Here is a 230,686-nt window from a genome sequence, read left to right as displayed (position 1 = left end):
CCAGCACAAGTGTCGAACTGTTCCGGCGACAGTGACGGAGGAAGCACATGCGCCGCCAACATCGCACCTACACCAAGACCGCCCAGTCGAGATGGATGGGCGGCACCTCATCAGCAATCAATCCGAGCCGTGAGGAGCGGGGAAATGACCGCAACACCAGAAGCCTATGCCAGTGCACGGGACCGTGAGCCCACCGTTGAGGCCGCATCACCTGCGCCCGCCTTGATTACCGAGCAGGAGGTCATGTTCGGCACGGCGGTAGCTGTGCGGGCGAGGCCGACGATACGCCGCTGGACCGGAAGAGCTTCGGTTCTCTTGGCGTCCATTCGCCGCACAATTGGGACCTCGCGGCGAGATGCCCGCCCAGTGCGTCATGACTGCCCGAGGCACTACGCATTCCTTGAGTACTCCTGCATGGCTCGTGAGATGGATCGCCTCTAGGCGCGGGAAGTCACCGACGTGACCATCGCGTGGTCCTCGATTCGCCGGTCGCGTCTGCATAGCACTCCCCCTGGCTAAACGTCACTTGTTAACGGGTAGCTGACCTCACCCATTTGGATGAGGAATTGCGCAGCCGAGAGTGGTTGGGTGCTGACATGTTGCACCAAGCATCAGGCGCGGCGCTATCCGCAACAGTGCGGGTGCTGCCGCGATGCGAGGGGTGCCACCGGCTGTCGTGGCCACCTCACCACCACGAGGCTTTTGTGGATACAGGGAGACCGAGTAGCCAGCTACCCTATCGAGCTTGTCTGGGCGCGGCCACGATTGTTGGCAAGCCGCAATTCGGACGGAACGACATGGGTGACGTTAGTGGCGGAATGGCTCAAATCGCTGATCATCGCGGTGGAGGTGCGGGTCGGTCGCGAATGAGGGTCTTCGCCACCGGCGCGACCGGATTAGTTGGCGCTCACACCGTACTGGCGCTGCTCGATGCGGGCCACGAGATGCGCTTGCTGGTACGCGACGAACCAAGGGCGCGGCGCTGGTTCGAGTCTCGCTGTCGGCACATCGAGCGCTCCGTCACCGTCGACATCACCGACCAGGCGGCGGTGCAGCACGCGATGGCGGGCTGCGACGCCATGTTTCACGCCGCGGCGACGGTGTCGCTGGACCCCCGCAAAGCCCGGGAAACGTACGACATCAACGCCGGCGCGACGAGGGCGGTGCTTGGCGCCGGACACGCGCTCGGCATCGGTAATCTGCTGTATGTCTCCAGCGTCGCCGCGCTGTTTCACCTTGGGGCCCCGCGCGTCGACGAATCGACGCCGCTCGCCGACGCTACCGAGCCATACTCGCGGTCCAAGCGTGACAGCGAGGAGCATGCCCGGGCGCTGCAGCAGCGGGGCGTACCGGTGCAGATCACCTATCCAATCGCCGGCGTCGGGCCAGATGATCCTAAGCTCAGTGCGGCCAACCGTGCGCTGGCAACGTTCGTCGGTCAAGTGCTGCCGCGTAGCACAACGGGTTTTCAGTGTGTCGATGTGCGCGACCTGGCTCATGCGCACCGATGGCTCTTAGAACATCCGCCCACACGCGATTTCGCGGATGCGCGCTACATCGTCGGCGGGCATTTCTATGCGTGGGAAGAACTTCGTCGGCGCCTCGAAGCGCTCCTTGGGCGGCGCATCTTCAGTCCACGGGTCTCGCCGAGACTAATGCGGGCGATGGGCACGACCGCGGATTATGCCAAGAAGCTGGTGACGTTTGAGACGCAGATCTCCGCCGAGTCGATGGCGATCAACACCCTGTGGCCACCCGCGGACTCGAGCCGCTTCGTGGCGAAGTCGGGTTTGTGCTTCCGACCGGGCGAAGCGACTTTCGGCGACACGATTCGCTGGATGGTCGAAGCCGGGCACATCCCGGTCAAGAAGGCGGGCCGACTGGTTGGTCTCGACGTCACGTCCGTTAAGGATAGGCACGGAGCCCGATGAAGTTTTCCTTTGCGATGCCAAATACGGTCCGCGTCAAAGCATTGACGCAGCCTTTCGAGCTCGACGTGACCGGTGCGGATCAGATCGTCATGGCCAAACGTGCCGAGGAGCTCGGGTACGACATGATCCCGATCCCGGAGCACTTCATCGTCCCGAACGCACACGTGGAGCTGTCGGGACCGCACTACTTTCACTCGACGGTCGCGCAAGCGTTCATAGCCGGCGCCACGCAACGTATCCGGGTCAACTCGTGCGTCACGCTGCTTCCGCTACAGCACCCCGTCATCATGGCCAAGGCGTTGTCGACGGCGGATTGGATGAGCGGCGGTCGTATCACCGTCACGTTCGGCGTCGGTTGGGACGCAGAGGAATTCAAGATTCTCGGTGTGCCTTTCCGCGAGCGCGGACGCATGGCCGACGAATACCTTGCCTCCATCGTTGAACTGTGGACGAGCGATTGGCCCGAATTCCACGGCAAGTACGTATCGTTCAAAGACGTTGCGTTCGAGCCAAAGCCGGTTCAGAAGCCGCATCTGCCGATCTGGATCGGCGGGGACGCCGAGCCGATGCTCAAGCGCGCAGCCCGATACGCATCGGGTTGGTTCCCGTGGCTGACAAGCCCTGCGGACATTCCCGCGAAGCTCGACTTCATCAAGTCCCAGCCAACCTACGACGGCCGGCCGTTCGAAGTGCTGTATGGCCTGGGCAGCTCGCGAGTCGGAGAAGGACACGTGGTCATCGACGACCCCACCCAACTGCCCGGCATGAGCGCAGAGGAAATCATCGACCAGCTCGGCTGGTTCGCCGAGCTGGGAGTAACGATGACCGGGGTGCCGATCCCGCCGGTCAAGGACATCAATGCTTACCTCGACTACGCGCAGTGGGTCATCGAGGAAATCAAACCAAAGGTGCCGTAATGGAAGACAAGTCGGTTCACCGCCGAGAAATGGAAACGGGGCAGTGAACGCCTACACGAATCGTGCCTATACCGTCCGCTCGGCCAGGTGCCGGTTGCCACGGTTCATCCGAAGAGGGCGTCGGAGTAGCGAGAGGACGTTTGTTATGGATGACTGAGCACGGTCGCGCGTTTGCGTTCGCCGCGACGCGGTTGCGCGTAAGCGATCGCTACTTCGACTCGACAGGGACGCCCCTCCGCCCATGCGGCTTGAAACTCGTGAGACGGGTTTGTCCATCGCACGGTCCCGGGGCGTGAGAAATTTTGCGAAGCCGGGATTCTCATGGATTTTTACGCGGTCGTTGATCAGGTTTTCGACTTACTTTGCAGTCGAGGCCGAGTTTCCTACCGCGCGCTCAAGCGCCAGTTCGATCTCGACGATGGTGATCTCGACGCGCTCAAGGAGGAGCTGCTCTACGCACACTCCGACGCCGTGACGGAGGATGGACTCGGTTTGGCCTGGGCCAGTCCGCCCGGGATGACGACCAAAATCACTCAGCCAGAAAGTGCTTCGGCACAATCCGCAGAACGTCGGCATCTGACGGTACTGTTCTGTGACCTCGTTGACTCCACTCCGCTCGCCGGCCGGCTGGACCCCGAGGACTTCAGCGAAGTGGTGCAAATCTATCAAGACACATGCGAAAAGGTGATCGCCCGCTATGACGGGCATATCGGCGCATTTCTCGGCGATGGCCTGCTTGTCTATTTCGGCTTCCCCCGAGCCCATGAGGACGACGCGCACCGAGCCGTTCGCGCCGGCTTGGGAATCGTGGAGGCCATAGCGCAGCTCAACACGGGTCTGGTCGACAAGCGCGGGTTGTCACTCGGTGTTCGCTTGGGGTGCCATACCGGGCTGGTCGTGGTGGGCGCGCTCGGGGGCGACGCGCGCCGCGAAGAGCTGGCGTTGGGCGAGACACCGAATATTGCCGCCCGCCTGCAAGGGGTTGCCGCACCAAACACGCTGGTAATCAGCGCGGTGACCCATCAGCTTCTGGGAGGGCTGTTTGCCTGTGAACCGTTAGGAACTCCGGCGCTCAAAGGCGTCGCACAACCGCTGCAGGTGTACCGGGTGCTGTCGGAGAGCAGCGCCCGCACGCGCCTGGAAGCGCTCGGCATCGGCGGTTTGACCCCCCTCGTCGGGCGCGAACGCGAAGTGGCGCTGCTGCAAGACCGGTGGACCCAGGTACTCGACGGGCAAGGGCAAGTAGTGCTGCTGAGTGGCGAGGCCGGGATCGGCAAGTCCCGACTGGTGCGGGCGCTCACCGAAATTGCCGCCCAAGGCGACGCGTGGCTCATCCCAGGCCAGAGTTCGCCGTACCATCAACACTCGGCGCTGTATCCGGTGATCGACCTGCTCGAGCGCATCGTGCTGCGGTTCGAACGTCAGGAGTCGCCGGAGCAGAAACTGCGCAAGCTGGAAGGGTTTCTGGTCCAAAACGGTCGGCCCTTGGCGGAGACCGTGCCGCTGTTCGCCTCCCTACTGTCCATTCCGCTGACTGATGACTACACGTCGGTCGACATCTCCCCGGAACAGCAGAAGCAACGGACGTTGCGTGCGCTGATCGATGTTGTGATGCAGCGAGCAGCTCAGCAACCGGTCTTATTCGTCATCGAGGACCTGCATTGGTTTGATCCCACTACGCTGGAACTGCTCGGCCTTCTCGTCGAGGAGCTTCCCGCCGCCCCCGTGATGGCTCTCCTCACCTACCGCCCTGACTTCACGCCGCCATGGCCGGCACGCTCAAGTGTCACCGAGCTGACTCTTTCTCGCCTGCCGCCCGATGAGGTGCTCGTGTTGATTGGCCACGTGACGCACGGCAAGCGATTGCCGGCGGAGGTTGTGCGGCAGGTGGTCGCCAAGACCGACGGCGTACCGCTGTTCGTTGAAGAGCTCACCAAGATGGTCCTCGAATCCGGTCTCTTGCGGGAGGAAGAAGACCGGTATGCGCTGACGAGCCGACTACCGCCGCTGGCGATTCCCAGCACGCTGCACGACTCGCTGATGGCACGCTTGGACCGCTTATCAGCGGTCAGGGGTCTGGCCCAGCTGTGTGCCACCCTGGGGCGCGAATTCACGTATCCGCTGCTGAAAGCAGTCACCTCGTGGGACGACGGCCCATTGAAACAGGGACTGCAGCAGCTGGTAAAAGCCGAGTTTCTCTACCAACAGGGTTTGCCGCCACAAGCGACCTACCGCTTCAAACACGCCCTTATCCAGGACACAGCCTACGAGTCACTGTTGAAGAGCACCCGTCAGCGCCATCACCTGCGCATCGCCGAAGTACTCGAATCGCGGTTCCGTGAGACCGTCGCAACGGAGCCCGAACTACTGGCCCACCACTACGGCGAAGCCGGCTTGACCGCAAAGGCCGTCCCGTACTGGCAAGCCGCGGGGCAGCGAGCACTTCAGCGCTCCGCCAACCTGGAGGCAATTGCCCACGTGACGCGCGGCTTGGACATCTTGGGCACCATGCCTGAGACCCCGGAACGTGCGCAACAGGAGCTCGGCTTGCAGATCATGCTGGGCGCTGCGCTGGGCGCCACGCAGGGCCAACAGGCCGTGGGTCACATCTACACCCGGGCCTGTGAGCTGGCCCGTCAAGGGGGCAGCACACCGGAACTGTTCGCTGCTCTGTGGGGGCTCTGGTATGCGCATATCGCGCAGGGCCAGATGCCGACGGCACGGGCTCTGGCCGCGGATTACCTCGAGCTGGCGCGCCGGCAGCGAGACCCGCTCGTACTTGCGGCGGGCCATCGGATGCTGGCCAATACCGCGTGGTGGCAGGGCACCTTGAAAGACGCCCGAGACCACAGCCGTGAAGGCCTGGCTATTTATAATCCTGAGCAGCATCGTGCGAGCCTGGTCCGCTATGGGCAGGACTCTGGGGTCTGCTGCGGTTGGATCCAAGCCCTCACCAAGTGGGTTCTAGGCTATCCGGACCAAGCCGTGCACAGCATGGACGAAACACTGGCACGCGCCCGCGCACTAGCGCATCCCTTCAGCGAGGCACAGACACTTCTGTTTTCCGCCCATCTGTATCAGTTGCTCCGAGAACCTCAGGCTGCGCGGGCCCGCGCTGAGGAGGCGTTGGCGCTATGTATCGAGCACGGCTTCGAGGCATATCGCACCTGGTGCCTGCTCCCCCGGGGCTGGGCTGAGGCACAACAGGGACGTGCGATAGAAGGTGTCGCAGACATACACGAGGCGTTGGATGCGCGGCACGCAACCGGAGCTAAGGCCGTCTTACCGTGGTTCTACACCGTGCTGGGCGAGGCCTACGGACAAGCCGGAAATGTCGACGATGGCCTGCGTGCCGTAGAAGAGGCGCTGGGGTGGGTGAAGCACAATGACGAGCACCTTTACGAGGCCGAGGCGTTTCGGCAGAAGGGTCAGCTACTACTCGAACAGGGCGCTGCGAACGCCGCCGAGGCGGAAGAATGCTTTCAGCGGGCCATGAACATTGCGCACCGTCAGCAGGCGAGGTCCTGGGAGCTACGAGCGGCAATGAGCATCACCCGACTCCGGTACGAGCAAGGCAACCGGCGTCGCCCGAAGGTGCTGGCGGCCGTTTACGACTGGTATTCAGAGGGGTTTGACACCGCCGACTTGCGGGATGGGAAGGCCTTGATAGCCGAAACAGAAAAGGCCGCAAAAGCACTCGGTCGAACGATCACTAAGGAGGTCACGTGAGCTTCGATAACCCGAAAGGCACCCGCGGCTCTCGCCAACCGCGCGCAAGTCTCGCGATGCAGTGGTTTAACAACTGGGCCATAAGCCGAATCCGTAGAAGCGGCAAGTTCATGGGTGGCATGGACGCATTGGTGCTGACGACAGTCGGCCGCAAGACCGGAGCACAACGCCGCACTCCAGTCGGCTATTTCCCCGGCGGGAATGACAGCTGGCTCGTCGTGGCCTCAGCGGCCGGCGCGGCAAGAAACCCGGCGTGGTACTACAACATCGCCGCACATCCCGACGAGGTTCATATCGAGGTCGCGGGCCGCAAGCTAGCCGTAACTGCCGAGCAGCTCAGCGGCACGACGCGCGAAGAGGCTTGGCGACAGATCACCGCGGCCTCGCCCCGGTTCGCGCGGTATCGACAGAAGACCGACCGCCTACTGCCGGTTATCCGCTTAGTACCCCGCGTCGGCTGACCTAGATGGGCTGGTCTCGGATGCGCGATGACCTGACCAAAGGCGGTCCAATAGATCAGGCCGACGAAATGTGTGGCTGACCGTGGTTCGACATCTGTTCGTCGACTCCCGTGGGCGCCGACAGTGCCGTCGTGGATTGCCTCGTGGTGAGAGTGCAGCCACCACACGCTGAGCTCTACTGAAGGGCAACCCGCAGCCCACCTCGAACAGGCGGGACCCCCACCTTGGACGTCGCGGAGCCAGCCGAAATCAACTAGCCCGCAAGATGATTGGCGCCGCGCAACCATTACGGGGCCAACGCCCAGACTGCGTGAGGTCGCCCGTGATGGTGACACGGCCGCCGAGTAACAGGGCGGCGATCGGTTTCGGGGCTTCGTGGAAGCGTGGTAGACCATTATCCGGGTGCGCTGCGCATATGGGGACGTCGACAAGACGCAGCGGCCCGCACCGGTGAAAGGAGCGCAGCCCATGTATGCCGGTGTGGCCTCGACGCTGCTGGTATCCCTAGCGGGCGTTGCCGCGGCATATGGGATGCATCGGCTCACGGCGGTGTGGGCGGACGCGTTGACTTCGCTTCCCTTCCAGTCGGGGTGGCGGCCCGAGGAGCACGCGCTGTCCCGGTATCACGTGCGCTGGTATCCAGCGACACTGATCTTTCTCGCTTTCGATGTCGAGATGTTGTTCATGTACCCATGGGCCATCGTGGTCACACAGATGGGCACCACCGCTATCGTCGAGATGTTCCTATTCCTGGCCGCGTTGTTCGTCGCGGTCGCATGGGCGTGGCGGGAGGGCGCGCTGCGATGGGTATGACCGCCGCCTTAACCCGAGCTGCTACCCGCCGGGCCCACGTCCTGACCGTCGAGGTCCCAGGGAATTGGGTTCTGCGCGCAGCGGTGGAGCGCGGTCTTGCTGCGCGTAGGTGGTGTGCAGCGGTGTCCCCGGCGGACGCCGACGTCCTAGCGGTGTGCGGCATGCCCGGGTCCGAGTTGGGCGAAGCCGTCGACAGGATCTGGGACCAATTGCCCGGCCCCCGAGTCCGCATCGACATTACTGACAAGGAGTCGATCGATTCAGCGCTGGACCGCGCAGCCGCGGAGCTGCTCGATTTCGGGCAACAACGAGACGACGCCCGTGATCGCGCACAATTGCCCGACCCGGACCACACTGGTCACCACGGCGGAACGGCCCATGGCGGCATGGATCACGGCGACATGAACCACGGCGACATGGACCACAGTGACCACCACGACATGAACCACAGCGCGATGGACCACAGTGACCACCACGACATGAACCACGGCGACATGGACCACAGTGACCACCACGACATGAACCACGGCGACATGGACCACAGTGGACATCACGGCATGGACCACGGCGACATGGAGATGGCGCCTGCCGGCATTGCTTTGGCCGAAGGCGGAGAGGACCGCGACGGCCTCGAGATGGATGTCCTGCACTTGCGTCTCGGCCCGGTCCTCCCCCACTGGCCGGCGGGATTGGTATTGCGGTGCTCATTGCAGGGAGACGTCCTCGCCGAGGCCGAGGCATGGATCGTCGATAACGACCATGAAAGCGGATATAAGGCCCCGCCGGAACACACCGAATTGGTGGCGGCTGCCCAACAGTGCGACCACGTCGTCGATCTGCTCGAGCTGTCGGGGTGGCCGCGGGCGGCGGCCGTAGCGCGGCAGGCGAGGGACCTGTTGTTGGGCGACTCTGACGTCGACCGAGCGCGGGAGCTGCTTGACAGCCTGCACAAGATGCTCGGCAAGTCCAGGTTGCTGCGCTGGTCGTTACGTGACCTCGCGCCGCTGACATCTGAAAGTCTCGACCGTCATGAGCTGCCCGCGGCACTTGCCGGCGATACCTACGACCGGCTACTCACCCGAGTCGGTCTAGCGCGCACTCTCCTGCGAGAACCCTTAAGGTCCAGTCTATTTGAACTTGACTCGACAAAGATAAGCGATGCGCTACCGGCCCTGGTGCGCGGCCTGGACGTGGCCACTGCCCGCCTGGTAGTCGCCAGTCTCGGCATCGACACCGCGCGCGCAAACGAGAGCATCCCTCATGGGTGACCCGACGGTTACGACGGTGCCAGGCGTCTGGGCGCTCGGCGCCGCCGGGTTGCTCGGAGCACTCGGCCTCTATGCCGCCTCCCTCGATGGTGTGCTGACCGACCGCGGCAACGGTGTCCGCACGGGCGGAGCGGCCACCCCGCTGTGGGAGGTGGCGCGTCTGATGCGGCAGCGTCGGCGCACCATCGTCGCGGCGGACACGCTGCTGTGGCGGGTCGGCGCTACGGGTCTGATCGTCGCCGCCATGTTGATGGTGACCGTGGTGCCGCTGGGCCGGTGGACGCTGTTCGATCTCGATGTGGGCGTCGTGTGGTTCAACGCGATGGACGTGATGGTGTGGGCGCTGGTGTGGCTCGCCGGTTGGGGTCCGAATTCGGCGCATTCGCTGATCGGCGGCTACCGATTCCTGGCCCACGGCTTGGGCTATGAGCTCCCGCTCATGTTCGCGCTGGTCGCTCCGGCCATTGCGGCCCAGAGCCTGCGTGTCGGCGCGGTCGCCGCGGCCCAGCAGCAATTGTGGTTCGCCGTGTGGATGCCGATCGCGTTTGTCGTCTATTGTCTTGGGGTAGCAGCCTTTTCGGTATGGGGCCCGTTCACGCCGGCGCTTGGCGCCGACGTCGCCGGCGGCGTGACCACGGAACTCTCCGGTGTGGACCGGCTAGTGTTCCACGCCGGGCGGTACGCGCTGCTGGCGTCCGGTGCCGCGTTCGCCGTGCCGATGTTCCTCGGCGGCGGCGACGGACCGTTGCTACCGCCTTGGTTGTGGGTGTTGCTCAAAACCGTTGCGCTGCTGACGGTTTTGGTATGGCTGCGTAGACGGGTTCCTGTCTTTCGGCCGGAGAAGTTCATGGAGCTCGGCTGGGTGGTCCTGCTGCCGGCCGTCCTCGTGCAAGACCTGGTCGTGGCCATAATCGCTACTTGGAGGAGCTGATACATGCTCGTCGATATCGTCTTCTGGACCTGCGCGGCGATCGCCGTGCTCGCCGGTGCGGCGGTCTTCCGGGTGACCTCGATGGCGCGCGCCACGTATGCGCTGGCGGTGTCGTTCGTCGCCGTGGGTGTCGCGGTGCTGCTGCTGGCGCAGAACTACATCGGCGTGGTGACGATCTTGATGATGGTGATGGAGATGGCGGTGATGGCCGTCTATATGGTCATGTTCATGGGCATGAACCCGGCGCTGATGCCGATGAGCATGGTGCACGACAGGCGCCGGGGCCTCACCGCCGCCGTGGGTACCTTCGTTCTGCTGGCGACCGGGATCCTGCTGGTCGACTGGCCATCGCGGCGCGGCGCACCACCACGCGATGTCACCGTGGCGCTCGGGGAGGAGCTGATGGGACCGAAGATGCTCGCGATGGCCGTTATCAGCCCAATCATGGTGGCCACCATTGTGGCCGCGATTGTGTTGGCGGCCAAGCGGAGCCGTTACGACCGGTTCGGCGATGACTTGAAACACCGTCCCGCCCGCGACCCGCAGCCGGGAGGTGTCGGGCGATGACCCTCGACACGGTGCTGCTGGTGGCGGCCGCGTTGTTCAGCGTCGGACTCTACGGTGCGCTCTCCCAGCAGGTCGTGGTGATGGTGATGATGGGTCTCGAGTTGATGATCAACGCGATCATCCTTGCCGCCGCGGGCTTTTGGTGGTTCCTCGCGCCGGCGCCCACCGGCCAGGTTTTGCTGCTGGTGATCATCGCGGCGATGACCGTGGAGATGGCGATGGGCTTCGCCGTCGCGACGCTGCTACACCGCGACCACCGGGCCGACATGACCGACATGGCCTCCGAGCTGTCCGGTTGACCGTGGCAGGGGGCACACCAGCGCAGCTTTGGTTGTGGTTGCTGATGCTCGCGCCGGCCGTGGCCGGCGCGATGTTACTGCTGGGCCGCCGGTTCGAGCGGTACGCTGCGGCGATCTCGGTGACCACAGCGGCTGTCATGCTGGTGCTGTCGATAGTCGTGAGCTTCGCCCGCCCGGAACTGGCCGTGGCGTTCATGGCCGGCACGGAATTCGCGTTGCGGATAGATGCGCTGGCCGCGGTGGTAGTTCCGATGGTGGCGGCGGTGACGCTGCTGGTGTTGGTGTTCGCCGCCGGAGACATCCGGGAAGCGCCGGGCCGCTTCCACGGGTTGATGCTGTTGTTCGCCGCCGCCGTCGTCGTGACGGCGACGGCAGCGACGTTGCCGGCACTGCTGTTGGCGTGGGAGGTGATGGGGGCGGCGTCGTATGCGCTGATCGGGTTCAGGTGGCGCGATGAGTATCGGATGTCTGCCGGGCTCACCGCCTTCCTGACCACCCGCACCGCCGACCTCGGCCTCTATCTGGCCGCGGCGGCTGCGCTTGCCGGTGGCACGGGGCTGGCGCTCGCCGACCTACCCGGCGCGAGCGGTGGCTGGCGGCACGTCATCGCGTTCGGGGTACTGGTCGCGGCCCTCGGAAAGGCCGCGCAGCTGCCGTTCTCATTCTGGCTGTCGCGGGCCATGGAGGGTCCCAGCGCGGTCAGCGCGCTACTGCACTCGGCCGCGATGGTCGCGATGGGCGCCTACCTGCTGCTGCGGACGCAACCGCTTCTCGCGGCCACGGGGTGGGCCGCGCCGGCCGCGGCGTGGATGGGTGGAGGGACCGCGCTGCTGTTGGGCGCGGTCGCGGTGGCGCAGCGTGATCTCAAACAGCTGCTGGCGGCCTCGACCGCGGCGCAGCTCGGATTCGTGGTGATGGCCGCGGGGCTGGGCGCCGTCGGCGGCGGCGCCGCGCAGCTGATCGCCCACGCCTTCACCAAGGCCGGATTGTTCCTCGCGGCCGGCGCCTGGTTGTCGGTACTGGGCACCAAGCAGCTCGACGGCCTATGGGGGGTTGCCCGACGGTGGCGGCTGCTGGGCTGGTCGGCCACCGTCGGCGCCCTAACTCTGGCCGGGATTGCGCCGCTCTCTCTTTGGGCGACCAAAGACACGGTGCTGGCCGCCGCCCTGCACTACTCCCCCGCCCTCTACACCGTGGGATTGGCCGCGTCGGCTCTCTCGGCGGCTTATGCCGGAAAGGTCCTAATCGTGCTGTGGCGCACCAAAGCTACCGACAACAGCCCCGGCGTCACGCGAGATGCCTTCGGCCCCAACGCCTTCCAGCAGGCCCCTATCGTCGTCCTCGCGGTCGGCGCCGCGGCGGCGGGAGTGTTGGCGTTGCCGCCGGCCGGCCCGGCTCTTACCCGGGCGCTGCGCGGCACCGCGAGCCCACCCGCGACGGCGCTCGAGCTGCTGGCCTCGGCGGCGCTAGCGGTCATCGTCGTCGCGGCGGTGGCGCGCTGGTGGGTACCCGAGCCCCGATGGGCAGGCGGCTGGCTCGGCCTGGAGCGGGCCGCAAACCTCCTCGTCGTCCGGCCCACCTTCGGCCTCGCGCGTATCCTGGCGCGATTCGACGACCGGGTGCTCGACCGGGCCGTGGAGGCAACCGCAACGCACTCGCTACGGGCAGCACACCGTGTGGCGCACACGGACATTCGCGCGGTCGACGGTGCGGTGGAAGCGGTCGCGGGTTGGATGCGCCGGCTCGGTGAATTGGCGCGCCGACCGCAAACCGGCCAGCTGCACCAGTACTACCTCGCTGCCGTGGTGGTGCTGGCATTCGGTGTCGTGGTCCTGGTCGTAGCGAGGTGAGCGTGCTCAGTGTGATCGTTTTCCTGCCGCTAGCGGCGGCCCTGGTGTTGCTGGCGCTGCCGCGGCTTGGCGGTGCTGCGGCAAACTGGATTTGGGTTGCGGTCACAGCCGCCGATGTGGCGCTGACTGCGGTGGTGTGGGCGCTCTATCGGACGCCCCGGCCCGGTGCATTGGCGTTCGAGGAGAAGGCTCGATGGATACCCGGGGTCAACAGCAGCTACCACCTAGGGGTCGACGGGCTATCGTTGCCGCTGGTCGTCATGACGGCGGTGATCTTTCTGGCCTGTGCCCTCTACAGCCTGCGCGGCCGCGACCGGCCTAAACCGCTGGCCGCGCTGTTTTTGTTCCTGCAGACGGTGAGCCTGGGTCTGTTCGTGTCCGCCGACCTGATCCTGTTCTTCGTTTTCTTCGACTTGTCCATCGTGGCAATGTATTTCGTGATCGCCGGCTGGGGTCACGGCGACGCCGGCCGGTCGGCGCTGAAGTTTTTCCTCTACACCTTCCTGGGTTCGCTGGCGCTGCTCGTCGGTTTCATCGGCCTGTATATCGCGGCCGAGCCGCACACGTTCGACATGGTGACCCTGGCCGCCAGCACACCCCTGGGCGGCAGCCCCGTCGCCGGCGGCTTGGTTCTCGCGGCGATCCTGCTAGGACTGGCAGTCAAAACTCCCACCGTCCCGTTCCACACCTGGCTGCCGCCGGCCCACACCGATGCTCCCGCGGTCGGCTCGGCGGTGCTCGCCGGGGTGCTGCTGAAGATGGGCGCCTACGGGTTCGTGCGGATAGCAATGCCGATGCTGCCGCAGGCCTGGCGCGCGTGGGCGTGGGTGATCATCGTTGTCGGCGTGGTGTCGGTGCTCTACGGCGCGCTGGTGGCGTTGGCCCAAAACGACTTCAAGCGGATGGTCGCCTACACCTCGGTCAACCATATGGGCTACATCGTGCTCGCCGTCGGTGCGGCCGGGCTGATCGCGGGTGACACCGCACAGGCTCGCGGGGTTGCAATCACGGGCGCCGTCACCCAGATGGTCAGCCACGGTTTGATCACCGGTGCGCTGTTTCTGCTCGCCGGGGTTTTCTACGAGCGTTCGGAAAGCTACGACATGAACACCTTCGGAGGGCTCGCCGGGCCGGCCCCGAAACTGGCTTGGCTCTTCGCCGTCGGCGCATTCGCCTCCCTGGGCTTGCCGGGCTTCTCCGGCTTCATCGCCGAATTCCAGATCTTCACCGGCAGTATCGCCGCCGCACCGATCACCGTCGTCGCGCTGCCCGGCATTCTGGTCACCGCGGCGCTGTTTCTGCTCGCGCTGCAGCGCATCTTCACGGGCGAGACGCGCGGACACTCGGTGGGATTTGCCGACCTCCGTTATTCCGAAACATGTTCTGTCGGAATGCTTCTCGCTTTATCAGTCGTTATAGGCGTGTTGCCACGGCCGTTGCTCGACCTGATCGAGCCGGCCGCTCACGCCCTCGTCGGACTCGTGGGCCGGTAGCCGGCCGTGGAGACCGGGATGCGGCCATTGCTCATGCTGCCCGAGATGCTGGTGTTCGGCGGCGGGCTGGTGGTGCTGATCAGCGGATCGTTTCTGGCCCGGCGCCAGCAGTGGTGGACCCGGGGTGTCGCCGTCGCCGCGCTGTGCGGTGCCATCGCCATCGCTGCGGTCGGGATGACCGGTCCAGATCGGACCGCTTTTGACGGCACCTTCGCCGCCGACACCGCCACCGGCGTGGCGCGGATCGTGGTCATGGTCGGGACGCTGTTGGTGCTCGCGGTGGCCGCCGGTGAGATCGCCGGCTCGGTCCGCGAAAGCGAAACGTACGCACTGCTGCTGTTTTGCACCGCCGGAGTTCTGGTCCTGGCCGGAGCCGAAGATCTGCTCGTGCTGATAACCGGATATCTGCTGGCCGGCATTCCGCTCTATGGGCTGATCGGGCTGGTGCGCTCCGCGAAGGGCGCCGAGGCGACGATGAAGGCCTACCTGATCGGCGCACTATTCGGGATCGTCCTGATGCTCGGCGTGACCGTGCTCTACGGGGCTTCCGGCACCACGCGCTACGTCGGCCTGGCGGCCGGTCTTGGCAGCGCACCAGCAGGTGCCATCGCCGCGGGACTGCTCGGTGTCGTCGCGGGCCTGATGTTCGAAGCCGGCGGTGTGCCCGCGCATTTCTGGATTCCCGATGCGGCAGAAGGGGCAAACGGGACCGCCGCCATGTTCTTGACCACCGTGCCGAAGGTCGGGGCGCTGCTCGCGCTCTACCGCCTGGTCGATGTGCTGCCCGGAAAGACGGCCTGGCCGTTGCTGGTCGCCGTGATCGCCGTCGCCAGCATGACGCTGGGCAACCTCGCCGCGTACTGGCAACACGATCCGCGGCGACTGCTGGGCTGGTCGACGATCAGCCAGGTCGGCTACCTGCTGGTTCCGATCGCCGTCGCCGGACGCACCGGGCTCGCGCTCCCCTCGCTGCTGTTCTATCTCGCCGGCTACACGCTCACCAACAGCGCGGCATTCGCGGTGAGCACGGCGCTGCCGGACCGACGCCAGCTCGACTCCTACCGGGGTCTGGCTTACGTTCGGCCCTGGCTGGCCGGTGCGCTGGTGGTCGCGCTGCTCGGCCTGGTCGGAACTCCGCCGACGGCGGTCTTCATCGGCAAGCTCACCACGGCGACGGCGGCGTGGGACGGTAGCCAGGCATGGCTCGCCGTGGTTGTCTTTGTCAACTCCCTGATTAGTCTCTTCTACTATCTGCGCTGGATCATCCCGTCGTTCCAGCGGCCCGCCGAAGGGATGAGGGACAGCGTCGTCACGGCGGAGAAATGGTCCGCACGCACCGCAGTTGTGGCGGCGGCCCTGAGTCTGGGGCTCGGAATCGCAGCCGGTGCCGTCTGGGAAATGCTCCCCAGATCGCTGATGTAGCCGCGCTCTCAGACTAGGACCGTCGGCTTGCTGACCAGTCGGCAACCAACGGCCATCTTCCGCTTGCGACTATTCGCACAGCACCCCGATCCACCACCGGGCACATGTCGGTGCTAGGAGCTGCGACCCTCTACAACAAGCTCGCCAAGGTGAAGCTGCCAAGCCGGCACCATAGAGCCCGCGCCCGTTGAGGTCTGGGCCACGCAGACAATTCAACTGTGCCTCAACGCCGCGGACATCCGGCCCACGGCGACCCGGCTGACTCATACGAATCCGCGTCGGCCTAATACACCGGCTCCGGAAGATGTCAGAGCCGATTCGCGCAGCATGGCGCTTTCCGGCGGAGTCTACGCCGCACTAGGCGTTCGGAACCTCACACAGTGACTGCGGCGTTAGTGTCCGCCGCCACCATGTCCGCCGCCGCCGCCGTCGTGGCCGCCACCACCACCATGTCCCCCTGGACCTCCGTGGTCATAGCCTCCGTGGCCATCGTCACCGTGGCCATAGTCACCGTGGCCGGGTCCGGGGTCGTCGCAGCCAGGGTTCCAATACCCATAGCAGGGGTAAGCCGGCAAGGGTCCGAGCTGGGCTTGGGCACCGGCTGCGGGGGTGGCGCTGGCCAGTCCCAAACCAGCGGCCATGACGGCCGTCGCCAAAGCAAAACGCCTTGGCTTCACCAGTGAAAACATACGTAATGGGTACCCAAGCGACTTCGAGGGAAAACCGACGCTTGGCATAGGCCTCGGACGATCCTGCGCCAGGTTTTGGCGGGCCGGCGCATCGCGGTGACGGCATCGAGTGGCCATCATCGTCGCACACAGCCAGGCAAGGCTCCCGGCGCGGGAGTACACATATGTGCGCGGCCCCACCGCCTCGACGGTGTTCTTGCGCACAGCACCGGCAAACCCCAACGGTCCCGCAGCCTGATCGGAGGCCAGCGATGACGCCACCGGCTGCTCGCCCGGGTGCCCCACCCCAGTCGGGATCGACGTCGACACTAAGTAGAGCTGGCTCTTTCGCCCGCGGATACCACGGTTTTAAGGGTGCGCTCGGCACCCGATGCAGCCAGCGGCAGGGTGACGGTGAACGCGGCGCCTTTGCCGACGCCGTCGCTGGCCGCGGCGACGCATCCGTTGTGGGCCTCGACCAGCGCCTTGACGATGGCTAGTCCGATTCCGCCTCCGCCGTAGCCCCGGTCGTGGGTGAGATCGGCTCGATAGAACCGTTCGAACACATGGGGTAGGTGTTCGGCGGGGATGCCCTCACCGCTGTCGACGACCGAGAGCGTAAACTCACCGCCCTCCGCAGCCGCGCGGACTTCGACGCGTCCTCCCGGCGGCGTGTGGCGCAGCGCGTTGTCAAGCAGGTTGCCTAGAACCTGAGATAGCCGTTGCGAGTCCCCCCGCAGCGGGGGCAGGTTCGCAGGTAACGTGACGACCAGATCGACATGTTTGCTTCGATAGCGTTCCTGCGCGGCCGTCACGGCAGCATCGATCAGCTCGCGCACGTCGATCCAGCTAAAGGCCATCGAGAAGGCACTCTCTTCGGCTTGGGCGAGTGCAGCAGTGTCCTCGGAGAACCGCACTAGCCGGCGGGTCTGGTCGCGCAGCATCGCGGTGGTCTGCGGGGTCAGCGACCGCACCCCATCTTCGAGCGCGTCCATATAGGCATCCAGCACCGAGGCGGGGGTGCGGATCTCGTGGGCCAGGTCGCCGAACAACTGGCGCCGAGTAGCGTCGACGGTCTGTAGCCGCGCCGCCATCTGGTTGAACGAGTCAACGAGGGTGTCGAAATCCTCGTCGAGGCGGGTAGGCGAAATCCGGATGTCGTATCGGCCGCGGGCGACCTCGGTCGCAGCGGCGGCGACCTCGGTGACCGACCGTTGCAGCCGACGGCTGACATACCAACTGACCGCCAGCGCCATCAACGCGGAAATGGCAAGGGCGCCGCCGACGGCCACGGCGGTGGCCGATCTGTAGGCATGGTCGGCATGTATTTCCAGGAAAGAGTTGACGGGCACCTTCCCATGCATGTGCTTATGGAAAAGCGGCGGTCCGACGACGGCGGCAATTGCCCAGGTGGCGGCTGCACCGGCGGCGAGCACTAGTGTCTGGGCCAGCAGCAGGCGCAACCCGATGCCGGGCCGACGCAAGAACCGGCGCGGCTTCGCACCCGGTGTGGTGTTGTCACTCATTGGCCAATTCCCATCCAATATTCGACGCCGGTCACGGGCGATAATCGATCGCGGCCCAATTGCTCGTCGCCGTGTTCGCTCGACTGTGTGCGAAGGACCTTGCCGAGCCGGTCTGGACGAGGTGATCTTTCCTCCCCAAGGTCTACGCGGGGCAAACCCTTTGTCGTGATGTGAGAGGTGACTCGGTCGACTGCCCTTCTGGGTCGCAGTCTAGGCCTTTCGCCATTCCACAGGAGTCAAGTTGCGTCCAGGCAAGAAGTGCACGAAGGCGACGCACCGAAATGACCGCCTGCTAGTCGGCTGTGGCCTCGGTGCCGACGTCCCCGCTCCCTGGCTGCATAGTGCGCGGTCGGCGCAGCATCGCGAGGATGCGGGCGACGAGTTCGCGGGGCCTGAAGGGCTTGGTCACATAGTCGTCGGCGCCGACCGACAATCCGATCAGCGTGTCCGCCTCGGTGCCGCGGGCAGTCAACATCACAACATAGGCATCGGAGAAGGTGCGCAGCTGGCGGCAGGTTTCAATGCCGTCCATCCCCGGCAAGCCCAGATCAAGGACAACGACATCAGGGTGAAACGCACGGGCCAAAGTGAGCGCATCGGACCCGTCGTGAGCGATACACACTTCGAACTGCTCATGCTCGAGATAACTGGCGACCACTCCCGCCAGCGAAACTTCGTTGTCGACCACCAATGCCCGATGGCCTGCGCCGGTCACTGAAGTCTGCGGCACTGTTTCCATCCGTCCATCATGCCTGCCGCGATCATGCTGTATCAGTTTTCCGGCGCTTGAGCGATGTCGAGGGAATCTTCGCGCGTTCTGCGCTGGTGTCGCGGCGATCGTCCCCTTCGACCGGGAACCTGTCGGTGTCCTCGGATTGTCATGACCGAATTCTTACTGAGCCTGCTTCTGCCGCGCGGGCTCTCACCGCCCTGACCGCTGCGGCTCCGGTTTCTCCTCACCGGTGAGAATGACTCGCGCAATACTCTGAGGGAAGGTTGGTATCAGTGATGCGCGGTGATCTCGCCACCCTTATCACCACATCATCGCGCCGGCGCGCCGCGCCCGCGGAATCCTACGCTGACTTTGCTGATCGCGGTTAGGGTCATCGCCGCGCTGATCATTAGGGACCCGACGGGCACGTGCGGTTGCCGCTGAGCCTCGGCCATAAAGGATCCAATATCCTGGTCGCGCTTATCGACTTGCGCCCCCTGCGCAAGGATGCTTGGCGGCGCGCACTCTCAGCGCTCGCCTCGATGACGCCCCGACCGACGCGGCCGAAGTCGGTTCAAACCACTCCGTCAAGCCGTGCGTTCTTTCGCAACAAGTAGGACTTTGTAAGTTGCTGGTTCGTAGTGCACAGGTCAGGTGCGCGGTTCCGCTTTTTTGCGTCGCGGTGCTGTTACAGTCGGGTCATTGTAAGTTTCAGCGGCACCCCGACGAGTTTTCGCCTGAGGTCCACCGTTCTGGTGTTCGTCGCGGCGGTGCTACTCGTCTTGGGCGCCAGAGTCGCGCTGCCCTGCTGTGAAGTCTCCCCGGTCCATTCACATCGCTCGGTATCGGCATCTGCGGATCGTGTTTTCGCGCTCGCCAGTCACGACCATGTTCAGCATGAATCCATCTGTTCGTCGGACATGTCTGCTGCCGCGGTCTTACCGCAAATCGCGCCGCGGGCCGGTTCCGATTTCATCGCCATGGCGGGCATCGCCATTGTCGGGTGGCTGCCGGCCATGCTGTCGCCAATGATGCGGCCGTCGGCCGGTCGGCTCGCGGCTTCGTTGACGGGCAAACAGATTTTGTCCCGGTTGTGCATCACTCGTCGCTGACCGGTCATCGTCAGACCGGTGGCTCTGCTGCCATCACGGTTGGTGACTGCTGTCATTGTCGGCTGCCGCGCTGTGCCGCGGCTTTCACGCAGAAGCGACGATCACATGAATTCTGCCTTATCTCCTGAGAACAACCGACCTATAGCATCTCAGCCCGTTGCGTTGGGCACGCAGGGACGGGCGAACACGATTGTCGGCACCACGCCGGTGTTGCGGGTGTCCGCGCCGTTCAGTGAACCGGACCGCGGCTTCTGGGCCAAGCTCGAGGGACTTAATCCCGGTGGTATGAAGGACCGCCCCGCGGTGCACATGGTGGAACAAGCTCGGGCGCGCGGAGACCTGCTGCCCGGTGCGCGAATCGTCGAATCCACCAGCGGCACCATGGGCTTGGGTTTGGCGCTGGCCGGGACCGTGTACGGGCATCCGGTCACCGTGGTCACCGATCCCGGCATGGAGCCGATCATCGAGCGCATGCTCACTGCCTACGGCGCCCACCTCGATCTGGTCGCCGAGCCTGATCCGGTCGGTGGGTGGCAGCAGGCGCGCAAGGACAGGGTCGCCGAGCTGTTGGCCGAAGATCCGCATACCTGGTATCCCGACCAGTACAACAACCCCGACAACGTGGACGCTTACCGACCGCTGGCCTTAGAGTTGATTTCCCAACTTGGAAATATTGACGTACTGGTGTGCTCGGTGGGAACCGGTGGACATTCGGCGGGGGTGGCGCGGGTGCTGCGCGAATACAACCCTGACCTGAAGCTGATCGGCGTGGATACCATCGGCTCCACCATCTTCGGGCAACCAGCCGCCCCCCGACTGATGCGCGGCCTCGGGTCAAGCATTTATCCCGGCAACGTGGACTATCCAGCCTTCAACGAAGCACACTGGGTTGCCCCTGCAGAGGCGGTATGGGCATGTCGTACCCTGGCTTCGACCCAATACGTCAGCGGCGGCTGGAGTGTGGGCGCGGTCGCACTTGTCGCGGGCTGGGCCGTCCGAACACACCCGCGCGATACCACCATCGCCGCGGTATTCCCGGACGGGCCGCAACGCTACTTCGACACCATTTATAACGATGATTACTGCCGCGAGCACGCTCTGCTCGACGTCGAGGCGCCGCGCGAACCGGCGGTCATCAGGCACCCCACCGAACGCGTCGTGCAGTCCTGGACCCGCTGCCCCGTCGTCATCGACCCGGCCGCCGGAAAGCGTTGATGGGCTTCATCGGCCAGTCCCGCAGCTTTGATCCGCCGAGCCGGATGTTGATGATCAACCAGTTCGGCATCAACGCGACGATGGAGTGGGTCGATTGGTTCAACACCGGCGTTACAGCAAGCTCGACTAGGTTTCGCCCGAGGAATACGAGGCCGCCTTCTGACATGAAAATAAGGTGACCGCAGCGTGTAGGTGTATCACCCGCTTTGGGTGAGTGGTTCGGGGGTGGTGTTGACCCCTGAAGGTGGACACCTAACTGGTGGGACTGCTGGTCCTGCGGGAAGGTTGTCCGTATGTCGGGCAACGTAAGAAGCACACCCCGGAGTTCCGGGAGCAGGCTGCCCGCCTGGTGATCGAGACCGGCCGACCGGTGGCGCATGTTGCCGCCGAGATCGGTGTCGGCGAACAGGTGTTGGGTCGTTGGGTGCGCCTCGCACGAGAGGCGGCCGCAGCTGGCGATACTGACGCGGTTTTGGATGCTGATGAGCGCGCAGAGCGGGAAAACGCTGAATTACGTTTGGACCGTGCATTTTTGAAAAGGGCCGCGGCCTTCTTTGTCTCCGAACAGAACCGGTAGAGGCCTACCGGGTGGGCGCCCCGGATCCTGGCCGATCTGCGGGAGGACGGTGAGTCGCGTAAGACGGTGGCGGCGTCACTGCGCCGCCAGCACCTGGTCGGGATCAGCCCGCGTACCTTTGCGCCGGCCACAACCGTGGTTGATCTGGATGCCCCGGTTCCCAGGGACCTGGTGGGACGCCGGTTCGACACTGGGGAGCTGGACCGGGTGTGGACCTCAGACATCGAGCGCCGTGAGGCGCTGTTCAACCGAACGGAGGTGAGAGACCACCGTCGCCGAGCCATCGCAGTGGCCCGGTAGAAGCTGGGGGCAGCCTGATCTAAAGAGACTTTGGTGAGGGTGGGAAGCAGCCCCGACAACGCCGGGACGGCCTGGTACTGCCAGACGGGTCGGGTCCGGCTAGCGAGACGGGAAGGTGTACGCGAGGAACCAGCGGCTGAACGCCTCTTAAGAGAAGACCACCAGCTCCAACCTGGCGGATGCGGGCTGGGCAGCGACGCGCACCCGCCCTGAGGGCGGGGAACTCGTGGGCCGGTTGATGTCGCCGGTTCGGGAGGTCACGGTGAAGGACTGCGGCGTAGCCGTGACGAGGTCGCAGGGGCATAGCTGGACACCTCACCCGTCAAACGGTTGACAGTGAACACGGGAACCACCGCGCCGGTCCCCGGTCAGATCCGGCAGCCAGCCGGGCTGGAGGGGTAGGCAGTCGTCGGCTGATGCCGGTGTGGTGGGGCGGAGGAGCCGTAGTAGTCCGAGGCCGGGAAAGCCGGTCGCATGGCAAAGGGCTCCAGCGGGTTCGCGGCGAGTACGCAGACTGTGGAGGTCACTTGTGAATACGAGTGCTTTGTGGCCCGACCCGGACACGGCCGAGCTGCGGGTACGCAGGATGCAACGCAAACTGCACCATTGGGCGGTTGATGAAAGCGACCGCTGTTTCGATGATTTGTACAACCTCGTTTATGACCCCGCATTCCTCACCCTCGCGTGGGAGCGGGTGCGGACGAACAAGGGTGCGCGCTCAGCCGGTGCCGATGGGACCGCACCGCGGTCTGTCGGTGCGGCAGAGGCGGTCGGACTGCTTCAGCGGCTCCGCGAGGAACTCAAGGAGCGGATATTCCGGCCGGATCCGGTGCGGGAGGTGATGATCCCGAAGGCGAACGGCAAGCTCCGCCGCCTGGGTATCGCGACCGTCGCCGACCGGGTCGTGCAAGCTTCGCTGAAGCTGGTGCTGGAGCCCATTTTCGAGGCGGACTTTCATCCGTGCGCATATGGGTTCCGGCCGGGCAGGCGAGCCCAGGACGCCATCGCTGAGATCCATCACCTCGCCAGCGGCTCACGGGCCTATCACTGGGTTTTCGAGGGAGACATCACGGCGTGCTTCGATGAAATCTCGCATTCGGCCCTTATGGGCCGGGTGCGGCGACGTGTCGGGGACAAACGCGTTCTGGCCCTGGTGAAGTCGTTCCTCAAAGCCGGGATTCTCTCGAAAGATCTCGGCTACCGGGACACCATCACCGGCACTCCGCAAGGCGGAATCCTCTCACCACTGCTCAGCAATGTCGCCCTGTCCGTTCTCGACGAGCACTTCGCCGCGAAGTGGAAGGCGCTCGGCCCGGAATGGACACGTGCCAAGCATCGACGCGCCGGAGTTCCGACCATGAAAATCGTCCGCTACGCAGACGATTTCTGTGTCATGGTCCACGGCACTCGCGCTGATGCCGAAGCGCTTTGGGACGAGATCGCAGCAGTGCTCGCGCCGATGGGCCTGCGCCTGTCGGTCGAGAAGAGCAGGATCTGCCACGTCGACGAGGGGTTCGAGTTCCTCGGCTTCCGCATCCAACGGCAGATCAAAAGGGGCACGACCAAGCACTACGTCTACACCTGGCCGTCGAAGAAGGCACTTATGTCCATCACCGACAAAGTCAGGAATCTGACGCGGCGACACAAACATCGAACGCTCGCTGATCTGCTGCGCCAACTCAACCCCGTCCTGCGGGGATGGTGCAATTACTTCCAGCACGGGGTGTCCAAACGCACCTTCGACTACCTCGACCACTTCACATGGTGGCGGGTGGTGACTTGGATGCGCAAACGGCACCACGGGCTGGCGTGGGGCGTCTTCCATCGACGGTTCCTGCCCAATTGGCAAATCCGCGAAGGCAAGACGGCGATGTTTCGGCCGCAGAAGGTAGAGGTCACCCGATACCGCTACCGGGGCACGAAAATCATCACCCCTTGGACAGCGAGGCCGACGGACATCACTGCACCAGTGGCCTGAATCCGTGGAGAGCCCGTTGCGGAGAAATTCGCTCGGCGGGTTCGGAGGGCGGGCCGGGGAAACGGATCGGTAGAAATGCCGACACCGCGCCCCGGTCCGACCCCTACACCTATCTGGGACCACGTGCGTACCGATCTCGTGGAGTCCGCGGTCGCGATGGCGGTGGCAATGCGCGGCGAGCATGCCGACCTCGGCTCTTGGTACACCTGCGCGCAGCTCGCACGCTTCGCTGACCGGCACACAACGTGGCCCGCTCGGTCGGCCGTACCGGGGTGTGTTGGGATAACGCTGCATCCGAATCATTATGGGCCACATTGAAAGTCGAGTTCTATGACCGGTACTTGTGCCCAACCGGGCGGCGGCTAAGCTCGTTGTCGGCGACTGGATCGAGCGGGTCTACAACCGGCGCAGACGACATTCGGCTATCGGCATGATCAGCCCGGTCGAATACGAAAACACATTCACTCAGACGGCACAGGCCGCCTGACCCTATGTCCACCAAACGGGGTCAAGCCCAGTCGTACAGTTACGTGTCATGGTTGCCTCGATCGGGAAGTACATGCCACGTAAGCCCGGATCACCGCACTTTCACCGAATCCACCGCGGTGGTCGACCGGAAAATGCCTGGGGTGGTCACCGAAGATGGGTCAGACCTCTAACCATGCTCGATCGGGAATTCGCCGTCGTAACACTATGAACGCACGCTATCTTGGGTTTCTCCGTTGTCCCCGGTGCGAAGTGCAAGCAACAGAAGACCAAGCATCGTTGGGATGCCCGGCCTGCGCCCGCCACGGCATCGGAGTCAATCTGGCCCCTGCATACGCGTTGGCGCCGGGTCCCTTGCCGTGGCAGGCGTCCCAGCCGGGCATTTTCGGCTTTCGCGGATTGCTGCCGTTGGCGCCCGACGACGTCCCGGTGAGCCTGGGCGAAGGTGGGACGCCTCTGGTTTCGTTGCGTCGGATGGGGACACGACTGGGCTTGCGCAGACTCATGCTCAAAGACGAGGCGCGCAATCCGACATGGTCATACAAGGACAGGCTCGCAGCGGTCGCCGTCACGAAGGCGGCGGCCTTTGGAGCTTCAACCGTCGTCGTCTCCTCGACCGGCAACCACGGCGCAGCGGTCGCCGCCTACGCCGCCGCCGCGGGGCTTGGCTGCGTGGTGCTCACCGTGTCTTCAGTGCCGCGCGAGATCAGGATTCTGATGCAGGCCTACGGCGCCTGCGTCGTCGCTTACGACAACGGCCCGGACCGGTGGTCGGTGCTGCGGGCGGCGGTCGAGGCGTTCGGCTGGATGCCGGTATCCGGGCTTGTAACTCCCCAGATCGGCTCCAATCCGTTTGGCATTCAGGGGTACAAGACGATCGCCTTCGAGCTGTGGCGCCAACTCGGCGAAACGCCCGACGTTGTCGTGGTGCCAACCGCCCACGGTGACGGGTTGGCCGGTCTTCGCCGGGGATTTTCCGACCTCGTCGGTTTGGGTCTTATCAGCCGCATGCCCAGGTTGGTCGCGGTCGACCCGTTCGGCGCCTACGTCGGCGGGCTCCATTGCGAAGAAGGAGAGCAGCCAACGGTTGCCACTCAGCCGTCAATGGCGTTTTCCGTGGCGACGCGAAGGGCCACCTATCAGGGATTGGACGCCATAAAAGCCACCAACGGGACGGCAATCGCCGAACCAAGCAATGACGCGATCGCCCGCATGCAACTCGAATTGGCCTCGACCGAAGGCATTTACGCAGAAGGGGCGTCCGTGTTGGCGGTGCTCGCAGCTCAACAACTTGCCGAGCGGAAGTGGATCGATCCTGATGAGAGCGTGGTGGTGTTGTCGACGTCGACCGGGTTGAAGGACCCCGGCTCGTCCGCGAGCCACCTGCCGGATCTACCGGTGCTTGAACCCACCCTGACAGCTCTCGAAGGTGCGCTGCCGAAAGGCATGTGCCGGTGACCGCGGTGATCGTGGCCCCACCCGACAGCCGGTTGCTTGCGACGTTGTATTCCATGTGGAAGTTCGTAGCGCGACTCAGCTCCGGGTCGATCATGGCGGCGCCAGCGCGCGCACTTTTCCGGCCGCCTCGGCAGGATTCCTCACGCGGCGATGTTCTCGGTTGGCCGCCGACCGCCCGGCCCAGGCGTTTCTTGCGGAACACCCACGGCGCGATGGGATTTCCCTGCCAGCAGGTCGACGACGGCACGTGCTCGCCGCGCATCACCAGCGACGCCGGTCCGACGGTGGCGCCGGTACCCGGCCGGGCCGTCGGCAGCGCCACACTATGCGGGCCCGGCGTAGCTCCGGATTCCAGGACCACCGTGCCGGTGCGCATGATCCGGTCGTGGAACAAATGCGTCTGAACCACGCAGCCGCGGTTGACGCTGGCGCCGCTGCCCAGCGCGCGCAACCACAGGTTCAACACCGGCGTGCCGCGGGCCCCCGCGCGAACCAGGGGCCGCCACCGTCTGCACGAAGGCTTCAGACACCTCGTTGCGCCACACGAACGACGACCACAGCGGCCGCTCGGTCACCCGGATGCGGCCGACCGACAACCATTTCGCCAGTATCGTGGCAGCGCCGGCGATCGCGCCGGCCGCCAGCAGCACGACACCGCTGCCCAGAGCAGCCCAGCCGTAGCCGAATTCGCTTGCCAGCCAACGCAATGCGTCCACGACGGCGACGCCGATGGCAATCATCACCATCAACGGGATCAGCTGGCAGGTCTCGACGAGGGACCGCAGCGCTTTCAGCTGCAGCGACCCGCAGGTGCTCGGAGCCCCCGCGCCGGTAGGTGCCCTGCTGCAAGCGTGATAGCAGCAGCCGCGCTCCGAAGACCGCGATGGCTATGCGCCCCGCCGGGGTGATGAACAACAGAAATCCGGCGATGATCCACCACCCGTCGACCGTCACCGGCCATGACAGCAGCCGCAGCGGGCCGGCGACAGTGTTGCCAGCGCCAGCCACCTCACCCCACTGCATGCCGTCAGGGTCGGCAGCGGTAGCGACAGCAGCACCTGCGCGGCCTGTGTCCACCACGGGCGTCGGGCGCACCGCGTGCGGCGCGACGCGGACCGGCGGATCGAACTCATCGATAAAACGGGCCAACGACGACAGCCGGGGATGGTCGTGGAGCTCGGCTATCGTCATCTGCGGATAGCGGTGGCGCAGCGCTTCCACCAGCTGAGCCGCCGACAGCGATTCGCCACCCAGCGCGAAGAAATCGGCGTCCGGCCCGTCGATGGCAGCGCCCAATACCTGGCGCCACGGCCCGGCCAGCCAGCCCATCGTGTCCCCGAGGTTTGGCGATTCATTCGCCATTTCGCCAACCGGCCACGGCAGCGCGTCCTGGTTCACTTTGCCCGACATGCGGGCGGGCAACTGCTCAACGAGCACCAGCCGCGGCACCAGCGCCGCGGGCAGCGTTTGCTCCAGCGCCGTCCGTGCGGCCGCCACATCGAACGATGGATCGATGCTCACGATGTAGCCGACCAGCAAGCTCGCCGGCGCCGGGCGTGCGCCGCACGGCGGCAGCTGCGGCGCTGACGCCGAGCAGATTCACCAGCGCGGAATCCACCTCGCCAAGCTCGATGCGCCGACCCCCGACCTTGATTGCCCACACACCGAAAACAAGAGTGTGTACGGTTCGGCCTGGAACACCCAGAAAGGTAGGGAAGCAATGACCGACACAACCCCCCACCCCTCCGGCCGCCACCACCCCCGGTGGACTCGCTGGCTCTACCCAGCCGTTGCCATTACCGGCATCGCGGTCGGCATCTTCGTGATCGTCGCGGGTCTATACCTTCTGTTCGCGCACCCTAACTGTTGTGGCTCCATGAATGGAGACATGCCGTGTTGTGCCGCCATGAGAGAGGACATGAAGAAAATGATGGACGGCATGAAGATGCCGATGGGAAACATGCCGAATACGCCTGGCATGCCGTCGATGTCGCCAATGCCATCGATGCCGAGCATGTCCCCGATGCCGAACATGCCCATGCCCAGCCCTGGGCGGTAAATGCGCAATGCGAGGAATCGTGCGACGAAAATTCCTTCCCCTTAGGCAACACATGATCGTCAGAGACGGTTCGTGGGGGCGGATGGTCGGCCACCTACCGCCCGCTGGATCATGGGTGCACCGCCACAGTTTTGTGTCGGTGAAGTCGTATGAAAGGACCGATTCTCGTCGGAGGACTCGACCGCAGCTGTCATTAGGGCCCGCACGGCGGCAAGCCCGTTTTCGTCAGGCACTCAAGACGTCCCGGGAACGTAATCTCGCGTTAAGTACGCCGGGACTGGCTCGGTGCATTGGGTAACCCAGCGGTGCCCGCCAAGACGAGGAGAACGTGAATGGCCACGCTCGCGATCGCCGGGGGCTCGCCGCTGTGGCAAGACGGTTGGCCGGCGTGGCCGCAGCATGACGCGCGCACATCCGAACGGGTCGTCGCCGCGCTGGGCAGCGGCCGGTGGACGGTCAGCAGCGGCTGGACCGGCGCGCAGCCCTACGAGCAGGTGTTCGCCCGTAGGTTCGCCGAATTCGTCGAGGTGCCGTATTGCGTGAGCACCGACCACGGTTCGAGCAGTCTGATGATCGCATTGGAGGCGCTCGGGGTGGGAGCCGGGGACGAGGTGATTGTCCCGGTGCTGACCTGGGTGGCCACGGCGACGGCGGTGCTCAATGTCAACGCGGTCCCGGTGTTCGTCGATGTCGACCCGCAAACCGGATGTATGGATCCCCGGGCCCTGTCGGCCGCGGTGACCGAGCGAACCCGCGCGGTCACCGTCGTGCACCTGCACTGTCGAATGGCCGATATGGACGCGATCGGCGCCCTGGCGGCCGCGCACGGGCTGCCAGTAGTCGAGGACTGCGCGCAGGCGCACGGCGCCCGCTGGGGAGGCCGGCCGGCCGGCTCGCTGGGCGCGGTGGGGGCTTTCAGCATGCAGCAGGGAAAGGTGCTCACCTGCGGTGAGGGCGGCGCCGTCGTCACCAAGGATCCGGCGCTCTACGACCGGCTCCAACAATTACGGGCGGATGCCCGGCGTTATCCCGCCGCCGAGCCGGACATCGGCTATCCCTACCTGGTCGAGGCGGGCGAGGTGATGGGCACCAACCACTGCCTGGCCGAGCTGCCTGCGGCGCTGCTGCTCGACCAGCTCGAACGGTTGCCCCAGCAGTTGCGGCAGCGGGCCCGGGCGGCCGAGCTGCTCGACAGCGAACTCGCCGGGGTGCCGGGCGTGCGGCCCATGGCCCGGCCAGCCCAGCTGGAGCTGCCAAGCATCTTCGCCTACACCGTGCGCCGCGACCCCGGCGCCTTCGCGGACGCGCCGACCGATCGGGTGTGCGCCGCGCTGGCGGCCGAACTCGGCCTGCGCGTGTACCGCTCGGATCGGCCGCTGCACGACAACATCCTGTACTGCCCGCAGACCAAGGAACGCTACCGGTGGCTGCATGACCGACTGCGCGAGGCGGCGCAGCAACGCTTCCCTGCGGCCGAGGCGCTCTACGAGAACCTGATCCTGTTGCCCCACCGCGCCCTACTGTCCGAGCCCGCCGGCCTAGAGGCGATTGTGGCGGCCTTCCACAAGGTCGCCACACACGCAGACGAGCTGTGAGCCGCTGACTGACCGCCGGCTGGCCTGCAGCGTGCCGGCGCATGGTCAGGACGTCGACGTCAGCCCGGTCGCGGTCCAGTGGGCCAGAGCGAGCGTGGTGAGCGAGGGGTTGGCCGCCCCGGAACGAGGGAAGGACGCCGGGCCGACCACGTAGGCGCCGTCCACGGCGCGCAGCCGCCCGTGCTCGTCGACGAGATCACCGCCGAGCGGCAGCGTCCCCGCCTCGTGATCGACGGACCCCAGTGGCCACCCATAGGTCGCCGGTGCCCCGACCGGCAGTCCGGTCACCTGCATCATCGCCGTGTCGAACGGTTCGGGGGCGGTGCGGAAATCGCCGAACCGCAGCTCCGGAGCGCGGAGGCCGACGCCCGCCGCGACGTTCGTCCACACACGACCGAGCAGGTCGCGCTGCGCGGCCAGCACGTCAAGGTCGTCCGGCGCGAAACCGGGCTCGATCAGGCCCGGCCACGGCGATCCGGCCATGGGCGTGAACGACACCCGGGTGTGCGCGGATCGCACCTGCTCCCCCATCGCCCACACGTCGAGCAGGACCTCTTCCGGGTGGCTGTCGGGCGCGTCCCTGAGGCGGACGAAGACGTTGCAGCGGGCAGTCGCATCACCGGGTGCGTACCACAGGGCGTCTAGCGAGCCGGATACCCCGAGCGCCGCAGCCGGCAACCGGACCACGAAACCGCGCACGAGGTGATCATTGAGCCCGATCACCGGGCCGTGACCGGCCAGCTCGGGAAGTTGGGCCACCAATCTGGTGTTCTCCAGCGTCCCGGCGGCCAGCACGACCCCGCCGGCGGAGATCACCTCCTCCGCGCCGTCGGCACGCCGTACCCGAACCCCGCGGACCCGCCCCCGACCAGACACCAGCTCCACCGCCTCACAGCGGGCACGGATCTGCGGCCCCCGCCCGCCAGCGCAGCGGTCGAACGGGGTGTATGCGCGCCGAACGCCACCCTCGGACCGCACCGCCTGCGGGACCGGGCGAAGCAGCGTGCCCAGCGCCGCCGAGACTGGATCGGGCGGCCGAGCAGGCGGCGCCGGCGCCAGCGGGCCGCCAGCCCAGGCGATGAGATCGCGCTCGACGTCGTCGTACAGCGACTCGAGTAGCGCCGCCCGAATGCGCTCTGGCCAGCACAGATCGGCCAGCGCCCAGTCGTCCATCCGGATGACCACGCCGTGCCAGCGCAGCGACCGCCCGCCGACCTGGTCGGAACGCCGCACAACCTGGTAGTGCGGCGGCAGTGAACTGTGCCACCGCACTGCTGGGGTGGCCGGCCCGAATCCGGTGCCCACCCCTCCCGAGTCCAGCACCAGGACGTCCCGGAGACCGTCGGCGGCCAGCAGGCGGGCGACTTCGAGGCCGCTCAAGCCCGCGCCGACGACCACGACATCGGCCGTGACACCCACTCCACGCCTCCACTTCCCGTCCTGGCCGGCTAATGCCAGATCACGCCGCCCCGGCATTTCACCCGGCACCTGCCTACCATGTCGCTAGCTGGACCGGGACGGGAGGATCATGTCGACACGAACGGGATCAGGCCCTGTTCAGGCGAACCGCGCGGCGCACACGAAGGCCGTGCGCGGGTGACCGCCCTGGCGTATCCGTCGAGCGTGAGCGTGCCGGCCGGTGGGCGGCTGGTGCTGCACGTGTCCACGCCCGCTGAGCGCTACCGCGTCGGCTTCTACCGAGTGGGCCGCGACATCACGCCGATGGGGAGCAGTTCCTGGCGGCGGGGCCACCTGCTGCCCGCCGGTCTGCCCGATCGGGACTGGGGATGGCCGCCGGAAACGTTCGACGTCCCCGCTGACTGGCGGTCCGGCGCCTATCTGGCGGTCATCCTGGACGACGAATCGGACGCCGATGTGCCCGGCTGGCTGCCCGACGTCGACGCCCGGTCGGGTCAGGCGTTGTTCGTGGTGCGGCCCGCGGCAACCGGGAAACACGCCGCTGTGCTGTACAAGCTTTCGCTGGCCACCTACCACGCCTACAACTTCTCCGGTGGCGGCAGCATGTACCACACGGCCTCGTTCGTACCCTCGATCGCCACCACTCGGCTGACCACACGCCGGCCCGGCGGCGGCACCGGAGGGGCCCTCTCATTCCCCCAGGACGTCGACGTCTACGACACCGCCACCCCGCGGGAGGGATTCGCGCACTGGGACGCTCCGATGATCTCGTGGCTGGAACGTGAGGGCATCGAGGTCGACTACTGCACCGACTTCGACCTGCACCACGATCCCGCCGTCCTCATCGGGTACCGCCTGCTGCTCAGCGTCGGGCACGACGAATACTGGAGTGCCCGGATGCGTGACGGGGTGCACGCTTTCGTCCGTGCCGGCGGGAATGTCGCGTTCTTCAGCGGCAACACCGCCTGGTGGCGCATCGACCTGGACGCGGCCGGCGATCTGACCTGTGTGCATCCGCCGGCCAGCCACCCGTCGGGCGGCAACTGGTGGCGCAGCCGGCCAGAGAACGGGCTCACGGGAGTCAGCTACCGGCAGGGCGGCGGCTGGTGGGACGGCGAACGGGAGCCGCTGGGGTACACCGTCCAGCACGCCGGCCACTGGGTCTACCAGGGACTGGGCCTGCACTCGGGTGACGTCTTCGGCGCCGGTGAGCACCTGGTGGGCTACGAGTGTGACGGTGCGGTGGTCGAGCCCGGCCCCGCCGGGCGGCTGCGGGCCGCCGGAACCGACGGGACACCGGCGGACTTCGCGGTGCTGGGGGTGGCGCGCCTGGGAAAGGGATGGCAGGACCGGCCGGCGGGACCGGCCGCGAACGCCGTGCTCGGCGCCTACACCGACACCGGAACGGTCTTCACGTGCGGCACCACCGACTGGCCCCGGGTGCTGGCCCGCGGCGACGACCCGGTGGTGGCCGGGGTCACCCGCAACGTCATCGGGCGCCTCGCCCGGCACGGTGTCCGCGTGCTGGGGCCGTTCCCGGTCCGTCACCGCCGCTGGCTGCTGGTCGCCGGTGAGGTTGCGACCTTCCTGGTCGATGTCGACCGCCCGGTCGCGGAGACCGCGCGGTTCAGTTGGACGGTCGCGGTGGGCGACGGCGCGGCCGAGCCGGTGCCCGGACGGCACACCTGCGAGATCCGGGTTCCCGAGACGCCGGACCTGCTCACCGTGACGGCCACTGTGACCGAGGGCGATGGTCAGGAGTGCTTCGGGTGGACCACCGCACCCATTCTGTCGCGCACCCAGTTCACCCAGATCGATCTGCTCTGCCGGCTTCGCGACCTGGTGATCCAGGCGGTGCCCGCGCTGGATCCGGTCGCCGAGATCGGGCCCGGCAACCGTCCCTTCGGCGACCCGGAGTGGGACCCCCTGCGCGACGGGCTGCGCAAACCGCTGTCCATGCAGGGTTTCCGGAAGCTGGCTAAACTAGCGAGCACCATCGCCGAGCGGGCCGCAGCAATTGCCGAGGCGGATGCACCGGTTGGGCAGGGGGAGGACCAATGAGCGCGCTCTGGGACATCGACACGACGCCGATACCCGGCCCGGCGGCCAGCTGGCGGTCAGCCGCGGTGCAGCGCGACGCGACCTATCAGACATTGCTGAACACCGTGCGTGAGCAGCTGGCCGCTCAGCTGCCGGCCGGCCCCGCGCTGCCGGTGCTGATTCCGACCGTCGGTTTCGGCGGGCAGAGCGTCCGGGTGCTCACCCACACCATGCGGGAGCTGTCCAGGCAGCGGGCGTCGGTGCCGATCTCGGTGGTGCTGCTGGTGAACCGGCCGCAAACCCGGCCGGCGGATGACACCGCCACCCGTGCGCGCCAGCTGGGCGAGGCGCTGGGCTGCGACGCAGTGCGGTTCGCCGTCGCCGACGTGGCGTTAGCGCAACGCACCCGTCTCGGGGTGTTGCGTCAGTTGATGCTGGACGCGGTGCTAGACGCACAGCAGTGCGATCCAGAAGTCACCCGCTGCGTAGTGGCCGACGACGACATCGTGCGGCTGCCGGCCGGAACGCTGGCCGGGTTGCTGCGGGTGGTGACCGGTAAGGCCCGGCTGGCGCTCGGCCCGGTATTGTTCGACAGCCCGCAATCCACCCCGGCCGCCATGCTGCCGGCCTTCTTTGCCGCCGATGCCTTCCGCGCATTGCTGGCGGCCAGATCTCTGCGCCGGCTGCGCCAACCCGGCACTTCGTCCCGGGCCGCCCACGCGGAGTTCGGTGAGCACGCCGAAGCGATCGCGCTGAGCTGCAACCTGGCCGTGCGGGCCGCGACGGTGCGCGAGGCCGGCGGGTTCGCGCCGCTCAACGAGATCACCAACCTGGTGCGCGATGTGCACGGCCTCGGCGGCGCGGATGCGATCACTGCCACCTGGGACTTCGATCCCGCGTGCGAGAACGTCCTGATCGACCTGTGGCGCCGGTCCGTGCATATCAGCGCCCGCCGTGCGCTGCCCGCCTATCTCGCCCACGGCGTGCCGACCGTCGGCCAGTGGCGCGCCTGCCGCTTCCGGGCATCCCGGGTCGATCCGGTGCGCGTAGCGCCACCCGACTCGATCGAACCGGTCCGTCTTTCGACGCTGCGTGGCCGGGACAAGGAGGCTGTGCTTGCCGAGATCAGTGCCGCCCTGACCACCACGCTGCGCTACTTCCCGCACGACCCCGAGATGATCGAGGACTGCCTGGCCGCCCTGGGTCTGACCCTGGAGTCGCTCTGGGTCGAGAACGGGTCGGCCGCCCTGTCTGTCCGAATCCGGCGGGCGCCCGGCCTGCTCGACCGGTTGATGGCAGTGCAGGACTTGGTGAGCCAGCCGCTCTAGCGATCCATCCGCCAGCGGCGTCGAAGGGCGAGCGCGGCGAGCGACACGAAGCCCCAGCTGACGGTGGTGAACGACGCCGCCACCGCGATGCGGTAGGCGGGGGTCTCGGCGGCCTCGGGGCGGAAGGCGAGCAAGCCGAAAGCATTCGCATTAGTCCAGCATCCGGCGGCCAGCGGCCAGGCGACGCGGCGCGGCAGCTCGGGCACCGCGGCGCCGACCAGCAGGGAGAGTGCACCGAGCGCGATCAGGTCGAGATGCCACTGGCGCAGGCGCGGCGTCGAGCGAATCCCGATCCGACGCGCACGCTCGGCATCGGCGATCGCGAGCGCGTAGGGCCATCCCGTCACCGCCCCGGCTGCGAGCTCGACCAGGCCGGACAGCACGAGCGTCTCGTTCGTTCTCGCGCGGGTCATGCGCTCCACCTCCGAATCGTCTGCGGGCCCGTTGCCCGCTGGGGGACTCCCAAGCCACTGGCGGTAGGCGCGTCGACCGAGCCAGCCCTGATAGGCCCAGGCGAACGCGGGCAGCGGGCCTCGCGGGCGAAGCCAGAAGCCCGGGGCTGGATCCCGCGAGGGGTTGGCGGCGCCGGTGGGCACCGTGGCGGCCGTCACCCCGGGGCCGGACTGAGCCGGCCTCTCGGCGAGCACCTCGCCGTCGCGGTCGCAGATCACGCTGGGGCCTTCGTATTCGCCGCGGTAGCGTCCCGGCATCCCGGGTAGCGGGCAGGTGATCGGCCCGCACAGCGAGGCATGTACCACCGGGGCCCCGACGAGCGCGGCGAAGTCGAGCACGCTGCGCCGCGCCCGCTCCCGGTTGGCCGCTTCCCACCGACGGAGCACCGCGCGAGGCCGCCACTGGGGGACGCTCCACCACCCGGACCCGGCGAGGACAAGGTCGACGCGACCGCGGAGCCGGTGCACGGTCTGGGCGCGCATCAACTCCCAACAGAGGGCGACGCCAATCCGCAGGCCACCCGGCGCCTCGATCACGCCCGGGTCGTCGCCACCGGCGTAGAAGTAGTTCTCCCACATGGTCGGCAGATCCTTGTCGTGACGGCCGATGAGCCCGTCAGGGCCGGCGAGCAGGAAGGCGTTGCGGACGTCGCCGTCGGACCCGCGGCACAGGAAGGAGCCGCCAACCATGACCCGCTTGTCGGACGCGACCCGGGTGAGCATCTCGGTGGCCGCGCCGTCCTCGGGCAGCGCGCCGCCGCCCACCTGCGCCAGGAAGGCCATGCCGGTGGTGAAGAACTCGGGCAGAACGATCACCTCGGCTCCCTCGTCGGCGGCGCGCCGGGCGAGCCGCTCTGCCCGGTCGAGGTTCGCCTCGACATCGCCCACGACGGGCTCGAGCTGGACGGCCGCGACGCGCAGATCCCCGGTCATCCCAACTCCTCCGCGAACCGAACGACCTGGGCGTTGAACGCCGTCGGGCGTTCCAGCATCGGCATGTGACCGCAACCCTCCAATACAACGGTCCGAACGCCTGATAGCTCGGCGTCGAGCAACTCGGTATCGCCGAGTGGGGCGATCCGGTCGTGCTCGGCGGCTAGCGAAAGGATCGGGCAGCGCACGTCGGCCAACCCCTGGCGGGGGTTTGAGCGCCCGATCGCCCGCACGGTCGGAAAGACACCCCGGGCACCGGCGCCATCGACGATCAGCGCGGCGGTGTCGGCGGGCAGGGCCGGTGGGTCGAGGACGTAAGGCGACAAGAATACGCGACGCAGCGCTTGCGATCGCACGACGAGGCGGCGCAGCGGTGCCGGTGCGGGCAGCCCCGCCGTCGCGATTTCCATCGCGATTGCCGCAGTCTCCCGCGGGCGCTCGCGAACGAACCTGGGCATCCCGCGCAGGCCGAGCACGTCACTGAACTGCAACACTGCTCCGGCGACGAGCACGATCCCGTCGGCCAGCTCCGGATGACGCGCGGCGAAGCGCAGCGCGATCGGGCCGCCCATCGAGTGGCCGACGAACACGACGCGCTCGATGCCGAGGCTGGTGACGAGCTCAGCCGCGGCGGCGGCAAACCCGTCGAGGGATGTGCCCGCGGCGGGCGATTCGCTTCGGCCGAAACCCGGTAGGTCCAGGGCGAGCACTCGACCCTGCTTGGCGAGCGTCGGGATCGCCTCGAGCCAATGCTGCCAGCGACCGCCCATCCCGTGCACGAGGACGAACGCACGGTCGCCGTGGCCGGTGTCGAGGTAACGAAGCCGGCGGCCGCCGACAACGGCGTCGTGTTCACGCGCCGACCAGTCGGTGCGCCGCCAGGCCGGCTCCGCGGGCCTGGCGTAGCCGCCGTCGACCGGGACGCGCTCGATCATTCGGCACCGCCCCGCGGTTCCAGCAGGCCGAGGGTGAGGACCTGGCGACCGAGCGAGACCACTTGCTCGAACTCCGATTCGGTGAACCCCATGTTGCCGGGAAGCAGGTGGGCCGCAATCACCCCATCCCACGCCGCCCAGAGGAACGCCGCCGCGCGTCGCGGATCGACGTCACGCATGACGCGGGCCTCGATGGCCTCGGCAATCGCCCCGGCCATCCGCTCGGTCTCGGACCGGATGCGCTGGGTCACCCGCTCGGCGGCGACGACGACCGGCCCGTCGGTCGGCGCATCCGGAGGCGGAAAACGAAAGATGCGGAAGTAGCCGGGGTTCTCGCTCGCGAACCGCAAGTACCCGTCGGCGAGCCCGACCAGGCGACCAATCGGGTCCTCACCGCCGCTGGCCCACCCCTGGTCGCAGTAGCGCTGGTCAAGCTCCAGCGCACGCTCGATCAAGGCGGCATAGATGCCTTCCTTGCCGCCGAAGTGCCCGTACAGCGATCCGATCGCGACGTCGGCTTCCTCGGCGAGCTGCTCGACGGTGGTCGCGCGGTAACCGTGGGTCAAAAAGAGGCGTTCGGCGGCGCCGAGAATCGCGCCCGCGGTGCGGGCCTTGCGCCGGTTTTGGCGGGTCTCGGCAGCCGTCCCTGTCTGCATAGTTGTAACAACATAGCAATATTAGAATCCCATTGCAATATCTGATCGGCGGCGGCGAGGCGGTTCTAGCCGGCGCATCGATGACCGCCCACGGTTCTTCAACCCGCGGACGGTCATCAATTCGTACGGTTCTGTCCGGCTACTTGAGGTAACAGTCGCCTGGGCAGCAACGTATGCGTTAACGACTTCATCGATGGCGGGGATGTCCCACTCCGACGTTGCCCGAGGTACCCGATCCGATGTTTCCCCCGCCAAGCGGGGTTTGCACGCCGCCAGAGGTGCTCGACCCGCCGGCAACACTCCCCCCGCCGAACGGGTGTTGCAGGCCCGGGATTTGCACTCCACCAGAGGTGTTGGACCCGAAGTTTCCCCCACCAAACGGGGTTTGCACCCCGCCAGCCGACCCGCCGGAGACGCCGCCCGAGCCGGAGCCACTGGGTTCGGCGGCCGCGGAGGAGGCGGTGGCGATGCCGATTCCCAAGATTGCGGTGGCGGTGGCAGCAGCAAACAACGGCGCGACGCGACGCATTGAGATGGTCATGGTTGAATTCCTTTTCCACAGATTCCATTCGGCGTGCGATCCGGGGTTCGGATCGACTTCAACGTATGCCGGGGATGTGAAGAACCGATGAGCGTGCGATATGCGGCTGGTGTGGTTTCTTGTCGAGCCGATGTCCTTCACCCCGGTTGTCGGAGGAATCGCCTCAGACACCTGGCAGGTGGCCGTCGCGCGACCGACCACGTCGACGCCGACGGCGTCGGGTCGGGAACGACAGCGACGAGCAAGACGGTGGGCGCGATGAACAGCAGCAGGATGATTGCAAATTCAACGGCAAAGGCACGAGCTTTCGGCCCCGCTCGAACAACCGCCTTGCCAGCAAACCGTGATCGGCGTGCCCTACCGTGAACTCGTGAGCCCCACGGTGCTGGTCGTCGACGACGAGAAGAAATTACGGACCCTGGTGCGCGAATACCTCGAACGCGAGGGTTACGCGGTGCTCGAGGCCGCCGACGGCCAAACGGCCCTCGACCTGGCCCGGACCGCGGGCCCTGATCTGGTACTGCTCGACCTCGGCCTGCCCCGCTTGCCCGGTGACGAAGTGGCCCGCCTGCTGCGCAAGGACAGCGACCTACCGATCGTCATGCTCACCGCGAAGGCCAGCGAGAACGACCGGGTCGCCGGGTTGCGGCTGGGCGCCGACGACTACGTGGTCAAACCGTTCAGTCCGCGCGAGCTGGTGGCCCGCGTCGAGGCGGTGCTGCGCCGCAGTCGGCCTTCGGCCACCGAATCCGACATCTCCTACGGCGATGGACGGCTACGCATCGACACCGATCGCCGGGAAGCGCGTGTCGACGATGCACTTGTCGAGCTCACCCGCAGCGAGTTCGATTTGCTCGCCGTGCTCGCGTCCAGGCCGGGACGGGCCTGGACACGGCTGGAACTCGTCGGCCGCACCCAGGGCCACGCATTTGATGCCTACGAACGCACCATCGATGTGCACGTAAAAAACCTGCGCCGCAAACTCGGCGACGCCGCACCGTTCCAGCTGGTGGCTACCGTGCCGGGTATCGGCTACAAATTCGCAATCGACCGCGATGCCTAGTTTGCTGCCGGGCCGGTTCGCCCGCCGACTCGCGCTGGCCTTCGCGGCGCTCGGCGCCGGCTCCGCCCTACTGACCGCGGTCCTGGTCAACACGGCCTTCGCCGGACGGTTTCAGGACTACCTCGATAAACAGCAACACGCTCAGCAGGAGCAGCTGGTGGCGCTGTTTGCCGCCGACTATCGCCGCAACGATGCCTGGAGCCCCATGTCGCTGAACCGCATTGCGCCTACCGTGATCATGACCGGCTCTGAGGCCGAACTTCGCGATGCCTCTGGTCATCGCGTGTGGTCAGTGGCCGACGCCAACACCGACGCAGGCACACCCGAGATGCACCGCAAAATGATGGGCACCGGTGGCCTCGGGCCACCCCGCAGCTTGCCCGTTGTTGTCGCGGGCAGGCAAGTCGGTACCCTCGTCGTTCGCGTACCGCAAGGCGCAGTACCTACCGTGGACAAGGAATTCCATTCATCGGTCAACCGGCTACTGCTGGCCGGTGCGCTCACTGCGGCGCTGGTAGCGCTGCTCGTCGGCGTGTACACCGCCCGCCGCGCCACCAAACCCATCACCGAACTAACCAGCGCCGCCGGCGCTCTCGCCGCTGGACATCGGGACCGACGCGTCACCGCTGTTCCTAACAACGAAATAGGGCAGTTGGCAAAGGCTTTCAACACCATGGTCGAACACGTCGTAAAAGAGGATCAACTGCGCCGCGCTTTCACCGCGGATGTCGCCCACGAGTTGCGCACCCCGCTGGCAATCCTTCGCAGTGAACTCGAGGCAGTGCAAGACGGAATTCGCCAGCCCACCGACGGCGTCATCCGCTCCCTGCATAACGAAACCCTGCGCTTGACCCACTTGGTCGCTGACCTGGAAGCGCTGGCCTCCGCCGACGCTGCCGCGTTCACCCTGGACCGGCATCCGATTTCACTGACCAGCATCGTGGCCGACACCGCGGACTCGCTGGCCGGCAGATTCGACGAAGCCGCTATAGACGTGCGCACCGACTTCGACGAGGTATGGGTTGACGCGGATCCGGTGCGAGTTGCCCAAATCGTCGCCAATCAGCTGACCAACACGCTGAAGTTCGTGCCCGCCGGCGGCGCGGTCACCCTCACCCTGCACGAGATCGACGGATGGGCCGAGCTCGCCATCGCCGACACCGGGTCCGGCATTCCGGCCGACGACCTGCCGCACATCTTTGACCGCTTCTATCGCAGCCGCACCGCGCGCGCCGACGGCTCCGGCATCGGACTGGCGGTCGTCGCCCAGCTCGTCAAGGCCCATGGCGGGATGATCACCGCCCACAGCACTCCTGGCCACGGCGCAACATTCATCACCCGACTTCCCGCCTTGCGGCAGAATGGCACAGTCCGGACGGCGCGGGCCGACCAGCGGCCCACGGTCTGACCGCGCAGTCTGTAGGGGATTTTCACCGCAGCAGTATCGATTCATCGCGGTCACCGAGTCACAGTGAGTGCCGAGAACGGATGGTGAGCTGTCGTGGGATGAGGGGCTGCTGCTTGCGGTGGTGGAATCCGTCGTTCGGCGCGCGTGCAGGCCGACTCGCCGACGAGGCGTTGGGCTAACCGTGCACGAAACTTCGGCGCATTGCCCACAAGGGCATTAGCCGGTGCCCTGCACCGTCCAACGACCGGACCACACCCGCCACCCCACGAAACCCAATCGCATCACCATGAAGGTGCCCAAACCCGACCAGACACCGGCGAGTCCCCAGCCAAAGATCAACGACAGCCAGATCAACGGCAAGAACCCGACCGATGCGCTGATCAGCGTGGCGTTGCGGATGAACCTGGCGTCGCCGGCGCCGACCAAGACTCCGTCCAGGCTGAACACGATCCCTTGGATCGGCAGCTGGGCGATCAAGAACCACAACGGCACAGCGATGGCGTCCAGAACTGACCGGTCGTGAGTGAACAACGTGGGCAGTACCGGAGCGCCCAGGCCGAACATGAGAGCAAGCAGCGTCGCGGCGGCCAGCGAATACGCCGCCACATGCCGGGCCACCGACTTGGCACGCACGGTCTGGCCTGCCCCCAATGCCGCGCCCACCAGCGACTGCGCCGCGATCGCCAGCGCGTCGAGCACCAGCACAGCTAAATCCCACAGCTGCAGCAGCACCTGGTGCGCGGCCACCGCCGCTGTGCCGAACCGGGCGGCCACCGCCGCGGCGGAGATGAAACAAACCTGGAACGACAGGGTCCGAACGATCAGATCGCGGCCCATCAGCACTTGGGCGCGCAGCACAGTGCGGTCGAGCCGCAGCGGCACCCGCTCGGCCAACAGCGCGCGCCCGAACAGCAATGCTGTCAGCAACTGGCCCACCAGGTTGGCCACCGCCGAGCCGGCCAGGCCCAGGCGGGGCAAGCCCAGCCAGCCGTACACCAGCGACGGGCACAGCAGCGCCGACAGCCCGAAACCGGCGACCACATAGCGCAGGGGTCGCGCGGTGTCCTGCACCCCGCGCATCCACCCGTTACCTGCCAGCGACACCAGGATCGCCGGAGCGGCTACGATCGCGATCCGCAACCACGGCAACGCCGCGCCGGCGATCTGCCCGCGTGCGGCGATCGCCGACACCAGCGGCGCCGCGGCGGCCTGCACCATGACGACGATCAGGGCGCCCAGGCCGAGCGCCAACCACGTGGCCTGCACTCCCTCCGTGACCGCCGATGCCCGGTCGCCGGCACCGAAGTGGCGGGCGGAGCGTGACGTCGTGCCATACGACAAGAACAGGAACTGGACTCCGACCAGGCCGAGCACCACGGCGCCGATGGCCAACCCGGCCAGGCTCACCGCACCCAGGTGGCCCACCACCGCAGTGTCGAATAACAGGTAGAGCGGTTCGGCGGCGAGCACCGCGAGCGCCGGCAGGGCCAGGCCGGTGATGCTCCGCTCCAGGTCGCCGACGCGGCGGCTTCGCGGACCTGTCGGCGGCACAGCCGCCGGGTGCTCGTCAGGCAAGTGCCGTGACCAGGGCAGTGACAATTTCGGCGGCAGGACCGGCGGTTGTATCGCTGGCGGCCAGCATGTCCCCGCCGCCGCCGAACGTCGACATGATGGCGGCCACATCCACCGCGGCTTTGGCCCGCGTCGGCACCGGCCCCTGCTGCGGCTCGGTCTCTATAACCACCGTCGCCGCCTCGGCCTGTCGCGTGGTGCACACGATATCGATGATGCTCTCTCAACTTCCCCTGGGCGCGCGCCGACCACTGCCGGCTTCCGACCGCCGCATAGACCAGCTCGACCACCGCCGGCTTCGGGCAACCGTGGCGGCCGAGCCCAACACCCACGACAGTATCGTCAGCCAGGCAGACGCAGGGTGGTCCAGCGGTGCCTGGCTAATCGCGGAATTGTCCAGCAGATCGCAACGGGCCGCGTGGCCAGCCGATGTGCGCGGGGCGCGCGAAACGACCCGGTGTCGGTCGTTACCCGTGGCAAATGAGTGCCACCTCAGTTTAGGGGCGCTCGGTCGGGTGGTGGTCGCCTACCAGCCAGGACGACTGCGGTCGGCGTCGAACATGATGGAGGTTTCTAGCCCCTCAGCGTGCATGTATGTCCGTGCACTCAGAGCGCACATTGCGCGGCAGCGCATGACCGCGCGTGCGACAGGATGTACGGCATCAGTAGTGCACGTGTCGCTGCCGAGCGATCCGGCGGGCTGAGACGACTCGCTACGCGGGCTCGACTACCGCTGCCACCGGAGCCTCGCGGGCGCCGCGACGGCGGTATTGCAGCATGATGACCGCGGCCAGAGCTAGGCAGGCGACGGCGGGGGGAATCAGCGCGTGGTCACCAATCCGGTTGCCAAGCAGCACGCCGGCGGCTGCGCCCCCGACGAACAGCAGCACGGTCGTCGTCAGCACGGTGGCCTTCCACTTGTCCACCCGGTGGCGGTGGCTGCGGCCCAAGAGCAGACCGAGGTCGGTAATCGTGCCGGTGAAGTGCGTGGTGCGAATCGGCATCCCCGGAAGATTGGACGTCATGCCGTTCTGCAGCCCGCATGCGCACGCGGCGAGGAGCGCCCTGCCGATCGGGTGCTCAACGCCGGCTGCGGCGAGCAGCAGCGCGGCTTCGGCCAGCAGGACGGCAGCGTGACGAGGGCCAGCAAAAGTCCGCACGGCAGCCAGCACCGCACCCGCCGCAATGGCTCCGAATAGAAATCCAAACACGATCGCCGCGATCATGCGGCCCTGGTAGATGAGAGGATTCGTGCTATGCATACCCGCCTTGGTGGTCAAGGCGGTGAGGTTCCCCACCGGAAATGCCCACACCAAAAGGGCCACCGAATTGACGAACCCCGCGACCGCGGCGAGCAACCCACTGTAGCCGAGCAGAACCACCCGCGGGATCCAGGTCTCGGGAATCGGCCAGGTTGGCATCGTCTCTACCCTGTCGGTGCTCGGTCGGCCACATACGCAAACGCAGCAATGTTATCAAGACCCCATGCGGGGCGCGGCAACCTCGGCGCGCGGCTCGACGGCCACTGTTATCGCCCCCCTCCCAACCGACCCGCCGCCCGCCGTGCCCGGAGCGACTATTTGATGGTCATACTCCCTTCCGTTCTCACGGAAGACCGAACGGCAGCGCCGTGTTACGTGTGGCAAATGTGCACTTCGCGATTCGCGTTTCCCGTTTTGCGATAGGTCCGTCACGTGCACGCTATCCGCTGGCTTGCTGGTGAGCCCGCGCCGGAGCTGCTAACCCGCATGAATTGTGCCTCGCTTACGCTGAGGGAGTCGACACGGTGGATCAAATCGGAAGCGGAAGGGTTCGCGGATTGCCCGACGTCACATACGCCGCCCAAACGAGATTCGCGTTCCGTTCCGGTGTCACCTGCTTGGTCACGCCCGTTGGAGCCGTGCTGCTGAATCCTCCGCGCAGCGAGAAACTGACCCGATTAACCCCCGGCCAGCTACAGGCACTCAAGGCTCTGAACCTCGGGCCGGCAACGCTGTCGGAGATACTCACGAAGGCGGGCGAAAGTGGCGTCGGCACGCTGATAGATCAGCTCACCACGAGCGGTTGGCTGGCGGTCACGGTGCGCGACGAAAAGAACGATTTTTACTCCATCCTGCCGGTCGGACGGCCCGCGATGCGGCCGGCGCCGATGTCGCCGCGATCCTTCGCGTTATCGAAATTTGCTGTACTGCACCGAGACTCAGAGGGCTTGGTCCTTGAACATCCGCTGGCATGGTGTGATGTGCGCATTCACGACTCACGCCTGCTTGTCCTACTCGACGGGCCTGCAGCAGACGCCTCAGGCGTGCCGAGCGCCGTCGCTACAGGGTTCATCGAGGATCTGCACTGGTGCGGCATCCTCACCCAGCTCGGCGACGAAGACGGCAGGTTCGATGCCCTCAGCTGGAGCGCACCGGATCTGTGGTTTCACCGCCGCAGCACGCTGGGTCAACGCACCGTCACCTGGGAGCGGTTCGGCCCGACCAAGTGGGCGAAGGGTCGATTCCCACAGCCGCCGGCGCGCAGGACGAATTATCCGGGTGAGCCGATCACCCTTTCGGTTCCCGATCTGACGGCCAAACGAATGCAGGACCCGACTTTGACGGCCGTCCTCGAAGACCGAGTTTCCACAAGGACATTCGATGACGCCCGCCCGATTACTATTGGGCAGCTGGCCGAATTGCTCTATCGCACAGCGCGAACACGGAAAACCGAACTCGTCGGTGACGGCGAGGAACTCGTGTCACGCCCATACCCTTCTGGTGGCAGTCTCTATGAGCTGGAGCTCTACCCTGTGGTACGCAATGTCGCCGGACTCGCGCCGGGGATGTACCACTACGACTCGTTCGACCATGTGCTACGCCCTGTCGCCGGAGCAGATTCGAAGGCCGTGTCCCAGCTGTTGAAACCGGCCGCAGCGACTCTCACCGGAGGTGCCGAGCCGCAAGTGCTCGTCGTCATGGCTGCACGTTGCGGTCGCATCATGTGGACCTACGAGCAGATCGCCTATGCCGCCATCCTCAAAGATGTCGGCGTCCTCATGCAGACGATCTACCTGGCCGCGACCGCGATGGGCCTCGGCGCGTGCGCGCAAGGCTTCGGTGATACCGCCGCTTTCGTCGCGGCCACCGGTGTCGATGAACTACAGGAGTGCAGCGTCGGCAGTATCATCGTCGGCTCACCCGCCCCGAACTAGCCTTCGGCGAGAACCTCCTCGTCGGTCAATGCTGCGACGTCGAGGCAGTGGGGTGCAATGACGGCCAGGGCGCGAATCGGGGCGGCCGACATTGAATCGACGCCGAACCCAAAGAAATCGCCGTGCACGCCAACCGTCGGTGTGATGCGGTGCCGTACGGTCGCTGACCGGGACGGTGGGTAGTTCGGGTGCGCCAGGCTTCATGCCGGCCTTTCATCTAATCCGGCTGCGAGCGCGGCTATGCCGCGCTGCCAGAATTGCGTCAGGCGCTCGATGTCGGAGTGCCCGAACAGGGCATCGCTCCAGAGCCAGTTAGCCGTCAGTTGCGGACCCTCCGGTGTTCCCCGTATTGCCACGGCGAGGTACAGCGCAAAACGCAGTGGCAGATCTGGCTCAGGGTCGACGGGCAATGCGTCGCCTTGGTCGCCGGCAACTAACGACCATGGTTGCTCCGTTCCACCAGTGAGGTCCAGGCGACCCAAGTAGCTGAACATGATCTGAGGTTCGACAGAATTCTGCAATTCTGGAACGTGGTCCACATAACGAAGCAGTCCATAGTCCAGACCTTCATTCGGGACCATACTCAAATGGCCAGCCACCGAATCGAATAGCGCTCGGGCCGCTGCCGGATCGCATTCTGCCTGCTCGGCATCGACACCTGATGCACCCACTCCGAGCCGTACCGGGTATGCAGTCGTAAACCAACCGACCGTGTTTGTGGTGTCGGTCCCCAAAATAGCGTCTGCGCGCCCATGGCCCTCCATCGTGACGAGCGTGCCCGCCGCAAAATTTTGTGCACGAGTACGCCGCCAACTCGCGACGGCCATCGTGAGCGCGGCCAGCAAGAATTCGTTCATGCCCCCATCTCTGGTGAGCGCTGTGAGCACGCGCTCAGTGACGTCAGTCGGTGTGAGTGCCCGTGTGACCCGCAGAGTCGACCACGTGTCACGAGTCGGATCAGGACGCCGCCTACCCAGCGCAGGATCCGGCCCGTGAACCTGCGCGGTCCAGTAATCGCGCTGGCTCTGCACTTCGGCCGTAGCGGCCCGCTGCCACATCAGTTCCGACCAGCGGCGGTAAGACGTGAACTCGGGCATCGTCTTCGGCGTCGCACCCGATGTCACCGAGCGCCACGCCGCCGCGAGATCCCCGAGCATGATGTGCCAGGACACCACATCTACCGCCAAGTGATGTGCGGTGATCAGCAGCATCTCGCCTGGTCCGGCGCTGGACAACCACACGGCTCGCACCATGGCACCCGAGTGGGGATCGATCTCGTCGGTGACCTTACGCGCCGAATGCGCTAAGGCCGCATTGAATTCCGCGGCGGACGATTTCGGTAGCTCAAGACGGGTGAGCACGTCAGCGGCACGGACCACGCCGGGTTCGCGGGTAACCAGGCGTGGCCCCTCGGCGGTCTCGATCAGAATCGATCGCAGAGTGTCGTGGCCGTCGAGCAACAGTTGCAGCATCGCCTCGATTGATGGACGGTCGATTTCAGACGGCAATCGCAGCAACACGGTATGGGTGAATCGGCGGTAGTTTCCGTACTCGTAGAGCCAGGACACCATCGGCAGCGGCAGTATCTCACCGTATTCGGTGTTCTCTACGGCCGCCGCGGATTCCGGCGCCGCATCGATAGCAGCAGCGAGTTGGCGAATTGTCGGAGCGCTGAACAGCATCCGTGGACTCAATGTGAGACCGCGCCGCCGTGCCTTGTGGACCACCGAGATCGCCACAATGCTGTCTAACCCAAGTGAGAAGAAGTCGTCGTCGATGTGCGGCACTAGGCCGTTGAACTGTTCTTCGAATATTCCGCACAGCGATCGTTCGGTGTCGGTGGACGCCGATGCCGCCCCACCGTCAGTGACGCGCAAAAGTGCATCCTCGGCGAGCCGGTCCAATGCACGGCCATCCAGCTTGCCGTTCGCGTTCACCGGCAGCTGAGGTATCGCCACGATCCGGGCGGGAACCATGTACGGCGGCAGCCGTTCGGCGAGCGCGGCACGCAGCCGCACCGGGTCAGCAGCCGTATCCTCCTGCCACACAACAAAACCCACGAGGCTTGTGCCGCTGTCGCGACGCAGAACGGAAACCGCGGCATCGTGTATCTGTGGCTGCCCACGCAGCGCAGCCTCGATCTCGCCGATTTCGACGCGATAGCCACGAATCTTGACCTGGGAGTCGCCACGTCCCAAATAGGAGTATCCGCCGTGCGGTAGACGACGTACCAGGTCACCCGTGCGGTACATGCGTTGTCCGGGACGCAGCGGGTCCGCCACGAAGCGAGCAGCGGTCATCGCGGACTTGCCGACATAGCCACGGGCCAGCTGCGCCCCGGACAGATAGAGCTCGCCTACCACACCGTCGGGCACCATCCGCAACGCCGAATCCAGGACGTAGCCGAATGTTCCAGCGTTCGCGGTGCCGATCGTCGACCTCTGATATGCGGCGACCGGTGCCACCACGGATTCCACCGTAGTTTCGGTGGGGCCATAGCAGTTGTAGACCGCGGTCGGCGACGGAGCGCGCAATTGCTCCCACAGCGCGGTATCGATTGCCTCACCGCCGAGGGCCAGCACCGAAAGAGGGTGGTCCAAAAGTCCCGCGGCACGCAGTTGGAGAAACATCGACGGGGTGGTGTCGATCATGTCGATCTGGTTGGCGGACATCCCTTTCACCAGCCGATCTGCGTCGCGCATCTCCTCGGCGTCGAACAGATGGATCGCATGCCCGTCGAGCAGGCCGACCATGGGCTGCCACGAGGCGTCAAAGCTCAGGGACCAGGCGTGGGCGATCCGCAGCGGGCGGCCCAGGCGTGCCGAGGCCGCCCGGTAGACACGGTCGCGGTGGTCAGCGAAATAACTGAGTAACGCGGCATTGGTGCCGATGACGCCCTTGGGTTCACCGGTCGAACCCGATGTGAAGATGACATACGCGCTGTGCTCGGGGTGCCGGCGAACCGCCGGGCTGGCGGCTGCGCGTTGCGAGATGCGCCCGGCGGCAGCGGGATCGTCGATGACCACTGTGGCGACCCCACCGCTTACCAACTCCGTGTAGCTGGCTTCAACAATGGCGAGTACCGGATTTGCTTGCCGCAAAATAGATTCGATACGAGCGTTCGGCAACGTGATATCGACCGGCAGATAGGCGCCACCGGCGGCAAGCACGGCCAGGATGGCGACGATGGATCGAGTCGAGCGCGGCAGCACCAGCGCGACGATTTTCTCCGGTCCTATGCCCTGCTCGGCCAGTTCCCCCGCGAGCCGGCACGCGTGCGCGTGTAGTTCGGCATAGGTATAGCACTCACCACCACCGGTAGTCAGGGCGACGGCATGCGGTGTGGCGTGCACCTGCCGCTCGAACGTCTCCCACACCGAGACGCTCTCCGCAGAGGGTAGCGGCCGCGTCGCAAGCCCTTCGAACTCGGCGCGCTCCGCCGTGGTGAGAATATCCAGTGCGTCGGGGGTGCCGTCGCCTATATCGGGGAGTTGGCGCAGCACGGCGAGCAAGCGCTCGCCGATCTGGGAGGGCCGAAGATGCGGAAGTGCCTCAGAAATCGCCTCGACCAGTACCAACAGCGCGTCGTCTTTCATGTGCGCGACCACAGTCAACGGGTAGTGCGTGAGACTTTCCATCTCTACCGGACTGAACCGGGCCCCGTCCGGTGTGGTCACCGCCCGGATCGCGTCCTCGATCGGTGCGTTCTCGAAGACGAACAGCGAATCAAATAGGGCTCCCCGGCCATGCTCACGCTGGATTTCCGACAGGCTGAGATAACCGATGTCGCGCATCGCCGATGACTCGCGCTGCAACCGGGCACATTGCTCCACCACCGAGTCGGCGCTGCTCACCTGGTGCACCACCGGCACGGCGTTGATGAACAGTCCGACCATGGTTTCCACGCCGGGCAGGTTTTCCGGACGGCCGGAGACGACGGTGCCGAAAACGACATCGCGACGGTCGGTGAGCCTGCTGAGCACGACCGCCCACGCGAATAGCACGGCGGTGTTGAGGGTAAGACCGTTGCGACCCACCCATTGTCGCAGCCGCGCCGTATCGGCCGCAGGCAACACCAGTTCGGTTTTCTCCGGCTCGCCCTCGCCCGCGGCGACGGTCCCGTCTGCCACCATGAGCGGCCCGGACACACCCTGCAGGTACGTCATCCATTGAGCGGCCGCGGCCGCCCTGTCCTGCTGGGCGAGCCAGACGATGTAGTCACGGTACGGGCGCGCGGTCGGTAGCCCGTCGGTCGATCCTCCCGCCCGATACACGGTGAGCATCTCGGTGAAGAACACGGCGAGGGACCAGCCGTCGACCAGAATATGGTGGGCGGTGAAAATCATCCGGCGCCTGGTCTCGCCGGGAGTGCCAAGCAGCACAACCCGCAATGCCGGTCCACGACTCAGATCGAACGGGCGGCGCCGCTCCGATCGTGCGATGGCATCGAATTCCGTTGGCGGTGCGAACCGTTCGGACCAGGGCAGCTCGGCCTGCGTGGGCACGATCTGCACGGGCTTCGGTACATCACGATCCCAGAAGGCGGCGCGCAGATTCGGGTGTCGGACCAGCATGGCTTGAGCGCTGCGGCGGAGCAGCTCGAGATCGACTGGTCCGTCGACATCGACGACGAACTGCATGCTGTAAAGGTCGATACTGTCCTGCGCCAATCGGTATAACGCAAACAGCCCTTCCTGCAGAGGGCTAAGAGCGAGTACATCCTCGATCTGCGGCGGATCTGTGGTCACAAATACCTCACGACTCGTTGAGCCAGGATGCGTTGAGTTGGGCCAACGCATCGGGGGTCAGGCCCGACGCACTCATCGGCGTATATTCCTGCTTCGGCGGCGAATCCGCCTCGGCCGCCGGCTCACCCGCTGCCGCGTCGACCGCCGCGGCCAGCTCGCCGATGGTCATGTACTCGAACACCATTCCCGGGGTGAAGGCCAGTCCGTGCGCGGTTGCCTGCGCCGACCATTTAATGGAAATGATGCTGTCACCGCCGAGCGCGAAGAAGTTGTCGTCGCGATCGAGACCGGTGACGTCGAGCAACTCCTCCAGCAAGGTGATGAGGATCCGCTCGGTTTCCACCGAGCCTGCGGTGGGCGGTTTCGATGGCGCAGCGACGGGCGGGGCCGGCGGGGCGAGGAGTTTCTCCATATCATCCGTGGGAAGCAACTCCAGGCTGGACACGGGACGGTCCGGCGCCGTCGCGAACGCATCGAGTGCTGCGTTCAGAGCGGCGGCGATAAGGGCAACCGTCGCAGGTTCGTAGAGATCGGCATTGGCGACGACGCGCACGTCGAGTTCACCGCCCGGCGTCACGCTGATGCCCACGTCCAGATCCAGTAGTGAGACCTCGAAGTCCATCGGAAGCGGTACGACCGTGGTGCCGCCGGTCTCGGTGAGAGGGCGCGGTATCAGCGCCCAGTCCTCTCCGCGAAAGTGGATCATGTTCTGAAACAGCGGGTTTCGGGACCGTGAGCGCGGCGGGTTGAGAGCCTCAACCAGACGTTCGATCGGAAGCTCTTGGTGTGCGAATGCGTCGAGCACCGTGTCGCGGCTACGGGTGAGCATGGTGCGCAGGCTGGGATCACCGGACAGGTCGTTGCGCAGCACCACCACGTTGGCGAACAAGCCGATCAGATTGGCCGTGATCGGTTCGACACGGGACGCGACCGGACTGCCAAGCGGAATGTCCGTCCCTCCGCCGAGCTTGTGCAGCACTACCGCCAGGGCGGCCTGATAAACCATGAACTCGCTGGCGCCATTTTGCTCGGCGAGCTGTGTTAAGGACGCCCGGCGGGTGGGGGGTAAGGTGAAAGTCACCACCTCCCCACGCTTTCCGAGCGTCGGCGGGCGGGAATAATCGTGGGCAACCGAGACCTCGTCGGGCAACCCAGCTAGGGCGTCACGCCAATACGCCAGGTCCGCCTGTCCCCATAGGGAAGCGAATGCATCTCGTTGCCACAGCGCGTGGTCCACGAACTGGATCGGCGATGTGGTCCACCGCGGCGCCTGCCCTTGGTGCCGCTCGCGGTAGGCGGTGACGAGGTCGTCAAAGAAGATCCCCAGAGAGGCGTGATCGCTGACGATGTGGTGCACGACCACCAACAGCACATGCGTATCCTTGCCGAGCGCCAACAGGGTGACCGTAATCAACGGCCCCGACTCGGGCATAAACACGTGCCGGCGCAGCTGCGCCACCGTGTCATCGAAGCCATCCGGGGTGATCTTCCGGACTGGTAGTTCCAACTGCAAGCTCGGGTGCACGATTTGATACGGAACGCCTTCGTGCTCATCGAAGTTCGTGCGCAGGGCGTCGTGGCGCTTAACGACGTCGTTGACCGCCGCGGTGAGGGCGACGATGTCCAGGGGACCGTCGAAGCGAAGCGCAAAGGGCATGTTAAAGCCGTCCCCCGCCCCTTCCATCCGATACTGGAACCACGCGGCGAGCTGCGAGTAGGACAACGGAAGCCGCTCCGGGCGGACCGATTCGACGAGTTCTGGGCGGCTTGATTGCCACGCCGACGTTGCGTCGTCGAAAGTGTCCTCGGCGTCCATCGCGTCAAGGTCGATATCGAACTCGGCACGGAACTGCTCGACCAGCGCAGCCGCCAAGCCGGCCGGGGTGGGCGTATCGAACACGGCGCGAACGGTCAGCTCTATGCCGAATTCGGCACGGATCTGCGCGACCAGCCGAGCCGCCAACAGCGAATGGCCACCCAGCCCGAAGAATGAGTCCTCAGCACCCACACGCTCCCAGCCGAACAGTTCGGCGAAAATCGAGCACATCCGGCGCTCGGTCTCGGTCGCCGGCTCACGGTAGCGGCGCACGGCGATAGGCGTAGGTGCGGGCAGTGCCCGTTTGTCCAGTTTGCCGCTCACAGTTAGCGGGATCTCATGGATAACCGCAAATGCGCTGGGCGCCATGTATTCAGGCAGGGCCGAGGCGGCATGTGCGCGTATCTCATCGAGATCCAAGTCGGCGGAGAGGTGTTCATCAGCCGCTGGCACCAGGTACGCGGCCAGCATGGGCCCGGCCTCGGTGTCTTCCACGGCGACGAGGCAATGCCGCACCGCTGGATGCGTTGCGATCACGGACTCGACCTCGCCGAGCTCGATGCGGAAGCCACGAATCTTTACCTGCTCGTCGGCTCGGCCGACGAACTCCAGGTCGCCAGAGATGTTGCGGCGGACCAGGTCTCCGGATCGATACAGCCTCATGCCGGGATTGAAAGGGTCGGCGATGAATCGCTGCGCGGTCAGCCCGGGACGACCGAGATATCCACGCGCCAACTGAATGCCACCGAGGTACAGCTCACCGACGACCTCCGCGGGCACCGGTTGCAACTGCTCGTCGAGCACATAGGCGTAGACGTTGCGGTTCGGCACGCCGATCGGCACTACGCGCGCGCCCGGCGACCCCGCGACCCGCTTGTGTGTCGAGCACACGACGGCCTCGGTCGGGCCATAGTGATTGCGTAGCTCCGCGTCGAAGTAGCTGGCGAATTTGTCGGCTACCTCAGCGGGAAGCGCTTCCCCGCCCACCGGCACATGACGCAACTGCCGCCATTGGCTGGCCTGCGGCAGCATCAGCAGGGTGCTCAGCACGGAGGGCACCATGTGGAGCACGGTGACGCCGCGCCGATTGATCAGCTCGGCGACGTAGTCGATGTCACCGAAGGCCTCGGGCCTGGGCACGATCAGCTGTGCGCCAAGCGACAACGGGATGAAAATGTCTGCCAGTGACGCATCGAAGCTCACCGACGACGACTGCAGCCACCGGTCTTCTGCGGTCACACTCCACTCGGCGATGAAACCCTCCACGTGCTCGGCGATCGCGCGGTGCGAGACCGCTACGCCCTTGGGCCGGCCAGTGGAACCGGAAGTGTAGATGACGTAAGCCAAGTGGTCCGGACTCAACGCACGTTTCCGGTCGGCGTCGGTGAGCGCGGCGTCCGACAACTGTGCGGCGGCATTTTCGGCGGCGTCGAGTTCCTGCCGCCCGATAACCGCCTGCGGGCGGGCATCCGTGACGAGGTATCGGATGCGGTCGTCGGGATAGGCGGGGTCGATCGGCAGGTAAGCCGCACCGGCTTTCAGCACGGCGAGCAGCGCGACGATGAACTCGATCGACGTGGTCATGTGGAGGCCGACGATGTCCTCGGCGCCGAGACCCTGCCCAATAAGCCAGCGCGCCAGGCGGTTTGCGCGAGCATGCAGGTCGGCATAGGTCAGTTCACCCGCGTCGGAAACGAGCGCGACCGCGCCGGGAGCGACGGCCGCGGCTGCTTCAAGCATCGCGACCATCGTGGCGGCGGGCGTGGCCACAACTTCCCCATGCGACTGCGCCAGGACGGCTTCCCGCTCACCGGCGCCGAGCAGGTCCAGACGGGTGAGGCGACGTTCGGGTTCGGCCAGGGCGTTGTTCAACAGCTGCAGGTAATGAGCCAGCATCTGATCGACGAGTGCCGAGCTCAACACATCGGTCTGGTACTCGAGCTCGACCGATACGCCGTCCGGGTCGAGCACCACCGTCAAGGTCAACGGAAGGTGGGCGGCCACCGCGCCCAATTCGAGTTGTCCTACCGCGACACCGTCCAATGCCAATCCACTTGCGCTGTTGCGCATGCTGAAACCCAAGCGGACCAGCTGGTCCATGCCATCGTGCCCCATTGCCCGCTCCGGGTTGGCTTCGCGCACCACTCGATCGATGCCAACGGACTGGTGGGCGAACCCGGCAAAACAGGTTTCACGTACCGTGTCGACGAACGAGGTGAACGTGTCGTGCGGTCGAGCGACGATCCGCAGCAACAGCGTGTTGCCGAAGTACCCGATCGCCCCCTCGGCCGGGGCGCTGCGTCCGGTAACCGGCACGGAGATCACAAAATCTGCTGCGCCGGTATAGCGGCGTATCAGCACGCCAAAGACCGCCAATAACACCATAAATGGTGAAGCGGAGCGGTTTCGGGCAAAATCCTCGACCCTGCCGAACAAGTCGGCGGGAAGGGCGCGAGTTCGACGTTCGGCCCGCCTGGACGGATGCGCGGCACCCACACCGGGAAGCTCCAGCGGTTCCGGTGACGGCCGCAAAGTGTCCGTCCAGTAGCCGACGTCGGCACTGGTGGGTTCCGCCTCGTTCCCAAGCACCGCGACCGAAATGAACTGTGGCGCGCGACCGTTCAGTTGATGACCGTTGTAGGCGGCGCTGAGCTCGCCGAAGAAGACAGCCCAGGAGTCATCATCCCAACAAATGTGGTGTACGACGAGGATCAGCACGAATTCGTCTGGGCCGGAGCGGATCAGGGTTGTCCGCAGCGGAAGATCCTCGGTCAGGTCGAATGGCCTGCCGAATTCGTCTCGCACCAACGCCTGGATCTGGCGCTCGCGCTCGGCCTCTGAGAGATGGGTCAAATCATCTGTTCGCCAACCGATCTCAGCATCATCGGAAAATACTTGATAAGGTTCACCCTCGTTATCCACCGCGTATGTGGTACGCAAAACAGCGTGCCGGGCAACGACCTCATTGAGGGCTGCGTGTAAGCGTGCCTCGTCCAGAGCGCCCGTCAGCCGGTAGGCGACGCAGATGTTCAGCGTAACGTCGTCTGCGTCCATGGCCTGCAGAAACCACATCCGGCGCTGGCCGGCCGACAGACGGTAACGTTCTCCCGCACAGATCTGCACCAGCTCGGCCGAGTCCCTCGCCGCCAGACCGCGTTCGGCGATGCGCCTTCGTAACAGTTCCAGGCGATGTTGCTGCAAAGTCTTGACGTCGTCGGCCATGGCTCGCCTCACTCCCGTTATTCAGTTCGCCGGATCGATCAGAGCACGGAGCGTCCTGTGCCCCCGGGTCCGCAATCCCGAACGACACGACACGACACGCATCAATGATCCCTTCGTCGCCGGCACCGTACCGCGATGAGGGCTTATGTTAGCCTTCGCTAAGTTACATGGCTCGTGCGCCTGCCGCGGCGACGAGATCGGATTGCTCATTGCCCGATGTGCTCGTCGCGCACCGCATGGGCCCTTTGGTCGGGAGGTACACGGGGTGCAGACGCTAGATCTGCAGCAACGCCGCGCCGCGGTTGATCATGAAGTGTTCGCGGGCGAATTCTCGCTGCGCCGGCTGGACCCCGACGGCGACCTCGACCTGATGCATTGCTGGATGAACGACCCCGAGGTGGCGCGATTCTGGAGGAAGCCGTGGTCCCGCGTCCGGATTGCGTCCTATCTGCACCAACAGCACTCCAGCGCGCACTCGGTTCCATACCTGGGCCTGTTGGATAGCGTCCCGATGAGTTACTGGGAGCTCTACCGCGCCGATCTTGATCCGCTGGCCGAGTACTACCACGCCCGCGAGCACGACGCAGGCGTACACATGCTGCTGGGTCCACCCGAGTACCGCGGACGGCGGCTGGCGGTGGACCTGCTACGCACGGTCTCGTCATGGCAACTGGATGCGGATACGCAAGCCGCCCGGGTGGTCGCCGAACCCGACGTTGACAATGTGCGGGTGCTCCGGGTGCTCGACCACGCTGGGTTTCAGCGCATCACGGAACTCGATCTGCCGAACAAGCGCGCCGCCCTCATGATCCGTGACCGATAGGGCCGACCAAGCGCCGCCCCAAACTCGGACGGCGGGCCAGTGCCATCTCCCGAAGGCGAGGAGCTTATGTTAGCCTACGCTAAGTTAATGACGCACGCGGTGGTCGTGCCGCCGCGCGGGTTCCTCGTGGCGCATCGAGCGACACGAAGCGAAAGGTAGCGTTGCATGCCGCGCACACTGCGGTGGATCCGGCAGTTCCACGAACCGGATTTGCCCGAAAGCGTTCCGTTGCTGGTTTTTCCGCATGCTGGGGCTGGCGCGTCGGCCTACCGCGAATTTTCGAAAGCACTGCGCACGACATTCAACGTCATCATTTTCCAGTACCCGGGACGGCAGGACCGGGCGGCTGAAGCGTCGTTGCAATCACTCCCCGAGATCGCCGCTGGAGCGTTCGGCGAATTCTGGACGTCGGAGCACAATCGCGGGATCCCGATCGTCACGTTTGGGCACAGCATGGGGGCGTTGGTCGCGTTCGAGTTTGTCCGTATCGCCGAAGCCAGCGGAATCGATGTGCGCCAGTTGAACGTCTCCGCGGCGGTTGCCCCTTACCGCGCCGCGGCCAAGCCACCGCATCCCAAGGATGACGAGGGGATCCTCAACCATCTAGCGGCGCTGGAGGGAACCAGCACGGACGTGTTCACGGACCGCGAAATCATGAGACGGGCACTTCCGGTGATTAAAGCCGACTACAACGCTTTTGACGCCTACTCCTGCGCCGACGACATCAAGGTAGCGGCTCCGGTACACGCGATGGGCGGTGATCAGGACCCGTATATCACGTTGGGCGATTTGTACGGGTGGGGCAAACATACCGACACCCTCAAGGTCACGATGTTCGACGGCGGACACTTCTACCTGGAATCGCACATAGGCGCCGTCGCGGAGTTGTTGGCGTCTAGTGCGCACCGCGAGCAGACGGCGTGAGCAGCGACGACCCAATCGTCATTTCCGGAATGGCCGTCGAGGCGCCCGGGGGAATCGACAGCCCCGCAGCCTTGTGGTCCGCACTTGCCGAAGCCAGGGAACTGATTGCCCCCTTTCCGCGCGATCGCGGCTGGCCGATCGACGATCTCCTGTCGGTATCCGAGCTAGACGGCTGGGGGCCGGTGTTCGACGCGGGCGGGTTCCTCGACGGCGCAACAACATTCGACCCGCCTTTTTTCGGTATCACGCATCGCGAGGCCCTCGTGATGCAGCCCCAGCAACGGGTGGCGATGCGCGTGGCGTGGAAGGCACTGGAGAATTCGGGGATAAACCCCGGCGCGCTGGACGGCGCCGACGTCGGCTGTTTCGTCGGGATGTCCCCGATGGAGTACGGCCCGCGTGCGGCCGTAGCCGATGCCCACAGCGGGCATCGGATCGCCAGCCTAGGCCAGCTGGGGGCCGCCGGGCGTATCTCGCACTGCCTTGGACTGTCCGGACCATCGATGTGTATCGATTCGGCGTGTGCGTCGTCGTTGACCGCCCTGCACCTGGCAGCCACGGCGGTGCGGACGGGCGAGTGCGAATGGGCGCTTGCCGGCGCGGCGTGCGTCATGGGGTCACCGGGAGCTTTCTACGAGTTCGCAAGGCTCAATGCGCTTTCCACTGACGGGCATTGCCGCGCCTACTCGGAGGACGCCAGCGGCACCGTGTGGGGGGAAGGCGCGGGGATGGTGGTTGTCGAATCTGAATCCCGCGCACGCCGGCTGGGACACCGGATCTATGGGCGCATCCTGGCCGTGCGCACCAACCACAACGGCAAAGGCAAGCCGATCCTCGTACCCCGGGTGCGCGCGCAAGAGCAGCTCATCCGCAAGACAATAGAGGCGGCGGGGATCGATCCGGTCGATGTCGGAATGATCGAAGGGCACGGGACCGCGACCCGTGCGGGCGACCCGGTGGAATTGCTCGCCCTGTTCAAGACCTACGGCGCGGCGCGATCCGAGGCGCGGCTGGGCTCGTTGAAGTCGAACGCCGGGCACGCGCAAGCGGCATCCGGAATCCTCGGACTGATCAAACTGTTACTCGCCGGCCAGCACGGTCAGATCCCACCAACTCTCTTCTCGGACAACGCAACCAAGATGGTGGACTGGGACCTGACGGGCCTGCGACTGGCGACAAAACTGCACCAGTGGGAGCCCAAAGGCGGCGTCCGCTACGGTGCCGTGTCGTCGTTCGGCGCTGGAGGCGCCAACGCGCACGCAATCGTCGCGATGCCCGCGAGTTCCCAGGAGTGAATAGTGGCACCTGTTACCTACCGGCTTCCGAACGGCGCCATTCCCGTCCTGCTATCCGCCGAATCCCGCGACCTTCTGCGTGAGGAAGCTGCAGGCCTTCTTTCTTATGCGGCAGATCATCCCGAGGTGGCACCCGACCGGATCGCCGAAATGCTGTTTCGGACGCGGATCGCCCGCCGGCACCGAGCCTTGGCCATGGTGACCCACCACGACGAGTTGATCAGCGCCCTGCGCGCGGTTATCGATGAACACGAACACCCTTCGTTGGTTCGCACGAATACACCCGCCAGCACCCGACGGCTCGCCTATGTTTTTCCCGGGCAGGGAGGCCAACGGCCGGGGATGGGGCGGCTCTTTTACGAGTCGCTACCGGCGTTCCGCACCGAGGCAGATCGCTGTGCCGAGGCATTCCAGACGCAGTTCGGCGAGTCGCCGCTGAAATACCTTCTCGACGACGAATTTCCAGCCGAAGACAGTTCGGGCGTCGTCCAGCCCGCGTTGTTCACCCAGATGGCCGGCCTGGCCGCGATGTGGCGATCATTCGGCATTGCGCCCAACGTCACCATCGGGCACAGTCAGGGCGAGATCGCCGCGGCCTACGTATCCGGGATGACCACTTTGGCAGATGCCGCGCTCGTCGTCGGGCTCCGCGCACGTGCCGCCGACGAGTTCGCGTCCGGTGATTACGCCATGGCCGTTGTCGCCGCCGACCGCGACACCTGCGAGGACTTACTCGCACGTTGCTCGGGCTGGGCGCAGCTGTCGGTGGTGAATTCCCCGAGCATGGTGGGCATTTCAGGTGATCAAGAGACGGTGCAGGGCATCGTGGACACGTTGACCGAGCGCGGCACGTTCGCGCGCGTCATTGCCGTGCAGTATCCCGCGCACAGCAGCTTGATCAATGAGCTCGCCACTTCGGTACGTGCGTCCATGCAGCGCCAACTGCAGAATCCGAAGTTCCTCGACACCGACATCGACTGCCTCGGAGGCACTCTCGGCGGCCCCATCATGCCTGAGCTGCCGGTCGACGAATATTGGTTCTGGAACCTGCGCAACACCGTTCGCTTCGATAAAGCGATTGCGACCGCGGTGCGGCACGGCATCGACACTTTCGTTGAAATGGCCGAACATCCGACGCTGCAGTTGGCGATTCACGAGAATCTCGCTGTCCAGGCGGGTGAACGCGAGGCGGTGGTGGTCGGCACGTCGGAGCGAACTGCCACCGATTTGGGCGAGTTCACCCGCGGCCTCGCGCAGGTGGCAGTACACGACCTCGACTATTCGTGGGAGTGCCTGCGCACCGAATCTGACTGCCACGTCCGGCTCCCATTACGCGATTTTCCCAACACCCGGATGAACGAGACGCGGCTGTGGCTGCCGTATAACGAGGTTCTGCCCGTGCGTGCCCGCCAATCATCCGCTGTCACACCCGTTGCCGCAGTGGCTGATTCGGCGCGCGGCCTAGCCGCAGAAGCCATACCGGCTCGCCTTCTCGTCGAGGAGTGGGTTCGGCTGTCGCAGCGCTCACTGATGCCGCCGCGCGCCATCGGAATAGTTGATCACACCGGGACCTGCGGGGACCTGGCCACCACGTTATGCGTCGTGGCAGAAGAGATCGGCGCCGCGGCTCGCATGATCAACACCGAAAACAGCGCCGCCAGTGGCGATCTCGATACGCTCGTCATACTGGTTCCGCAATCGCCCGAACTGGACGACGCCGCCGCAGCAGCCGAGGTCGCAACATTCTTTGCCGACCGCAGCTGGTGGCCGGGGATACACGACGCGCTCACCGACTGCTGGCTCGTAACAGTCGGCGGTGAGGCGGTTGTTGCAGACGATGCGCCGCCGGATCCGGTGCATGCGGCAGCCAGCGCAGGGTTTCGCAGCATAGGCGCCGATTATCCGGGCATCGGATTCCGGCACCTCGATCTGCCGCGCGGGTTGACGGCGTCAGACTCGGCACACGCGATCCTCATGGCGCTGCACACGGCTGAAGAATCGGAGCTGGCACTCCGCAACGGCGGCCTCTACGCCAAGCGGCTCGCCGAGGGCGACACCTTCGCCGGCGACCGCGACACAGCACCCCTTGAGCATGTGCTCATCATCGGGGGCACAGGAAATCTCGGGCTCGAATTCTGTGAGCACTTCGCGCACCGCGGCGCGCAGCGGATCACGTTGGTAAGCAGATCGGGCGAGACGGCTGCCGTCGCAGATCGGCTGCAGCACATTCGTTCGGCCACAGCGACGCAGATCCGTGTCACCAGGTGCGACGTGGACGACCAAGCAGCGGTATCGCGACTGGCTACCGAAAACCAAGGCGTGCCTGCGGATCTGATAATCCACGCCGCCGTAGAGTATTCGGCTGTCGATTTCCTGGACATCACCGCCGAGAAAGTCGACCAGGCGTTACGCGCCAAAGTTGTTGGCATCTGGCGGATATTGGGGGCGTTCCCCAGGACGGATAACTGTCGTGTAGTTCTATGCTCCTCGGCCAGGGCGACGATCGGAGGCCGAGGGCAGGTCGTCTACGCGGCGGCCAATCGGATGCTGGATGCCATGGCGCACCGGCTGCGAGCCCAGGGGCTGGACTGCGTGTCCGTGCAGTGGGGGCAGTGGACCGTCCACTTTGACCTCGATGCCACGAGCATGGCGCAGCTGGCAGGCATCGGTGTCGTCCCGATGTCTCCCGCCGATGCAATCGCTTTGGGAATGCGCCGACTTCCTGGCAATGCCATCGTCGCGGCATTCGACTTTCCTCGCGCGCGATCGGTACTGGAGGTCTACGGCTACGGCCCGCTGCTATCCCGGCTGACCTCGCCCGTCGCGGCAACTTCTGTCATCGAAGCTCCAGCCCCCGTCGAGGAGACAGGCCTGCCCCAACGGTTGGTAAACCTGTTGGCCGAAGCCATCGGTGTCGACCGCGCCGAGACAATCGACACCACCGCCCCCATGGTCGCCATCGGTCTGGATTCCCTGCAGGCACTGGAGTTGCGCCGCCGCGTAAAGGCGGAATTCAATCACGATCTAGAGGTCTCGGAGCTTCTCGGAGGGGCATCCCTTGCAGACGTTCTGACGCAGTTGGGCGGACCGGGAGCTGCACCCTGACCAGGAACTAATTCCTGTGCGTCGCGTCGATTCGGCCGCCGGACTGCATGCCGGCCCGATGCGACTCGATAAATGGGCGCTTCGCTTCGCAGTGAGGCCGTCAATAGCCGTTGGTGGTCCGTGCCATCTTTCGATCGGGGCAATATTTTCGGCGAAATGTGGTTATGCCAAATGAACCTTCGTCCCCGTGAGCTCGGCAACGCGTTCGTTCGGGATGTTGACACTTGGACAGATACCCTATGGGGGTATATTGTTGATTGAAACGGCTTTCGACGTGAAAGGAGCCGACATGAGCACCGTCACAGTCAGGGTTGCGGGAATGACCTGCGCCCATTGCGCATCCTCAGTACATGATGAGGTCGGCAGCATCGCCGGCGTCACCGCAGTCGACGTCGATTTGTCAACTGGCAAGGTCACCGTGGAGAGCGACAACCCAGTCGACAACGACGCGCTCAAGGCCGCCGTCGAAGAGGCCGGATACCAGCTCGCCGGCTGAAGCAAACCCTCAACTGTGTGCGACCCCCGTCGAACGGTCCGCCGGCCCCGCTAGCAGGCCGGGCCCCTAAAGGAGAGCATTGTGCGTCCCGTCATCGAGACAACACCCAACGGCCACGTCGAGCTGCTGATCGACGGCATGACCTGCGCGTCGTGCGCGGCCCGAATTGAGAAGAAGCTCAACAAGCTTGACGGCGTCACCGCGACGGTCAACTACGCAACGGAAAGGGCCAGCGTGGCCTACGTCGGAGATGTCTCGGCCGATCAGTTGGTGGCCGCTGTCGCGGATGCCGGCTACTCGGCGGCGCTTCCCCAGCCCAAGGCGACCGATGGCGACCTGAACGAGCAGCCCGACGACCCCACCGCGTCGCTACGGCAGCGGCTCCTGGTTTCGCTGGTGCTGACCGTGCCGGTGATCGTGATGGCCATGGTCCCGCCGCTCCAGTTCACCAATTGGCAATGGCTCTCGCTGACGCTGGCGGCTCCAGTGGTCGTGTGGGGGGCATGGCCGTTCCATCGGGCCGCGTGGGCCAACCTGCGGCACGGCACCGCCACCATGGACACGCTGATCTCGATGGGCACGCTCGCCGCGTTGGGCTGGTCCGTCTATGCGCTGTTCTGGGGCACCGCCGGAATGCCTGGGATGAGGCACGCGTTCGAGTTCACCGTCACACGCACCGATGGCACCGGGAACATCTATCTCGAGGCCGCCGCCGGTGTCACAACCTTCATCCTGGCTGGCCGGTTCTTCGAGGCCCGAGCCAAGCGGAGGGCCGGCGCCGCGCTGCGTGCGTTGCTCGACCTTGGCGCCAAGGACGTCGCGGTGCGCAAAGGCGGTGTGGAGCAACGCATTCCGATTGAACAACTGGCGGTCGGCGACGAGTTTGTGGTGCGGCCTGGGGAGAAAATCGCCACCGACGGCGTCGTCGTCGAGGGCGCTTCGGCGGTGGATGCATCGATGCTGACCGGCGAATCGGTGCCGGTGGAGGTTCGGCCCGACGACCACGTCATCGGGGCCACCGTCAATGTCGGCGGCCGACTAGTGGTGCGGGCCAACCGGATCGGCTCCGACACCCAGCTGGCGCAGATGGCCAGGCTGGTCGAGGAGGCGCAAACCGGAAAGGCGAAAGCGCAGCGGCTGGCCGACAAGATCTCGGCCATCTTCGTGCCGATAGTCATCGTGTTGTCGGTAGCGACGCTGGGATTGTGGATGGTCGTCGGCGGGTCGATCGGCGCGGCGTTCACGGCCGCCGTCGCAGTATTGATCATCGCCTGCCCCTGCGCACTAGGCCTGGCCACGCCGACCGCTCTGATGGTCGGCACCGGCCGCGGCGCCCAACTCGGCATCCTCATCAAGGGTCCCGAGGTGCTGGAATCGACGCGACGCATCGACACCATCGTCCTCGACAAGACCGGCACGGTAACCGCTGGCGCGATGACCCTGACCGATGTGATCACCGACGACGGCGAACAGCCCGATCAGGTGCTCCGGGTAGCCGGCGCGCTGGAGGCTGCCTCCGAGCATCCCATCGCCACCGCGATCGCCAAAGCGGCACGCGAGAAGCTCGGCGAACTTCCGGCCGTCGAGGAATTCACCAACCTCGAGGGGCTCGGTGTCCAAGGTGTGGTCGATGGCCACGCGGTGATGGTGGGCCGCGAACGGCTGCTGGCGGACTGGTCGCAGCACCTGCCGGAGAAGCTCGCTGAGTCCATGCACGCGGCCGAGTCGCATGGTAAAACCGCCGTCGCGGTCGGCTGGGATGGCAGGCCACGCGGCGTGCTCGTGGTGGCCGACGCGGTCAAACCGACGTCGGCCGAGGCCATCAGCCAACTACGCGCGCTTGGATTGACGCCGATCATGCTCACCGGCGACAACCAGGCCGCCGCTGACACGGTCGCCCGTCAGGTCGGCATCGACCACGTGATCGCGGAGGTGCTGCCCCAGGACAAGGTCGATACCATCAAGCGGCTGCAGACCGATGGCAAGGTGGTGGCCATGGTCGGCGATGGCGTCAACGACGCTGCCGCGCTGGCCCGGGCCGACCTCGGACTGGCGATGGGTACCGGCACCGATGTCGCCATCGAGGCCAGTGACCTCACCCTGGTCCGCGGCGACTTGCGCGCGGTGCCGGATGCGATCCGGCTATCGCGCAAGACGTTGGCCACGATCAAGGGAAACCTGTTCTGGGCCTTCGCCTACAACGTCGCCGCGCTGCCACTCGCCGCCGCCGGGCTGCTCAATCCGATGCTGGCCGGCGCCGCGATGGCGCTCTCCTCGGGGTTCGTCGTCAGTAACAGCTTGCGGCTTCGCCGGTTTCAGCCGGGCATCCGGTGATCCCGCGGGCGTCTTGACAGTTACAGCGAGGCCAGCAGCTTCTGCATAGTGTCGATCTCCTGCTGTTGGCTGGCGATGATCGAGCGGGCCATCGCCGTCGCCGCAGGATATCCACCGGAATTGACCTCGTCCTGGGCCATGGCGATCGCGCCCCGATGATGTTGGATCATCTGCGTCAAGAACAGCCTGCTGGCCTCCACGCCCTGAGCATTCTTTAGCGCAGCCATGTCCTCGTCGGACATCCCGCTCATACCCGGCATCGTGCTCTGAGTGGGCATCATGCTCTGGCTGGGCATCATCGTCTGGCTCGGCGTCCCCCACTGACCCAACCAAGTCTGCATTTGTTCAATCTCTGGCCCTTGAGCTGCCTTGATCTGATTCGCCAGATCTACGACACGGGAATCGATCCCTTGCTTGCCCAACACAATGTCGCTCATCTCAACGGCCTGCTGATGATGCGGAATCATGTGCTGTGCGAACACGACATCAGCCTGCTTATGGCCGTCCGGGGCCGACGCTGACGTCGGTGCGCCCTTTGTGGCGCCTGCCTGGTCAGTGTGGGAGTTACTACATGCGCCGACGCCGACCAGCGCCGCTAACGCCGCGACAGCCGCCGTCAGAGTCCTGATTCTCATCACAACAAGCCCTTTCCTCGGTTCGAGGGCCGGTTCCCTTGGCGGCCCTTGGCGGTGCTTTGACTTCTGGACCGCTGCACGACAGCTACAAGTCTGCCCGCAGCCGCTGTGGCTCAATCAGACGCTTCCACCAACCCGATAGAGACCGTACCCGGTCACGATCCCGATGACCCTCCTGAGGAATGGTCGTATTGCTACCGCATCCCGATAGCACCAGTGGACCGGCATATACCGAGTCGCGGCGGCGGACGGCATTCTCGTTCAGCGAATCACTCCGGCTGTGCCGCCAATGGCAGTGAGGGGCATCGACACCCCACAACCCATCATGGCTGTGCGGCGCCTCGAAGGCGGCTGGACGCGATTTCTCAGACGAGGCGCCAAACCCTTTGTGAGTTCTTGTGTCATGTGCAAGTAATCTGTATCAACAATTTCGCTGTATTCGTTAACGTTGGGTCACACCTGCAAACGTGTGAGGCCGATCCCTCAGCAGTCGGGACGGTCTCATTAGGTCGCCTTTCTTCGCGGTACCGGCACTGCCCGAAGGATTGCGATTTGTTTGCTGTTCGGCTGGCTACCCCCATACGACGCGCACCGGAGCCGTCGATGCCCTCGCGGCCATGAGAGCGATCGGAGGAGAACGTGGACTTCGCAGTACTACCGCCGGAGGTCAACTCCGCGCGGATGTACGCCGGTCCGGGGTCGGGACCCATGCTGGCCGCCGCCATGGCCTGGGACGAATTGGCCGCCGCGCTGCAGTCGACGGCGGACTCCTACCAGGCGGAGATCACCGCCCTCACCTCCGGCCCGTGGGTCGGCCCGTCGGCCGCGACCATGACCGCGGCGATCGCCCCCTATCTGGAGTGGATGCGGACCACCGGCGCCCAGGCCGAAGAAACCGCCACCAAGGCCCGGGCCGCGGCGTTCGCCTACGAGACGGCCTTCGCCCAGACGGTGCCGCCCCCCGTGATCACGGCGAACCGCACCCTGCTGGCGTCCCTCGTCGCGACGAACTTCCTCGGGCAGAACACGCCGGCGATCGCCACCACCGAGACCGAGTATGCGGAGATGTGGGCGCGTGACACCGCGGCGATGTTCGGCTACGCGGGTTCGACAGCGTCGGCGACCACGCTGACACCGTTTGCCCAGCCGGATCAGACCACCAACTCCGGCGCCGATCAATCCAGAGCCGTAGCCCAGGCCACCGGCACCGCCGCCGGGAGCACACGCAACGCCGTTACCCAGCAATCACTCTCAGCCGTCCCCAACATGCTGACCAGAGCCGCAGTGGGGCCAAATGCCGTCGACCCGTCGGTGACGGACGTGCTGGGCGTGGAGAGCGATCTGATCACGGTCTTTCTCAACGGGCCGGCGAGCCTCTCGGGACTCGGCATAGCAGCACCCTCGGGTACGGTTGCGCTTCCCTTCGACATCGCCGGCGCGCTGACCGGTTTCCACACCGATGACATCGTCAGCGGCTGGGCCGGGGTGCAGTCCTTCCCGGGGATGGGCGCGGTTCCGCCATCGCCGTTCCCGGTCATCACCAACCCGGCGGGCGGATTCGGATTGGCGTCAGCGGGGCTCGGTGAGGCCAACGCCGTCGGCGGCCTGTCGGTACCGCCCGGGTGGACGGCCGCCGCCCCGGCGATACGGCCGGCCGCCCTGGCGTTGCCGGCGACCAGCGCCGGCGCCGCTGCCGCCCCCAGCGGCACCGGGAGTCTGTTCGGCGAGATGGCGGTGGCGAGCATGGCCGGGCGCGCGATGGCCGGCACGAGCGCGATGGGTCGGGAGCGAAGCCGGCCCGACACCGCGAAGGCCCCGCGCGACCCGAACAAGAAGGACAAGGCAAACGCCCCAGCAATCGCCCCGCAAGTTTCGCCGGTCGGAGCGATCAACATCGCTGCCGAGCTGCGCGAGCTGGCATCGCTACGCGACGCCGGAATCCTGACACAGCAGGAATTCGACGAACAGAGAATGCGCCTGCTGCCAACCTGATCCAGGCCCATGCCGTGTGTTCGTAACCCGGCGCTTAATCCCTCGCGAAGGGTTGAGCGACGTGTGCTTGCGCGAGGTGTGACGGCTGCCCGCGGGTTGTCGCAGCCGTTCGTCTCACTGCGTCGTGTGAGCTCCACCTGGCAGCGGATGTATTCATGCGTGCAGCGATCAAGAGCGAACAAGTCGTGCGATTGCGGCGGACGCTTCGGCCAATTTCGCGTGGGCCTGGTCGCCGCCCTCCGCGGCGGCGCGGGTCAGGCAGTGGTCAAGGTGCTCGTCGAGCAGATTCAGCGCAACTGACCGTAAGGCGCTGCTGGCGGCGCTGATCTGGGTGAGAACGTCGATGCAATACTTGTCGTCCTCGATCATCTTCGCGATGCCGCGGACTTGGCCCTCGATGCGGCGCAGTCGCTTGGCGTAGTTGTCCTTCTGCGCCGAATATCCGAGTGGGGTTGTCATCTATCCTCCCAGCGTCGTGGTCATCGGGGACCCGCGCCTACTGCGTGGTGACGAGGGTCAGCCATCGCAATGGCGTCGGTGTCGTGGAAGCGGTGCCAGGATCGCGGAAATGCGAGTGCTGATGGGCCTCATTATGGCACGTAGCATGCCGTATCGCGCCCGACGGGCGTTCGCCCGTTAGAGGGCGCACCGGGACCGGTGCCCGATTCCGGCTCGTGTGGCCCCGCACGTCAGGGGCAACGTTCTGTCAGCCGCATGGCTATTACAGTGAGTGCGGGACCCTCTCGACACCGACACGCGAAGTTGGAGCCGCACTACCCTTTGCGGGTACGGGGTACAGACCGTATCGTCGTTGGTGTGGACTTTCCCCTGCCTTCGTTCGGGCCTTCGGCCGACCCCCACCGGCGGCTGAAGGGGTATCGATCACGGACAGGTCTCGGCCGGGCGTCGACTCGATTTGGAGCGGGAATGGCCGCGACCGGCGGTGCTACGGTCGGGGTGTTATGAGATTGGCCAGCGCTAGCGGAACGCCACGGCTGCGGTATGCGGTGGCGGTGGGGGCTGCGGCGTGGTTGGCGATGTGGGGGGTGCTGATCGGCGCCCACAGCATCATGGGGCATCCCCAGTCTTCGCTAGCCCATCCAGCGCACGCGTTGGTGGCTTCGCTGGGTGGCGAGTTCACCGTTAATGTCGATCATCCGCATGTGGGCAAGGGGTCCTCGGGCGGCCATCATGAGCAGTTCACCACAGCGGTGCTGCCCCGCTCGGGTGCCGCGCTGGTGACGCTGGCGGTGTTGGGTGCGGTGCTGGCCGTGGCCCTGACCGCTGGGCCGGCCCGGTTTGGGCTGCCCGCCGGGCGGGGCCCGCCCCGTACCCCGGCTTTTTCTGTTACCGGTCAAGACGTCTTGACCCGGTTCTGCCTGTCTCGTCGCTGACTGGTCAGCGCCAGGCCGTTTCTGCCCTTTGCGGCGGCGGCCGGCGATCGTTGACCCCTATCACCATGTGCCGCGCACCGATATTCGCGGCTTCCGCGTGAAAGCGACGAATCCCATGGCTGAAATTCTGCCTTTCGACAACACAGGCGTTCATCCCGTTGCGGCACTGAAGGTCATCAAGCCGCGGGACTGCGCACCCCCCGCCCCCGCCACCTCCCGGCGACCCGCCGCCCTGGTGGGCAACACGCCCCTGCTGCGGATCTCGGCCCCGCTGACCCCACCCGATCGCGGGTTTTGGGCCAAGTTGGAGGGGTTCAACCCCGGCGGCAGCATGAAAGACCGCCCCGCCCTGCACATGGTCGAAGCCGCCCGCGCCCGCGGCGAACTCACACCCGGAGCCCGCATCGTGGATTCCACCAGCGGCAGCCTGGGATTGGGCCTGGCGCTGGCCGGCCAGGCCTACGGGCATCCGGTCACCGTGGTCACCGACACCGGCATGGAACCCATCGTGCGCCACATGCTGGCCGCCTACGGCGCCCAGATCGACCTGGTCACCGAACCCCACCCGATCGGGGGCTGGCAACAAGCCCGCAAAGACCGCGTCGCCCAAGTCCTGGCCGCCGAGCCGGGGGCCTGGTGCCCCGACCAATACAGCAACCCCGACAACATCACCGGCTACCAGTCGCTGGGGTTGGAGCTCATGGACCAGCTCGGAAACGTCGATGTGCTGGTCTGCTCGGTGGGCACCGGCGGACACTCCGCCGGTGTGGCGCGGGTGCTGCGCCGATTCAACCCCGACATGAAACTGATCGGGGTCGACACCATCGGCTCGACGATTTTCGGCCAACCGGCCACCACCCGGCTCATGCGCGGGCTGGGCTCCAGCATCCACCCGGCCAACATCGACTACCCCGCCTTCAACGAAGTCCACTGGGTGGCCCCGGCCGAAGCCGTCTGGGCGGCTCGCACTTTGGCGGCCAGCCAGTTCGCCAGCGGCGGCTGGAGCGTGGGGGCCGTGGCGCTGGTCGCCGGTTGGGCCGCACGCACCTATCCCAAAGACACCCGGATTGCCGCGGTGTTTCCCGACGGACCGCAACGCTACTTCGACACCATCTACAACGACGATTACTGCCACCAACACCAACTCCTGGGCTGGCAACCCACTCCCCACCCCACCACCCTCATCGACCCCAACCAACACGTCATCACCTCCTGGACCCGCACCACCACCATCACCAACCCCACACTGCTGCGCGGGGCAGTACCGATCCGGAAGGCGGCTGCGGGGATACAGGGAGGAAATGGCTCAGTCGAGGTGAAGATTCCTGCATAGCCCCGCTGCACGAATTGCACGAGCAGGAACCCCATTGGGGCACTGCACTGGATGAAAAATACGAGAGGACGTAATACAGTAATGGTTTCTGCAGCAACAGGCAGCCAACCGGTACAGCAGATTCTGGACCGCGAGGACGTTGCACTGCGCGTGCTAACACGCAGCGATATCGCCGACATTGCGATCAGTCCCAGTGAGGTAATGGAGCTGGTCAGGGGCGCTTATCTGCGAGTGGCCGATGGTTCATCTCGGGCGCCGGCCAAAATCATGATGCGCTCGCCGTACCGGGATTCGGCTGCCTATGCGATGCCCGGCTATGACGGCGGTTCACAAATCACGGCGTTTAAAGATTATTATATGCAAAACGACGACGGGAAAAAAGAATACATCACCATTACGCTCTACGACGATAAGGCGGGTTTGCCGATAGCGTTTATGGACTGCTTCCGAGTGACCGCGCTACGAACGGCCGCCAACACCGCGCTGATCGCGGGCGCATGCGCACCGCCGGGGGCTCGCACCGCGCTGGTGACCGGTTCGGGCGCTCAAGGCCGATACACCTTTCCGTTCCTGTGGACTGCTCTGCCGGACTTGGATCGGCTGCTGTTGTTCGGCACCCATCCGGATGGCATCGCCGCCGTGCGCGCGTATGTCCGCGAGCAGCACCCCGACCGAGACATCGAAGTCGTCACCGACCCCGAGAAAGCCGCCAACGAAGCCGATGTTCTGGTCGCGACGTCGGCTGGCCCGGCCACTGAGGTCAAGTTCCGCACCAGCTGGCTCAAGCCAGGGGCGCTGTTCGTCTCGGTCAACGGGACCGGCGTGCACTCGTCCTCGCTGCGCGACGCCGACTACGCCGTCGCGACGAGCGCGGGCCAACTGGCGGTGACGGGCACCCGCTTCGCCGACGAGAACGGCTCGTTACGCTTGGACGCCGAGCTTCCCGACATCCTCGCCGGACAAGCACCGGGCAGGCGAGACAAGGATGACCGGGTCTTCGTTTTCAATAGCGGCATGGCCATCACCGACATCCCCGTGGCGCACGAACTGGCCGCCCAAGCGATCGCTCGTGGACGCGGACAGGAAATCAGGCTGTGGAGCTAGCACAGATGCCCTTGTCGCTGCCGGCGGTCGAGCCGGAATGGTTCCGCGAAGTCATATCTGATCGTTCGTTGGTAGCCGATATGGCTCATGCGGTCGGAGGCCCGTTTCACGTGCTGTTCGCGCCGCAGTTCGCCCGAAACCTGAAGGCGTTTACCGATGTGCTCGACTCGGCGGGCGTGGAAGGGCAAGTATTTTTCGCCAAGAAAGCCAACAAGGCGGGGTGCTGGTTGCGCGTCTGCGCGCAGGTCGGCGCAGGTGTCGATGCAGCCAGCGCCCCGGAATTGGTTCATGCGCTTAGTTGCGGTGTGCGCGGTTCAGACATCGTGGTCACCGGGCCCGCCAAAAGCGAACATCTGCTCTGGCTAGCTGCCCGCCACGGTTGCTTGATCGCAGTGGACGCCCTCGACGAGCTCGACAGGGTTATCGCGCTGGTCCATCGCGGCGAGAGCGTCCGGATCTTGTTGCGGGTGCTTCCGGAGGTGAACCCGCAGAGCAGATTTGGTCTGGACCCCACAGAATTGGATGCCGCGCTACAACAATGCGCCAGGCAGCGGTCGCGTGTGTCCATGGAAGGATTCTCGTTTCACCTCAACGGATACGAGGTCGCGCCACGGGCGCAGCTGGCGGCCCAGCTGGTTGACCGTGTCGTTGAGGCACGTGCGCAAGGGCTGGCGGCAACGTCCATTTCTATCGGCGGCGGATTCGCAGTGAGCTATCTCGACGGCGAGACGTGGGACCGGTTCTTGCGCGACAGCACCGAAAGCGACTTTCACGCCGGCAAGACGTTCACCCACTTCTACCCCTATCATCAGGAGCCGACCGGGGCCGACATGTTGGCCGCAATCCTCGCCAGCGAGGACACCCGCGGCCAAGGCACCGTCGGCGACCGGTTCGCCACAACGGGAACCAAGCTCCTGCTCGAGCCCGGCCGCGCGTTGCTCAACGGGACAGGGTTCACCGTTTTTCCCGTGCAGGGATTCAAGCGGCGCGGCGACTACGGGATCATCACCGTTCTCGGGCTGAGCATGAGCTTGTCGGAGCAGTGGAAATCCAGCGAGTTCCTCCCAGATCCGACGCTGTGGCCGCAAGAAAGCTCGGACGAGCTGCAGTCGACGGGCCCGGTCCGATGCTGCGTCGGCGGGGCTAGCTGCCTGGACTATGACATGCTGACCTGGCGAAAAGTGGAGCTACCGCGGCAGCCGCGTTATGGTGACCTGCTGATCTACCCCAACACCGCTGGCTACCAGATGGACAAGAACGAATCCGAGTTCCATGGACTCCCCTTGCCGCCGAAACTCGAGGTGACTTGTGACGACGAGGGCCGGTTTCGCTGGCGCCCCGACCAGAACGGTGATCGCTTGTGAGCCAGGCGCCCGTGGGTGAAAACCGCCGGGTGCGGCTTGCTCCGCTGATGCGCACCGGCCGGCAGCTCACCGCTTTGGCGGCACCCATCGCGGGTGTGCAATTCGCCCAAGTTGCTTTGACCACCACCGATTTGGCCATGATGGGACTGATCGGGGTGCAAGCCATCGCCGCCGGTGGGCTAGCCGCGATCCTATACAACCTGATGCGCACCATGTGCGTCGGTGTAGTCACCGCGGTGGGAAACCTGGTCGCCACTGCAGCCGCTCAAGGGGAGGCACGTTCCGGAAGCGACCGCCCAGACACCAAGGCGCACACGGAGATCCGCCAGATCAACCGATCTGCCTTCTTGGTGGCCACCGTGACGGCTGTCCTTCTCGGCGGCGCGCTGATCGCCTTAGGCTATGTATTGCCCGTTTTCGGGGTGGACAAAGACGTGCTGGCCCTCGCGCGCCCCATGATGATTGCCTTAGCTCCAGGGCTGCTTCCGATGGTGTGGCTGAATGTGTTGCGGCAGTTCTCCGTTGGTATGCGCCGCCCCGGTCCTCTGTTGGCGGTCAGCATCGCCTCCATCGCACTGAACGCGGCGCTGGATTTGGTGTTCATCTACGGGCTGCTGGGCCTCCCCCGGCTGGGCTTGGCGGGCATCGGACTGGCAACGACGCTGGTGCAGGTACTCACCGTTGCGGCGTTCTATTTCATCCTGCGCCGCGACAATCACCTCGCCCCGCTGCTGTCGGTCGACGGCTGGAATGCCGACGCTGGAATGGCCCGCCACATTCTGCGGTTGGGAGTGCCTATTTCTTTGACGTACGGCTCGGAAGCCGGGATCACGTCGCTCGCCGCCGTGGTGATGGGAACCTTCGGCCCGATCGTGCTGGCCGCGCACAATGTGGTGACTCAGCTGACCCGCATCGCCTTCCAAATCAGCATCGGCTTATCCCATGGATCATCCATCCTCATCAGCCGTGCGACCGGCAAAGGTGATAAAGGGCAGGCCGAGCAGATAGCGGTCGTCGCGCTTCTTCTTGGGGTAACTAGCACAGTGGCGCTCGGACTGCTCTACGTGGTAGCACCCTACTGGGTTTTACGGCCATTTTTAGACCCCGCCGATTCGGCCACTATGGTGATCGCCAAATTCTTCCTCTTCTTCGCGATAATCCAGCAAATCGTGGACTTCACCCAAAACATCGCCGTGGGACTGCTGCGGGGCATCGGCAACACCAAAGCCGGATTGCGAGCAACCACGATCGGGTATTGGTTGGTTGGCCTGCCCGCCATGTTGCTCCTGGCGTTCCCGGCGCAATTGCATGGGGCCGGAGTGTGGATCGGGCTCAGCACCGGCTTCGCCGCGACGGCGGCGCTGCTGCTGCGACGGTTCCGTAAGGATCTGCCGCAAGCAGTCTGACCGGCGTCTGCGTTTTGATAGCGGGGGTTGACGTATAGGGTGCGGTCAGTGGGTTTTGTGGCGCGGTTCCGCGGGTTCGACAAGCCCAGCCGGATTCTGCTGATCAATCAGTTCGGCATCAACGTCGGTTTCTACATGCTGATGCCCTATCTGGCCGGCTACCTGGCCGGCCCGCTCGCGCTGGCGGCGTGGGCTGTCGGGCTGGTCCTGGGTACCAGGGATTTCTCTGAGCTGGGCATGTTCATCGTGGGGGGCACGTTGGCCGATCGGCTGGGCTACAAGTGGCTGATCGTGGCCGGATGTCTACTGCGCACCGGCGGGTTCGCGTTACTGGTGGCGGGCCAGTCCTTGCCCGCCGTGTTGATCGCCGCCGCGGCTACCGGTTTCGCCGGTGCATTGTTCAACCCAGCGATTCGCGCGTATCTGGCCGCCGACGTCGGCGTCCGCCGTGTCGAGGCGTTCGCGATGTTCAATATTTTCAATCACGCCGGCATCTTGCTCGGCCCAATTGTTGGACTTGTCCTGATGGCCATGGACTTTCGGGTCGCGGCGGCCGGCGCGGCGGTCGTCTTCGCCGTGCTCACAGTCGTGCAACTACTGGCGTTGCCTCGCCGCCGCGCCGACCCAGTGCCGGAGAAGACCTCGATATTGCAAGATTGGCGGGTCGTCGTCGCTAATCGCTCTTTCCTGTTGTTCGCCGCGGCGATGACCGGTTCCTACGTGCTGTCGTTTCAGATCAATCTCGCACTGCCGTTGCAGGCGTCGATGCTGGCGCCAGGATCTCATTCATTACTAGTCGCAGCGCTTTTCGCCGTTTCAGGGCTCACCGCGGTCGGTGGACAACTGCGCATCACCCGCTGGTTCGCCAAGAGGTGGGGAACCAGACGCAGTTTGGCTGTTGGCCTGACCATAATGGCAGCGTCGTTCCTGCCGTTGATGGTCGTCCCAGACCGCGAACGCTTTGGCGTTCTTCCGGCGATCGCGGCGCTTCTGATGTCTGCGGGCCTGCTGGCCATCGGCTCGGCCGCAGTCTTCCCGTTCGAGATGGACATTGTGGTCTCGCTGGGCGGCCGACTGGTCGCCACCCATTACGGCTTGTACAACACCATCATCGGGGCCGGAATCCTCGTCGGTAATTTGGCCACGGGCGCGGTCATGGGATCCGCACGACAAATGGGCCTGGGCGAACTGGCATGGGCAGGACTGATTCTCGTCGGAATCGTCGCCGCTGTGGCCTTACACCGCCTGGACCGGACCCACCGCCTGCAGCCCGCCCACTCTGAAGTCTTCTTAACCTGAGCGGCCGGCTGTTGGTGGGCCGCAGCACCGTTCGCCGCCTACACACAGTCAGGGCGATGCGTAGGCGATCACGTCCTCCACGCGATCTTTATCTCCAGTGAGGCCAACTGCACGCAGCTGCCGGGTGTGTCCATAAGGGGCGTCAGCGGTCATAAACCATCAACCCGCCGGTAGCAATCAGTGCCGTCGCGGCTACCTGAGCCCGGGCGCCCAGAGGCTTTCCCGCTGCGTGGATGTGCATTGGTCGGCGAAGGCAAACCGGACGGGCGCTGGTCGGGCCCCACCACCTTGCAGTACCCGTCGGCACGAGATTGGAACGGGGGCCGTTGGGAGCCAACAAGGTTGGCCGTGGCCGGTTTTGTGGCGCTTCCGCGCTTTCGACGAGGCCGCCAGCCGAGAGTGGATTAGCCGTCCACCGCCCCGGCACGGCCCTGAGTTCGGCACGACGGTCTAAGTGGCGCGCGGCCGGAAGTATTGACCACGATACCCTACGGGGGTAGTGTCGACTACATCGAAAGATGTTGGTCTGACGCCACTGTATCCGTCGGCTACACGTGTGGTGCTTCTGCTCAACTCGACGGCCTTGAGGCACACCGAGTTGAGCATGCGGCGACAAATCACCGGTCGGCCAGGTTGACTCAAGTGATTATCCAGGTGCTGGTTTGCGCTGCTATCGCTATCGGCTCCGTCGGGGAAGCCGCACTGGCCAGTGCCGACCCGAGTCCGTTCGGCACCCTCAGCTGTAGCTGCCAAGACATAGCTCCAGCGGGCAGCCCAGCCCTAGGGGAAGAGACAGATCGGGGGATCCGGGAAGGTTTGTCTGCCTGGCTGCCAGGACATCGCGTCGAGCCAATGGAATAAGCGCCGCCTACGGACGGCTTTCATGCTGCATTCTTTTCGTTGGTAACTGCTGTGATCCTCGATCAATCTCCTTGTCAACGAGCGGAGCTGTAGGTCAATACCCCTGATGCAGACCGCATCTCGCACGTGTAGCAGCGCAAAACGACGCGCGGTCGTATCAACCACGCTTTGCGCGCGGCCGCCAGGCGCCGATAAGACCAACTCCGTCAGCCACTAGTGACGGTGCTCCCGCCGTGATCAGAGGCGATGGCCCACCGACTTTTGTCGCGAAAGCCAATTGCACAGCGTCGTCATCAGCTACTAATGCCGGCAGCGCCAAAGAGTTAGTAGTCGAATAATGCTCTCGTGCAGGCGCTTTCGCTTAGTCGCCGAACCATCGGACGACTCGTCGGGCCGAGCGCCAGCTACACGGGTCTTCGTCTCAGGTTCGTGTCATATATGACATCCATATGACATCTCAACTGAGAATGTGACACCGAAGCTGAGAACCTACACGGGCGTGTAGGTTCTCATGTCAGATGTCATATCGTGCTCCTCCGACCTGCGGTGATGCCAGTTGTCTCACATCGTGTCATCTGCGTTTTGTCTCATATTCGTGTCATTTTTTCAGGGGACTGCATTTGGGTCGCTTCGGCAAGCCCTGGTCATCAATCGGCGCGGCCGTCAGCATGAACACCATTGCGTCACGTGACAGCGGCTAGAGGGTGGACACTTCAGCGCAGAAGTTGGTGAACGTCGCACTACATTATGGTAGCTGAAACACGTTGTCCGAGAACGGTTCAGCGCCATGATTCAGGGCCATAGATATCTACATTATCCATGGCAACCCACCGCCTTTTGCATCAGATGAATCACTTGTCGTGTGCCAGGAACTGCGGTTAGGGCCCTCAACCACCACCGAGTTGGCCGCCACCGTGGTCGATGCCATCGACAACTTTTGTGACGCCGAACGCCGCCACAGCTAACTCGGTAACGTCCGCCTACTCGATCCCTCAACTACTCGCATAACCATGGCTCGAGACAGCGGGGGCAAATCAAATGAAACTCATTCAGTGGGAACAGGCCAGGTTGCCCAGCTAGTGGGTTATTGACCGCGGGCAAGATGAGCGTATCGATGGCCTGGCGCACAAATTCGGCACCGACGGTCTGTCCGCTGACGACGCGTAGCAGCCCCATCGCGGTTAGGACGTCGGTCACTAGAGACCAGTCGCGTGCAGAGGATATTTCGCCTCGGGCCGCGGCCTGGGCCAGAACGGCCGAAAGGACGCGTCTGCCTTTGAACAGAATCAGGTCATCGAGCGCAGATGCGAGGTCGGGGTCGTGGGAGGCCTCCAGCGCGACTCGCAAGACGAGGTCGTTGCTGACCAAAGTGTTGTCGTTACGCTCGGCTCGTTCGACGATGGCATCGAGGTCGCCTGCCAGGCTGCCGGTGTCAGGTGCGTCGGTACTGAGCAAATCGGGTCGCCAATACACGAGAGCGTCTGTGATCAAGGCGGCTTTCGAGCACCATCGCCGGTAGATTGCAGCCTTTCCCACACCGGCACGCGCGGCGATGTCGTTCATGTTCGTGGCGTCATATCCGTGCTCTGCCAGAGCAGCCAGCGCGGCGTCAAGAATTGCTGGGTCGCGTGAGCGGTCCAGTCGCCCGACAGTGCGTTGGCGCAGCTTGAATTCCGGTTGCGCCAGAGGTTCGGACCTGTCAGCTGGCAACGTCGTTCTCGTCAGCAGAGCAGAGCGGCGTAGCGGGTTTCACCTTGAACTTAATTGTGGAATGGGGGCGGTGCGCGCGTCCTCCTCGGGTCCGTCAATCTTCTTGGTGCGGAAGGTGTTGAGCGGCCACCAGAACCAGTGGCCTAGCACCGCGGCGATCGCCGGTGTCATGAAGGCCCGCACGATGAACGTGTCGACGAGTAGGCCCATCCCGATCGCGGTGCCGAACTGCCCGATCACGCGCAGGTCGCTGACGATCATCGATGCCATGGTCGCTGCGAAGATCAGGCCGGCCGCGGTGACCACCCGGCCCGAGGCGCCCATACCCCGGATGATGCCGGTCTTGAGGCCGGCCGGGATTTCTTCCTTCAGCCGGGAGACTAGCAGCAGGTTGTAGTCGGACCCCACGGCCAGCAGGATGATGACCGTCAGCGGCAGCACGATCCATTGCAGTCCGAGCCCAAGGATGTCCTGCCAGAGCAGCACGGACAGACCGCAGGCGGTGCCCAGCGATGCCAGCACCGTACCGACGATCACCAGGGCGGCCACCAAGCTGCGGGTGATCAGCAGCATGATCGAAAAGATCAAGATCAGGGTGGCGATGCCGGCGATCGTCAGGTCGATGATGACGCCGTCCTGCATATCGCTGTACATCGATGCGGTGCCCGCCAGATACACCTTCGCGGACTCCATCGGAGTGCCCTTGATGGCGTCGGCAACCGCCTGCTTGATTCCCTGGACGTGCCGGATGCCTTCAACCGAAGCGGGGTCGCCCTGGTGGGTGATGATGAACCGCACGGCCGTGCCGTCTGGCGAGACGAACATCTTCAAGCCGCGTTTGAAATCGGGGTTTTTGAAGACTTCTGGTGGCAGATAGAACGAGTCGTCATTCTTGGCTTCGTCGAAGTACTGCCCCATCAGGGTGGAGCCCTCGGCTCCCTCCTGCATGTGTGCCTGGATGCCGGCCATCGTGCTGTGGGTGGACACCAGGAAATCGCGCATCGTTTTCATCGAGTCGATGGTCGCCGGGAAATCGGCCAGTAGTTTGGGCATCAGCTGGTCGATGCGGTCGAGATCGCCGGTAAGACCTGATATTTGGTCGGCAAGCTCGTCGATGCCGTCCAGCGTGTCGAAGAGGGAACGCAGAGACCAGCAGACGGGAATGTCGAAACAGTGCTTTTCCCAATAGAAGTAACTGCGAATCGGTCTGAAGAAGTCGTCGAAATCGGAGATGTGGTCGCGCAGCTCGTTGGTGGTGTCGACCATCTCGTGCGTTTTGCCGACCATGCTGTGTGTCGTGGCGGTCAAGTCTTTCATGACCCCGTACATGTGCTCCATGATTGCGATGGTGTGGCTCAGTTCGTCGGCCTGTTGCAACATCTGCGCCGTGTTGTCGTTGTTGAACTTGGCGGTTTGTAGTGTGGCCGAATTTTGCATCGCGATCTGAAACGGGATCGAACTGTGCTCGATCGGCGCACCCAACGGTCGGGTAATCGTTTGCACCCGCCCGATTCCGCGTTCATGGAAGACGGCCTTGGCGATCCTGTCGATGACCAGCATGTCCGATGGATTGCGCACGTCGTGGCCGGCATCGACCATCAGCAATTCCGGATTCATCCGGGCAGGGCTGAAGTGCCGCTCGGCCGCCGCCTGGGCGACGTTCGCCGCGATGGTCGGCGGGGTGTATTTCCTGTCGTTGTAACTCGGGATGTAGGTCGTCAGGCTCACGAAACCGATTACTGCGATAAAAAAGGTCACGACGATGATTGGTTTCGGCCACCGGGTCACGAAAGTGCCGACTCTGCGCCAACCGCGTTCGGAGACCTCACGTTTCGGATCGAAGAACCCGAACCGGGACGCGACCGCGAGTAGCGCGGGCGCAAGTGTCAGGCCCGCCAGCATCGTGACCACCAAGGCGATCGCGCACGGGACTCCCATGGTCTGGAAATACGGGAGCCGGGTCGCGGTCAGGCACAAGCAGGCGCCCACGATCGTCAGACCCGAGCCCAGGATGACGTGCAACACGCCGTGGTAGGCGGTGTAGTACGCCTGTTCTCGATCTTCGCCACGAGACCGTGCCTCGTGGTAGCGGCCCAACAGGAAGATGAAATAGTCGGTCCCCGTGGCGATGGTCAACATGGTGACCATGCTGACGGCGTACGGGGTAAGGCCGATGATGTCCAGATTGCCGGCGGTGGCCACTACCCCTTCGGCGGCGTAGAGCTCGAAGCGGACCAGTACCAACGCGAGCAACGCGTTCTTCAGCGAGCGGTAGATGAAGAGCAGCATCACGAAAATGACAGCGATCGTAACGGTCGTCATCAGGTCCATGCTGTTGTGCGCGGCGATGAGTGTGTCGGTATTGAGCACGGTGTTGCCGGCCACATAGGCCTTGACGCCCGGCGGTGGCGGCACGCTCTTGACGATCTTTCGCACCGCAGCCACCGAGTTGTGGCTGGGCGTGGTGCCCTGAGCGCCGTCGAGGAAGACCTGCACATAGGCGGCCTTGCCGTCCGGGCTTTGGGAGCCGGCAGCGGTCAGCGGATCACTCCAGAAATCCTGGACGTTCTGCACATGCTTGTCGGCCTTGAGCTTCGCGACGATCTTGTTGTAGAACACGTGCGCGCTGTCGGCGAGCTTGTCGTCGCCTTCCAACACGACCATCGCCGTGGAATCCGTATCGAACTCTTTGAACTTGTGGCCGATGGTCATCATGTCTTTAAAGGCGGGCGCCTGCACCGGAGTCATGGGCACCGAGTGCTTGCCCGCCACCTCGCCAAGCGACGGCGTGAACAGCGTGGTGCCCAGCGCGACGAGGAGCCAAAACAAGATGATCGGCACCGCCAGCACGCGGATCAGACGGGCAATGCGGGAGCGAGAAGGTTGCGCTGTTTCGTTGCTCATACCGATTTCACCAAGCAGTAAACGAAGGGAAGGAATTCATCGGAGCTGCGGTCGTCGCGGACCTGGTCGTCGACGATGACCCGGCATCGAAGGTGACGCATGCCCGTGCCCTGGGCAACGATGTTGGCCGACATCGACGGCAGAGTCGTCACGATCGTGTACGACCACGGCAGTGCGGCGTTCTCGACGAGATGGGGTTGTCCGTTTTCATCAAGATAATTCGCATTGACAGTCCCCCCCCCCCCCCCCCCCCCCCCCCCCCCCCCCCCCCCCCCCCCCCCTGGTGCCGTGATCTCGTAGGTGATGTGCTTGGGATTGAAAGGCTTCGTATCGGCATAAACGTCGCCTCCCCCGACAGCGGTATTGGCACCGAAACTGGCACGGACGCGCAGGACCACATAGGAGCCGAGCGCGACCACGACGACAAGAAGCAGCGGTATCCACGCCTTCTTGAGCAGTCGAAACACCCACCATCTCCTCACTAACGGCTACCGAAAAAACCCACAAGTCATCGGCGCGTGGTTCGAACAGGCTCGACGTACCCGACCGCACCGATAACGGAACCTGAGTTCCATCAGCGGTTGCGCCAAGGACTTTACCGCATCACCGAGCGCTCCGCCGACGAAGGCCCGTTCGGCCGTCCTCCGCTGACTGTTCAATGTCGTTCGGGCAGTAGCGATTCGCTGTTACAGGCACCTGTTGTGCATTAGGCGGCTCAGCGCCGGTCTTGCATTTTCGAACGTCACCGCCCCGCAGTTCTACCCGCGAATGGTTCAGCTACTGCGACTGCCTCACCGTGTTCGACGTACGTCCGCCAACACTCAGGGCATTGTCAAATCTATTGCGCGCTAGCACAACTGATGGTCTGCACACAGCACGTCATCAGAGATGAGGCGCTCATCTACTGGAGGCGCTTGACCCATCATTGACACACTTCATCGAAGAAGCATCCGTGAAGCGAAAACCACAACGACGAGCAGACTAACATATTTTCTAGTTTTTGTTAAATACTCACGGGCTGCCGAAGTGGCGTGGACACCTACGTCGTCGTCGTGGGCTTCTCTGCCGAACGGCGCGAAGGTACGCGACGGACAACCTGATCCGAAACAAAATCTACGACTGGGAAGCCACCGCGCGCTCTTCGCATAATCCATCGACCATCCCACGCTGCCGACAATACCGAACATCGATTAAAAAATTGGGGCGACGAACGTCGGATGTTTCCGACCGTGATCGCCTGCGACTCGCACTCATCGGCGCAGCAGCCGCACGCAGCATCGCCGGCACATGATGTGGCGACCGCTCGTCAGGCATCGTTGCATGGCGATGCGCCATCAGCCGTGCGTTGGTCAATTTCCGGGTGTGGCCCCCCAGAGTCCACCTTCTAAAAGAACCGGACGTACCCGGTCGATAACGGCGAGCATCCCCTGATAGTCCTCAACGTAACCCGCGTAAAGACCCAACCCGCAAAGCATCACCAACAGCGCTTCGGCCAACGCCGACGCGTCGATATCCGTGGCGATGTCGCCGCGGTCCACTGCGTCGGTGACAACGTAGTTAAGAAATTCTCGGCAGATCCGCACAGTATCGTTCTGGGTGCTGGTCCACTGCGGATGGCGCTGCGATTCGAGTATGCCGTTGACTAACAGCGCCGATCCGGCAGGACAAGCCAAGTTCGCGCTCACCGCCGCGGAGATGAACGCATTCAGCCGGGCCGCAAGCGTGGTCTCGCGTTGCGCGTGGTTGATACCGGCCCCAAGGACAGATTCGTTCGTGGCGTTAAGCACCACGCGGTACAGCGCTTGCTTGCTCGGAAAGTAGTGGTTGATCGCCGGTCTGGTCAGTCCGGCGCGTGCCGCGATGGCTTGAATCGTTGCACCCTCGTAGCCCCGCTCGCTGAAAACTGAGCGCGCGGCTTGCATGATCCGCGAGCGCGTATCGTCAACCCTCGCGGCTGGCGGACGCCCTGGCCCTCGTTTCCCCGATCCCGGCATCGGTTGAGTTTGCCACCTGCGCGGTGTGGCGTTAACGCATTGGGCGCAATCCCTTTTAACGGTTCGTCCTGGCATTCAGCGGCCACCAGAACCAGCGGCCCATGACGGCCTCGACGCATCATGAATGACCGCACGATGAGCGTGCGCCATCTGACAGATTCGAAAACGCATTCGAATTTTGCAGATGGCGCACCCTCGGACCTCGTACGCGGCGCCGACTGCGCACTGACGAGTCGATCTGCGGACACGTACTGCACCGAATTCGCGCCAATCTGGGGGCGGATGGTCGTAGGATCAGTTGCATGCGAAGGAAGCTCGCGGCGATCGCCGTTCTACCCTTGATGATCACGCTTGCGGTGCCAGTACAGGCGGAACCCGATGACACTGGAAACGTCGCCAACTACCGCGTCTTCCTTCAGGCGATCGCTCAAGACGGCATAGTGATCGACGCCCATCAAGCGATCCGTGAAGGCCAGGCCGTGTGCAAGGCCATGGCACCGCCCGACGGTGCTTCGTTGTGGGATGCCGGGCAACAGGTGAAGTCGATGCATTCGGACTGGAACATGGACACGGCCTTGCACTTCGCCGACCGGTCCGTTCAGAACATCTGCCCGAATAGGGGTACGTTCTAGCAACGGATCTGGGCGCGCCTCCGGCGAAGCCTAATCGGATCGGTCCGGCGCCGTCGATCACCTTGGGCACGAGACGGAGTCGACGATCATGCGGCTGATCGTCTCCGGTTGATCGATCATCGGTCGTGGCCGACGTGGTGAATCCGGATCAACTCAGCGCCGGGCACTGGCGCGATGATCGGCCTGTCGCCACCGCGTTGGAAAGGTCGCTCCGATGACGGTGCCCGGCCCGAAGAAGCGTCGAACAGCGCCGAACTGCGGCACCGAATTACGGTCGACCAATCCTCGCCGAGGCCTGTCTGGAAACGCCAGGTTCACTAGCAGTCGTTCGACGGCCTCGAGTAGTCTTGAGCCAGCATGTCCCCGGGGCATCGCCGAACGCGCCATGCCATGCGGCGACGCGCTCGGCCCCTGTCGGGTTCCCTCGATGGTGCGCCACGTGGGTCATCATAGGGATGGGAGCCGAGCGGATACAACCTAGATGAATCGTCTGTTTTGAACCTAGAATAAACCGCGGCCGAAAGCCGCAGGGCCGCGTGGCCTCGGCTCGGTGCTTCAAATTGCAAGCCAAATGGAGGAAGTGATGTCGCCAACGCCCCCAAAGCGAGTTCTGCGGGGACCGAACCCCTTCGGGGTTCTCGGCGAATACGATCTCCTCCATCCGGTTCAGCACGACGTTTCCGACTGGAGCGAGACCATGTACTTCCACATCTGGTCACCCGCGGAGGGCGTCGGGTTATTCGTCCACATCGGGAGATGGCCCGGAGATCTCGATCTGTGGTGGGGACAGGTCATCGCGATGCTGCCCAACGGAGAGCTGCTCGCAGACCGCTCCTGGGGGCGAGCGGCCGACGGCCGGGGGCCGGCGACCGGAAACGTGAAGGTGACGTGTGTTGAGCCGCTGAAGAAGTGGAAAGTCACCTTCGACGGTGCTGGAGAACCGACCACCAGGGCCCGGATGGCGGTGGGACCGGTCGGCGCCGGTAGGGCCACCGCATTTCGTTTCGACGTCGAGCTGGACGCTGCGGCCCCCGTGTGGGATATGCACGCCGCCTTGGGTTTTGAGAATCTCAGTTGGGCGGCGTTTCATCACACCCAGGGCTTTCGGTGCCAGGGGTCACTGAGCGTCGAGGGGGACCGCCAATGGTCGCTGGACGGCGTCGCGCATCGCGATCACTCCAGCGGCCCGCGGCACTTAGCCGACTTCGGTGGGCTGAACTTCTTCGTCGCGGTATTCCCTGACTGCGGGCGAGTCGCCAACGGTCTGGTGAACTGGCGGCGCGAAGGCCAGGTCGACATCCGGATCTCCACCGTGCAGCAGGACGAAGTGTGCACGATCGGTACCGACCTGACGATCACGGGTCTGAGCGACCTGGCCACGCACGAACCGCACCACCTGACGCTGACCGTCGGTGTCGACCCGCCAGAGGTATACACCGCGGAGTTCCTTCACGGCTACACGCTGACGCTGCTGGAACCGAACGTGAACGTCAACGGAGCTGCCATGGAGGAGGAACACGACCCACTGCTCGTGACACAGGGCGCAATGAAATTCACGGCCCCCGACGGCCAGGTGGGATGGGGCGTCGTCGAACGGGACTACCGGCGCTCGTTCCTGCCGTCTCCCGAGGCGCGCTGACTGCGGCGAGTCGGCCGCGGAGTCGGCCTGCCCTTGCGGCCGGTCGGAGCTCGATCGATCGAACCGTACGTCACGGGGTGCCGTTTGGATTGGACGAGTGATTCCACGAAAGTTGTTGCGCGCAAACGGATTTAGCGTGGCCAGCAGAACACGGGCGTCTCAGAACGCGCTCAGCGCGTCCGTGTCCTCGATCGCGGTTCCGACGCGTTCGACCAGGGTCCGCGCAAGGTCGGCGGGCTGGGTGTCGGGCATCCAGGCCGGGGCGCCGAGCACGGTGGCCCAACAGAAGAACGGGTACATCAGGCTGCGGCGGTAGAGATTCCAGGCATCGGCGAACCCAGGAGGGTCCCCACCGGCTTCGCGGAGCCGCTCGAGGTAGAAGACGAGGAGATCCCGCTCCCAGTTCCTCCGGTCCTCGATCGTCAGTGCAGTCGAGATGACGTCGGCGACGTCGTACGCGAAGCCGCCCTGCATCACCACTTGCCAGTCTGCAAGAGCGACCGCGCCATCACGGGTGCGGTACGTGTTGCCGACGTGTGCGTCGCCGTGCAGGAGGGTCGGTGGTCCGCCGTGACTCAACTCTCGCATGGACGATGCGAGGGCAGTCCACAGTTCGTCTTGTCTGCTACGCAGGGCCGAGGGAAATCCATCCGTGCGTTGAACGCCGATCCGGCTCCGCTTGCGGGCGTTCAAGAACACGTCAATGTTTGCAAAGTGATCTTCGGGCCGCTTCAACGGGCTCGCCGCGACGGCTGGATGCCCCCAATACTGGCCGTGATACGCCGCCATGGTGGCGAGAAGCGATTCGATCGCGGCCCGGTCGAACGTCGTCGTGGCGTGGCAGAACTTGGCGCCGCGTGTCGCAACGATGTCTTCGATGACCGTTGCACACGCCCACGACCGACGATCCACGGCGCCGAAGTATCCGTGCGGGCACTCGAACTCGGCGAGCCGTCGCAATCGGCCGTAGAACTCGGCCTCACCGTCGAGGATGCGAATGAGACCAGCGAAGAGTCGCTGCCGCGTGGTCGCCATCAGCTTGACGAACACATCAGCAGGGGGGCCGCCGGGGCGATCCTCGGAGTACGAGATGTTCAGTGCAGCGCGGGACGTCGTCTGAGAAGTCATATCGTGGGCCGTGTACGAGGTCACCCGCAACCCGGGATGATCGCGGCACAAGACGGCGGTCAGCCATTCTTCGTTGATCGCCGATATGGTCCCGGGCACGTCCTCGACACGACGAATCCGCTTCGGCCGAACGTGCTCAGATAACCGGGCCGACGCCGTGAGGCCAGCACGACCCACGGCGCGACCGATCGACGCCGCCCGAGCGTCAACCATGCTTCCGCACTTCTGATCCGGCAACCTGGGCCACGTCGAGTCGGGCCATCGTGGCGAGCGACCGGCTCACACCCGCGAGCGCGACGATCATCGACTTACCGTCGCGAGCACACGATTCAGCCATTGGGCGCCAAGTCGCGGCGCCGGCGAACGCTCGCATGGGATGGCGACACCGGTGCCCCAGCGGGCGCGACCAGCAACCTACCTAAGAGCGCGACCGTGCTCGCGATGCCGCCCACGACCGTGAGCGCGGCTAGGTGGACCAAGAGCGTCGAAGGATTCTCGAGGCCGTGTCGCACGGACAGGTAGACGATGCCCGAACCGAACAACCCCGCAGCAAAGGCTATCGGGACGAGTGGGATCAAGGACAGGTAACCCCAGCCCTTGAGCAGCGGCACTAAGCGATATACGAGGATGCCGCTGACGAGGGCCGACATCGCATTCGTGAACCCCAGGAAAATCGGGTATCCGAAGACGACGAATGGCTGGCTGTCTTGATACTCGTACACCCGCAGGATGCTGACGTAGGTCATCTCCGCGGCGATTGCCATCACAACGATGAATCCGTACATCTGCCATACCGAGCGCATCGTCGGCCGACGCTTGAGGTATCGAGCGATGTAGACGGTGGCCCCTCCGTAGAAGGTCAGGTACGCCGCCGGGAGCCACACAGGCTGCGAGCTTCCAAAGGTGGTGTAGAGGTGCCACTGGCCCTGTTCACGAAACCACAGACCGTATAAGTGATCGAAAAGTGGCTCCATCAAACAGCCAAGCGTGCCGCTCACAGCGACGCACAGAGGCCAGATCGTCCGCTCGCGCCGGCTCAAAGTCACGATCCATACCAACACGAACAAGCCCAAGCCCCACGTCAATCCGGTGGCCACCCACTGCCCCACCTCGTTGACGGGAGAATCCATTCCATGCGTTTCTACTGGGGCCATCGATGACATCAACAGGCTCCTCACAATTTATTCCACATTAGAAAGCAATGTTTCCAGCATACGACTACCTATGGCGAGCCCACCAGAGTTTTGCCGGATCCGGAGACGACCGGGCACGTTATTCACCAGCGCGGTGGGCGGTGAAGGCTGTCGAGCGATTCGAGGTCCACCATTGCTTGGGCCGTCCGTTGCACCACCTGCCGTACGTGAGCGTCCGGCTGGAGCTTCGAAACCCTTCCCACGAGGAAGGTGTAGGTCCAATAGATGAAGCCGCGAAACATTTGTTGCCGATAAGCCAAGAATGCCTCGTCGACGCTGGGAGGCCGACCACCGTTGAGGCTTAGCTGGTCGACGTAAAGTCCGATCAGGTCGCGTTCCCAGTCGCGGCGATCTTCGACGTCGAGCCCAGCGCTAAGCGCATAGCTCAAGTCGAGTGCCCACCCGCCGGTACCGATTCCTTGCCAGTCGTAAAGGTGCAGTGAACCGTCGGGGAGGGTGAACCAGTTATTCGGGTGAACGTCTTGATGCAGCAGCGTGAGCGGCCCGCTCACGCTGTACTCCAGGGAACGCATCAGCCCGCTGCGGATCTCGGATTGCCGGGCGTGCAACTCTGCAGGTATGAGGTCGGACAACATGCGCATGCCGACCAACGCACCGCGATCGAAGCCGATCCGAGCATTGAACATGCGCTGCCAGTCGTCGGAACGCATCAGCTTCCACTCGCCGGCCAAGCGCGCGTCTTCCCACATCGTCCCGTGCACGCGCGCGAGCTCGGCGATCATCGACTCAGCCGCATCGCGTGTCACCTTCAACTGGGTGGCATCGGCGAAGGTGGCGCCGCGCGTTGCGGCGATGTCCTCGGTCAAGACCATGGACCGACAGGTCCGCGGATCCCACGCACCGTGATATCCCGCCGGCGCCCCGATGTCCAGGTGTGATCGGATCTTGCCGTAGAACAAGGCCTCCGCGCCCGCGGCTCCGGTCACCCCGACGAGCAGACGATTGAGAAGCGATGGCGTCGACTTCGAGTACACGTCGCGCGGCAGTCCCGCCTCGACGCCAGCTTGATTCCAGTGCACCGTAATCGCTCTTCGAGTGCTAGTGCCCGCCGATCCCTCCCCGAGTTCGAAGGCGTTGACTGTCGCGCCTGGGGTGCCGTCCGTCAGAACGGCCGTGAGCCATTCCGCAGTCAATTGCTCGACGGCCGCAGGGACTTGGTCAGCGCGCGTCACCGGGTCACGTCCACGGATGCGCTCGTCGGCCGATACCGCCGTGAGCCATAGCGCCTGGGCCGCCACCTTCATTTGATCCACGATCATCTCGTTCGACTTTCCTCGTTGATTGCCACCGATCTGCGGAGCAGGAACCGGATCCACGCGTCGTCCGCCCCAGTAGTCGGCAACGCAGACCTCGGGTAGCCTTCGGGGTCGTCTCATCAGTCCAAAGAACCAACGGCATCGAGATCGTCGATGGCCGCCGCCGTGCGACGGACGACTGCCAGGCACGTGTCGACGGGTTGCATCTTTGGTTGGTATGGTGCCCGACCAATCGTGAAAGCCCAAGCGGTGTATGGCCAGAACGACTGCTGCCGGTAATTCAGCATGGCGGCATCGAACCCGATCGTTGGGCCGCCGGCTTCCTGCAACGTCTGCACGTATCGGCGGAGCAAGTCCTCTTGCCAGAGCCGACGGTCCTCCGGCTCGCAACCAGAGTTCACGAGGTAGGCGAAATCGAACGCCCAGCCACCCTGCAGGACTGCCTGCCAGTCCCCCAAACCCATCTTGCCCGAAGAGGTGACATAGGTTTGGCCCGCGTGCGCGTCACCGTGCAGCAATGTGCGTGGCATGCAGTGACTACTGAGATCCATCGACCGAACCGTTGCTTCGAAGAGTCGATCGCTCTGCCCGAGGAGACGCCGGGGTATGACGCGCTTCGCGCGTTCCATGCCCACGTGGCAGCGCTTCTTGATGTCCAGGAACACCCGTGTCTTCGCCAGGTAGTCGGCGGGTGTCTTGAGCCCCAGAATGTCGGGATCACCCCACAGAGGAGCGTGCAATCGGGCGAGTTCGTCTACCAGATCGGCGATTTGCGCGTAGGTGAAGCCCGTCGTCGGCGTGAGGAAGCGAACTCCCTTCGTCGCGGTGACGTCCTCCATGATGGTGATCGACCGCCACGACACGGGGTCCACTCGACCCCAGTAGCCCATGGGTGCCTCAATCTCCGCCTTTGGCCGGAGTCGGGTGTAGAACTGGCTCTCCCCGTTAATCGCTCCAGCGCCGCCCAGTGTCATGCGTTGACGAAAGTGTTTGGTGGACTTGGTGAACAACGCCGTGGGCAGATCAGCTGCAGATCCATTGGCGTCGTATTGGACCCGTAAGGCAAGGCGCTCAGACGTTCCGCTACTTCCATGCGCAGTGCTGAACGACACGACTCTGGCACCCGGCGTGTCGTGACAAAGCACCGCCGTTAGCCAGTCGACGTTGAGGTCCGCACCCGAAGTCGGGACGTGCTCGGATGTGCTCAGTGGGGGTGGTCGGAACTTCTCGACCAGACTATGCACACCGACCACGGCCGCCTTCTTGGCCAGTCGGAGCTTGGGATTCATTGGCACGTGGGATTATGAGCGGCCGGGGAGGGGGTCGTTTTGGCCGCTGGTGTAGGGATCGGCATTCAGTTCGGCACGCCGACGCTCCTGGAACAGCCGGTGGGTCAGGGCGCCGAGCCGGCCGCCCTTGTCTTCGAGACGGAACTGCTTGAGCATGGTGCGGGCGGCATTTTGGCCGGGCATGCCACTGATGCCGGCCACCGGGTGGGTGCCCGAGCCGGTGAGGAACAGGCCCTCGACCGGGGTGGTGTAGCCGGCGAACCCGACGACGGGTTTGTTGGGTCCGAAGCGGCTGATGGTGGGGTCGACGTGGTAGACCGAGCCGTCGATGGCCCAGAATCGTTCCTCGATGTCGGGCAATACCAGCGGGCGGACGGCGACTTGCAGGTCTTCGACGCCCTTGTAGTACTGGTCGGCGTCCTTGATGATGCTGTCGGTGATCTTCTTGCGAGCCACGTCCCAGCCGTCCACGGGGAACGACGGGGTCAGCCCGGTCCAAAACCACCACAGGTCCTTGCCCTGGGGTGACATCGACGGGTCGAAGGCGTTGGTCACCTGCGCCAAACCGGGAATCGCGTCGGGCACTTGGCCGCGCACGCACGCCTTGGCGGCGTCCTTGGCCTCTTCGTAGGTGTGGTAGCAGTTGCACGCCAGGCGCATGTCGATGCCATCGCCGCGCCACTTCTCATGCTTGGACATGTCGATGCGCCCAGACAGCGCCACGTTGACCTTCGCATCGGCGATCCCGCGCTTGCGGGTCGGGATGTGATCGGCGGCGTTTTGCTTCTTGTGGTCCAGGATGCCGCGCGGCAGCAACCGGGTCAGCGTGGTCTTGGGGCTGCACGCGGTCAGAACCCCGCGGCGGGCGTGGACCTCTACCCCGCCGCGGATCCGCACGCCGGTGCACCGGTTGTTGGTGACAATAAGTTCTTCGACCGGGGAGTTGGTGACGACCTGGCCGCCGTTGTCGCGGATCACCGAGATCAAGGCCTTAGGTAGGGATCCGGTGCCGCCGTGAAACATCGCCACGCCGTACTTGGATAGCACGCCCAGGTAAATCAGCGACCAGCCCGACATGTCGGCATCGAAGGGCATGAACGGCAGCGACGAGAGCAGCGGCGCCCGAATCATGTCGTGCTCGAAGCTCTCCTCGACCGCCTCGGTCTGCGAGCTGGCCATCCACCGCCCGATCGCGGAGAGTTGCTTGCGGTTCTTAGCCACTCCCTTGGCGGCCTTGAGGATCGCCGAGATGTCGGGCGCGACCACGTTGGTCTGCATCATCGGCAGACCGATCTCCACCGCGGCGTCGATCACCTCGTAAAGCTCGATGAGCGCGCGTGCGTCCTTCTTGGAGAAATACTCCAACTCCGCGGCGGTCTTGCGCGGATCACGCCACAACCCCAACGACGCACCATCGGCCGACAATTGGAAGTGCGCCGGATCGATCACCGTTTGCCGCAACCCATATCGGGTCGCCAACTCCAAGTCGGCGTTGATTGTCGTAGTCCGGAACAACGACGCCTGAATCGAGGCCTCGTTGATCGTGTATTCCGGCGCCTCCGGGGCAAATGAATTCGTCGAGGTCATCCCACCGGCGGTCGGCGATGCCTCCACGACCAGGACGTCCAAACCCGCCTTGGCAAGGTATGCAGCGGCAACGAGACCGTTGTGGCCAGATCCCACCACCACCACATCAGCGACACGGGGCAGTTCATCCTTCATGGCAGATCCTTCCGTCTTGGGCAGCGCGAGAGCGCTCACGGCGGAGATCGCAGATCTCCGGGGGTGATCGGGCGAGTCGTGGCAGCACACGAATCGATGCTTCGCATGCCGTCGGTTGCGCGTCGCGCGGTTGACGAGGCTCTCGACATCGCAACCGCAACGACTAGACACACTGTATGCGGCGTGAGGTATGGAACACAATGGGCAATTCTTTTGACGTGATTCACCTGGCCGCCCGCGCAACGTCGGCGCGCGCTCCCATCGGGATTTCCCTGCATCAAACAGCCTTTGAGCTCGAGGGCGAAGGACGACGGCGTCGAACGTCGCTCCGCGGTTTCGTGGGCGTCGAAGGTCGTGGTAGCAGTCGTGACGCATGACCCACCCCGGGGCCGGGTGGAACCGTGCCTCGCCTCACGGTCCCGAGCGCCGCGATCGTCTCCTGGTGCGACCGTGTGCTTGGCGTGAAGTGGCGCTGTGAGCAGCGGCGCATGGTTATCATCGGCGTCGTGAGAGCTCAACCGTCGAGTTCGCGACGGCGTGCGGAACTCGTCGTCAAGCGAAATCCCACTGCGGCCGCAAAGTTTCAGCGCCGGCTTGCAGACGCGATCGAGCGATTGGTCGACGACGAGACGAGCTACGGCGAATTGAGCGTCGATCAGCTCATCGGCGAGGCGGGTGTCGCGCGCTCGACATTCTACAAATACTTCGGCGACAAGAGCGGCTTGCTCTCCAGTCTCGTCGGTGCCGTACGGGACGACTTCCTGCACGCTGCCACTTCGTGGCTCGCAATGACAGCTGGCGGCACCAGGGCGGAGTACGAAGAATCGTTTCGAATCATCTTCGGCGCCTATCGATCACATCGGGTCGTCATGCGGTGCATCGTCGAACAGTCGACACAGGATGACGTCATCGGAGCGCACTTTCGGGAAATGATGGCCGTCTTCGTCGCCGCCGTGGAGCATCACGTCCGGGAGGGGCAACGTACTGGCGTCATCGCCGCAACCCGTTCGGCGAGCGATCTCGCCATCTGGCTGACCTGGATGTTGGAGTACGGGCAGATGCAGCTGATCGGACCTGCCGACGAGCGGACCGTCGAGAAGTACACCGCCGCAGTCACCGACATCGTGTGGCGAACCTTGTACACGTCGCCAGTCCACGGTGTGCGGTGACGAGGCCAGAACGGCGCCGTCTTCCCACCCGGTCGGCCCGCCGGGCCGATGCGTTGCGCGCCCTCGCCGGCGCGGCGGGGGCTCTCGTCGCCGAGGGGAGCACATTCGCCGATCTCAGCGTGGATCGGCTCTCTCGCCGCGCGGGCATGTCGCGTGCAAGCTTTTACCTCTACTTCGAGGACAAGGGTGAGCTCGTTCGTGGATGGCACCACGCCCTCGACGCCCGCCTCGACGACGTGCTCGCCGAATGGTGGGAAGCGACGAGGCCGGGCGCCGACCTGATTTTAAGGGTCCTGACCGACCTCGCCTCGGTGCACCGCGACGAGCACGTCGTGGTGAACGCGATCCAAGACCTAGGCGCGCGCAGTCCCCTGCTGCGCCGTACCCGGGACGATGCGTTCCAGCGTCGCGCCACCGCCCTCCGCAGACACATGGTGCGCGGCCAGCGAGCTGGATGGGTTGACGCAGAACTCGCAGCCGCCACGACGGCGCCGTGGCTCGTGGCCATGGTCGATCGCGTCATGCAGCAGGTGGTGCCCAATCAGGCCATCGACGCGTCGTTGTTGGAAACCGGTACCGAAATCATTTGGAAGACTTTGTATTCCTCGTAGCGGTCCACCCAATCACGTCATGCGGGCAGCGACCCCGGTGGCCGATGCAACGCGTCTTCGTGACGACGTAGCGTTCACCCTCGTCGAGTAACACGCTGGCGCCCGTGGCTCGCGCGTTTACTCCGCGCATGATCGATCGAAGGTCTGGCGCGGTGGCCATCTTCTTATCCCTGGCCGGCATCCTGAGTCCCCCTGTGAACTTCGCAGCATACGGCGCCAGTAAGGCAGCCACACCTCGAAACGCGCACGCACTGCACTACGAGATTGCGAGAGTGGGGATTTCGGTGACCGCGCTGGACAGGGCCGGTAGACACCGAATTCGGCGTCAGCTCGGGACTGGAGGCGACATGGTTGCCATGCCGAGTCGCTTCAAGGCCACCCGGCGATTGCGTGGCGGTCATCTGGGATGCCCTCGAGCGCGGCGAGGCCATATCCAACGCCTCCGTCCGCGCTGCGGGGCCCGTCACAGGCCCGACGCGCGTTGCTGCCGACTGATGCGACGATTCTCACCTGTGGCCGGTGACCCACTCGGTCTCCGCCCCGGGTGGATCGAAGCCCTGGAGCGACACGAGGACCACCGACGCGGGGTTGGTGCGGGCATCGGATCGTCGAGCGACCCAAGGCCCTGGTCCATTAGCTCGAGCGCCACACGCATCATGACGATGAAAGGCGGGCCCGGACCGTTCACTCCTTCCGTAACCCTTCATCGATTTCTATTTCGTGTTAGAATCAACGAAACCAGCGGGCTAGCAGGCCCGTACGCCCCGGACGATGTCGGTCGTGAAGCATAGCGAGCCATCGGAGGGCGTTGGCGCGAGGAATCGAGGCTTACGTTCGAGCGCACGTCAGCCGGCGCCTCGGGGACGGACCGTCGGTCTCGGGGGGCGCGTGACGACGCCAGCGGTTCGCGCCGCACCATGACCGAACTGGAGACGGCTTGACTACGCCCAAGGCACCCCCTGGATCGCAGAATCTGCGCGAGGTCTCGGGTCAGGAGTCGCTCGTGGGAGGTCGGGTCCGACCGCATGCGTTATTCCGCGGCGACGCTCCCGCTCAGAGCGATCCCCCGCCATCGCTTCCGGGGTGGCCGCCCGCCACGGTCGTCGACCTCCGCTCGGTGTCCGAGTACGTCGGTCCGCACCCGCTGACCGAGTTCGGCGCCACCATCCATCGAGTGCCACTGTCCAAGAAGCTCAACGTTCTCGACTTCGACGCCGACGACATCTTGAAGCATGGCGGACTGGCTGGGCTCTACGAGTACACGATCGACGGGGCGGAGCAGGCCATCGTGGAGGCCGTCGACGTCGTCGCGAAGTCCGAACATCCCGTTCTCGTGCACTGCACCTTGGGCAAGGACCGGACTGGAATCGTCGTGGCGACGATCCTCGGCGCGATCGGGGTGTCCGTCGCCGGAATCATCGCCGACTACGTCGAGACCGGCCCGAACGTCCACCGGATCCTCGCGCGCCTGGCTGCGCTCGATTCGCCTGCAGCGGTGCGTATTCAAGATCTTGCCGGCACCTACCCGGAAGCGCTCGAGGCGAGCGCCGAGGCCATCGAGGCCGTGCTTCGGCTCCATGCCGAAGCTGGTGGGGCCGATCGGTGGCTGCTCGCGCACGGCATGACCACCGACTCACTGGCGCAACTGCGCGCCCGACTTCTCACATCATCTAACGGAGAGGAAAATCCATGATCGAGCTCCGATCGGTTCGCGGAGCCCGGGCCCTGGCGCTGATTGTCGCGATCAGGCTCGGTGCCGGTCTTGCGGCGGTCACGGCACCACGCGTCGTGTTGAAGGCTCTAAGGAGCCAAGACTCGGCGGCCCTCCTCGTGACCCAGCTGTTCGGTGCGCGACAGGTTAGCTACGCACTGCTTGTCCTGCTCACCCGAGGAAGAGCCCGACATAGAGTCGCTCACGTGGGAATCGTCACCGATCTCGTCGACTCCTACGTCGCAGCGAGCGCAATCCGCCGAGACGAAGCGGTGCTCCCGAAGATCGTGATGGCCTCGATCAGTCTCGTCGCGGCGCTGCTGGGTGTCGCCTCACAGGCCCCCGCCCCCGGCGATTCGCGGGCGCGAGTTGACCCGGCGGCGGAGCAGCCGGGTGGGACGCCCTGACGTGGCCGGCCCAGGGCATCGCACGGGCGGACCGTTCTTCGACGATCTCTCCCCGGGCATGGTGTTCGATTCGGCGCCCGCCATGACGCTGAGTAGCGGCGCAGCAGCAGTCCATCAATCGATCCTTGGCGACCGACTGCGATTGCCGCTCGACGAAACGCTCAGCCGTGCCGTCACTGGATCGGCGTCGGCGATAGCCCACCCAGGCTACGTGTGCGACGTCGCCATTGGACAGTCGACTCTGGCCACGCAACGGGTGAAGGCCAATCTCTTCTACCGCGGCCTCGCCTTCCACCGATTCCCCGTCCTCGGTGACACGCTGTGCACCCGAACCGAAGTCGTCGGACTTAAACAGAACGCCACGAGGTCGGACCGCGCCGCAACCGGGCTGGCTGCGCTTCGCATCACCACCGTCGATCAGCACGGACGGCTCGTCCTTGACTTCCATCGCTGTGCGATGCTGCCGCTGAGCAGCAATGCGGTCGACACGGGATACGACGATGACATGAACGGGATCGGAAGCGCCGGCGCTTCGACGTCCACTGCCACCGCGGAATGGGACGACGACGCGTTCCGAACCAGAGTGCCCGGACCACGCTTCGACGAGGCCCTGGCAGGCAGGACGTGGCGCAGCACTGCAGACGTGGTCAGCGGCGCCCCAGAACTCGCTCGAATCACGCTCAACATCGCTGCCGTACATCATGATTCGCGAATGAGCGGGACTCGCCTGGTTTACGGAGGACACACGATCGGGTTGGCACTCGCCCAGGTGTCGCGGACGCTGCCCAACATCGTCACGGTATTGGGCTGGACGTCTTGCGACCACACCGGGCCGGTGCACGAAGGCGACACCCTTTACAGCGACATCTCCGTGGAGTCCGCGCGACCTCGCGCCGACGGCCGCGGCGGAGTGCTCAGCTTGCGGTCAGTGGTCTACGCGGTGAGTCAGGAGCAAGACCGTCGCGTTTTGGACTGGCGTTTCGACGCATTGCACTTTTAAGGTGTGCCCGTTCAGGACCGAGTGCCGAACGGCTCCAAATGAACTCTGCGGACCAACATTCGGTCTTGACAAGGCGGGCAGATCACTGTGAAATTGATTCTCAATTAAAAATATCGCGCAGAATTGACTGTCCTGCGAGTGTCGACGTGCGCCGCGCAATTCGAAGAAAGCAGCCCGGATGGCTTCTCCCTCGGTGTCATCGGACGCCTTGATCGCTCAGGCGCGCACTCCATGCTGACACGACACGACCATCAGCGCAGGTGGCGCACGATAATGGTGCGGCCCAATTCCCCAGAACAGGTTGCGCCGCGTGATGTTTCGGGCCGACGCCGCAACTACCGTCCGATGACGACGAGCGACGAAGTGCGCTTCGCCTGGGCGCTGGCGACCGTCACCGAGTCAGTATTGACGAGCCAGGAACGAACCTGGTTGTGCGTGACGCTGGGGGCAGGTGATTCCGCCCAGGCGGTCGAGGAACTGCTCACGGTCATCGCTGATCGCGGAATCGCATTGACCGATGACCTTGTCGATTCGGCGGCTGATTGGCTCGGGGGTTTTGCGGGCACCACCGCCGAGCCGCGGTTGAAGTCGCTCGTCGCCGGACTGACGATAAAGCATCCGCAGTAGCCCTGCGCTCGACGACTGGCGATGCCTTAGTCCATCCAGACCCGTGATCAGGCCCTGCCCTCGGCGTCCGTGGCCGACGGTGTCAGCGGCGCTCCGTCGGTCCAGACGAAGCTCAGGACCATCTTCTCGACCATCCAACGGCCGTCGACGCGTACCCACTCGTGGTCATACCACCCGCCGATATCCGCGTGCTGGCTTGGGTCCGCCGTGTCCGTCACGTGAATCGCCTGGAGATAAGCGCGAGACCGAGCGCGGTCACCGTCGATCGTCACGGCATGGTTGGGGATGGTGTGATGAGTTGCCGCGAAGGGAGCCATCAAATTCTCCGCGTAGCGCGGATACTCGCGCGCCGGGAAGCTCCCCAAGGGAGACTCGACCACTCCATCGGTGACGAAGAGTTCGGCGATGCTTGCCCAATCCCGCGCGTCCGCGCTCAAGGCGTAGGACGTGAGGAGATCGCCGATCTGCGCGCGAGCGAGCAACCATCGGAGCTGAGCGTCGGGTGTCGACGGTGGCGTCTGCGGCATGTCGTCATTCCCTCTTCTCTTGGGACTTGGCGGTGCGGGGTCTCGTTACGCGACGCGAACTGGCTCGTAGACGATCGGCACCGAGCCGACCGCATGGAAGAACGTATGCGGAATGATCGACGGGTCGCCGTCGAACCTCAGGCCCCGGAGGCGTTCGATCAAGATGGGCAATCCGATGCCGAGCTCGAGCCGCGCAAGGCCCGCGCCGAGGCAGAAGTGTCTACCGCCACCGCCGAACGACATGTGGCGCGGATCTTTTCGGCGGATGTCGAATCGGTCGGGGTCGGCGTGGATTTCGGGATCGCGGTTGGCCGAACACAACCACATCGCGATGCGCTCACCCCCGCGCAGAGTGCGCTGGCCGATGGTGACGTCCTTGGTGACGGTACGGGCTTGATAGACGTTGGGCGTCCAGTAGCGCAGGACTTCCTCGACGGCGTTGCCGGTGAGGCTCGGATCCTCGCGCAACAGTTCGAACTCGGAGGGATGCTCGAGGAGCAACCAAATCGCCGCGGCGAGCGTTGTGCGCACCGTCTCATTCCCGGCCACCATGAGTTCGGCGAACGAGACGAGCAACTCGTTGTCGGTCAATCGTTGACCGTCGACCTCCGCATGAATCAGCTTGGAAATCAGGTCGTCCTTGGGGTCGGCGCGGCGCGACGCGATGAACGCGACCAGGTACGCGCGCATCTCGTTCATGGCCGTCATCAGCTCGCCAGCCGAGTCCTCACTGCCCTGGAGTTGGCCGATGGCGTTGGACCACCGCAGCAGGTCGTGCTGGTCCTCCCCTGGGACGCCAAGCATCTCGGCGATGACGAGCAGTGGATATGGCGCGGTGACGTCGGCGACGAGGTCACACCGACCCCGTTCCTGCACGCGATCCAACAGCCCGTTGAGCACCGCGGTGATCGCAGCGGTCTGACCAATCACGGTGCGCGGTGTGAAGACCTTGTGGACGATCGCTCGGCGCGCAGTATGATGCGGCGGATCTTGGCTCACCATCATCAACTTCTGAAGATCACCGAGCGCCGCGGTACCGGGAATGGTCGACCCACCGGTGGAGGAGAACGTGTCGGTGTCCTTGCTCGCCATCGCACAGTCTTCCCACCGCGTGAGCGACCAGAAGGACTCGCCTACGAAGCCAACGGGGTTCAAGTGCACCGGATCCCGTTCGCGCAGGGCGCTGAACACCTCGAACGGCGGGCCACTGCGAAAGTGCTCGGGATCGCTCAGATCGGTGTCGATCAAGTCGTTCATGTTGTCGTTTCCCAACTTCGACTGCTCCAACGGTCGGCGCAGTTCGAGTCATCCGCTGCCAACCTTCATCCCAAGAATACTCAAAATTGATTAAAATAGATTAGATTTGCTGAAGTCGTGGAAGGAGTTCGCATAAATCCGCGAGTTGAATTCGCAGTCACGACAGGTCGAGTCGGCTTCAGCCGTGTCCGGGAGCGGTTAACTAATCCGCGTCCCACGACATTGCGCGATGTTCCTCAAGGTCCCGCACACGTCACGAAGGAATGGCTGACGCTCGCGTTGTGCGACGGGGTACCCGGCGCCCGCGTCACGAACTTCGAGTTCGGCAATCGCGACGACGGCGCGACGTCGCGGTGTCCTCTCGTCGTCACCTACAACGACGTCGGTCGCACGGCTGGACTGCCCGATCAGCTGTTCACGAAGTCATTGCCCACCTTCGCAACGCGGCTGTTGTCGGCGGCTGTGAACCTCAGCGAGGTCGAGGCAACCTTCTATTCGCAGCTTCGTCCTGAGTTGTCGATCGAAGCTCCGCAAGCGCGTTACGCCGCCTACGACCCGCATTCGGAGCGGTTCTTCCTGATCGTCGAAGACGTCGCCAAGGCGCGCGGCGCGACGTTCGGCACCGCTCTCGATCGTACGCTTACTCGAGGTCAGGCCGACGATCTCGTCGACCTCTTGGCCGAATTTCACGTCACCTTCTGGCAGCGCCCATTGATGTCGAGATTCGGTCATTGGCTTCGGAATTCGGTGGAATACGTCGAGCGCCTCAACGTGACCCTGCCCGCCCGCAAGCGCATCGCCGTCGGATGCGAACGCGCTCGTTCGGTCTTGTCGACGGAGTTCTTCGAACGGCGCCACGAGATCCACCCGGCATTGATGCGCGCGATGGCAAGGAACGTCGAAGGACCTCAGACGTTGCTGCACACCGACGTTCATCCTGGCAACTGGTACGTCACCGCCGAGGGGCGAATGGGTCTCTACGACTGGTCGTGTCTCACGACGGGCGGCTGGGCTCGCGACGTGGCGTACGCGCTGGCCACCCACCTACCGCCCGAGGATCGCCGAGCGTGGGAACGAAAACTGCTCGCGCGATATCTCGGGCGCTTGCAGAAGGCGGGCATCGAGACGCCAACTGACGACGAAGCATTCCTGCTTTATGGCCAGCAGATGATGCATCCCTTGCTGATGTGGCTGGGCACACTGGGTTTGAGCAAGCTGATGCCGTCTACACAGCGCGCCGACGTGACGCTGGAGACCGTGCGCCGCGCGGCGGTCGCGGCTCAAGATCTTCGCACGCTCGACACCGTATGACAGTTGACGCCGCGCGTCCGCAGCCCATGCGCGATCCGTTCCAACCGACGTCGGTGGGGCGCGGCGCCGGCTAGATCCGACGAGTCGCTAAGACGCGAGGAGTGTGTAGTCGGTGGTGCGCTGGCGGGCGGGTCGCCCGATGCCTTCGGCGATCGCGGTCAGTTCGGCGACCGTCTTGGCCGACCCGTATTCCGAGCCGGCCATCCGCGAGATGGTCTCCTCCATCAGCGTGCCGCCCAGGTCGTTGGCGCCGCCGTTGAGCATCACCTGCGTGCGCTCGACACCGAGCTTGACCCAGCTGGTCTGGATCTGGGAGATGCGGCCGTGCAACATGATTCGCGCCAGCGCGTGTACGGCTCGGTTGTCGCGGTGGGTGGGCCCGGGCCGGGCCGCGCCGGCCAGGTACAGCGGCGAGCTCTGGTGCACGAACGGCAACGGCACGAACTCGGTGAAACCGCCGGTGCGGTCCTGGATGTCGCGCAGCACGTTGAGGTGGCCGACCCAGTGCCGCGGGCTGTCCACGTGGCCGTACATCATGGTCGACGACGACCGCAGCCCCACCTCGTGCGCGGCGGTGACGATCTCGATCCACATCGAGGTCGGCAGCTTGCCCTTGGTCAGCACCCAGCGCACTTCGTCGTCGAGGATCTCGGCGGCGGTGCCGGGGATGGTGTCCAGGCCCGCTTCGCGCAAACTGGTGAGCCACTCGCGCACGCTCAACCCGCTCTTGGTCACCCCGTTGGCGATCTCCATCGGAGAGAACGCGTGCACGTGCATCGACGGCACCCGCGCCTTGACGGCGCGGACCAGGTCGGCGTAACCGGTGACGGGCAGCTCGGGGTCGATGCCGCCCTGCATGCACACCTCGGTGGCGCCTTCGACGTGCGCCTCCCAGGCGCGGTCGGCGACCTCGTCGGTGGACAGCGAATACGCGTCGGCGTCGCCCTTGCGCTGCGCGAACGCACAGAACCGGCACCCGGTGTAGCAGATGTTGGTGAAGTTGATGTTGCGGTTGACGACGAACGTCACGTCGTCACCGACCGTGTCACGGCGTAACGAATCCGCCAGTGCGGCAACGGCTTCCAGCGCGGGACCGTCGGCGGTGGCCAGTGACAGGTATTCGTTGTCGCTGCAGCCGGCGGGATCGCGTTCGGCGGAGCGCAGCGCGGCAAGCACGTCGGTGTCCAGGCGTTCTGGCGCGCTGGCGCCCTGCGCGGCGAGTTCGTGGACGTGCGCGCGGATCGATTCCCAGTCGCCGAAGGCGCTGTCGATGTCGCTGCGGGTTTCGGTGTTACGGCCCTCGCTGTCGATCGCGGCGTTGAGGTCGACCCGGCCCACCGAACCGACGTCGTCGGGCTCCTGCCACGGCAGCCCCACCGGGTTGACGTCGCGGGCCAGACCGGTGGCCGGATCGGCCAGCGCCTGCACATGTCCGGACACCCGCGGGTCGATCCAGGCCGCGCCCCCTTGCACGTATTTGGGCTGCGCGGTCAACCGCTGGACCAGCTCGTAACCGGCTTCGGCGGTGACGGCGGCCAATTCGTCCAGGGCCGGCCACGGCCGCTCCGGGTTGACGTGGTCGGGCGTCAGCGGCGAGACACCGCCCCAGTCGTCGACTCCGGCGCCGACCAGCGCCAGGCACTCCTCGCGCGAGACCAGGTTCGGCGGCGCCTGGATACGCATGCCGGGGCCGAGCACCAGCCGCGCCACCGCCACCGTCGCCAGGTAATCCTCGATGCCGGCGTCGGGAACCGCGGCCATGGCGGTGTGTTCCTTGGCCCGGAAATTCTGCACGATCACTTCTTGCACATGACCGAACTCCTTGTGCGACTTGCGAATCGCGTGCAAGGTGTCGGCGCGTTCTTCCAGTGTCTCGCCGATGCCGACCAGCAGCCCGGTGGTGAACGGAATCGACAGCCGTCCCGCGTCGGTCAACGCGCGCAACCGGACCGCCGGGTCTTTGTCCGGGCTGCCGTAGTGCGCAAGCCCTTTCGTTTCGAACAGCCGCCGCGAGGTCGTCTCGAGCATCATGCCCATCGACGGCGCCACCGGCTTGAGCCGCGCCATTTCCGACCAGCTCATCACACCGGGGTTCAAGTGCGGCAGCAACCCGGTTTCCTCGAGCACCCGGATCGCCATCGCCCGCACGTAGGACAGCGTCGAATCGTAGCCTCGTTGACCGAGCCACTCGCGCGCCCCCGGCCAGCGATCCTCGGGACGGTCCCCGAGCGTGAATAGTGCTTCCTTGCAACCAAGTTCGCCGCCACGGCGGGCGATGTCGAGTATCTCGTCGGGCTCGAGGTACATGCCGGCGCCCTCGGCGCGCAGCTTGCCCGGCACGGTGACGAACGTGCAGTAATGGCAGTTGTCGCGGCACAGGTGGGTGACCGGGATAAAGACCTTGCGGGAGTACGTGATCGGCAGCCCGCCGCCGGGGCCGCGCCGTCCGGCCGACTCCAGGCCCGCGTCACGCACCCGCGCCGCACTCGCGCACAGGTCGGCCAGATCCGCGCCGCGCGCGGTCATCGCCACCGCGGCCTCGTCGACGTTCAGCGCAACGCCATCCCGCGCCCGCCGCAACGTGCGCCGCAAGGCGGCGGGATCGACCACCTGCGGTCTAGGAACGATCGCAGGGCTGGGTAGTGGCACGGTGCGCGAGCAGTCGTTCACGAGACCCCACCTCCTATCGATCGATGCCCATCTCGCCGCTGGCCCGCCTGCGATTCCGTGCGCTTCGGGACGATGGCCTCGCGGTCCGGCAAGTGGTAAGGCGGTGTCACCGGCGGACGTTCTCGATCATGGACGCGGTCCGTTCGCCGGACATCAACTCTCGCGGCGCGAAGGCCGGCGGCAGCTCGCCGTCGTCACGCCTTAATGAGACGACAGATCTCGGCCGAGGCCTCGATGATCTCCTCCGGGACGACCGGCATGAGCATCGGCGCGAAGTCCGCCACGAGGTTGATCGTCGCACCTTGCTCGACGAATGGCTTGATCTCGGCCGCGATGTCGTCGGGCGTGCCGTAGAAGAACGTCTTGCGGACCATCTCCGGCGTCACGCGATCGGTGACGGCCTTGAAGTCGTCGAGCGTCATCGAGTTGGGCCTCATGTGCAGTGCGTAGTGCCAATCGCGGGGCATGACCGGCTCGATGCCCTCGGGGTCCCAGTCGTTCTGGTTGATGCGCCCACCGGTCGCTGCGTACCACTTGACCAAGGGGTTGTCGATGTACTGTTCGAAGTCGTCCTTGTTCTTGGTGATGAAGCAGATGTGGTGCAGGCCGAAGTGGAAGGTGTCGTCACCGCGCCCGATTGCCTTCAGGGTCTCCCGGTGGCCCTGGACGACCTTTCCGTAGGACTCCGGGTCCGCATAGACGAAGGGCGCACCAGTTCCGAAGCCGTCGGCGTACTTCAGCGCCATGTCGACGAGTCGCGGTCCCCCACCCATGGCGATGACCTCGGGCCGGCGATCCTTTGCAGCGTTGCCAATGAAAGCGTCCTTGAGGTTGAAGAACTCTCCCTCGAAGCTCACCGGTTCGCGTTCGGTCCACAACAGACGTAGCACTTGCAGCGCCTCGTTAAGCCGCTTCAAGCCCTGCGACCGCTTGCGCCCGAATGGCCCGATGTGGCGTACCTCGCCGGCGCCGAGCGACAGCAAGGCGTGGCCCTCGGTTGCGGATGCCAGGGTGAGCATCGTCTGAGCAAGTTCCGGAGCGTCGCGGCGCGTGGCGTCGGTACAGATGGCGAAGCCCAGCTGGTCAACCGCACTCATGGCGAACGACATGGTGACGAAGGGATCCTGGAGTGAGTCGATGTCCGAGAACTGCTCCGCCAACGGCGTGTTCTCGGGCGTGAAGAGCGCGTTGGGAAACCAGCTGGTGAGCTGATCCCAGATCGTCGCGTAGTCGATCTGGCCGGTCGCCTGCAGCGCCTGTGCGTACGGGCCGGCCGTCTTCGGGCTAACGTGGCGGGAGGCCCAAATCGCTATTCCGGCACGAACATTCGGCATCTATCACTCCCACGTTATGAGTCACTTCGAAGCGACTTCGAGACCTTTGACACTACGGACTTAATGACATTACATAGATAGCAGTTTGTCAATACACAATGTGTTGATGCGCGACGTGACTTACACTCCGCATGTGCCGAATCCGACCGGAACTGCCACCTCGGCGCGCGAGATCGCCCGAGGCCAGATCCTGAAGGCGGCCCGCGAGTGCTTTCGTCGGGAGGGCCTTCGGGCCACCACTATGGATGATGTCGCCAAGGCCGCCGGGGTGTCGCGCCAGACCGTGTACAAGAGCTTCGCCTCGCGTCGCGATCTCATCAATGCAGCCATCGCGGAACGGATCTCAGAGCTCGCCGACGATATTCTCGGCCAGACGTGGGGGGAGGAGTCTCTGATTGAAACATTCATCCAGCGCGCGACCGCGGTAGTGGACGCCGTGGGCAGCGACGCCGAACTGGCGCTCTTGCTCGGCGAGGATTCGCCAGTCACCCTCCACCAGGCGTTGTGGCAGCCGTCAGTACACGACCGGGGGTTTCGCGACTGGCAACCTTGGCTTCGTCAAGCGCGCAGGGAGGGTGTCGTCCGTTCCGATGTCACGGACGCAGACATCTACGAGTGGATGCAGACGGTACTCACCTCCCTCATTTTGCGACCCGACCCAGACCCCGAGCACCGTCGGGCCCTCATCGAAGTGTTCCTGGTGGATTCACTCGGACCGCGGACTGGCGGATGACCGAATCGCTTGAGGGAGAAGCTATTCGCGCCACCACGGCAAAGACGTTTTCCGAAGGGGCGAACGTGGAGTCCGTCGAACGGGACGTTTGCCAGACGGCAGGCGCGCGAAACCTGGCGGGTAGTGGTCAAACCGCGGTGTAGCCGCCGTCAACGGGAATGACCGCGCCGGTGAGGAACGTCGACTCGTCACTGGCGAGGAACACCGCGACCGAGGCAATCTCCATTGGCAGCCCCAGCCGCCCGAGCGGCGTCGTGGTCTTCGTGGTGTGCAGTAACGCTGTGAGTGCCTCGGGGTGGCGCTCCTCGAGCTCGGTGAGCATCGTGGTCTTCACCACCCCAGGGCAAATTGCGTTGCAGCGCACTCCGCTTCGGCCGTATTCGACCGCGGTCGACCGCGTTAGACCGATAACGGCGGCCTTGCTGGCGCAGTAGGCCGATAGGCCGGGGAAGGCAATGAGTCCAGCAACCGATGCGGTGTTGACGATCGATCCACAACCTTGCGAGATCATGATGGGCAGCGCGTACCGTGTGCCGCTGAAAACCGCGCGAGCATTGACGGCGAGAACCCGATCGAATTCCTCGAGCGTGTAATCAGCTAGCGCACTGAGGTTCCCGTCGATTCCGGCGTTGTTGTACAACGCGTCGAGGCGACCGAACTCGGACACCGTTCGGCTGACGAGTGCTGCGACGGCGCTGTCGTCGGCCACGTCTGTCGACACCGCGATCGCGCCGTCGCCCAACTCCGCCGCCACCGCCTCCTCCCTGCCACTGATGTCGGCGATCGCGACCAGCGCCCCCTCGGCGTGCAGGACCTGGGCGATGGCAGCTCCGATACCGCCGCCGCCGCCGGTGACGATGGCGACCTTGCCAGCCAGACGTCCATCCGTCATGCGCTCTCCTAGATCCCGTGCCGTAGATCGATCAGGCGGCCGGCGTCGGCTGGCCATCGGCCCGCCTCGCCGCATCCCCGGTTCACACCGAGCTCCGTCCATACCATTCGCTGGCCAGCGGGCGGTTCTGTCCGGGCGTCGATCCGTAGGTCACGACTTCGTCGACTCCGGCATCTCGGTAGCGCTGCAGTTGGTCGGCGCATGCCTCGACGGATCCAATCGCACAGGAGTCGTACATCCACTCGTCTGGCACCAATTTGGCCGGCTCGGCGAGTTCGGCTCGGTGAAAGACGCTGTCGGCGATCGTGTCGTGACCCTGAAGCTGGGCGTGCGAACGAATCTCGGTCAAGGTGGCCGTCGACCAGCCATTCATCTTGACCAGGGTGTCTCCCCAGCCCGGTGTCTGCAAGTAGGTGAGTGCGCGTGCGTGACAGATCTGTCGCGTCTCGAAGTCGCACAGCTGCGGCGCGGTGACTACGCTCTGCGCGATGCGCAGCGTGGCGGGGTCACGCCCGGCTCGCTCGCAGGCGGTGCGGATTCGCACGACCGACTCGTACGTCGCGTCAGGCGTGAGGTTCGGGATGAGGAGCACGCCGTCCATGCATTCCGCTGATAGCCGTGCACCTCGTTCCATGCCGAAAGATCCGTACCAGATCTCAGGATCCGGCCCGTCGTGTCGATCGTCCATGCACATGGGGGCGAATGTGCCTGCGGGTCCGTCGTATTCGACCTTCTCGCCGCGCCACAGCGCACGGATGATGCCGACGTAATCACGTAGTGCGGAATAGCTCGCCGAGCGAATTTTGCCGTTGACGATCGTGTCGGCCCCGCCTCCTCCCAGGCCGAGACCCAGCACGAACCGCGGCCCGTAGGCGGCCTGCATCGTCGATGCGAACGACGCGGCATGAAGTGGGTGGCGACCCGATGGCGGAATGACGCCGGTCGCAAGGCCGATGGTGGACGTCCGGGCACCGACGCCGCCGAGGAGAGCGCCCGCCTCCTTGAGGTTCCACCGCTCCGACAAGAACACCCGACGGAAACCGATGACTTCTGCATCGACGCCGTCTTGGACGCCCTGGCGTGGTGTTCTAGCAGCGGTTTCGGGTCCGTCACCCGGATTCGCCCGCACCCGGCCAGCGATGATGAAGGCGCTGAGATCGTCGATCATAGCGTTTCGAACGCGTCGAGTGCCTCGATGTGTTTCAGGCAACGCAGCACGCTGATCTCGCCGAGGCCGCGTCCGTCGCCGGTGTCGAGGGCTCCCAGCATCGCCAACCCCTGCCCGAGGGGATAGATGATGCTCTGCCGGTAGTGCTGAACGCACTGTTGATGGGTGTAGTCGCTGACACCGCCGGCGACCAACCCGTCGTGATAGCGCGTGAGCAGGCTCTCCCAATGCCGTTCCAGGTCAGCAGTGTCCATCGATCCAGCCAGGAGGTTGGCGACGTCTTGGGTGCCACGCGTGACAGCAGGGACTTGCCAGTCGATCAGGTAAGGAGTCACGGTGCCGGATGCCGGAGCGTCGTCGAAGAAGATGTTGTCGAGCCGACAGTCGTTGTGAGTGAGCGTGCGAGGGCCTTCCGCGCAGCCCTGCAGCACGTGGTTCCAGTTCTGCACCGCGTCGGCAACCGCCGCAAGCGTGCCGTCGCCGACGCGTCCCGCGAAACGTGCCACCAGCCCGGCGGCACCGCTGGTGACGACCTGGACGATCGTTTGGCTGTAGACGCCCTCGGTCGGAGACACCAGCCAATCGGCGTCCAATTCGGGCGACTGCCAGAACGCGGCATGCAATGCGGCGAGGCTGTCCATCATGGCAGCGGCATCGTCGACCTCGAGCCCGCGGCGCTGATCTCCCATCCGCAGCTCTCCCAGGTCCTGCAGGATGAGCGGGGTCGTGTCGCCGTCGCCGGCGTACATCAGGGCCGCGGTGCGCACCGGGACGCGAGTCGCCAAGTCGGCGTAAAACTTTCGCTCTCGGTCGAACAAACCCATCGCTCGATCCATCTGCACCTGAACTGGTTTCGAGCCACGAATCTTCGCGACGAGCGATTCGGGTCCCGCTGAGTCGGCGTCGGCGTAGGTAATGCGCAGCCGCGCCATGTCAGTCGTTGCGCCACTGATGGCAACGGCTTCAACGCGAAGATCGGTGATACTGCTCTGGTGGTGCCCACCGTCCCGTAGGACAGCGTCGAGCCAAGCTCGGTCCATTCGGATGAGCGTTTCATTGACACTCATGTCCCTGCCCTTCGAATGAAGCGAAAAAGTTTCGAGCCATCTCGACACGCCTTACGCAGCTGAGGGAAGCCGAGACACTCACGCCGTCGCATTCTTTAAACGCGAACAGATTTCGAGGCTGCGGGCGAGACCCTTCTGTGCATCCTCAGGCTCGAGAGCGAGAGGCAAGATGTCGCATACGCTGACCCAGGTAGCTCCAGCGTCGACGTAGGGCTGGACTTGAGCCGCCACCGATGCCGGCGTTCCGTAGACGAACGATCGCGCGGCCATCTCGTCGGTGACCTTCGAGAGCAACTCTTTCACCTCACCGTCGGACCACTTCACGGGCAACAGTTTCGTGGCGTAATGCCAGTCGTCGGGCAGTGGCGGCTCGAAGCCCTCGGTACGCCACGCCGGCATCTCGAGGCGGCCGTAGATTCCGGCCATCCACCGGAAGAAGCGACTGGCCAAGGCTCGCTGGATGATCTCCTGATCTTCGTGCACGAGCGCCATGAACCAGATGCCGAAGTGAAAATCCGCCGGGTCGCGGCCCTTCTCGGCGAGGTCGGTCTTGAGGGCATCCACTGACACCTCGAACGCCTCCGGCGTGGGGAACACGCACGGCACGATCGCAGCCATCCCATCGGCGTACGTCGTGCCAAGGTCCAGAAGCTTCGGTCCGCCACCGAGCACCCATACCTGCGGCCGCGTACCGCGAGCGGATCCCATCCAAGCATCTTTGAGGGACCAGTGATTGCCGTCTCGGGTCACCGGCTCGGTGGCGTTCCACAAGGCGTGGAAGGTCTTTAGTTGGTCCTCGAGTCGCTTGATGCCTTCCGAGCGCTTCCACCCGAACGGCGTCACCTGCTTGGCCTCCCCCGCGCCGATCATGACCATCGCCGTCCGGTTGGTCATGTTCTGCAGCGTCGACATCGTTTGGAACATCTCCGCCGGTCCGCGGCGGATCGCGTCCGTGCTGATCGCCACCCCAAGGTCCGGCGTGGAGGCCAGAACGTAGGCGCTTACGGCGAACGCGTCGGCGTAGGAATCGATGTCCGGCAACACTTTTGCCATCGGCGACTCCTCCGGAGACCACAGCTGGCGCGGCCAGAAATTCGTCATCTGATCCCAGACCAACAGCTCGTCCACCACGCCGCTCTGCGCTGCTGCCTGAGCCTGGGCAGCGAACGCCGACGGATGCGTGAATCGATCCGAGATCAATGGGATCGACGTCTTGACGGTCATACAACACTCCTGGACACATAGGTGTTTCTCGATTGGACGAGCCATCGCAGTGGCAGCGGCGCGCCCTAGCTTGGACCAAGGTCGGATAGGACCCGCTGTAGCGGGGCGGTGTCGTCGCTATCGCCACTCGCTCTGGTGCACGACGTTTCATGCCGGTCGCCGCCGTCGAGGTCGGCGCGGATGGCTTCCTGGGCGTTCTTGGGCAGGGTGTGCAGGATCTCGCGCACCCGGGCCTGGCGACGTGCGACGGCCTTGCGCTCGGGCATGCCGGGCGACGCGACGATCTGCGGGGGCACGCCCTCGATCTCCTCGACACCGCCCGCATGCTGTCCGGCGTCCAGCGCCGCCTGCTCCTCGGCCATGGTCGCCTCGTCCTTTTCCTCCGACATGCCGATCGGCCCGATGCGGCGGCCGTTGAGGAACTGCCGCACGACCGGCTCGTCGCTGGTCAGCAGCACCTCGCGGGGGCCGAACATGACCAGCTTGCGGCGGAACAGCATGCCCATGTTGTCCGGCACCGTGCGGGCGATGTTGATGTTGTGCGTGACGATCAGCACCGTGGCGTCGATCTGGGCGTTGATGTCGAGGATCAGCTGGCTCAGGTAGGCGGTACGAACCGGGTCCAGACCGGAGTCGGGCTCGTCGCACAGGATGATCTGCGGGTCCATCACCAGGGCGCGGGCCAGGCTGGCGCGCTTGCGCATACCGCCGGAGATCTCACCGGGGAACTTCTTCTCGTCGCCGCCGAGCCCGACCAGGGTCAGCTTCTCCATGACGATGTCACGGATCTCGCCTTCCTTCTTCTTGGTGTGCTCGCGCAGCGGGAAGGCCGCGTTGTCGAAGAGGTTCATCGAACCGAACAGCGCGCCGTCCTGGAACATCACGCCGAACAGCGTGCGGATCTCGTAGAGCTCCTTGGCCGAACACTGCAGGATGTCGGTGCCGTCGATGACGACCGAGCCGCGCTCCGGGCGCAACAGCCCGATCAATGACTTCAGGAAAACCGATTTGCCGGTACCCGACGGCCCCAGCAGGACGCTGACCTCCCCGGCGGGCAGGTCGAACGTCACGTCCTCCCAGATCGTCTGTGAACCAAACGATTTCGTCAGACCTTCAACCTGGATACCGATACCCACGCAAAATCCTCACTTTGTACTTGAACCCTGATGTGTGCTGAGAGAAGGCGCTGACGCCGGTCACGGTCCGACGACACCCGCGTACTGAGGACAGAACTCGTTGACCGCCAAGACGAAAAACTCGTGGGCTTGGCCGGGCTCAACCCTCGTGTACCGCAGAATCCGCGCTTCTATCTCGTCGGGAGGCCGGTTGTTGTAACTGAGCATGTTGCAGGCAGATTGCGCAATGGACTTCAGATTCGTTGGAGCAAAGGGGAAGCCGATCGCCTGGACGGACTTGACGAAACTGTCCTCGTCGGCCTGCGCCGTCGGTGCACCCTGGAATGCGAGTGTGAATCCGATTGCGAGGCAACCGAGAATCGTAACGTACGTTCGCATTGGGGTTCCGTTCTCCTGGGTTACAGCACTGAGATGCGATCTGACCGTTGATATGCGGGAGTGGCCGATCATTCCGGGCACAAGTAGATGAACGCCAACTGGGTCAGCGCCGGGTTCACAAAGGTGCCCGAACTTCCGATCATTCCGGTAGGCCGTCTGTCACAGGCGTACCTGCCGTCCGTCAACAGCCGCCCATCGCCACGGAACGCCATAGGGTCGTGCGTCATGGCCAAGACCTTGTGGGCCTGCTCCAGGTACTGGATCTCGTTGGGGGTCAGCGGGGTCAACGGGTCGGCGTGCGCGGACTGGGCACCGATCATCTCGACTGCCGATGTCACTAAAAGCCCTGCCGCCAAGGCCTTTCGTCGGTTCACCTCGTCCTCCTCACTTGCGCCCTTCTTCCGCACGGCTCGTACTGAACTCTTGACCTGGTCGTCACTGTGGACTCAGCCAGGTATGAGTCGGTGTCACGAAGAACCTGAACTGACCACGCGAGCAGTAGGTGCTCGTGTCCGCCATGGTCGCGCACGTCGTCCCGTTGTACTCGATGTAACTGCGCGGGGGCAGCTCTCGCTCCCCCCGGCCAGGGGGAGTCAGGAAGGCGAAGCCCGGATCGGTGCGCATGCGGATCTGTCCACTGACCCACCCGATGTTCGTCGTCCCCGGCGCACCGCGAATGTCTCCGGCGCATCCGAAGGCCCCCCTATCCCAGATTCCGCAGTTAAGTCCCAGCGGGGTCAAAAACCACACTCCCCCAGCACTATTGGTGAAATAGTCGTCGAACTTTACCTTGTCGTAGTAACGCAGAATGAAGTACGTTGCCGGGAATGGACTGGACGGGTCGCCCCCGTTCGGCTCGGCGTGCGATGCCGTCGGGATGGCGAACAACTGGGCGATCGCGCATCCAATCACCGCCAGCCCACGAAGAACCCAGCCGACTCTGGGCCAACACCGAGCCGTCATGGCAGGTTTCCCGGAGACGACTCGTTTTCCGCAGTGTGCGGAACGTTCCCGTAGCAGGTGGCGTTTCCGACGTCGAGGATGCTCTCGCAGAGCGTCTCCCCTCCTCTCGAGATGCGGACCGTCACGAAATGGCCCTGCAGAACTCGTCCGACGGTTGCCGCTGTACGAAAGTCCGGTCGCCAGTCCGCGCGCAGTTCGGCGCCGTCCGCCGTCGAACTCGTCGCCTTGACCACCGGGACGGTCAGGGTCCACGGCAACGGCACGTCCTGTAGCAGGTGCTTCCCCGACGTGTCGCGGTATTCGACGCCCGCCAATTGACCGACCGATTCGGAAAATATGTCGTACGTGACCAAATCCTCCGCGCGCGCCACCGGCGCGTGCAGCAAACCGCCGAGGCCGACGGCCAAGATTGCAGTCAACGAAATGTGCTTCACGTGGCGCCTCTCAAGTTCAGACGGACAGGTCCGAGCATTGGTGGGAGCGCTTTCAACCAGCAAGCACTGCAGTCATCAGGAAGATCTCCTTTTTGGCGTTGTACGTCGTGGCCACGCCGAACGATGTGTACGAGCAATCCGGGATCTTGGCGTAGCCCTGGAGCATCAGGGCCTTTACCGCAGTGCCCACGTCGTTCGTAGCGCTCGACAGGATCGCCGCCTTGTCGGCTGCGTAACCGAGATCCCGCAATATGGGAACCGCATCGGTTTCGGGAACTGCGCGAGAAGTGTGGTCGAGCCAGACATCCGTCGACTTGTTGACGCCATGCGCCGCCTGGTCCACCGTGGGATCCGACCGCAGTGGACCACACGAAGCGGCGCCACGCGCTGCCACTAGAGCGGCCCTCAGGCTCTCAGTCGGATCCGCCGCCGCACAGGGCGACGCGCCGGCAAGCCCGACGGTCGTGAATACCGTTGCAAAAGCCGCCGTTACGCGCCGGCTCGGCATGCGAAACCGGAAGTCCGACCTCTCGTCAATGCGCACCGCACCTCTCCTAATCACACACGTGGGAGCGGTGGATGTCGCTACCCCATCGCTTCGCCTTCTGCACCGACGGCCCGGTGAACCAGGCGGGTTGATGCGCCAGAATCCCGTTGTTGACGTTCGACAACTGCTCCCAGAGCTTGTAGAAGGCCTCACCCTCGTAGATCGCGAAGTAGTTGTCCCCGTATGGGTTCTGCGCCTGAGTCAGTGACTGCGCCCGCGGTCCCAGGAAGTCGACGGCTTGACTGATGTTGCCGGAGACGATGTCGACCTGCTGTTGGATGTTGCCCCTGGTGTAATCGTAATCTCGGTCGTCCGGGCCGATCCGGTTGAACTGCAACCGGTCGATCTGGGCGCGAAGAGTTGCGTATTGAGCGGAGTACCACTGACACATCTCGCCCATCGCCCTGATGTCGGTACCCGTGACCCGGTCCCGGATCTGGTCGTAGGGAAAGGGATACTTCGGGGCCCAGTTCGACGCCCTCGGCGTGATGACGGGTAACGGAGTGATCACGGCGCTATCAGGGGGAGGTTCGGGGAGGGGGATCTGATCATTGGGATCCGCCCCTGCCGGTGGTCCCGTCAAAACGCCCATCGCCGAGATGGTCACTGCGCATCCCACGGCCGCGATATGGCGTCGTATTCCAGCTATTGACGTCACGGCCGCCGCCTCGATTCGTTCGCTGTCGGCATGTTGCTACTTGGATCCCATGGCCGAGCCGATTCCGCCGACATCGGTAATCTGCCAGTTTTTGTTGCTGTCGATGGTCGTGCTGTAGGTGGCCGTCGACTGCAACGCTTCGGGCGCCTGTACCGTCTTCGTTTGCACGCTGACGAAGCTGTCCACGACGTAGATGCCCCCATTGACGGATCGCACCTTGGCGACCAAGGGTTTTGCGGACGAGCTCCACTGCAGGGGCACCAACACCTGTTCCATGGAGGTGCCGGCGTCGGAGAGTTTCTTGCTGAGTTCGGGGCTGGTTCCCGCGACGAGTTTGACACGCCAGCCCTGCATGTCTTTGAAGTCCATTGTCGCCGCGTTCACCGCGTAGTCGAGTGCGACCTTCTCAGCGTGGGCGGCGTTATCCGCTTGGGTGGCCTGAACGTTGAGCTGATGCTTCGCATCCAGGTACAGCCAACTCAACACGCCCACGGCGACCACCAGTACCGCGACCACGACTGCGCCGATCAGACCGCGCAGACTGATAGACACCGACCTTCGTTCCCGTTTGGGCGCAACATCGTCGGCCGCCTTGGTGTCCGCTTCGGCCACTTTGCGTGACTTCGTCTCGCCCGCAGTGGCGTTCGCATCCGACTCGTCGGCAGCGGTGACGCCCTCAGGTCCAAACGCTTCCTTTGCTTCGGTGTCACTGATGCTCATGTTCCAACCTTTCTCCTTGGAGTCCCTGGTGCCGAGTCACGGCCTCACACGCAGCGTGATGGCTCCTTCAGCAGGCACTTGCTGGAGGAAGTGATCCAGAATTTGCCCGCTGTCGAAGTTCATCAAAGTTGCGCCGATGTCGTTGAGCTTCGGCTGCAGCGCCTCGCCCAGTACTTTCAAATCGCCGCCATTGGTGTCCAGCAGGCCCTGAATTCGCGCAACGAGATTGTTGAGATTTCTCATGCCTTGGGGCATATCGCGACTGAACAGCATCGGCAGGTGCTTGAAGAAGTCCTGCCAGTAAACACCGGTGTCGATGCCGTTGGGGACAATCGCAAGCAGGTCGGGGTTGACCCATTCGGCGTTCCGGAGCAATGTCTGGAAGTTGCCGAGCAGCACGCGCCCTTGGCCGTGCCTGTCGTTGATCATGTTGTTGAAGAGGGTGCTCGCCCGTGACAGGTTGGGCAGCACGACATTCGGATCCGGCAGAGCGGTGTCTGACTCGCTGATGATGCGCCCGACGGCGTCGGGATTGAGTTGATTCAGCACTCGGACCACGCTGGTGGCCAACTCCGAAATGGACGGCGGCTGAATCACCGACTCGCTCGAAATGTGCTGATCGTTCTTCAGCATTTGCCCGCCGTCACTGCGAGGCGTCAGCTCTATGTACGACTCTCCCAGCGCAGACAGGTTTTCCAACCGTATCTCCGTGTCCACGGGTACCCGGTACTGCCCGTCGACATAGAAGCCGACCGTCGCGGCGGCGACGGACGTCCGGGTGTCCGTCACCTTGCCGACCGGTACGCCACGCAGCAGCACGTTTGATCCGACGACCAGTCCGTTCGTCTCGGGAACGTCCATAGTCAAATTGGTTCGGTCATCGGGTGGGCCGATCCGCAGTCCGAGCGACCAGAAGTAGGCCAGCACTATCGTGATGATGACGCCGAATGCCAGATAGGACACGACGTCGCGCAATCTCACCGCATTCATGGCGTCGCCCCGAGGATTCTCAGTACATCTTGGACGTTTCCGGATAGTTCACGCCCGTCGGGCCCGACTATCGAGGTGATGTTGATGGCTGGATATTTGTCGGCGGGAAGGAAGTAGTCGGTGAACAAGCGCCGGTACTTTGGTATCTCGGCTTCGCCGGCCACCTTCGACAGCTGCAGCGCACCCGTTGCGTCTGCCAGCGAAGTCAGGAGGGGGACCAACCAGTATCCGCCGAGAGTGATGCTGCCGAATCCCGGAAGCACGGTCGCAATGTAGTTCGAAACGGCGACAGTCTGATCGAAGCCGCGTTGCCCCGTCGGCGAGAACCAGTATTGCAGTTGGGGAATGTAACCGTTCACGACGGCGGCGGTCTTCGACACGCCGTCGAGTAGCTGGTCGACTCTGTCGATGTTCGCCGACAGCGCGGATAGATCGGTCTCGACACGTGCGGTCAGCGTTCGTACCTCGTCGCTGGACGGCACGACTCGATTCAGCCGGATGATCGTGTTCTGAGCCCGCTGAATCGATCCGCTGGAGACGAAATTCGCGAGGCTGGCGATGGTGTCCTCCAACTGCGGAGGGGACGTGGTCTGGGCTACGGGAATGACACCGCCCGCTTTGATTGCGGGCGCCGGCGTGTCGTTCGCCGGCGGCCGTTCGAGGGCCACGTAGATATCGCCGAGCACGGTGGCCTGCTGCAGTACGGCATGGATGTTTGACGGGATGGTTACCCCGTGCGCGACCCGCGCGGTGACGTCGACGCTGTCCTTGGTGAGCGACATCTTGGACACGACGCCGACGGTCACGCCATCGAGCACCACCTTCGCCCGTTCCGGAAGGTTCAGCGCGCTGGCGAAGCGCATCACGACGTCGTAACCGTCGTCGTAGGAGGCGCCCGGCGCTGGTATCGCGTTGACGTTGAGGGACGCACACGAGGTGAGCGTCACGGCACAAGCGGCTGCGGCGATGGCTGCTCGGAGGCGCGTCGTCATCGCTTCGCCGCCTCGGTGAGCACGTACTGCAGTAACGCGACGTCCACTGCGTACGGCGTACCCTTGACGTTCGCGCAGCTACCCGGCATCGAGGCGTTCATGATGTTGCATTGGGCAACTCCGTTGGGGGTGCGGAGCCGATACATCGGCGGCCGATAGTGCAGGGTGAACTCGTGGTTGTTGGCGAGGTTGATGAGTCCGTTGATCACGCGAGGCGCCACGTTGAGCAGGCTGGCGTAGTAGGGCGCGCGGGGGCTGAGCTTCCTGAGCATGACCGAGACCGCATCGAGCAGTTGCTGGATCTGCGGACCGAGTTCCCTCTCGATGGCCGAGGCGGCCTCGATGATCGGAAGGAGCCCTTCGAACGCGTCGGTGGCGCCTTTGAAGGAGTCGGCTACCTCTCGCGATACGGAGACGGCACCGTCGTCGAACACTCCCTTAAGCGTCGGATTGATGTCGACGAGCATGGTCGTCAACTGGGTGAGGTTCGCGGAAATGGAGCCCAGGTCGCCGATGGCCTGGTCGGGTGAGTCCAGTACCGACGACGTGGTGGTCAAAAGCTTGTTCGCGTTCGGCCCCTGGTTGTGTACCGCCTGATCGACGCCGGCGACCACTCGGCCGATGTTGTCCGATCCCGCGGGGTTCATGGAGTTGATGAAGTTGGTCGACGATCCGATCACTTCGGACAGGCTCTTCGGCGTCAGCGACCGGTTGAGCGGTATGCACCCTCCGGGGGACATGTGCGCACCGGTTTCGTAGTCACCGACGAGTTCCAGAGCTCGGTCGGCGAGAATGGTCGTGGACCGGGTAACAGCTTTTGCGTTCTTCGGGATCGCCCGTCCACCGTCGATGGTGAAATCCACTCGGACCGATTGTGCCGATGGGGTGATCGCGGAGACTTTGCCGATGGGGTAGCCGAGGTGGGTCACCGGGTTGTTCACGTAGAGCCCGACGCTGTCGGGCATGATCGCGCAGTACCCGACGGACTCCGACGTCGCGGAAGTGGTGCACGAGGCGCTGCTCAGCGCCATGAAAATGGCGACGGAAGCAGGCAACGCGCGCCGGACAATCTGAGGCATGGACATCAGCACGCGCTCCCCGGAACCGGGACGCAAATGTCGGTCGCCAAGAGACCCGGTGGCGCGTTCTGAGCGTTCAGCACCCGATCGAACAGATTCTGAACCCGCCGCAGCGCCTTGATCGTCACGCCGTTGTGTTCTATGAACAACCGACCCCTTTCGAGGAAGTTCCGCACTTTCTCGATAAATTCGAGACTGTGCGCCTCGTAGAAATCGCCGAGTGGTTTCAACGCGAGGAGGACGTCGCCGAGGCCCTGGATCGTGTTGGAGAAGCCGTGGTCGTAGATCACCAGGGTCTGGGTCAGAATCGACGCTTTCCGGACGAGTTGAGCGAATTTGTCGCGGTAGTTGGATAACGCCCTGATGTATTCATCCGACAGGTTGAGAATGCTCGTGACTTGGCCTCGTTGTCGTTCCACAGTGGACATCAACTCGTTGCCGGCGTCGATGACAGTGGAGATCACTTGCACATTCGTGCCCGACAAGCCTTGCGAAATCTGGTCAAGAGACTCGTTGATGGCTTTCGTGGAGACGTTGTCGGTGATCTTGGTCGTATCGGTGAGGGCGCGAATGAGGCTGTATGGCATCATCACCCGCGATCGCGGGATGGTTCGCGAGCCCAGAGCGGTGCTGCCCATCGAAGCGATGTTCACGTAGTAGCCGCCGACGACGGTTAGCATTCGCACGTCGATCTGGGACTGATCACCGACGAAAGCGTCATCGTCGATCTTCGCGGTGACCAGGACTTGGCTCGGCTCGAGTTTCAGATTGGTGACCGTCCCCACCTTGATCCCGGCCATTCGAACCTCGTCTCCCGTACGGATCGCGTTCGCATCGTCGGTGTAAAAGGTGACAATCTTGCTGGTACCGGGGGTGTTGTAGTAGATGTACGCCAGCACCAGTGCCACGACGAGGGCGAATGCGATCGCCGCGAAGCCCCAGGCGGTCTGATTGCGCGCGAGCTTTCCGAGATTCAGCGATTGCACAGCACCACCCGCTGTCCGTTGAGCAGCACGTCCATCGTCTCCGGTAGCTGGAAATTGCCGCGCGAACATGGCTCGATCTCTGTTCCTTCGTTGCCGGGCGGTGGGATGTTCTCGTTGATCACCGGCACCAACTTGAACGCGTCGAAGAAGTTGTCGAGATTACTGAATGCGCGGTCGAACGCCTCATCAATATTGACTCCGTTCCTGAAGCCGGCGTTGTGGAGCAATCGAATTGTGGGATCAAAGAAGTCCTTGCTGTACACGAGGTCCTTACGGAATTCGTCCAGAATGGTCAGGGCACCGTCGATAGGCTGATTCGCCAGGTCGACGAGGTGGATGAACTTGTCGGACGTGCCTCCGATGCCCTTGGAGATGTTCGACAGATTCTGGATCAACGTCGCCACCACCTGCTGGCGCTCCGAGACGAATTCGGTCAGCCTCCGGATGCTGTCCAGTAGCGGCTTCAGTCCACTTCCATCGCCGGTCAGGAACGATGCCGCGTTCGCGGTGAAGGTGTTGATCTCTTCTGGACTCAACGTGGCGAGCACGGGTTGCAAGCCGTTGAAAAGGGCTGTCACGTCGAACGAGGGCTGAGTCATCGACGTCGGTATCTGCGTCACGACGTCGCCGGTGCGGTACCCCTCTGCGGGATTGGTGACGTCGATGTAGCGGACACCGGTGAGGGCCTGGAATTTGATGGCCAGCCTCGTGATCCCCACCACGCCGTACTTCTGGTCCAAGGTCATCTGAACCCGTGCGACGTTCTGTCCATTGATCCTCGCCAGGTCGACGGACTTCACTTTCCCCACCCGGACACCCCTGACACGTACGTCGCCGTCGGGATGAAGCCCGGAAGCGTCCGTGAAATCCGCTGTGTACGCGCGGGTGTCGACAGCGACCGGATTGGTCAGGGTATTGGCGAGCAGGATGAACAGGACCACCGCAAGGGCGAGTGCTACGCCTATGCGCCAGGTTGCGGCCAATGGTTTCATGGCGTTCCCTCCGTGGTGACTGCCAGCGGCGCGGCTACTCCGGGAAGGCTGTCGAGCAGGATTCGGACCGAAACCGCGCGCTGGTCACCGTTTCCCGCGTAGAGCTTCTGGAAGCGATCACGCAATTCTGCGAGCTTCTGCGCGACGTCGTCCGGCCGCAGCAAGACCGGTCCCGTATCGGTGATGGCCTTGATTCCGCTGATCAGCGGTGTCAGGTCATCGACGTGGCTGCCGACGAGTTTGCCGACTGCGGCGAAGAGACCGTTCTGGATGAGGTCCAAGGTGACCTTCCAGTGATCGTGGAAGTACTCCGGAGACAAATCGCCGATATTGGGTGTCTTCGCATTAACTACGTAGGGCCGCTGCAGCACTGGGCCGGAGGTGGCCGGGTCCTGCACTGCTTGACCGGGGTAGTAGTCGTATCTGACCACTCTCGTGCCTGCCTCCACCACCGCGTCGGTGAATGCCGGGAACGCGGCGATCGACGTTGACAGATTTGTGAGGAGTTGTTCGGTGGGAACCGTTTGGACGGCATCGACCGCTCTTGTCACCGTCACAGCCGTTTCGATTGTCGGGTTGAGTGCATCGGTGTAGCGAGTGACGCGTTCGATAACGCTGATGAGCTGTGGGGTAAGGGAACTCGCCGAGACGTCCCCCAATTTATTGAGCAGCTCCGAAAGGGTGAAGTTTCCCGTCGGCTGTAGAGCGAGTCGGCTACCATCGCGAAGCGCGTGGCCGCCCGAGTTCGGGACCAGGTTGATGCCTGGGACACCGAAGTAGTTGATGGGCCGGAAGTCGATGTTCATCGCGTCGGTGAGGCCGCGGGTCGGCTGTGACTGCAATTCCGTCGCAAGTTGGACTTTTCCGCCGGCGGTGTTGGTGACGTTCGTGACTTCACCAACCTTGACGCCGTGCAGGACGATGGCGGTGCCGGTTTCGACGCCTTGTCCGACGTACGGCGTGATGATCGAAATGGAGTACGTCCCTTTGGCTCTCCCACCGAACGGGTTCGTGACGATGGCGGCGGCGACTAGGGCGATACAGGCCACCACGGCGGCGCCGATGGTCATCAACACCCGTTCTTGGCGTTGAGTGGAACCTCTTAGCATGTGTGGGCCACTATCCTTTGAACACGAACACGGGCTTGATGCCCCACAGAAGGACGGTTGTCAGGAAGTCCAGGACGACGATCGTGACCAGACTCGCGCGCACGGCACGTCCCGACGCCTGGCCCACTCCGACCGGCCCGCCCGAGGCAAAGTAGCCGTAGTAGCAGTGGATCAACGTCACGGCGACGCAGTAGATGCTCAGCTTGATCACCGAATAAAGCAGGTCGATCGGCGTCAGGAACTGCACGAAGTAGTGGGTGTAGGTACCTCCGGGTTGACCGTTGAAAAGAACGGCCACCGCCTCCATCGTGTAGAAGACCCCCAAAAGGGTCAGAAGGTAGCCGGGCACGACCGTCGTGAGTGCGCCGATCAACCGGGTGCCGACGACGAATGGAATTGGCCGCAAGCCCATCGAGTCGACGGCGTCGATCTCCTCTGAGATGCGCATCGCCCCGATCTCGGCCGTCATGCGCGTACCCGCCTGCGACATGAAAGCGATTCCGGCGACGATGGGTCCGAGGATGCGAACTGCGCCAATACCACCGATGATGCCGGCCAGCGACCCGAACCCCAGGATGTTCAGAATCGCCAACGCCTCAATGGCCAGCGAGGCACCCGTGGCGACACCCAGGATCAGCAGAACGCTGATCGTGCCGCCGTCCACGATCAGCGACCCCCGACCCCACGCCATGTTGAGTGTCGCCGCCAATGTCTGCCGGTAGTACTTGCGAACCGTCAGCGGTAGGTACCAGAACACCTGGGCGATGAATAACGTCCACTGTCCAAACCCTCGCAGCGGTGTCGTGACCGACCCAACGGCTGCCTTACGCGTCCGCCCCAGGACGGCAGAAGGAGCTGACATCACGCCACCGCCGTGGGGAAGAACATCGTCTGAATCTGGGTGATGATCAAATTCGCGAAGAGAATCAGTACGACGTTGATGACGACAGCCGCGTTGACGGCGTCAGCCACGCCCCGCGGACCGCCCTTGGCCTCTATTCCCCGCATTGACGAAATGACCGCCACGATGGCCGCGAAGACGAGACCCTTCGCAATCGCGAAGTAGACGTCGACCATCTTGGCGAAGGTCCCGAACGAGTTCCAGAAGCTCCCAGGTGCTACATCGCTCACCGTGACCGACAGCAGATACGCCGACGCCGTGCCGGACGCGATGATGACGAGGGTGAGGACAGGCGCGATGAGCAGTAGCGCCAGGAATCTGGGCACTACCAGACGCCGGACGGGGTCAACGCCGAGCACGCGCATCGCGTCGAGTTCCTCTCGAATGGCACGCGCTCCGAAGTCCGACGCGATCGCCGAGGCCGCGGCACCGCCCATCAAAAGGCCTGCGGTGACGGGCGCACCCTGACGTAGAACGCCTACGCCGCTCGCCGCGCCGAGGAGTGCGGTCGCGCCCACCTCGGCCACGAGTCCCGACGTCACGACCGTGACGATTCCGCCGATCGGTATGGCCATCAGCACGGCTGGAGTCGCGGTCACTTTCAGCAGGGTCCACGCCTGCCAGAGGAACTCCGCGACGGGGAGGCGAAGGGTCAGTGTGTCTTGCAAGGCGTAGCGGAGCACCGAGACGGCGAGATGAATGCCGCGGCCGGTGGTGCCTGCAGCTCGGCCGGGAGCGGCGCCGAGTTCCGCGACCTTTCGTCCGACAGCTGTTTGTGACCACCGCATCCGTGGTGGCTCGTGACCGACCGACCGTTCGGATACCGAAGGTGGAGTTGCGATCCCTACCATCCGGCGGCCGCCGGCGTGGTCGAAGGCGCAACAACAAGTCGAGTCGAGGACGCCGGTGTCGCCACCCCATCCTGGACGGTTCTCGACCACGAACGATGCGTGGGTAGAACCAACGAATATTCTTCTAATTCAAAATAAATTATGATGCCAAAAAATTTTCTGACGCAACGGATTTCGCGGAATCCGACCTTGCGGTGACGTGTGGGTACCGATTCGCCCACAATCGCGCTGCCCATCGTTTGATTCCCCGACCTTCCATCCGGACCCGACAGGGTTCGCTGTTCCGCCCCCGCCGTGGCGAAGTTGCTCGAATTACGAGCTAGCCCGACACCATAGAACACAAGCTTGTTCGGCCTCATGACCGCGCCCATAGTATGAGCTGAGTCACTCCGGGTCAACTAGGTGTTCGCGGACACGTCGAACCGGTCTTCCCGCAGTGGTTGTGCGCCAGCGGAACTCCCGTCATCCGGTGTCTCATCCGCACCCAACGGCGAGCGGCGGTTCGGACGCGACGCCCTTCAGAGCCCTTGGGCGAAGCGTGCCGCCCTCGCAGACGCCGGATCGGGCGCTCGCCGATCGCACCGCCGGTGGAGACTCGACTTGGGCTCTCAATCTGCCTCTTCGGGACGTCTGGAAGGCGACGCATTCTCGCGACGCGAGAGCGGGACCGACGGTGCCACCCTCGCTCGTCGGGATTTCGAACTTCCCGTAATCCCGTTGCGCGGCGCCTGGGCAAGATCGTTCGGTCAGGCCGGGCCCGGTTGGGCGGTCGACGATCGTCGACTTCTGCCGGCTCTGGTCGGCGTGCTCGCAGCGCAGAAACCTCGTCGCTGGAGGGCCCACCTAACGCAGGTTGCGGCGAATCAAGTACACACCGTAGACTTCGTTTTTATTTCAGGTTCGAAAAGTGATCGGAGTCTGGATGCGCTCGGAATCGGCGTTGGATCACACCACGCCCAACGCGCTTCACGCGATGTCGATACCGACCGCCACCTGGAGTTCAATCAACCTGGCCGAAGCCGTGCCCGGTGTGATGACGCCGTTGTGCGCCAGCGTCTGGGTGCCTGCGAGCGAACTCGGTCTGCGCCAGCCGTTCCTGGCGATGGGTGCGTTGCCCGCTGACCTCGGGGGCATTCCAGCCGATCCCGCTGACCGCATCACCAACGCCTTCTTCGGGCGCATGGCGGTGCGCGTGGACTTCCTATGCGAGATGGGCGATCTGATTCCAGGACAGTCCGGCGAGGCGCTCTCGCGGGACTTCTTCGGGTTCGTACCGGAGGATTTCCACAGCCGACCGTCTGTCAGGCGGTTGCCACACATCCTGATCCGCTACCCGCGCGCCGTCGCCACCATCGGCCGGCGGGTCAGGCGACTGCGCGGCGACATCGACACCTGGTGGCGGGCCGAGACGAGCCGAATGACCGATCTCGGCTACGAGGAGGCGCAACGCGTCGCGGCCGCCGCACGGGATCGATTCTTCGATGCGCTCGCCGCACAGGCGGTCATATCCGCCACGGTCATTCAGCCGCTCCAGGAGCAGCTGGCCACCGTCTGCCGGCATGCCGGCGTGGACGCCGCAGTACTGCTGCGTGGAGCCTCGCACGAGGAGGGCGCCGTCCTGGACGACCTTTGGGCGGTCTCCCGCGGAAATCTCGACGTCGAGCAGTTCGTGCTCAGGCACGGCTACCACGGTCCCGGCGAGGGTGAACTTGAGACCCGCGTGTGGCGGGAGGATCCGGCCGCGGTGAACAGCTTGGTTCGGCGCTATCAGGCGAAACCGGACACGGAGTCGCCGAGCGCCCACACCGCTACGCACCGTGACAAGCGGCAGCGGGCCGAACGCACGCTGCTCTCCGCGTCCGGGCCGCTGGGCCGGCTTCGATCGCGGAGCGTGCTGGGCCTCGCCCGGCGCTACATCCCATTGCGCGGTACCGGCAAGGTGTCCTATCTGCAGTGCCTCGACGTGCTCCGCGCCGCTGCGCGACACCTCGGGTCGTTGATGGTCGCCTCCGGGCGGCTGACGGTGCCGGACGACACGCTGTACTTGACGATCGACGAATTAAGCGGTCCGTTCGCCGCCGACCCCGCCGTCGACATTAAGGCCGTCGTCGCAGAGCGGCGCGAACTGCGGCGCCGTTATCAGGCGATGACGCTCCCCACCGCCTGGACCGGGCAGCCGGTGCCTCGAATCGCCGACGGGGGCACGGAGGTGCGGCCGACCTCCGCCCTGTCCGGGGTAGGCGCGTGCGCAGGCGTCGTGAAGGGCCGTGCGGTCGTGGTGGACGATCCCGCGGAGGCGGACGTCGACGACGGTGACATCCTCGTCGCCCGCACGACGGACCCGTCGTGGGTGTCACTGATGTTCCTGAGCTCCGGACTGGTCGTCGACATCGGCGGCCTGATGAGCCACGCCGCTGTCGTGGCCCGCGAACTGGACATTCCGTGCGTGATGAACACCGGCATCGGCACCAGTGTGCTGCGTACGGGCGATCTCATCAGGATCGACGGTGCGGCGGGAACCATCGAACTACTCCGCAGGGCCATGGACCCGACGACAGACGACGAAAGGACTTCATCATGACCGGCCTCCTCAACAGCGATGCATCTCCGAGTGCTGGCGGCGCGGCGGCGTGGGGACCGCTGGCCACCGCCGTGCATGCCGACGCCGCGGGGCCCGACGACCCGACGTGGAAGGACAACGCGTACCTCTCCTTCTGGGACGTTGACTCGAACGTCTACGGAACCATGCACGTCTCCACGTCGCCCAACGACGACAAGGCACGTCGCGCACGATTCTCGGTCAGTCTCCAGGGCCGAGTGTTCGAGGTCATCGAAGAACTGCCCGCGGGTTCGTTCGCCAGTCAGTCCATGTCGTTCGGGCTGGACGGCACCATCGCCGTCGATCATCGGGACCTGAAGGCGCGGTTCGGCAACGCACCGCTGTGGACGCCGGCCGATTTCAGCATCAACGAGCTCATCCCGCCCCTTGTACCGGGCAAGCCGCTGCAACACTTCCAACAGGCTTGCACCCTGTCGGGAACCGTCCAAGCCGACGGAGACACGTGGACGGTCGAAGCGACTGGGATGCGGGATCGCACTTGGGGATTCCGTGACGAGGCGGCACAGTGGCTCGAATACGCCGGCCTGGTGTGCGTCATCGACGGCGGTTTCGTGTCGGCAATGAAGTTCCTCGGGTCGGATGGCACGCTGCGTTCGGACGGATATTGGGTCGACGACGCCGGGGGCGTCCTGATCACCGACATTAAGTTCCGCCGCAACGCCGCTGCGCAATTCCTTGCAGCCACTCTCGAGATGGCCGACGGCCGAGTCGAGACGATCGAGGCGACGTCGCGGCGCGCGGGGTTCTTCGTGCCGATGGGGCGCGACACCGATGGTCCCGCATTCGGAACGTACGACGACTTCATGACCCTGCGGTGCCATGAACGGCACGGAGCGGGCTTCGTCGAACAAGGCGTCGTACACCGGGTGTGCTGACCACAGTCGCATTCGGACACCCACACCACGCATAAAGGGAGGAAGTCACGACGATGGACACCGAACGCATTCGGGCACTCCAAGCGCTCCGATTGAAGGGACGCATCCCGGCCGCGGATCTCCCGGCTGCTGCCGGGCTCGACGGCGACCGAGCGACCACGATCGTGGCGGACCTGATTGCGAGGGGCGAGGCCGAAGAGATACGCGGGCGGCTCAAGTTGTCGGCCAGTGGACGGCAGGCGCTCGCCGACGGTCTCGCCGTCGAGCGGCAGACGATCGACCGGGAACGTGTGCTCGGCCTGTACGAGGAATTCGACGGGCCCAACGGCGCACTGAAGGGTCTGATGACCCGCTGGCAACTCAAGGACGAAGACGTGCCCAACGATCACAACGACGCCGAGTACGACGGTGCTGTGATCGACGACCTCATTCGGCTCGACGCGGACTTTCGGCCACTGCTGTCCAAGATGGTCGCTGCCGCCCCGCGGCTCGGGCACTACCCGGCCCGGTTCGATGCCGCTCTGACTCGCATTGGTGCAGGTGATCACTCGTGGTTCGCCAAGCCATTGGCCGACAGCTACCACACGGTGTGGTTCGAACTACACGAGGAGCTCATCGGGCTGGCCGGCCTGTCTCGCGCCGAGGAAGCGGCCGCTGGGAGGGCCGAATGACACCGCCCGCCGAGACGGCGACCTCGCGCGTTCAGTTCCTGGTCGAAGGCGGCGAGTTGACGCGAGAAGAGGTGGGAGGCAAGGCCTGGAGCGTGCAGCACATGCTGTCGCTGGGCATCCCGGTGCCACCGGCCTTCGTGCTGACGACCGCCGTTTGCCGCGAGTACCACCACGGCGGCCGGGTTCTTCCCTCCGGCGTGCTCGACGAGGTGAGGGCCGCCATGGCGGAGCTGGAGCGACGCACGGGACGCCGCTTCGCATCGGCCGAGCGGCCGCTGTTGGTGTCGGTGCGATCCGGCGCGGCGACCTCGATGCCGGGCATGATGGACACCATCCTGAACCTCGGGATGACCCTCGCCATCGAGCACGCCCTTGCCGCCGAGACCGGCGACGCCGAGTACGCCGCCGACACCCGGCGCAGATTCAACGAACAGTTCGATAAGGTCGTCGGCGTCCGACCCCCCGAATCTCCCTGGCAGCAGCTCGAGTTGGCCATCCGTGCAGTTCTCGACTCCTGGCATTCGAAGCGCGCCAAGGCATACCGGCAAACCCGCGGCATCTCCGACGATGGCGGGACCGCGGTCACCGTTCAAGCCATGGTGTTCGGCAATCTCGACGATCGTTCGGGGACTGGCGTGTTGTTCACCCGAGACCCGTTGAGCGGCAACCCAAAGCCATATGGCGAGTGGCTCACGCGCGGACAGGGCGAGGACGTCGTGTCGGGTCGTGCCGACGCGCAGCACCTCGATGATCTGCTGACGGCGATGCCTTCCGTGCATCACGATCTCCTCGCAGCGGCGAGCGTGCTGGAGCGCCACGGACGCGACGTGCAAGACATCGAATTCACGGTCCAATCGGGAACGTTGTGGCTCCTGCAATCCAGGGCGGCCAAGCGAACCCCGCAGGCAGCGTTGCGTTGTGCCGTGCAACTCGAGCGCGATGGCGTAATCACCAGCAGCGAGGCCCTCGACCGCGTGACCGAGGATCAGGTGCGTGCCCTCCAGCGCCCCGTGCTGGATCCGGCGAGCGTCGCGGCCGCTCCCCCCGTCGCGTCGGGCAAGCCGGCGTCCCCCGGCATCGCGACCGGTGTGGTGGTCATCGACGCGGACGAAGCCGAAAGGCTCGCCGACGACGGCCAGTCGGTCATCCTCGCCCGGCCCACCACCGATCCCGACGACGTCGCCGCCATGTCGGCGTCGGTTGCCGTCTTGACCGAACTGGGTGGCTCGACCTCCCACGCCGCAGTCGTCTGTCGCGAGATGGCCATCCCGTGCGTCGTCGGCTGCGGCATCGACACCGTCACCGCACTCGCAGGGAAGGTCGTGACGGTGGACGCCGACACCGGCACCGTGCACGGCGGCGCCCTGCCCGTGCGCCCCGCGGTGGCGACCGACGACTCCGACATGCGCACGCTGGAGGGCTGGTTGCGCGATGAAGTCGCCGACCACGATCCGGCGACCGACGTCATCACCTTGATGCGACGGCGGCGCGAGCGGACGGAAACGCGATGACCACTGTGGACTCGATGCTCGACACGTTGGACACTCCGTCGCCTCCGCCCGACCTCACCTGGACCACGGGCAATGTCGCCGAAGCGTTTCCGGGGGTCTTCACGACGTTGGGTTTGAGCTTCGTCTTCGCGCCCATGGAGATGGCGTTCCGACGAATGTTCTATGACCTCGGGGTCTACTCCTCCGCCGAACTCCGAGTGCCAGACCATGTCGAAGGTTGCTTCTGGACGGTGTTCGACGGATGGGGCGCCGGCAACATCGACAAGTTTCGCGAGATCGCCAACCGGATGCCGGGAACCACCGCGAGCGCCGTGGAGCAGCAACTGTTCGGCTACGTCCGGCCCGAGACCGTTGATGCCAATACGGTGACACGGTACCCGTTCATCGTCGCGAAAGCTCCGCGTTGGCTGTGGCGGACTCCCCAGCGGCACGACGCGATATTCGCCGAGTTGCGGGCATGGCGGCAAAGGAAACTAGCAATCATCGGTGGTATCGACGAGAGTGACTGCCGATCCACGCTGGAAGATGCCCGACGTCGCTTCGAGGACGTCATGAGCATCCACATGGGTGTCGCAATGGTCAGTTCGTCGCTGGCCGAGAAGGTGGCCCACGTCGCCCGGGACGCGGGTCACCCCGGACTCGAAGCGGCACTGCTGTCCGGCGTCGGCTCCGACGAGAACGAGGTCGCGCACGATCTGTGGGCGCTGGCGCACGAGCGAATCACCCAGCGCGAGTTCATGGATCGGCACGGCTATCACGGTCCGAACGAAGGTCAACTCTCCGGCGTCACCTGGCGCGAGGACCCCGCGCCGATCCTTGCACGCATGGCCGACTATCGCGCCGTGGCCGCCGACAGCCCCCGCGCCCCGCGTGCGCGCAGCGCTGCACAGACGGCGCTTCGCGCACAAGCCCTCGACACGCTGGTGGGCGAAATGCCCGCTCCCAAGCGCGCCGCCGTACGCACCCTGGTCAAGGTGGCCGCGCGCTATCTCGCCCTTCGGGAGCAGGGCAAGGCCGGATACCTCATCGCCTTTGACGTCGCGAGGGCGGCATCGCGCAGGATCGGCCAGTTGCTCGCCGACCAGAACGCCCTTGACCATCCCGAAGACGTCTTCCACGTGCGCTATGACGCTCTGATGGGCGGAATCCTCAGTAGCCACAGGGAACTCGTCGCCGAGCGCGCTGCTCAGTACACGCGCCGTCAATCGCTGCGACTGCCGAAGTCGTGGACGGGGACGCCCACACTCGTGTCCATCGCCGACGGTCCCGGGACCCGCTTGGCGACGGGCGAGGCGATCTCCGGGGTCGCCGCCAGCGGCGGTGTGGTCGAGGGCCGCGCTCGCATCGTGCGGGATCCCGACGAGATCGAGCTCGATGACGGCGACGTCCTCGTCTGCGAGACCACCGATCCCGCCTGGGTGCCGCTGTTCCTCGTGGCCGGCGGCGTGGTCACCGACCATGGCGGATTGCTCAGCCATGGGCCCATCGTGGCGCGTGAACTCGGCATTCCCTGTGTATGCGGGACCGAGGACGGGAGTCGGCGCATCGGCGACGGGCAACTCATTCGGGTCGATGGCGACCTTGGCACGGTAACGGTACTCGAGGATCGTCCGTCCATCGTGAACGGCTGACCGCTTCAAGGACGGACACCCGTCCGTTTCGCCTCGTTGCCGTCGTTCGCCGAAAACCGCCGACGTGTACGAAAACTATTTTGCGTCAACGCATTTCAAATTTTGTCCAGTCGGCGCTCTTGCTTGACGAATTGAAGTACACACCGTATACATAAAGGATGTTCAACGAAAACCACAGTCCGGTAAACGATCTCAGTGCATATCTCATCGCCGGGCGAGTTGTGTCCCAACTACCGGAGAACCCGGTCAACGAGACGGCGGCACGGACCGTCACCCAAGGCATTGACGACGGAGTGGATGCCGAACGTCTCGGCTTCGCCAACGTCTACTTCTCCGAACGGTGGAACCTCAAGGAGGCCGGAGTGGTCCTCGGCGCGATTGGCGCCCGCACCACTCGGGTCGGGTTGGGCACGGGCCTGGTCTCCCCCGCGCGGCGACACTTGCTGCACATGGCGGCGTTCGGCGCGACGATGCATGCCGCGGCGGGACCCCGGTTCCTGCTGGGATTGGGCCGCGGCGATCACGCCTACCTCCGCCACGAGGGCTTGAAGACGGCAGGCTTCGAGGGGGTCGTCGACTACGTCAAGCTCCTGCGGAGGCTATGGGCCGGGGAGGTCGTCACCTACGACGGGCCGGCGGGCACTTACCGCGACATCAAGCTCGGCGACGTCTACCACGGACCCGCCCCGAAGGTGCTGTACGGGACCTTCGGGCTGCCGAAGGCCGCAAAGGCTGTCGCGGAGGCGTTCGACGGCGTCATCCTGCCGCCAACGATGACTCCGGCCGCCACCGCCGCGTCGGTGGCACGACTGCGACGAGCCTGCGAGGCCGCCGGCCGGGACCCCGCCTCCTTGCGCGTCGTCCAATGCGTAATCACCGCACCGGATCTCGCGGACGACGAGACACGCGCGCTGGCGCACGCCCGCGCCGTCACGTATCTGCAGGCGCCCGAGTATGGCAACGCGCTCGCGAAGGTCAATGGATGGAGTCTCGGACCGGTCGAACGACTTCGGGCCGCACTGGAGGTAGCGCGCAAGTCCAGCGGCGACGAGCTCGTGGACACGGCGTTCCATCGAGTTCAACTGATGGAGGCCGCAGCCTTGATGCCCGACGAATGGATGACGGAGTCGTGCGCCCTCGGAAGCGTCGCTCAGTGCGCCGAGAAGCTACGGCAATTCAAGCATGCGGGTGCCGACGAGATCACCACGTACGGAAGCACGCCGGGCCAAAATGCCGGTCTGATCGCCGCGTGGCGCAACGCGAGTCACGAGACCAGCCGATGACCATCGACCTGCACGCGCCCAACCCGATGCACCGTACGTCGGGCCCAAACGACGCCTGGTCGACCATCAATACGCGGGAGAATTATCAAGGCGTCATGAGCCCCCTCGGCGCAACTCTGTGGCTGCCGGTCAGTGATCTGGCGGTCAACGGCACGTTCCACGATCTGGGCGTACTCCGGCGCAGCGAGATCAGGGTGGCCCGGACGGCGGCCGAATCGTCGTCCACCGTCTTCTATGGCCGATACACGGCCAGTATCAACTACTTTCGTCGCGTCAGCGATCTAATTCCCGGTCAATCGGGCGCCGCATTCGAAGAGCAGATCTTTGGATCTTCGCGAACCGACGTGGCGAACACCGCCTCCAAGCGGCGGTATCCCGTCGTGGCCGTCAAGGCTCCGCTGGCAGTCGTCTCGCTGCCATCCCGTATCCGGAAGATGTGTGCCGACATGGATGCGTGGTGGCGCCACGCCGTCTCGCCGGCCGGCCTGGCTCGGCCGGTGGACGCTCAATTCGCGGAGGCGTTGCAGAAGCTCGAATACGCGATGCGTGTACACGTCACTGGAACGTTCGTGGCGCAGGGCGTCTTCGACGCGCTCCGGAAGATGGCGGAATCGATCGGACGCCCGGGGTTGCACCTCGAATTGTCGACAGGTTACGGCAAGATGGTCGAAACCGAGTTCGTGGTGGCGCTCAACGACGTCGCCCAGGGCCGCTCTACGATGGAGCACTTTCTCTCCGAGTTCGGGTTTCGGTGCGCCGGGGAGATCGAGGTATCCAATCCGTCGTGGCGCGAGCGCCCCGACCTGATCCAACGCATGGTCGACAAGTACAAGGCGGCGCCCGAACGTCAGGACCTGACCGCGGCGGCCGCGGCGCGGACTCGGGCCAGGGAGAAGGCCGAAGGCGACCTCCTGAGCGCGATGCCGCGGTGGAAACGGCCCCTTGGCCGGCTGATGCTGAAGCTAGCCGCCACTTTCATCCCGCTGCGGGAGGAGGGAAAGGCCGCGCTTGCGCAGGCATTCGACGGTGCGCGCGCCGCCTGCGGGGTCCGGGGTCGCGAGTTGGTCGAGGCAGGCGTCCTCGACGAGCCGGACGACGTCTTCTACCTGACCATGGACGAGATTCGCGGCGCGCCACCGCCGAATGCGCGGGAACTAGTGATCGCACGACGACTGCTCCGCGCTGCGTACGAGCGGATCGACGTGCCGGACGCCTGGGTCGGGCCTCCGGTGCCGGTGGAGATCGAACGCAGCGACGAGGGCAGAGTGGATTCGGTAGCTGGGGTCGCGGCCGCCCACGGCGTCGCCGAAGGCCTGGCGCGGGTGCTGTCGAGCGCCGACGACCTCGATGACCTGGAACCCAATGAGATCCTCGTGTGCCGAACAACCGACCCGTCGTGGGCGTCGGCGTTTCATCTGGCCGCTGGTGCTGTTATCGACATCGGCTCGACCTCCTCGCACGGTGCCATCGTCGCCAGGGAGATGGGCATGCCGTGCGTCATCGGGACCGGCAATGGAACGCAACTGTTACGGACGGGCGACCTCGTCCGCGTCGATGGCGGTACCGGCATAGTCACCATCCTCAAGGAGGCACCATGAGCAAGAACACGTCGTACTTCATGAATGCTCAGGTAGCCGACTCGTTCGGCACCGCCTACCCCAGCGACGAGAGCATGCATCGCGGCGAGGGCGACCGGGTGAGCGACCCCGCACTCGTGGAGACGGTATTCAGTGGGTTCAGTATCCCCGAAGCAAACGTTCATTGTCTCAACTACATCTGGCTGCATCCGAATCTGCGGCTGATGAGTGGCGGCGTCTGGGCGTGGAAGGGCATCAAGCGCACTCAGCTCGAGGCCGAACTCTTCGACATGCGCGATTTCGTCCCCGACCGTTCGATCACCGACGACGGCGGCGACCTCCTCGACGTCACCTTGCCCAACGGCTACCGTTACCAGGTGCTCGAACCGCTCGAACGGATTCGGATGAGCTACGCCGATCCGCACCGCGGCAACGCGATGGACGTAACGGCGACAGCGGTGATGCCGCCGGCGATGCTTCCTCCAACCGGCACTTCGATCAGGTGATGCGGACGTCCGGCACGCTGACGCTGCGCGGTCAGGAGCTCCGCGTCGACGGCTATTCGGTGCGAGATCGGTCCTGGGGCGAGGCCCGCACTGAGGACCCGACGGGAATGTCCGGAATTCACTGGTTGATGGCGACGTTCGGCGACGACTACGCCGTGCACGTCACCGGCCTCGAGGACCCGTCGACCGCGCAGTGGCGGGACCGGTTCGGTGAGGATGTGGCGTTGTCGCAAAAGATGAATCGCGGCTGGGTCTGGAAAGACGGGCGATTGCTCACCGTGGCGTCGGTCCGCATCGAGACCGAGTGGAATGTCGCGGGCCGCCGCCAGGCCGGACACCGCGTCGTCGTGCTCGACGAGACGGGGGCCGAACACCGGTTGCACGGCCAGATCAGGGCCGCGGCCAATTGGCACACCTGGTCGAACGTCCACATGAGCATCGGGTTGACTCGCTGGGAATGCGACGGGCGCATCGGGCACGGTGACAGCCAGGTGGCGATGTGGACGGACTTCGTGCGCGCCGCCTTCGGGGACTCCGCTTGAGCGAAACCGCCGATCGTGGCTACCGCAATTTCCTGAGCTTGGACGCCATCATTGCCGAAGCTCGGACGATTGCGGACGCCGAAGGACTCGACGCCGTCTCGATGCGGGTGCTGGCAGACCGACTCGGCTGCACCCCCCGTGCGCTGTACCGGCACGTGTCGGATAAGGAGGAGGTACTCGAACTACTCGCGGACCGCGCCTTGGCCGATCTGCCCGTACCCCCGACTGACGAGGACTGGCAAACGGCGTTCCTGAAGTTCTTCACTGCCATGTACGAATTGTTGGTGGCGTCTCCGGCGGTGACGACGATCGTCGCCCAGCAGGCCGTTGCCGGGCCGCAATTCCGCTTCCACGCAGACCATTTGGTGAGGCGGCTATTGGCCGCGGGCTTCGCACCCGACGTCGCCGTCGAAGCCGTCGTGGCCCTGGCTCAATTCACCCTGGGCGCCGCGCTTCCGGGAACCTCGCAGCGACTGCACGACATCTATCAGACCCGCACGCTCGACACTGTAGACGGGGATCTTCCTGCGCTGAGCCACGTCCGAGAGCACTTCGCCAAAGTAAACGCGCGTGGAAGATTCCGCACGGCTCTCGGCCGCCTGATCCATGCCTACGACGACGGCGGTTCAAGCGGTTCGAGCGCAGATCGTGGATGACGCCATCGCGAACGAATTCGATGATCGAACCGCCCGGAATCAGGACGCCGACGTCACACCCGGCGCCGCCAAACGGACCGGGCGCGGCGCCGGATCGACTCCTGACGTTCAGCGGCGGACACCGTCTTGGTACTCGCGGGCAGCTCCTCGGCGAGGGACGCCAGCGGCACCGTGCGGATGGTCGGCAACGGCACCGAGTCGGCCTTGTAGTAGCGCGCGGTGATCAATCCGACCGTGTGGCCGCCGGCGTCGAGCCAGTTCGCGTACCCGGGATCCTGGTGCGCGATCACCGCCCGAAACACCCCGTCGTCGTCGAGCACCGCCTGATGCCCGTTCAGCGACGTTTGACGAAGGTTCCAGTCGAGCGCCTCCCAGAAGTGCGACGTGAGCTGATACTGCCAGTAGGCTGCGTTCGGCGGTGTCACCTCGATGATGACGGCCTCGTCGGGCCGGCAACGATAGATTCCCTTGCCGTACACCAGGTCTGCCCAGGCGAATTCGATGCCCACGAACTTCAGCGTGTCCGCCGGAGCGGTGAAGTACTCGTCGACGGCCAGCTTGCAGGCGGCCGGTACATTGCGAATCCAGTCGATCAGCAGTTGTAGCCGATCGGCCGATTCCGCCGAGCGCAGCGGGGGCGGCGGGTAAGCGACCCCGTCCTTCTCGATGACGAGATCGGCGGGCTCCTCGGTGTCCCAGTCGCAGTAGTACTGGCGTAAGATGATCGAGCCGGGGCCCTCGGCGATCCTCACCCAGTTGCCGGGCTGTTCGGTTGCCGAGAGCACGATCTCGATGGTGCCGTCGTCGGCGACGTCGAACTCGCTCTTGCGGTCGACGACCGTCCACTGCGCGAGGTGAGCGGTGTGTCCGCTACGGGTCTCCACGTCGAACAACCGGGCACTGCCACGCGAGCCGTAGATGCGATAGACGCCATCACCGTGTACCGCGGCGGTGTGATAGCAGCAGTCGGTCGCCGGGATCCCGTACTGCATGTAGGGGCTGATGAACTTGATCAGCCACGGGTAGTCGAAGTCCCATCCCTCGACCGTCATCATGATCGCGGACTGCATCAGGCGGGTGAGGTAACGGATTCCCTCAGCGCGCAGGAGCGGGCCGTCGACCTTGTCGTTCTGGTAGACGAAGGTGCTCAGGTTGGCCACCGCCTCCGTGAAGGCCTGCCACAGCTCACCGTGCGCGATCCTCGGGTCGTCGGCGGTGTCGATCTCCGGAATCGTCACTGACTAAACTCCTTTCGCGGCCGTGCGGCCGACTTCGGGGAAGGCATCGAGGTAGTCACCGAAGTGCTCGGCGACAAGTTCCAAGGTGACGGCCCATCGGCTCGGGTCGTAGTCATGGCTTCCAAAGTGCCCCGACGGTCGATGCGCGTCGTACCGTTCGAAGGCGGCGCGAGCTGTCGGCGTAATGGTCAGGCCGGCCCGCGAGTAGATCTCGCCGATGACTCCGTGGATGTCGTCGCGGATGGACTCATAGCCGACGTCGTACAGGTTGAGGTCCGGGATCGCGGTGCGTGCGGCCAGGTTGTTTGCCGTGTACCGGCCCCAGAACGCAGCGAAGTCCGGACCAAGGGAGGGCAGGTCGATGTGGTCAGAGTTCATCCCGCGAGCGACTTCGATCAACGAACAGTACGAGCCGAGGACGGTATGGATGTCGCGGTGGCACTGAACGAACAGGGCCCCGGGAAAAAGTTCGTGCAGCAACGCCACCTGCCCGATGTGCATCGGTGACTTCAACACCCACCGGCGCCCCCGGGCGCCACCGTCCTGCCACTGCAAGTACTGCAGCATCGTGCGCATGTACGAGTACGCGATCGGTTGGCGGCCGGCGATCCACTCGCGGTGATTCGGCAGATGTAGCCGGTGCGAAGCCACGGGGGCATCGAACGTGAGCTCCATCAGCCACAGGTCCTCGTCGGGTTCGCGTGCCTCCATTGGGTGGCGAGCCATGAACTCGGGGACCTGGCGGAGGGCCTGTTCGAATTGCTCGCCGATGGCGATTCGGGTGGAGTCGTTGCCCATCACCGGAGAGGGGTTGAGCAATCGCCACACCTCGAGACGTTGCATCCCGGGGTCGGCGGCGATGGTGCGCTGCAACTTGGACGTGCCCGTGCGGGGCAATCCCAGGATGATGATGGGCGGCTCGAGCGGCTCATCGAGTATCTCCGGGTGCTCCACCAGGTCGCGCTCGAAGCCGAGTCGATTCACCAGAAGACGCAACAGATCTTGCACCTGGGCCGCCACGCCGGCTTCGTTGAGTTGGGCGGTCCGACGCATGTCGGAGACCAAGATGTCGAGGCTGTCGACGAAGTTGGTGTCGCGGCCCCAGTCGTCGAGGCCCGTGAAGGCGGACGCCGCGGCCATCAGGTCATCGCGCTGCAGCGGCGGCAGGGCAGTCGTCATGCGGGAGACGTCTCCGCCTGGGCGGTCCGCGCCAGCCGCTCGGTGAGGGGCAGACACAGCGACGCACCGAGTTTCGTCATGTCGAGATGCGTGGAAATGTCGGCGGTTCCGTCGGCCAAAGCGTTGCGCAGGGTCTCGGCGAATGCCTCGAGGTCTGCTTCGGTCTCGCCCTCGATCTCGTAGATCGCCAGGTACTTCTGCTCGGGTCCTCCTACGCCGGGCAGCGTTTCGACGTCGTGAGCGATGGCATAGCGAGTGGCAGCGATGACACCGGGAATGGTCACCAGATCGCGAATGTGCTTGTTGGAATACCAATCATTGAAGGCCTCGTCGCTCTCCGGCGAGGTTGGTTGGGTAAACGCCAACATGATTGCGTGCGGCACGGTGCTCTCCTAAATCAATCTCCATAGCGGGGTTACTGCGACTTCAGACGACGCGCGACGTCCAGCAGACGTGCGGTCGATGCGGGAAACTCTGCGGGTCCGGTGTGCAACGGCATGATGTCGAGCAGCCCCACGAACGTCGCGCCGGCGGCGATCCATTCCTGGCCGACCTTGGCGGCCTGCTCGGCCGTGCCCCAGGTGGCGGAGCGCTCGCACATCGACTGCGGCACTCGCGCAACGATGTCCTCGGCCTCGCGGGCCGTCATGGTGAACGGCATGTAGTCACGCGAGTAATGCCACGAGGGGGGAAAGGCGCTTTGCAACCCCTCGTGTTCCCATTCGGCTTGATTCATCCGCCCATAGCTGGCCGAATACCACTTGATCTGCGGGCTGTTCTGCGCCGCGTCGATGACGCCGGGGTCCTCGTGCAGTCCGCACGGAAGCCAGACGCCGAATCCGAAGGCATCCGGATCGCGGCCGTAACTCTCGACGCCTTCCCGGATGGACGTCACCCTGGTCGCGAAGACGTCGAGGTTTGGCACGGCGTTCGGAAACGACGCCTCGATGCCGTCGGCGTACTTGGCGCACAGGTCGGTGAACTTGGGGCCGCCGCCCAGGCCCCACATCTCCGGGCGCGAGGGTCGGTAGGTGCCGATGTAGCCGTTGTCGAACGTCCACCGCTTGCCCCGGTAGCTGAACGGACCGTCGGCGTCCAGAAGTTTGCGGGTCAAGACGAGGACGTCCTCCAAGCGCCCCACTGCCTGGCCGACAGGATGTCCGAACGGCGAAAGATGCCGTGCCTCACCGAGTCCGACGCAACAGGTCACCGCGCCCTCGGTGGCCGACGCGAGGGACAGCAGGGTCCGGGTGAGCTCCGCCGGGCGAGTACGCACCGCGTCGGTCGTCATCCGCACGCCGATGGTGGGACTCGCCGCCAACGCGAACGCGCATTCGACGAACGGGTCGTGGGTTGAGTGCGCATCCGGTGCGGGAAGCCCTTCCGGAACGCCGAAACCTTGTGGTGCCCAACCAGTCAACTCATCCCACACCCAGAACTGGTCGACGACCCCGGAGGCGTCGAGTGCGCCCACGAAGTCGCGGATCCCCGCGAGCGGAGCGGTGCGGTGATTGGGAAACGCTACGGCGATCCGCGGAGTCTGCATACGCCGGACGTTAAGGGACCAAGAGTCCCGTGTCAAGGGACTGCTAGTCCCTTGACAGTCGAGCGCCGTACAGAAAGAGTCGGGTGACGTGGTCGACCACGCCGTCCCGATCGGCTAGCGTCGCTTGGCTGAAGATGATTGGGCGGTCGAAGATTACGATGGCCGCGATGCTTCCGAAGAGCAAGCGCATCGTCTGCTCGAGGCCGGTTCGGGGCACCCAGCCGCGGCGCTCGGCCTGAATCGCGGTAGTCCGCATGATCTCGTCGAAGAACCGATCGAAGTGCTCTTCGAGCCGGGTCATCGTCGACGCATCGAGATCCTCACCGGCTACCGCGATTCGGGCGATGGCGTGCCGGTGCTCGACGCAACTGTCGTAGAACAGTTCCACGATCGTGCGGGTGATTTCGTAGTCGCCCCATTCGGGGTTGCTGGTGTCGTAGGCGACACGGTAGTTTTCGAGGAATTCGACGAATGGTTGCAGTACGGCGGCGCCGAACAAGTCGGCCTTATCGTCGAAGTGCCGCCAGATGGCCGATCGTGCAACCCCAGCCTCCTTGGCGATGTCATCGGCTGTGGCGGCGGCAAATCCCTTGGCACTGAAGACCCGCTCAGCTGCCTCGACGAGCAGTTGGCGCACTTCTGCAGTGTTTCGCCGGGAGCGCTCCGCCATGGCGGTTGATCTTAGCGAAGGCTCCGAACCCGATGCGTGGCCGCGCCCGCTGCGGACGAAATATTCGACTTTTACTCTAGACTAAAAAGTGGAACGCGGGCACCGCCTTCGCGATGCCGAGCAGACGTGTCGACGCCGAAGTACATGTAGCACGAAGGGGACAACTCGTGAAGCGTGTCGCGACGGTGGTAACGGCCTGTTCTGCCGTTTTCATCGCTGAGCCGTGCGATGCGTCTGGCGCGTCTTCGCGTTCCCAGGCACGCCATCACGTCGGCCCCGGGCAACGCCCGGGGCCGACGCCAGCGAGGATCGGATCAGCCGGGGAGTAGGTAACTCGGCAGGTTGGCGTGCGAAGTACCGATCAATCCCAACCAGTTGAACGGCAGGTGGTAGACGAAGCACAGCGTCACCATGCAGAATCCCAGCACCGCGAAGTCCCGCACCCACGGCTGCAGGGCCGGCCGCCACCGTTCCACGCCAACTTCGATCGGCGACTGTCCCACCGGCCGCTCGTCGGCCTCCATGCGCGCCCATGTGAACACGCACCCCACGAATGCGACCAGGACCGACTCGTAGATCGGGAACTGATACACCTCGCCTGGCCACAGGGTCAGCGGTTCGTAGGTCTTGGCGAACGCGTAGGCGTGCGTCGTGCGGATCACTGCGTTCTCCACGATGAAGTCGAAGAGGAACTCGAAGACGAATACGCATACGAACACGGTGAACTTGCTGTTCAACCCTGGAAACCTCCGTCGCAAACGATTCGCCTCGTAGCAGGCCACGATTGCGACCCCCGCGCAGAAATAGATGTACATCGGCGGACCCCAGATCAACGACTCCGCATAACGACTTGGGGCGTCAGGATTGTGAAATGGGAGGAACCGCACCCATACGCCGCGATTGACGTTCGCACTGTTCCACGCGAAGAGGTACTCGTGCACGTTGAGGAACGCGTCCGCCACGAAGCAGACGATGCCGCCGAGTACGAACTTGCCGTCCAGGCTCAGCCGTCCCGTCTTTCGTAGCGGTACGACCACGCAGTACCAGACGAAGGCCGCCATCACGGCCAAACTGATCGCCTCGAACACGCGCAACGAGACCATCCGCCATGGCTCCATCACATCGGGACCGATCCTCGGCGCCGGATCGAACTCCTTTCCCGACGCCACCCACCGCATGACCACCTCGACGCAGATGGCGAACCACACCACACCGATCAACGCCAGGAACGTCGCGGGACCCTGGCGCCCTAGCGGCGCCGGTACGTCCTTCGGGCGATCGGCGACCTCGCGCTCCGCCTTGGCGGTCATTGACATCGTCATACTCCTTAATTTACAAATTGGGTGTTTTGTATTTTCTAATGTGAGTTTGACAACGGAGTAGGCCACTTGTCAATGTCCGAGTCGCCACGGCGGTACCCTTCCGCCGTGGCGCGATCATCTCGCAACGAGCTCCGGCACCGGATCGTGCTGTCGGCACGGATGCTGTTCCGCACCAAAGGATTGCGCGCCGTCACGATGACCGACGTGGCGGCCGCCGCCGGATGTACCAGGCAGACCGTCTACAAGGTGTTCTTCGATCGGCGCGAATTGGTGCTGGCCTCCTCAATCGAACGCATCATCGAGATCGCCGACGCCGCGGCCCTCGACGACGCCGTGTCGGGAAACCTCTTCGCCGAGTCGTTCGTCGAGCTGTCCGTTCGCGTCATCGAGTCACTTCGCAACGACCGGGAGTTGTCGGACCTTTGGGGGAAGGGCAGCCCCGTAACCGCACACGAGGCACTGTGGGCACCCGAACTGATCGAGCGGGCGTTGAGGTTCTGGCGTCCGTGGCTGGACTTCGGGCGCAGTCACCGGCTGCTCCGCGACGACCTGGCGAACCGTGATCTCGCCGACTGGCTGCACACCGTCTACGCCTCCATCATTCTGCGCCGCAACATCCCTCGGCGTGAGGAGCGCGCGATGATCGAGCGTTTTGTACTGACGTCGCTCACCATGGCGAGTGGTGCCACGGGCCTCGACACAATCGCCGGCAATGCCCAGCATGTGTTCAACGCGAAATAGGAAACGATCCGAAGGCACTCCGGATGTCAGGGGTCCGCCAAGTATTCACGACAGCAGAATCGAGGACGCCGACCAATACGGCGTCGAGGCCTGCAAGTCGCCGTAGGCCCGCCCGGGCTGGCCGACATCGCGCAAGGGCTTCTGGCCCATCGACGCCCCGTTTACCACGCCGAACCCGCCACCAGCCGCTCCGCGCACGAGCGCCACGCTCGGGGCCGTACACAATGTTCGGTTTTCAAGGGCTTTTTCCGCATATCATCTAACGATGGTTAGAAACACCGGCTCCGGGTCGACCAACGGAGAGGGCAGTGACTCGAAGTCTCAGCGGACGCGTATTCGCATCCTGGACGCCGCAGCACACGTGTTGAGCGTCAAGGGTTTCGCGGGTACTCGATTGACCGACGTCGCGGAATACGCACAGCTGCAGGCGCCTGCGATCTACTACTACTTCCCCTCCCGCGAGGACCTCATCGAAGAGGTGATGTACGCGGGGATCAACGAGATGCGGCTGCATCTGCAGAACATCCTGGATGAGCTGCCCCCCGGGACGCCATCCATGGACAAGATCATGGCCGCGGTGGACGCCCATCTCCGGCACGAGCTCGAGCTCTCCGACTACACCACTGCGTCGATCCGCAATTCGGGGCAGGTGCCCGAACATCTCCGCACACGCCAGAAGAAGGAGGAGTCGGCCTACGGCCGGATCTGGCAGAGATTGTTCAACGATGCGATCGCTGACGGGGAGCTCCGAAGCGACGTCGACCCCCGCATGGCCCGGTTGCTGGTCATGGGTGCACTCAACTGGGCGGCCGAATGGTGGAATTCGAGTCGTGGATCGGTCGACGCCGTCGTGTCCACCGCCCAAATCCTGGTCCGTACGGGACTGGCGCCCGATCGAACGCCCGCTCCGAAGAAGCGAACCCGGAAGCGCACGACGACGCCTTCGGCGTAATCGATACCGGTCCCCACCCGGCCGATTCCGCGTTTCCGGCGGTTTTGATTCTATGTTAAATTAACCGAGTGACTGAGGCATACATCATCGACGCCGCCCGCACTCCGGTCGGCAAGCGCGGCGGCGGGCTGGCGGGCGTGCATCCGGCGGACATGGCCGCCCATGTGATCCGCAGCGTCGTGGCCCGCCACGACATCGACCCTGAGGCCATCGATGACGTGATCCTAGGATGCTTGGACAACATCGGATCGCAAGCCGGCGACATCGCGCGGACGGCCGCACTGGCGGCCGGGCTGCCCGAATCCGTGCCCGGTGTGACCATTGACCGGCAGTGCGGATCCGCACAGCAAGCCGTCCACTTCGCCGCCCAAGGCGTCATGAGCGGCACCGTCGACGTGGTGTTGGCCGGCGGCGTGCAGAAGATGAGTCAATACCCGATCCTGTGCGCATTTGGCGCCGGCGAACCCTTCGGCTCCGCCGATCCGTGGACGGGATGCGGAGGCTGGTTCAACCGTTACGGCGATCAGGAGATCTCACAGTTCCGCGGCGCGGAGATGATCGCCTCGCATTGGGGTCTGTCGCGTGAGGACAACGAACGCTTTGCGCTGTCGAGCCACGAGCGCGCGGTGGCCGCCATCCGTGCGGGCTATTTCGAGGCTGAGATCCTGCCCTACGCCGGGGTGACGGCGGACGAGGGCCCGCGTCCCGACACGTCCCTGGAGAAGATGGCCAAGTTGCCGACCCTGGTCGAAGGCGGCGTTTTGACCGCAGGCGTGGCTAGCCAGATCTCCGATGCCGCAGCGGTATTGCTGATCGCCTCCGCCGATGCAGTGCAACGCTTCGGTCTGACACCCAGGGCGCGCGTGCATCACATGTCCGTTCGGGGTGCCGATCCGGTGATGATGCTGACCGCACCGATTCCCGCCACCCAGCACGCCCTCAAGCGCACGGGGTTATCCCTGGACGACATCGACGTCGTGGAGATCAACGAGGCGTTCGCACCCGTGGTGCTGGCTTGGCAGGCAGAACTCGGTGCCGATCCGGCGAAGGTCAACCCCAACGGCGGCGCCATCGCGCTGGGCCATCCGATCGGTTGCACCGGCGCACGTCTGATGACGTCGATGTTGCACGAACTCGAGCGCACTGGCGGTCGCTACGGCCTGCAAACCATGTGTGAGGGCGGCGGGCAAGCCAACGTGACGATCATCGAGCGGCTCTAGCGTGCAGCGCACTCTGTACACCGAGGATCACGAAGCCTACCGCGACACCGTCCGAGAGTTTCTGAATCGGGAAGTCGTTCCGTTCCACGAAGATTGGGAACGGGAACGCTGGATCGACCGCACGGTGTTCGCGCGGGCTGCGAAGGCCGGCATCTATGCACTGCAGGTTGGCCAGGAGTACGGCGGGGCGGACGAGCCAGACTACCGTTACCGGATGGTGGTGTGCGAGGAGGTGGCCCGCGCCAACACCCTGTCGTTTGGCGTGACGATCAGCCTGCAGGATGACTTGGTGCTGCACTACTTGGTCGACCTCACCAACAACGAACAGAAGCAGCGTTGGTTACCGGGGTTCGCGGCCGGCGAACTCGTCGGTGCGCTCGCGATGACCGAACCGGGCGCCGGCAGCGATCTTCGGGGGATCCGAACGACCGCACACCGAGATGGCGACGACTGGATCCTCAACGGCCAGAAGACCTTCATTTCCAGCGGCATCATGGCCGACCTGGTCATCGTGGCCGCCCGCACCGGTGAGAAGCTCAGTCTGTTCGTGGTGGAGCGGGACACTCCGGGCTTCGAGCGGGGGCGCAAACTCGACAAGATCGGACTGCCCGCACAAGACACTGCGGAACTGTACTTCCGTGACGCCCGCGTGCCGGCTGAGAACGTGCTCGGGGAACTAGGCCACGGTCTCCGCTACTTGATGAGCCACTTGCCTCGTGAGCGGCTCGGCGTCACTGCAGAGGCGATCGCCACCACGCGCGCGATCTTCGAGTCGACGGCCGAATACTGCCGTCAACGTCAAGCATTCGGTGCTCCGCTCACGGACAAGCAGCACATTAGATTCGAACTCGCCGAGATGCTGACTGAGATCGACGTGGCGCAAACATTCGTCGATCAGTCCGTCATCTCCTACAACGCCGGCGAGCTGACGCCGGTGGATGCCGCCAAGGGCAAATGGTACGTGAGCGAACTCCAGAAGCGTGTCATCGACCGCTGCCTGCAGCTGCACGGCGGATACGGCTATATGACCGAATACCCGGTCGCTAGGGCCTATTTGGACACCCGGGTCAAGACGATCTACGGAGGCACGACCGAAATCATGAAGGAGATCATCGGCCGCGACATCGCGGGAGCCTGACGAATCCTTCGATCTACCGCCGCCTGACCCTCTCCTTCCGGTCAGGCGGCGGTTTCGAAGTGCCGGGTTATGAGTCGCCGCCGCTGATCCCAGTCGGCGCAACGCAGATCGACCGCGCCGTGCTCGGTAACGATCACCTCGACGTCGTAGGCCGGCGTCGACGCCGGCCTAGTGAGCCTCTCTACGAACGTGGATCGGTTTCCGAACCGGGAGGGCACCGCGATGATGGACAATCCGCCTCGGCTGAGTCTTGCGGCGTTGCAGTAGTCGGGGTGGCCTCCGATGCCGCCGACGACGGTGTCTTTCACGCCTTCGACGTTGACCTGACCGTAGGGGTCGATCTCGATTGCCGTATTGACCGCGACGAAGGGGACGCCCCGCGACAGGCGGGTCTTGTCGTGGCTGTGGTCCAACCCTCGCAGGATGGGCTTTCCCTCGGACCATTCGTTGAGCAGACGGCTACCCAAGAGATAGGTGGCGGAGGGCATCCCGGCGAGCAGCCCGCGCCGGTCGAGATCGACCACCGCATCGGTGAGGAGCCCGGTATCGATTTGCAGGGGCGCCTTGGTGCGGCGCAACAACGCGGTGCCCAGTTGTCCCGGCCCGTACTGAAGACGCACGCCCGGCGGCACGAGCTTCAGTACCTCGTCGGCAAGTGCTTCGTGAATCGGTTCGGGCTCGCGAGGGGCGAGCTCCCAGGGGCCTCGAGCTGTGGTTGCGATCACGGTGACCCGCTGCGGGTCGACCGGCGGCTCCGCACTCGCGGCCGGCGCGGCCTCGTCGACCACCACCCACACGGGCACTCCCTCGTCAAGAAGCATCTGTTGCCATGACACCTCAGTGCCGAATTGCAGGGTGCCACCGCGACGCACCATTCTCGTGATGAGCACGTCCGGTCGCGCCGGACCAGCGAGGACGCTTGGCACGGCGGCCAAGGACGTGGGCAACAGGACGGTGTTGCCGTCCTTGGCGACGGCCCTGACGCCCCAGCCCGGCATCAACGCGACGACCCGATGGAACGCGCTGGTGTCGATTCCGTCGAGCGGGGCGGGAGTCCAGCCGAGCAGCAGCGTGACGTCGCCGCGCTCGCGGGCGAACGCGCTGACTGTCGCGGCGACCGACGTCCCGTTGTCGCTCCCCGTCAGCGCCCCGACCCCGTCACCGAAGGCGAGCACCATGCCGGGTCGGGCGACGTGGCGTAGACGGGCGACGAGGTGCTCGTCTAGCTCCGCCGTGCTCACGACCGTGCCACTGCAAGTAGCTCGCCGACTGTGACGAGCTTCGACCGAGGCCTGGATTGCGCTGCGCCGGCGCGGCGTTCGGCATCGTCGATGCGCTGCCATCCACCCCAGTCGACGACGTCTACTTCGCGTTGGCGCAACAGCTCGTCGAGGTCCGCCATGGACGTGGTCGGCGCCGAGAGCGCGCCTGCACGGAAGTCCTCCAGCATCGCCGCGAGCGTCTGCTCGGAGCAGGCCCGATTGGTTCCGATGACACCCCGGGGGCCGCGTTTGATCCAACCAGCCACGTAGACGCCGGGAACTGGTTGGCCGCCGTCGAGTACCCGGCCCCTGTCATTGGGTACCACCCCCCGGTCGGCGTCGAACGGTAGTCCGGCAATCGCCGTACCGTGATAGCCGATCGACCGCAGCACCAGCGAGGTCGCGATCAGTTCGCCGCGTTCGCCATCGCCACCGCTCGTGGGCTCGACCCGCACGCCGCGCACGCCGCTGGCTCCGACGAGTTCGGTGGGCATCGCACCGAAGCGAAACACCAACCGCTTGTTGCCCGGCCGCGCCTCGCAACGGGAGCGGTCGACGACGGCGTCGTACTTCAGGGCTGCCTCGAAGTCGCCGGAGGGTCGGTCGCCCAACGGTCCCTCAACCACGACGTCGACGCCGGGCAACTCGCTCAACGCCAGGAACTCGCCCACCGAGAACGCGGCATCCCCGGCGTAGCGGCGAGCGAGGATCACGACCTCCTTCACGCGGCTATCGGCCAGCGCACGGAGCGCATGATCCGCGATGTCGGTGGCGCCCAACGTCTTCGGATCGGCAAGCAACACTCGTGCGACGTCCAACGCGACGTTCCCGTTGCCGACGATGACGACGCGCGGTGACTGAAGGTCGAATTCGTCGTCGGCGTGGTCGGGGTGCCCGTTGTACCACGCCACGAAATCCGAGGCGGCCCGACTGCCATCGAGTTCCGAACCAGGGATCCCGAGGTCCTTGCTCGTCGACGCACCGACGGCGTAGATGACCGCGTGATGGTGCGCCTGCAATTCGGCGTGGCTGAGGTCCCGCCCTATCGTGACGTTGAAGTAGCACCTGACGGCCGTGCTTTGAAGGGCTGGTACGAACACCGACGTGACGTCCTTGGTGCGGGGGTGATCGGGAGACACACCGGCGCGGATGAGTCCAAACGGGGTCGGCAGTCGGTCGAACAACGAGATCTGCACCCCGTCGATGCGCGCCAATTCGGCGGCGGCGTAGCACGCGGCCGGGCCCGAGCCCACGATGGCCACTCGAAGTGAGTCCGACTCCACGTCTGAAGGCAGGGACTGCGTGTCCTTGGACCGCACCGCGAGAGGGTGTGCGGCGAAGTAATCCGCGTTGATGCCGAGGAACGCCCGCTGGTTCTCCGGCAGATCGTCCTCGTAATAGATTGCCCCAACCGGGCACTCGGCCACACAGGCGCCGCAGTCGACGCACGTGGCCGGGTCGATGTAGAGCATCGTCCGGCGCGAATCCGCCATGTTCGGTGCTGGCCGGATGCAATCCACCGGGCACACCGGCACGCAACTGCCGTCGTCGCAACAGTTTTGGGTGATGACGAACGTCACGAATACTCCTGAGAAGATCGCGCCGGTGAGCCGGCGTGGTGAAGTCGACCGCCGGGTTGGTCAGTCGATCGACAGCGCACCAGTGGGGCAGTCGGAGACCGCCTGTCTGGCCGCTTCGAGGTCGGCGCCCTCGGGGTTGTGCGGAAGGACGCGAGCCTGGCCGTCCTCACCGACCTCGAAGGTGGATGGAGCAGCCATCTCGCACATGCCGATTCCCGAACACCGCGCGGTGTCGACGCGCACGCCCATCAGAACATCCTCCGCATCAGACGAAGCGCAGTGCGCGAATATGGGGGGTAGACGATCGACGGGTCGGGCCGACTCGTCTTGGCCAGCACGGCCCGCCGGTGCGACATCGTCTCAAAGCCCCACCGCCCGTGGTAGTCGCCCATGCCGCTGGCCCCGACGCCCCCGAACGGCAGTTGCGGCACCAGACAATGCATCATCGCGTGATTCACGACGACTCCACCCGACGGGGTGCGGTCGATGATCTGGCGGGCTTGCTCCGCCTTCTTGGAGAATATGTACAACGCAAGCGGTTTCGGCTTCTGGTTGACGTATTGGCACGCTGCGTCGACCGAGTCCACCGTGATGATCGGCAGGATCGGTCCAAAGATCTCTTCCGTCATGACCGGTTCATCCGGTGCGGGATCGACGATGAGGGTCGGTTCGATGCGCATGGTCGCCCGGTCGGAGTTGCCACCGAAAACCACGTCACCTGTGGTATCTGCGATCAACCCGATCAGTCGATCGAACTGACGCTCGTTGACGATGGGAAGGTCGCTCGCACTGCGGAATCGCTCGACCCACAGGCAGATCTCATCGACGAGCTCGTCGCCCACCGTCGGTTCCACGAGGACGTAGTCTGGCGCGATGCACGTCTGCCCCGAGTTGATGAACTTGGTGTAGGCCAATCGGCGCGCCGTCACCACGACGTCGGCGTCGGCGGTCACGATCGCGGGGCTCTTTCCCCCAAGCTCGAGCGTCACCGGTGTGAGCGTCGGTGCAGCAGCGGCCATGATCTTTCGGCCGACCTCGGTGCCGCCGGTGAAAAACGCATGGTCGAATCCGGCGGAAAGGAGGGTCTGAGTGGTGGCGGCGTCACCTTCCACCACTCGTACGGCGTCTGCGTCGAGGTACCGCGGCACCAGATCGGCGATCAGCGACGAGGTTGCCGGAGCAAGTTCAGAGGGTTTGACAACGACGCAGTTGCCTGCGGCCACCGCTGCCACCGCTGGGGCCATGCTCAGGTAGAACGGGTAGTTCCACGGCCCGATCACAAGCACGGTGCCCAACGGGTCGTACTGAACCCATGCGCGAGCGGGGAGCTGGGCCATGGGTACCGAAATCCGTTGGCGCCGCATCCACTTACGCAGATTTTTGCGCGCGAAGGCCGCCTCGGCCTTCGTTGATGCCACGTCGCCCAACCACGCTTCGACCGCAGAACGCCCGAGGTCTTTGGCGAGCGCCGCGGCGATGTCCGCCTCACGCTCCATGCACATCCGCTCGATTCCCTCGAGCTGGAGCCGTCGCCACTCCAGCGGCCGGGTGCGTCCGCTCTCGAAGGTACGACGCATGTCCGCGAGAACGTCGAATGCCGTCACCGTGACGTCGTTTACGCGGGTGCTCGTCACGACTAGATCCCCGGCGCCGGAACGACGCCGCTAGCGACGGCACCGCTGATTCCGCCGTCGACGGCCAGCGCCTGTCCGTTCACCCATCGGGCGTCGTCGGACGCCAGGAACGACACCACGGACGCGATGTCTTCGGGCTCGGCGTGCCGTCCGAGGAGATTCTTCAACCCGTCGAGGGTGTCCTTCCCCATCGACTCCTCGAAGTCCGACAGGATCGGCGTGCGCACCGGCCCCGGCAGTACGGCGTTGATCCGAAAGCCCATCTCTCCCAAGGCCAGTCCCATCGAAAGGGTGTAGACGGTCGAAACCTCCTTGGAGAAGTTGTACGCGTTACCCTGCTGCGGGTGGTCCTTGAACCACGCCGCACCCTCTTCGAACGTGTCGGTCGCGAGCACCTCCCGGATCGCATCCAGCCGCAGAGGCCAGCCGAATCCCGCTGTGGAGGAGACGATGACGACCGAACCACCGGGGTTCAGCCGTTCGAAGAACGATTCGGTCAGGTGCCGCACCGCCAGACTGTTAACCGCGAACACCAACTCGGCCGGCGCGGTGCCCGGGATTCCGGCGACGTTGAGCAATCCGTCGAATGAACCGTCCAGTTGCTCAATCGCGGCATCGATGCTCCTTGGGTTGGCCAAGTCGACCTCGATGTGCTGTGTCACCGCCGCCGGAGGGGTGTTGCGGTCCAGGCAGTACACCTCTGCTCCGGCGCCGAGGAGCCGCGCCGCAACGGCGTCGCCGATGCCGGACGCGGCGCCGGTCACGACGTAACGCTTGCCAGTGAAGTCGGCCATGGTTCTCCTAGTCGAGGGTGTAGGGCAGGTGCTTGACGGCGGTGATGAAGTTGCCCGTCAGGTATTCCGGCTCGCCGACACGCAAATGTGGTGCACGCAGTATCAGCTCGCGGAACAACGACTCGAGCTGCATCTTGGCCATAAAGGCGCCCATGCAGTAATGGGGCCCGCCCCCGCCGTATCCGACGTGTTGATTGGGCGATCGGGTGATGTCGAATTCGTAGGGCTTGTCGAAGACCCGCTCGTCGCGGTTGGCCGACGAGTAGACCATCGTCACCCAATCCCCCTTGCGGATGTGTTGGCCGTGCAGCTCGGTATCTTGGGTCGCGGTGCGCCGGAACGTCATCACCGGCGTGGTCCACCGAACGAATTCCTCCATCGCGGGCTTTATGTAACCGTCGAAGTCCTTTTGCAGCAGCGCCTTCTGCTCGGGGAATCGGTCCAGCGCGATAGTGGTGAAGGTCGTCGTCGTCTTGGTCGTGTCGTTGCCAGCCACCGAAAGAAGGACGAAGTACGGACCGAGTTCGTCGTCGGTGAGTTGTCGGCCATCGACCTCGGCTTGTACCAACGAAGTCATCAAGTCGTTCTCCGGCTTTTCACGACGTGCCTGCGCGAGGCCGATGCCCAGGTCGAGCAATCCGACCAGCGAATCGGTCAGCACCTCGCCCGGTTCGCGTCCGGCCGCGACGTCCGGATCGGCCCACGCCACCATGCCCTCAGCCAGGCGCGCCGCTTCGTCACGCTGTTCCTCGGGTAGCCCGAGCATCTCGTAGATGGTCCACATCGGCAGCCGCTTGGCCACCTGCTCGACGAAGTCGCCGTCCGTTGTTTTCAGCAAATCGTCGACGATCGACTTCGCCTGATGCTCGATTTGGTCCTTGATCTTGGCGACCTGGCGCGGCGTGAAGACCGAGCTGACGAGTCTGCGCAGGCTCGAGTGGGCTGCGCCGTCCATGCCGAGGAACGACTGAGTGGCGTCGAGCATCTCCTCGGGCACCGCCTCGAACGTGATCCCCTGTCCCGAGCAGAAAATCTCAGGATTCTTGCTGACGTGACAGACGTCCTCGTGACGCGTCACCACCCAGACGCCGTCGATCTCCGGCTCCATCATGGAACCCTCGATGGGACGGTGCCAGCTCACCGGGCGCTCGTCGCGCAGGATCTTGAAGGACTTCTCGCGATCGTCGAAGCTCTGGGCCCAGAAGTCCAGCGACGAGATGCTGACGGGGTCGTAGGGCGGGCGATCGACCTCTCGTGCTGCCTCGGTTGTCATGCGCTTGCCTCCAGATAGCGTTCTCGCAGTGTTCTCTTGACGAGCTTGCCGGTGGCTGACCGCGGCAGCTCGTCGACGAAGTCAACGGACTTCGGAGCCTTGAAGTGCGCCAAACGATCTCGAACGTATGAGATCAGCTCGGCTGACAGTTCGTCGTCGCCGACGACCCCATCGCGTAGCTGCACGACGGCCTTGACTTGCTCCCCCATTTCGGGGTCGGGTACGCCGATCACCGCCACGTCGAAGATCTTCGGATGGAGCGTGAGCACGTTCTCGATCTCCTGGGGGTAGATGTTCACCCCACCGGAAATGATCATGAAGGACTTCCGGTCTGTCAGGTAGAGGTAGCCATCGTTGTCGAGATAGCCGAGATCGCCGACCGTGGACCAATTCTCGTACCGCGGGTGCCGTGAGCTCGCCGTCTTCTCGGGATCGTTGTGATAGACGAACGGCACGGCGTCACGCTCGAAGTAGACGGTGCCCACCTCCCCAGCGGGAAGTTCCCGCCCGTCGTCGTCACACACGTGAACGACGCCCAGGACCGCTCTCCCGACCGAGCCGCGCTTGGTCGGCCACTCCGCCGAGGTCATGATCGTGGTTCCGTGCGCTTCGGTGGCGCTGTAGTACTCGACGAGGATCGGCCCCCACCACGCCAACATCGCATCCTTGACCTCCGGCGGACATGGTGCGCCGGCGTGCACCGCGAGTCGCAGCGACGATATGTCGTATTTCGTTCGGGTCCTTTCGGGAAGCTGAAGCAACCGCACGAACATCGTCGGAACCATCTGGGTGACGGACACGCGGTAGCGCTCAATGGCCGCGAGCGATTCTTCGGCATCGAACTTTTTCATCAACACCACCGTGCCGCCAAGTGCCTGCACCGCAGCGCAATACTTCAGCGGGGCGGCGTGATAGATCGGCGCAGCAGACAGGTACACGTCGCTCTCACTAAGCCCAAAGACCTTGGCCAGCATCGCCGTAAGGGGGTCGCCAGGCTCATCGACCTGAATCGGCAGCAGATGCGGCTTGATGCCCTTGGGCCTGCCCGTGGTCCCCGACGAGTACAGCATGTCGGATCCGCGGGGTTGATCGGTCAGCCGCGGACCCGCCGTGGCCAGCAGGCGCTCGTAAGATTCATATCCCTCCAGTTCCCCTCCGAAGGCGAAGCGCTGCGCGACTTCGGCGATCTCGCCCACCATCTGCTGCGCGAGGTCGCGCACACCCGCCGACGCGAATAGAACCCGTGCACCGCTGTCGCGCACGATGTACGCCGCTTCGCCAACTGCCAGATGGCGATTGATCGCGGTGACGTAAAGCCCTGAACGCAATGCCGCCCAATAGATCTCGAATGCCTCGGCGACGTTGTCGGTGAGCATTGCGACGACGTCGCCTCGGCGCACGCCCAGACCGTGCAGCGCGCTCGCGAGTCGAGCCGACCGCTCGTCGAGGTCGCCGTAGGTGAGCGTTACGCCCGTCTCGGCGAGGATCACGGCCGGCCGATCGGGCGCGGCGGCTGCGTGAGTGCCCGGATACATCGCCCCCCCTAGACGAGCAGGTCGTCGCGGCCGTCGTCCTTGAGCCGCTGAATGTAACCGGGGTACAGCTTCTTTCCAAGCGGCGCCAACTTGAGGAGGCTGGCGACGTTGCCCTCCACCCGGATCTTCTTCTTTGCCATCGCGAGCGGAAGGTTGACCTTGCCCTGCCAGTAGGCGTTGCCGGTGTCGGCCGTCATCGACATGGTTGCCATCGGGGGCACCCCGCCATCTCGACCCTCACGAACCGACTTGTTCGCCATGTCGATCACTACGAGTGCCTCTGGATCGGTGAAATCGAAGGCCACCACCAAACCGGTGTCCACTAGCCTGGGTCCGATCTCCGGATCATCGAAGGCCATCTCGAAGATGCCCCCGATGTACTTGGCGACCTCCCCCGAGTCGTTGAACCCCACCATTTGCTCCTTAATCTAATTTAGAAAATTTGTGACGAAAACCATACTCGCTGTCCAGGAAGGACAAGTCAACTGGGCGGCACGGATGTGTTCCGATCACGTGCCGGCCTGCCGCAATGCAAACCCGTCCGCCTTTGCCAACAGGCGGCGTGCGCGTTCGACCACCGGCTTGTCGACCATCTGGCCGTCGAGCATCGTGACTCCGGTGCCCTCGGCAGCTCCAACGATACGACGGGCTCGCGCGACGTCTGCCGCACTCGGCGCGAAGGCACGATTGACGGTCGACACCTGGCCGGGATGTATGCACAGCTTTCCTGCGAACCCGAGTCGAGCTGCGGCCGCAGTGGCGCGCCGCAGGGCGGCAAAGTCCAGCACCGTCGTCACCCCGTCGATCGGTGCCGGGGCACCAGCGGCGGCCAAGGCCATCACCAGGGCGCTCCGTGCGAACAGCATCGGTTTCCAGTCCTCCGGATCGACGTCGAGCTCTGCCGCCAGGTCGACGCTGCCGAAGGCGACGCGGGCGATGGCCGGGTGAGTGCTGATGTCGCCGGCGGCTAGTACCCCCGCGGCCGTCTCCACGAGCGCGATGACACCGGAACCGGCGGGAAGCTGCCCTGCGAGTTGCGAGATCTGGTCACGGTCGTGCGCCTTGGGCAACATGACTGGGCATCCATGGGGGGCCACCAACGCCACGTCTTCGTCGTACCAGGACGTTTCGAAGCCGTTGATGCGTACCACCGCCGAGCGCCCTGATGCGAGCCAGGCGTCGATCTCGGCGCGGGCCGAGGCCTTCTGCGCCGGTGCCACGGCGTCTTCGAGGTCGAGCACGATCAGGTCGGCACCGCTATTGGCTGCCTTCGGGAACCGATCGGGGCGATCGCCGGGAACGAACAGCATCGAGCGTGCGGCCGCGAGCGCGCGCTCATTCGACATAGCGGACCACCGACTCAACGACCGCGGCGGGCTTGGCGGCTCCCTCCACCTCGATTGTCGTGATTAGGGTGACTTGCGCGGCACCGTCGAGGCGGTCGACCTTCTCGACTTTCGCGCGAGCACGCAGGACTGAGCCAGTAGGCACCGGCGTGATGAAGCGGACCTTGTTGAAGCCGTAGTTGATGGCCAGCGATACACCGTCGACGCCATACATATCTTGGTGGAAGCGCGGCAACAGAGACAGCGTCAGCAGTCCGTGCGCGATGGTTTCACCGAATGGGCCGGCGGTCGCGCGAGTCGGATCGACGTGAATCCACTGTGCATCGTCGGTGGCTTCGGCGAACAGGTCGATGCGGGCCTGGGTGATGCTCAACCCTTCGGTGGGACCGAACTCGGTGCCGACGGCGTCGGCGATCTCGGCGAGACCTGAAAAGCGTCGTATCGTCGGAGCCACCAGCGCAACCTCACTGTTCTGGAATTCGTAACCCGGCCATGGCGACCGGACCCCACCATATACCAAATTTTTATTTCAGGTTAAATTATATCGCTACCTTTGAGCGACGAGCTGCTCCCCTGCTCGAGCTCGGCGGCCAGTTTGAACTTCTGCACCTTCCCGGTCGGGGTCGTGGGCAGAGCGGCCGCGTCCCGGAACACGACCCGCTTCGGTACCTTGAATCTGGCTAGTCCGGCGCGGCACCTAGCAAGCACGTCGTCGGCACTCAGTACAGCCCCTTGGGCGGGAACGACCACCACGCAGCCAATCTCCCCCCATCGGCGGTCGCGCAGGCCAATTGCGTAGGCCTGGCTGATGTCGTCACAGGCGGTCAACAGGTTTTCGATCTCGCGCGGCATCACCAGTTCGCCGCCGCTCTTGTAGAGCTCCTTGCTGCGGCCTAAGACCGTCAGGTAGCCGTCGGCGCGGACGCACCCGATGTCCCCGGAGTGCACCCACCCGTCGCGCAAGGTCTCGCCAGTTTGCTCCGGGCGGTTCCAGTAACCGAGCATTGTCGCGGGGCCCGCCGAGACGAGCTCGCCCTCGCAGTCCGACCCGAGCGCGGCGCCGGTGTCCGGCTCGACGGTGCGATAAACGCACAGTGCATCGGTGTCAGGCAATCCTGCAGCGCCCGCCAGCTTGGGTCTTCCCACGGTTTGTGCGGTGACGGCGAGATCATCCTCGGGGAGCGTCAGCGTCATGCATCCGCCCGACTCGGTCATTCCGTAGCCAGTAATGATTTCGTCGACGGCGAAGGCAGCGGCGAGCTCGCTCCACAATTCGAGAGGGCCGGCCGCAGATCCGCACATGATTGCGCGCAACGAGCTGGTGTCGTGGTCCTTCTGGTAACGAACGGGGCTTTCCAGCAAGGCGAGCGCCATAGTTGGGACGCACAGGATGTCGTTGGCCCGATGCTTGGCGATCCCGCGAAGATACGCGTCGGCGTCGAAGGACGTGTGAAGGATGACCACACCACCGACGAACATGGCGGCCAGGAGCCCCTCGACGTAGCCGAACATGTGATAGCACGGCAGTGAGAACAGAATGCGGCGGCCATCCTCGAAGGCTCGGGTCAGTGCCGAGGCGAATGCAGTGCGCAGCACCGCATCGTGGGATAGCACAACCCCTTTTGGGAAGCCCGTACTTCCTGAGGTGTACAAGATGTCCGAGGCGGCGGTCGGCTCTACGGCCGGCAAGGGGGGGCCGATGTCAAGCGCGGCCACCTCGTTCGCCGTCCAGACCCCCGGTCGCGCAGCGACGCCGCACGTTGGCACGACGACGACGTGTCGCAGCTCGGGCAGATCGCTACAGGCAAGCGGGGTGTGTCCCCACGATGGGACGACCTCGTCAAGCAATTGTTGGTAGTCGGTTTGCCCGTGCGCGGTCATGGTGATCAGGACCCGGCACCCCGAATCGCTTAGAACGTACCGCAGTTCGTCGCGACGGTAGAGGTAGTTGAATGGCACCGCGATCGCCCCGAGCCGCGCGATGGCGAACTTCAGTGTCACGAACTCGGGATGGTTGGCCATAAGCAGGCCGACGCGGTCGCCAGGATGTACTCCGAGCGCCGCCAGTCCGTGCGCGAGGCGCGTGGATTCTGCTACAACGGCCCGGTAAGTCAGGATTCGCTCGTCGGTGATGACCAGCGGTCGTGAGTCGTGTTCTACGGCGCATGAATCAAGCCAGTCACCCAGCGTGCGGGGACGCCAGTGGGGGAAGCGCGACCGGATCGCCGCCCTGCGCTCGTCTATTCCGAGCGTCACAGCTCGGTCAGCTCCCCACGCAGGACCGAGTCTCGCAGTGCGAATCGCCGAACCTTGCCGGTCGCGGTGCACGGGAAGTCGTCGGCGACGAACCAGCGTTCCGGAATTTTGTGCGGCGACGCGTGTGCCCAGAGATGATCGATGAGCTCGTCTTTGAGTTGCCGGCTAGGCGACCGTGTCCGTATGACCGCTGCGACGATCTCTCCGAGTCGTTCGTCGGGCAAGCCAAGCACTACAGCCTCATCGACGCGAGGGTCGCGATCGATCAGTCGTTCGACCTCGGTGGGTGAAACGTTCTCGCCGCCACGGATGACGAGTTCCTTGAGCCGCCCGGTGACTGTGAGGTAGCCGCGCTCGTCGATCATCCCGAGATCACCGGTGCGGACGAACCCTTCGTTGTCGAGTGCCGCGGCAGTGGCCTCGGAATCGTGGAGATATTCGAGAAACTGTTGATATCCGCGCGCGCAGATCTCTCCGACGGTGTTGACTTCGGCGACGTGTCCGTCGGCGTCAACGATCTTGCACTCGACTTGCGGCAGTGGGCGACCCACCGTCGTGAGCCGATCATGGCGAGCGTCGTGCGGGCGCGTCAGCGTCAACACTGGGGCGAGTTCGGTTTGTCCGAACAGGTTGAGCACGGTTCCCCCGAAACACGACTCGGCCGCCAGGATCAGCTCCGGAGTGACTCTCGCGGCCCCACCGAGCACGAGTCGCAGTTGCGGCGCGGCGCTGCGCCGGCTGCGTTGGACCGTCACCAGTGCCGACAAGATCGCGGGCACGTAGAACAGCACCTCGACCCGCTCGCGAGCCAACGAATCCAGAACCGGATCGGGGCTGAACCGGTCCACCAGTACCACCGTGCCGGCGCTCCACAACGGTCCCAACGTGGAGACGACGCAGCCAGCGGTGTGGAACATCGGCAGCGGGTTCAAGAAGCGCGCCCCGTGTGCGGCGTCGACCGCCTCCATCGTCAACTTGGCGACGTTGACGATCGCCCGGTGGCTCAGGAGTACGCCTTTCGGCCTTCCTGTCGTACCAGAGGTGTACTGCAACATGGCAGGTCGATCGGCGTCGGGGCGCGCTCGCCGGTACAACAACGAATCATCGACTTCGTCGGCGCACCAGCGTGTTCGCTCCGATAGCGAGATCCGGTGCAGCCCAGGCATGTCTGCGTCGACTTGTCGCGCCACATCGGCCGTCGACCGATCGCGGACGGTATCCGCGTGCACCAGGACGGTCGCGCGACAGTGCGTCAATGCATAGCGCAGTTCTGACTCACTCAACATGGGATTGAGTGCCACTAGCACCACGCCTGCCAGTGCGGCACCGTATTGCACCAGCGGCCATTCGGCGACATTCGGCGCCCAGATCGCCACGTAGTCACCGGGCACGGTGATCGCCGACAGTGCGGTGGCCACTCGCCGCGATTCCTCGTATAGGTCACCGTAGGTCAGTCTGACCGGGTTGCCGTCGTGTCCGACGCCGACGAGAGCCTCACGGTTCGGATGGGAGGCGGCGCGAGCGCTCAGCAATTCGCCGACCGTGGTGTCGACCACCGTCACGCTGGTGTCGGCGGCCACCCGCGCCTGCCGCCGCAGCATCGAGGCCCCGCTCAAACCGGGTTGACGCCCGGCTTCGCGGAGGCCATGTCGCTGATTTCGGGCCACTTGCCGGCAATTTCATCCAGCGAAGGGGCTTCGGTGAATGTCACCCCGTCGTTCTGGAATTGTGCGACACGTTGGACGAGTCCGCCGCCGACGACGAACACTGAGCCGGTATCGGTGTTCGACGCCGACATCAGATGACCGACCGCCGGTGCGACCAGTCGAGGATCGAGCTTGTCGAGCAACTCCTGCGGCGCCACGTCGGCCGTCATCCGTGTGGCGGCCAAGGGAGCGACGGCGTTGGCGGTGATCCCGTACTTGGCGCCCTCAATCGCCAGCGTGTTGATCAGGCCAACCAAACCTGCCTTGGCCGCACCGTAATTGGCCTGGCCGAAGTTTCCGTAGAGGCCGCTGGTGGATGTGGCCACGACGATGCGTCCAAACTCTTGTCCGCGCATGTGTGGCCATGCCGCCCGGATGACGTTGTAGCCGCCGTAGAGGTGGACCTTGACCACGGAGTCCCAGCTCTCCGGGGTCATCTTGTGGAAGGCGCCGTCACGCAGGATTCCCGCGTTGCTGACGATCCCGTGCACGGCGCCGAACTCCGTGAGCGCGGTGTCGATGATCTCGGCTGCGCCCTCATCGTTAGCAACGGACGAGTAGTTGGCCACGGCACGACCGCCGGCGGCGCGGATCTCCTCGACGACGTTGTCCGCCATGGACGTTCCCGCTCCGGATCCGTCTCGGGCGCCACCGAGATCGTTGACGACGACGAGGGCTCCGTTGGCGGCAAGGAACTGGGCGTAGGCCCGTCCGAGCCCGCCACCTGCTCCCGTGACTACGATGACGCGATCTTCAAGTCCTGGCACGTGCGCTCCTTAATGGGTGGTGCGGTCGCGGGAGACGACCGAGACGAAGGACACGCATCCTCCTGGCCGTCCTCCGAGGTTGTGGGTCAAGGCGAGATGGGGGTCGCTGAGTTGACGGTCCCCGGCCTGTCCGCGGAACTGCAGCCAAGCCTCGTAGAGCATCCGCAGTCCACTCGCTCCGACCGGGTGCCCGAAGCTCTTCAGTCCGCCATCGACGTTCACGGGAAGCCGCCCATCGGCATCGAATTCACCGGCCAGCACGTCTTTCCATCCTTGTCCGCGGTCGGTGAATCCGAGATCCTCCATCAGCACGATCTCGGTCGGTGTAAAGCAGTCGTGCACCTCGGCAAGGGACAGCTGCGAGGCGGGATCGGTGATGCCTGCCTGCGCGTAGGCGTCTTTGGCGGCCTTGACGACTTCGGGGAAGGTGGTGAAGTCGTAGGCAGCGTCGAGGTTCCCGCGCCCGGAACCCGCCACCAAGGCGAGCGCGTTGACGTACATCGGGGCATCGGTGTACTCGTGAGCCCTGTCCGCCGGCACGATCAGCGCGCACGCGGCCCCGTCGGAGACCCCAGAGCAATCGAAGACGCCGAGTCGGCCGGCGACCTTCGCGGCCTTGTCGATAACGTCCTTCTCGACTGGTGACCGAAATTGCGCTTTAGGGTTGCGAACACCGTTCGCATGGTTCTTCCAGGCGACGTGGGTCATGGCTGCGCGCATCTCGTCGGGGTGGACGCCATGGCGCGCGCAGTAGGCGGGATCGAGCAGAGAGAACGCCGCCGGGGCGGTCATTGACAGCTCCGAGGCGGTGCCGTCCCCCGGCGGATCCTGACGCAGCAAGCCGGAATAGCCTGAGTCCTTGAGCTTTTCGACGCCGACAGCCATAGCCACGTCGTATGCGCCGGAAGCTACCGCGTAACAGGCGTTGCGGAAGGCCTCCGACCCAGTGGCACAGAAGTTTTCGACTCGCGTGACGGGTTTGTCGTCGATGCCGATGGCGCGGCTCAAAGTGAGCCCACCCAAGCCGGAGCTCAACGTGCCCAGCCAGTAGGCATCCACGTCCTCGCGAACAACCCCGGCAGTCTGCAGGCACTCGCGATACGCCTCGAGGATGAGATCGTCGCTTGAGGCCTCCCATCGTTCCCCGAATTTGGAGCAGCCCATGCCGACGACCGCCACTTTCCCGGCGATTCCGTTACTGGCCATCGAGCAGCACCGCCTTCCAGAAGTAGTCGTGCACGTCGCCCGCGGTGAACAGGCGACGAAACGTGAAGCCGACCCGCGCGCCGACGCAGAGGCGCTCCGGTTGCGCGTCGGCGAGTTCCAGCGTGCACCGGCCCCCGCCGTCGATGTCGACGGCCACTTGCACCACAGGTGGTGACGGCGAGTAGGCCAGGTGATCCACCGTGAAGGTGGCGACGGTGCCGCTGAGCCCCGCAGCGGGCGCCGCCTCCATCTCGTCGATGGCGCCACACGATCGGCATGCACGCGCCGGTGGCATGTGCACGAATCCACAATTGGTGCACCGTGATCCGGCGAATCCGAACTTCCAGGCACTGTTGCGTCCCGCGGGCGGCGCGGCGGCGCGTTCCGGCTCGGGCCGACGCGGCGGCTCCAGCTCGAGCAATCCGCGCCACGACAGGTACGTGAGCCGGTCGACGGGCAACCCGGTGGCGAGTCGTTGCTGCAAGGGATGTCGTTGCCGGTGTTCTGCAAGGGCGGGGCAAACGCGCAGCACCAGGGCATCGCACCCGTCGGTCGCGGAGAGCACGAGGATGGTGTCGCCCGGTGCGGCTGTGTCGAGCACCGCGCAGAGCGCCACCATGGCATCGGCGGCTCCGCTGAATCCGATCGGCGAGGTGACGACCGACTTTTGGCCCTTGACCAAGGTGGCGGAGCGCTTGACCACGGCGGGATTCGGACAGCCCAACGCGACGTGGTCGACGTCCGCAAGACCTGCTGCCTGGAGCGCATCGGAGGCGCAATCGCGGATCAGCGCCGCGTACCGCTCGAAGCCGAACCGCTCCTCCCACTGCTGGCCGAACGAGCGGGTCGGCAGCCGCCATCGGTCGAGGAACTCTGCCGTGCGGGTCGCCATGGTGATCGGTTGTGCAATGGGTTCGCCGTCGCCGAAGCTCAGCGCCGCGGCTCCGTCGCCGCCGCGCTTTTCGTCAGCCGATCCTGCCCTCCCGACCCGGACGTCCGCCGCCACCACCAGACCGCCGCCCGAGACGGCGGCACGGATGGCGGCGAAGCCGCTGCGCCCGGTACCGCAGAGGTCGGCGGCGAAGGTTCCGGGGTCCCATCCGAGGGCGGCGTGGATAGCGCAGGCATTGGTCTTGTCGGCGTAGGCCGGCGTGCTGGTTGCGAAGTACAGCGCGCTGGATTCGCCCGACCCGAGGTCGGCAGCCGCGGCAACTGCCATGGTGGTGGAGTCCTCGTCGAAGCCGGCCACCACGCGCTTGCCCACCCGATGAGCGGGAACGTAGGTGGCGTAGCCGAGCAGTGGTTTCACCCGACCCCCCGAAACACGGCCGCCAGCCCTTGCCCGCCACCGACGCACATCGTCTCCAACGCCAAACCGCCACCGCGACGGTGGAGTTCGTGGAGCATGGTGGTCAGTATTCGCACGCCCGTCGCCCCGATGGGATGTCCGAGCGAGATTCCGGATCCGTTGACGTTGAGCCGATCCTCGACGTCGTCGAGTTTGATCCCCCAACCCGACAGCACAGCAAGCACCTGCACCGCGAAGGCTTCGTTAACCTCGATCAAGCTGAGGTCGTCGAACGTCAAACCGGTTCTTCCGAAGAGTTTCTCGACGGCTCCGACTGGGCCGATGCCCATCCGCGACGGCTCGCATCCTATGGCGGCCCACCCCTCGAGGAACCCAAGAGGCTGCAAGCCGAGCGGTTCGAGTATGTCCTCAGCCACCACAAGGCACGCGGCGGCGGCGTCATTCTGCTGGCTAGAGTTGCCGGCCGTGACCGTGCCGCCCGCGGTGATGGGCTTTAGCCGGCTGAGCGACTCCAGCGTTGACTCTGCGCGTACGCCCTCGTCGCGGTCGAAGATCACCGGATCCGCACGTCGTTGCGGGACTTCGACCGCCACGATCTCGTCGGCGAACAATCCCGCGTCGCGCGCGGCCACGGCCCGCTGGTGACTGCGGACCGCGAAGGCGTCTGCCGCCTCGCGGTCGATGCCATAGTCCGACGCGAGGTTCTCGGCTGTTTCAATCATCCCGCTGATGGCGCCGAATCGCCAAGCGGGCTGCGACATCTCGCGCCCGCGGTCGAGCCGATCGTAGAGCGTCTGATTGCCGGCGCGGCTCCCCCACCGTGCGCTGGTGGTGTAGTGCTCGATGTTACTCATCGACTCCACGCCACCGGCGAGCACGACGTCGGCCGCGCCGCTTTGCACGGTCATCGCCGCGGTGATCACGGCTTGGAGTCCACCACCGCATCTTCGGTCGATCTGCAACCCGGGAACGGCGGTCGGCAAACCGGCATTCAGCGCGACCCAGCGGCCGATGCAAGGGGCCTCGGAGTTGGCGTAGGACTGTGCGAAGACGACGTCCTCGATGAGATCGGCGGGAACGCCACTGCGTTCGATGACGGCCTTAATTACCGGCACCGCGAGGTCCTCGGCGCGCAGCGGCCGCAGGGCGCCGCCAAAGGTGCCGACCGCCGTACGCACCGGCGCCACGATGGCCGCCCGCTTCACGATTCACCTCTCCACCTGTTGTGGGACGGGTCCATCAGCGCGGTCAACGTCGGCTCGGGAAGCCATACCAGCGTCTCGAGTTCGAGTGCGTCGAGGTAACGCACCCGCCCGGTGCGCAGGTCCTCGAGTCGAAGCCGCACCGAGTTCGCCTCGCCGTCGATGGACACCGACACCTCGGCAAATTCGCTTCCGATGGTTGGCGACAGTGCGTCATCGTCGAACTGGATGCCCATCAGATGAGGAATCCCAGTGTGGGGATGGGCTTGTCGTTGTCGGTCAGCACGACCTTCTTGTAGGCCAATCGCAGTCCCGACTCGGTCCGCCGAACGCGATAGGTGACACGACCTCCCCACACGTGGTTCGCACGCGCCCGCGACTCGAGGAGCAGGAAGTTCGCGCCGACTTCGAGATCGATGTTCCCGTCGGGTGTTTCGTGACCACCGAGGAATTCGATGTTGGACAGCGAGCGGCGCAAGTTGGAGACCGGGGCGGCGGCGTACCGCCGTCCGGTGCGGGCCTGCTTGAGCCGGGTGCGGATGCGGCTGCGATTGTCGTAGATCACCGACATCTGCCTGCGTGGATCCGTGTCGGCGCCATTGGCGGGCACCCAGTACAGCGCATCGTCGGTCCAGAGTGCTTCCCAGGCGTCGTAGTCGCTCTCGTCGGCGAACCGCGCCTCGCGGAACAGGAACTGCTCGATCTCGAAGCGGTCGTACCCGGCGGGCAGCGGGGACACCATGGCATCCGTTGTGTTGGTGGTCATGCGTCCTCCATCAAGGTCCGGTAGTGCGACCAGAATCCGCGTATGCCCGTCTCGTCAGTCGCCCCGCCGATGGTGTAGCCGTTCTCGTCGACGCGCTCCCGGTTCAGGCCGCGCCGCACGTCCAGCCACTCCGGGCTCAGGGCCTCCAACCCGTGCTGATTGCGTTCGTACATCTCGGTGTCGTCGGCCAACAGCATTCCGGCCGGACCGACGGACCCAATGCACTGCGAGACCATCCGCCGGTTGAGTTCGGGCGCCCCCACCAACTGCACGGCAGTCGAGTACTGCACGCACTCGTCGACCGCGACCGGCTGAATGTTGAACACCTGGATCTCGGCGATGAACAGGTTCGGGAAGATCATCACGTGCGGGGCGCCTTCGATGAGGATCCGTTCGGCGTCGGCTCCGTACGTGGCACGCATCGCCGCAACGTAGTTTGGCACCCGTGACTCGGTGGTGCCGAACCAGCGCATCGGTTCGGCGAACTTCCGGAATTCGGGCCGCAGGTCGTTCTCACTGTGCCCGCCCCCGAGATCGCGCGTGACGGCGCTGGAGGAGTCGCCGTAGAGCGGGCCGATGGTGCTGCCGGTGACTCCGAAGATCGAGCCGTGCACGAATTGTGGGTGATATCCATCGGTCTCGTTCTCGGCCAGCAACTTCCAGTTAGCGCGTGTCTGGTGCTGCAACCAGCCGGCGTTGAGCGCGACCTTGCCCTCCGGAGACAACCGGGTCAGCCGATCGATCTCACCGGCGGCCGCACCGAGGTGCTCGTGCAAATCGGGACCATCCTCGGCGAAACTTCCGAACACGAACCCGCCGTAGGTGTCCACCCGCGGCACCCGCCCGAGCGGCATGTCCAGTCGTCGTTGGCCGTAGCCCTTAAAGAAGGGGAATCCGACGAGTTCGCCGGTGTTGCGGAAGGTCCAGCCGTGATAGGGGCAGCGAAACGTGCCCGAGTTGCCTTTGGCGTCGTCACAGACCTGGTTTCCCCGGTGCGAACACCGGTTCAACAGCAGGTGTAGCTGCCCGTCGCGGTCGCGGGTCATGATGACGTCCTGCAGGCCTAGCCTCTTGCGGACGTAGTCGTTCGGCTGTGCGACCTCGCTCTCGTGACCGACGAAGACCCAAGTGCGATACCAGATCTTGCGCAGTTCCTCGGCAAAGATCTCGCCGTCGGTGTAAAGCGACCCGTGCACTCGATCGCGCTGGATCAGCCGGTCGAGACGGTCGTTGAGCACCGAGGTCATGACGGGACTCCTTGGGGTAGGTCTTCGCGGCCGGCGAATCGCGGAGTGCGCTTCTCCCGGAAGGCGGTAACGCCTTCGGCGAAGTCGTCGGTGCCGAAGAGTTCAGCCTGTTGATTCGCTTCTAGGTCGAGTACGTCGGTCGCGGGCAGTCGCGGCGCCTGGGCGAGCAACTTCTTGATGACCCCGAGTGCTTGGGCTGGTCGATTGGCAAGCGTGTGCGCATCATCCGAGGCCGATCGGAGGCAGTGACCCGGATCGGCCAGATCGTCTACCAAGCCCCTCGCCAGGGCTGTGTCTGCGTCGATTGGCCTGCCCATGAGAAGCATCTGGCGGGTGCGTGCCACGCCAATCCGGGCCGGCAGGGAGGCGTAGGCACCCATGTCCCCCGCAAGTCCTACGTTCAGGAACGTGGTCGCAAATCGGGCGTCCTTGGCGGCGACGACGCGGTCGCACGCGGCGGCCAGGGCGAGACCGGCGCCGAACGCGCCACCCTCCACCGCCGCGATGACGGGCTTGGGGGTGTTCCATATGGCTCGTATGACGCGCTGCGCCAACTGAGCTCGCTCCAGCGCATCGGTGGGCGACATCCGCCGCATCGTGGTGATGTCACCACCTGAACAGAACATCGGGCCGGCTCCGGTGAGCACGATGGCACGCACGGATGCGTCGCGGTCGGAGGCCTCGAGTGCGTCCGCCAAAGCGAGCCGCAGCGGAATGTCGATCGCGTTGCGGCGCTCTGGTCGATTCAGCGTGATGGTGCGGACTGCGCCGAACTGCTCGGTCCGTATCGTCATCGGCCCACGAACCTCGGGGGTCGTCGCTCGATGACGGCGCGGAGGCCTTCTAGGGAATCCGCGGTGCCGGAAAGCTCCGAAACCGTTCGCGCCTCCTCGGCAAGACGCTGCTCCACCGACTGCCCTACCCCACTCCATACCAACCGCTTGGTCGCCGACAAGGCCAGTGGTGGCAAGTCGGCGAGTTGGGCGACGAGTTCATCGGCTCGCGCGGTCAGGGCATCGTCGGGTACTACTTCGGTGATCAGTCCGATCTCGAGTGCCTCGGCGGCGCTCAGCGTGGGATTGGTCAGCAGGATGCGCAACGTTTGGCGAAGGCCGACCAGTTGGGTAAGGGTCACCGAGGAGCCGCCGTCCGGCGCCATCCCTACTCGCACGGCTCCGGAGAAGAACTTCGCAGATTCGCCAGCTACTACGACGTCGGACGCGCACACCAGGCCCATCCCGCCGCCGCCGGCTGCGAAACCTTGTACGGCGGTCACCACGGGGACCCGCAGCTGTATCAAGGCAGCGGTCGCCAGTTGCAGCCACGCCGTGGCCTCCCGAAGGTAAGCGGGCAGTTCTTCGCCTTTGGACTCGAATGTCTTCACGTCGCCGCCAGCGCAGAAATTGCGGCCTGCGCCGGTCAGCAGCACCACGCGCACAGCAGGATCCGCGTGACACGCCAGGATCGCCTCGTGCAGCGCACGCAGGAGCGGCACGTCGAGTCCATTGGACGCCTCGGGCCGGTTGAGTTGCAGCCGGGCCACGCCGTGGGCGCTCGTCTCCACGGCAACCGGCTCTTCGATCGATTTTGTCATGTGCGCACCTTCGCTCCTGGTCTACTGGCAAACCGGTCTGTGCCGCTACCAGCGGCGATGATGTGTTCGACGACGGCAGTCTGTTCGGCGTCTAATGCCTCGTGCAGCGGCTGACCGAGACCGGAACGCACCAGGCGCTTGATCGTGACGACCGACTCGCGCTGGCGAGTCGCCAGCTTCCTGGCGAAGCGGTCGACCTCTTCGTCGAATTCAGAGGAGGAAAGAGTTCGGTAGGCCAGGCCGAGGGCAACGGCCTCTCGGCCGGAGATCTCGTCGCCGGACAACAGCAGTCCCAAGGCCTGCTGCGTACCTACGATGCGCGGCAGACGTGCGGTACTGCCCCCTCCGGGGATCATGCCGAACTTCACGTGGCTGTCGGCGATGCGGGCGTCGTCGCTCACCAGGACGATGTCAGCCGCCTGCATCAACTCGAACCCGCCAGCAGCGGCCACCCCTCGAACGGCCGCGACGACGGGAGCCTCGACAGCCGCGATGGCGTCACAGGCAGCCCGAAAGGCGCTGAAAAGTCCGCTCAGCCGCGCGGCGCCCTCAGCCCGGAGCCGCCCGACCTCATCGAAATCACCACCGGCACAGAAGTTCTCACCAGCCCCTTTGACAACAACCACCCGCACCTCAGGATGGCCGCCCAACTCGGTTATTGCACCCGCGAGTTCAAGCGCCATCGCCGTCGTGATGGCGTTCAGTCGATCCGGCCGGTCGAGGACGACCGTTGCGACACCGGCGTCGACCGCATGCGAGATGGTCACATGTACCTCCCGCCACCGACCTCGAGCACCGCGCCCGTGATGTAGCTCGAGAGGTCCGACCCGAGAAAGACGACCGCGCCGGCGACCTCCTCTGCGCGTCCCGCACGCTTCATTGGAACCGCCGCCTCCCGTTCGGCGAACACCTCTGGGCGCATCGCCTCGGTCATCGGCGTCCGGATCAGCCCAGGCTGAATCGCATTGACTCGCACGTTGTGATGCGCGACTTCCTTCGCGGCCGCCTTCGTCAAGCCGACGATGCCCGCCTTGGCCGCGCTGTAGTTCGTCTGCCCCGGATTACCGGACTTGCCCGACAGCGACGAGATGTTGACGATGCTGCCGGACTTCTGCTCTCGCATCACCGCGCACGCATGCCGAACGCCCAGCCAAGTTCCGCGCAGGCTGACAGTGACGACGGCATCGAAGTCAACCACCGTCATCTTCCGCATAGACGCATCGCGTGTGATGCCCGCGTTGTTGACGAACAGGTCGAGCTTTCCGTGCTCGGCCACCGCTTGATCGACGAGCCGCTGCACGTCCGCGTCGGCCGTCACGTCGCACGCCACCCCGATGCTGTCTAGCTTGTCCGCAGTTGACTTCACAGTGGCCTCGTCGAGGTCGGCAAGCACCACGTTTGCACCGTGCACCTTCAATAAGCGGGCGATCTCTGCGCCGATGCCGCGCGCGGCACCGGTGACTACAGCGACCCTGTCACTCAGCAGCGGGTCAGCCATGCGCAACGACCGAGGAAGAGGTTTGGCCATAGACAAATTTAATCATAATTTCTAATCTAGGTTAAACCAATTGGATCACTCAACCAACCCCCTGCGAGGAGAATCATCGTGGATCTGGGACTTGCGAACGCTCGCGTCGTTGTCACCGGCGGAGCGTCCAACATCGGCCGGGGTATCGTGCACGCGTTCGCCGCCGAGGGCGCCCGAATCGTGTTGAACGACATCGACGAACCTCAGGCCAAGAAGGTGCGCGACGAGGCACTGGATCGTGGCGCCGCCGCAGTCGAGTTGGCGATCGCCGACCTCACCGAACCAGGTGGCGGCGAGGTCGCGGTCGGCGCGGCCGTCGCTCAATGGGGCGGCATCGACGTTTTGGTGAACAATGCCGGTTGGAGCGTGCCGGCATTCCTCGCCACCGATACCGATCGTGACAAATGGCAGCGCCTCATCGAGATCAATCTGTTCAGCGCGATTGCGGCCACCCAAGCGGCCATTGAGCCGATGAAGGACGCCGGTGGGGGCGCTATCGTGTTCATCGCGAGCGAAGCGGCTTTCGGACAGATCCGCCAGGGTGTCTACGGTGCTTCGAAGGCGGCGATGGTGGCACTCGCTCGCACGACCGCGCGAGAGCACGGCAGGCACGGCGTACGATCCAACGTCATCTGCCCCGGCCTCGTCATCCCGGACGGCCCTGACGCGGTGGGCGCCACGAGCCTCTGGTCGGTCGGACTGGAAAACGTCTTCAATGAGAAGCAGATCGACTACATGCTCAAGGACACCCCGCTGCGGCGACTGACCACCGCGGACGACATCGGCCGGGCCACCGTCTGGTTCTCCTCTGACCTCGCAGCGAGACAAGTTACGGGACAGCTCATCTCGATCAGCGGCGGCTACACTATGCCGTGACGCCGGGTCAGATGCCGACCGGCAGTGCGAGAACCGTCAGACCGATGAACACCAATCCGACGTAAGCGTCGAAGACGAATCGCAAGCCACGCGGCGCGATCCTCAGATCCATGAAGTACAGGCCGATGAGCCGTACCTTGATCATGGCCGCAGCGATGATCACCACGGTTGCCGCTGCGGCGAGGCGGTCGGATTGTTCGATGCCGACTGCGAAGGAGCCGAAGGTCAGCACGACGAGTGCCGACCATGCGAGAAATAAGTTCCGATGCATCTTCACGTGAAACTCACTTGAGCAAGTAGAACAGTGCGAACAAGACGACCCACAAGAGGTCGACAAGGTGCCAGTAGACGCCCGCAGTCTCGCAGAACCGTCTTTGAGATGGGCCGAGCGTCGGTTTCGACGTCACGACGACGACGCGTGCGAGCACGACGAGCCCGATCAGGACGTGCGCGAGATGGATTCCTGTGAACACGAAATAGTAGGAGAAGTACTCTCCGGCGCCGGCCCGCCTGCCCTCGCTGAACAAGCGAGTCCATTCGATGGCCTTTACGACGACGAATCCGCCGCCACAACACAGTGCTCCCACGAAGTATCGTGCGGAGCCCACGTGAGCGCCGGCCAGCACCCTGGCGACTCCGAGCGCCACCGACAGCGAGCTGGTCAACAGCAAGACGGTGTTCACCGTGCCCAGCGAAGTCAACAAGCCGACATGATCGATGGCGAACGCGTGCGGATTCTGACGACGGGAGTACATGAAGGATCCGAAGAAGAGCGCGAACACCACCATGTCGCCCAGCACCAGAACCCAAATGCCTTCTTCGCCCGGGATGCGCCGTTCGTCGGATCGCGGAGAGTCCGGCTCCGGCCGTCGGGTGATGGTCAAGGCGTGCGCGCGGCGTGCGGGACGGGCGCGCACATGGAGTCGTGTGCGGTGCCGATGGTGGCCAACAGCTGCCAGGTCATGACGAGGAACCAGGCGCCGAAGAACACGGCAACCAACCAGAACGCTAGAAGCCCGTTCCACGCGAAGACGCCGTCCTTGAAGAGCACAACAAGTCCCCCGGCGGCGAAGACGAAACCGCACCATAGATTCCAGTAGGCGAACCAGCGCGGAAAGATCTCCCGCGTCGCCCCAAAGATCGCGAAGGCGATTGCCAGGCATTGAATCGTCGCTGCCGGCCAGTTCATCACGAATGGCAACCAGCCGAGGTCGTTGAGCGCTTGGGTGATCTCGGGGTTGCGCTCCGGGCGGTACGACGCGGCAGCGAAGGCGAAGGTCGGCATCACGATCGCGACAACGGACAATGCGCAGCCGATTAGTTCGAGGTAGGCCAGCACCGAAAGCCGGCCCTCCATCTGCTTGATGCGGATCGCCATGAGGGCACCGAACGGGGCCTGCGACCCAGCGCTGGCCAGCATTAGAACGAGGCCGAGGCGTCTGAGACCTGTTCTCGTGGACCAGAACTCAGCGACCTCAACCGCTGTTCTCAACGGCGGGGCCGGCGGCAGCAGCCCGATCATGATCATCGCCGGGAAGAGCACGAGCACGAAAACGGGCCCACTCCAGGCGAGAGTGCGTTGCAATGCGGGTGTCATGTCGCTCCTTTTCCGCCGAACCGCCGCTACGGCGAGCTCGGGTCTAATATGGATTAGAATCCGTTCGAACGTCAACGCCGGAGGCCATATTCGCGATCGCCCTGAAGGTCCGCTATCCGTAGAGCGTGCCGTGCCACATCGCGACGAGTGGCCCGAGAGCGGCCTCTTCATCCGGCAGAGAAGGCTCCACCGCCAGACCCGCGATGTACAGGACGCGCTCGGTGCCCCAGAACAAGGTCGAGGCCAGCGTTCGGCCCGATTCGTTGGAAGTGATGAGGCCCGCGGCCCGTTCTCGTTCGATCTCCTCGGCTCCCGCGCTTACGAATCGCTCGACAATGCTCAACCACAGCTCGTGAAGGCCGGCGTCCGAGTGCCAGTGATGGGCTGCCGCTTGCAGGATCGGTCGATGCCGGTGCCAGGCTGCCGTTACGGCGCGCAGGCTTCGCTCGAGTGCCTCTTCGGGCGAATCCTCGTCTGACCGAACCAGGAACGGCTGCACGGTGTCGAAGATGTCATCCATCGCCCGTTCCAAGAGGCCGCACAATACCGAGAACTTGGACGAGAAGTAGAAGTAAAAGGTAGCCCGCGAGATTCCGGCCTCGACGAGCACGTCGGCGACGCTTATATCGTTGAACGACTTCTTGTCCAGCAACCGCCTCGTCGCGTCGAACAGACTATCGACGGTGCTCACGCCCGCGGTGTCGACCGATCGGTACCGGCCGGCCGCTCGACGCGAGATCTCGGACATCGCCGCGAGCGTACTACTCGCAACGACGGGGCGGTGCAATTTGCAGTGCTCGTAATTTATTTGGAATTCGAAACTGGTATACACAGTGTATGGACATAGTGTTAGTGTGAGGCAGTCAACAATTAGCCGTGGTATGAGACCGATGCCGCACCGCTCATCGGTTGGTGCCAGTGCCGCGGCCTCGACGTCTCGAGAAGGGTTCCAACGCGATGGATCGAACACTTGCCACCGGATGGTGGCCTTTAGTCAGTGACCACCAAGGGTGGCCACCCAACATGCAACCCGCCCCCGGCGAGTTCACGGCGAGCACCGTATCGGAAGTCATCTTCTTCTTCGTCGCTGGCGCCGCGGTCGTCATCTTCGCCTTGCCGTGGGCCATTCGGGCTGCCCTGGGGAGTCGCAACTTCGTTCCCTTGCTGGTACTCGGCAGTGGCCTGATCTGCAGCCTGCTCGAGCCGATGCTCGACCTCTTGGGCCACCTGCACTGGGCCCATAATCTGGTACCGGCGTTCACCAACTTCGGCATCACCGTGCCAGCTCTCATTCCGCTGTGCTACGTCGCTTTTCTCGGGCTGGAGTCGTACTTCTGCTACTTCGTGATCCGTAACGGTGCCCATCGCAACGTCTTCTTCATGCTCCTCGGGCTCGGCATTGCCACCGACGCCCTCATGGAAAGCATCGGCATCAATCTCGGGGTCTACCTTTACTACGGCGTGCAGCCTTACAAGTTCTTCAACTTCCCGTACTGGTGGGGCTTCATCAACGGCGGCTCGTTCGTCACGGTCGGCGCCATCCTGGCGTTCGCGGTGCCGCGACTCAAGGGAGCCCAGAAGCTGCTGCTGCTCCTCGCGGCACCGTTCGGGATGATGGTGGCCTACTTCGGTGTGGGATCGATCCACATCCTCGCGCTGAACTCCACCATCCCTGTGTGGATGCGTTGGGTTGCCACCACGATCATGATGGTCATGATGGTCGGCTGGATGGTCATCCTGCACCGTCTTGTCGGTCGGCCCGCAGAGCTACCCGCGCCGCGGTGGACAACCTGGCGGGTCTTCGCCTACGGCAAGCTCACGCCCTCACGTGCCACTCGAAAGGCCATGTGGCAACAGATGTGCGACGAAGGCGGAGTCAAGCGCGGCGACGGCATCGCGTCGGATCCCGAGGATCCGACACAGGCGATCGTGGTGGGGCCTCGCGTCGTCCTGGGCAACGCCGCCAGCCAGGCGGCGCGTACGCCGCAAGCCGCGGGTTCGCTCTAACACCGCTGCTCGTCAGCAGCCAACTTCGGCGCCCCTGCTTCGCGGCAGGGGCGCCGAATTGGTCTCGGGCGAGATGCGCCGGTGGCGACCGAGCATCCGTCGTTCCTCGGCCGGTTCCGACCCACGCGCGCAGCACTGTGTCAAAGCTTCAGTACTGAATAAGCGGACACGGAGAGGGCCGGGACGGCCGCCAGAAGCGAAGGCGCCTGAGGCGCGTACGGATCATCGCCGCCGCCCGCGAGGTGTTCAGCGATGCCGCGATCCATCAATACTTCGGCGGCAGCGAGGCTTCTATCGGCACTCGGTCCAACGAGCGTCCGGCCGTGGACGCGGCCACTCCGACGAGGAGGTCAGCCTCCTTGGTTGCCGACCTACTTTAATCTATATTAAATTCTATTGCTTCTGACATGCAGGGAAAGGCGCTCGCGATGTACACCGGACTGTCGGACGAAGAGACGATGTTGATCGACACTGTGCGCGAGTTCGTCAACCGAGACGTCAAGCCGACGGTTCGCGAGGTCGAACACGCGAACACCTACCCTGCCGAGTGGATCGATCAGATGAAGCAGATCGGCATCTACGGGCTCGCCGTCCCCGAGGAGTTCGGAGGCTCACCGGTGTCGACCAGGTGCTACGTGCTGGTCACTCAGGAACTCGCCAGAGGTTGGATGAGCCTGGCGGGCGCCATGGGCGGCCACACGGTCGTCGCCAAACTGCTGACCACGTTTGGCACGGATGACCAGAAGGCGCGGTACCTGCCCATCATGGCGTCGGGCGAATTGCGCGCCACAATGGCGCTCACTGAACCGAGCGGTGGATCGGACCTCCAGGGCATCTCGACCGTCGCGGTTCGCGAGGACGAGGACTTGGTGATCAAGGGGTCCAAGACTTGGATATCCAACGCGCGCAAATCCGGACTGATCGCGCTGCTATGCAAGACCGATCCGCATGCCAATCCCAAGCATGCCGGCATCTCGGTCGTGCTGGTCGACAATCCCACTGCCGGCCTCTCGGTGTCTCGCGATCTTCCCAAGCTCGGCTACAAGGGCGTGGAAAGCTGCGAATTGTCGTTCGACGACTGTCGGGTGCCCGCGTCGGCTGTCCTCGGTGGCGAAGCGGGACAGGGATTCTCACAGATGATGCGCGGCCTTGAGATCGGCAGGATCCAGGTAGCGTCACGCGCACTCGGCGTCGCGACGGCGGCGCTCGAAGACGCGGTGTCCTATAGCCAACAACGGGAGAGCTTCGACAAACCCATCTGGAAGCATCAGGCGATCGGCCACTACCTGGCGAACATGGCCACAAAACTGACGGCTGCCCGCCAACTCACGTTGCACGCGGCGGATCGATACGACAGCGGAGATCGCGCCGACATGGAGGCTGGGATGGCCAAACTCTTCGCGTCCGAGGTCGCCATGGAGAACGCTCTGGATGCGGTCCGAATCCACGGAGGGTACGGCTATTCCACCGAATACGACGTCGAACGCTACTTCCGCGACGCGCCGTTGATGATCGTGGGAGAAGGTACCAACGAGATCCAGCGCAACGTAATCGCCTCACAGTTGATCGCCCGTGGTGGGGTGTAGTGAAACCGTTGGCGCAGTAGTACTTAGCTTCTGTCCGTGCCACCCGGCCACGACGGTCACCCCAGGACGCCGCGCGCAACTTTGCGCCTTATCGGAGTAGGGCGTTCTTAGAAGGTCCAGCGATCAACCGCTTGGCGGCCCTCCAGCTACGTCGTACTCAGACCAATGGGTCCTGCGCTCACGTTCCGTCTACAGCAGCCGGACTCGAAGCGATCGGGACGCTCGAGTGGCCACTCGCCGACACCGATGTGGGAGTAGCTGGGGCCTCGGCTAGTGATCCACCTACGACATGTCAATGACGGACAACCGCTGGTATCCAAGAGAAGTAATCGAACCCTCTCTCGTGCTGACGAACCGTCCAACCGAGTTCTCACCGATTAGCCCATGCGCAGTGCCCTCTCGTTGAGGAATCGTGATACTCAGACGGCTCCCCGATAATGACCAACTCCGTCGGGCGACCTTCGCCGCCTCCTCCATCGCCCAACGATGCGCGCGGCTTGGAACGGGGTGATGGTGGGGACGGCGCCGGGTAGGCCTGGCTGCGCATTCTGCTTGACCGCCCCAACCCGCTGATGGGCTTGGGGCGGTTTGCGTTGTGCAGATCAGCCGAACTCAGCCCACCCCAGCATTTCCCGATAGAGAAGCTCGTTTGGCAGCGCGTCTGGCATCGGGCGGGGATCATCCGCCCAGCAACCGAGCACGCGGTGTTTCTGCGTTGTGACCGTTACCAGCACCTTGTTGCGAATGATGAAGTGAGAGAACTCCTCCAGGTAGCACAGCGTCTCTCTGAAGAGGGTTGTCGCCAAGGTGGCGATGTCTGCAGCGTACGTGGGCGGCTGAAATGGGTTGGATGACTGCGCGTTCCACACCCCAAGCCTGTCCAGTTGGACTTGACTGAGCGGTGTGGCGGCGGGGTCGAACTCTGCAAGACCATTGAGGGTGATCGCCACCGTTGTCGACGAGCCGTAGCTGCGAGACAGCCGATGTTGTGTGTCGAGCGGAAGCGCGTGGATTCGGTTGCGCAACTGTCCAATGACCCAGGCGTACGAGCCCAGTGATTCTAGCTGTGCCGTATCTGTCGGCTCGAACTTCGCAATCACCGACCGCAATTCTTCGGTGGATGTGAGGGAGCCGCGCTGGTTGTCGGGATCAAGGGTCGTATCGAACAAGGTCCGGGTGACGCGGGCATACCTGTCCATCGCGGCGCACAGGTACAGCAGCATTCGGTCGAATGCTTCACCAGCCGTCTCTGACATGTCGGATCGCTGCATGTCGTTCGATGCGGCGGTGCTCAACGTTGCGAGTAGGTGGTCCACAGCCCGCGCGGCGCGGCCGAGGCGCAGTGCAATCGCTGACATGGACTGAACGAGGTTGAGGTCGAGACCGGCTGTGGCCATCAGCCGGATCGAGGTGAGGTGCGGAACGGATGCGTCGATGCCCGCCTGGTACAGGTCTGCGACCGAGGTCGCGTTGTAGGTTTGGACGTACTCGCCCCCGCCAAGCAACCGTCCTTTGGCCACGGTCAGAACGGGATTGCCCGTCATGCGAAGGTAGTGCCCGAACAGCGGGACCAACTGGCTCGGCGTCACGCTCACGATCAGATCGTTGTCAGCGACATCGTCGCGCCCCGCCGTGGGCGCAGTGGTCACGATGACATCAGCCCCAATTGCTGCGGACGCACATGCGAGAGCGGCAGCACGGTGACGGTCAGCCAGCGTGATCCCCGAGTCGTCCGTGTACGAAGCAAGCGCCGCTTCGTCAAGCATCGCGTAAACACTGAAAAAGTGCCCACTGGCTGCCAGCCTTCTGTCGCCGTCCTCGTAACCGGACACTCCGACAGTCGAGGAATCCATGAACTTCGGAGCGTCTGCGACGGTCGTGAACGTGAACTGGTACCACCGGCGACATTCGAGAACCTGCATCCAACGTTGAGGCTCTGATTCGTCGTTTTGGACGAAAAGGAGGGGTTCGACTTCCTCGTCATGGGCGAGAACTCGCATTAGCTCCGGCGTGGGCTCCGCGAGGGTCTGCACATCGATGGCAACACGCATCTTTCGCGTGTTCGGTCGGAGCGGGAATAGTGGTCCGGCTTCACGTTGTGTGCTGTTCCGGTCACCGGGTGGTCGCACGTACCGCATGAACCTGTGTCGAGGCGAGTCATCGGGCACATCGAGAGTCACGACTCAGTGATAACAGGTGACCCTGAAACTAGCGCGCGACCAAAGCCTGCGAGCCGTCGGCCCGCAGCGAGCGGCTGCACAACCTTCTGACGGATCGCGGGGCGCACCCGGGATGTTGTGCCCGGCTGCGAGAGAAGTCCGGCCTCGACGACGGCGGCCGCGCCCTCGTCCCTGCGGTGCTCCGCGGCATAGCGACGGGTCGTCCTGACGGACTGTTCGACGGTTACCGAGCACAACGAGCACGAGGACGCACCGCTCCTGGCCGAAGGTGCCTGCGCAGCCTTCCGAAAGCCTTGGGGCCCGCGAACCCCGGCTGACCGAGCAGGATGCGCTCGATGTGCTCGGGACGATTTAGAGGATCCACCGCAGGCTCTACGCTGTGCGCCGAGTGACGTGACCTGATCCGCCGCCACTGCGAGCGAACAGCGGCGCGCCCTCCGCCAAACCCCGGTCTACGCCTCATCGGCGATGTGGTGACCAATCGGTCCGGCTCGGATTTTGCCGACATTGTCGTGAAGCCACCGCGCATCGCGATAGTCAGCAGATTCGGTTTATCGCAGTACGCCACTACCCTGATGGGGTGACTGGTAATGCCGATCAGTGGGCCGACGACGGCGACGACGGCGACTTCCGGTTGGCACTACCGGGCGTTCGTGAATCGCTCATCGAAGCAGAAGCCGACTCCCGCGCGGGCCGCGCATTCAGCGAGGGACGCATCCGCGCTCACTACGGCTTGCTGCCGCGAGACGCAGACCAGGACGAGTTGCGCCTGCGATGCACGGCGCACGGCAACTGGATGTCCGATCATCCCGATGCCGTGGCGGCCGCGGAAGAGTGGGCTGACGGAAACCTCAACGAACTGGATCACACCTGAAGCAACGATGCCAGCCCGGCCTCCTCCCGCGAGGCCAGAATGAAAACAAAGAAGAATCTCGCGGATTACTTCACGTTCTTGCTGTTCTGTTGGCAGCGGCCGTACTTGCCGCGTGCTCATCGACCCATCCAACCAAGCACACAGGGTCGGGGTCATCAGCCCCGTCCGGCGCGACAATGATTTCAGAAGGGCCCATGGAATCCACACCCATTGCGCCGTCACCGAAGATCCCGAAAAGCTAACAAGAGGCCCAGGACTCAGTGCTTCGGTACCTGCAGGAAAATGAACTACCCCAGGTTTAGTTCCGATCCTTATAGGAGGATTGGAAGCTATGCCCCGTCAGTATTCGCCGGAGTTTCGGCAGCGTGCGTTGCGGTTGTTGGACACTGTGATGGAAGCCTCGGAAGTGTCGGAGTTCGAGGCCATAAAGTCTGTCGCCAGCAAACTCGATATTTCGGAGGAGTCGGTGCGTCGGTGGCGACGCAAGGCCCAAGTCGATGCTGGTGAACGGCCGGGCATGACCAGTTCTGAGCATGCCGAGATCCGTAAGCTCAAGCGCGAGAACGCTGAACTGCGCAGGGCTAACGAGATTTTGAAGTCAGCATCTGCGTTTTTTGCCGCGGAGTTCGACCGCCCCGCGACGAAATGATCGCCTACATCGATGCTCATCGCGATCAGTTCGGGGTCGAGCTCATCTGCCGTGTGCTGCGGGCAGCTATCCCCGGATTCCTCACCTCGCGGGGTTATCGGGCCGCGCGGACCCGACCACCGTCGGACCGGGAGATCCGCGATGAGCAGCTGATCGCTGACCTTGAGGCGGTGCACCGGCAGAACTACTCGGTGTATGGGGTCAAGAAGATGCACGCGGCGATGACACGGCGTGGTTGGCAGCTGGGCCGTGAACAAACCCGCCGGTTGATGCGCAAGGCCGGGTTGCGCGGCGCCCAGCGGGGCAAGCCGGTGTTCACCACGATCAGCGACCCGGCCGCGATCCGGCCGGCCGATCTGGTCAACCGCCAATTCCGGGCCGCTGCACCGAACCGGCTATGGGTCGCCGACATCACGTTCGTGCGGACCTGGCAGGGGTTCTGTTACACCGCGTTCGTCACTGATGCGTGCACCAAGAAGATCGTTGGCTGGGCGGTCTCGGCCACGATGCGCACCGAAGACCTCCCGCTTCAAGCATTCAATCACGCTGTGTGGCAGTCGAATACCGATCTATCCGAGTTGGTTCATCATTCCGACCGCGGATCCCAGTACCTATCGCTGGCCTATACCGACCGGCTGGCTGAACTGGGGATCGCGCCCTCGGTCGGGTCGCGTGGCGATAGTTATGACAACGCCCTCGCTGAAGCGGTCAACGCCGCCTACAAGACCGAGCTCATCAACCGCGGCAAGCCCTGGCGGTGCATCGATGATGTCGAACTCTCGACCGCCGAATGGGTGGCCTGGTACAACCAGGAACGCCTGCACGAAGCCCTCGGCTACGTTCCACCCGCCGAGTACGAGGCCGCCCTCACCGGCACCTCACACCCTGCGAGCCAGCCGACCCCGGCCCTCGCAACCGAGTAGGAACTAAACCTGGGGTAGTTCAAAACAGTCGACGGGTTGCCACGGGGCACCGTCCTAGACACGAGCGACACCATCGGCGGCAGCAACGTCGGCTGCGATGACAACTACACCGGCCCCGGCCCCGGCCCCGGCCTCACCGAATTTTCGTTGTTCGCCAAAGTGATCGGGCCCGCCGGCGTGAAGGGGCAGATCTCATCGCACACGCCGGAGAGCTTTGGCGAAGCTGGGGCATCACGGTGATCGAGCGCGACGGCTTCGAAAAACCCAACCATTCGGTTACTTCCCAGACGGATACCACATACAAATCAAGGCGGCATATCCTCCCGACTATCCACCGACCATTGTCGCAACATCGCCGTGCTTCCCCGGCGACCTACGTCGAGATGGCCTACCGGTTCCCAAGGTGATCCAGCAAGGCTCGCCGGGCAGCTAGTTGTTACCGGTCGCCGCCGGAAAACGGTCGGCGACCCTATTGCGCCCGCTATTTCCACGCGGGCCAAAGGTGTCAGCGATGGCCGGTCCTGCCGGTGCTGTCGGTGGGCGCGGGCATACTGCTGAGCATGTCCGACGTTGAGCCACCAGCCCTAGCCGCGGTGTTGGCCGGTGAGGATTCGTCGGTTCGGCGCGCGGTGCAGTTAGTCGGCCAAATCTTGACGGGGTCGGTAACCACGCAAGTCACCCTCGCGGGGTTTCTGCATGCGATGTTGGGCCGATCGGGGTCGGATCTGGTATGTGAGTCACGGCGGTTGTCGTCGATCGGACACGTCGCGGCCGGATTGGCGCTGGCCGCGCTGATTGACCGCTTCGATCCCCCGGTCGGGCCCAGCGACGACGATGAGCCACCGACCTGGGCGCACATCGAGATTGGCGACAAACACCTTGCGCCGCCTGCGCGGCTGTCGGCGTTCTTCACAGCCGGCCAGCTCGCCCCCGCGCCCGTCGTGGTCCGGCTAAGTTCATCGACGCTGTATTCCGATACGCCACGGCTGCAGGTCTACACCACCCCTGCTGATCGCGGTCACGCCGTCGCCGTGATCGAGGCGATCATGAACGACGCCGATGGCGCCAAAAACCTCTACCGTGGTCGAGCGCTGACCGCATCCGAGAACAACGGCCTGGTTCTTGAGGTCACGGAAATCCCGGCCCTTAGCCGCACGAATGTGATTGTGCCCGAGTCGGTATGGGAAGAAATCGACCTCAATATCGCCGCGTTGACCACCCACCGGCAGTTGATGACCCAGTTGGGCTTGGGAGTACGCCGAGGAATCTTGCTCGCGGGACCGCCCGGCGTCGGCAAGACCGCGATCTCGCAAACCATCGCCGCGGAACTCGTCGGGCCGTTCACCGTGATCAATGTCGATGCCCGCGCCGGCAAATCAGTGCTGTCCGCCGTGTACAAAGAGGCCCGTGCACTAGGGCCCACCGTGATCGTGCTCGAGGACATCGACCTCATCGTCGGCAATCGCCGCCACCACGGCGAAGTTCGTCCTCTCTCGGAGTTCTTGGCTGTCATGGACACAGACCCCTCAGCGCCGATCTTGACGCTGGCTTCCACAAACGACGTCGCGGCTTTGGACGCGGCGGCGATCCGGACCGCACGCTTCGACTCGATCATCGAGATCGGCTATCCCACACGCGAGGCGGCCGCACAAATCCTGACCACCTATCTGCGGGGCATTCCCGGAGCCCAATCCATTGATGCCAGCCACGTCGCCGCCCACTTCACGGCCCAAACCAATGGCGCCGACATCCGCGAAATCGTTCGCCGAACCGTTCTAGCCACCGGCACGGTCACCGATACCGCGCTCCTGGCCACCATCCAGTCAGGCCGCTTCAAACCCGAACTACCCCAAGGCACCTACCTGTGATCGACAGCGCAGTCCTAGGCTCAGCCAGTGACTGGTCGGCGCTACGGACCCGCAGAAGCGCACGGATCAGTGCGGCAGCGGCCTGACGATCTGGTCGATTGGGAAACCACGGCTGAGCTCCTGCGCGGTCAAGTGCTTGTTAGCCGATGCGACACACCGCAAACCGCAAGTTGGTTTCGCGTCGAGATTCGCGGTCAAGACGACCCCCTTTAGCCTCGATTCTGAAGTCATACGACAGAATCCAATGCTCGGCATCGACACTGGGTTCGTCATGGTGTCACCTTGATTTCTCGTCAACCGGTGATCGAGATCGGTCCGCGCTAAGATCGACTCCGGCCGACCGTGGAATCACACCCTCAAATCGGAGCTCGGAAGCCCTTCAATGTCGGAGTGTTTGGTCGCTGTGTCTGCTTCATCGACGATCATTCGGGTGGACGGGGAACCAAGCGGCGCTGCACGCAGTACGATCGCCCGGTATTTGGTGAATGTGATTGCCCCACTGCTCAATTAGGCGAGAAAATTCACGCCCCAGGATCGGAGTCCAGCCCTCCAGTGCGCTGTAGGCAATGGTGCCGCGTAGCGCGCCTCGCTGCTCGGGTTAGCGGTGTCGAGCCACCTCCTGCCGACCATGTGGGGCCACGCCCAACCTCCGTCACGGTTACACGCGCCCCCGGGCACACCAGGGTGGCCGACGTTGCGGGGCGGACCTGGCCGGCGGCACTGCGAGGCGTCTGATCGGCGGTGAACCGCCCCATGCGCGGCCGGATCGTCACCCGTTGTCCGACTCTTTTGGTCAGCCAGCAGACCAGGCCCGTCTGACGCAGTGTAGCACTAGTAGTGCAAGGGCCGGTTCGCACTGCTTCAGACCCCGCGCATCCGGCCGTCGCTCGACGCCCGCGTGCGGCGACTGGAATGCAGCATCATTTGGTAGGCCGCTTGGAGCGTCTCTTGCGCACTGGCGTCCGTTCGGGCACGGCAAGCAGATCAGCGACTGTCACATCGAGGGCCTCCGCGAGGTCAAAGAGCCGCTCGTAGAGCAGACCACGCCGGCCGAACTCGACATCGATCAGCACATTGCGCGTCACACCCGAGTGCAGCGCGAGGATTTCCTGCGTCATGCCGCGTTGAACGCGGAGTTCGCGAATGTTGCGCCCGACTATTCCTCGCCACCGTTCCCATTGGGCAACCCGCTCGGGGTTGTTTTGGCTCGGGCGCGTGGGCACGCTCTCAGGTAAACGGCGAGCGCAACCGATGTCTGCCCTACTAGTAGTACATTGCTCGGAGTCGGCCTTCTTCCTCACTCGTCGACCGGAAGGCAGGTCGACGTTGCCTGGTGATATGGGATGAGGGTCGGCGGGCCCTACGGGTCTTCCGGCGGCGTGCATTGGTCCTCGATCGATCCTGTATTGCTGTGCTCAGGCGAAGGTGCGCCGGCCACAATATGCCGGAGCCTGCCGATCCGACTGCCGCCATCTGATGGCGAGGCACTTGATTCTTATCTCGAAGCGCTTGCGTACCGGTCGCACACGCCATGGGGCGACCTTCTCCGTGCTGTCGGTCTCGACAACCCGTCGATGGGATCAAGAACCGGGATCTATGGCTGGTTGCTTGGGCTCACCGGATCGCAGTCATCGGCACTGAGCCAAAGCACCGGTGTTGATACCAGCAGGCTTGCGTCGATGACGGTTGCGGGACTGATTCGCTCACCGAACGCTGCTAGAAGGCCGGCTGCGGCGGTGCCGATTTTGCGGGCGCCCGAAAGGTCGCGCTATTGCCCGATGTGCCTGGCCGAAAATGGCGGTCGGTGGCAGTTGTGGTGGCGGCTGCGCTGGGCCATTGCGTGCCCCGTACACCACTGCCTGCTTGTCGACTGCTGCCCTGAGTGTGGGCGCTGGCAGAGGGTCGGACCGATAGCTTCGGGCACGCTTATGGCGCCGGGGTTTTGTTCGCAACAAACGCCAGTGGCGCATGGTCGCAAGGCGTTTCGATGCGGCGCGGCGCTGTCGGGGTCAGCCGTGCAACGTTTCCCCGTTGATCACCTGGTGCTCATAGCGCAGCGACGCATCCTGAAGTGCCTTGACCAACAAGGGGTGTCCGATTGCATTTACATTGGCGGCCCTGTTGACGTATCTCAGTTTTTCGCCGATGTCGCCGCGATTGGAAATCGCGTGCTGAGGTTTTCATCTGGCGACATTGTTAAGAAGCGCACGCCGAGCGACCTCGTGGACCTTTACGCGCAACTGGTTTCCGGTGACGCTGGCCAAGCGGTGGTGGCCAATCCCGCGGTGACGGCAGGTGGTGCTGCGTTGGCGCTGGTTGCCGCGCTCGCCGTTCTGGGTAGCCCTGACGTACGACACGCTGAGGTACGGATGCGCTGGATCGTAGCGACTCCGGGTGCACGCGCCACGTCGGTGACTGCGACTCATTTCGGCAGAGGCAAAATCGTCAGCGGCCCGTTGCGCGCTGTCCAGTTGTCAGCACTTGAAACCTACCTGGGCCCTAGCGATCAACTTCGCTACCGAAGCGGCACCCACTCCCCCAGTGACCCGGCCGTGTTAGCGGAACGGCAGCGACACATTCCGGCGTTGCTATGGCACTCGGTTGCAATGCGTTTCCCCCCGGTAGGTCTAGCGGCCGAGCAGCTGGCCGCGACGCTGGCCTGCGCCGTCATGGTGGTCGGCACGCGAATTACCCTCGGCGAAGCGGCCCGGCGTTTCGGGTCGATCACGACGGCGCCGGCCGTAGCGCGTGTTCTTCAACGGTTAAGCACTGCCAAGGACTGGGGAGGATTGCGAGCGGCGTTGATCCGCGTCGCGGACGACCTTGATGCAGGCGCTTGCCCCATCGACTACGAACGGCGGCGTGCACTTCCCTTCTATCAGCTGATGGATGGTGATAAGTGGTACGAAATATGCTGTGAGACAATGGTCGAGGCCAGCCCGGCAATGCGGGTCGAATTGGTCCGGTGTTGGATGTATGAGCGGATGACCGGCTCCCCTGCGCATCGATGTCCCACGGCCGACCGTAAGCGTGAGTTCCACCGCCAGCTGTCCAAACTCACTCAGTCGATGACGCCGGACCTCTCGGTGCTTCTCGACCGTTCTGCCACAGAGTTTTTGGAGAAACACGGATGCGGTGGGGAGCCGCTACTGTGGCACCCCACGGTAAGCTCCTGCCCAGTTGAATCGCATCCTCGAACTTTGGGTGCTGACATTGAATCTGGAATGGGCTGCTGCCGCGATGCGATGCGGCCGCCAACGGCTGCTCGCTTGCTCGGAGGGCAGACTCCGTGATGTTGGCAAAGGCCCTGTCGTCGTTTGCCCTTCGGAAACGGCGATGGCCGAACGCGGTGTACAGCGTGCAGGGGTGTCAATGCCTTGGCCGGCCGGCGGGGTCATTTAACCGTGTCGATGCGTGCTTCGATCTGATGCACCAGGTCAGCCACTGTATGACCAAGAGCTGTCGGCCGCCATGGTCTTAGACGCGAACCACTCCTAACGAGCAGTTCCTCGCCGAAATTGCTCTCTAATCGGATGATCTGCCCTCTTAGCACCGAAGCGCCGCAGCCGCATTCTCTCGCCGCCGCAGCAAGAGTTTGACAGCGTGATGCGCGCGCGAACCGCTGAAGGCGCCGCCACGCCTTAATGTCGACCATCGCCGGCAGCAAGATCTCGCCGCCGGGAAGTTCACGAGCGATGGCGGCAGCAAGCGGAGGGTGGGGGTGGTCATATTCGCGAAGCATTATTCTGTGCTCGACGGCGCAGCACCGGATGCGATCTTCGGAGACTCCCAGTTCAGCGCTCATCTCGCGCACGGTGTGGTGCTGCACAATATTGCGGTCGCGGATCCATGTCGCGGGGATATGCTTTCGGTCGTTGCCGCGAAGGTGCATGCCGTAGCTGCGGGCCAGATCGCCGATGGGGCCGCCTTTGTTGATTCCGACAAGCATGGCGATCTGAGGAAGCGATAGCCCTTTGTCCTCGTAGAGTTTTCGTAGTCTCGCCTCGGGCAGGGCGGCTTGGGCGCGTTCGAACTGAGTAGGGACGTGTTGCGGGATTTGGCGGAGCGGATTGTGTTTCAGCTCGTGTCGTATGACGTTTGCGGGTAGGCCGAGGCGGCGTGCAGCTTCTCGTATTGAGACGTTGCCCGCACCAAGAAGCCGGCGCAGCGCGCGGATCTGCACCGCGTGGCAGTACTGTCCCGGCAGATCCAGCTCGCCTAGCCATTCCAGCGGCGGCGTCCAACTAACGGGTTCATCGTCGACTCCACGTCGACGCAGGAATTCTGCAGCCACCTCATCTAGGTGCGTGACCAGCTCGGGAGTCAACATCAACAAGAATCTGTCAGCAGCAAACCGACCCTTTCTCGGTGGAATGGAGAAAGGCATTGCGGTGGGGGGAAGGCCGCTGATGCGGTCGAAGAGCCACGTTCGTGCCGCGTGATGTATCAGCGGGCTTTGTGAACTCACTCGCGCCAACGAGGTAAGCCCTTCCCACTGCCGCAGAGAAAGAAGGCCCCTATAGTCGAGCGCGCAACGACGCCGGTAATCGATGGGCGGCGGCGCACTTACCAATCGATCGTGGAGACGAATCAGAGCCGCGGCAATAGCGGGCCATTTCGGATGCGCATGTAGAGCGGCAAAGACCTGGCTGGTAGTTCTGTCGGGGATCCGGCATCGCATGGCCTTTTCGAGGTGTTTTTGCGGTGTCGTGGTTGCGACTATGGTGACAAGTAGCGCCAAGGCCTGTCGTTGCGTCGCCATCGTGAAACCGCCGATGCGCAAACGAAATGCCCAGCCATCCCACAGGGCATTGGGCACACAACGCAGAATCAGTGCATCAGGGCCGGCCGGCATGGGATAGGAGGGAACTGCCGAATAGAGTCGGTAGCGAAGCTGGTCGGTAGCGGCAATGAAACGTCGCCGGCCCACCCAGGAGGCGATATCGATTGCGCACAGGACGGTGCTAGGGTGTTGTCCCAACTTGCTGTAAGTGGGTCTGATGCGGTTGTGGAAGCGGCAGTCACCAAAGGTAAAGCCCCGCAACATTTCTGCGGCTTGTGGAATTGAGGGCTGCAGCATGACCATTAGGGCTGCCGTGGTTCCGGTGGCCACTGCTGATGCGCACGACGTGGCGGCCAGGCCGCGCCGGGTGGGTGTTTGGCCGAGTTTGGTCCACAGACGAGTGCGCCAGTAGCGCGTGTGTTGGCTGTGATCGACGGTCCCTAGATGTCGAGCAATCGCCCGCGGCGTGGTGGTCGTCAGGATGCGGTTAGCGAGCATCTGGATGTCAACGAGAAATTGTGCCGATGAGACCGGTTGTACGCCATACACTCCGGCGTCCACGCTCGGCTGTGTTAGCAGTGCGCTCAGCTGGCCCTGATAGTCCAGCACTGGGTGGTCAGGTGGCAAAGTGTCGGGCTGAATATCGATGAGTGAGCCGCCGCAGCGTCGTCGTTCTCCGGCCGGTCCGACCGATGCGCAGCATCGATTCGGCCCAGGTCTCAATTTGCCGTTACACCAGCCGTACGCGACAGACACTGTTTGTGAGCATGTCGGGCAGGTATCGATGAGAAAACAACGGTGACGTTGACATACGGTCACCCAGGGCAGACGCCAGTCAAGAGACCACCGGCCGTGGTTGTCGGCCAGGCAACGCGGGCAGAAGCGTTGCCGGGTAATCGCTCCCCAGGAGGTCCAGGCGATGCGTCGGCGCCTGTCAATGGTAATGAGCGTGCCGTCGAGTGGTTGCAGTGTCATGGCGTGCAGGCGACTTTCATCTACGGCCGTCACCCTTGCGATGTGGGCGAGTTCGTCGGGATTTAGCCACGCAGTGAACTTGGCGGCGGTTACAACTGCCTGCTTTCGCAACGAAGCGGGCATGACGGTGTCGAGGAGCTCCTCCCAGGTCACGTCGAGTCGTTGTGCCAAGGCAACCAGCCATGACTCGAGCGCTTCACCTGCAAGTGGCGGGATCCTGATGGGAAGCGTGCGCGCCGACACGGCCTCTACAGAGCGGATGTGCCTGAGAGAGCGGGCGCGGACGGTGGTGTCCGGCAGGGCCGATAGGGGCATCAGGTCGTCCGGCGGTACCGTTTCGGTTTGGAGATCAATCGGCCGGCGGCGAACCCAGCATGCAGTTCGGCACGCTTTTGTTCTGAGGCTTCATCGTTTCGGATACCCTCGAGCAGGGCCTTATTCACCACTTCCCGACCGCTCGTGACAGCAAGATGACACGCACGGGTGATCAGCGCCATCAGCGATCCGATGCGACCACTGCTGCGCTCCCACAGATAGTCGGATAGCTCATCGGCGAGCATGCCTTGCTCCTTGTCCGCCACAACGATCCGCTTCTCGATAGACAGCAGCAGCCGTCGCCACTCCCATCGCCCGGGTTCATCGTCGATGGTGAATTCACGCATGGTCAAGCCGGTGATCCGTCTGCCTGACTGTCCCAGGACATCTCCGGCGTATTCGCCGTCACTGTAGAGTCCGCGCTGGCGCAGACCGATACCGATGAACACGATGGTCAGCGGAAATTCATTGCTGATGTATTTGAACTGGTTGCTGATCTCTCGACTCGTAGTTCGTACTTTAAGGAAGTGGAGGTCATCAACGATCAAAAGCCTTGTCTGGCAGGACAGTACACAGTCCAGTGCGCGCCGAGCGAAGTCCGTGGCGGTGCCCGTTTTCGCTCCGGCATGGTTGTAGAAGCTGAGCATGGCCCGGTTGAAGGCTCTCATGTCGGTGTTTCCGGTCATACCAACCCGGCAGACCGGCCAACGTTCGTTGTCCCCGACGTATTCGCCTAGTTCGTCGATTTCTCGCCGATGATATTTGAAGGCGAGGTCCTGGACGGCGATGGACTTGCCGATGGCTGGAGGTCCTTCGATTCCCAGGCATCCTTTGGCTTTGTCACCGTCTTGCATGTTGCTGTCGATGACAAGTTCAACGGCCTTTTGAATTTCCTTCAAGGGTTCAGTTCTGATCGTCGGGAGGTTGGCGTGCCAGATCCGTCGCTGCCGGTTATAAGATTGTCGCGCTTTCTCACTGAGCGATCTGATCTCTTTGCGTGTCAACAGTTCGGGCTGGATACGTGCGGCAGCGTAGGCCCGCCGTTGCCAGCCTTCCTTGCGCGACAGTGTCAGGTTGTCTAAACCGCCCAGAGCCGTCACGCCTGTCCCCCGGGAACTTTCACCAAGGGCGTCAGCGCCCGGTCGCTCACGCCCATTGGCGAGTCATCACGTCTAGATCTGGTCGTCATTGGCGTCCTCGAATGCGTCGGCGTAGTAGTCGTCGTCGGTCACGTCGTCCCAGTCGCCCGACTGATCCAGGTCATCATCAACGGCTGGCGAACCTGACTGAGGGCTAGCGCCTTCCATGTCTGCGTCCACCGAAGCCTCTGTGCCCGATTCGAGTCGGTCCTCTTCGGTCACTAGGCCATCGAGAAGGCTGGCACGTTCGCGAGAACGTTCCATTGCGATGCGGCGGCCTGCTGCGGACTTACCTAGCTCGAGGTTCCAGTCCCGCAGCAGTGCCGTCATGGCGGCCGCCGGGTCGGCGCTTCGTCCCTGGGCGACCGCGAGCCGGCGCGCGTAAGCGACGGTGTACTCGTCATAGGGGAATGGTGATTCGGGTGCCTCGTTCCATCGCAGCGTGTGCCATTTACGCGTCGTGGGATCGCGAAAGTAGACGCGAGTGACGTCGTCGGGGTCGATATAGATCGGCCATCGCCGTTTGGCCTTACTGAACTACCCCAGGTTTAGTTCCTACTCGGTTGCGAGGGCCGGGGTCGGCTGGCTCGCAGGGTGTGAGGTGCCGGTGAGGGCGGCCTCGTACTCGGCGGGTGGAACGTAGCCGAGGGCTTCGTGCAGGCGTTCCTGGTTGTACCAGGCCACCCATTCGGCGGTCGAGAGTTCGACATCATCGATGCACCGCCAGGGCTTGCCGCGGTTGATGAGCTCGGTCTTGTAGGCGGCGTTGACCGCTTCAGCGAGGGCGTTGTCATAACTATCGCCACGCGACCCGACCGAGGGCGCGATCCCCAGTTCAGCCAGCCGGTCGGTATAGGCCAGCGATAGGTACTGGGATCCGCGGTCGGAATGATGAACCAACTCGGATAGATCGGTATTCGACTGCCACACAGCGTGATTGAATGCTTGAAGCGGGAGGTCTTCGGTGCGCATCGTGGCCGAGACCGCCCAGCCAACGATCTTCTTGGTGCACGCATCAGTGACGAACGCGGTGTAACAGAACCCCTGCCAGGTCCGCACGAACGTGATGTCGGCGACCCATAGCCGGTTCGGTGCAGCGGCCCGGAATTGGCGGTTGACCAGATCGGCCGGCCGGATCGCGGCCGGGTCGCTGATCGTGGTGAACACCGGCTTGCCCCGCTGGGCGCCGCGCAACCCGGCCTTGCGCATCAACCGGCGGGTTTGTTCACGGCCCAGCTGCCAACCACGCCGTGTCATCGCCGCGTGCATCTTCTTGACCCCATACACCGAGTAGTTCTGCCGGTGCACCGCCTCAAGGTCAGCGATCAGCTGCTCATCGCGGATCTCCCGGTCCGACGGTGGTCGGGTCCGCGCGGCCCGATAACCCCGCGAGGTGAGGAATCCGGGGATAGCTGCCCGCAGCACACGGCAGATGAGCTCGACCCCGAACTGATCGCGATGAGCATCGATGTAGGCGATCATTTCGTCGCGGGGCGGTCGAACTCCGCGGCAAAAAACGCAGACGCTGACTTCAAAATCTCGTTAGCCCTGCGCAGTTCAGCGTTCTCGCGCTTGAGCTTACGGATCTCGGCATGCTCAGAACTGGTCATGCCCGGCCGTTCACCAGCATCGACTTGGGCCTTGCGTCGCCACCGACGCACCGACTCCTCCGAAATATCGAGTTTGCTGGCGACAGACTTTATGGCCTCGAACTCCGACACTTCCGAGGCTTCCATCACAGTGTCCAACAACCGCAACGCACGCTGCCGAAACTCCGGCGAATACTGACGGGGCATAGCTTCCAATCCTCCTATAAGGATCGGAACTAAACCTGGGGTAGTTCATACCGGTGTAAGGGCTGTCGAGGTTGCGGTAGCCGTCCAGTGCCGGGCCGTTGTATCGGCGTTCGTGGTATTGAACGCCGTAATGAAGGATGCGTCCATGGGTGGTTTTCAAGAACTCGAAGGCGAGGTCGGGGTCGCGTGGGGCTTCGATAAAGCCGGCGCGCGCGATGCCATGTTCATACATTTCGGCCGGCGACATGCGCAGCCCCGGCACGCTGGGATCGACCAGCCCGTCATGGGGACGGTTGTGATACACCACCGCGACCCATTTGCGGATGATCTGTTCGAGCTCATCGATGTAGAAAAACGCCTCGTGTTCAGGTGACTCACCGCGCGAGTAGACATCAGGGCCTTTGTATCCGGGCAAGTGTTGCAGCAGATCCTCGCGCACGGTGAGGAAGAAACGCTCAATGATCCCCTTATCTCGGCCCGTCCTGATGCGCGCTGGTTGGATGGAGATCCCTAGCCGCTGACAGACGCTGTTGATGTGCTGTGAGCGGAACGCCTTTCCGTGATCAACCACCAAAGTCTCAGGCACGACGGTGGGAAGGCATTGTCCGGTGGTGTCGCCAGTGAGGAATTCGACCGCGGGGAAAACCGAACGGGGAACGCCGTGTTCGGGCCACACGGCCTCGCGTGGCCAATCCACCGGAGCGGGTGGCGGTCTAAAGGTCTGGTAGAGCAACCCCGCCACATCGGAAGAGTTGGTGGTAGGGCTAAGGCGCAGCGCGGTGATACAGCGGGTGTACCAGTCCATCGCCACGGTGAGCTCGACACTGACCCACTTGAGGGTGATGGGATCGAGGGCAAAGACATCTAGTCTGGTGCTGTCCATCACGAGGTATTCCCCCGGCCGCGTGGGCCGCAACTTGCCATATGTGCGGGCAGGGCGTAGGGCGATGTCGCGGTTTCGTTTTGCACTTAAATCGAATGTGTGTATCTGGCGTTCCAACGTGCTCAGGATCCGATAAGCCGACGCACGCGACGGCGTCGCGACCACGCCGTCGCCATGGGTCAACGTCATCCGGGCATTCGTCTGGTGAATGACACTAGCTCGGGAAGGCTTTGACTTTGTGCTGTGCTCGGCCATGACCCCCGCGGCGCCGCGGACCCACCGTGGATCGGCCGCGCCGAAGGGGTCACTGCCGCGAGTCGAGGCCAGCCCAGCCTCACCGTGGTCACGGTAAGCCGCCACCCAGCGTTCGATAGTCCTTGCCGTACAGCCGACCTCGGCCGCTTTGGCCCGGTAGCGCGCTTCTAGCGGCCGATCAGCGGAGTACTCGGCGCGAGGCTCACCGGGCAAAGCCAGCACTTCGGAACCCGACTTATATCCCGTGAGAACCTCCCGTACGTGGCCAGCCCTTTCGGCGACGTCCTGCCGAGTAGCTTCATCCAAGTGAGACAGCGCGACCGACGCCACCTCACCTGGATCGTCGCTGCGGGGACCATCGTCATCACCGATGACCATGGCGCGGCCACGCGTTATCAGCTCACGTAGGCCAATCCAGAACCTGCGAGTCCCGCCACGATCTGCCACGAGAACCTCCGTTCCTCTTGTCGGGTGGCCGGAGGGGGTTGCACCCTCCGGCTCCCACGGAACCGTACGTGAACCTCTCGATTCATACGGCTCTTGTCACCTTGGTCACCAGACGGCGGGGACGGCGGTGGTCCAGGCCCAGTGCGCGAAGAACCGCGGGTATTGCTTTATCACCCGCGACCACGCTTGGTTGAATGCCCAGCGGCCCCGAAACCGGCGATATTTGTTGCGGACCCACCGCATCAGGTAGGCGTTGATGCGAGTCAGGAGGGGATACAGCGCCGACCGATAGAAGGCGCCGTAATAGTTCATCCAGCCGCGCACGATCGGGTTGATCTTGTCGGCCAGACCGGCGAAGGTATGACCGGTGCGATGGTGCAGCCGCCAGGACCGCACTTGCCGCCCGATCTTTTTCCAGGCGTCCTTGCTGATCGCGGGCAAAAACGAGACGAACATGCTCCCGTTTTTGTCCCGGACCCCGCGCGGGCGGAACGTGAAACCGAGGAACGTAAACGACGTATGCGCATAGTCACCGCGCCGTTTGCCGTCTTTGCAGTACACGATCCGGGTCTTGTCGGGATGCAGCCGCAGCCCGACCTCACCCATCCTGTCTTGCACCGCAGTCAATACCCGGTGGGCTTGGCGCTCGCTGACGCAGTGCACGACCGCGTCATCGACATAGCGCTCGAACCGCACGGTCGGAAACTCCCGAGCCAGCCACGCATCGAACGCATAATGCAAGAACAGGTTTGCCAACACGGGCGAGACCGGCGACCCTTGCGGGGTGCCCCGGTCACGCTGTTGCAAGGTGCCGTCAGGCAGTTGCACCGGAGCTTGCAGCCACCGGCGCACATACAACATCACCCACGGCAAATCGGTGTTAGCCCCCACCGCCTTGAGCATCAGATCCCAGGACACGCTGTCGAAGAACTTCTGGATGTCCAAGTCGATCACCCAGTTGGTTTTCCAGCAGCGCTGCCGACACGCACCCACCGCGTCGATCGCCGAGCGGCCAGGGCGATAGCCGTAGGAGTCGTCGTGAAACAGCGTCTCCGCCTTCACTTTCAACTCCTCGGCCACCACCGTTTGGGCCACCCGGTCAGCCACTGTGGGTATGCCCAGCATCCTGGTCCCGCCGCCATGCGGCTTGGGTATTTCCACCGCACGCACCGGAGGCGGAAAGTAACTCCCCGACGACATCCGATTCCACACCCGATACAGATTGTTTTGCAGGTCAGACTCGAATGCCTCGATCGATACTTCGTCCACGCCCGGCGCGCCCTTGTTCGCCTTGACCTTCTCCCAAGCCTCCTGAACCGCCCACTTCGAAATCTCGAACGGCTTGCCTGGTGACTTCAACTTGTTCACCCGACTCCTCCCGAACCCCAACGGGTCTCGGTTGATCCAACGAACACGTCACAGATGACCTGGCCCCTTCGCTTCACTCCCATTACAGAAGCTTCACCACTACTACGAGCCAGTCCGCCAGCCGGACCCGCGACGGTACTCACACCCATGCTGCGCATGGGCTACTCCCTATCTCCCACGTCAAACACGAACGGGACGTATCGGTTCCGGCCTTCTCCTGTTCCATGCAAAAGCCGCAGACCGGGCTCGCGTCGCCTTCATGCCGGACACCGCCTGGCCAATCAATGGGCACCCGCCAAGCTCGTCCCGGGATCGGATAAACACCCCGGTTTTGATGTCACCTGTTTTTCTTACGACACGTCAGCAGCGATTCGCTTGCGCTCGCCTTCCCGGTCCCCACCTGACGCGTCACACGCGCCTTTTCCACATCGTTCACCACGATCGCGTCACCGCTCTCGCAGCATGTGGCGGTTTGAAGCCTCCCCCCACAGGGCGGCTCCGAAGGGCCAGCAATCCTTCATCTCCTGCACAGCACCGCTTCCAGAAGCGCTACCTACATCAACACTCCCTTCCGCGTTCAGGACACACTTATCCGGGAAAATCTCGATGATGGTGAGGATCTCACCGTCGTAGATGATCTTTGTACCGACACCGATCGGCGCTGCGGCCCTCATGACCGGGCGCTCACAGTCGTTGCGCCAGTGAGTGTCCGGGAAAGATCAGCGGTGCATTCACCCAGCCAGAGCAGATGCATCAGGCCAGGAAAAGCGGTCACCCGGGGAAGCTCCGTAGCACGAACAATGGTGTCTACCGATGCCTCTGCGGCGCTTTGCAGCGCGTGGCGCACCCGGGACAGCACGTCCGACTGGAACAACCACTCCCGTCGATACCCAGCCAGAAACCGGATGTTGCCGTATTCAACCTCAGGTGGTTCAGAGGCGATTTCGTAAGCCCATCCGCGCGCTTCGATAACTGTGCGGGTCAACGCGAGTGTTCGGCATACCTCCGGATCCTGCAGTGCTCGAACGCCTTTAACATCGATGACGAGTGGACCGGCTTCGGTAATCGCCAGGAAGTCAGGGGTTCGGGTGAAGAGAACTCCGTCGACCTTTGTCCTCAGTTTGAAAGGCTGACTTGCAATGCGCCGTACACTCTGGTCGAAGTCCTTCATCATCAGCCGTGAAAGCTCAAGGCGTGACTCGTAATTCACCTGTTTGTGTTCGGTCGCGCACCAATACTCTCCTGCGTAGCTACGTCGACCCAGATACCAGGGGAAGGTACGGCACGGCATGCCATTCACTAACTCCCTCGCGTCAATCTCAGCCCAGGGCGCCTCGGCAACAGTGCCGTCAGCAAGCCTGTATTGAACACGGGGGGTGTAGCTACGATTTGTCGCCTTCCTTGACATCACACCGCCTTCATCCAGCATCGCAACCAAACTTCTAACCGAATAATGGCAGCCAATCAGCGTCAAAAGGCAACGCGTTTAACACATTTGTGTTTGTAGCGTGACTACAAGACCCGAGCAATCCTGGTGAACACACACATTCAACCAAAGCACTCGCAAGCAGAAACCAAAGCACTAACCACAGCACGGAGCGCAAAACGCCAGCACACTGATCGCAAACCCAAGCACCGTTGCTTACGCAACCACAGCACCCTGCTTACGTTTGCAACTCCTCGGCCGAACCGGTGTCTATAACGAGATGTCACCACCGACGGGATCGAACACACCTCTCGAAAAGAGATGTCCGCCGACAGAATTGTCCACTCAATACAGGGCCGCAACAACGATCAACCCCTGCCTGGAATAGCCGCACAGCCGCCTCCCAACAAACGATTCATTCCGCCGAATACAGCTCAAATCGAAACGCGGATTACAGATCGTCCGATCATCATCATCATCATCATCATCGGCGCCGAGGCCAGACAATCCGGCGCAAGCTCGCGCCTCACCCGATCCCTGTTGTGTCGACTACCGTGCAGGAAGCCGACCGAAGTTGGTGTTTGCGTGAGCGAGTTGCAGAATGCCAAACGTCGGATCAAGGCCATCAGGGCGATCCGCCACAGCACCGAACTCGAAGGTTCCCTCAGCACCAACGCAACCCGCGCCGACCAGCTTGCCTACGCCCGCGGCAATATCACCGCCGCCGAGCTATGCGATCGCGTGCGGCGCCGGCATAACGTTCAGTAAACCGAGCCAGGGCTGCCCCCTGTCGCGGTTGGGCGATCGAATCAAACGGTGCCTCATCACTCTCAGCAGCGGCGCGGGGTGGCCGAGCATCGGGCCATGGGAACGAGCAACATCATCGCGAAGAGGGTCGAACACCATCGGTCGGATCGGCCATCACGAGCAGCCGCGACACCAGCGACCCCTCCGGCGGCCCGCTCGGCCTTAGCTCACCGCGGCACGCAAGCTTCGAAGCAGTTCGAAAATTGGTTGTAGCGCAGCCTGTTTCGTCACTAATGAATCCGGAACCCGTTCATGGCTAATCGTCATTAGCGTGGTTCCTAATCGGCCCGGCCAGCGGTTAAGCTAGCGGACCCATCATATGCATGGCGCAGCCGCACGTCCCACCGATTCGGCGTTTAGCGCCGGCCTCTGGGTGCCGGCGCGGGTCAGTGGACTTCGGAGGCCAGCGGGCCGCGGTCGCCGAAGATGCCGGCCGGGGGTTCGACAAACTCCGCATCGGGTGTGCGCCACACGTAGAGTGCACTATTTCTGGGCACGGCGAACTCGAGCTTAAGGCCGGCTTCGACCGCCGAGTCAACCCGTGGAACGCTGAGGCCGTCAAGTTGGATTTCCCGGAGTCGGCCCCAACGAGCGACACGGCCATTCGATGCCCAGAGGACGTCGCCTACCCCTACGGGCGCGCCGAGGGTCGGAATGACAACAATACGTCCCCGCTGGTAGTACTCGGTCGGGACGCCCAACGCCTCGCTCTCGTTTCGGCCGCGGGAAGCCTCTAGCACCAGACACGATAGGCTGGCCACTAGTCCCAGGCTCATCGCCTCAATGAAGTCAACCTTGGCCAGCAGCTGCTCTGGGGAGACTATTTCATCGGGTATTGCCCGGTGCGACACCTCGTTTCGGCGCTCTACGAGATCTGCCAGTTCCCTGGCGAGCAGCTCGGTCGGCAACGTCGCGTCGCCGTGGCCCGATTTCACCTGCCAGCTGCGGACCGCATCGGCGTGCTGGATGCGGGTCGGAAGGTCTGGCACTGCCCAGCGGAAGAGGTCGGCCATGGCGTCCCAGCGCAAGTTGGAGTTATGGAGTGCAATCACTTCGAGGCGAAGATCGTAGGGATGCGAATCGCCGAGGCATGAGGCCAAGCTCTTCGCAATGTCAAGTTCGTCGATCTCCTTATACCGGCCCACCCCGAGATTCTTGCCCAGCAAAGCGGATGCGTTCTGCACGTACTTGCTGCGCAGATTCTGCACTTGCAGGGTAGACAAGGCCTTGGGGTCACTGAGCATCAACTGGCCGAATCGGAACGCGAGCTGCTCGGCGAACGTCTCGAACGAGGCGTACAGCGCCGAGATACTGGCGATGTAAGCGAATCGGCGTTGGTCGGTCGTCTGATGGAGTCGTGAGACTGTGTCGAGGTAGCGGCGAATCAAGTCCAGATCCGCCGCGAGCGCATCGTACTTAGGAATCAAGACTGTGTGGCCTGACCTTCGATCTGAATCAGCGCGGCGTTCAACGCTTCGTACGCGTGGTCATTCCGGTTGCGCGCGTCAGCGGCGTTGGTCCTGCGACCACCAAATACCTCCGAGTGTTGGTCGTACATCAAGTCAACAGCGGCTTTCACAATCGTCGGCTGAGTCAGCAACGCCGCTCGCTGCTCGCCGCTCAACGCCGAGCTGGCATACATCAACGCGTCGTAAGCGATCTTGCTGAAGTGTCGATTACTGTTCTTGACTTGGAATGCCACTGGGCCGCCCACTGCATGCCAGAAAGTAATGTTGTCGACGAAGATCTGCTCGTACTCGGCCAGCGTGTCCTGATCGAAGCGGTTGCCTCGTACGAGGAATTCGTCGAGAAATTCGGATATTTTGTTCAGTCCCTGGGTGAACTTATCGAAGTGCCGGTAAGCGAAGAACCGCAGCACTATTTCAACATCTTCCATGGCCTTATACAGCTTCAGCCCAGCAGCGGTCACCTCGACGCCTTGGGCATCGCGACCCAATTGAAGTCCGCCGCCGTCGTCGTCAGATTCCTCGTCGGTGTCAGGGTCCGCGAGGCTATTGGGATCGAGTGGGGTGCCGAGCACCGACCTCAGTTCAGTAATTCGGGACAATCTGAGACACAGGTCGTTTAGGGGGCCGTCGTAGACGGCGTTGCGGGTCTCCTGGCCACTGAGTCGTACTCCTCCGGAGTTCAGACGCTCGAAGACCAGCTTCTTGAGGAAGGCGGCCTGTTCGGGATCTGATGCCGTCTCGTTTAGCAAGATGATCGATGACAAATATCTGCGGTCGATGCCGTCGCGAATTGAGCTTGGCAACGTCGAATAGGTTCTTCCATTCAGTTCCGGCCAATGTTGCAGACCCGTCAAATGGAGCTTGCCTTGGTAGAACTCCATCAATGCAGTTAAACGTTGCCGGCCATCCATGACCTCGAATCGCGCCAGCTCGTACTCGTACAGGAACACCGGCGGGACCGGCACATTCATGAGGAACGACTCGATCAGACGTGACTGGCGCCCTTCGTCCCAACGGTGACGGCGCTGGTATTCCGGATCGCGCTTGTACTTTGCCTCGGTTTCACCCGATTCGGTCACGAAGGTGTCGGTGAACATCGCGAGTATTTGGTTCAACGGATATCGCGCTTGCTCTATCACGATGCGGACGCCCTCCTTGGAGTAGCGCCGGTTCAGATCGGCGTCGCTCACTGGTGGAACGTCCTTGCGCTTCAGGTCGTGAATGGCTTCACCCGGAAGCAGCGAGACTCTCACATCGTCATCCTTCCCATTGTCACGCCGAGCGGTCCTAGGTCCGCCGCAGGCTCTGAGAACAATTCGTATTCAACGTAATTCGGCCACGACGTCGACCTCGCCTATCGCGGAGCCCGCCCTCACAAACTGTTCGGCCTGCCTGGCCTGGTAGGGCGAAGTGCCAGCCGGCGTGACTCCGATGACGACCCAGCCCGACTCCGCCTGCTCAATCGAGTCGAGCAGCAGCCGAGTCGGGTCAGTGCGCGCGGATGGCAGGGCTCCGAAGCGAACGGCCAGCCGGGCCCTGCGATGGCACCGAAGTGCGGTCGCGCGCCACACGCCGGCGAGCGCGGTGACAAAAGCCGCCTGGCTCGGCTGGCGCGCGAGCTGACCCGCCGACCCGTAGGGCACCTCGGGCGCCCCGCCTAGGAACCAGGAGCGCAGCCATTGGTCGGGCAGATAGGTCCGCATTCCGTAGTAGGGCGGGGAAGTGACCACTAGATCGAAAGTGGGACGCAGTGTCTTCAAGACCTCCGCGGAGTCACCTAGGTATACCCTTCCTCCGGACGAAGGGGGCTGCGCCTCGAGGAGTCTCGCGGCTCGTCGTGCGATTACGTCGAGAGTGTCTACCCGAACGGGCCGCAGTGCTCGGGCCTTCCAGAACTTGACGGCGTAGCCCGGCTTGGATGCGTACGTACGTGGCATCTGATTCGAAAGGTAAGAGGGCGCGCCTTTGTTGCGAGGGCCGTGCAGGATACCTAGCATGATTGCTCTTAGCATTGCTGCAGTTGGCGTGTGCAGATTCAGCAACGCTTCGCGCACCGTACTGATCTCTCGCAGCGTTTTTGCTTCGTAGCACAACTGCCAGAATTCGCCCTGCGGCGCAACCGGCTGTAAGCCGTCTTGCAGGATTCGCTTGGCCAAGCGGACGACCGCGGCGGCACTTACCTGCTCCACCTTGGCCTGGGCGATGGCAACGGCGACGGGATTGACGTCGATTCCGACCGACGGGACGCCGACGGCTCGCGCCGCGAACAACGTGGTGCCCCTGCCACAGAAGGGGTCGAGCACCCTCGTCGTCGCCCCATGGGAGGCCAGTTGCTCGAGAGGAAAGTCTAGCGGGAACATCGTGTAATAAGGACACACCGCGTTTAGTCGGAGTAGGTCTCCCGAGAACCCCAGGGCGCGATAGACCCCCGACGACTTCACGACGCTGATCGTACCGCTGCGATGTCGCCGAGCCCTGCGTCAACGCGACCTCGGGCACTCATCACCACAGTTGCAGCGAGCACGCCGCTACGCGGATCGCTCGGTCGAGCCGCCGGCTGTTCACAAGCGGGTCGGTAACGACATATGTCCGCTCCCATGGATAACCGCTGTATCCATCGTCTTGACGGCTTCCACGATCCCCCCGCCTGCAAGCATCGCCGGTGCTGGTTGCGCCACAGAAAGTATCGAGTCCGTCTGCCACGAAGTTACGGCGCTCCCCGGCAACCAGACGCGATAGCTCGCCGGATCTTGCCGACAAAACCGAGCGCATTGGCCCGGGAGTCAGCGACGACAGGGGCAGGAGTAAATGAGTCGCTCGCCGAATAAGGCTTTCTCGCAGTAACTTTCGCCCGAACGACATGAATCAGACTATCCGTCGGACTTCAAGACCATCGGTCAGTTAGACATCAGCGTCTCAGGTTCGTGTCATATATGACATCCATATGACATCTCAACTGAGAATATGACATCGAATCTGAGAACCTACAGGGCGATCAAGGATGCGGCGCACCCACCCCAAACCTGCCATTGACCAATGTCACCATTTGGTGTTGACTGCGTTGTATGACGGACGGCGTTCCGGCTCGCGGCTCGTTGCGATCCCGCGGCGCGGCGGCGGTAAGCGCGTACACCCTTCGGCCGATCACCAGCGTGATCCCGCCCGAGCGGGCATGGGGTCTGTGGCTCTCGCGCCAGATCATCGCCAGGATCATGGGAACCTTCGGCCCCTCGCTGGCGGGCACTCGTGTCGAACCGGTCGACACCAGGCTGCCCGACGGGCGCCGCATCAAGGGCGAATGGGTCTACGGGCCGCGCACGCCCACCAGCGAAACCGAGCGCTCATCGACAACCGCGCGAGCCATCTACTACGTGCACGGCAGCGGGTACGCCGTGTGTTCGCCAAAGACGCACCGGCGGTTGACATCCTGGCTTTCGTCCTTGACCGGACTTCCCGTGTTCTGCGTGGACTACCGACTGGCACCGCGTCACCGCTTCCCCACCGCGGCCGACGACGTCCGCGCGGGCTGGGACTGGCTGGTGAACACCTGCGGCGTGCCACCGAAACAGATTGTGATCGCCGGAGATTCGGCGGGCGGCCACCTGTCCGTCGACCTGCTGCTGCAACCCGACGTCTCCGCCAACCATCCTGCGGCACAAGTGTTGTTCTCTCCCCTGTATGACCTCACGTTCGAACTGGCGCTCGCCCGGGAACGGATACGCCCCGACCCCGCCACCAGCGCCGCGAACGCGGTGCGGTTGGTCGGCCTTTACCACAGCGGCGTCGAACTCACGCATCAGCGGCTGACACTCGACGTTGCGGGCGGCCCCGCGCTTCCGCCTACGCTGATCCAGGCCGGCGGCGCCGAGATGCTGCAAGAGGATGCGCGCCAACTCGCCGACGACATCCAAACGGCCGGGGGCCGATGCGAACTGCAGATTTGGCCCCACCAGGTGCACGTCTTCCAAGCGTTGCCACGCATGACCCCGGAGGCCGCCAAAGCCATGGCCTACGTAGCGCGATTCATCGCCCACGCCCTGCAGGATGCCCGCACCCCGGCCGAGGAGGCCCACTGACGATGTTGGACAGAATCCTCAACCGGTCGAAAATCAGCCACGCCGCCTCGGCGGTGGTGACGGGCGCCGGAAGCGGCATCGGCGCAGCCTTCGCCGTCGAACTCGGCCGTCGCGGTGGCGCGGTCGTGTGCAGTGACATCGACCAGACCGCGGCCCAACGCACGGCCGACACGATCGCCGAGCACGGCGGAAAAGCGATAGCAATCCGTTGCGACGTATCGCGATTCGACGAGGTGCAGGCGCTGGCCGAACAATCGCAGGACTGGTTCGCAGCGGCACCCACGTTGGTGATCAACAATGCCGGCGTCGGTGCCGGCGGCGCCGCGATCGGCGATGCGCCGCTGGATGATTGGTCATGGACGTTGGGGATCAACCTCTGGGGCCCCATTCACGGCTGCCATGTGTTCACCCCGATCCTGCGCGACGCCGAGTCCCGTGCGCCCCGGGGCATCATCAATGTCGCCTCCGCGGCGGCATTCGGCGCCGCCCCGGGTATGGCCGCCTATAACGTCAGCAAGGCCGGCGTCCTCTCGTTGTCCGAGACGCTGGCCGCCGAACTGGCCGGAACACCAGTGCGAGTCACCGTGCTGTGCCCGACCTTCGTCAAGACCAACATTCTCGAGTCCGGCCGCATCAGCGAACAATCCAGCGAACTCGCCGCGAAATTGATGCGCTGGACCGGATTGTCCGCGGAGAAGGTCGCGCGGACCTGCCTCGACGCACACGACCGCGGCGAGCTGTACTGCATGCCGCAGTTCGACGCCAAGGTCGGCTGGAACATCAAACGTTTGGCCCCGCAGGCCTATACGCGTACGGCCGGCCTGCTCTCCCGCATCAACTTGCCCTGAACGCCCGACTGGAAAGGACCTTCCCGGTGGCCATAGACATGGAAGCCATGCTCGCCAAGATCAAAGACCGGCAGTGGGCACTCGCCGACATCGATTGGGACGCGCCCGGCGCCGACATGATCAGTGACGAACAGCGGCCCCAGCTCAAGGCGTTCATGGCCGACCTGTGCTGGATCGAAAACATCGGCGCCAGGGGCTTCGCGGCGCTCGCGAAGAAGGCACCCACGGCGACCATCGCCGAGATCTACCGCTACTTCCACGCCGAGGAACAGCGCCACGCCAACGCCGAACTGGCGCTGATGAAGCGCTGGGGCATGCTCGAGGATGGTGAGATTCCCGAGCCGAACGTGAACATCCGGCTGGCCATCGACTGGCTGGACCGCTGGGCCGACGACATGCCGTTGTCTCTGCTCGGCACCGTCATCCCGATGCTCGAAGTCGCGCTGGACGGCGCCCTGTTGAAATTCCTCCTCGACGAGGTGCACGACCCCGTTTGTCACCAGGTTTTCGAGAAGATCAACAATGACGAATCACGCCATCTGGTCGTCGATTTCGAGGTTCTCGACATGATCGGGCACGCGAAGATCCGGCGGCTGCTGATCGACTTCATCGGTCACAATGCCACTCCGGGTCTCATCATCGGCGCGATCATGGGTGCACCGCTGATCAACAGGATCCGCAACGAGATCACCGCGATGGGTCTGGAGCCCGAGCGGCTTTACCGGGCCGTGAAGCGATTCAGGGAGCTTGGCGACCGCGGCGAACGCACCAAGCGGGTGCCGACTTATCGGTTCCTGAGGCGCTACGCCGGCGTGGTCACAAATCCCCGCCACCCGTACCACCTGCTGGCGAATTCGATGGTGTGGCTTTCCGACCGATATCCGCGGCCCCTGCTGCCGTCGGTACCGACTTGGGTCAGCGAACTCACCCACGAGCCGGCGGCATGAGCATGGCGAACAACAACGGTGCCCATGCGGCGCTGATCATCGGGGCCGGCTTCACCGGACTAGGCGCGGCGATTCGATTGGCCGAAGCCGGAGTCGACGACATCGTGATACTGGAGCGTGCGGACCGGGTCGGCGGAACCTGGCGCGACACAACGTATCCCGGTGCCAGTTGCGACGTCCCCTCACTGCTGTACTCGTACTCGTTCGTCAAGAACCCGACCTGGTCGCGGACCTACTCCCCCGCCCCGGAAATCTATCGCCACCTCGAGGACATGGCGGACCGATTCAACATTCGCGGCCGCATAAAGTTCGGCCACGAGGTGAAGGACCTGTCCTTCGACGAGGAAGCCGGCGTCTGGACCGCCACCACCAAGAACCGCAAGAAGTTTCGCGCACGCACCGTGGTGCTGGCCTCCGGCCCCCTGTCCGACGTCAGCTTCCCCGACATCCGCGGCCTGGACAGCTACCGCGGGCACAAGATCCACAGCGCCCGCTGGGATCATGACTACGACTTCGCGGGCAAGCGCGTCGCGGTCATCGGCACCGGCGCCAGCGCCATCCAGATCATCCCCGAGCTGGTCAAGAAGGCCGAATTCGTCAAGGTCTTCCAGCGCACGCCGTGCTGGGTGCTGCCGCGCTTGGACGTCGCCACCCCACCGTCCGTGCAAGCCTTGTTCGCCAAAGTCCCTGCCACCCAACAGCTTGCGCGCCAGGCCCTCTACTGGGGCCACGAAGCCAGCGCGACGGCGCTGGTGTGGGACACGCCGCTGACGTCGCTGGTGGCCCGGCTCGGGCGGGCGCACCTGCGCGCTCAGGTGAAGGATCCGTGGCTGCGCCGCCAGCTGACACCCGACTTCCGGCCGGGGTGTAAGCGCATGCTGGTCTCCAGCGATTACTACCCCGCGCTGCAGCGCGACAACTGCAAGCTCATCGACTGGCCGATCGCCACGTTGAGCCCGGCCGGCATCCGCACCAGTGACGGCATCGAGCACCACCTGGATTGCATCGTGTTCGCCACCGGCTACGACGTGCATCTGACCGGTCCGCCGTTTCCGGTCACCGGGCTCGGCGGGCGCTCGCTGGCCGCCGAATGGGCCGATGGCGCACAGGCTTACAAGAGCATCAACGTGCACGGCTATCCAAACCTGTTCGTGATGACCGGCCCCAACTCCGGGCCGGGGCACAACTCGCTGCTGGTCTACATCGAGGGCCAGCTGGACTACGTGGTCCGCGGCATCACCACCATCCTCAACGACGACCTGCGCTACCTCGATGTGCGCGAACAGGTCCAACGTCGCCACAACGAGGATCTCCAGCGCCGGCTGACCAAGACGACCTGGATGTCAGGTTGCCGCAGTTGGTACCTCACCAAGGACGGATTCAACGGGTCGATGTATCCCGGCTTCGCCACGCAGTATCTTCGCCAGATGAGGGATTTCCGGTACGAGGACTATCAGGCGGTGGCGCACGCCCGGGCACACGCGACCCGGTCCGCCTGAGATGCCGGACTGACATGGCAACCGAGCGCGCGTCGCGGCCCGAGCCCGGCACCATCGCGGGCGTGCTGCACAACGTGCGGCGCGCGCCGAAACGCGTGCGGCGCCAATCGCGGGAATATCGCCAGCTCATCGAGGGCGCGGTGTCGCAGCTCTTCGACGCGGCGGTCCGTCACCCGCACGGCGGCGCGAACTCCGGTGAGTACCGAATCGACGACCTGGCGCGGTTGGCGGGCACCACGACTCGCAATATCCGCGTCTACCGCGACCGCGGGCTGCTGCCCCCGCCGCTGCGCGTCGGGCGGATCGCGTTGTTCAACGACACCCACCTGACCCGGTTGCGGCTGATCACCTCGATGCTTGACCGCGGCTACACCATTGCGCACGTACGAGAAATGCTCAGCGCGTGGGAGGAAGGCAAAAACCTCGGCGACGTGCTGGGCCTCGAAACCGCCATCGCGGGCCCGTGGACCACCGAGAAGCCGGAAACCCTGCCGCTGGCCGACGCCCAGCGACTCGTCGACGACCCGCACGCGTTCGAGCGCCTGGTCGCCCTTCAGCTGATCCGGATCGACGGGCCGCAAGCCACCCTCACCCGGCCGAAGCTCATCGAAGCGTTCAACGAGATCCGCGGCTACGGCGTCGAATTCGACAAGCTCATTGACCTGCACGAGCAGATCGTGCCCGAGATCGACAAGATCAGCGACATGCTGGTGCGCGCCGGGGCCGAGCACGTGCTGGACCGCATCAAGCCCGGCGAGCCGCTGCCGGCCGATGCCGAGATCGCCGAGCTGATCACCATGCTGGTGCGCTTCCGGACTCAAGCGGTGGCGACGGTCACCGCCACGCTCGCGTCCTCGATCGAATCCAATATCGAGTCGCTCGTGAGCCGCATTTTGGCGGACTATCTCGCCGAATCGAGCTCTTCGGCCTGAGCGGCGGTGGCTTTCGGGAATGTCCTCGGCCGCCTCATGCCGTGAGCGCGCGACCTAACAGTGGAGCGCTAAAAAGGGACGACAGTGCAGGTTGGGCACGTGAAAGTGCCCGTGCAGGCCGCTGCCGTGGGGAAAGTGAGCGCCAGCATGACGGCAAGAATGACTTTCGACTTGAGACCAGACACGAATACTCCATCCCGTTGAAGTTGGGACAGATGTTAAACGCAACACCGCGAAAAAACTTGAGAATGACGGATATTCGCTGTCAACCCTTTAGTGGACATTGAGATTTGGTGGGCCACGGGGCGGGAATTACCCACTGAACTGTGCATAACCGTATTCAGGGCCCACTCGGTGTCAGCGTTCCTTTCGTTTGAAGCACTTTGCTGGCGTTGATCTACTCGGTCCTTCGCGTTCTCGCGCTCGAGGTAAACGCCGCTTGGGCTCGTCGAATTCCTCGCCTATGGACGCGCAACCAGATAGGGCGCGAGCGTGGACAACTTCTCGCATGTCTCCTCGAATTCGCGCTCGGGCGTGGACTCTTCGATGATGCCGGCTCCGGCCCGTAGCCAGGTCCTACCGTCACGCTCGTAGGCCGCGCGCAGCGTCAGCGCCGCGTCGAGCGCACCGTCGGCTGAAATCATCACGACCGCACCCGAATACAGACCGCGAGGTCCTTCGTCGAGGCGCATGATCGCTTCGACACCGCCGGCTTTCGGGATGCCCGAGGCGGTGACCGCCGGGAACAGCGCTTCGAGCGCGTCCATCCGGTCGTTCGACGTGCCCAGGCGCCCGCTGACCGTGGACCCGAGGTGCTGCACGCTCCCCCGTTCCCGCACCGTCATGAAATCGGTGACGACCGCGGTGCCGGGTTCGGCGATCTCGGTCATCTCCTGCAACGAACTTCGCACCGAAATCGCATGCTCGACAATCTCTTTGGAGTTCGACTCCAGGTCATCGCGCGCCTCGCGGTCACGCGCCTCGCCGCGACCGAGCGCGCGGGTTCCCGCCAGTGGCTCGGTCACCACGACGCCGTCGCGACGGACCGCCGCGACCAGTTCAGGGCTGTAGCCGACGGCACGAATTCCACCCAGCCGCAACAGAAACGACCGCACCGGGGTGTTGTGCCGGCGCGCCAGCCGGTAGGTGGACGGGAAGTCGAGCGCGAAGGGCACTTCGAGAGAACGGGAAAGGATCACCTTGTGGTAGCGGCCCGCCGCGATCTCCGCCACGGCCGACGCCACCCGATCGCGGTAGTCCGAGGGGTCGGCGATGACGTCGACCGCCGAGGCGTCACGCAGACCGGGCACGCCGTCGCCGATCACACCCAGCACGTCGTCGCGGTGGTCGGCCGACGCGTCGAACAGACGGATTGCCTCCCGGGACACCGCGATGCGGCCCCGCGGCCAAAACACCCGGGCCAGCGGGGTTCCCGGCGCCAGGCGCTGCTGCAGCCCGTAGCGATAGACCCCGAATTCGAAGGCGATCCAACCGAAGAGTTGGTCTGTTTCCAGCAACAGCCGGTCGATGGCCTCGCCCAGCACCGGCCCGGGCCTACCCGACCACTGTTGGCGCTGCGTCACGCCGTCGCGGATCACCCGCAGCTCGTCGCTGTCCAGCTCGACCATGGCGTGCACACCGGTGGCCAGCACCCATTCCCCGCCGCGCTCGTAGAGTAGGTATTCTTCCCCGACGCGCTCAGACAACACCACGGCCAGCTCGGCCGCCAGGTCCGCCGGATCGATATGGGCGGGAAGCGGGATCGATGGCGACGCAGAACCGGCGGAACTTGTCTCGACGCTGACCTCGGTCACGGTTAGTAAATGTAGCCTAACCTATGTAGCTGTGCGCAACCGATCCCATCGAGTTGCCCCCGGATGGGCGCGTTCGGCTAAAACTCTCTCGGAGTTGAAGCCCCGTCCGGCCCGAGACTACCCGCGGGAATGCGTCGAGCCGTCGCCGTGGCCGCTCCGTTCGCGCAGCTAGGCGACGGTGGCGCCGACTTCCGAGCCGGGCCCCGCCGACCAGTTGTGAGGCTCGCCACTTCGAACGTTTCCCCACCGTTTACGTCGTTGTCGCGCAACACACGGCTCTGGCCGCGAGACTCGTCCTAGTGCCGCTGCCCGTCCGCCTGACTTGGCTGGATTGGAGGCTGGATTGGAGGAACAACGTGTTCAGCATTCGCCTCTTCAGCGGCGAGGAAGTCCAGGCAAGCGAAGGCGACGAACTCGAAATCAACCAACAGACCGGTGTGCTCTCGGTTTCCCGCGTCGACGGCTTCGAAGAAATCACGACGCACTACTCGCCATCGGCCTGGGCGTCGGTGACCCACCGGAAAAAAGGGCGCCGCGATCAGACCCTCGCTCAAGTCGTCGACCGGCTGACCCCAATTTGACTGCACAATAAACGCACAGCACTTTCACACCAATCTCACGGTAGATGGGACGCCGGCGCGCGGAAGGTGTGGCGTCCCCAAAACCGCTCTGAGCAGCGTGTTTTCGGTGCGGCCCCGTCTGGCGGGCCCGCGGTTCCCGCTGAGCTTTCGAGTGGCAGGCCCGCGGCCTCGGGGATAAGTTTTTGGCGGTCGTCGGGATGTTTCGTGGTTGCCCCGCGTTGCGGACGGTGCTTCCCCTGATCACGGGTCTACTCAACGGAGGCATCGATGCTGCACGAGTTTTGGCACAACTTCACCCACAACCTGTTCAAACCGCTCCTGCTGTTCTTCTACTTCGGCTTTCTGATCCCGATCCTGAAGGTGCGCTTCGAATTCCCGTACGTCATCTATCAGGGGTTGACCATGTACCTGCTGCTGGCCATCGGATGGCACGGCGGCGAAGAGCTCGCGAAGATCAGCGCCTCCAGCGTCGGCGCCATCGTCGGATTCATGGTCCTGGGCTTCGTATTGAACTGTGCCATCGGCGGTTTGGCCTACGTGGGGCTCGGCCGCCTGCGATCACTTCGGAAGGTCGACCGCGCGACGATCGCGGGGTATTACGGGTCGGACTCGGCCGGGACCTTCGCCACCTGTGTGGCCGTGCTGGCCGCCGTGAACATCGCCTCCAACGCTTACATGCCGGTGATGCTCGCCGTGATGGAGATTCCGGGCTGCCTGGTCGCGCTGTACTTCGTGGCCCGACTGCGCCACCGAGGCATGGACTCCGCCGGGTACATGCCCGACGAGCCCGGCTACACACCGCCCGTCAAGGTCGGGGTCGGTCCCGGCAGCGCCGCGCGACCCCAGCTGGGCCAGAGCCTCGAGACGCAGGAAGCGGGCCTCGAGCACCAGCTGGAGGATTGGGAGCCCGAGCAGAGCCCGGTCGGCATCAAGACCAAGCGGATGCCGATCTTGTCCCGCGAGCTGTTTCAGGAAGTGTTCCTCAATCCGGGGCTGGTCCTGCTGATGGGCGGCATCATCATCGGTCTGGTCAGCGGGCTGCAGGGCCAGAAGGTCGTCGCCGACGACGACAAGTTCTTCGTGCTGGCGTTCCAGGGCGTGCTGTGCCTGTTCCTGCTCGAGATGGGCATGACCGCGTCGCGCAAACTGAAAGACCTGCGCACGGCGGGCCCCGGATTCATCGTCTTCGGTCTCGTGGCGCCGAATATCTTTGCGACACTGGGCATCTTCGTCGCCTGCAGCTACGCCTCGCTGACCCACACCGACTTCAAGACGGGTACCTACGTGCTGTTCGCGGTCCTGTGCGGCGCGGCGTCCTACATCGCGGTCCCGGCGGTGCAGCGCCTCGCCATCCCCGAGGCGAGCCCGACGTTGCCGTTGGCCGCCTCACTGGGTCTGACGTTCTCCTACAACGTCACCGTCGGAATCCCGCTCTACATCGAGATCGCCCGGGTCTTCGAGCAGTGGTTCGGGGTCTGATCGCGTCGGCCGGGCCGCTACCCCAATAGCGTCCGCACGACGGCGTCGGCCAACAGCCGCCCCCGATCGGTGAGGACGAGCCTGTCCCCGGCCGACACCAGCAACCCGTCGGCGACGACACCCTCGGCGCGTTCACGCTCTTCGGAACTCAACACCTCTACCGGAAGGCCTTGGCGTAGACGGACTTTCAACAGCACGTCTTCGGTGTGCAACGTGTCGGCGCCGAGTTGCTCGAATCCCGCGACCGGCAGCGCGTTCGCGGACAACCTTTCGGCATACGCGTTGGGATGCTTGACATTCCACCAGCGCGTGGTGCCGACGTAGCCGTGCGCACCCGGTCCCGCGCCCCACCACTGCCCGCCATCCCAGTAGCCCAGGTTGTGCCGGCATTCACCACCCGGCCGCGACCAGTTGGAAACCTCGTACCAAGACATCCCCGCCTCGGACAATCGCGCGTCGACCAATTCGTAGCGGTGGGCCAGCACGTCGTCGTCGGGCGCCGCCAGCTCACCGCGCCGCACCCGCCGGGCCAAGGCGGTGCCTTCCTCGACCACCAACGCATAGGCCGAGACGTGATCGACGCCGGTGTCGATGGCCGTGTCGACCGACCGCAGCAGGTCGTCGTCGGACTCCCCCGGAGTTCCATAGATCAAGTCGAGGCTGACGTGGTCGAATCCCGCGGCCAGCGCCTCGCGGGCGGCGGCCGCCGATCGGTTCGGCGTGTGAATGCGGTCGAGGACACCCAGCACCCGTGGCGCCACCGATTGCATCCCCAGCGACACCCGGGTGTAGCCGGCCGCTCGGATGGCGTCGAAGAGGTCCGGCCACGCCGACTCCGGGTTGGCCTCGGTGGTGACCTCGGCATCTGTCGCCATCGGAAAGTGCTCGCGCACCATGTCCAGCAGCGTCACCAGGCGCGCGCCGCCGAGCAGCGAGGGCGTCCCCCCACCGACGAACACGGTGTTCACCGGCGGCGCTTGCAACCGCGCGGACGCCAGTTCCAGTTCCGTCCGCAGCGCGCCCAGCCAGGCGTCGGGATTGACGCCCCCCAGCTCGGCCGGGGTGTAGGTGTTGAAATCGCAGTAGCCGCAACGTGTTACGCAGAACGGGACATGCACGTAGATGCCAAACGGGCGCCCGGCGACCGCCCGCACGTCGGGCAGGTCGACCGGCTGCTCACGAATGGCCATGCCAAATGATCCCATGGCAGACGGGTTGCCCCGGGGCCCTCGATGCCGCCGATGCCTGGCGCTGAGCACCCGTGCCGAGCGTGCCATCGCGGCGAAATTCTGGCCGCTGTTCCGCGCTGAGTACCCGCTCGGCGTTGCCATGCGGCTCCACCACCCCCGGCTTGGCCGGGACTTTTAATCATCGTGAGCCCAGATTTGACCTGCTCGCGCGGCCCCTCGGCATCCATGGCACAATGGTGGCGTGACTGTCGCCCAGCCCAGCCCGCACATTGTGCTCGTGGCGCGACGGCACATCGATCTCAAGCGCGTTTGCAGCTGTATCTGTCTGCCTTGACTTGGTAGACCCAGCCCACTGTGTCTCCAGCAGGCCGACGGTTTCGTGCCGCCCATAAGTACCGCTGAACTGTGCTGGCCGCGCTGGCGATCTTTTTGAAGGAGAACTTCCGATGACCACCGCCCGACCCGCGAAGGCCCGTAACGAGGGCCAATGGGCACTGGGGAATCGTGAGCCGCTGAACCCGAACGAAGAGATGAAGCAGGCCGGCGCCCCCCTGGACGTGCGCGAGCGCATCGAGACCATCTACGCCAAGAACGGCTTCGACAGCATCGACAAGAGCGACCTGCGTGGGCGCTTCCGCTGGTGGGGCCTCTACACCCAGCGTGAGCAGGGCTACGACGGCTCCTTCACCGGCGACGACAATGCCGAGTTGCTCGAAGCCAGGTACTTCATGATGCGGGTGCGCTGCGACGGCGGCGCGCTGTCCGCGGCCGCATTGCGCACCGTAGGCCAGATTTCCACCGAATTCGGCCGCGACACCGCCGACATCACCGACCGGGAAAACATCCAGTACCACTGGATCGAGGTGGAGAACGTCCCCGAGATCTGGCGGCGGCTGACCGAGGTCGGATTGCAGACCGCCGAGGCGTGCGGCGACTGCCCCCGTGTGATCTTGGGCTCACCGCTGGCCGGTGAGTCGCTCGACGAGGTGCTCGACCCGAGCTGGGCGATCGACGAGATCGCGCGCCGGTACATCGGCCAGCCCGAGTTCGCCGACCTGCCGCGCAAGTACAAGACCGCCATCTCGGGCCTGCAAGACGTGGTGCACGAGGTCAATGACATCGCGTTCATCGGTGTCAACCACCCCGAGCACGGCCCCGGCCTGGACCTATGGGTCGGCGGGGGGTTGTCGACCAACCCGATGCTGGCCCAGCGCGTCGGCGCCTGGGTGCCGCTCGAGGAAGTGCCCGAGGTGTGGCACGCGGTGACCTCGATCTTCCGCGATTACGGCTACCGGCGGCTGCGCTCCAAGGCGCGGCTGAAGTTCCTGATCAAGGACTGGGGCGTCGAAAAGTTCCGCGAGGTGCTGGAAACCGAGTACCTCAAGCGTCCACTCATCGACGGCCCGGCCCCCGAGCCGGTCCCGCATCCGATCGACCACGTCGGCGTGCAACGGCTCAAGAACGGGCTCAACGCGGTGGGCGTCGCCTCGATCGCGGGACGGGTGTCGGGGACGATCCTGACCGCTGTGGCCGACCTCACCGAGCGGGTCGGCTCCGACCGGATCCGGCTGACCCCCTACCAGAAGCTGGTGATCCTCGACGTACCCGACGACAAGCTCGACGAGCTGATCGCCGGCCTCGAGTCGCTCGGCCTGCAGTCACAGCCGTCACAGTGGCGCCGGAACGTGATGGCGTGCACGGGGATTGAGTTCTGCAAGTTGTCGTTCGCCGAAACCCGGGTCAAGGCGCAGTCTTTGGTGCCCGAGCTGGAGAGCCGGCTCGCGGACATCAACCTGCAACTCGATGTTCCGATCACCGTCAACATCAACGGCTGCCCCAATTCGTGCGCGCGCATTCAGGTCGCCGACATCGGGTTGAAAGGCCAGATGGTCGACGACGGCGAAGGCGGCTCAGTCGAGGGTTTCCAGGTACACCTGGGCGGCAGCCTGGGCCAAGACAGCGGCTTTGGCCGAAAACTGCGTCAGCACAAGGTCACCAGCGACGAGCTCGGCGACTACATCGAGCGGGTCGCGCGCAACTTCCTGAAATATCGCGGCGAGGGTGAACGTTTCGCACAGTGGGCCATGAGGGCAGACGAGGACGATTTGCGATGAGCGAACGAACAACCAGACATTCCGAGGCCGAGCTGCGCGAGCTCGCTGCCCGGGGCGCGGCCGAGCTCGAGGGCGCCAGCGCCAGCGACGTATTGCGTTGGACCGACGAGACGTTCGGCGGCATCAACGGGCCGCGCGGATGGGCGACCTGCAACTACGTCGTCGCCTCCAGCATGCAAGAGGCCGTGTTGATCGATCTCGCCGCCAAGGTGCGCCCGGGTGTGCCTGTGGTGTTCTTGGACACCGGCTACCACTTCGTGGAGACCATCGGCACGCGGGACGCCATCGAGTCCGTTTACGACATCCGGGTGCTCAACGTCACTCCCGAGCAGACCGTCGAAGAGCAGGACAAACTCCTGGGCAAGGACCTGTTCGCGCGTGATCCCGGTGAATGCTGCAGGCTGCGCAAGGTCGCTCCGCTCGGCAAGACGCTGCGGGGATACTCGGCGTGGGTGACCGGGCTGCGGCGGGGCGAAACCGCCGCGCGCGCCAACGCCCCGGTGGTCGGTTTCGACGAGGGCTTCAAGCTGGTGAAGGTCAACCCGATGGCGGCCTGGTCCGACGAGGACGTGCAGAATTACATCGACGAGCACAGCGTGCTGGTCAATCCGCTTATGTACGAAGGCTATTCGTCGATCGGTTGCGCCCCGTGCACCGCCAAGCCGCTGGCGGGCGCCGACCCGCGCAGCGGGCGCTGGCAGGGGCTGTCCAAGACGGAATGCGGGTTGCACGCCTCCTGAGAGATCACGCGGACGTCAGCGTGTTCTCATCCTCGTCGGCCTCATTGGTGCGGCTGGGGTCCGCCGCGGCGGGGGCGATCGGTGGGACCCGGGTGGCACGCACGTAGACGGTGTCGCCGTCGCGCAATGCCAGGGCCTCGGCGTCGCCACGGGTGATCTGCGCCGTGAAGAAGCCGCCGGTGGCGGCGCTGGTCAACTCGACCCGCACCTCGAAACCCAACGCGACCACCCGGTCCACGGTGGCCCGCACCACCCCGATGGACTCCGCGGTGCCGTCCCCACCGGCGATCGCCATCTCGGGGTTGCGACCCACCCGGATGTCGTGCGGCCGCACCAGGGCACCGTTCAGCGTGGACACCGCGCCGAGGAACGACATCACGAACGCATTTGCCGGCGCGTCATAGACGTCGGTCGGGGATCCGATCTGCTCGATACGGCCGTGATTGAGCACCGCAATCCGATCGGCGACATCCAATGCCTCGGCCTGATCGTGGGTGACCAGCACCGTGGTCACGTGCACCTCGTCGTGCAGGCGGCGCAACCACGCCCGCAAATCCTCACGCACCTTGGCGTCCAGCGCACCGAACGGCTCGTCGAGCAGCAGCACTTGCGGGTCGACCGCCAGCGCCCGCGCCAGCGCCATCCGCTGTCGCTGACCACCCGAGAGCTGATTGGGATAGCGGTTCTGAAAACCGCTGAGCCCCACCACTTCAAGCAGGTTGTCGACCTTGGCCTTGATCTCGGCTTTGGGCCGCTTGCGGACCTTGAGCCCGTAGGCCACGTTGTCGCGGACCGTCAGATGCTTGAACGCCGCGTAGTGCTGAAAGACGAACCCGATGCCGCGGCGCTGCGGTGGCACCCGCGTCACGTCGCGACCGTAGATCGTGACGGTTCCGCTGTCGGGTTGGTCGAGACCGGCGATGGCACGCAGCAGGGTCGATTTACCCGAACCGCTGGGACCCAACAACGCTGTCAGCGACCCGGTCGGCACGACGAAGTCGACGTGGTCCAACGCGACGAAATCGCCATAGTGCTTGTAGGCGTCGCGCACGATGATGGCGAGGTCATCCCGGCCGGCACGGGTGTCTGTCACGTCATCCTCCTCGTCAGGCCTGCTTCGCCGCTCGGGCGCGGCGGGCGTCGAGAACCACCTGGAAAATCAGCACCAGCACCGCAACACCCATCAGCAAGGTCGACAGCGCATAGGCGCCGTACTCGACGCCCCGGTTGTATCGGTCCGAAACAAGCAATGTCAGCGTTTGCGACTTCCCCGGCAGGTTCGACGACACGATAAGCACCGCACCGTATTCCCCCAGGGTACGTGCGATTGTCAACACGATGCCGTAGGTCAGGCCCCACCGGATGGAGGGCAGCGTGATCCGCCAAAACGTCTGCCACCAGCCCGAACCCAGCGTCGCGGCCGCCTCCTCCTGGTCGGTGCCCAGCTCGTGCAGCACCGGCTCCACCTCACGCACGACGAACGGCAGGGTGACGAAGATGCTGGCGAGCACGATGCCCGGCAGGCCGAAGATGATCTTGAACCCGAGATCCTTTTCGACGAACCCCAACGCGCCGGCCGAGCCCCACAACACGATCAACGCCACACCCACGATGACGGGCGAAACCGCGAACGGCAGGTCGATGATCGCCTGGAGCACGCCCTTACCGCGAAACCTGTTGCGCGCGAGCACCAATGCCGTCGGAATGCCGAAAACCACGTTGAGCGGCACCACGATGGCCACCACCAGCAGGGTCAAGTTCAGCGCCGATATCGCCGCGGGGGTGCTGACCCAGGCGTAGAACTGGCCGAATCCGGGTCGAAATGTCCTCCACAGGATCAACGACACCGGCACGACCAGCAACACGAAAACGTATCCGAGCGCCACGAATCGCAGGGAATAGCGGACTCCCGCCGACGACGTCATCCGGCGAGCTCCTCGCGTTTGGCCGCGCGCCCACCCACGACCCGCAGGACGAGCAGGACCACGAACGAAATCGCCAACAGCACAACGGATATTGCTGCCGCGCCGGTGCGGTCGTCGTTCTCGATCAGGGTCCGTATCCACTGCGATGACACCTCGGTCTTGCCCGGCACCGCGCCGCCGATCAGCACCACAGACCCGAACTCTCCGATGGCGCGTGAGAACGCCAGGCCCGCGCCTGATAACAGCGCGGGCAGCAACGCCGGCAGCACCACCGAGGTGAAGATCTTCGGGCCGCTGGCGCCCAGCGACGCGGCCGCCTCCTCGGCGTCACGGTCCAACTCCAGCAGCACCGGCTGGACCGCGCGGACCACGAACGGCAGCGTGACGAAGGCCAACGCCACCACCACGCCCCACGCGGTGTGCTGCAGGTGCAGACCCACCGGGCTGTTGTTGCCGTACAAGGCCAGCATGACCAGGCTGGCGACGATGGTGGGCAGCGCGAACGGCAGGTCGATGATCGCGTCGACGAGCCGCTTCCCGACGAAGTCGTCGCGCACCAGCACCCACGCGATCACCAGGCCAAAAATCAGGTTGAGCACAGTCACCCCGGCCGAGATCGTCAGGGTGACCCGAAACGACTCCAAGGCGGCGTTCGAGGTGACCGCGAGCCAGAACGCCTGCCAGCCGCCGCCGGCGGACTGCCAGACGATCGCCGCCAGCGGCAGCAACACGATCACGGACAACCACACGGTGGCCGCCCCGACCCGCAGGGCGGTGGTGCCGCGGCCCCGCCCGGGCAGCGGCCCGTGCTCGGGCTCGCCGCTGAGTTCGGGCCGGACCGCCGCCGGGTCCGGCGTGATGGCCGTCATCCGGTGGCCTGCGTGTAGATCTTGGTGATGCTGCCGGTGCTCTTGTCGAACAGCTGCGGATCGACAGTGCTCCACCCGCCGAGGTCGGCGATGGTCCACAGTTTCGTCGGCACCGGATACTGGGCGCGGAAGTCGGCGGCGACGGACGGATCGACCGGCCGGAAACCTGCCTGCGCCCAAACCTTTTGGGCCGCCGCGGTGTACTGGAAGTTCTTGAAGGCGACGGCGGCCTGCAGGTGGGGGCTGGTGTTGACGACGGCGACCGGATTGTCGATCTTGAAGGTCTGCGGCACGTTGACGTGGTCAACCGGCTTGCCCGCACGCTCGGTGGCGATGGCCTCGTTCTCGTAGCTGATCAGCACGTCACCGCTGCCCTGGATGAAGACGTCGGTGGCTTCGCGCCCTGATCCGGGACGGAGTTTGACGTGCTCGGTCACCAGTTTCTTGATGAAATCCACACCGGCCGCGCTGTTGGCGCCCCCTTCGCTCTTGACGGCGTACGGTGCGAGCAGGTTCCACTTGGCCGACCCCGAACTGAGCGGGCTGGGCGTGATGACCTCGATGCCGGGCCGCAACAGGTCATCCCAATCCTTGATGTGCTTCGGGTTGCCCTTGCGCACCACCAGCGTGACCACCGACCCGAACGGGATTCCCTTGGTGGCGTCGGTGTTCCAGTCCTTGGAAACCTTGCCGGCCTTGACCAATCGAGCGATGTCGGGCTCGACGGAGAAGTTCACGACGTCGGCCGGCTTGCCGTCGACGACGCCGCGGGATTGGTCACCGGAGGCCCCATAGGAGGTCACCACCTGCACGCCCTTGCCCTCCTCGGAGGCATTGAACGCCGGAATTATCTTGCTCCATCCGGGTTCTGGGACCGAGTAGGCGACCAGCGTGATGGAAGTGTGCGCGCCGGCCAGCCCACCGCCGCCGACAGCATCGCTGGCACCCCCGTGGCAGCCGGCGACGATGCCGGCTATCGCAATCAGGGCGAAGACAGGCCGCCAACGCAACGCGGTCCTGATGTCCATCGAAGGCCTTCCGGTGGGGAACGTAACGGATCTCGGTCCCGTATCAGCGGAAAGGCAACCAGAACTTCAGGAGGATTCGAGAACTCCAGAACCAGACCGCACACGGGTTTGGGAGTCAGCGACAACAGTGCACGAAGGCATAGCACCCGGGAATGCCAAACGCCACGCGCATGGCGGGAAGCCTAACAGGAATTGACGGTGCCGCCACCGGAGCCGGCGCCGAGCGAATGCGGCGGGCGACTCAACGGTGCATCAAGTGCGTGACCAGCCACATGCCGATCACCAGCGCCACCAAGATCAGGAGAACCAGCGTCACGTGCGACCGAGGCATGCGCGTCACCCGGAGGTCTCACCGGCATGGCGGGCACGGCGCATCAACTCGATGCCCTTGCCGAGCAGCCCGTCGAGCAGGGCCGCCGTCACGTAGGCCACCGCCAGCACGACCGGCATCACCACCATGGCCTGCAGCACGAAAGGGAGCCCCGAAAGCCACAGCTCGTTGCCGTCCCACCAGTTGAGGAACGCGTTCACGGAGCTCACCCTATGCGGCGCTGCCGCACAAAACCAATGCGTGAACGCCGGCGCCCGGGCAGGTGTGCGCCACGCCGCCTCGGCGAAACGTTGGACGCCGGGCCGCCGCGCGGTCGATGATGTCCAGATGGTTCTGCATGTTCAGCCCGACGACCAACCGGCCGACACCATGCCCGAGGAAGCGCCACAGACGGTGGCCGCAACGTCGATGTCTTCGTCGATCGACCTGCGCACCCCCGGGCCCCTCGCTCCCAGTGCAGCCCTGCGCAATCCCTTTCCGCCGATCGCCGATTACGCGTTCCTGTCGGACTGGGAAACCACCTGCCTGATCTCTCCGGCCGGGTCGGTGGAGTGGCTGTGTGTGCCGCGGCCAGACTCGCCGAGCGTGTTCGGGGCGATCCTGGACCGCAGCGCCGGCCATTTCCGGCTGGGCCCCTACGGCGTCTCGGTGCCGTCGGCCCGCCGGTATCTGCCGGGCAGCCTCATCATGGAGACCACCTGGCAGACGCACACCGGGTGGCTGATCGTGCGTGACGCGCTGGTGATGGGCCCCTGGCACGACCTCGACCGCCGGTCGCGCACGCACCGCCGCACCCCGATGGACTGGGACGCCGAGCACATTCTGCTGCGCACGGTGCGCTGCGTCAGCGGCACCGTCGAACTGATGATGAGCTGCGAGCCGGCGTTCGACTACCACCGGGTGGGGGCCACCTGGGAATACTCCGCCAACGCGTACGGCGAGGCCATCGCGCGCGCCACCAGGCAGCCCGACGCCCACCCGACACTGCGGCTGACGACCAACCTGCGGATCGGGCTGGAAGGCCGGGAGGCACGGGCACGCACCCGGATGAAAGAGGGCGACGACGTGTTCGTGGCCCTGAGCTGGACCAAACACCCGGCGCCGCAGACCTACCAAGAGGCCGCCGACAAGATGTGGCAGACCACCGAGTGCTGGCGGCAGTGGATCAACATCGGCAACTTCCCCGACCACCCGTGGCGGGCCTACCTGCAGCGCAGCGCGCTCACGCTGAAGGGGTTGACCTACTCGCCCACCGGCGCGCTGCTGGCGGCCAGCACCACGTCGCTGCCGGAAACACCGCAGGGCGAACGCAACTGGGACTACCGCTACGCCTGGGTGCGCGACTCCACGTTCGCGTTATGGGGCCTGTACACGCTCGGACTGGACCGCGAGGCCGACGACTTCTTCGCCTTCATCGCCGACGTGTCGGGGGCCAACAACAACGAGCGGCACCCGCTGCAGGTGATGTACGGCGTGGGCGGCGAGCGCAGCCTGGTGGAAGAGGAACTGCATCACCTGTCCGGCTACGACCAGGCCCGGCCGGTGCGCATCGGCAACGGCGCCTTCGACCAGGTCCAGCATGACATCTGGGGCTCCATCCTGGACTCCTTCTACCTGCACGCCAAGTCGCGCGAGCAGGTCCCAGAGACGTTGTGGCCGGTGCTGAAGAAGCAGGTGGAGGAGGCGATCAAGCACTGGCGCGAGCCCGACCGCGGAATCTGGGAGGTGCGCGGGGAGCCGCAGCACTTCACGTCGTCGAAGGTGATGTGCTGGGTGGCGCTCGACCGCGGGGCGAAGCTGGCCGAGCGGCAGGGCGAGAAGAGCTACGCCCAGCAGTGGCGGGCCATCGCCGAGGAGATCAAGGCCGACATCCTGGCGCACGGCGTGGATTCCCGCGGGGTCTTTACCCAGCGCTACGGCAGCGACGCGCTGGACGCCTCGCTGCTGTTGGTGGTGCTGACGCGGTTCCTGCCGCCGGATGACCCGCGGGTGCGCAACACCGTGCTGGCGATCGCCGACGAACTCACCCAGGAGGGCCTGGTGCTGCGCTACCGGGTCGAGGAGACCGACGACGGCCTGTCCGGCGAGGAGGGCACCTTCACGATCTGCTCGTTCTGGCTGGTGTCGGCGCTGGTCGAGATCGGCGAGGTGCGCCGCGCCAAACGCCTGTGCGAGCGGCTGCTGTCCTACGCCAGCCCGCTGCACCTCTACGCCGAGGAGATCGAGCCGCGCACCGGTCGCCAGCTCGGCAACTTCCCGCAGGCGTTCACCCACCTGGCGCTGATCAACGCCGTGGTGCACGTCATTCGGGCCGAGGAGGAGGCCGACGGCTCCGGGATGTTCCAGCCCGCCAACGCGCCGATGTAGCTGGATCCGTCAGCTGCGGGCGCCGAGTTTGTCCATGAGTGCGCGGGCGAGGTCGATGGCGGTGGTGTTGATGTCGCCGTTGCCCTGATCGCCCGGACCATAGATGGGAATGAAGTCGACGGTCACCTCGACCACGTAAGGTCCCTTGACGCCGAGGGCCCGGGCCGATGGGATTGCGTTCAATCCCCCGCGTGGGCCGGATCGCATCGAAACCGTAGCCGCCACAACCGAATCCAGGACGCGCACGTCGGCGATGGCGTCGAAACCCCATACATCGATGGGCTCCACGGTCAGCGTGGTCCCGTCGCACTTCTGCCACTGCGCGACGAACCTGGCGAATAACGCGTCGGCGTCCGCGGCCGTCCGCAACGCGACGATGCCCTGCAGGACGCTGTCGATCTTCACGGAATCGCCTTTGTGCACCCACATTTCGCCGGCCGTTTCCTGTATCGGCGCCGAGCCGTACGTGACCCGCTGCATCAGGTGAACGACCCCGATGCACTCGGTCGGCCGGTCGTTCTCCCAATTGGTCCCCAATTTGTCGCCGCCGCCGAACTCCGAATAGTGCGGGTAGGGCTGGAACGGCTGGTCGAGCAGTTTTGCCAGCGCGGTCCCGTCGAACAAGACCCGTTTGATGGCCGGCACCCGACCCGCGTTCGGCGCCAGACCTCCTGTGCCGGCCGTGGTTTCGGTGCACCCGCTCACCAGCAGCACCGCGATCACAGCGGCCAGCGAACGCCAGGTGCTTTTCACTTCACCCCTCCCGGCCGCCCAGCCCGCGTCAGCTCAGCGCGTTGACCCTGTCCATCATGGCGTGCGCGATGTCGAGCGCGCTGGTGTTGATGTCGGCCGATCCCGGGTCGGTGGATCGCCGCCCGCCGAAGAAGACCACCTCGACTTCCACGAGGCAGTTCGACCGGATACCGATGGCACGCGCCTGCGGGGTGGGCCGCAGGGCCGGCATGTTGGGCAGCACCGAGGTGGCGGTTTTGGTCGCCGCGATGGTCGTCGCGGTGCCGCGGACATCGCTGATGACGTTCGTGGTGCTGATCGGGCCGGACTGTTCCGAGGTCGTCATGCCGTTGCATTGCTGCCACTGCTGGGAGAACTGCGCGAACAGCGCCTGAGCCTGCGCGGCCGACGGCAGCGTGACCACGCCCTCCATCACGGTGATCACCTGCGCCGGTTCGCCGTTGTTCCACCACGACTCCGAGGCGACGTCCTGCACTTGGCCGGACCGGTACACGCTCTTCTGCAGCATCGCCGTCACGCCCAGGCAACCGGCCTGCGACGTCGACCGCTTGACCTGGTAGAGCTTCTCGGGGCCGCCGACTTGGGCCGGATCGCGGGAGACCAGGGTCTGGTCGAGCATCCGCGACAGCGCCGCGCCGTCGAGAAGCACCTTGCTGACCGCCGCGCCATTCAGCGGCCGCAGCTTCAGGTTCGGCGCCGGCTTCGCGGTACCCTCCACGACCCCGCCGCAGCCCGTCACCAGCGTGGCCAGCGCCGCGAACGTCGCCGCCGCCTTGAGTATCCGCATGGCTACTTCTTGCCCTTGTCGCCCGCCGCGTCCGCGGACAGCGCCGCCACGAACGCTTCCTGCGGCACGTCGACCCGCCCGATGGTCTTCATCCGCTTCTTGCCTTCCTTCTGCTTTTCCAGAAGTTTGCGCTTGCGGGTGATGTCACCGCCGTAACACTTGGACAGCACGTCCTTGCGGATGGCTCGGATGTTTTCGCGCGCAATGATTTTCGATCCGATCGCCGCCTGGACCGGCACCTCGAACTGCTGTCGCGGGATCAGCTCTTTGAGCTTGGTGGTCATCTTGTTGCCGTAGGCCGAGGCGCCGTCCTTGTGCACGATCGCGCTGAACGCGTCGACGGCCTCGCCCTGCAACAGGATGTCGACCTTGACCAGCTGGGCCTCTTGCTCGCCGGCCTCCTCGTAGTCGAGGCTGGCGTAGCCGCGGGTGCGCGACTTCAGGGAATCGAAGAAGTCGAAGATGATCTCGCCCAGCGGCATGGTGTAGCGCAGCTCCACCCGTTCGGGCGACAGGTAGTCCATCCCGCCGAGTTCGCCGCGGCGCGACTGGCACAGTTCCATGATGGTGCCGATGAATTCGCTGGGCGCGATGATCGTCGTCTTGACCACCGGCTCGTACACCGCGCGGACCTTGCCCTCCGGCCAGTCCGACGGGTTGGTCACGACGATTTCGGTGTCATCTTCCTTGATGACCCGGTAGACGACGTTGGGTGACGTCGAGATCAGATCCAGGTCGAATTCCCGCTCCAGACGCTCCCGGGTGATCTCCATGTGCAGCAAACCCAGGAAGCCACAACGGAATCCGAAGCCCAGCGCCACCGACGTCTCGGGCTCGTACGTCAGCGCCGCGTCGTTGAGTTGCAGCCTGTCCAGCGCGTCGCGCAGGTCCGGGTAGTCCGAACCGTCGACGGGATACAGGCCCGAGTAGACCATCGGCTTGGGTTCGCGGTACCCGGTCAGCGCGTCGGCCGCGCCGCGCCGTGCCGTCGTCACGGTGTCACCCACCTTGGACTGGCGGACGTCCTTGACCCCGGTGATCAGGTAGCCCACCTCGCCCACCCCCAGGCCGTCGCTGGCCTTCGGCTCGGGCGAGACGATGCCGACCTCGAGCAGCTCGTGCGTGGCGCCGGTGGACATCATCGCGATGCGCTCGCGCGGGGTGATCTTGCCGTCGACCACCCGGACGTAGGTCACCACGCCGCGGTAGATGTCGTAGACGGAGTCGAAGATCATCGCCCGCAGCGGCGCGTCGGCCTTGCCCTGCGGGGGCGGCACCTGGCGCACCACCTCGTCGAGCAGTTCCGCGACTCCCTCGCCGGTCTTGCCCGACACCCGCAGCACGTCGTCGGGCTCGCAGCCGATGATGTGGGCCAGTTCTCCGGCGTAGCGGTCCGGGTCGGCGGCCGGCAGGTCGATCTTGTTGAGCACCGGGATGATGGTCAGGTCGCGGTCCAGCGCCAGGTAGAGGTTGGCCAGGGTCTGGGCCTCGATGCCCTGGGCTGCGTCCACCAGCAGCACCGCGCCCTCGCAGGCCTCCAGCGCGCGCGAGACCTCGTAGGTGAAGTCGACGTGGCCCGGGGTGTCGATCAGGTGCAGGACGTGGTCTTCGTCGTCGACTTTCCAGGGGAGCCGGACGTTCTGCGCCTTGATGGTGATGCCGCGCTCGCGCTCGATGTCCATCCGGTCCAGGTACTGGGCGCGCATCGAGCGCTCATCGACGACACCGGTGAGCTGCAGCATCCGGTCGGCCAGCGTCGACTTGCCGTGATCGATGTGGGCGATGATGCAGAAATTCCGAATCTGCGCCGGCGCGGTGAAGGTCTTGTCGGCGAAACTGCTGATGGGAATCTCCTGGTCTACGTCAAACGTGATGGGCGCTGCGCGGCCGTTGTGCTGGCCGTTCGCGGCCAAGTCCAGCGTATCTATGCAGCGTCGTCCGGACCTACTTGGACACAGTCGCGCCCGGTTGCTCGCGTCTATGCTGCGAATATGGCGTCTGCCCGGAAATCGCAGTGGAAGACGTTCCAGCGGTTCGCCGAGAATCTGGTGTTCAACGGGGCCCCGCGGCTGGCGCGGCACGTGCAGAATTCCCAGACCGTCCTGCGCGAGTTGCAGCAGGCCGTGCGGATCACCGCGAACGTCATCGCGGCCGCGACACCGCCACCGTCCGACACGACGGTCGCGGGCCGGCCGGTGACCAGCAACAGCCTGCCCACCGCGCAGCGGGCCCGCAAACTCGTGTACGCGCCGAGCCTGGACGGCCGGGCCGATCCCGGCGAGATCGTCTGGACGTGGGTGGTCTACGAGGACGACCCCAGCCGGGGCAAGGACCGGCCCGTGCTGGTGGTGGGACGCGATCGCGGCACCCTGCTGGGATTGATGGTCTCCAGCCAGGAGCGCCACGCCGCCGATCCCGACTGGGTTGGAATCGGTTCTGGCAGTTGGGATTACGAGGGAAGATCCAGCTGGGTCCGGCTGGACCGCGTGCTCGACGTGCCCGAGGAGGGCATCCGCCGCGAGGGCGCCATCCTGGATCGCGAGATCTTCGACGTGGTGGCGGCCCGGCTGCGCGCCGACTACTCCTGGCGTTGAGTCGGCCAAGTCGCCGAGCGTGTAACCACGGCGGGAAATCCGCCAATTTTCGCCCTGAATGCACGCTCGGCGAGCGGGGCCGAGATGGGCCGGCGAGTCAGCCCTGGGTGATGTAGGACTGCAACTGCTGCTGCTCGGCCTCGAGTTCTTCCATCCGGGTCTTCACCACGTCACCGATGCTGACGATGCCGATCAGCTTCTTCCCGTCGAGCACCGGGACGTGGCGCACCCGGTTCTTGGTCATCAGCACGCTGATCGCGTCGACGGTGTCGGCCTTCGTGCACGTGGCCAGCATGCTGGTCATGATCTTGGACACCGGGCGAGAGAGCACGCTGGCGCCATGAGTGTGCAGCTGGCGCACGACGTCGCGCTCCGACACAATGCCGACGACCCCCTCGTCGCCGACCACGACCATGGCGCCGATGTTCTGCTCGGTCAGACCCGCCAGCAGCTCGCGAACCGTCGCGTCCGGGTTGATGGTCACCACCGCTGCGCCCTTATTCCGCAAGACGTCCGCAATCCGCATCAAGGCCTCCAGCCGGGTTTGTGATCCGCTTCACATCAGGCTACGGCTAACTCGCGCGGCGGAAAAGCCACCCACGGAACCCGCAAACAGATCGTGTCCAAGCGCCGACGGCCGGCCGGATCGTTCGATTGGGCCACTGCTCACGGCGGGGACCTGCAAGATGGGGCCATGATCGAGGTCACCCTGCTGGGCACCGGTAGTCCGATCCCCGACCCGAACCGCGCCGGGCCGTCGACCCTGGTGCGGGCCGGCGGGCAGGTGTTCCTGGTGGACTGCGGGCGCGGGGTGCTCCAGCGCGCGGCGGCGGTCGGGGTGGGCGCGGCCGGGTTGTCGGCCCTGCTGCTCACCCACCTGCACAGTGATCACGTCGGCGACCTCGGCGACGTCCTCATCACGCGGTGGATCAGCACCTTCACCCCCGATCCCGCGCCGCTGCCCATCATCGGGCCGCCCGGCACCGCCGAACTGGTGGAGGCGACGCTGGGGGCGTTCCGCCACGACATCGGCTACCGGATCGCCCATCACGCCGATCTGAATGCGCCGCCGGCCGTCGAGGTCCACGAACACACCGACGGTCCGGTCTGGGACCGCGACGGCGTATCGATCCGGGTGGGCGCCACCGATCACCGGCCAGTGGCCCCGACCATCGGGTTCCGCATCGACTACGACGGGGCGTCGGTGGTGCTCGCGGGCGACACCGTGCCGTGCGCGAGCCTGGACGAGCTGGCGGCCGGTGCCGGCGCCCTGGTGCACACCGTGATCCGCAAGGACATCGTCGCCACCATCCCGCAGCAGCGGCTCGTCGACATCTGCGACTACCACTCGTCAGTGGAAGAGGCGGCGGCGACCGCGGCCCGCGCGGGCGTGGACACCCTCGTCATGACGCACTACGTGCCGGCGCTGGTGCCCGGCCAGGAAGAGCAGTGGCGGGCGCTGGCCGCCGGGAAGTTCGGTGGGCGCATCGAGCTCGGTGACGACCTGCACCGGGTCCAGATCGACGCGCCGTCCTGACGAACGTCGCGCTCACCGGGATGGCGAATCCCGTTGCACCGCACGGACAATGGCGGCACCGGCCACCACCAGCCAGATCAGCGCCAGGACCCGCGCGATCGGCAACAGGACGCCCAGCGCGGGCCAGATCAACACCCCCGCCGCCGATTCGGCGAGGACAGCAGTCGCCAGACCGATCCGTGCCAGCGGCCGGGGCAGCGCTCCCCCGGTCCGCCCCGACGCCGCCATCGCGGCGACCAACAGGCCCAACGCCACGATGTGACCCGGGCCGCCGGTGAGAAAGACCAGCAAGTACAGCGCCCTCACCAAGGCGGTGTCGGTACTGACGTCCGGCCACGACATCGCCCACCCCAGCAGTCCGGCCAGCCCCAGCGCCCCGGCGGCCAAAACACCGCCCGCGAACGCGATCGACGCGGCGGCACCGGCTCCGAGTTGCCTCAGCCGCGCGGCGGCCATCGCCGCATAGACCGCAAGCGGGACCGACGACGCGAACGTCGCAACGGCCATGATCCGCACGGCCACCGGCTGGGCGCGCACGTACGCCGCCACCGCGCCGACCGGACCGTACGGCAAGGGCATGACGCCGCCCATCCCGACGCCGATCGCGATCCCACCGAAGAGCAGCCCGATGCAGAGCAGGGCCAGCGCCGTCAGGGGCGGGCCGCCGCGCCGGGGACGGTTCGCCTCGAGGTGGGCCGCGGCTTCGCGGATACCGTTCATCGCTGAACGGTAACCCTGCGGCGCCTCGGCGTCGGCTACCCAGCGCCTCGGGCGGGAGGCCAGCGGCCTCGTCGAGGGCTCAGCCTACGGATCGACCGATCGCGACGAAGGACGCGAGCAACAAGAGAATTACGTTGATTGGCAACGGTTGTCGCTCGTTACGAGTCAGGTGCACGCGCATCGCTCCGATCTGCACGATGACTAGGCCCACCGCAGCGGCTGGGGTCAGGACGCGGGCGATGCCGGTTGCCTCCGGCAGGATCACGCCGAGCGCGCCGAGGATCTCGACCGCGCCAACGGCCTTGACCGCAGCGTCCGAGTGGTCCTTCATCCAGTCGAGTCGGCCCGATGCTACGAGTTGTTCGCGCGGCCGAACGACTTTGAGCCCACCCGCGACGAGATAGACGAAGGCGAGCAGACTCTGCGCGGCCCACAGTGCGATGTTCACGGTGTTCCCCAATCCTTACCATTTGTGCGTAGCCACATCGTGTGTCAGCGCTGGGCCCGCCGCATAAGGCACATCGATGTATGTATCCAGGACGGAGACTTCGATATGACGAACGTCACACGGAAGACGCCGCGGATACCCGAGGGCGGTGCGGTCCGGGAGGTCCTCGATCGCATCGGCGACAAGTGGAGCCTGCTGGTAATCGGCACGCTGCGTGACGGGCCAATGCGGTTCGGCGAGTTGGAGGCGACCGTGGAAGGCATCTCGCAGCGGATGCTCACCCTGACGCTCAAGCATCTGGTCGAGGATGGCCTGGTCGACCGCACGGCCTACGCCGAGGTGCCACCGCGAGTCGAGTACGAATTGACCGGACTCGGACGGACATTGCTGCCGCTGGTGATCTCCCTGGCCCAGTGGGCCATGGCGCACCACGAGGAGATCAACGCCAACCGCATGTCACGGTAACGCCGCATATCGGCCCTTAGGCGAGCCGGGTCACCTCCACGATCACGTCGAGGTCGGTGGCGCCCTCCCCGGAATATATGCCCTTCAACGGGGAAACATCGGCATAGTCGCGGCCGGCACCCACGCCGACGTACTGCTCGGTGATCTCGGCGTCGTTGGTGGGGTCATAGCTCCACCACGCGCCCGTCCACGCCTCGATCCAGGCGTGGCTTCGCCCGTCCACGGTGTCCCCGACGACGGCGTCACATTTGGGATGCAAGTAGCCCGAAACGTAGTGCGAGGGAATCCCCATGCCGCGCAACAACATCAGCGACAGGTGCACGAAGTCCTGACAGACGCCCTTGCCTGCTTTCAGGGCGTCGAGCCCGGACGAGTGCACGCTGGTGGTCCCCGGAAGGTAGTCCAGCTCCTCGCGCACCCAATTGGCCGCCGCAACAACGGCTTCGGCGGGGCTGTGGTTCTTGCGGATCTTTTTGCCCACCGCAGCCACCCGCTTGCTGGCCGGGGTGTGTTCGGTGGGGCGGAGCAGGTCGTCGAAGCGATCGATCACCGCATCCGAATGCAGCTCCCCCCAGTCCACCTCGGTGGCCGGCGCCTCGGCGCGTTCGGTCTCCACGACCGACGAGGACATCACCGTGAGGTCGGTATGCGGCGCGTGCAAGTCGAACGCCGTCACCGCGGTGCCCCAATAGTCGATGTAGCGGTAGGACCGGGTTGCCGGGATGGTCTCGACGCGGTTGAGGATGACGTTCTGGCGGTTGTTCGACCGCGGGGTCAGCCGGGCTTCGTTGTAGGAGGCGGTCACCGGCGACTGGTAGGCGTACCCCGTGGTGTGCACCACCCGCAGCCGCCACATCAGCCGTCCCCTTTCCTGCTGACCAGGCCGGCGCGCTGACCGGCGTTCGACCACGCCACCCACGGTGTGATGTGAAAGTACTGCAGCGCCAAGGCTTCTCCGACATCGCGGCAGGTGCGCTGCAGGCCCGCCAACCGGCTTTCCAGCGTCTCCAGCAGCACACCGGGCTGGACGAACTCCAATTCGCTGCGTGCCTGCCCGAGCAACCGCTGGGCCTCGGCGGTGGCCCCGATCCGGCTCTGCCGATTGCGGACCAGTTCGTCGAGGTTGTGTTCGGCCAGCCGCAGCGAGTAAAACACCGAACGCGGAAACAACCGGTCCAGCAACATGAACTCGACCACGCGGCCCGCGTCGAGCACACCGCGATAGGTGCGCAGATACGTGTCGTGCGCGCCCGCCGAGCGCAGCAGCGTCACCCACGCCGGAGACGAAGCGCTGTCCCCAACCCGCGACAGCAACAGCCGCACCGTCATGTCGACGCGCTCGATCGCCCGCCCCAACACCATGAAGCGATATCCGTCGTCGCGCGACAGCGTCGAGTCCGCCAAGCCGGCGAACATGGCCGCCCGCCGCTCGACGAACGACAGAAAGTCATGGGGCCCAAGGCGTTTGGCGGCGCGTTCGCGTTCGGGCAGGGCGTGGTAGGTGGTGTTGAGACACTCCCAGATCTCGCTGGACGTCACCTCCCGCGCCGACTTGGCGTTTTCCCGCGCCGCGGTGATCGCGTCGACGATCGAAGAGCCGCCCTGGGCGTTGGTGCTGTAGGCCACCAGATCGGTCAACGACCACACGTCCAGGTCATGATCGGGCGGGTCGATGCCGAGCACCCGCAGCAGCAGGCGCGAGGCCTGATCCGGGTCGACGCTGGAATCCTCGAGCAATTGGTGCAGCGCCACGTCCAGGATTCGCGCGGTGTCGTCGGCGCGCTCGACGTAGCGGCCGATCCAGTAGAGCGCCTCGGCGTTACGTGCCAGCATCACCGGATCACGATCTGCCGCTGCTTCTGCTGGGGTTGGTCGTCCTGCCGCTCGTCGGCCTGGCCGTCGCTGCCCGGCTCCGCCATGGAGTCCGGCAGGGAGCGCACCACTTCGGCGGCACCGAGTTCGTGATCGCCGGTCGAGGTCCGCGACGCCAACACCCAGGTGTCCTTCGAGCCACCGCCCTGGCTGGAGTTGACCACCCGTGACCCCTCGACCAGGGCCACCCGGGTGAGGCCGCCGGGCAACACCCACACGTCGTTGCCGTCGTTGACCGCGAACGGCCGCAAGTCGACGTAGCGGGGCGCCAGCGCGCTGCCGACCTGCGTCGGCACGGTCGACAGTTCCATCATCGGCTGGGCGATCCAGCTCCGCGGGTCGTCGCGGATCTTCTTGGCGACGGCGGCCAGTTCCTTATGGGAGGCCTCCGGGCCGAACACGATTCCGTAGCCGCCGGACCCCTCGACCGGCTTGAGGACCAGCTCGTCGATCCGGTCGAGCACCTCTTCGCGTTCCTCGTCGAGCCAGCAGCGCAGCGTCTCCACGTTGGCCAGCAGCGGCTTCTCGCCCAGGTAGTACTCGATCATGGCGGGCACGTAGGTGTAGACGAGTTTGTCGTCGCCGACGCCGTTGCCGATCGCGCTGGAGATCACGACGTTTCCGGCGCGGGCGGCGTTGACCAGGCCGGCCACCCCCAGCACCGAGTCGGCCCGGAATTGCAGCGGGTCCAGGAAGGCGTCGTCGATGCGCCGATAGATGACGTCGACCTGGCGCTCGCCTTCGGTGGTACGCATGTACACCTGGTTGTCGCGGCAGAACAGGTCGCGCCCTTCGACCAGCTCGACCCCCATCTGGCGGGCCAGCAGGGAATGCTCGAAATACGCGGAGTTGTAGACGCCCGGGGTCAGCACCACCACCGTGGGGTCGGCCTCGTTGGTGGCCGCGGAGTTGCGCAGCGCCCGCAGCAGGTGGCCGGCGTAGTCGTCGACCGAACGCACGCGATGCGTGGCGAACAGGTTCGGGAAGACGCGCGCCATGGTGCGCCGGTTCTCCATGACGTAGGAGACGCCCGAGGGCGACCGCAGGTTGTCCTCGAGGACCCGGAAATCGCCCTTTTCGTCGCGGATCAGATCGATGCCGGCGACGTGGATCCGCACGCCGTTGGGCGGGACGATGCCCATGGCCTGCCGGTGAAAGTGCTCGCAGGAGGTGATCAGGCGGCGCGGGATCACCCCGTCGTCGAGGATTTCCTGGTCGCCGTAGATGTCGTCGAGGTACCTCTCGAGGGCCTTGACCCGCTGGGTGATGCCGCGTTCCAGCCGGGCCCACTCGGCGGCCGAGATGACTCGCGGCACCAAGTCCAGCGGGAAGGGCCGCTCCTGGCCCGACAAAGAGAAGGTGATGCCCTGGTCGAGGAAGGCGCGGGAGAGCGCTTCGGCGCGAGCCTTGAGATCCGAGGCGTCCGATGGCGCGAGTTCGGCATAGATGCCCTTGTAGGGGCCGCGAACGGCGCCCTGCGTGTCGAACATCTCATCGAAGGCCATCTCGTAGGCGTCCGAGGATGTGTTGTATCCGCCGAAAATTCGCTCCGAACGCGCGGCGCGAAAACCCCGCCTGGTCTCCTCAAGCTGGTTCGTCAGACTCACTGTTCAGATGCTGCCTCAGATCGACGTTATGGCAGCCCACGTGTTCCCGTTTTGGGGGAAAACGTAACTCACTGATAACCTGGGCAATCGCTGTGGTGATTCCGGCGTCCCAACCAAACGTCTGATCGAAGAAGGAACTCGAGCGTGGCCAACATCAAGTCGCAGCAGAAGCGCAACAAGACGAACGAGCGCGCCCGCCTGCGCAACAAGTCGGTGAAGTCGTCGCTGCGCACCGCCGTCCGCGCCTTCCGCGAGGCCACCCACGCCGGCGACAAGGAGAAGGCCGCCGAGCTGCTGGTCTCGACCAACCGCAAGTTGGACAAGGCTGCCAGCAAGGGCGTGATCCACAAGAACCAGGCCGCCAACAAGAAGTCGGCCCTGGCGCAGGCCCTCAACAAGCTCTGAGTTCTCAGCGGCTGCGCTGGGCGGCCAGCTCGGCAACCTGTCTGACCGCGGATTCCAAAGCGTAGTCGGCGTCCGCCACCGCCCCCTTGACGTTCGCGTTGAGCGCGGCGACAACCTTCATCGCCGTGGCCACCGTGTCCCGCGACCAATGCCTCGCCTGTTTCTGGGCCTTTTGCACCCGCCAGGGCGGCATCCCCAGCTGGGACGCCATCCGGTAGGGATCGCCCGACAGCGGGCCGACCCGGCCGATGGTGTGGATCGCCTCGGCCAGCGCGTCCGCCAGCACCACCAGGGGCTCGCCCCGCATCATCGCCCACCGCAGCGCCTCGGCGGCCCCCTCGATGTCGCCGGCCACCGCCTTGTCGGCGATGTCGAAGCCCTTCACCTCGGCCTTGCCGCTGTGATAGCGGCGCACCGCGGCGGCGTCGACCGCCCCGCCGGTGTCGGCGACCAGTTGGGAGCAGGCGGACGCCAACTCGCGCAGGTCGGAGCCGACCGCGTCCAACATCGCGGTCACCGTCGCCTCGTCGGCCTTCACCCGCAAAGCGCGGAACTCCTTGCGGACGAAGTCGATGCGCTCGCTGAGTTTGGTGATCCGCGCGCACGGGTGCAGTTGGGCGCCGAGCTTCTGCAGGTCGGTGGCCAGCGCCTTGGCCCGGCCGCCGCCCGAGTGCACGACCACCAGCACGACGCCCGCCGGCATGTCGGCCGCGGCCGAAACGATCATTGCGGCAGCGTCTTTGCCCGCTTCACCGGCCGACTCGAGCACCACGATGCGCTCGTCGGCGAACAGCGAGGGACTCAGCAGCTCGGCGAGCTCGTAGGTGCTGACGTCACCGGCCCGCATCCGGTTGACCGGGATGTCCGCGTCCTTGCCGGCCCGTTTCCGCGCCGACCGCAGCACGTCGGCCACCGCCCGCTCGACCAGTAGTTCCTCGTCTCCCAGCACCAGGTGCAACGGCGAAACCTCGCTCACCCCATGATGGTGTCACGACCGACCGACGATCCCGGACAGCGCCCAGGCCAGCCCGGCCAGCGCGGCCACCCCCGAGACGACGCGGAACGGGCTCCACCGCCACAGCACGATCGCCAGCACCGTCACACCGCCGACGAGCAGCGTGCCGGGCATGCCCTGCGGGACCGGCACCGTCGCGCCGGGCAGGCCGGCCGCCCAGCGGGCCACGCCGCCCACCCACCACAACTCGGGGCCGGTGAACCGGATGAGCAGCCGCGCGGCGGCCGGCCACACCGGGCAGAGCGCGGCCGCGGCGGTGCCCAGCACCGTGATCGGCGCGATCGCCCGCCACGACGAGGTTGGCGGCGGCGGCGACCACGCTGAAGCGGCCGGAGATCGCGGCGACCAGCGGCGCGGTCACGATCTGCGCGGCCCAGGCGACGGCCAGCGCATCGGCCAACGGCTTAGGGATCCCCCTTCCCGTCAGCCGCCGCGACCACTCCGGTGCGATGACGACCAGCGCGGCGGTGGCGAGCGCCGACAGCGCGAAGCCGACGTCGACGGCCAGGTGCGGGGCGAGCGCCAATAACAGCAGCACCGTGGCGGCGAGCGCCGGAATGGCTTGCCGCCGACGCGAACTCAGCATTCCCGTCAACGCGATGGCGCCCATCGCCGCGGCCCGCAACACGCTCGCCGTCGGCTGCACGACGATGACGAAGGCCACCAGTGCCAGTGCGGCCAGTACGACCGCCGTCCGGGGGCCGATCAATCGGGCCGAGAACAGCACGGCGGCGCACACGATCGTCACGTTGGCCCCCGACACGGCCATCAGGTGCGTCATGCCGGCCGCGCGGAAGTCGCGGCCCGTGTCGCCGGGCACCGCCGAGGTGTCGCCGAGCACCAGCGCGGGCAGCAGCGCCGCCTCCTCGCCGGGCAGTGTGTCGCGGACGGTTGCGGAGAATCGACCGCGCACGGCGTGCGCCGCCCGTTGCACGACGCCCGCGGTGCCCATCGTCGGCCGGCCCGACGCGTTGAGCACCGCGACCGTCAGGTCGCGCCGCGTCGGGCGGCCGATGCGGGCGCTGAATCGCAGTGGCTGGCCCACCATCAGCCCACCGAAATCCGCGGCGCGCGCGAAAACGACGACGCGCCCGGATATTTCGTCGGCGCGCAGGCGTTGCAGAGTGGCCCGAAACATCAACCGGCCGCTGCCCAACGACACCGGGCTCTCGGTGGGGGTGACCGTGACCGCGGCGGTCACGCCGTATGCCGCGGTGATCGGGTGGCGATCGACGGCGTCGGCGCGCAGCGCGATGGCGAACCCGAATCCCGCCCCCACGACACCGATCGCCGCGAGCCCGGCGCTGATCGCCCGCAACCGCGCACCCCCGCGGCCGCGCAGCGCCCGCCACGCCAGCGCTCCGGAGGCGCCGATCAACGCGACGCAGCACCAGGCGAGGATGCGCCCGATCGGCCACCAGATGCCGCCGGCGGTCACCGCCCAACAGGTCAGCGCCGCCGGCACCAGGCGCACATCGACCCGCACCGCGGGCGAGGCGGCCGACCCGGGGTGATGCACCCGGGTCAGACACGGACCAGGGCGCGCAGCTTCTCCAGCCGCGCCGGCCCGATCCCCTCGACGTCGGCGAGCTGGTCAACGCTGGTGAACTTGCCGTTGGCCTGGCGCCACGCCACGATCGCGGC

196 protein-coding genes, 6 pseudogenes and 2 other annotated features (1 of these 204 cut by a window edge) are annotated in these 230,686 nt (G+C 64.7%); of the genes and pseudogenes, 87 read left to right on the top strand and 115 right to left on the bottom strand.

The window, feature by feature from the left end; genetic code table 11:
- Positions 1-554: 554 nt before the first annotated feature.
- The 12 genes from AC0KS4_RS06925 to AC0KS4_RS06870 all read left to right on the top strand — a co-directional run bounded on the left by AC0KS4_RS06925 (position 555) and on the right by AC0KS4_RS06870 (position 15,681).
- Positions 555-1,931 carry an NAD-dependent epimerase/dehydratase family protein gene (locus AC0KS4_RS06925; protein ID WP_472408505.1) on the top strand — a complete coding sequence of 459 codons (1,377 nt, stop codon included), beginning with the start codon at positions 555-557 and terminating at the stop codon, positions 1,929-1,931.
- Positions 1,928-2,848 carry a TIGR03619 family F420-dependent LLM class oxidoreductase gene (locus AC0KS4_RS06920; protein ID WP_225329937.1) on the top strand — a complete coding sequence of 307 codons (921 nt, stop codon included), beginning with the start codon at positions 1,928-1,930 and terminating at the stop codon, positions 2,846-2,848. The genes AC0KS4_RS06925 and AC0KS4_RS06920 overlap by 4 nt, the downstream gene beginning before the upstream one ends.
- Before the next feature lie 321 nt (positions 2,849-3,169).
- Complete coding sequence (locus AC0KS4_RS06915; protein WP_238957640.1) at positions 3,170-6,577, top strand: AAA family ATPase; 3,408 nt, start codon at positions 3,170-3,172, stop codon at positions 6,575-6,577.
- Positions 6,574-7,038 (top strand): nitroreductase/quinone reductase family protein, encoded by a 465-nt coding sequence (locus AC0KS4_RS06910; RefSeq protein WP_308193095.1) that lies wholly within the window; start codon positions 6,574-6,576, stop codon positions 7,036-7,038. The genes AC0KS4_RS06915 and AC0KS4_RS06910 overlap by 4 nt, the downstream gene beginning before the upstream one ends.
- Positions 7,039-7,506: 468 nt before the next feature.
- On the top strand, positions 7,507-7,851 hold the full coding sequence (locus tag AC0KS4_RS06905; protein WP_225329945.1) for an NADH-quinone oxidoreductase subunit A: 345 nt from the start codon (positions 7,507-7,509) through the stop codon (positions 7,849-7,851).
- A 161-nt stretch (positions 7,852-8,012) separates the two neighbouring features.
- Positions 8,013-9,119 carry a hypothetical protein gene (locus AC0KS4_RS06900; RefSeq protein WP_225329947.1) on the top strand — a complete coding sequence of 369 codons (1,107 nt, stop codon included), beginning with the start codon at positions 8,013-8,015 and terminating at the stop codon, positions 9,117-9,119.
- Positions 9,112-10,050, top strand: a complete 939-nt coding sequence (locus tag AC0KS4_RS06895; protein WP_225329934.1) for a complex I subunit 1 family protein — start codon at positions 9,112-9,114, stop codon at positions 10,048-10,050. Before AC0KS4_RS06900 ends, AC0KS4_RS06895 begins: the two co-directional genes overlap by 8 nt.
- Positions 10,051-10,053: 3 nt before the next feature.
- Positions 10,054-10,617 carry an NADH-quinone oxidoreductase subunit J gene (locus tag AC0KS4_RS06890; protein WP_238957638.1) on the top strand — a complete coding sequence of 188 codons (564 nt, stop codon included), beginning with the start codon at positions 10,054-10,056 and terminating at the stop codon, positions 10,615-10,617.
- Complete coding sequence (locus tag AC0KS4_RS06885; protein ID WP_023870214.1) at positions 10,614-10,916, top strand: NADH-quinone oxidoreductase subunit NuoK; 303 nt, start codon at positions 10,614-10,616, stop codon at positions 10,914-10,916. The genes AC0KS4_RS06890 and AC0KS4_RS06885 overlap by 4 nt, the downstream gene beginning before the upstream one ends.
- A gap of 44 nt (positions 10,917-10,960) precedes the next feature.
- Positions 10,961-12,766 (top strand): proton-conducting transporter transmembrane domain-containing protein, encoded by a 1,806-nt coding sequence (locus AC0KS4_RS06880; protein WP_225329944.1) that lies wholly within the window; start codon positions 10,961-10,963, stop codon positions 12,764-12,766.
- Between the two features lie 2 nt (positions 12,767-12,768).
- Entirely contained in the window at positions 12,769-14,259 is a 1,491-nt protein-coding gene (locus AC0KS4_RS06875; protein WP_225329943.1) for a complex I subunit 4 family protein, read from the top strand.
- An 18-nt stretch (positions 14,260-14,277) separates the two neighbouring features.
- Complete coding sequence (locus AC0KS4_RS06870) at positions 14,278-15,681, top strand: NADH-quinone oxidoreductase subunit N (protein WP_225329932.1); 1,404 nt, start codon at positions 14,278-14,280, stop codon at positions 15,679-15,681.
- Positions 15,682-16,678: 997 nt separating this feature from the next.
- Here the strand turns inward: AC0KS4_RS06870 and AC0KS4_RS06865 are convergent.
- The gene (locus tag AC0KS4_RS06865) at positions 16,679-17,875 is read right to left on the bottom strand and encodes a sensor histidine kinase (protein ID WP_225329931.1); all 1,197 of its coding nucleotides are present in this window, start codon (positions 17,873-17,875) and stop codon (positions 16,679-16,681) included.
- 343 nt (positions 17,876-18,218) lie between these two features.
- Positions 18,219-18,614: pseudogene (locus AC0KS4_RS06860) on the bottom strand (response regulator transcription factor); the annotation flags it as partial.
- 614 nt (positions 18,615-19,228) lie between these two features.
- Between AC0KS4_RS06860 and lpqS (AC0KS4_RS06855) the strand changes: the two are divergent.
- The gene (gene lpqS / locus AC0KS4_RS06855; protein ID WP_472408504.1) at positions 19,229-19,699 is read left to right on the top strand and encodes a putative copper homeostasis (lipo)protein LpqS; all 471 of its coding nucleotides are present in this window, start codon (positions 19,229-19,231) and stop codon (positions 19,697-19,699) included.
- A gap of 105 nt (positions 19,700-19,804) precedes the next feature.
- Positions 19,805-20,914, top strand: a complete 1,110-nt coding sequence (locus AC0KS4_RS06850; RefSeq protein ID WP_374109751.1) for a PLP-dependent cysteine synthase family protein — start codon at positions 19,805-19,807, stop codon at positions 20,912-20,914.
- On the opposite strand, the gene AC0KS4_RS06845 is transcribed toward AC0KS4_RS06850, so the two are convergent.
- On the bottom strand, positions 20,886-21,080 hold the full coding sequence (locus AC0KS4_RS06845; RefSeq protein ID WP_225329928.1) for a hypothetical protein: 195 nt from the start codon (positions 21,078-21,080) through the stop codon (positions 20,886-20,888). The genes AC0KS4_RS06850 and AC0KS4_RS06845 overlap by 29 nt on opposite strands.
- A gap of 93 nt (positions 21,081-21,173) precedes the next feature.
- Between AC0KS4_RS06845 and AC0KS4_RS06840 the strand changes: the two genes are divergently transcribed.
- The 6 genes and pseudogenes from AC0KS4_RS06840 (at position 21,174) to AC0KS4_RS06815 (ending at position 26,117) form a co-directional block, all read left to right on the top strand.
- Positions 21,174-21,491, top strand: coding sequence for a transposase (locus AC0KS4_RS06840; protein WP_225329927.1), 318 nt, complete (start codon positions 21,174-21,176; stop codon positions 21,489-21,491).
- Between the two features lie 66 nt (positions 21,492-21,557).
- Entirely contained in the window at positions 21,558-21,791 is a 234-nt protein-coding gene (locus AC0KS4_RS06835) for a hypothetical protein (protein WP_238957637.1), read from the top strand.
- A 529-nt stretch (positions 21,792-22,320) separates the two neighbouring features.
- Positions 22,321-23,769 carry a group II intron reverse transcriptase/maturase gene (gene ltrA / locus AC0KS4_RS06830; protein WP_007168383.1) on the top strand — a complete coding sequence of 483 codons (1,449 nt, stop codon included), beginning with the start codon at positions 22,321-22,323 and terminating at the stop codon, positions 23,767-23,769.
- A gap of 129 nt (positions 23,770-23,898) precedes the next feature.
- Positions 23,899-24,223, top strand: a pseudogene (locus AC0KS4_RS06825) (integrase core domain-containing protein); the annotation flags it as partial.
- A gap of 188 nt (positions 24,224-24,411) precedes the next feature.
- The gene (locus tag AC0KS4_RS06820) at positions 24,412-25,713 is read left to right on the top strand and encodes a threonine synthase (protein ID WP_308011591.1); all 1,302 of its coding nucleotides are present in this window, start codon (positions 24,412-24,414) and stop codon (positions 25,711-25,713) included.
- Complete coding sequence (locus AC0KS4_RS06815) at positions 25,710-26,117, top strand: hypothetical protein (protein WP_472408503.1); 408 nt, start codon at positions 25,710-25,712, stop codon at positions 26,115-26,117. The genes AC0KS4_RS06820 and AC0KS4_RS06815 overlap by 4 nt, the downstream gene beginning before the upstream one ends.
- Before the next feature lie 376 nt (positions 26,118-26,493).
- On the opposite strand, the pseudogene AC0KS4_RS06810 reads toward AC0KS4_RS06815, so the two are convergent.
- Both AC0KS4_RS06810 and AC0KS4_RS06805 read right to left on the bottom strand, forming a co-directional pair.
- Positions 26,494-27,367: pseudogene (locus AC0KS4_RS06810) on the bottom strand (phosphopantetheine-binding protein); the annotation flags it as partial.
- Positions 27,368-27,492: 125 nt separating this feature from the next.
- Positions 27,493-27,780, bottom strand: a complete 288-nt coding sequence (locus AC0KS4_RS06805; RefSeq protein ID WP_225329675.1) for a hypothetical protein — start codon at positions 27,778-27,780, stop codon at positions 27,493-27,495.
- Between the two features lie 324 nt (positions 27,781-28,104).
- On the opposite strand from AC0KS4_RS06805, the gene AC0KS4_RS06800 reads away from it, so the two are divergent.
- Positions 28,105-29,367, top strand: a complete 1,263-nt coding sequence (locus AC0KS4_RS06800) for a DegT/DnrJ/EryC1/StrS aminotransferase family protein (RefSeq protein WP_225329674.1) — start codon at positions 28,105-28,107, stop codon at positions 29,365-29,367.
- Positions 29,368-29,412: 45 nt separating this feature from the next.
- Here the strand turns inward: AC0KS4_RS06800 and AC0KS4_RS06795 are convergent, their stop codons facing one another.
- Entirely contained in the window at positions 29,413-30,786 is a 1,374-nt protein-coding gene (locus AC0KS4_RS06795; protein WP_238957635.1) for an FAD-binding protein, read from the bottom strand.
- Positions 30,787-30,963: 177 nt separating this feature from the next.
- On the opposite strand from AC0KS4_RS06795, the gene AC0KS4_RS06790 reads away from it, so the two are divergent.
- Together AC0KS4_RS06790 and AC0KS4_RS06785 are read left to right on the top strand one after the other, a co-directional pair.
- Positions 30,964-32,847: a N,N-dimethylformamidase beta subunit family domain-containing protein gene (locus AC0KS4_RS06790; RefSeq protein ID WP_238957633.1), complete on the top strand. Its 1,884-nt coding sequence runs from the start codon at positions 30,964-30,966 to the stop codon at positions 32,845-32,847.
- Positions 32,844-34,154 (top strand): hypothetical protein, encoded by a 1,311-nt coding sequence (locus tag AC0KS4_RS06785; protein ID WP_238957632.1) that lies wholly within the window; start codon positions 32,844-32,846, stop codon positions 34,152-34,154. Before AC0KS4_RS06790 ends, AC0KS4_RS06785 begins: the two co-directional genes overlap by 4 nt.
- On the opposite strand, the gene AC0KS4_RS06780 is transcribed toward AC0KS4_RS06785, so the two are convergent.
- The 4 genes from AC0KS4_RS06780 to AC0KS4_RS06765 all read right to left on the bottom strand — a co-directional run bounded on the left by AC0KS4_RS06780 (position 34,151) and on the right by AC0KS4_RS06765 (position 37,671).
- Positions 34,151-35,539, bottom strand: a complete 1,389-nt coding sequence (locus tag AC0KS4_RS06780) for a carbon-nitrogen hydrolase family protein (RefSeq protein WP_238957631.1) — start codon at positions 35,537-35,539, stop codon at positions 34,151-34,153. The genes AC0KS4_RS06785 and AC0KS4_RS06780 overlap by 4 nt on opposite strands.
- A complete protein-coding gene (locus AC0KS4_RS06775) occupies positions 35,536-36,474 on the bottom strand; it encodes an alpha/beta fold hydrolase (protein WP_225329669.1) in 939 nt (312 codons plus the stop codon). The genes AC0KS4_RS06780 and AC0KS4_RS06775 overlap by 4 nt, the downstream gene beginning before the upstream one ends.
- Entirely contained in the window at positions 36,471-37,130 is a 660-nt protein-coding gene (locus tag AC0KS4_RS06770) for a TetR/AcrR family transcriptional regulator (RefSeq protein ID WP_225329668.1), read from the bottom strand. Before AC0KS4_RS06770 ends, AC0KS4_RS06775 begins: the two co-directional genes overlap by 4 nt.
- 187 nt (positions 37,131-37,317) lie before the next feature.
- Positions 37,318-37,671, bottom strand: coding sequence for a hypothetical protein (locus AC0KS4_RS06765; protein ID WP_225329667.1), 354 nt, complete (start codon positions 37,669-37,671; stop codon positions 37,318-37,320).
- A 370-nt stretch (positions 37,672-38,041) separates the two neighbouring features.
- Between AC0KS4_RS06765 and AC0KS4_RS06760 the strand changes: the two genes are divergently transcribed.
- Both AC0KS4_RS06760 and AC0KS4_RS06755 read left to right on the top strand, forming a co-directional pair.
- Positions 38,042-38,734: a response regulator transcription factor gene (locus AC0KS4_RS06760; RefSeq protein ID WP_374109733.1), complete on the top strand. Its 693-nt coding sequence runs from the start codon at positions 38,042-38,044 to the stop codon at positions 38,732-38,734.
- Positions 38,727-40,142, top strand: coding sequence for a sensor histidine kinase (locus AC0KS4_RS06755; protein WP_225329665.1), 1,416 nt, complete (start codon positions 38,727-38,729; stop codon positions 40,140-40,142). Before AC0KS4_RS06760 ends, AC0KS4_RS06755 begins: the two co-directional genes overlap by 8 nt.
- 216 nt (positions 40,143-40,358) lie before the next feature.
- Here the strand turns inward: AC0KS4_RS06755 and AC0KS4_RS06750 are convergent, their stop codons facing one another.
- The 3 genes from AC0KS4_RS06750 to AC0KS4_RS06740 form a co-directional block, all read right to left on the bottom strand.
- Positions 40,359-41,693 carry an MATE family efflux transporter gene (locus tag AC0KS4_RS06750; RefSeq protein WP_374109732.1) on the bottom strand — a complete coding sequence of 445 codons (1,335 nt, stop codon included), beginning with the start codon at positions 41,691-41,693 and terminating at the stop codon, positions 40,359-40,361.
- A 16-nt stretch (positions 41,694-41,709) separates the two neighbouring features.
- Positions 41,710-41,919: a hypothetical protein gene (locus AC0KS4_RS06745; RefSeq protein ID WP_225329664.1), complete on the bottom strand. Its 210-nt coding sequence runs from the start codon at positions 41,917-41,919 to the stop codon at positions 41,710-41,712.
- Positions 41,920-42,427: 508 nt separating this feature from the next.
- Positions 42,428-43,135: a YoaK family protein gene (locus AC0KS4_RS06740; protein WP_225329663.1), complete on the bottom strand. Its 708-nt coding sequence runs from the start codon at positions 43,133-43,135 to the stop codon at positions 42,428-42,430.
- A gap of 398 nt (positions 43,136-43,533) precedes the next feature.
- On the opposite strand from AC0KS4_RS06740, the gene AC0KS4_RS06735 reads away from it, so the two are divergent.
- On the top strand, positions 43,534-44,910 hold the full coding sequence (locus tag AC0KS4_RS06735) for a SagB family peptide dehydrogenase (protein WP_225329676.1): 1,377 nt from the start codon (positions 43,534-43,536) through the stop codon (positions 44,908-44,910).
- 200 nt (positions 44,911-45,110) lie between these two features.
- Here the strand turns inward: AC0KS4_RS06735 and AC0KS4_RS06730 are convergent, their stop codons facing one another.
- On the bottom strand, positions 45,111-49,709 hold the full coding sequence (locus tag AC0KS4_RS06730) for a non-ribosomal peptide synthetase (RefSeq protein WP_275254659.1): 4,599 nt from the start codon (positions 49,707-49,709) through the stop codon (positions 45,111-45,113).
- A complete protein-coding gene (locus AC0KS4_RS06725; protein ID WP_238957628.1) occupies positions 49,666-54,696 on the bottom strand; it encodes a non-ribosomal peptide synthetase in 5,031 nt (1,676 codons plus the stop codon). Before AC0KS4_RS06725 ends, AC0KS4_RS06730 begins: the two co-directional genes overlap by 44 nt.
- Positions 54,697-54,961: 265 nt before the next feature.
- Between AC0KS4_RS06725 and AC0KS4_RS06720 the strand changes: the two genes are divergently transcribed.
- The 6 genes from AC0KS4_RS06720 to AC0KS4_RS06695 all read left to right on the top strand — a co-directional run bounded on the left by AC0KS4_RS06720 (position 54,962) and on the right by AC0KS4_RS06695 (position 63,673).
- Positions 54,962-55,519 (top strand): GNAT family N-acetyltransferase, encoded by a 558-nt coding sequence (locus AC0KS4_RS06720; protein ID WP_225329660.1) that lies wholly within the window; start codon positions 54,962-54,964, stop codon positions 55,517-55,519.
- Between the two features lie 165 nt (positions 55,520-55,684).
- Positions 55,685-56,443, top strand: a complete 759-nt coding sequence (locus AC0KS4_RS06715; protein ID WP_225329659.1) for a thioesterase II family protein — start codon at positions 55,685-55,687, stop codon at positions 56,441-56,443.
- Complete coding sequence (locus tag AC0KS4_RS06710; RefSeq protein ID WP_225329658.1) at positions 56,440-57,738, top strand: beta-ketoacyl [acyl carrier protein] synthase domain-containing protein; 1,299 nt, start codon at positions 56,440-56,442, stop codon at positions 57,736-57,738. The genes AC0KS4_RS06715 and AC0KS4_RS06710 overlap by 4 nt, the downstream gene beginning before the upstream one ends.
- A 3-nt stretch (positions 57,739-57,741) precedes the next feature.
- Positions 57,742-60,843 (top strand): nocobactin polyketide synthase NbtC, encoded by a 3,102-nt coding sequence (gene nbtC, locus AC0KS4_RS06705; protein WP_308193094.1) that lies wholly within the window; start codon positions 57,742-57,744, stop codon positions 60,841-60,843.
- A gap of 289 nt (positions 60,844-61,132) precedes the next feature.
- Positions 61,133-61,339, top strand: coding sequence for a heavy-metal-associated domain-containing protein (locus AC0KS4_RS06700; RefSeq protein ID WP_014711838.1), 207 nt, complete (start codon positions 61,133-61,135; stop codon positions 61,337-61,339).
- 81 nt (positions 61,340-61,420) lie between these two features.
- The gene (locus AC0KS4_RS06695) at positions 61,421-63,673 is read left to right on the top strand and encodes a heavy metal translocating P-type ATPase (RefSeq protein ID WP_238957627.1); all 2,253 of its coding nucleotides are present in this window, start codon (positions 61,421-61,423) and stop codon (positions 63,671-63,673) included.
- Positions 63,674-63,693: 20 nt separating this feature from the next.
- On the opposite strand, the gene AC0KS4_RS06690 is transcribed toward AC0KS4_RS06695, so the two are convergent.
- Positions 63,694-64,308, bottom strand: coding sequence for a DUF305 domain-containing protein (locus AC0KS4_RS06690; protein WP_225330634.1), 615 nt, complete (start codon positions 64,306-64,308; stop codon positions 63,694-63,696).
- 639 nt (positions 64,309-64,947) lie between these two features.
- Here AC0KS4_RS06690 and AC0KS4_RS06685 point away from each other — a divergent pair.
- Positions 64,948-66,300 (top strand): PPE family protein, SVP subgroup, encoded by a 1,353-nt coding sequence (locus tag AC0KS4_RS06685; RefSeq protein WP_238957626.1) that lies wholly within the window; start codon positions 64,948-64,950, stop codon positions 66,298-66,300.
- Between the two features lie 168 nt (positions 66,301-66,468).
- Here AC0KS4_RS06685 and ricR read toward each other — a convergent pair whose 3' ends face one another.
- Positions 66,469-66,759, bottom strand: coding sequence for a copper-sensing transcriptional repressor RicR (gene ricR / locus AC0KS4_RS06680; RefSeq protein WP_008257501.1), 291 nt, complete (start codon positions 66,757-66,759; stop codon positions 66,469-66,471).
- Between the two features lie 503 nt (positions 66,760-67,262).
- Here ricR and lpqS (AC0KS4_RS06675) point away from each other — a divergent pair.
- From lpqS (AC0KS4_RS06675) to AC0KS4_RS06650, 6 genes are all read left to right on the top strand, one after another.
- Entirely contained in the window at positions 67,263-67,694 is a 432-nt protein-coding gene (gene lpqS, locus AC0KS4_RS06675) for a putative copper homeostasis (lipo)protein LpqS (RefSeq protein WP_225330565.1), read from the top strand.
- A gap of 115 nt (positions 67,695-67,809) precedes the next feature.
- The gene (locus AC0KS4_RS06670; RefSeq protein ID WP_225330564.1) at positions 67,810-69,027 is read left to right on the top strand and encodes a PLP-dependent cysteine synthase family protein; all 1,218 of its coding nucleotides are present in this window, start codon (positions 67,810-67,812) and stop codon (positions 69,025-69,027) included.
- An 81-nt stretch (positions 69,028-69,108) separates the two neighbouring features.
- Positions 69,109-70,131, top strand: coding sequence for an ornithine cyclodeaminase (locus tag AC0KS4_RS06665; protein ID WP_225330563.1), 1,023 nt, complete (start codon positions 69,109-69,111; stop codon positions 70,129-70,131).
- A gap of 80 nt (positions 70,132-70,211) precedes the next feature.
- Positions 70,212-71,495, top strand: a complete 1,284-nt coding sequence (locus AC0KS4_RS06660; protein ID WP_225330567.1) for an alanine racemase — start codon at positions 70,212-70,214, stop codon at positions 71,493-71,495.
- Between the two features lie 11 nt (positions 71,496-71,506).
- Positions 71,507-72,901, top strand: a complete 1,395-nt coding sequence (locus tag AC0KS4_RS06655; RefSeq protein ID WP_225330562.1) for an MATE family efflux transporter — start codon at positions 71,507-71,509, stop codon at positions 72,899-72,901.
- A 48-nt stretch (positions 72,902-72,949) separates the two neighbouring features.
- A complete protein-coding gene (locus AC0KS4_RS06650) occupies positions 72,950-74,200 on the top strand; it encodes an MFS transporter (RefSeq protein WP_238957623.1) in 1,251 nt (416 codons plus the stop codon).
- A gap of 1,857 nt (positions 74,201-76,057) precedes the next feature.
- On the opposite strand, the gene AC0KS4_RS06645 is transcribed toward AC0KS4_RS06650, so the two are convergent.
- From AC0KS4_RS06645 to AC0KS4_RS06630, 4 genes are all read right to left on the bottom strand, one after another.
- Positions 76,058-76,771: a TetR/AcrR family transcriptional regulator gene (locus AC0KS4_RS06645; RefSeq protein ID WP_080588006.1), complete on the bottom strand. Its 714-nt coding sequence runs from the start codon at positions 76,769-76,771 to the stop codon at positions 76,058-76,060.
- A gap of 39 nt (positions 76,772-76,810) precedes the next feature.
- The gene (locus AC0KS4_RS06640; RefSeq protein ID WP_080588005.1) at positions 76,811-79,675 is read right to left on the bottom strand and encodes an MMPL/RND family transporter; all 2,865 of its coding nucleotides are present in this window, start codon (positions 79,673-79,675) and stop codon (positions 76,811-76,813) included.
- Positions 79,672-80,142, bottom strand: coding sequence for an MmpS family transport accessory protein (locus AC0KS4_RS06635; protein WP_472408502.1), 471 nt, complete (start codon positions 80,140-80,142; stop codon positions 79,672-79,674). The genes AC0KS4_RS06640 and AC0KS4_RS06635 overlap by 4 nt, the downstream gene beginning before the upstream one ends.
- Before the next feature lie 882 nt (positions 80,143-81,024).
- Entirely contained in the window at positions 81,025-81,669 is a 645-nt protein-coding gene (locus AC0KS4_RS06630) for a TetR/AcrR family transcriptional regulator (protein WP_308193093.1), read from the bottom strand.
- Between the two features lie 302 nt (positions 81,670-81,971).
- On the opposite strand from AC0KS4_RS06630, the gene AC0KS4_RS06625 reads away from it, so the two are divergent.
- On the top strand, positions 81,972-82,301 hold the full coding sequence (locus AC0KS4_RS06625; protein WP_041784884.1) for a DUF732 domain-containing protein: 330 nt from the start codon (positions 81,972-81,974) through the stop codon (positions 82,299-82,301).
- A gap of 583 nt (positions 82,302-82,884) precedes the next feature.
- Positions 82,885-83,940, top strand: coding sequence for a hypothetical protein (locus AC0KS4_RS06620; RefSeq protein ID WP_238957621.1), 1,056 nt, complete (start codon positions 82,885-82,887; stop codon positions 83,938-83,940).
- Between the two features lie 159 nt (positions 83,941-84,099).
- Here the strand turns inward: AC0KS4_RS06620 and AC0KS4_RS06615 are convergent, their stop codons facing one another.
- From AC0KS4_RS06615 to AC0KS4_RS06595, 5 genes are all read right to left on the bottom strand, one after another.
- Positions 84,100-85,167: a phosphotransferase gene (locus AC0KS4_RS06615; RefSeq protein WP_238957620.1), complete on the bottom strand. Its 1,068-nt coding sequence runs from the start codon at positions 85,165-85,167 to the stop codon at positions 84,100-84,102.
- A 230-nt stretch (positions 85,168-85,397) separates the two neighbouring features.
- Entirely contained in the window at positions 85,398-86,231 is an 834-nt protein-coding gene (locus tag AC0KS4_RS06610; RefSeq protein ID WP_197748736.1) for a hypothetical protein, read from the bottom strand.
- A 113-nt stretch (positions 86,232-86,344) separates the two neighbouring features.
- Positions 86,345-87,598: a phosphotransferase gene (locus AC0KS4_RS06605; RefSeq protein ID WP_014384300.1), complete on the bottom strand. Its 1,254-nt coding sequence runs from the start codon at positions 87,596-87,598 to the stop codon at positions 86,345-86,347.
- A gap of 59 nt (positions 87,599-87,657) precedes the next feature.
- Positions 87,658-88,827 (bottom strand): phosphotransferase, encoded by a 1,170-nt coding sequence (locus AC0KS4_RS06600; protein ID WP_041784882.1) that lies wholly within the window; start codon positions 88,825-88,827, stop codon positions 87,658-87,660.
- Positions 88,828-88,839: 12 nt separating this feature from the next.
- Complete coding sequence (locus AC0KS4_RS06595; protein ID WP_041784880.1) at positions 88,840-90,549, bottom strand: phytoene desaturase family protein; 1,710 nt, start codon at positions 90,547-90,549, stop codon at positions 88,840-88,842.
- A gap of 614 nt (positions 90,550-91,163) precedes the next feature.
- Here AC0KS4_RS06595 and AC0KS4_RS06590 point away from each other — a divergent pair.
- From AC0KS4_RS06590 to AC0KS4_RS06560, 7 genes are all read left to right on the top strand, one after another.
- On the top strand, positions 91,164-91,718 hold the full coding sequence (locus tag AC0KS4_RS06590; RefSeq protein ID WP_238957619.1) for a TetR/AcrR family transcriptional regulator: 555 nt from the start codon (positions 91,164-91,166) through the stop codon (positions 91,716-91,718).
- A complete protein-coding gene (locus AC0KS4_RS06585) occupies positions 91,715-92,329 on the top strand; it encodes a TetR/AcrR family transcriptional regulator (protein ID WP_238957617.1) in 615 nt (204 codons plus the stop codon). Before AC0KS4_RS06590 ends, AC0KS4_RS06585 begins: the two co-directional genes overlap by 4 nt.
- A 104-nt stretch (positions 92,330-92,433) precedes the next feature.
- The gene (locus tag AC0KS4_RS06580; protein WP_425326380.1) at positions 92,434-93,120 is read left to right on the top strand and encodes an SDR family NAD(P)-dependent oxidoreductase; all 687 of its coding nucleotides are present in this window, start codon (positions 92,434-92,436) and stop codon (positions 93,118-93,120) included.
- A gap of 146 nt (positions 93,121-93,266) precedes the next feature.
- On the top strand, positions 93,267-94,022 hold the full coding sequence (locus AC0KS4_RS06575) for a tyrosine-protein phosphatase (protein ID WP_080588003.1): 756 nt from the start codon (positions 93,267-93,269) through the stop codon (positions 94,020-94,022).
- Positions 94,023-94,246: 224 nt separating this feature from the next.
- A complete protein-coding gene (locus AC0KS4_RS06570; protein ID WP_014384294.1) occupies positions 94,247-94,447 on the top strand; it encodes a hypothetical protein in 201 nt (66 codons plus the stop codon).
- A gap of 58 nt (positions 94,448-94,505) precedes the next feature.
- A complete protein-coding gene (locus AC0KS4_RS06565; protein ID WP_051019770.1) occupies positions 94,506-95,447 on the top strand; it encodes a hotdog family protein in 942 nt (313 codons plus the stop codon).
- Positions 95,448-95,585: 138 nt separating this feature from the next.
- Complete coding sequence (locus AC0KS4_RS06560; protein WP_472408501.1) at positions 95,586-96,074, top strand: hypothetical protein; 489 nt, start codon at positions 95,586-95,588, stop codon at positions 96,072-96,074.
- Positions 96,075-96,121: 47 nt separating this feature from the next.
- Here AC0KS4_RS06560 and AC0KS4_RS06555 read toward each other — a convergent pair whose 3' ends face one another.
- A complete protein-coding gene (locus tag AC0KS4_RS06555) occupies positions 96,122-96,601 on the bottom strand; it encodes a nuclear transport factor 2 family protein (protein ID WP_238957616.1) in 480 nt (159 codons plus the stop codon).
- Positions 96,602-96,646: 45 nt separating this feature from the next.
- On the bottom strand, positions 96,647-97,858 hold the full coding sequence (locus tag AC0KS4_RS06550; RefSeq protein WP_238957615.1) for a cytochrome P450: 1,212 nt from the start codon (positions 97,856-97,858) through the stop codon (positions 96,647-96,649).
- A gap of 222 nt (positions 97,859-98,080) precedes the next feature.
- Here AC0KS4_RS06550 and AC0KS4_RS06545 point away from each other — a divergent pair, with 222 nt between their 5' ends.
- Positions 98,081-99,169, top strand: a complete 1,089-nt coding sequence (locus AC0KS4_RS06545) for an aminoglycoside phosphotransferase family protein (protein ID WP_238957613.1) — start codon at positions 98,081-98,083, stop codon at positions 99,167-99,169.
- 87 nt (positions 99,170-99,256) lie between these two features.
- On the opposite strand, the gene AC0KS4_RS06540 is transcribed toward AC0KS4_RS06545, so the two are convergent.
- Both AC0KS4_RS06540 and AC0KS4_RS06535 read right to left on the bottom strand, forming a co-directional pair.
- Complete coding sequence (locus AC0KS4_RS06540; protein WP_425326381.1) at positions 99,257-101,839, bottom strand: bifunctional FO biosynthesis protein CofGH; 2,583 nt, start codon at positions 101,837-101,839, stop codon at positions 99,257-99,259.
- Positions 101,840-102,033: 194 nt separating this feature from the next.
- The gene (locus tag AC0KS4_RS06535) at positions 102,034-103,173 is read right to left on the bottom strand and encodes an LLM class flavin-dependent oxidoreductase (RefSeq protein ID WP_014384287.1); all 1,140 of its coding nucleotides are present in this window, start codon (positions 103,171-103,173) and stop codon (positions 102,034-102,036) included.
- Between the two features lie 106 nt (positions 103,174-103,279).
- Here AC0KS4_RS06535 and AC0KS4_RS06530 point away from each other — a divergent pair, with 106 nt between their 5' ends.
- Positions 103,280-103,906, top strand: coding sequence for a TetR/AcrR family transcriptional regulator (locus AC0KS4_RS06530; protein WP_041785504.1), 627 nt, complete (start codon positions 103,280-103,282; stop codon positions 103,904-103,906).
- Between the two features lie 127 nt (positions 103,907-104,033).
- On the opposite strand, the gene AC0KS4_RS06525 is transcribed toward AC0KS4_RS06530, so the two are convergent.
- The 20 genes from AC0KS4_RS06525 to AC0KS4_RS06430 form a co-directional block, all read right to left on the bottom strand.
- On the bottom strand, positions 104,034-104,855 hold the full coding sequence (locus AC0KS4_RS06525; protein WP_232065580.1) for an SDR family NAD(P)-dependent oxidoreductase: 822 nt from the start codon (positions 104,853-104,855) through the stop codon (positions 104,034-104,036).
- A 25-nt stretch (positions 104,856-104,880) separates the two neighbouring features.
- A complete protein-coding gene (locus AC0KS4_RS06520) occupies positions 104,881-105,966 on the bottom strand; it encodes a TIGR03857 family LLM class F420-dependent oxidoreductase (protein ID WP_238957612.1) in 1,086 nt (361 codons plus the stop codon).
- Positions 105,963-106,898, bottom strand: a complete 936-nt coding sequence (locus tag AC0KS4_RS06515; RefSeq protein ID WP_014384283.1) for an oxidoreductase family protein — start codon at positions 106,896-106,898, stop codon at positions 105,963-105,965. Before AC0KS4_RS06515 ends, AC0KS4_RS06520 begins: the two co-directional genes overlap by 4 nt.
- Before the next feature lie 213 nt (positions 106,899-107,111).
- Positions 107,112-108,257 (bottom strand): LLM class flavin-dependent oxidoreductase, encoded by a 1,146-nt coding sequence (locus AC0KS4_RS06510; protein WP_014384282.1) that lies wholly within the window; start codon positions 108,255-108,257, stop codon positions 107,112-107,114.
- Positions 108,258-108,322: 65 nt separating this feature from the next.
- The gene (locus AC0KS4_RS06505) at positions 108,323-109,393 is read right to left on the bottom strand and encodes an ABC transporter ATP-binding protein (protein WP_238957611.1); all 1,071 of its coding nucleotides are present in this window, start codon (positions 109,391-109,393) and stop codon (positions 108,323-108,325) included.
- Between the two features lie 60 nt (positions 109,394-109,453).
- On the bottom strand, positions 109,454-109,771 hold the full coding sequence (locus AC0KS4_RS06500) for a DUF732 domain-containing protein (protein WP_014384280.1): 318 nt from the start codon (positions 109,769-109,771) through the stop codon (positions 109,454-109,456).
- 68 nt (positions 109,772-109,839) lie between these two features.
- On the bottom strand, positions 109,840-110,109 hold the full coding sequence (locus tag AC0KS4_RS06495) for a hypothetical protein (protein WP_232065579.1): 270 nt from the start codon (positions 110,107-110,109) through the stop codon (positions 109,840-109,842).
- A 97-nt stretch (positions 110,110-110,206) separates the two neighbouring features.
- Complete coding sequence (locus AC0KS4_RS06490) at positions 110,207-110,734, bottom strand: hypothetical protein (protein ID WP_238957610.1); 528 nt, start codon at positions 110,732-110,734, stop codon at positions 110,207-110,209.
- Positions 110,731-111,153 (bottom strand): hypothetical protein, encoded by a 423-nt coding sequence (locus AC0KS4_RS06485; protein ID WP_041785496.1) that lies wholly within the window; start codon positions 111,151-111,153, stop codon positions 110,731-110,733. Before AC0KS4_RS06485 ends, AC0KS4_RS06490 begins: the two co-directional genes overlap by 4 nt.
- Positions 111,154-111,220: 67 nt before the next feature.
- Positions 111,221-111,511, bottom strand: coding sequence for a hypothetical protein (locus AC0KS4_RS06480; RefSeq protein WP_014384277.1), 291 nt, complete (start codon positions 111,509-111,511; stop codon positions 111,221-111,223).
- Between the two features lie 211 nt (positions 111,512-111,722).
- On the bottom strand, positions 111,723-112,226 hold the full coding sequence (locus AC0KS4_RS06475; RefSeq protein ID WP_014384276.1) for a hypothetical protein: 504 nt from the start codon (positions 112,224-112,226) through the stop codon (positions 111,723-111,725).
- Positions 112,227-112,409: 183 nt separating this feature from the next.
- Positions 112,410-113,093, bottom strand: coding sequence for a hypothetical protein (locus AC0KS4_RS06470; protein ID WP_014384275.1), 684 nt, complete (start codon positions 113,091-113,093; stop codon positions 112,410-112,412).
- A 36-nt stretch (positions 113,094-113,129) separates the two neighbouring features.
- The gene (locus tag AC0KS4_RS06465; RefSeq protein ID WP_014384274.1) at positions 113,130-114,083 is read right to left on the bottom strand and encodes an MlaD family protein; all 954 of its coding nucleotides are present in this window, start codon (positions 114,081-114,083) and stop codon (positions 113,130-113,132) included.
- Complete coding sequence (locus AC0KS4_RS06460) at positions 114,080-115,075, bottom strand: MlaD family protein (RefSeq protein WP_080587999.1); 996 nt, start codon at positions 115,073-115,075, stop codon at positions 114,080-114,082. The genes AC0KS4_RS06465 and AC0KS4_RS06460 overlap by 4 nt, the downstream gene beginning before the upstream one ends.
- The gene (locus tag AC0KS4_RS06455; protein WP_238957609.1) at positions 115,072-116,040 is read right to left on the bottom strand and encodes an MlaD family protein; all 969 of its coding nucleotides are present in this window, start codon (positions 116,038-116,040) and stop codon (positions 115,072-115,074) included. The genes AC0KS4_RS06460 and AC0KS4_RS06455 overlap by 4 nt, the downstream gene beginning before the upstream one ends.
- Before the next feature lie 119 nt (positions 116,041-116,159).
- On the bottom strand, positions 116,160-117,140 hold the full coding sequence (locus AC0KS4_RS06450; RefSeq protein ID WP_014384271.1) for an MlaD family protein: 981 nt from the start codon (positions 117,138-117,140) through the stop codon (positions 116,160-116,162).
- Positions 117,128-118,132: an MlaD family protein gene (locus AC0KS4_RS06445; protein WP_041784874.1), complete on the bottom strand. Its 1,005-nt coding sequence runs from the start codon at positions 118,130-118,132 to the stop codon at positions 117,128-117,130. The genes AC0KS4_RS06450 and AC0KS4_RS06445 overlap by 13 nt, the downstream gene beginning before the upstream one ends.
- The gene (locus AC0KS4_RS06440) at positions 118,129-119,202 is read right to left on the bottom strand and encodes an MlaD family protein (RefSeq protein WP_232065577.1); all 1,074 of its coding nucleotides are present in this window, start codon (positions 119,200-119,202) and stop codon (positions 118,129-118,131) included. Before AC0KS4_RS06440 ends, AC0KS4_RS06445 begins: the two co-directional genes overlap by 4 nt.
- 49 nt (positions 119,203-119,251) lie before the next feature.
- Complete coding sequence (locus AC0KS4_RS06435) at positions 119,252-120,103, bottom strand: MlaE family ABC transporter permease (protein ID WP_051019720.1); 852 nt, start codon at positions 120,101-120,103, stop codon at positions 119,252-119,254.
- Positions 120,103-120,930: an ABC transporter permease gene (locus AC0KS4_RS06430; protein WP_051019718.1), complete on the bottom strand. Its 828-nt coding sequence runs from the start codon at positions 120,928-120,930 to the stop codon at positions 120,103-120,105. The genes AC0KS4_RS06435 and AC0KS4_RS06430 overlap by 1 nt, the downstream gene beginning before the upstream one ends.
- A 1,123-nt stretch (positions 120,931-122,053) precedes the next feature.
- Here AC0KS4_RS06430 and AC0KS4_RS06425 point away from each other — a divergent pair.
- The 10 genes from AC0KS4_RS06425 (at position 122,054) to AC0KS4_RS06380 (ending at position 132,865) form a co-directional block, all read left to right on the top strand.
- A complete protein-coding gene (locus tag AC0KS4_RS06425; RefSeq protein ID WP_238958012.1) occupies positions 122,054-123,574 on the top strand; it encodes a PEP-utilizing enzyme in 1,521 nt (506 codons plus the stop codon).
- A complete protein-coding gene (locus AC0KS4_RS06420) occupies positions 123,571-124,488 on the top strand; it encodes a DUF7065 domain-containing protein (RefSeq protein WP_238957608.1) in 918 nt (305 codons plus the stop codon). The genes AC0KS4_RS06425 and AC0KS4_RS06420 overlap by 4 nt, the downstream gene beginning before the upstream one ends.
- A gap of 53 nt (positions 124,489-124,541) precedes the next feature.
- Positions 124,542-125,159 (top strand): hypothetical protein, encoded by a 618-nt coding sequence (locus AC0KS4_RS06415; protein ID WP_238957607.1) that lies wholly within the window; start codon positions 124,542-124,544, stop codon positions 125,157-125,159.
- Positions 125,156-126,670 (top strand): pyruvate, phosphate dikinase, encoded by a 1,515-nt coding sequence (locus AC0KS4_RS06410; protein WP_238957606.1) that lies wholly within the window; start codon positions 125,156-125,158, stop codon positions 126,668-126,670. Before AC0KS4_RS06415 ends, AC0KS4_RS06410 begins: the two co-directional genes overlap by 4 nt.
- Positions 126,667-128,301, top strand: coding sequence for a PEP-utilizing enzyme (locus AC0KS4_RS06405; protein WP_238957605.1), 1,635 nt, complete (start codon positions 126,667-126,669; stop codon positions 128,299-128,301). The genes AC0KS4_RS06410 and AC0KS4_RS06405 overlap by 4 nt, the downstream gene beginning before the upstream one ends.
- 158 nt (positions 128,302-128,459) lie before the next feature.
- Positions 128,460-129,584, top strand: a complete 1,125-nt coding sequence (locus AC0KS4_RS06400; RefSeq protein ID WP_238957604.1) for a TIGR03857 family LLM class F420-dependent oxidoreductase — start codon at positions 128,460-128,462, stop codon at positions 129,582-129,584.
- A 95-nt stretch (positions 129,585-129,679) separates the two neighbouring features.
- Positions 129,680-131,182, top strand: coding sequence for a PEP-utilizing enzyme (locus AC0KS4_RS06395; protein ID WP_472408500.1), 1,503 nt, complete (start codon positions 129,680-129,682; stop codon positions 131,180-131,182).
- Positions 131,179-131,667 (top strand): hypothetical protein, encoded by a 489-nt coding sequence (locus AC0KS4_RS06390; RefSeq protein ID WP_238957601.1) that lies wholly within the window; start codon positions 131,179-131,181, stop codon positions 131,665-131,667. Before AC0KS4_RS06395 ends, AC0KS4_RS06390 begins: the two co-directional genes overlap by 4 nt.
- Positions 131,667-132,209, top strand: a complete 543-nt coding sequence (locus AC0KS4_RS06385) for a DUF7064 domain-containing protein (RefSeq protein ID WP_238957600.1) — start codon at positions 131,667-131,669, stop codon at positions 132,207-132,209. The genes AC0KS4_RS06390 and AC0KS4_RS06385 overlap by 1 nt, the downstream gene beginning before the upstream one ends.
- The gene (locus AC0KS4_RS06380; protein ID WP_014384258.1) at positions 132,206-132,865 is read left to right on the top strand and encodes a TetR/AcrR family transcriptional regulator; all 660 of its coding nucleotides are present in this window, start codon (positions 132,206-132,208) and stop codon (positions 132,863-132,865) included. Before AC0KS4_RS06385 ends, AC0KS4_RS06380 begins: the two co-directional genes overlap by 4 nt.
- 53 nt (positions 132,866-132,918) lie before the next feature.
- On the opposite strand, the gene AC0KS4_RS06375 is transcribed toward AC0KS4_RS06380, so the two are convergent.
- From AC0KS4_RS06375 to AC0KS4_RS06350, 6 genes are all read right to left on the bottom strand, one after another.
- Positions 132,919-134,103: a DUF1214 domain-containing protein gene (locus tag AC0KS4_RS06375; protein WP_238957599.1), complete on the bottom strand. Its 1,185-nt coding sequence runs from the start codon at positions 134,101-134,103 to the stop codon at positions 132,919-132,921.
- A gap of 3 nt (positions 134,104-134,106) precedes the next feature.
- Positions 134,107-135,282 carry a sulfotransferase family protein gene (locus AC0KS4_RS06370; RefSeq protein WP_238957598.1) on the bottom strand — a complete coding sequence of 392 codons (1,176 nt, stop codon included), beginning with the start codon at positions 135,280-135,282 and terminating at the stop codon, positions 134,107-134,109.
- Entirely contained in the window at positions 135,279-135,665 is a 387-nt protein-coding gene (locus AC0KS4_RS06365) for a DUF4286 family protein (RefSeq protein ID WP_051019716.1), read from the bottom strand. The genes AC0KS4_RS06370 and AC0KS4_RS06365 overlap by 4 nt, the downstream gene beginning before the upstream one ends.
- A gap of 32 nt (positions 135,666-135,697) precedes the next feature.
- A complete protein-coding gene (locus tag AC0KS4_RS06360; RefSeq protein ID WP_238957597.1) occupies positions 135,698-136,828 on the bottom strand; it encodes an LLM class flavin-dependent oxidoreductase in 1,131 nt (376 codons plus the stop codon).
- 43 nt (positions 136,829-136,871) lie between these two features.
- The gene (locus tag AC0KS4_RS06355; RefSeq protein ID WP_080587996.1) at positions 136,872-137,498 is read right to left on the bottom strand and encodes a TetR/AcrR family transcriptional regulator; all 627 of its coding nucleotides are present in this window, start codon (positions 137,496-137,498) and stop codon (positions 136,872-136,874) included.
- A 314-nt stretch (positions 137,499-137,812) separates the two neighbouring features.
- A complete protein-coding gene (locus tag AC0KS4_RS06350) occupies positions 137,813-138,820 on the bottom strand; it encodes a spirocyclase AveC family protein (protein ID WP_014384252.1) in 1,008 nt (335 codons plus the stop codon).
- A 105-nt stretch (positions 138,821-138,925) separates the two neighbouring features.
- Here AC0KS4_RS06350 and AC0KS4_RS06345 point away from each other — a divergent pair, with 105 nt between their 5' ends.
- Positions 138,926-139,561, top strand: a complete 636-nt coding sequence (locus AC0KS4_RS06345) for a TetR/AcrR family transcriptional regulator (protein ID WP_232065573.1) — start codon at positions 138,926-138,928, stop codon at positions 139,559-139,561.
- Positions 139,562-139,606: 45 nt separating this feature from the next.
- Here AC0KS4_RS06345 and AC0KS4_RS06340 read toward each other — a convergent pair whose 3' ends face one another.
- Positions 139,607-139,759, bottom strand: a complete 153-nt coding sequence (locus AC0KS4_RS06340; RefSeq protein ID WP_162130196.1) for a hypothetical protein — start codon at positions 139,757-139,759, stop codon at positions 139,607-139,609.
- Positions 139,760-139,826: 67 nt separating this feature from the next.
- Here AC0KS4_RS06340 and AC0KS4_RS06335 point away from each other — a divergent pair, with 67 nt between their 5' ends.
- From AC0KS4_RS06335 to AC0KS4_RS06325, 3 genes are all read left to right on the top strand, one after another.
- Complete coding sequence (locus AC0KS4_RS06335) at positions 139,827-140,513, top strand: TetR/AcrR family transcriptional regulator (protein WP_080587995.1); 687 nt, start codon at positions 139,827-139,829, stop codon at positions 140,511-140,513.
- 68 nt (positions 140,514-140,581) lie between these two features.
- Positions 140,582-141,733 (top strand): acetyl-CoA C-acetyltransferase, encoded by a 1,152-nt coding sequence (locus AC0KS4_RS06330; RefSeq protein ID WP_238957596.1) that lies wholly within the window; start codon positions 140,582-140,584, stop codon positions 141,731-141,733.
- 1 nt (position 141,734) lies between these two features.
- Positions 141,735-142,871 (top strand): acyl-CoA dehydrogenase family protein, encoded by a 1,137-nt coding sequence (locus AC0KS4_RS06325; protein ID WP_238957595.1) that lies wholly within the window; start codon positions 141,735-141,737, stop codon positions 142,869-142,871.
- A gap of 41 nt (positions 142,872-142,912) precedes the next feature.
- On the opposite strand, the gene AC0KS4_RS06320 is transcribed toward AC0KS4_RS06325, so the two are convergent.
- The 23 genes from AC0KS4_RS06320 to fabG all read right to left on the bottom strand — a co-directional run bounded on the left by AC0KS4_RS06320 (position 142,913) and on the right by fabG (position 165,846).
- Complete coding sequence (locus AC0KS4_RS06320; protein WP_014384246.1) at positions 142,913-144,049, bottom strand: acetyl-CoA hydrolase/transferase C-terminal domain-containing protein; 1,137 nt, start codon at positions 144,047-144,049, stop codon at positions 142,913-142,915.
- A 59-nt stretch (positions 144,050-144,108) separates the two neighbouring features.
- A complete protein-coding gene (locus AC0KS4_RS06315; protein WP_238957594.1) occupies positions 144,109-145,713 on the bottom strand; it encodes an FAD-dependent oxidoreductase in 1,605 nt (534 codons plus the stop codon).
- 60 nt (positions 145,714-145,773) lie between these two features.
- Positions 145,774-145,962: a ferredoxin gene (locus AC0KS4_RS06310; protein WP_238957593.1), complete on the bottom strand. Its 189-nt coding sequence runs from the start codon at positions 145,960-145,962 to the stop codon at positions 145,774-145,776.
- The gene (locus AC0KS4_RS06305) at positions 145,962-147,290 is read right to left on the bottom strand and encodes an aldehyde dehydrogenase family protein (RefSeq protein ID WP_238958011.1); all 1,329 of its coding nucleotides are present in this window, start codon (positions 147,288-147,290) and stop codon (positions 145,962-145,964) included. The genes AC0KS4_RS06310 and AC0KS4_RS06305 overlap by 1 nt, the downstream gene beginning before the upstream one ends.
- A gap of 59 nt (positions 147,291-147,349) precedes the next feature.
- Positions 147,350-148,141, bottom strand: coding sequence for a coniferyl-alcohol dehydrogenase (locus AC0KS4_RS06300; RefSeq protein ID WP_238957592.1), 792 nt, complete (start codon positions 148,139-148,141; stop codon positions 147,350-147,352).
- 7 nt (positions 148,142-148,148) lie between these two features.
- Positions 148,149-149,414 (bottom strand): cytochrome P450, encoded by a 1,266-nt coding sequence (locus tag AC0KS4_RS06295; RefSeq protein ID WP_014384241.1) that lies wholly within the window; start codon positions 149,412-149,414, stop codon positions 148,149-148,151.
- Positions 149,411-150,949, bottom strand: coding sequence for an acyl-CoA synthetase (locus AC0KS4_RS06290; protein WP_238957591.1), 1,539 nt, complete (start codon positions 150,947-150,949; stop codon positions 149,411-149,413). Before AC0KS4_RS06290 ends, AC0KS4_RS06295 begins: the two co-directional genes overlap by 4 nt.
- 8 nt (positions 150,950-150,957) lie before the next feature.
- Positions 150,958-151,362 (bottom strand): SCP2 sterol-binding domain-containing protein, encoded by a 405-nt coding sequence (locus tag AC0KS4_RS06285; RefSeq protein ID WP_238957590.1) that lies wholly within the window; start codon positions 151,360-151,362, stop codon positions 150,958-150,960.
- Between the two features lie 96 nt (positions 151,363-151,458).
- Positions 151,459-152,295, bottom strand: a complete 837-nt coding sequence (locus AC0KS4_RS06280; protein ID WP_238957589.1) for an HpcH/HpaI aldolase/citrate lyase family protein — start codon at positions 152,293-152,295, stop codon at positions 151,459-151,461.
- Positions 152,285-152,737, bottom strand: a complete 453-nt coding sequence (locus tag AC0KS4_RS06275; protein ID WP_238958010.1) for a MaoC family dehydratase — start codon at positions 152,735-152,737, stop codon at positions 152,285-152,287. The genes AC0KS4_RS06280 and AC0KS4_RS06275 overlap by 11 nt, the downstream gene beginning before the upstream one ends.
- A 92-nt stretch (positions 152,738-152,829) precedes the next feature.
- Positions 152,830-154,551 (bottom strand): class I adenylate-forming enzyme family protein, encoded by a 1,722-nt coding sequence (locus tag AC0KS4_RS06270; RefSeq protein WP_238957588.1) that lies wholly within the window; start codon positions 154,549-154,551, stop codon positions 152,830-152,832.
- Positions 154,548-156,152: a class I adenylate-forming enzyme family protein gene (locus AC0KS4_RS06265; RefSeq protein ID WP_238957587.1), complete on the bottom strand. Its 1,605-nt coding sequence runs from the start codon at positions 156,150-156,152 to the stop codon at positions 154,548-154,550. Before AC0KS4_RS06265 ends, AC0KS4_RS06270 begins: the two co-directional genes overlap by 4 nt.
- 11 nt (positions 156,153-156,163) lie before the next feature.
- Positions 156,164-157,024, bottom strand: a complete 861-nt coding sequence (locus AC0KS4_RS06260) for an SDR family oxidoreductase (protein WP_238957586.1) — start codon at positions 157,022-157,024, stop codon at positions 156,164-156,166.
- Between the two features lie 9 nt (positions 157,025-157,033).
- A complete protein-coding gene (locus AC0KS4_RS06255) occupies positions 157,034-158,230 on the bottom strand; it encodes an acetyl-CoA acetyltransferase (RefSeq protein WP_238957585.1) in 1,197 nt (398 codons plus the stop codon).
- The gene (locus AC0KS4_RS06250) at positions 158,220-159,539 is read right to left on the bottom strand and encodes an OB-fold domain-containing protein (RefSeq protein ID WP_238957584.1); all 1,320 of its coding nucleotides are present in this window, start codon (positions 159,537-159,539) and stop codon (positions 158,220-158,222) included. Before AC0KS4_RS06250 ends, AC0KS4_RS06255 begins: the two co-directional genes overlap by 11 nt.
- Positions 159,536-160,744 (bottom strand): acetyl-CoA C-acetyltransferase, encoded by a 1,209-nt coding sequence (locus tag AC0KS4_RS06245; protein ID WP_238957583.1) that lies wholly within the window; start codon positions 160,742-160,744, stop codon positions 159,536-159,538. Before AC0KS4_RS06245 ends, AC0KS4_RS06250 begins: the two co-directional genes overlap by 4 nt.
- On the bottom strand, positions 160,741-160,977 hold the full coding sequence (locus AC0KS4_RS06240) for a hypothetical protein (RefSeq protein WP_238957582.1): 237 nt from the start codon (positions 160,975-160,977) through the stop codon (positions 160,741-160,743). The genes AC0KS4_RS06245 and AC0KS4_RS06240 overlap by 4 nt, the downstream gene beginning before the upstream one ends.
- Entirely contained in the window at positions 160,977-161,507 is a 531-nt protein-coding gene (locus tag AC0KS4_RS06235) for an aromatic-ring-hydroxylating dioxygenase subunit beta (RefSeq protein ID WP_238957581.1), read from the bottom strand. The genes AC0KS4_RS06240 and AC0KS4_RS06235 overlap by 1 nt, the downstream gene beginning before the upstream one ends.
- On the bottom strand, positions 161,504-162,754 hold the full coding sequence (locus AC0KS4_RS06230) for an aromatic ring-hydroxylating oxygenase subunit alpha (protein WP_238957580.1): 1,251 nt from the start codon (positions 162,752-162,754) through the stop codon (positions 161,504-161,506). Before AC0KS4_RS06230 ends, AC0KS4_RS06235 begins: the two co-directional genes overlap by 4 nt.
- On the bottom strand, positions 162,751-163,548 hold the full coding sequence (locus tag AC0KS4_RS06225) for an enoyl-CoA hydratase/isomerase family protein (RefSeq protein WP_238957579.1): 798 nt from the start codon (positions 163,546-163,548) through the stop codon (positions 162,751-162,753). Before AC0KS4_RS06225 ends, AC0KS4_RS06230 begins: the two co-directional genes overlap by 4 nt.
- On the bottom strand, positions 163,545-164,348 hold the full coding sequence (locus tag AC0KS4_RS06220; protein ID WP_238957578.1) for an enoyl-CoA hydratase/isomerase family protein: 804 nt from the start codon (positions 164,346-164,348) through the stop codon (positions 163,545-163,547). Before AC0KS4_RS06220 ends, AC0KS4_RS06225 begins: the two co-directional genes overlap by 4 nt.
- Complete coding sequence (locus AC0KS4_RS06215; protein WP_238957577.1) at positions 164,345-165,115, bottom strand: enoyl-CoA hydratase/isomerase family protein; 771 nt, start codon at positions 165,113-165,115, stop codon at positions 164,345-164,347. The genes AC0KS4_RS06220 and AC0KS4_RS06215 overlap by 4 nt, the downstream gene beginning before the upstream one ends.
- The gene (gene fabG, locus AC0KS4_RS06210) at positions 165,112-165,846 is read right to left on the bottom strand and encodes a 3-oxoacyl-ACP reductase FabG (RefSeq protein ID WP_041784858.1); all 735 of its coding nucleotides are present in this window, start codon (positions 165,844-165,846) and stop codon (positions 165,112-165,114) included. Before fabG ends, AC0KS4_RS06215 begins: the two co-directional genes overlap by 4 nt.
- Positions 165,847-165,954: 108 nt before the next feature.
- On the opposite strand from fabG, the gene AC0KS4_RS06205 reads away from it, so the two are divergent.
- Positions 165,955-166,752 (top strand): SDR family NAD(P)-dependent oxidoreductase, encoded by a 798-nt coding sequence (locus AC0KS4_RS06205; protein WP_238957576.1) that lies wholly within the window; start codon positions 165,955-165,957, stop codon positions 166,750-166,752.
- Positions 166,753-166,759: 7 nt separating this feature from the next.
- Here the strand turns inward: AC0KS4_RS06205 and AC0KS4_RS06200 are convergent, their stop codons facing one another.
- From AC0KS4_RS06200 to AC0KS4_RS06185, 4 genes are all read right to left on the bottom strand, one after another.
- Positions 166,760-167,023, bottom strand: coding sequence for a cytochrome C oxidase subunit IV family protein (locus AC0KS4_RS06200; RefSeq protein ID WP_275254727.1), 264 nt, complete (start codon positions 167,021-167,023; stop codon positions 166,760-166,762).
- Positions 167,024-167,036: 13 nt separating this feature from the next.
- Positions 167,037-167,669, bottom strand: a complete 633-nt coding sequence (locus AC0KS4_RS06195) for a cytochrome c oxidase subunit 3 (RefSeq protein WP_238957574.1) — start codon at positions 167,667-167,669, stop codon at positions 167,037-167,039.
- The gene (locus tag AC0KS4_RS06190) at positions 167,633-168,349 is read right to left on the bottom strand and encodes a hypothetical protein (RefSeq protein WP_238957573.1); all 717 of its coding nucleotides are present in this window, start codon (positions 168,347-168,349) and stop codon (positions 167,633-167,635) included. The genes AC0KS4_RS06195 and AC0KS4_RS06190 overlap by 37 nt, the downstream gene beginning before the upstream one ends.
- A 112-nt stretch (positions 168,350-168,461) precedes the next feature.
- Complete coding sequence (locus AC0KS4_RS06185) at positions 168,462-169,097, bottom strand: TetR/AcrR family transcriptional regulator (RefSeq protein WP_041784857.1); 636 nt, start codon at positions 169,095-169,097, stop codon at positions 168,462-168,464.
- A 209-nt stretch (positions 169,098-169,306) separates the two neighbouring features.
- Between AC0KS4_RS06185 and AC0KS4_RS06180 the strand changes: the two genes are divergently transcribed.
- Together AC0KS4_RS06180 and AC0KS4_RS06175 are read left to right on the top strand one after the other, a co-directional pair.
- Positions 169,307-170,356 (top strand): hypothetical protein, encoded by a 1,050-nt coding sequence (locus tag AC0KS4_RS06180; protein ID WP_238957571.1) that lies wholly within the window; start codon positions 169,307-169,309, stop codon positions 170,354-170,356.
- A 428-nt stretch (positions 170,357-170,784) separates the two neighbouring features.
- Positions 170,785-171,942 carry an acyl-CoA dehydrogenase family protein gene (locus AC0KS4_RS06175; RefSeq protein ID WP_041785449.1) on the top strand — a complete coding sequence of 386 codons (1,158 nt, stop codon included), beginning with the start codon at positions 170,785-170,787 and terminating at the stop codon, positions 171,940-171,942.
- A gap of 602 nt (positions 171,943-172,544) precedes the next feature.
- Here AC0KS4_RS06175 and AC0KS4_RS06170 read toward each other — a convergent pair.
- Entirely contained in the window at positions 172,545-173,993 is a 1,449-nt protein-coding gene (locus tag AC0KS4_RS06170; RefSeq protein ID WP_014384216.1) for a hypothetical protein, read from the bottom strand.
- Between the two features lie 709 nt (positions 173,994-174,702).
- On the opposite strand from AC0KS4_RS06170, the gene AC0KS4_RS06165 reads away from it, so the two are divergent.
- The 3 genes from AC0KS4_RS06165 (at position 174,703) to AC0KS4_RS06155 (ending at position 178,436) form a co-directional block, all read left to right on the top strand.
- Positions 174,703-174,996, top strand: a complete 294-nt coding sequence (locus tag AC0KS4_RS06165; RefSeq protein ID WP_238957570.1) for a hypothetical protein — start codon at positions 174,703-174,705, stop codon at positions 174,994-174,996.
- A 331-nt stretch (positions 174,997-175,327) separates the two neighbouring features.
- Positions 175,328-176,568, top strand: a protein-coding gene (locus AC0KS4_RS06160; RefSeq protein WP_472408499.1) for an IS3 family transposase whose coding sequence is annotated in 2 segments (ribosomal slippage) — positions 175,328-175,612 and positions 175,615-176,568 — 1,239 coding nt in all. Because the reading frame shifts where the segments join, the coding sequence is not laid out codon by codon here.
- Positions 175,603-175,720, top strand: a sequence feature (AL1L pseudoknot). Its footprint overlaps the gene before it by 118 nt.
- A 776-nt stretch (positions 176,569-177,344) precedes the next feature.
- Positions 177,345-178,436, top strand: a complete 1,092-nt coding sequence (locus tag AC0KS4_RS06155; RefSeq protein WP_472408498.1) for an ATP-binding protein — start codon at positions 177,345-177,347, stop codon at positions 178,434-178,436.
- 920 nt (positions 178,437-179,356) lie between these two features.
- Here AC0KS4_RS06155 and AC0KS4_RS06150 read toward each other — a convergent pair.
- On the bottom strand, positions 179,357-179,659 hold the full coding sequence (locus AC0KS4_RS06150) for a helix-turn-helix domain-containing protein (protein ID WP_051019710.1): 303 nt from the start codon (positions 179,657-179,659) through the stop codon (positions 179,357-179,359).
- 120 nt (positions 179,660-179,779) lie between these two features.
- On the opposite strand from AC0KS4_RS06150, the gene AC0KS4_RS06145 reads away from it, so the two are divergent.
- Positions 179,780-181,729, top strand: a complete 1,950-nt coding sequence (locus AC0KS4_RS06145; RefSeq protein ID WP_238957568.1) for a TniQ family protein — start codon at positions 179,780-179,782, stop codon at positions 181,727-181,729.
- Positions 181,730-181,830: 101 nt separating this feature from the next.
- Here the strand turns inward: AC0KS4_RS06145 and AC0KS4_RS06140 are convergent, their stop codons facing one another.
- The 7 genes from AC0KS4_RS06140 to AC0KS4_RS06110 form a co-directional block, all read right to left on the bottom strand.
- Positions 181,831-184,509 (bottom strand): TniQ family protein, encoded by a 2,679-nt coding sequence (locus AC0KS4_RS06140; protein ID WP_238957567.1) that lies wholly within the window; start codon positions 184,507-184,509, stop codon positions 181,831-181,833.
- Positions 184,509-185,609 (bottom strand): TniB family NTP-binding protein, encoded by a 1,101-nt coding sequence (locus AC0KS4_RS06135; protein ID WP_238957566.1) that lies wholly within the window; start codon positions 185,607-185,609, stop codon positions 184,509-184,511. The genes AC0KS4_RS06140 and AC0KS4_RS06135 overlap by 1 nt, the downstream gene beginning before the upstream one ends.
- Positions 185,610-185,681: 72 nt before the next feature.
- A complete protein-coding gene (locus AC0KS4_RS06130) occupies positions 185,682-185,978 on the bottom strand; it encodes a hypothetical protein (protein WP_238957565.1) in 297 nt (98 codons plus the stop codon).
- 225 nt (positions 185,979-186,203) lie between these two features.
- Positions 186,204-187,384 (bottom strand): IS3 family transposase gene (locus AC0KS4_RS06125; protein ID WP_425326349.1). Its coding sequence is split into 2 segments (ribosomal slippage): positions 186,204-187,157 and positions 187,160-187,384, totalling 1,179 coding nucleotides; the frame shifts between segments, so codons are not numbered across the junction.
- Positions 187,052-187,169 (bottom strand) — a sequence feature (AL1L pseudoknot). It overlaps the preceding gene by 118 nt.
- Positions 187,269-188,960 carry a transposase gene (locus AC0KS4_RS06120; protein WP_425326390.1) on the bottom strand — a complete coding sequence of 564 codons (1,692 nt, stop codon included), beginning with the start codon at positions 188,958-188,960 and terminating at the stop codon, positions 187,269-187,271. Before AC0KS4_RS06120 ends, AC0KS4_RS06125 begins: the two co-directional genes overlap by 116 nt.
- Positions 188,961-189,134: 174 nt before the next feature.
- A complete protein-coding gene (ltrA, locus tag AC0KS4_RS06115; protein WP_225330667.1) occupies positions 189,135-190,397 on the bottom strand; it encodes a group II intron reverse transcriptase/maturase in 1,263 nt (420 codons plus the stop codon).
- A 670-nt stretch (positions 190,398-191,067) separates the two neighbouring features.
- Positions 191,068-191,871: a TnsA-like heteromeric transposase endonuclease subunit gene (locus tag AC0KS4_RS06110; RefSeq protein WP_238957564.1), complete on the bottom strand. Its 804-nt coding sequence runs from the start codon at positions 191,869-191,871 to the stop codon at positions 191,068-191,070.
- Positions 191,872-192,408: 537 nt separating this feature from the next.
- Here AC0KS4_RS06110 and AC0KS4_RS06105 point away from each other — a divergent pair.
- The gene (locus tag AC0KS4_RS06105; protein ID WP_014384205.1) at positions 192,409-192,591 is read left to right on the top strand and encodes an antitoxin VbhA family protein; all 183 of its coding nucleotides are present in this window, start codon (positions 192,409-192,411) and stop codon (positions 192,589-192,591) included.
- A gap of 425 nt (positions 192,592-193,016) precedes the next feature.
- Here AC0KS4_RS06105 and AC0KS4_RS06100 read toward each other — a convergent pair whose 3' ends face one another.
- The 3 genes from AC0KS4_RS06100 to AC0KS4_RS06090 form a co-directional block, all read right to left on the bottom strand.
- Positions 193,017-194,057, bottom strand: coding sequence for a HEPN domain-containing protein (locus AC0KS4_RS06100; RefSeq protein WP_014384204.1), 1,041 nt, complete (start codon positions 194,055-194,057; stop codon positions 193,017-193,019).
- Complete coding sequence (locus AC0KS4_RS06095) at positions 194,054-195,352, bottom strand: GmrSD restriction endonuclease domain-containing protein (RefSeq protein ID WP_014384203.1); 1,299 nt, start codon at positions 195,350-195,352, stop codon at positions 194,054-194,056. Before AC0KS4_RS06095 ends, AC0KS4_RS06100 begins: the two co-directional genes overlap by 4 nt.
- 69 nt (positions 195,353-195,421) lie before the next feature.
- Complete coding sequence (locus AC0KS4_RS06090) at positions 195,422-195,829, bottom strand: hypothetical protein (protein WP_238957563.1); 408 nt, start codon at positions 195,827-195,829, stop codon at positions 195,422-195,424.
- Between the two features lie 1,335 nt (positions 195,830-197,164).
- Here AC0KS4_RS06090 and AC0KS4_RS06085 point away from each other — a divergent pair.
- From AC0KS4_RS06085 to AC0KS4_RS06065, 5 genes are read left to right on the top strand one after another with little or no spacing between them, the layout of a single operon-like run.
- Positions 197,165-198,175 carry an alpha/beta hydrolase gene (locus AC0KS4_RS06085; protein ID WP_238957562.1) on the top strand — a complete coding sequence of 337 codons (1,011 nt, stop codon included), beginning with the start codon at positions 197,165-197,167 and terminating at the stop codon, positions 198,173-198,175.
- 2 nt (positions 198,176-198,177) lie between these two features.
- A complete protein-coding gene (locus AC0KS4_RS06080) occupies positions 198,178-199,023 on the top strand; it encodes an SDR family NAD(P)-dependent oxidoreductase (protein WP_225327162.1) in 846 nt (281 codons plus the stop codon).
- A 26-nt stretch (positions 199,024-199,049) separates the two neighbouring features.
- Positions 199,050-199,970 (top strand): ferritin-like domain-containing protein, encoded by a 921-nt coding sequence (locus tag AC0KS4_RS06075; protein ID WP_225327161.1) that lies wholly within the window; start codon positions 199,050-199,052, stop codon positions 199,968-199,970.
- Entirely contained in the window at positions 199,967-201,469 is a 1,503-nt protein-coding gene (locus AC0KS4_RS06070; RefSeq protein WP_238957561.1) for a flavin-containing monooxygenase, read from the top strand. The genes AC0KS4_RS06075 and AC0KS4_RS06070 overlap by 4 nt, the downstream gene beginning before the upstream one ends.
- Positions 201,470-201,483: 14 nt before the next feature.
- On the top strand, positions 201,484-202,401 hold the full coding sequence (locus AC0KS4_RS06065; protein WP_225327159.1) for a MerR family transcriptional regulator: 918 nt from the start codon (positions 201,484-201,486) through the stop codon (positions 202,399-202,401).
- A 461-nt stretch (positions 202,402-202,862) separates the two neighbouring features.
- Here AC0KS4_RS06065 and AC0KS4_RS06060 read toward each other — a convergent pair whose 3' ends face one another.
- Positions 202,863-204,215, bottom strand: coding sequence for a salicylate synthase (locus tag AC0KS4_RS06060; protein ID WP_225327158.1), 1,353 nt, complete (start codon positions 204,213-204,215; stop codon positions 202,863-202,865).
- Positions 204,216-204,571: 356 nt separating this feature from the next.
- Between AC0KS4_RS06060 and AC0KS4_RS06055 the strand changes: the two are divergent.
- Positions 204,572-204,785: pseudogene (locus AC0KS4_RS06055) on the top strand (hypothetical protein).
- 278 nt (positions 204,786-205,063) lie between these two features.
- Positions 205,064-206,275 carry a sodium-dependent bicarbonate transport family permease gene (locus tag AC0KS4_RS06050; RefSeq protein WP_238957559.1) on the top strand — a complete coding sequence of 404 codons (1,212 nt, stop codon included), beginning with the start codon at positions 205,064-205,066 and terminating at the stop codon, positions 206,273-206,275.
- A 17-nt stretch (positions 206,276-206,292) separates the two neighbouring features.
- Here the strand turns inward: AC0KS4_RS06050 and hemW are convergent, their stop codons facing one another.
- Positions 206,293-207,465: a radical SAM family heme chaperone HemW gene (hemW, locus tag AC0KS4_RS06045; protein ID WP_238957558.1), complete on the bottom strand. Its 1,173-nt coding sequence runs from the start codon at positions 207,463-207,465 to the stop codon at positions 206,293-206,295.
- A gap of 241 nt (positions 207,466-207,706) precedes the next feature.
- Here hemW and AC0KS4_RS06040 point away from each other — a divergent pair, with 241 nt between their 5' ends.
- From AC0KS4_RS06040 to AC0KS4_RS06030, 3 genes are all read left to right on the top strand, one after another.
- Positions 207,707-207,799, top strand: a complete 93-nt coding sequence (locus tag AC0KS4_RS06040; RefSeq protein WP_350494745.1) for an Ms4527A family Cys-rich leader peptide — start codon at positions 207,707-207,709, stop codon at positions 207,797-207,799.
- A gap of 112 nt (positions 207,800-207,911) precedes the next feature.
- Positions 207,912-209,579, top strand: coding sequence for a nitrite/sulfite reductase (locus AC0KS4_RS06035; RefSeq protein WP_225327155.1), 1,668 nt, complete (start codon positions 207,912-207,914; stop codon positions 209,577-209,579).
- Positions 209,576-210,319 (top strand): phosphoadenylyl-sulfate reductase, encoded by a 744-nt coding sequence (locus AC0KS4_RS06030; protein ID WP_225327154.1) that lies wholly within the window; start codon positions 209,576-209,578, stop codon positions 210,317-210,319. The genes AC0KS4_RS06035 and AC0KS4_RS06030 overlap by 4 nt, the downstream gene beginning before the upstream one ends.
- Before the next feature lie 4 nt (positions 210,320-210,323).
- Here AC0KS4_RS06030 and AC0KS4_RS06025 read toward each other — a convergent pair whose 3' ends face one another.
- The 5 genes from AC0KS4_RS06025 to AC0KS4_RS06005 form a co-directional block, all read right to left on the bottom strand.
- Complete coding sequence (locus AC0KS4_RS06025) at positions 210,324-211,412, bottom strand: sulfate/molybdate ABC transporter ATP-binding protein (RefSeq protein WP_238957557.1); 1,089 nt, start codon at positions 211,410-211,412, stop codon at positions 210,324-210,326.
- 13 nt (positions 211,413-211,425) lie between these two features.
- The gene (cysW, locus tag AC0KS4_RS06020; protein WP_238957556.1) at positions 211,426-212,244 is read right to left on the bottom strand and encodes a sulfate ABC transporter permease subunit CysW; all 819 of its coding nucleotides are present in this window, start codon (positions 212,242-212,244) and stop codon (positions 211,426-211,428) included.
- A complete protein-coding gene (gene cysT, locus AC0KS4_RS06015; RefSeq protein WP_238957555.1) occupies positions 212,241-213,113 on the bottom strand; it encodes a sulfate ABC transporter permease subunit CysT in 873 nt (290 codons plus the stop codon). Before cysT ends, cysW begins: the two co-directional genes overlap by 4 nt.
- Complete coding sequence (locus AC0KS4_RS06010; RefSeq protein ID WP_225327150.1) at positions 213,110-214,141, bottom strand: sulfate ABC transporter substrate-binding protein; 1,032 nt, start codon at positions 214,139-214,141, stop codon at positions 213,110-213,112. The genes cysT and AC0KS4_RS06010 overlap by 4 nt, the downstream gene beginning before the upstream one ends.
- Positions 214,142-214,477: 336 nt before the next feature.
- Entirely contained in the window at positions 214,478-214,672 is a 195-nt protein-coding gene (locus AC0KS4_RS06005; RefSeq protein ID WP_067171583.1) for a hypothetical protein, read from the bottom strand.
- A 127-nt stretch (positions 214,673-214,799) separates the two neighbouring features.
- Here AC0KS4_RS06005 and AC0KS4_RS06000 point away from each other — a divergent pair, with 127 nt between their 5' ends.
- Positions 214,800-216,839 carry a glycoside hydrolase family 15 protein gene (locus AC0KS4_RS06000; RefSeq protein ID WP_425326382.1) on the top strand — a complete coding sequence of 680 codons (2,040 nt, stop codon included), beginning with the start codon at positions 214,800-214,802 and terminating at the stop codon, positions 216,837-216,839.
- Between the two features lie 9 nt (positions 216,840-216,848).
- Here AC0KS4_RS06000 and AC0KS4_RS05995 read toward each other — a convergent pair whose 3' ends face one another.
- The 3 genes and pseudogenes from AC0KS4_RS05995 to lepA form a co-directional block, all read right to left on the bottom strand.
- Positions 216,849-217,592 (bottom strand): sensor domain-containing protein, encoded by a 744-nt coding sequence (locus AC0KS4_RS05995; RefSeq protein WP_225327149.1) that lies wholly within the window; start codon positions 217,590-217,592, stop codon positions 216,849-216,851.
- Between the two features lie 28 nt (positions 217,593-217,620).
- Positions 217,621-218,379, bottom strand: a complete 759-nt coding sequence (locus AC0KS4_RS05990) for a sensor domain-containing protein (RefSeq protein ID WP_225327148.1) — start codon at positions 218,377-218,379, stop codon at positions 217,621-217,623.
- A gap of 2 nt (positions 218,380-218,381) precedes the next feature.
- Positions 218,382-220,389, bottom strand: a pseudogene (lepA, locus tag AC0KS4_RS05985) (translation elongation factor 4).
- Between lepA and AC0KS4_RS05980 the strand changes: the two are divergent.
- Positions 220,371-220,973 carry a type II toxin-antitoxin system PemK/MazF family toxin gene (locus tag AC0KS4_RS05980; protein ID WP_238957553.1) on the top strand — a complete coding sequence of 201 codons (603 nt, stop codon included), beginning with the start codon at positions 220,371-220,373 and terminating at the stop codon, positions 220,971-220,973. The pseudogene lepA and the gene AC0KS4_RS05980 sit on opposite strands and share 19 nt — an antisense overlap.
- Positions 220,974-221,070: 97 nt before the next feature.
- Here AC0KS4_RS05980 and AC0KS4_RS05975 read toward each other — a convergent pair whose 3' ends face one another.
- The gene (locus tag AC0KS4_RS05975) at positions 221,071-221,499 is read right to left on the bottom strand and encodes a CBS domain-containing protein (RefSeq protein WP_008255284.1); all 429 of its coding nucleotides are present in this window, start codon (positions 221,497-221,499) and stop codon (positions 221,071-221,073) included.
- Between the two features lie 168 nt (positions 221,500-221,667).
- Here AC0KS4_RS05975 and AC0KS4_RS05970 point away from each other — a divergent pair, with 168 nt between their 5' ends.
- Positions 221,668-222,510, top strand: a complete 843-nt coding sequence (locus AC0KS4_RS05970; protein ID WP_238957552.1) for a ribonuclease Z — start codon at positions 221,668-221,670, stop codon at positions 222,508-222,510.
- A gap of 12 nt (positions 222,511-222,522) precedes the next feature.
- Here AC0KS4_RS05970 and AC0KS4_RS05965 read toward each other — a convergent pair whose 3' ends face one another.
- Positions 222,523-223,230, bottom strand: coding sequence for a hypothetical protein (locus AC0KS4_RS05965; protein WP_238957551.1), 708 nt, complete (start codon positions 223,228-223,230; stop codon positions 222,523-222,525).
- 79 nt (positions 223,231-223,309) lie between these two features.
- Positions 223,310-223,678 carry a DoxX family protein gene (locus AC0KS4_RS05960; protein ID WP_238957549.1) on the bottom strand — a complete coding sequence of 123 codons (369 nt, stop codon included), beginning with the start codon at positions 223,676-223,678 and terminating at the stop codon, positions 223,310-223,312.
- Between the two features lie 105 nt (positions 223,679-223,783).
- Here AC0KS4_RS05960 and AC0KS4_RS05955 point away from each other — a divergent pair, with 105 nt between their 5' ends.
- A complete protein-coding gene (locus tag AC0KS4_RS05955) occupies positions 223,784-224,143 on the top strand; it encodes a winged helix-turn-helix transcriptional regulator (RefSeq protein ID WP_238957548.1) in 360 nt (119 codons plus the stop codon).
- Between the two features lie 16 nt (positions 224,144-224,159).
- Here AC0KS4_RS05955 and AC0KS4_RS05950 read toward each other — a convergent pair whose 3' ends face one another.
- The 3 genes from AC0KS4_RS05950 to AC0KS4_RS05940 are packed head-to-tail and all read right to left on the bottom strand — an operon-like array spanning position 224,160 to position 227,622.
- Positions 224,160-224,999, bottom strand: coding sequence for a transglutaminase family protein (locus AC0KS4_RS05950; protein ID WP_238957547.1), 840 nt, complete (start codon positions 224,997-224,999; stop codon positions 224,160-224,162).
- A complete protein-coding gene (locus AC0KS4_RS05945) occupies positions 224,999-225,976 on the bottom strand; it encodes an alpha-E domain-containing protein (protein ID WP_238958009.1) in 978 nt (325 codons plus the stop codon). Before AC0KS4_RS05945 ends, AC0KS4_RS05950 begins: the two co-directional genes overlap by 1 nt.
- Complete coding sequence (locus AC0KS4_RS05940; RefSeq protein WP_238957546.1) at positions 225,976-227,622, bottom strand: circularly permuted type 2 ATP-grasp protein; 1,647 nt, start codon at positions 227,620-227,622, stop codon at positions 225,976-225,978. The genes AC0KS4_RS05945 and AC0KS4_RS05940 overlap by 1 nt, the downstream gene beginning before the upstream one ends.
- Positions 227,623-227,766: 144 nt before the next feature.
- Here AC0KS4_RS05940 and rpsT point away from each other — a divergent pair, with 144 nt between their 5' ends.
- A complete protein-coding gene (rpsT, locus tag AC0KS4_RS05935) occupies positions 227,767-228,027 on the top strand; it encodes a 30S ribosomal protein S20 (RefSeq protein ID WP_067171559.1) in 261 nt (86 codons plus the stop codon).
- A 4-nt stretch (positions 228,028-228,031) separates the two neighbouring features.
- Here rpsT and holA read toward each other — a convergent pair whose 3' ends face one another.
- From holA to AC0KS4_RS05920, 3 genes and pseudogenes are all read right to left on the bottom strand, one after another.
- Positions 228,032-228,985, bottom strand: a complete 954-nt coding sequence (holA, locus tag AC0KS4_RS05930; protein WP_238958008.1) for a DNA polymerase III subunit delta — start codon at positions 228,983-228,985, stop codon at positions 228,032-228,034.
- A gap of 30 nt (positions 228,986-229,015) precedes the next feature.
- A pseudogene (locus AC0KS4_RS05925) lies at positions 229,016-230,516 on the bottom strand (ComEC/Rec2 family competence protein).
- A gap of 50 nt (positions 230,517-230,566) precedes the next feature.
- Positions 230,567-230,686 carry the final stretch of a ComEA family DNA-binding protein gene (locus AC0KS4_RS05920; RefSeq protein WP_225327139.1) on the bottom strand. Its footprint extends 732 nt past the window's final position, so 120 of the gene's 852 nt are visible here — the last part of the coding sequence; its start codon lies off the right edge, out of view; it ends in the stop codon at positions 230,567-230,569.

It is taken from the genome of Mycobacterium sp. NTMscope_MAC_12, assembly GCF_976985675.1.
The sequence above is the reverse complement of the archived record's forward strand: the minus strand, read 5'-3'. Positions and strand labels throughout refer to the sequence as shown.

Excerpts from the sequence above, each read along its gene's own strand:
- AC0KS4_RS06920 (WP_225329937.1), top strand. The coding sequence starts at position 1,928 with ATGAAGTTTTCCTTTGCGATGCCAAATACGGTCCGCGTCAAAGCATTG.
- AC0KS4_RS06915 (WP_238957640.1), top strand. The coding sequence starts at position 3,170 with ATGGATTTTTACGCGGTCGTTGATCAGGTTTTCGACTTACTTTGCAGT.
- AC0KS4_RS06905 (WP_225329945.1), top strand. The coding sequence starts at position 7,507 with ATGTATGCCGGTGTGGCCTCGACGCTGCTGGTATCCCTAGCGGGCGTT.
- AC0KS4_RS06900 (WP_225329947.1), top strand. The coding sequence starts at position 8,013 with ATGCCCGGGTCCGAGTTGGGCGAAGCCGTCGACAGGATCTGGGACCAA.
- AC0KS4_RS06895 (WP_225329934.1), top strand. The coding sequence starts at position 9,112 with ATGGGTGACCCGACGGTTACGACGGTGCCAGGCGTCTGGGCGCTCGGC.
- AC0KS4_RS06890 (WP_238957638.1), top strand. The coding sequence starts at position 10,054 with ATGCTCGTCGATATCGTCTTCTGGACCTGCGCGGCGATCGCCGTGCTC.
- AC0KS4_RS06885 (WP_023870214.1), top strand. The coding sequence starts at position 10,614 with ATGACCCTCGACACGGTGCTGCTGGTGGCGGCCGCGTTGTTCAGCGTC.
- AC0KS4_RS06880 (WP_225329944.1), top strand. The coding sequence starts at position 10,961 with ATGCTCGCGCCGGCCGTGGCCGGCGCGATGTTACTGCTGGGCCGCCGG.
- AC0KS4_RS06870 (WP_225329932.1), top strand. The coding sequence starts at position 14,278 with ATGCGGCCATTGCTCATGCTGCCCGAGATGCTGGTGTTCGGCGGCGGG.
- AC0KS4_RS06865 (WP_225329931.1), bottom strand. The coding sequence starts at position 17,875 with ATGAGTGACAACACCACACCGGGTGCGAAGCCGCGCCGGTTCTTGCGT.
- AC0KS4_RS06850 (WP_374109751.1), top strand. The coding sequence starts at position 19,805 with ATGAATTCTGCCTTATCTCCTGAGAACAACCGACCTATAGCATCTCAG.
- AC0KS4_RS06845 (WP_225329928.1), bottom strand. The coding sequence starts at position 21,080 with ATGTCAGAAGGCGGCCTCGTATTCCTCGGGCGAAACCTAGTCGAGCTT.
- AC0KS4_RS06820 (WP_308011591.1), top strand. The coding sequence starts at position 24,412 with ATGGGTCAGACCTCTAACCATGCTCGATCGGGAATTCGCCGTCGTAAC.
- AC0KS4_RS06800 (WP_225329674.1), top strand. The coding sequence starts at position 28,105 with ATGGCCACGCTCGCGATCGCCGGGGGCTCGCCGCTGTGGCAAGACGGT.
- AC0KS4_RS06785 (WP_238957632.1), top strand. The coding sequence starts at position 32,844 with ATGAGCGCGCTCTGGGACATCGACACGACGCCGATACCCGGCCCGGCG.
- AC0KS4_RS06780 (WP_238957631.1), bottom strand. The coding sequence starts at position 35,539 with ATGACCGGGGATCTGCGCGTCGCGGCCGTCCAGCTCGAGCCCGTCGTG.
- AC0KS4_RS06775 (WP_225329669.1), bottom strand. The coding sequence starts at position 36,474 with ATGATCGAGCGCGTCCCGGTCGACGGCGGCTACGCCAGGCCCGCGGAG.
- AC0KS4_RS06770 (WP_225329668.1), bottom strand. The coding sequence starts at position 37,130 with ATGCAGACAGGGACGGCTGCCGAGACCCGCCAAAACCGGCGCAAGGCC.
- AC0KS4_RS06765 (WP_225329667.1), bottom strand. The coding sequence starts at position 37,671 with ATGACCATCTCAATGCGTCGCGTCGCGCCGTTGTTTGCTGCTGCCACC.
- AC0KS4_RS06755 (WP_225329665.1), top strand. The coding sequence starts at position 38,727 with ATGCCTAGTTTGCTGCCGGGCCGGTTCGCCCGCCGACTCGCGCTGGCC.
- AC0KS4_RS06740 (WP_225329663.1), bottom strand. The coding sequence starts at position 43,135 with ATGCCAACCTGGCCGATTCCCGAGACCTGGATCCCGCGGGTGGTTCTG.
- AC0KS4_RS06730 (WP_275254659.1), bottom strand. The coding sequence starts at position 49,709 with ATGCGTTGGCCCAACTCAACGCATCCTGGCTCAACGAGTCGTGAGGTA.
- AC0KS4_RS06725 (WP_238957628.1), bottom strand. The coding sequence starts at position 54,696 with ATGGCCGACGACGTCAAGACTTTGCAGCAACATCGCCTGGAACTGTTA.
- AC0KS4_RS06715 (WP_225329659.1), top strand. The coding sequence starts at position 55,685 with ATGCCGCGCACACTGCGGTGGATCCGGCAGTTCCACGAACCGGATTTG.
- AC0KS4_RS06700 (WP_014711838.1), top strand. The coding sequence starts at position 61,133 with ATGAGCACCGTCACAGTCAGGGTTGCGGGAATGACCTGCGCCCATTGC.
- AC0KS4_RS06690 (WP_225330634.1), bottom strand. The coding sequence starts at position 64,308 with ATGAGAATCAGGACTCTGACGGCGGCTGTCGCGGCGTTAGCGGCGCTG.
- ricR (WP_008257501.1), bottom strand. The coding sequence starts at position 66,759 with ATGACAACCCCACTCGGATATTCGGCGCAGAAGGACAACTACGCCAAG.
- lpqS (WP_225330565.1), top strand. The coding sequence starts at position 67,263 with ATGAGATTGGCCAGCGCTAGCGGAACGCCACGGCTGCGGTATGCGGTG.
- AC0KS4_RS06670 (WP_225330564.1), top strand. The coding sequence starts at position 67,810 with ATGGCTGAAATTCTGCCTTTCGACAACACAGGCGTTCATCCCGTTGCG.
- AC0KS4_RS06665 (WP_225330563.1), top strand. The coding sequence starts at position 69,109 with ATGGTTTCTGCAGCAACAGGCAGCCAACCGGTACAGCAGATTCTGGAC.
- AC0KS4_RS06660 (WP_225330567.1), top strand. The coding sequence starts at position 70,212 with ATGGCTCATGCGGTCGGAGGCCCGTTTCACGTGCTGTTCGCGCCGCAG.
- AC0KS4_RS06640 (WP_080588005.1), bottom strand. The coding sequence starts at position 79,675 with ATGAGCAACGAAACAGCGCAACCTTCTCGCTCCCGCATTGCCCGTCTG.
- AC0KS4_RS06630 (WP_308193093.1), bottom strand. The coding sequence starts at position 81,669 with ATGCCGGGATCGGGGAAACGAGGGCCAGGGCGTCCGCCAGCCGCGAGG.
- AC0KS4_RS06625 (WP_041784884.1), top strand. The coding sequence starts at position 81,972 with ATGCGAAGGAAGCTCGCGGCGATCGCCGTTCTACCCTTGATGATCACG.
- AC0KS4_RS06620 (WP_238957621.1), top strand. The coding sequence starts at position 82,885 with ATGTCGCCAACGCCCCCAAAGCGAGTTCTGCGGGGACCGAACCCCTTC.
- AC0KS4_RS06610 (WP_197748736.1), bottom strand. The coding sequence starts at position 86,231 with ATGTCATCGATGGCCCCAGTAGAAACGCATGGAATGGATTCTCCCGTC.
- AC0KS4_RS06600 (WP_041784882.1), bottom strand. The coding sequence starts at position 88,827 with ATGAATCCCAAGCTCCGACTGGCCAAGAAGGCGGCCGTGGTCGGTGTG.
- AC0KS4_RS06595 (WP_041784880.1), bottom strand. The coding sequence starts at position 90,549 with ATGAAGGATGAACTGCCCCGTGTCGCTGATGTGGTGGTGGTGGGATCT.
- AC0KS4_RS06565 (WP_051019770.1), top strand. The coding sequence starts at position 94,506 with ATGGTGTTCGATTCGGCGCCCGCCATGACGCTGAGTAGCGGCGCAGCA.
- AC0KS4_RS06555 (WP_238957616.1), bottom strand. The coding sequence starts at position 96,601 with ATGCCGCAGACGCCACCGTCGACACCCGACGCTCAGCTCCGATGGTTG.
- AC0KS4_RS06550 (WP_238957615.1), bottom strand. The coding sequence starts at position 97,858 with ATGAACGACTTGATCGACACCGATCTGAGCGATCCCGAGCACTTTCGC.
- AC0KS4_RS06535 (WP_014384287.1), bottom strand. The coding sequence starts at position 103,173 with ATGCCGAATGTTCGTGCCGGAATAGCGATTTGGGCCTCCCGCCACGTT.
- AC0KS4_RS06530 (WP_041785504.1), top strand. The coding sequence starts at position 103,280 with ATGCGCGACGTGACTTACACTCCGCATGTGCCGAATCCGACCGGAACT.
- AC0KS4_RS06525 (WP_232065580.1), bottom strand. The coding sequence starts at position 104,855 with ATGGCCAGCCGACGCCGGCCGCCTGATCGATCTACGGCACGGGATCTA.
- AC0KS4_RS06520 (WP_238957612.1), bottom strand. The coding sequence starts at position 105,966 with ATGATCGACGATCTCAGCGCCTTCATCATCGCTGGCCGGGTGCGGGCG.
- AC0KS4_RS06515 (WP_014384283.1), bottom strand. The coding sequence starts at position 106,898 with ATGGCGCGGCTGCGCATTACCTACGCCGACGCCGACTCAGCGGGACCC.
- AC0KS4_RS06510 (WP_014384282.1), bottom strand. The coding sequence starts at position 108,257 with ATGACCGTCAAGACGTCGATCCCATTGATCTCGGATCGATTCACGCAT.
- AC0KS4_RS06500 (WP_014384280.1), bottom strand. The coding sequence starts at position 109,771 with ATGCGAACGTACGTTACGATTCTCGGTTGCCTCGCAATCGGATTCACA.
- AC0KS4_RS06490 (WP_238957610.1), bottom strand. The coding sequence starts at position 110,734 with ATGACGGCTCGGTGTTGGCCCAGAGTCGGCTGGGTTCTTCGTGGGCTG.
- AC0KS4_RS06470 (WP_014384275.1), bottom strand. The coding sequence starts at position 113,093 with ATGAGCATCAGTGACACCGAAGCAAAGGAAGCGTTTGGACCTGAGGGC.
- AC0KS4_RS06465 (WP_014384274.1), bottom strand. The coding sequence starts at position 114,083 with ATGAATGCGGTGAGATTGCGCGACGTCGTGTCCTATCTGGCATTCGGC.
- AC0KS4_RS06460 (WP_080587999.1), bottom strand. The coding sequence starts at position 115,075 with ATGACGACGCGCCTCCGAGCAGCCATCGCCGCAGCCGCTTGTGCCGTG.
- AC0KS4_RS06455 (WP_238957609.1), bottom strand. The coding sequence starts at position 116,040 with ATGCCCGACAGCGTCGGGCTCTACGTGAACAACCCGGTGACCCACCTC.
- AC0KS4_RS06445 (WP_041784874.1), bottom strand. The coding sequence starts at position 118,132 with ATGAAACCATTGGCCGCAACCTGGCGCATAGGCGTAGCACTCGCCCTT.
- AC0KS4_RS06440 (WP_232065577.1), bottom strand. The coding sequence starts at position 119,202 with ATGACCATCGGCGCCGCCGTGGTGGCCTGTATCGCCCTAGTCGCCGCC.
- AC0KS4_RS06435 (WP_051019720.1), bottom strand. The coding sequence starts at position 120,103 with ATGTCAGCTCCTTCTGCCGTCCTGGGGCGGACGCGTAAGGCAGCCGTT.
- AC0KS4_RS06430 (WP_051019718.1), bottom strand. The coding sequence starts at position 120,930 with ATGCGGTGGTCACAAACAGCTGTCGGACGAAAGGTCGCGGAACTCGGC.
- AC0KS4_RS06420 (WP_238957608.1), top strand. The coding sequence starts at position 123,571 with ATGACCGGCCTCCTCAACAGCGATGCATCTCCGAGTGCTGGCGGCGCG.
- AC0KS4_RS06415 (WP_238957607.1), top strand. The coding sequence starts at position 124,542 with ATGGACACCGAACGCATTCGGGCACTCCAAGCGCTCCGATTGAAGGGA.
- AC0KS4_RS06410 (WP_238957606.1), top strand. The coding sequence starts at position 125,156 with ATGACACCGCCCGCCGAGACGGCGACCTCGCGCGTTCAGTTCCTGGTC.
- AC0KS4_RS06405 (WP_238957605.1), top strand. The coding sequence starts at position 126,667 with ATGACCACTGTGGACTCGATGCTCGACACGTTGGACACTCCGTCGCCT.
- AC0KS4_RS06400 (WP_238957604.1), top strand. The coding sequence starts at position 128,460 with ATGTTCAACGAAAACCACAGTCCGGTAAACGATCTCAGTGCATATCTC.
- AC0KS4_RS06395 (WP_472408500.1), top strand. The coding sequence starts at position 129,680 with ATGAGCCCCCTCGGCGCAACTCTGTGGCTGCCGGTCAGTGATCTGGCG.
- AC0KS4_RS06390 (WP_238957601.1), top strand. The coding sequence starts at position 131,179 with ATGAGCAAGAACACGTCGTACTTCATGAATGCTCAGGTAGCCGACTCG.
- AC0KS4_RS06385 (WP_238957600.1), top strand. The coding sequence starts at position 131,667 with ATGCGGACGTCCGGCACGCTGACGCTGCGCGGTCAGGAGCTCCGCGTC.
- AC0KS4_RS06370 (WP_238957598.1), bottom strand. The coding sequence starts at position 135,282 with ATGACGACTGCCCTGCCGCCGCTGCAGCGCGATGACCTGATGGCCGCG.
- AC0KS4_RS06360 (WP_238957597.1), bottom strand. The coding sequence starts at position 136,828 with ATGCAGACTCCGCGGATCGCCGTAGCGTTTCCCAATCACCGCACCGCT.
- AC0KS4_RS06355 (WP_080587996.1), bottom strand. The coding sequence starts at position 137,498 with ATGGCGGAGCGCTCCCGGCGAAACACTGCAGAAGTGCGCCAACTGCTC.
- AC0KS4_RS06350 (WP_014384252.1), bottom strand. The coding sequence starts at position 138,820 with ATGACGATGTCAATGACCGCCAAGGCGGAGCGCGAGGTCGCCGATCGC.
- AC0KS4_RS06335 (WP_080587995.1), top strand. The coding sequence starts at position 139,827 with ATGGTTAGAAACACCGGCTCCGGGTCGACCAACGGAGAGGGCAGTGAC.
- AC0KS4_RS06320 (WP_014384246.1), bottom strand. The coding sequence starts at position 144,049 with ATGGTGCTCGCCTTCGGTGACGGGGTCGGGGCGCTGACGGGGAGCGAC.
- AC0KS4_RS06310 (WP_238957593.1), bottom strand. The coding sequence starts at position 145,962 with ATGGGCGTGCGCGTCGACACCGCGCGGTGTTCGGGAATCGGCATGTGC.
- AC0KS4_RS06305 (WP_238958011.1), bottom strand. The coding sequence starts at position 147,290 with ATGCGTCGTACCTTCGAGAGCGGACGCACCCGGCCGCTGGAGTGGCGA.
- AC0KS4_RS06300 (WP_238957592.1), bottom strand. The coding sequence starts at position 148,141 with ATGGCCGACTTCACTGGCAAGCGTTACGTCGTGACCGGCGCCGCGTCC.
- AC0KS4_RS06295 (WP_014384241.1), bottom strand. The coding sequence starts at position 149,414 with ATGACAACCGAGGCAGCACGAGAGGTCGATCGCCCGCCCTACGACCCC.
- AC0KS4_RS06290 (WP_238957591.1), bottom strand. The coding sequence starts at position 150,949 with ATGTATCCGGGCACTCACGCAGCCGCCGCGCCCGATCGGCCGGCCGTG.
- AC0KS4_RS06280 (WP_238957589.1), bottom strand. The coding sequence starts at position 152,295 with ATGTCGAATGAGCGCGCGCTCGCGGCCGCACGCTCGATGCTGTTCGTT.
- AC0KS4_RS06265 (WP_238957587.1), bottom strand. The coding sequence starts at position 156,152 with ATGCTGCGGCGGCAGGCGCGGGTGGCCGCCGACACCAGCGTGACGGTG.
- AC0KS4_RS06255 (WP_238957585.1), bottom strand. The coding sequence starts at position 158,230 with ATGGCCAGTAACGGAATCGCCGGGAAAGTGGCGGTCGTCGGCATGGGC.
- AC0KS4_RS06240 (WP_238957582.1), bottom strand. The coding sequence starts at position 160,977 with ATGGGCATCCAGTTCGACGATGACGCACTGTCGCCAACCATCGGAAGC.
- AC0KS4_RS06235 (WP_238957581.1), bottom strand. The coding sequence starts at position 161,507 with ATGACCACCAACACAACGGATGCCATGGTGTCCCCGCTGCCCGCCGGG.
- AC0KS4_RS06230 (WP_238957580.1), bottom strand. The coding sequence starts at position 162,754 with ATGACCTCGGTGCTCAACGACCGTCTCGACCGGCTGATCCAGCGCGAT.
- AC0KS4_RS06225 (WP_238957579.1), bottom strand. The coding sequence starts at position 163,548 with ATGACGATACGGACCGAGCAGTTCGGCGCAGTCCGCACCATCACGCTG.
- AC0KS4_RS06220 (WP_238957578.1), bottom strand. The coding sequence starts at position 164,348 with ATGACAAAATCGATCGAAGAGCCGGTTGCCGTGGAGACGAGCGCCCAC.
- fabG (WP_041784858.1), bottom strand. The coding sequence starts at position 165,846 with ATGGCTGACCCGCTGCTGAGTGACAGGGTCGCTGTAGTCACCGGTGCC.
- AC0KS4_RS06200 (WP_275254727.1), bottom strand. The coding sequence starts at position 167,023 with ATGCATCGGAACTTATTTCTCGCATGGTCGGCACTCGTCGTGCTGACC.
- AC0KS4_RS06190 (WP_238957573.1), bottom strand. The coding sequence starts at position 168,349 with ATGACACCCGCATTGCAACGCACTCTCGCCTGGAGTGGGCCCGTTTTC.
- AC0KS4_RS06185 (WP_041784857.1), bottom strand. The coding sequence starts at position 169,097 with ATGTCCGAGATCTCGCGTCGAGCGGCCGGCCGGTACCGATCGGTCGAC.
- AC0KS4_RS06180 (WP_238957571.1), top strand. The coding sequence starts at position 169,307 with ATGGATCGAACACTTGCCACCGGATGGTGGCCTTTAGTCAGTGACCAC.
- AC0KS4_RS06175 (WP_041785449.1), top strand. The coding sequence starts at position 170,785 with ATGTACACCGGACTGTCGGACGAAGAGACGATGTTGATCGACACTGTG.
- AC0KS4_RS06170 (WP_014384216.1), bottom strand. The coding sequence starts at position 173,993 with ATGCGTGTTGCCATCGATGTGCAGACCCTCGCGGAGCCCACGCCGGAG.
- AC0KS4_RS06145 (WP_238957568.1), top strand. The coding sequence starts at position 179,780 with ATGAGGGTCGGCGGGCCCTACGGGTCTTCCGGCGGCGTGCATTGGTCC.
- AC0KS4_RS06140 (WP_238957567.1), bottom strand. The coding sequence starts at position 184,509 with ATGCCCCTATCGGCCCTGCCGGACACCACCGTCCGCGCCCGCTCTCTC.
- AC0KS4_RS06130 (WP_238957565.1), bottom strand. The coding sequence starts at position 185,978 with ATGACGGCACTGCTGCGGGACTGGAACCTCGAGCTAGGTAAGTCCGCA.
- AC0KS4_RS06120 (WP_425326390.1), bottom strand. The coding sequence starts at position 188,960 with ATGGTCATCGGTGATGACGATGGTCCCCGCAGCGACGATCCAGGTGAG.
- AC0KS4_RS06085 (WP_238957562.1), top strand. The coding sequence starts at position 197,165 with ATGACGGACGGCGTTCCGGCTCGCGGCTCGTTGCGATCCCGCGGCGCG.
- AC0KS4_RS06080 (WP_225327162.1), top strand. The coding sequence starts at position 198,178 with ATGTTGGACAGAATCCTCAACCGGTCGAAAATCAGCCACGCCGCCTCG.
- AC0KS4_RS06070 (WP_238957561.1), top strand. The coding sequence starts at position 199,967 with ATGAGCATGGCGAACAACAACGGTGCCCATGCGGCGCTGATCATCGGG.
- AC0KS4_RS06065 (WP_225327159.1), top strand. The coding sequence starts at position 201,484 with ATGGCAACCGAGCGCGCGTCGCGGCCCGAGCCCGGCACCATCGCGGGC.
- AC0KS4_RS06050 (WP_238957559.1), top strand. The coding sequence starts at position 205,064 with ATGCTGCACGAGTTTTGGCACAACTTCACCCACAACCTGTTCAAACCG.
- hemW (WP_238957558.1), bottom strand. The coding sequence starts at position 207,465 with ATGGCCATTCGTGAGCAGCCGGTCGACCTGCCCGACGTGCGGGCGGTC.
- AC0KS4_RS06035 (WP_225327155.1), top strand. The coding sequence starts at position 207,912 with ATGACCACCGCCCGACCCGCGAAGGCCCGTAACGAGGGCCAATGGGCA.
- AC0KS4_RS06030 (WP_225327154.1), top strand. The coding sequence starts at position 209,576 with ATGAGCGAACGAACAACCAGACATTCCGAGGCCGAGCTGCGCGAGCTC.
- cysW (WP_238957556.1), bottom strand. The coding sequence starts at position 212,244 with ATGACGTCGTCGGCGGGAGTCCGCTATTCCCTGCGATTCGTGGCGCTC.
- cysT (WP_238957555.1), bottom strand. The coding sequence starts at position 213,113 with ATGACGGCCATCACGCCGGACCCGGCGGCGGTCCGGCCCGAACTCAGC.
- AC0KS4_RS06010 (WP_225327150.1), bottom strand. The coding sequence starts at position 214,141 with ATGGACATCAGGACCGCGTTGCGTTGGCGGCCTGTCTTCGCCCTGATT.
- AC0KS4_RS06000 (WP_425326382.1), top strand. The coding sequence starts at position 214,800 with ATGGTTCTGCATGTTCAGCCCGACGACCAACCGGCCGACACCATGCCC.
- AC0KS4_RS05990 (WP_225327148.1), bottom strand. The coding sequence starts at position 218,379 with ATGCGGATACTCAAGGCGGCGGCGACGTTCGCGGCGCTGGCCACGCTG.
- AC0KS4_RS05980 (WP_238957553.1), top strand. The coding sequence starts at position 220,371 with ATGGCGTCTGCCCGGAAATCGCAGTGGAAGACGTTCCAGCGGTTCGCC.
- AC0KS4_RS05975 (WP_008255284.1), bottom strand. The coding sequence starts at position 221,499 with ATGCGGATTGCGGACGTCTTGCGGAATAAGGGCGCAGCGGTGGTGACC.
- AC0KS4_RS05970 (WP_238957552.1), top strand. The coding sequence starts at position 221,668 with ATGATCGAGGTCACCCTGCTGGGCACCGGTAGTCCGATCCCCGACCCG.
- AC0KS4_RS05965 (WP_238957551.1), bottom strand. The coding sequence starts at position 223,230 with ATGAACGGTATCCGCGAAGCCGCGGCCCACCTCGAGGCGAACCGTCCC.
- AC0KS4_RS05955 (WP_238957548.1), top strand. The coding sequence starts at position 223,784 with ATGACGAACGTCACACGGAAGACGCCGCGGATACCCGAGGGCGGTGCG.
- AC0KS4_RS05950 (WP_238957547.1), bottom strand. The coding sequence starts at position 224,999 with ATGTGGCGGCTGCGGGTGGTGCACACCACGGGGTACGCCTACCAGTCG.
- AC0KS4_RS05945 (WP_238958009.1), bottom strand. The coding sequence starts at position 225,976 with ATGCTGGCACGTAACGCCGAGGCGCTCTACTGGATCGGCCGCTACGTC.